We start from the raw sequence: 230,686 nt of genomic DNA, 5'->3' as shown, positions 1-230,686 counted from the left end.
AGGAAACGTGCCAAAGCCGCAGCTCTGCCCGGGCGACCGACAAGACGGCAATGCAGGCCCACCGACAGCATCTTCGGAGCAGTCGCGCCTTCCACGTAGAGGGTGTCGAAGCTGTCCTTCAGATAGGCATAGAACTGATCGCCCGAATTGAAGCCCTGCGGCGTGCCGAAGCGCATGTCGTTGGCGTCGAGCGTATAGGGCACGATCAGTTGCGGGCCCTTGGCCCCTTCGATCCAGTAGGGCAACTCGTCGGCGTAGGAATCGGCGCAATAGAGAAAGCCACCCTCCTCCGCCACAAGCCGGATCGTGTTCTCGGAGGTCCGTCCCGTATACCACCCTGAAGGCCGCTCGCCCGTCACCTCGGTGTGAATGCGGATCGCCTCCTTCAGATGCGCCCGCTCCTCTTCCGCCGAGAAGTCCTTGTAGTCGATCCATTTGAGCCCATGGCTCGCGATCTCCCAATCCGCCTCCTTCATGGCGGCGACGGCCTCGGGATTGCGCGCCAAGGCGGTCGCAACGCCATACACCGTCACCGGCATGGAGCGCTCGGTGAACATGCGCCACAGCCGCCAGAAGCCGACGCGGGAGCCGTATTCGTAGATCGACTCCATGCTCATGTGCCGCTGCCCGAGCCAAGGTGCGGCTCCCACCATTTCGGACAGGAAGGCCTCGGAGGCCCTGTCACCGTGCAGGATGTTGTTCTCGCCACCCTCCTCGTAATTGACGACGAACTGCACGCAGATCCGGGCCTTGTTCGGCCAGTGCGGATGCGGCGGATTGCGGCCGTAGCCGATGAGATCGCGAGGGTAGGACTTATCGGCCATACTCAACTGCCACGGTAGGTGGAATAGCTCCAGGGGGAGACGAGAAGCGGGACGTGATAATGCCCATCCGCCTCCGCAATAGAGAAGCGGATCGGGACCACATCGAGAAACGGCGGATCGGAAAGCGGCGTCCCCAGGGAGCGGAAATACGCGCCGACATGAAATAGAAGCTCGAACGTACCGGTCCGAAACGTCGCGCCGGTCATGAGCGGAGCATCCGTCCGCCCGTCGGCATTCGTCATTTCGGTCGCGACCGCGTGCCTTTTGTCGCCATCAAGCGCAAAAAGCTCGATCCGCACGCTCTTCGCCGGTCTGCCGTTGCTCGTGTCGAGAATGTGGGTGGACAACCGTCCCATGAGATTTCCTTGGCGAAGTTTCCTTGGAGTGAATAGAGGGAATCTCTTCTTGCGACCTCTGCACGTCAAGGCTGTCGTAACAGCAGGCTTTAGAACTGTTTTTCAGCACCGTCATTCCGGGGCGCCGCAGGCGAGCCCGGAACCCAGAGCCGCCGGCAACTCAGGATGAGACACAACCCAGCCCGGTGCTTTCCGTTCTGAAACGGTTGTGGTTATGGGTTCCGGGCCCCGCTGACGCGGTCCCGGAATGACGGAGGATCATTTCAAAACGGCCGGTTAGAATGGCCTTCTCAATCTCCCTGTTGAAAAAGCCGCACGGGGGCTCTTTCGGAACGCTTCGGGCCATCCTAGGCTGGATGTTTAATCTGCCATTGAAGAGTTCATGATCGACCCGCAAATCTCCGAATGGATCAGCCAGATCGCCCGCTGGATCCACGTCATCACAGCGATTGCCTGGATTGGCTCATCCTTTTACTTCATTCATCTCGATCTGAGCCTGAAGAAGCGCGAAGGGTTGCCGGAGGGTGTCGGCGGCGAGGCCTGGCAAGTTCACGGCGGCGGCTTCTACAACATGCGCAAGTATCTTGTTGCGCCGCCGGAATTGCCCAAGGAACTCACCTGGTTCAAGTGGGAAAGCTACGCCACCTGGATTTCCGGCTTCTTTCTGCTGGTCTGGGTCTACTACCTGCAAGCAGACCTCTACACGATCAATCCCGAGATCCTGCCGATGGCGCCGTGGCAGGCTTCCGCCATAAGCATCGGTGCGCTTGCCGTGAGCTGGCTCGTCTATGACGGGCTCTGCCGTTCCCCGCTCGGCAAGAACGATGTCGCTCTCGGCGTCATGTTATTCGCTTACATTCTGCTCGCGGCCTACGGCTTCACGCATGTCTTCAACGGGCGCGCCGCCTTTCTGCATACAGGCGCGATGATCGCGACCTGGATGTCGGCGAGCGTCTTTCTCGTGATCATTCCGAACCAGAAGAAAGTTGTCGCCTCCCTTCTGGCCGGAGAAGCGCCGAACCCGGCTTTAGGCAAGCAGGCGAAGCAGCGCTCGACCCACAACAACTACCTGACGCTACCTGTCCTCTTCCTCATGCTGTCGAACCACTATCCGCTGGCGTGGTCGTCGAAATATGCGGTCGGGATCATCGGGCTCATCGTGATCGCGGGCGCGGTCGTGCGCCACTTCTTCAACTCACAGCATGCCGGCAAGGGCTCTCCCTGGTGGACATGGGGCGTCGCCGCAGCTTGCGTGGCGATTGCGATCTGGCTCTCGATCATCGGTAAGCCCGGTATTGCCAATATGGCGGAGGCGCCGAAAGACGCCACGCCCGCCACCATGGCCGCCGCCTTCGACGAGGCCGTCCTCGCCATTCAATCGCGCTGCTCCATGTGCCATGCGGCCGAGCCGGTCTGGGAGGGCATTCCCGTAGCTCCGAAGGGCGTGCACCTCGACACGCCGGAGGCCATCGCGCAGCACGCGAGCGCCATCCGCATTCAAAGCGTGCTGACCCACGCCATGCCGCCGAACAACATCACCGAGATGACGCTCGATGAGCGCAAGGCGGTGGCGACCTGGTTGGCCCAGCGCGATACCGTCACGCGGTAGATCGAAGTCCGGCACGGAAAATCCGCGCCCACGAAACCGAATCTAGGCTTTCGAATGGGTCATATCGCGGAACAATAGTCTTTAATCAAAATCAGCTTCAGGAGTTTTCAATGTCCGTTCTCGATCTCAAGACGGCTCAATCCATCGTCGAGATGGCCATCAAAACGGCCCGGGAAATGTCGTTCAAGCCCCTGTCCGTTGTCGTCTACGATGCGCGTGGGGCTATCAAAGCGCTCGCCTCCGAGGACGGAACGAGTCTGAAGCGCGCGGAAATCGCGATGGGCAAGGCCTATGGTGCTCTGGCGCTCGGCGTCGGATCGCGGGCGCTCCACCAGATGGCTGTGGACCGCCCCTATTTTGTCGCAGCCGCTTCCCACGTGGTCGGAGGCCAGTTGGTCCCCGTTCCAGGTGGCGTTCTAATCAAGGACGCGTCGGGCGCAATCCTCGGCGCAGTCGGCATTTCCGGAGATACGTCGGACAACGACGAGAAGGCGGCGGTAGCGGGGATCGGGGCAGTTGGTCTCGTCTTCGATGCCGGGGCTTGACGCGAAATAAAATTTCGCGTTCATCAATGCCTAATTCACGGGCACCTCTGGACAGGAGGCTGTCAGTGGACAACTAATGATATCAGGTCACGCTTGGCAAAAGCTGTTCCTGAAATAGCCTGACAAACCTTCCAAAATCAGAAAGGGGACGAGTAAAATGTCATCCTGGTTGAAACGCATCGCACTCGCATCCGTTGCGACCGTGGCCCTCATGGGTGCCGCGTCGGCGGAAGTCATTTACAACCGTGCTAATTCCGGCGAGCCGGAAACGCTCGACACGCACAAGACCTCGACCGTTCAGGAAGCGCACATCCTGCGCGACATGCTCGAAGGCCTCGTGACCTACAACGCCAAGGGCGAAGCCATTCCCGGCCAGGCCGAGAAGTGGGACATCAGCGCCGACGGCAAGACCTACACTTTCAAGCTCCGTGACGGCATCAAGTGGTCGAACGGCGACCCGGTGAAGGCGTCGGACTTCGTGTTCTCCTACCGCCGCATCATGAACCCGGAAACGGGCGCCAAGTATGCGAACATCCTCTACCCGATCCTGAACGCCGAGAAGATCAACAAGGGTCAGGCGAAAGTTGAGGAACTCGGCGTCAAGGCGATCGACGACAAGACGCTCGAAATCAAGCTCGAGGCGGCGACCCCGTATTTCATCGAGTTGCTGACGCACCAAACCAGTCTTCCGGTTCATCCGGGTTCGGTCGAGAAGTTCGGCAAGGACTTCGTGAAGCCGGGCAACCTCGTCTCGAACGGCGCTTTCAAGCTCGCCGAGTCTGTGCCCAACTCGCACATCAAGCTCGTGAAGAACGAGAACTATTATGGTGCGAAGGACGTCAAGCTCGACACCGTCATGTACTACCCCACGTCCGACTTCGCGGCGATGGTGCGTCGCTACGAAGCCGGTCAGCTCGACACGACCGACGATATCCCGGCGGATCAGACCAAGGCCCTGAAGGAAAAATTCAAGGATCAGGTCAAGCTCGGTCCGTATCTCGGTACCTGGTATCTGGTGATCAACTCGTCCAAGGCGCCCTTCAATGACGTGCGCGTCCGCCAGGCGCTCTCGATGGGCGTGGACCGCGAGTTCATCTCCGAGCAGATCTGGGGCCAGACCATGCAGCCCGGCTACTCGTTCATGCCCCCAGGACTGGGCAATTACGGCGAGCCTGCCTACGCAGACTTCAAGGACGCCTCGCCGATCGATCGCGAAGAAAAGGCTAAGGCCCTTCTCAAGGAAGCCGGTTTCGGCCCCGGCAAGCCGCTGAAGGTCGAGATCCGCTACAACACCAGCGACAACAACCGCAACACGGTCGTTGCCGTGGCCGAGCAGTGGAAGCAGATCGGCGTCGAGACCTCGTTCATCAACACCGATGGCAAGACCCACTTCGCACACCTGCGCGACGGCGGCGACTTCGACGTGGCCCGCTACGGCTGGATTGCCGACTACTCGGATCCGAACGTCTTCCTGTTCCTGCTCCTGAGCGACAACAAGGGCTTCAACTACGGCAAGTACAACAACCCGGAGTACGACGCCCTTCTGAAGCAGGCCGCGACCGAGCTTGATCTGAAGAAGCGCGCCGACCTCATGAAGAAGGCCGAGGCCATCACCATGAAGGACATGCCCTGGATCCCGGTCATGTACTACGGCAAGAGCAATTTGATCTCGCCGAAGATCCATGGCTACATCCACAACACTCGCGGCGTCTATCCGTCGCGCTTCCTGTCGAAGGACCAATAAGCTTTAAGCAACGGGGTGGCTCGTCTCTGGCGGGCCACCCCTTTTTGTTTTTTGCTGTCCTGAGCATGGAGGCATTCGCGTGCTCTCGTACATTCTGCGTCGACTTTTGTCGGCAATCCCGACGCTATTGGTGATCGTCACAATCGCGTTCTTCCTCATTCGCCTCGCGCCCGGCGGCCCGTTCGATCTCGAACGCCCCCTCGAGGCCAAGGTGATGGAAAACCTCAACAAGATCTATCAGCTCGATAAGCCGCTGATCCAACAATACTGGCTGTATCTGAGCGCCGTCGCGCGCGGCGACTTCGGCCCTTCGTTCATTCTGCGCGACTTCACCGTGAGAGAACTGTTCGCGCAAGGATTGCCGGTGTCGATGACGCTGGGCGGTCTCGCTTTGCTGCTCGCCATTTTCGTCGGTGGAACGTTCGGCGCTATCGCGGCACTTCGCCAGAACAGCGCCATCGACTATGTCGTCACCGGCATGGGCGCGTTGGGCCTGACGATCCCGAATTTCGTGGTCGCCCCGGTCTTCCAGATCGTCTTCGGCCTCATACTCGTCTGGCTACCCATCGCCGGCTGGAACAATGGCGCACCGCTCAACCTCGTCATGCCCGTGATCGTGCTGGCCCTGCCGCAGATCGCGGTGGTGGCGCGCATGACCCGCGCGGCGATGATCGAAAACCTGCGCTCGAACCATATCCGGACCCTGCGCTCCCTCGGCTTGCCATCAATGACCGTCGTCAAGCATGCTTTACGCGGGGCGGCTTTGCCCGTCATCTCCTATCTTGGTCCGGCAGCGGCCGCTCTCCTGACGGGTTCCGTGGTCGTCGAGACCATCTTCGGTCTTCCCGGGATCGGCCGTTACTTCGTCGAAGGCGCGTTGAACCGTGACTATACGCTCGTCATGGGCACGGTCGTCGTGGTCGCAGTCTTCGTGCTCCTGTTCAACCTCGTGGTCGATATCCTCTACGCGATTATCGATCCGCGCATCCGTTACGATTGAGGCCCGCCATGGCTGAAGGCGCCGTTCTTCCCGCCGAAGTCCTGAAAGACCCCGTCGTCGGCCGCTCTCTCTGGGCGGAGGCGCGCGGACGTCTCGTACGCAACAAGGCCGCGCTCACCAGTGTCTTCGTGCTGGCTTTCATCGCGCTCGCCTGCATTTTCGGGCCATTTTTCACGGGGCACCCCTTCGACAAGGTCTATCCGGACTATGTGAAGGTTGCCGCGAGTGCGACGGCCTATCCTACTCCCGACATGATCGAGCCGAACGTGGAACGCGTTGCCGCGCGTGTCCGCGCCAAGGCCGAGAACGTCGTGGTCGAAGGCGACAAGATCAGCGTAACCCTTGTCAGTCCACGCCCCATCGACGAGCGGCTTCTCGCCTATTTCGAGCGCTCGGATCTTTTCGGAGCTGCGAAGGTTTCCGAGAAGAGCGATGAAGGCAAACACCTCGTGGTGGATGTCCCGATCAAACGCAACTACTTCTTCTTCGGAACCGACACCAACGGACGCGATCTTCTGACCCGCACCATGAAAGCCGGGCAGATCTCGCTGGCCATTGGGCTGCTGGCGACTTTCGTTGCCATCGTCATGGGGGTCATCTACGGCGCGACATCAGGCTATCTCGGAGGCCGCACGGACCTCGTGATGATGCGCGCGGTGGATGTGCTCTATTCGCTGCCGTTCATCTTCTTCGTGATCATGCTGGTGGTGTTTTTCGGCCGGAACTTCGTGCTGATGTTCATCGCGGTCGGCGCCGTCGAGTGGCTCGACATGGCCCGCATCGTGCGCGGCCAGACTTTGTCGATCAAGCGGCAGGAATACGTGCAGGCCGCCGAGGCCCTGGGCGTCGAGACGAGGGGCATCATCCGTCGTCACGTCATCCCGAACACCCTCGGACCGGTCGTCGTTTACATGACGCTGCTCGTGCCGAAGGTGATCCTGCTCGAAAGCTTCCTCTCGTTCCTCGGTCTTGGTGTTCAGGAGCCCAACACTTCTCTCGGCGTGCTGATCTCCGAGGGCGCCAAGAACATTCAGGGCGCCACCTGGATGCTTCTCTATCCCTCCATCACGCTGGTCGCGATCCTGTTCTGCCTGAACTTCATCGGCGACGGCCTGCGCGACGCTCTCGATCCGAAGGACCGCTGAGATGACGGAACCCGTTCTTGCCATCCGCGGCCTTCAAGTCCGCTTCCGCACCGGCGACGGCATTCTGCAGGCCGTCAAAGGCGTCGATATCGACATCAATGCCGGCGAGACCGTCGCCATCGTTGGTGAATCCGGTTCCGGCAAAAGCCAGACCATGATGTCCGTCATGGGGCTTCTCGCCTCGAACGGCTGGGCCGAGGGCTCGGTGAAATACCGGGGCGACGAACTGGTCGGGCTGTCCCCGGACAAGCTCAACCGCTATCGCGGCTCGAAGCTCACCATGATCTTCCAGGAGCCGATGACCTCGCTCGATCCGCTCTACCGGATCGGCGATCAGCTGGCTCTCCCGCTCACCACTCATGGCGGCTTGAGCAAGGCAGAGGCGCGCAAGCGCGCCATCGAACTTCTGGAACTCGTGCGCATTCCCGATCCGCAACGGCGCATCGATTCCTACCCGCACGAAATGTCGGGCGGCCAACGTCAGCGCGTCATGATCGCCATGGCGCTTGCCAACAACCCCGACGTTCTGATCGCCGACGAGCCGACGACAGCTCTCGACGTGACGGTGCAGGCGCGCATCCTCGAGCTTCTGGCCGATCTTCAGAAGCGCCTCGGCATGTCCATCGTCTTCATCACCCACGATCTCGGCGTGGTGCGTCGCTTTGCGACCCGCACCTACGTCATGAAGAGCGGGCAGGTGGTGGAAAGCGGCGAGACCTCCGCCCTCTTCGCGTCGCCCAAGCATCCCTACACGAAGATGCTGATCGATGCCGAGCCGCGTGGACGCAAGGAGCCTGCGCCTGCCGACGCGCCCATGATTCTCGATGCCAAGAACATTGAGGTGAACTTCGCGACAAAGGGCGGCTTCTTCGGACGCACGAGCCATATCCTTCGTGCCGTCGACAACGTGAGTCTTTCGGTGCGGGCGGGTGAAACCGTCGGCGTCGTCGGGGAATCCGGCTCGGGCAAATCGACCCTCGGCCGTGCGATCCTTCGACTTCTGCCCGCAAGCGGCATGGTTCGGTTCGAGGATCGCAACCTGATGCCCCTCGACCGCGCGGGCATGCGCCCCTTGCGGCGTCAACTGCAACTCGTGTTTCAGGACCCCTTCGGCTCGCTGTCGCCGCGCATGACGGCGGGCGAGATCGTGACCGAGGGCCTTCTCGTGCACGAACCGCACATCTCGCGTAAAGATCGCGATCGCCGCGCGGCTCAGGCCTTCGAGGAAGTGCGTCTCGAGCCGGCATGGCGCAATCGCTTCCCGCACGAGTTTTCGGGCGGCCAGCGCCAGCGCATCGCGATTGCACGCGCCATGATCCTGCACCCGAAGCTCGTCGTGCTCGACGAGCCGACTTCGGCGCTCGACCGCTCGGTACAGAAGGAAATCGTCGATCTGTTGCGCGACCTGCAGAAAGCCCACGGCCTCGCCTATGTCTTCATCAGCCACGACCTCGCGGTGGTGCGCGCACTCTCCGATGAGATCATGGTGATGAAGAGCGGCAAGGTCGTGGAGCGCGGCACGGCGCAGGAGATTTTCGACCGGCCGAAGGAGGACTATACCCGCGATCTCATCGCGGCGGCCTTCCTGAGCCAGCAAGAGGCTGACGCCGCTCCTGCCTCCCTCGCCTCCTGAGCTTGGAACTCCTGACCATGGCGCGGATTGACTCTGCGCCATGGCAAAGCTCGCAGCCTATCGCGCCAAACGCGACTTCACCCAAACCTCCGAGCCTTCAGGCAAGGCCTCGACGCTGCAAGGCGCGTCCTTTGTCGTGCAGGAGCACGACGCAACGCGTCTGCACTACGATTTTCGGCTCGAACTCGACGGCGTTCTGAAAAGCTGGGCCGTCACGAGAGGCCCGTCTCTCGATCCCGAGGACAAGCGCCTCGCCATCGAAGTCGAAGATCACCCGCTCGATTACGGCGGCTTTGAAGGGACGATCCCGGAAGGCCAGTATGGTGCCGGTACCGTCATGCTGTGGGATCGGGGCACTTGGCAGCCTGATCATGATCCGCACAAAGGCCTCGCCAAGGGGCATCTGAGCTTCATGCTCGATGGCGAGAAGCTCAAAGGGCATTGGCACCTCGTGCGCATGCACGCCAAGCCCCGCGAGCGCCAGATTCCATGGCTTCTCATCAAGGGCGACGACGACTACGCCCGTCCGGGCAACAAGCCCGATCTTCTGGACGAAGAACCGCTATCCGTCTTGACGGGCCGCTCCCTCGACGAGATCGCGAAGGGAGGGAAAGCGAAACCCCGCAAGCGTGCCCCTCAAAAGGCGAAAGCGTCACGAGACCGGCCTCTCCGCGGAGCAAAGCAAGCGCGAAGGGGTATCGTGGACCCGATGCCGGATTCTATCGAGCCCTGTCTTGCAACCCTCGTGACACGCGCTCCCAACGGCGCGAGCTGGCTCCACGAAATCAAATGGGATGGTTATCGCCTCATCGCCTTTCTTTCAGATGGCGAAGTGAAGCTTCTCACACGAAACGGGCTCGATTGGACGAAACGCTTCCCGGGAATTGCGAAAGCCATCGCAGACATACCCGTCGAGACCGCGATCCTCGATGGTGAGGCCATCGTCGAAAACGAACAGGGCCACTCCGACTTCTCGGCACTGCAACAAGCACTTTCACGCACCAACAAAGGCGCTGCGGATACGGCAATCTTTCAAGTCTTCGATCTGCTCTATCTCGATGGTCGCGATCTGAGGCCGCTCCCGCTCATCGAGAGAAAGAAAGCACTCGCGCAATTTCTATCACGTCAGAAGAACCCATCCACGCTGCGTTATAGCGATCACATCATCGGGAATGGCGGACGCGTGAAGGACAATATTTGCGCTCAAGGGTTGGAGGGCATTGTCTCGAAACGCACCAATCTCCCCTATCGCTCGGGCCGCAATGCGGATTGGGTCAAGATCAAATGCACCAAGGACGCGGAATTCGTCGTCGTCGGTTACGTGCCTTCCAATGCGACAAGAAATGCCATCGGCTCTCTCGTGCTCGGCTATTACGACAAGGGCAAGCTGACTTACGCCGGACGCTCAGGCACCGGGTATACCGCAGACATCGCCCGCGATCTCTTCACGCGCGTGAAGCCGCTCGCTGTCAAGACACTGCCGTTCGTCAAGGAACTCACGACCTTGCAACGTCGCGGCGTCGTCTGGGTCAAACCCAAGCTCGTCTGCCAGATCGCATTTCACGGATGGACGGCGGACGGGCATGTCCGGCACGCCGCCTTCAAGGGCTTGCGCGAAGACAAGAAGCCGCAAGACGTCGTGCGGGACAAACCGAGCAAGCTGTCGAGCATCGAAACAAAGGCTTCAGACAGGAAAATGAAGAACGCCCCGACCAAGATCGCCGGAGTTTCACTCACTCACCCGGACCGCATCCTCTGGGAGGATCAGGGCCTCACCAAGCAAGAACTCGCCGAATACTATCTCGGCATCGCGGATTGGATCCTCCCCCACATCGTCGGCCGGCCGCTGACATTGGTGCGTTGTCCCTCCGGTACGGGAGAGAAATGTTTCGTGCAGCGCCATGCCTGGGACGGCATCGATGACGCGGTTCATCGCACCACCGTGCCGGACAAGGATGGCGAAGAGGAAGTGGTGTTCGTCAAGGACATTCGCGGCGTGATCGCTCTTGTGCAAGCGAGCGCACTGGAACTCCACACCTGGGGCGCGACGATCACCGACATCGAACGCCCCGACCGCCTGACCTTCGATTTCGATCCCGGCGATGGCGTCGAATGGAAGCGCATGATCGATGCCGTGCGCACCTTACGCGAACGCCTGCGCCTCCTCGGTCTCGAGAGTTTTCTGAAACTCACCGGCGGCAAGGGACTTCACGTGGTCGTGCCGCTGACGCCCAAGGCAGGTTGGGAGGAAACATCGGCCTTCGCCCGTGCCATGGCGCGAACCATGGCGGAGGACGAGCCGGAGCGCTACACCGCCGTATTGGCCAAGAAAGAACGAGGCGGCAGGATCTTCATCGACTACCTGCGCAACAATCGCAGCGCGACCGCGATTGTGCCCTACTCGCCCCGCGCAAGGCCAGGAGCGCCTGTCGCCACGCCGATCGCCTGGAGCGAATTGACGCCGCGCATGAAGCCCGACGCCTTCACCATCCAGACGCTGCCCAGACGTCTGAAATCTTTACGTCGGGAAGACCCCTGGATGGAAATCGGCAAGGTCGCGCAGACCTTGCCTGATCTCAACATCTCAACGAAGGGGCCGAAGCGCTCTAAATGAACGGCGCTTTGAGCCCTTCGATCTCGAATGTCTTCTGCACGGCCGGACGCGCCAGAACACGCTCCGCGAGACCTTGAAGGTTGGGAATCGTCCGAGGTGGACGGGGCATCGCGCGGCCCCACCGGATGAGCATCAAGAGAAACAGATCGGCTGCGGAGAAGTTGTCCCCGAGCAACCATGTCTTGTCGCCGAGTTGCGCGGAAATCACATCGAACATGGCATTGAGGCGCTCACCGGCTTTCTGCTTAACGCCTTCGACCGCGCCCTCATCGACCGTATGTTCATGAGGATAGAACCACGCGCGATACTCGGCCTGCGGCGTGTTGGTCAGATGCATCATCCACTTGTAGAACGCTGCACGCTCCGGAGTTCCGAGGGTGGGAGCAAGTCCCGCTTCTGGAAACTTGTCGCAAAGATGAAGAGCGATTGCCGCCGTCTCGAAAAGAACGAGATCCCCATCGACGAGCACGGGAATGCGCCCATTCGGGTTGAGCTTCAGGTATTCGGGGCTCTTCTGCGCCCGGTTGGGCTGATCTACGAAACGCAATTCAAAGGAAGCACCTGCTTCCCGCAGAATCATGTGCGGCAGCAGATTAGCATTCCCAGGATAGTAGTAGAGCGCAAGCATCGTTTCCCTCGGCATTCGGTGTTTTCATGGTGGTATGTCGAGTCTGTCCCGCCGTAAAGCAGGTTTCTCCGAAAGTGGCGGGTTGGCCGTGATGCAGCACGGCCCTATTGTTCGAGGGGAATTTTTGAGGAACGACCGCTATGTCCGACATGCAGGCTCTCATCAAGAAATTTCGGGTCAAACCCGGTGATCGCGTGAAGCTGCGCGATCAGGACGCCAGGGAAGAATCGATCTATCCCGACAAGGATGTCGCGAAGGCTGCAACGGAAGTCTTCGCGAAGGACATCAACAAGCTTCAGGACCGTCTCTACGCCGAGAATAAACGGGCCTTGCTGGTCGTCCTTCAGGGGACCGATACGGCGGGCAAGGACGGCACCATCACCTCCGTGTTCAGCGAGACGAGTCCACTTGGCGTCGCCGTCACCGCGTTCAGGCAGCCGAGCGAAGAGGAACTCTCGCACGATTTTCTCTGGCGCGTGCATATGGTGGCCCCCCGCCGCGGAATGGTCGGCATCTTCAACCGTTCGCAATACGAGGATGTGCTCGTCGCGAAAGTACACCGCCTCGCGCCGAAGGACGTGATCGAGCAGCGCTACGACCAGATCAACGCCTTCGAGAAAATGCTGACGGAAAACGGCACCGTCATTCTGAAATTCATGCTGCACGTTTCCAAAGATGAGCAGAAAGTGCGATTGCAGGAGCGTGTCGACGATCCGGCCAAGAGGTGGAAATTCAATCCCGGCGACCTCAAGGATCGTGAGCATTGGGATGAGTTTCAGGATGCGTATGAAACCATGCTGCACCGCTGCTCGACCCCGTGGGCTCCTTGGCACGTCATTCCGGCCGATAAGAAATGGGTTCGCGATGCGATCGTCGCCTCCATTGTCAAGACGACACTGGAAGAGATGAACCCCTCGTATCCCGAGGTCACCTGGAAGAAGAGCGAGATCAAGATTTCCTGACGGCAGCCTCGATCTCGTTACATTGCTACAAAATGGGTCGGGAATGCGATCGCGCAGGAAGACGAATTCATCTGGGCCCCTCCAAAAGAATCGTGAGCTCGCAGACGAGATCGGTCTTGCCGGACGCCGCGGAACGGACAAGATTAGAGAGATGAAGAATATACTCATCCCCGTCGAGGACCACGGCGTCGTCGAGCCCGCACTCGAGACCGCTATCCTGCTTGCGCGCACCTTCGGTAGCTATATCGAAGGCATGGCGGTGACTTCGGAATATCCCGTCGTCTTGCCCGTCGATATCGCCATCGGCGTGCCCTCCCCCTACACGCCGGAAAGCCGGGCGGACATCGCGAAGGCATGCCGTGAGAGGTTCGAGGGGCTCATGCTGTCGAAGGGCATCCCACGCGGGGCGCAGGGCGCGCCTGGGCCGACTTTCGGCTGGCGGCAGGATGGTCTCATGGACGACGCGGATGTGGGCTCCTACGGCCGGATATTCGACATCACCGTTCTCGGGCGGCCGGACAGCTCGGACGGGCAAACGCGGCTGGCGACAGTCGAGGCCGCGCTCTTCGAGACGGGCCGTCCCGTCCTGATCGCTCCTCCCAAGGCGCCACGCAGCTTTGATCAAACGGCGGTGATTGCCTGGAACCGCAGTACAGAAACGGCGCGCGCTGTCGCCGCATCGATGCCCCTTCTCGCCAAGGCTCAGCGCGTGGTTGTTCTCGAACTCGAAGACTGGGGGACGACCGGTCCATCGGGAGCGGACCTCGCTCGCGCTTTACGCAATCACGACATAGCGGCCGAGGCCATCACAGCGACAGATCCGCAGAATAAGCCGGGCGAAACGATCCTCACGGAAGCGGCAGCCCTTGGATGCGATCTGCTGATCAAGGGCGCCTATACCCAAAGCCGCCTGCGTCAGATGTTCTTCGGTGGGGCGACGAGCCACATTTTGGCGAGCGCGACCATCCCGGTTCTCTTGGCGCACTGACCATATCAGCGAGCCCGCGTGCAGCGAAACGCAGCGTCCCACCTGGATCGCTTGTGAATCGCATAGGATTCACCCATGACTGCCGCATCTTTAGGCAGGTTTTTCATGGCGTCTTCCGTTTTTTCTCGTACCTCGACGTTCCGCTCCACGGCGCTCATGGGCATCGCCCTCATGCTGTTCGGAACGTTTCTGTTCGCCGTCAACGACGTCATGGGGAAATGGCTCGTGGCGACCTACTCGGTCGGCCAGCTTCTCCTCATTCGCAGCATCGCCGCTCTCGCCGTTCTGTTTCCGATCATGAAAAAGCAGGGCGTTCCGCTGCGCCTGCCGCCTAGGCCCAGCTTTCACGGCTTGCGGATTCTCTGTTCCACGCTGGAGGTCGCCTGTTTCTACTGGGCGGTCACGTACCTGCCGCTTGCGGACGTGATGACCTATTATCTCGCCGCTCCGATCTATGTGGCGGCCTTCGCCTTCCTTTGGCTCGGAGAGCGGCTGGATTGGGGCCGCACCCTGACCATCGCAATCGGCTTCGTCGGTGTGCTGATCTCTCTGCGCCCCTCGGGCGAGACCTTCGGCCTACCCGCGCTGATCGCGCTCGCCGGTAGTCTCTTTTATGCACTTCTGATGATCGCGACCCGCAAATTGCGGGATACGCCAGATGCGACACTCGTGCTCGGCCAGATCCTGGGGGCGCTTGTCTTCGGCTGCTTCACCGCGCCCTTCAACTGGGTAAAGCCCAGTCTCCTCGATCTCGCGAGCCTCTTCCTGCTCGGTATCGTTTCCATGGCAGGCCATGCCTGCGTGAACCGGTCATTGAAACTGGCCCCGGCCTCTATCGTCGCGCCGTATCAATACACGCTCATCGTTTGGGCGATCGTGCTCGGTTATCTGGCCTTTGGAGACATCGTGCAGTTCTGGACGCTCGTCGGCGCGGCTATCATCTGCGTGGCGGGCCTTGCCCTCATGTTCCTGGAACATCGCGCAACCCGCCGAACGCAGGACATCGAACCGCCCATCCTGCCGGAAGCGTAGAGTTTGATCGTTTCAGATTGAAACGTGATCAAACTCTCGATTCTTTTGATGCCGCATGATCCGGGCGAACAACCGGTTTCCACTTGTTCTGATCATGCTCTGGTCACGGGGACTCAATTTTAGCATTGTCCAAGCTTGGCAGTCTCGACTTTCGAACCTTGCCACATAGTTTCTCGTCTCAGACAACGGAGATGAAGATGCGTCGTGTCGCCACTGCTTGTATCGTGATCCTGGGTTCTTTCGCGCTGACGGGTTGTGAATCGGCCAAGGCTCCCGGCGTTTTCCAGGCCGAATCCGTCGCACCTCCACCCTCGGTCAAATTGACTCAACCTCGCCAATCCATCGCCAATACCACGAAAACGAGCGCCAACTCCGCGCGGAGGCCACTCAGCGTACCTCGATAGCGTGCTCCGGCTCTGGTTCATTTGGACCTCAGCGGAAAAAACTCTGAGATTTCGACCTCCTCCAAAGCCGCTTCCTTCGCCGGCTAGTGGAAAATATCGAACCTCTCCCTAGAAATACGATACCGGCCTCACTCGATGATGAGCCGATGAAGACCGTGTGGCCAATTCGCAAACTTCCTTGCGGAATATTCGCGATGAGTTGCCAAGCTTCCGCATGGCACTTGAGGTTCAACCGCTATGAATTTCGCCCCTATTCTCTTTCTTGCCAGTCAGCTTGTGCTGCCGGCAGCAGATGGGCCGCCACACCTCGCGGTGGAGCAAAGCTGCAAGGCGGCGATGAAGCTTGATCCTGAAACCGGCAGCGTGGACGCCTGCATGAAAGACGAAACCGCAGCCCAGGATGAATTGAAACGTAAGTGGACGAGTTTCCCTGCCAGCGACAGAGCACGGTGTGTCGCGGAAACAAGCACTGGCGGATCCCCAAGCTATGTCGAAGTGATCACCTGCCTCCAGACTGCCCAGGATGCACGACAGGTTCCAAAGGACTAAGAGCCGGCTCACGTCCGGTCCTGGCGTCACGATCACGCGATGCTGGATCTCACCCGTCCAGCTTTATGCGCTTCATTTTCGGGGCACGATGATGTGCGCGCTTGTCGCAATACCCGGATCCGGCACGATCATACCGAAGGCGTTGATCAGAGCCGCCGACACGCGCCACGTGAAATAGGTGCGATGTTGCGCGAGCGCACCGATAGCTGCCAAAAGATGCTCTCCGCTATCGGCCTTCAGGACGTAACCCCGCGCCCCCGCGCCTACCATCGCGCGAATGGCTCCCTCTTCACTGCGAGCGCTAAAGATCAACACCTCGGCTTTGAGCCTCACGCGCAATGCGCGGATCGCCTCTATCGTCTCGGAGGAAGCTGAGGAAGGATCAAAAATCACGATATCGGGTTCCGTTGCGGTTGCCACATCCAGAAGCTCAGTCGCCTTCGCCACTTCGCCGACAACCTGCCACTCATCCTGTCCCTCGATGATTGCTCTGAGACCGCAACGGACGACCGGGAACTCGGCCGCGATCAGAATGCGAAGAAGGCGGTTATTGTTAAGGTGGGAAAAGCGGCTCACCAACAATGGATCGGGTTGACCTCCCAAAAGCGCAGCCATGCGATGCGACAATGGCAGCATGAGCATCAATCTCCAGATTTCCATGTGCCTCAACTGTAGCCGCATCGAAGGGGCATGAGCACTGGTAGAAGTCTCGATTGGCACAGGCGGCGAGTCCTGAGACGCACCGGGATCCTCCCGATGCCGAGAAAAAGCGCTCCCTCAGGGAAAAAACTGACTGGATGATCAGAAAGATATCACGCCAACTCAGGGTATGACCTGATGGCCGCCGAGGCCTTTGCGCCAAAGATTAGCTTCACATACTCGCGCTTTGGATCGGAGACTTCTCATGAACGATATCTCGGTTCCTTCATTTGAAGCCTATGAAAAGCTCAGCCCCTTCGAGATCAAGGACAAGCTGATCGAGCTTGCAAAAGACAGCTCGAAGAAGGCAGCCCTGGTGATGCTCAATGCCGGGCGCGGCAACCCCAATTGGGTGTCCACGACCCCGCGGGACGCTTTCTTCCTTCTCGGGCAATTCGCGATGGAAGAGAGCAGGCGCGTCATGAACAAGCCCAATATGGGTGGCATGCCGCAACCTGCCGGCGTTGCGGGTCGTCTCGAACAATTCCTGAAGTCACATCACGACACTCCCGGCGCGGATATGCTCACGGCGATGGTTCCTCTGGCCGTCTCGCGGTTTGGATTCGAGCCGGATGCCTTTGTGCACGAGCTTGTCGATTCAATCGTAGGCGACAACTACCCCGTCCCGGATCGCATGCTACGTCATGCGGAGAAGATCGTGCATGAGTATTTGATCTGGGCGATGTGCGACAGCAAACCACCGGGCGGTCAATTCGATCTCTTCGCAGTAGAAGGCGGCACGGCGGCCATGTGCTACACCTTCAAGTCGCTCATCCAGAACCACATTCTGCACAAGGGCGACACCATCGCGCTCGGCACACCGATCTTCACGCCCTATCTCGAAATTCCGCACCTCAATGACTACGAATTCAACGTCGTTTCCATAAGAGCGCCGCAGGAAATTCTCTTCCAGTATTCCGATGAGGAGTTGAAGAAGCTTGAGGACCCAAAGGTCAAAGCATTCTTCCTGGTCAATCCTGGCAATCCTAGCTCGGCAGCGATCATGCCGGAAGTCAGTCAGAAGATTGTAAAGCTTGTGAAGGAGAAGCGGCCGGATCTGCTCATTCTGACGGATGATGTCTACGGCACGTTCGTTCCGAATTTCCGTTCTCTCATGGCGGAACTGCCGCGCAACACCATCGGCGTCTATTCATACTCAAAGTATTTCGGCTGCACCGGCTGGCGGCTAGGAGTGATCGCTCTCCATGAGGACAACATCATCGACGAGATGATCAAGAAACATCCGAAAGATGTCACCGATCAGCTCAACAAGCGATACGGCTCGCTTACTCTGAAACCAGCTGAGATGAAGTTCATCGACCGCATGGTCGCCGATAGCCGCGATGTCGCGCTGAACCATACGGCGGGCCTCTCGCTGCCGCAGCAAGTGCAGATGACCTTGTTCTCGCTGTTCCAGATGTTGGACAAGGACGAAACCTATCGCAAGGCGACCATGGAGATCTGTCACAGGCGCGCCGCTGCGACCGTGGAAGGCTTAGGGGTCGACCCAAAAACCGGTACGAACCCGCTTTATGCGGCCTATTACGGACTCATCGATTTCGAATTCTGGCTCAAGAAATATTTGGGCGAGGATGTCGCGGCGTTCGTCAGACAGCACTATCACCCGCTCGATATCGTTTTTCGTCTTGCCCGTGAACACGCGCTCGTCCTCTTGAACGGCGGCGGGTTCGAGGCGCCGGACTGGTCTGTCCGCGTCTCCTTCGCGAACCTTCCTGACGATGTCTATGACGATATCGGACGCATGGTCCGCTCCATCGCTGCGGCTTACGTGGAAGCCTATCGCTTCTCGAAAGGTCAAGGTGCCTCTGCCACCACTTTCCCAGTAGGAAAGGAAGGCGCGAAGGAACCGGCGAAATGAGAAGAGTAAGGCTGCACGCAAGTCATCCTTTCTCGCTGTCGATAAGCACGCGCAATCGGGTTCATACACAGGTCTCATATCCTCAACAGCTGCCTGCTCACGCTCAGTGACGGCGAGCCTCAAGGAGCGACGCGATGATCGAATGGTTCTTCCAAACGCTTCGGACCTACCCGGAAATCGCAATCTTCCTGTCGCTCGCCATCGGTTATTATGTGGGCGCTTTCACGTTCAAGGGACTGGGCCTCGGTGCAGTCACCGCGACTTTGCTGGCGGCGATCCTCATCGGACAAATCGGCATCACGGTGTCGCCAACTGTGAAGTCCGTCTTCTTCCTGATGTTCCTGTTCGCCATCGGTTACAGCGTCGGGCCGCAATTCGTGCGCGGTATCGCACATGATGGCCTGCCACAAGCGATGTTCGCCGTCGTCATCTGCATTCTCTGCCTCGGTGTAGCGTATATCGCCGCCAGATTTGTCGGCTATGATCTGGGATCCGCAGCCGGTCTTTATGCGGGCGCGACGACGATCTCGGCCTCGATGGGCCTTGCAACCGATGCCATCAACCGTCTTGGTCTTCCAGCGGACCAAACCAAGCAACTCCTCGACGCCATACCCGTTGCCTACGCCGTAACTTACATCTTCGGAACTATCGGCTCCGCGGTCATCCTCGCGCTTATCGGCCCTGCGCTTCTGGGCGTCGATCTCGCCGCCGAATGTAAGCGCTATGAGGCAGAGCACGGAGGCAAGCGGGAATTGGGCGGCGCGGCAAGTGCGTGGCACCGTTTCGAGCTGCGCGCATTTCGCGTTCGCGAGAACGGAGTCGTCGTCGGCAAATCCGTCCACGAAGTCGAAAGCCTGATCCCCGATGAACGGATTTTCATTGAACGCATTCGGCGCGATGGCAAGATTCAGGACGCGACGGAGAACATGATCCTGCAGGCAGGAGATACTGTCGCCGTCGCCGGACGACGAGACGTGCTCGTCGATCTCGTTTCGCCGCCACCAACCGGCGCCCCAGGCGGTATCGTGGCAGCGGACAATGGGATGCTCAAACTCCCAAGCGGTGTCGAAGTCGCTCGGGCGGATGAGGTAGACGATCCCGAGCTCCTCGCCGTTCCGGCAGGAGGTGTCGACGTCTACGTCACCAACCGCGAAGCGGATGGCATGACCTTGCATGAACTCTCCCAATGGCCGACCGCGCGCGGTGTCTTTCTGCGCAAGATCACACGGGGCGCAACGGCAACAGAAATCCCTATCCTCGGTGACACCAAGATTTACCGCGGCGACATTCTGACAATCGTCGGACGCACGCAAGACACGGATGCTGCGGCAAAGGCAATCGGCTATGCCGACCGTCCGACCGACATCGCCGATGTCGCCTTCATCGGAGCGGCCATCACAATTGGTGCGTTGGTGGGCGCACTTGTTTTCAAGATCAGCGGCGTGCCGATCACATTGTCGACCTCCGGCGGCGCGTTGATCTCCGGATTGTTCTTCGGATGGCTGCGCTCCATCCATCCGACCTTCGGCCGCATTCCATCATCCACCGTCTGGTTCATGAATTCCGTCGGCCTCAACGTCTTCATCGCCGTTGTCGGCATCTCGTCAGGGCCTAGTTTTGTCGCAGGCATCCAACAGCTTGGCCTCAGCCTTTTCCTCTGGGGCATTGTCGTCACGACGATTCCCCTCCTCATCGGCATCTATGTGGGGAAATATCTGTTCCGCTTCGATCCGGCGATCCTGTTCGGATGTATCGCCGGCGCCCGTACGACGACAGCAGCGCTCGGTATGATCACAGAACGCGCCAAAAGCCAGATTCCCGGCCTCGGCTATACCGTCACCTACGCCGTCAGCAACACGTTACTGACCATCTGGGGCATGGTGATCGTTCTGCTCCTGGCTTGAGCGCATAGCGGAGATGAAAATGACCACACCGAAACGCGTCGAGCGTCGCTTGCTCAGTGACGACGAGTTCGAACTGGTCGCACAGACTCATCACCCCGCCCTCGGCATGCTGGAGGAGCCCGACCTGTCCCGTCTGACGAAGCTCATTCGCGAACGACGCGACCGCGCGAAAGATATTGCAAACCGACAACGGCGCGAAGTGCGTGGAAAGGCCCGCACAAGCACGACCTTCGCAGCGAAGGACCTCGGTAATCGACGGAAGGCTGGCGTGCTGAGCGAGGCACTCTCCCGCCTCAATAAGGAAAACGCACGCCGCAATGCGCGAGCACGCCTGAGCGAGAATGCGCAGAAGGCGTTGGAACTCAAGCGCGGCGTCAGTTCCAAGAGCAGACCGACCTCAGGACGAACGGCCGGAAAGGGAATGAAGCCCAGCGAAAACAAGAAACCTGAGCGCATTGGAAGCGAAATGCAGGCCGGGCGTATCTCTCAAGCTGGTAAGAAAGCTCAAGCCAAGCGTGACAATAAATAACGCTTATCTCCGTCAAACGATTTTTCGAAAGTGTCTGCGGGAACGGGCATTCGCCTTTTCCGTTGGCATGGCAGATCGCTCGCGAACACGGGATCGTAGGATCTACCATGCTGACCAAAACCGACTTGGATGAGCCGGCCCGTCTGCAATACGAAACCGTCGGCACGAGAGTCGATGAGAGCGGGCTCGATTGGAATCAGGCGAAGACGTTCACATCGCTTCGCGAAGCCGTTCATTGGGCTATGACGACCGAAGCTCCCGCCGGTCAACACGCTGTCATACGCGCCGCATCCGGTTTGATCCTCAACCCCGATATGCTGGAGGGAATATGGTCGAGCTTGCAGGGGCCGTAGAATGATGAACTGGCGACTTCCCCGCCGCCGGCTATGCTCATCTCTTCCGAACGCGCCCCGGTTCGATCTATAGGCCGAAACGTTGATCGTAGTGCAGCACCGCGTTCAGCAGAACCTGCGCCCCGGCCGAACACTCGTCGAGCGTAGTGCTCTCCGCTTCATTGTGGCTTAGACCACCTTCGCAAGGAACGAAGATCATCGTGGTCGGAGCGACGCGCGCGATATAAGCCGCGTCATGCCCTGCTCCTGAGACCATGTCGCGAGACGGGAAACCCGCCTTCTCGGTCCCTGTGCGCACAGCCGCGATGCAATCGGCATCGAAGCGTACGGCAGGCGAGTCCCAAACCTTCTTCGCCACGGCTTCGAGGCCGATCTCCTTTGCAATGGCGGGGACGGCGTCCATCAACTTGCGCTCCATCACGTCGAGCACCGCATCATCCGGATGACGGAAATCGACAGTGAAGAAGACGTGACCCGGAATCACATTGCGCGAGTTCGGCTTCACCTCCACGAGACCAACCGTGCCGACGGCGGAGGGAGCATGTTCCAACGCAATCTGGTTTACGCGCTCGACGACACGCGCAGCACCAAGAAGAGCATTGGCGCGCAGGCTCATGGGCGTCGAGCCCGTATGCGCCTCTCGCCCGGTGAACTCGACCTCATACCAGCGCATGCCTTGCACGCCCGTGACGACGCCAACGACCTTCCGCTCTGCTTCGAGGATGGGGCCCTGCTCGATATGGAGTTCGAACATCGCGCCGAACTTCACTGAGCCTGGTGCCGCCTCGCCGCGATAGCCGATGCTCTCGATGGCCTCGGCGAAACGCACGCCTTGCCGATCCTCCCGGCTATCCGCGAAAGCGCGATCGAACACGCCGGCATAGACGCCCGAGCCCAACATCGCGGGCGCAAAACGCGAACCTTCCTCGTTCGTCCAGTTTACGAGCATTAACGGTGCGTTCGTCTCGTAGCCGAGATCGTGAAGCGTGCGCATCACCTCCAGCCCGCCGAGCACCCCCAGAATGCCGTCGAACTTGCCACCGGTCGGCTGCGTGTCGAGGTGACTGCCGATTGCAATCGGCTCCACGTCGCTCCGCTTGCCTGGCTTGAAAGCGAACATGTTGCCGACCTGATCGACCGTAACCGTGCAACCAAGCGCCTCGCACTGCCCACGGAACCAGTCGCGCACATCCTTGTCGAGATCGGTCAGGGTGAGCCGACAGATGCCACCCTTGGCAGTGCCGCCGATCCGCGCGGTCTCCATCAGACTGTCCCAAAGACGCTGAGGGTTGATAGTGAGGTTTTGCATGTCTTCAATCTTTCAGATCGTCATCGTGAGGCAACATTCGGAAGGCCCCAGCAGACCGCGCCAGAGCCTTCCGAGAAAACGCCTGCGTTTCGTCTCAGCGCGCCACAGCCTTGGGCGCGGTGTTAGCCTTCAAGCGGCGCTGTGCTTCCGCGAAAGCGGGAAGCGGACGGCGGGAGATGAAACGGCCCTGGCCGCGCTCTGCCCTCACCTGCCCATTTTCCGCCGCCAACTTCCCGCGAAGATAGACGCGCGCGGGAAGACCGGTGAGCTCGAAGCCTTCGAACACATTGTATTCGATGCGGCTCACTTGGTTCTTCGCGGAAACGGTCTTGGTCGCCTTCGGGTCCCAGATCACGATGTCCGCATCCGCTCCAGGCATGATAACGCCCTTCTGCGGATACATGTTGAGAATGCGGGCTGCATTGGCGGAGGTGGCGGCGACGAACTCGTTCGGTGTCAGCCGCCCGGAATTCACGCCCGCGCTCCAGAGCACGGGCATGCGGTCCTCAAGCCCGCCGGTGCCGTTCGGGATCATGCGGAAGTCGTTCTTACCGATGCGCTTCTGCTCCATGGTGAAGGAGCAATGGTCGGTCGCGACCACCTGGAGCGAGCCCGCCTGGAGACCAGCCCAGAGGCTATCCTGATGGGATTTCGGCCGGAATGGAGGCGACATCACGCGCTGCGCGGCATGGTCCCAACTCTTGTTGAGATAGTCCGTTTCATCGAGCACGAGGTGCTGGATCAACGGTTCGCCGAAGACACGTTTTCCTTCCGCACGGGCGCGCGCAATGGCCTCATGCGCCGGCTTCGAGGACGTATGCACCACGTAAAGCGGGCAACCCGCCATATCGGCGATCACGATAGCGCGCTGCGCTGCCTCGCCTTCAACCGCAGGCGGGCGGGAATAGGCGTGGAACTCGGGACCGGTCTTGCCTTGCGCGATGAAGTCCTCCTGCATCTGCGCGACCACGTCACCGTTCTCGGCATGAACGAGAGCGATGGCGCCGAGTTCGGCACAGCGTTTGAAGGAGCGGAAGAGGATGTCGTCATCCACCATCAACGCGCCCTTGTAGGCCATGAAATGCTTGAAGGTGTTCACCCCATGGGTGTTCACGATTTCGCCCATCTCGCGTTCCACCTGCTCGGACCAAGAGGTGATCGCAAGGTGGTAAGAATAGTCGCCCGCCGCCTTCTCCGACTTGCTGCGCCAATCACGATAGGCATCGAGCAAGGATTGGTTCGGACCGGGAATACAGAAATCCACAATCGTCGTGGTGCCGCCTGACAACGCGGCCTTGGTGCCCCACTCGAAGTCGTCCGCCGACACGGTTCCCATGAACAGGAACTCCATGTGCGTATGCGGGTCGATGCCACCGGGCATGACGAATGCGCCGCCTGCGTCGACGATCTCGGCACCGGCGGGCGCTTCGAGATTCTCGCCGACGGCGACGATCCGCTCGCCTTCCACCAGCACATCGGCACGGCGGCTCAGATCGGCATTGACGACGGTGCCGCCGCGAATGAGTAGGGCCATGATGGATGTTTCCTCTGATTGTTTCTTGTGAGGTTTCTGAAATCGACATCCCCTTGTCGGGGAGAAGCTCGAAGCGGGTCGAGCGCGTCCTTCTCCCTTGGGGGGAGAAGGACAGGTTTTTGAAGATCGTTACTTGATGGCGTCCGTGACGGCGCTGCTCCAAGCGCCTTCCGGCTTCTTGGTGATCACAGGAGCATCGCCGCCTGCGGCGAGCAGGGTCGCAACCGTGCGATCGTAATCGGCCGGATCGAGTTTACCCTTGCTCGAAGTGTCAAGAAGCTTGGCGATTTCGGCGGCCATGCGCTTCTGGTGCTTCTCCGTCTGCGCGCCGGAAGCGTCGTTGTCGAGGACGATTTTGGCCGCCTCATCGGGGTTCTGGCGCATGTAATCCCAACCCTTCTGCGAGGCTGCGACGAACTTCGCCATCTTGGCGACGAAGGCCGGATCTTTCAGCTTGTCCTGCATGACATAGAGGCCGTCTTCCAACGTCGCGACGCCCTGGTCCTCATATTTGAAGACGACCAGTTGCTCTGGCTTGAAGCCCGCATCGATGACCTGCCAATATTCATTATAGGTCATGGTCGAGATGCAATCGGCCTGCTTCTGGATGAGCGGGTCGACATTGAAGCCTTGCTTCAGAACCTTCACGCCGCCGGCCGATCCATCGGTCTTGAAGCCTAGCTTCGCCATCCAGGCGAGGAACGGGTATTCGTTGCCCGAGAACCAGACGCCGAGCGTGCGTCCTTTAAGGTCTTGCGGAGATTTGATGCCGGTCTCCGCGCGACAAGTCAGCATCATGCCCGACTTCTTGAACGGCTGAGCAATGTTGACGAGCGCCACGCCCTTCTCGCGCGCAGCGAGAGCCGACGGCATCCAGTCCACGACAACATCGGCGCCGCCACCGGCGATCACTTGAGGCGGTGCAATGTCCGGTCCGCCCGGCTTGACGGTCACGTCGAGGCCGGCCTCTTTGTAAAAGCCTTTATCCTTGGCGACGTAGTAGCCCGCGAACTGCGCCTGGGTGACCCATTTGAGCTGAATCGTGACCTTGTCGGCCTGTGCGGATGCGGCAGTAGTGAAGCCGAGCGCGAGTGCGCCGGCCAGTAGAACGCTTCTCATCATTCTTCTCTCCTCCTACGCCGCCCGCTGTTCCCTTATGTGCGGTACGACGGATGCCAAAAAGTTGCTGCGCGCTCGATGAGAGCGACAAGACCGTAGAAAATCGATCCCGCGAGAGCCGCGAGCGCGATCTCGGCCCACACCATGTCGAGGGACATGCGGGCGACCTCGATGGAGATCCGGAAGCCCATGCCCACGATAGGGGTGCCGAAAAACTCGGCGACGATTGCGCCGATCAAGGCGAGCGTCGAATTGATTTTCAGAGCGTTGAAGATGAACGGCAGCGCGACGGGAAGCCGAAGCTTCACGAGCGTCGTCCAGTAGCCCGCCGCATAAGAATGCATGAGATCCCGCTCGAGCCGACCTGTCGCCGCCAAACCGGCCACGGTGTTCACAAGCATGGGGAAGAAGGTCATCACCACCACGACCGCTGCCTTTGACGGCCAGTCGAAGCCGAACCACATGACCATGATCGGCGCGATGCCGATGACCGGAAGCGCCGAGACGAAATTGCCGAGCGGCAGAAGCCCTCGCCTCAAGAATGGAATGCGGTCCGCGATGATGGCGACGAGGAAACCTGAGAGGCAGCCCATCACGTAGCCGGACAGCACCGATTTCAAGAAGGTCTGAATGAAATCGTCGCGCAGTACCGGCAACGAGGCGGCGAAACGGCTGCCGATCGCCGAGGGAGCCGGCATGAGGACGGATGGAACGCCTGCGCCGACAACAACGATCTCCCAAAGGAAGAACAGGAAGGCCCCGAAGAATATCGGCACGCAAAGTCCCACCAGACGACGCGCGGTGGGTGTCTTGGGACGCAGGTTTGAGAGGCCGCTCAACGCAAAGGCGGCCGCAATCCATAGGGCGATAATGAATGCCCAGAAGCCGAAGCCTGCCTGGCCCGATACGCCCGGACTATGGACAAGCTTCAAGGCGTACACACAGCTCAGAAATACGAGCGGCGTCAGAATGGAGGCGCGACGAAGGGCACTCATGCGGGGCGCGCTCCCATGCTGCGGTTCACGATGCGCTCCGCAAGACTGACGATGGCAACGAGCAGGGAAGCGAGGATGGCCGCACCGATGAGCGCTGCCCAGATCTGGATCGTCTGGCCATAATAGGACCCGGCGAGAAGCCGGGCGCCGAGACCGGCCTGCGCTCCTGTCGGCAATTCACCCACGATGGCGCCGACGAGACTGATGGCGATCGCTACCTTCAGGCCCGTAAAGAGGTAGGGCAGCGAGGCCGGGAGACGCAGCTTCCAGAATGTCTGCGCAACCGACGCCGAGTAGGTGCGCATCAGATCGCGTTGCATGGGATCGGGTGAGGTCAGCCCCTTCACCATGCTGATCGTGATGGGAAAGAAACAGAGATAGGCGGAGATGATCGCCTTCGGGAACAGACCCGTAATGCCGATGGAACCGAGAACGACGATGATGATCGGTGCAATGGCGAGGATCGGGATCGTCTGCGAAGAGATGATCCAGGGCAGGAGGCTTCGCTCCAAGGTCTTCACATGGACGATGAGCACTGCGAGCACGCTTCCAAGCAGAGCGCCGAGACCGAAGCCGAGGAGCGTGGAGGAAAGCGTCACCCACGCATGAAACAGAAGGCTTCGCCGGGACGTGATCGCCGTATCGATCACGGTTTTCTTCAACTCGATGAGGACCTGATGGGGAGCCGGAAGCATCGGCCGCTCCTGATCCATCGTGGCAAACAGGATCTCCCCCGTGGAGCGCTGCTCGCCTGCCCGGCTGAAAGCATCCGCCGTGCCTTGCCAGTTCATCAGGATGGCGGCTGCATACCAGATCGCCAGGATCGCCAGCACGACGACGAGAACGGGCCCCGCGTTTCCCTCTCCGAAACGAGACGCCTTGCGAGCTGACGGACGCGCGGGAAGGCTCATTGCCTCAGTCGTCATAGGAATGCCCTGCCCTCAGGCCCTCGCGGACCCTGTGTGCGATCTTCAGGAATTCCGGTGACTCACGAATTTCGAGTTTACGCTCGCGGCCCAAATGGCTTGCATCGATCACGTCGATGATGCGTCCGGGGCGCGGCGACATCACTACGATCTTGGAGGATAGAAACACCGCCTCCGGAATCGAGTGGGTAACGAAGAGCACCGTCTTGCGGGTCTTGTCCCAGAGCTGGAGGAGTTGTGCGTTCAGGTGGTCGCGCACAATCTCGTCGAGCGCCCCGAAAGGCTCGTCCATGAGGAGGAGTTTCGGATCGAAGGAAAGCGCGCGGGCAATCGAGGCCCGCTGCTGCATGCCACCGGAGAGCTGCCAAGGGAACTTGTTCTCGAACCCCTTCAGGTTCACGAGTTCGAGCTGACGCTGGGCGCGCTCCCTCCGCTCGGCCTTGGAGTGCCCGAAAATTTCGAGCGGCAGTTCGACATTCTTTTGAATGGTGCGCCAGGGATAGAGCGCCGGAGCCTGAAAGATGAAACCATAGTCGCGCCGCAGGCGGGCCTCGCTGGGGCTCACGCCGTTCACGTGGATGTGGCCGCCATTCGGCTGTTCGAGATCCGCAATGACGCGCAAGAGCGTGGTCTTTCCGCAGCCTGATGGACCGATGAAGGAGACGAACTCCCCTTCAGCGATCTGCAGATCGACGTTCGAGAGCGCATAGACCGGGCCATCGGCAGCTTCATAGGTGAGAGACAGGCCCTTGATGTCGACCACAGGTGCATGAGCGGACGCTTCGGTTGCAGGCGTTGCCCTCCTGATAAGTCCCGACGGTGCGCCGATGCCGCCCATGAAGTCCCCCTCGGTTACACGCTTCAGCACTGTCGCTCCCTTAAGCTGCACCAGTCTCACTCCCTATGGCAAGGATCATGCCAGCCGACTTTCGCCGGATATCCAACCCGGACGTTGCGGAACTTTGCTCCGTTCCTGAGCATCATGCCGCCGCTTTCAGCACATCGCCGATCGTGCCGATGAGTTGATCGATCTGCTCCTTCGAGATGATCAGCGGAGGCGAGAGCGCGATGATGTCGCCGGTCGTGCGGATCAAGACGCCTCGCTCGAAGCATTCCAGGAATACCGAGAAGGCACGCTTGGTCGGCTCACCTGCTATCGACTCCAACTCGATCGCGCCGACGAGGCCGATATTGCGGATGTCGATGACGTGCTTGGTGCCCTTGAGCGAATGGAGCGCCTGTTCCCAATAGGGCCCAAGTTCCGCGCCTCGGGTGAGAAGACCCTCATCCGCATAAGTGTCGAGCGTGCCTATGCCTGCAGCGCAAGCCAGAGGATGCGCTGAATAGGTATAACCGTGGAAGAACTCGATCAGGTGTTCGGGCCCTGTCATGAAGGCCTCGTAGATTTCCGATTTCACGAAAACCGCACCCATAGGAACCACGCCGTTCGTGACGCCCTTGGCGGTAATCATGATATCGGGGATGACGTCGAAGTAATCGGCGGCAAACGGCGTGCCGAGGCGTCCGAAGCCTGTGATGACCTCATCGAAGATCAGCAGGATGCCATGCTTGTCGCAGATCTCGCGCAAGCGCTTGAGATAGCCCTTCGGCGGGATGAGCACACCCGTGGAGCCCGCAACAGGCTCAACGATGACGGCTGCAATGGTGGAAGCGTCGTGGAGCGTAATGACGCGCTCGAGATCTTCCGCAAGTTCGACACCGTGTTCCGGTTCGCCTTTAGTGAAGGCGTTGCGGGCGGGATCGTGAGTGTGGCGGATATGATCGACGCCGGACAACAGCGTTCCGAACATCTTGCGGTTGGACACGATGCCGCCCACCGAGATGCCGCCGAAATTCACGCCGTGATAGCCGCGCTCGCGACCGATGAGCCGGGTGCGAGACCCCTGCCCTTTCACACGTTGATAGGCGAGCGCGATTTTGAGAGCCGTCTCGACCGATTCCGAACCGGAATTGGTGAAGAAGACGTGATCGAGGCCTTCGGGAGAAATCTGTACGAGTCGCGAGGCAAATTCGAAAGCCTTCGGATGGCTCATCTGGAAAGCCGGCGCGTAATCGAGCTCCGCGACCTGACGCTGTACCGCTTCCACGATCTTCGGTCGTCCGTGACCTGCATTCACGCACCATAGGCCCGCAGTCCCGTCGAGGATCGGACGACCGTCGTCGGTGTAGTAGTGCATGTCCTGAGCGCTCGCGAGAAGACGCGGCGTCTTCTTGAATTGCCTGTTCGCCGTGAACGGCATCCAGAACGCGGCAAGGTCGTTGGGGATCGGACGCCTCATTGGCACGACGTTCATAGCTCTATCCTCCTGAGATCGGACGCCTTGGTAAGCGTTGCTATGTATGATTGATTGGTTGCTCTTGCCGGAGTGTTCCTCCGCAACGTAAAGTCGATATCGAGAGCAGCATGAAGGGATGTTCGGTGGCTGACGAGGCTTGGTCGGGAGTGCAAACCCCCACGCGCAAGACGACGCGAATGGGCGAAGCGAATGCGGAACGCATCCTCGATGCGGCGCTCGAAATTTTTGCAGCTTACGGATACCAGGGCGCGCGCGTCGACCAGATTGCTGCGGCGGCCGGTTTGTCGAAGCCCAACCTTCTCTATTATTTTCGCACGAAGGAAGAACTCTACACCGCTGTCCTTCGGCGAACCCTCGACATGTGGCTGGAGCCGCTTCGGGAACTCGATGCGCTGAGCGACCCCCGCGTGGCGCTGAGCGCTTATATCGCCCGCAAGCTCGACTACTCCCGTAGCCAGCCGGTCGCCTCGCGTCTGTTCGCCATGGAAATGCTGCAAGGCGCCCCGCATCTGACCGCGGCTCTCGGCGGCACCCTTCTCGAACTCGTCGAAGTCAAGTCTCGCATCATAGAGGGCTGGATCAACGAGGGGCGCTTGCGCCCTATCGACCCCAAGCACCTCATCTTCGCGATCTGGGCAACGACGCAGCACTACGCCGATTTCAGCACCCAGATCCGCGCGTTGACGGGTAAGGGCATCGAGGACGACGATTTCTACGAGACCACCCGGGACATGCTGTCGCGAATCATTCTCGACGGCGTTCTGCCGCCTGAAGGTCAACCGCGATAGCGTCAAAGCCGTCATACTGGCGATCTTCCAATATCGAGATGCAAATAGAAACGGCGCCGGGTGACCGGCGCCGTCAAGCAGTTCATTCAGCAGGTTCTGCCGGCTGCAGAGGTTTCACCGACATCGGATTGTTGGGATGCTGGGTCCAATTGAGATAGGAGCCGTCAACCATGCGGCCCGTCCGAAGGTCGACTTCGTTCATCAGAGGCTCCATGGTGATGCAGTTCTCGATGGGGCAAATGCTGGCGCAAAGGTTACAGCCCACGCACTCCTCGTCAATCACCTCGAAATGGCGTGCGCCGTTGACGAGGTTGGTGATCGCCTGGTGCGACGTGTCTTCACACGCCTCGTGGCAGCGGCCGCACTTGATGCAAAGATCCTGATCGATCCGTGCTTTCACCGCATAGTTGAGATTGAGATACTGCCAGTCGGTGACATTCGGCACCGCCGCGCCGACGAAGTCGGAGATCTTGGTATAACCTCGTTCATCCATGAACGCTTCAAGCCCCGTGATCATCTCCTGGACGATCTTGAAGCCATAAACCATGGCTGCGGTGCAAACCTGCACCGTGCCGCAACCCAACGAGATGAACTCCGCCGCGTCACGCCACGTTTCGATTCCGCCGATGCCGGACATCGGCAAGCCGCGCGTCGCCGGCGAGCGGGCAATTTCAGCCACCATGTTGAGGGCTATCGGCTTCACCGCCGGGCCGCACATGCCGCCATGGGTGGCCTTGCCATCCGTGTGCGGCCTCGGAACCATAAGGTCGAGATCGACACCGACAATCGAGTTGATGGTGTTGATGAGAGAGACCGCATCCGCCCCACCGCGTTTCGCCGCCTCAGCGGGCTTGCGGATGTCGGAGATGTTGGGCGTGAGCTTTACGATCACCGGCATACGCGAATAGGTTTTGCACCAACGCGTGACCATCTCGACGTATTCCGGCACTTGGCCCACCGCCGCGCCCATGCCGCGCTCGGACATGCCGTGCGGACAGCCGAAATTGAGTTCGATGCCGTCCGCCCCCGTAGCTTCGACACGCGGGAGAATCTTCTTCCAAGCCTCTTCCTCGCAGGGCACCATGAGAGACACGACGATGGCCCGGTCCGGCCAGCGCTTCTTCATCTCGGTGATCTCCTGGAGATTTATCTCGAGAGATCGGTCGGTGATGAGTTCGATGTTGTTGAACGCGGTAATCCGCCGATCAGTCCCGTGCACGACGCCGTAACGAGGGCCAGAGACATTGACGACCGGCGGCCCTTCCTCGCCGAGGGTCTTCCACACGACACCGCCCCACCCGGCGCGAAAGGCGCGCTCGATGTTATAGGCCTTGTCGGTCGGCGGCGCGGAGGCAAGCCAGAAGGGGTTCGGAGATTTGATGCCGCAGAAATTGACGCTGAGATCGGCCATGGAGCCCTCCTCTTATTCCGCCGCCATGGGCACGAAGCCCTGGAGGGTATGATTGATGGACAAAGCGGCCTGCTTTCCGTCTTCAACGGCGACAACGGTGAGGTCTCGCCCACCCGCTGCGCAATCACCACCGGCCCAGACACCTGCAAGGGAGGTGCGGCGCTCATCGTCTACCGCAATGCGACCGGAGGCGAGGTCGAGCGTATCGCTCGATCCCTCGATATGCTGCGGCACGAAGAGCTGGCCGATGGCCTTGAAGAGCTGATCGGCCGGTAGCTCGAAGGTCTCACCGGTATCGACAAGCCGCCCATCCTTCTCCACCGTTGCGGCGAAGGAGACGGAACGGAGTGCGCCGTTTTCTCCGCGGACAGCAAGCGGTCGTGCCCAATGGCGAACCACGACACCTTCGGTCAGCGCGAGTTCCTGCTCATAGCGGCTTGCGCCCATCTGCTCCGCGCTGCGACGATAGACGATCGTCACCTCTTCGGCGCCGAGCTTCTTTGCCTGCACAGCCGCGTCGACGGCGGTCATGCCGCCGCCAATCACCACCACGCGACGACCAATCGGCAAGGTTGAGAGATTCACCGTTTGACGCAAGGCCTCGATGAAGGCCACCGCATCCTCGACACCGCGCAGCCCCGCATCGTCGACGCCAAGCGCATTCACAGCCTGAAGACCGAGGCCAAGGAAGACCGCATCGAAGTCACGGCGAAGATCGGCCAGCGTGAAATCGCGACCAAGCGCTTGATTACAGCGCAACTCGATGCCGCCGACGCTGAGGATCCAGTCCACCTCGGCTTGAGCGAAGTTGTTCGTGGATTTGTAGGATGCAATGCCATGCTCATTGAGCCCACCCGGCTTTTGCCGAGCGTCGAGAACGACCACATCGTAGCCGAGCGTCGCGAGCTTATGGGCGCAGGAAAGGCCGGCGGGGCCGGCGCCGACCACGGCGACGCGTTTCCCATTTCGAGCGCCTTGCTTGTAGAGCTTCCGCCCGGAGGTCATCACGGCGTCGGTCGCGTGGCGCTGCAGCTGCCCGATGATCACCGGCTTGCCTTCCGCATCGTTTCGCACGCAGGCTTGTTCGCAGAGCGTCTCGGTCGGGCAGACACGAGCGCACATGCCGCCAAGGATATTGGAATCGAGGATGGTCTTGCCGGCCCCTTGTGCATTCCCCGTCGAGATCTGTCGGATGAAAAGCGGGATGTCGATGCTTGTCGGGCAGGCCGCCACACAGGGTGCGTCGTAGCAAAAAAGACAGCGCTCTGCCGCGACCCGAGCCTCGTGGCCATTGAGTGGCTCATAGAGATCGGAGAAAGCCTTCGCACACTCGTCAGGCGCGAGCCGCCCGGCACGGATATCCGGAGCTGAAGTCATGAGTCCTCCTGCCCGCTCCAGGCGGGGCTTTCAGGCTATCGAACCGTTCACCTCGGCCCGCCTCTCAAGGGGCAAGCTCATTGATTTGACCAGATGATCAAAGATTTAGAATGATGTCAAACTACATCGAAAAGGTGGCAGCACATCGACGCTGTTCGAACCGGGAACCGAAGCGCAGGCAAGGGGGCTTCGCCGGATCCTTCATGTGGAGAATGGCAGTCAGAGGACGTAAAAGTCCTGTAGGCGCACTTGCGGTCGTTCAACGCTTGCCCCCGAGGAAACAAAAGCCATCGGAGCGATCGTAGATTTCGAGAACTTTCAAGCTCTTCGAAAAAACGTTGCGAAAAAACGTTGATAGAACCGACTGACGACGTGGTTCAGCTTCGACGAGCGACAGATCAGAAAGAATTGCCGCTTCGATGTCGTTCGCACCGCCTCGCTCTCCGTCCAAGAAACTCTCTCCTGAACGACACGAACGACCGAACGCGCGATGCTCCGGAGGAAGAATGCAAAAACAAGCTGAGAACAAAAGCCAGCGACATCGGGCGCTTTTGCCCGCTTCTCAATCTTCTGAAATTCTTGGGAAATAAGTGGTGGGCGCACTAGGGCTCGAACCTAGGACCCGCTGATTAAGAGTCAGCTGCTCTACCAACTGAGCTATGCGCCCACTTACTTCTAAGTGTCTGGTGAAAGACACTTTAATTCGTTCGGCGGCTTGGTTTCCGCTGAAGAGGCCGTGCGTGTAACAAACGGCGCGGCCCCTGTCTACCCTTCGGAGCACGTTTTCGTGCTTCATGCAGCAGATTTTGCTTTGGCCCGGTGATAGCTGCCGTCGCCCTTCGTCAGAAGGCGATCTTCCGCTTGAAGCTCGCCGGGCTTGATATCTTCCTGAGCTTCCAATTCCTGCCAGAGCGGGATGAGTCGGTCGAGATCGAGGGATGGCCAGGCTTCGATCCCGTCGATGACAAAGTACGTCTCCTGGAAATCATCAATCCGATAAAGCGTGCGCATGACCCGGCCCAGGTCGAAGGCGACCCGATTTGGAGAAGGACTCTCTAAAGCGAAGATCGTCTCGGAGGGGGATGAGGCGATACCGGCCCCGACGATCCTGAGACCTTGGGGGGTTTGAGCGAGCCCGAATTCGACGGTGTACCAATACAACCGCGCCAAGCGCTTCAAAGCGCCTTTCTCGGCGGCGACGAGGCCGGCCTTGCCGTAAGCCTCCAGATAATCCGCGTAGATCGGTTGCATGATCAAAGGCACATGGCCGAACACGTCGTGAAAGATGTCGGGCTCCTCGATGTAGTCGATCTGTTCCGGCTTTCGGATCCAGAATCCCGCGGGGAATTTGCGGTCGGCGAGGAGGCGAAAAAACGCGAGGTCGGGGATGAGGCCGGGGACGGCAACCACCTCCCACCCCGTTGCAGCCGAAAGGCGCTGGTTCATGACGCGGAAATCGGGAATCCCCTCCTCCCCGATGCCAAGGCGGTCGAGCCCCTCCAGGAACTGATCGGCGACCCGTCCCTGCAGAATCTCACGCTGACGACGCGCGAGCGTGCGCCAGGTCGCATGATCCGTTTCGGTGTAGCTCTCAAAGCCCTGATTGACGAGATAATCGCGCGGGTCGTCGCTGCCGGTTGCTATGCTCATGGCGTTCCTCCGTCCTACAGCGAAACAATATCACCTGTGGATGGTCACTATGCGCCCATTTGACCTCATAAAGCTGCACACTAGGTCATTTAATGACCTTACTTGGATATCCGATGACAAAAAGACGCCCCCTCTCCCCCTCTGACCGGAGGATCCTCAGAGTGATCCAGAACGACGGACGCATCACAAATGCAGCCTTGGCTGAAGAAGTCGGGCTCGCTGCTTCCCCTTGCCTGAGACGCCTGAAGGCGCTGGAGGATGACGGCGTGATCGAGGGCTATCGCGCGCTCGTCAATCGTAAGGCTCTCGGCTTTGAAGTGGAGGCCTTCGTTTTCATCAAGCTTGAACAATCGGAGCCCGGTTGGCGCACGCGCCTCGTGGAACGCCTCAAAAGCTATGACGAGGTCGTCGCCTGTTACGCCTTGACCGGAGAAGTCGACCTGCTGGTGCATGCCGTCGCCGAGGATATCGAGAGCCTCGGCGAATTCACCATGAACCGTCTGCTCCCGCTGCCGGGCGTTGCAGACGTGCGGTCAAGCTTCGTGCTCTCGACCGTCAAGCCGCCAAGCGCTTTGCCGGTGCCAGACGGCCAATGAAGGGCTCTTCCCGGGTCCCGGATAGGTGAGGCTTGGCAAAACAAATAGGGCATGTCAAATGCAATGATACAAAATGACATTACCCTTTGCAAAGCGCTCTCGGCGGCAGAAATATGCAGCATCGAAAAGCAGTGCCCTCTTTAGAAACCTCTACGGACAAGGGGTTCCGGTTTGAAGTACCCGGCGAGAAATGGGCGTGGGCCATCTTTCTGTCGATTGCCTTTGTGGTTCTGCAGATCAAGGCCTCGCTATGGGGCGGGCGCCTGTTGCTGCCTCCCACCTATGACGATGTCGGCTATTTCAACGACGCGATCTTGCGCCTGAAAACCATTCACGATGAGGGTGTGGTCGCCGGGCTTAACCAATACATCAAAACTCCACCGCATTCGCCACTCTACACCGCGCTCGCCATGTTCGGCTTCACAGTCTTCGGCACTGTGCCATGGGCAGCGGCGGCGGCAACCGCTTTACCGCTTGTTCTGATCATCCGCCTATTCTTCGCCGTCAGTGGTCTTCCGATCCGACTATCGGCTTTGCTGGTAGCCGCCTTCCTGCTCATGCCCTACGCATATTTCCTCACGGTCGAGTTTCGCCCTGACGGATTTACCGGCGTCTTCCTCGCCTCCGGCGCAATGATGACAGTTCTCATGCCATGGCTTGAGCGGGGGTGTATTCAGGCCGGCGCAGGCGTATTGTTCGGTGCGGCGCTTCTCGCGAAACCCTCGTTCCTGCCGCTCACGCTTGTCGTGATGTTTGCGTCAGTCGGACTCGCCGCCCTACCAGCGGTTCGAGACACTAAAGCCTGGAGAAAGCTTGCAACCGCAAGCGGAGTGACTCTCGGGATCGCTCTTCTGCTCGCCGCGCCTTACTATGTCGTCGGCTATCAGCATGTCTTCCAGTATATCTATCACAACACGCAAGCCCCATCCGCCGTTGTATGGGGAGGGCCCCTGCCCCTTCCCGAGAGGCTCGCTTACTATCTCATCGGTGTTGGTGCAGGTCCGACAATTGGCGGCTGGCTGTTCGTCACCCTTGCTCTTCTTGCCGCAGCTCTGGCTTGGAATGTTGTTTTTGCACGATGGGATATCCTCTATCGCATCGGGAGCGCCGTTGTCGTGGCGGGACTTGCCTATTTCATCCTGACTTTCACGAACACCAGAAGCTCATGGATTGGACTGGGCTTCACGGGTTTTGCTTTCGTCGGCTTAGCCGTGGGCGCCGTGTGGCTGTGCCGCTTTGCGCGAGAGAAAGGCCACCCAACGGCCGCGTTGACCGTGACGATCGCCCTCCTTCTCGGCGCGTTGGTTACATTCAGACTTCCGACTTATGCACCAACCGATATTGGTGTGGCGGATATTTTTCGGGCCTCTGTCAAAAAGAAACTGACCCGGACGGATCTTATCGGGATGAGTTTGCAACAGGTTGCAGACGCAGAACGCGCGAGCCTGGATCGTGTCGTCGATGTTCTTTCGACCATTCCGGACCTCAAGAGACAAGTCGTTTATATGGGCCCCATTGCGCAGTACGTGAATCCCTCGTCACTGCAATACACCTTGATCCAGCGTGGCTCCGCGCATCCGAAATGGGCAGCTCCGTACATCGCTGGAAAAATGCAGCAACACGCATCCGCGATGAAGAAAGCGACCTACGCGATCCTTTTCACGCCGGATAGCACGCAGCCCTTGGAATGGCTTCCCAGCAACGACTTGCGAGAGGCGTTAATGAGCACCGTGCCGGAGGCTGGTTTCGAGGAGATGGCCCGTCTCCCTGACGCCAGTGGGCGCGGACAGATCATCGTGTTCCGCCGCGCGTCACGCGCATAAAACCGGCAGACGCTGTAAGCGTCTGCCCGATATCTATAGCGTGATTATATCAGCACGCTCCCCACTTATTCCGCCGCGTGGGCGTGAACACGTACGCCGCGAGCGACGAGCTTGTTGAGTGCGCCGAGATAGGCTTGGGCGGAGGCGACGAGCGTGTCCGGATCGGCAGCGCGGGAAGTCACGCTGCGGCCGTCGGCGGTCAGCCGCACCGACACCTCTGCTTGCGCGTCCGTGCCTTCAGTGACCGCGTGCACCTGGTAGAGTTCGAGAGCAGCCTCATGCGGCACCAACGCCTTGATGGCGTTGAAGGTCGCGTCAACCGGGCCGTTGCCCTCCTGCTCCTCCGTGACGATGCGTCCGTCCACATCGAGCTTCATGGTCGCGCGCTGCGGGCCGCGCGTACCAGCGACAATGGAAAGCGAAACCAGCTTGATGCGGTCGTTCGCGGTGGCGAGATTCTGGTCCACCAGGGCCTCGATGTCCTCGTCGTAAACGTTCTTCTTGCGATCGGCCAATTCCTTGAAACGCACGAATGCGTCCTCGAACTGGTTCGCGCCCAATTCGTAGCCCAGCTCCGTCAGCTTGTTGCGGAAAGCAGCGCGACCGGAATGCTTGCCCATGACGAGCGAGGTCTTGGACACCCCGACCGATTCCGGTGTCATGATCTCGTAGGTCTGCGAGTGCTTGAGCATGCCGTCCTGATGGATGCCGCTCTCGTGTGCGAAGGCGTTTCGGCCTACGATGGCCTTGTTGTATTGCACGGGGAACGAGGTCGCGGCGGCAACCAATTTCGAAGCGCGTGTCAGCATGGTCGATTCCACGCGGGTCTCGTAGGGCAACACATCGCCACGGGTGCGGATCGCCATCACGATCTCTTCCAGCGCCGCATTGCCTGCACGCTCGCCGATGCCGTTCATCGTGCATTCGATCTGCCGCGCGCCGCCTTCGAGCGCCGCCAGCGAATTCGCGACGGCCAATCCCAGATCGTTGTGGCAATGAGCGGAGAAGATTGCCTTGTCCGCGTTCGGCACACGTTCGCGCACGGCCTTGAACATGGCGCGGTATTCATCGGGCGTCGCATAGCCGACCGTATCCGGCAGGTTGATGGTGGTCGCACCGGCCTTGATCGCGGCATCGACGCAGCGGCACAGATATTCGATGGGCGTGCGCGTCGCGTCCATGGCCGACCATTCGATGTTGTCGATCAGGTTGCGCGCCTGCGCGACAGTCGTGGTGATGATCTCCAGAACTTCTTCTTCGCTCTTTCGCATCTGGTGCTCCAGATGGATCGGCGATGTGGAGACGAAGGTATGGATGCGCGGGCGCGCGGCGTTACGAACGGCTTCGCCTGCGCGAGCGATGTCAACGGAAATGGCCCGTGCCAGACCTGTGACGACCGCGTTCTTCACGCGCTGTGCGATCAGCGAGACCGCCTCGAAATCGCCGTTGGACGCAATCGGGAAGCCGGCTTCGATCACGTCGACACCCATCACATCGAGCAGCTCGGCGACTTCGAGCTTCTCTTCCAGGGTCATGGTCGCGCCGGGGCATTGCTCGCCGTCGCGCAAGGTGGTGTCGAAAATCAGAACGTGATCTTTGGCCGAACCGGTGGAAACTGACATTTTGTAGCCTTCTCAAGGGGAGCTGCGCTCAAGGCGCTCCAGTGGTTTCGATTTTTCGAACCCCTGAGAGCCCAGGCGTTGACGCCCAGCCGACCCTCAGGGGCGACTAAGGAGAAGAAGGCCAAGGAGGCGCGCGCGACCGGCCGCGGAAGCGGCAAGGGTCGTCAGAGCGCTGGCGGAGCCGATGAACATCGCGGCCCGATCCTCCTGGGAAGCCTCGCAATCAAGCGACGCATGAAATCGCTTTTATCGACCGCTTGCCCGTCTGGCAAGCCGCTTCGAAGGGGCAAGGCGTCTTGAAACCGCCGCGCCGAGCCCAAGCTAGACCATTACCGCATGCTCGTCCTGCAAGGGGATTCTTCATGAAGAACGGTTTCGGGGCTGTGTTTTTCGCGATTTTGGCCGTGGTTTCGCTCGCCGCCTGCAACCGGACCAACTCCTCGGACCCACCTTCAACCGCTGCCGTCACTCCCGCCGGGTGCGCGGGAGAAGTTGAGAGCTACAAAGCCATCATGGATAACGACCGGCAGATGGGCCACGTCCATGTCTCGGTCTACAATCACGCCGTGAAGGAAATCGACCAGGCCTCAGCCGTCTGCGCGGCGCGCCGAAATGCGGACGCCATTCGCATGCTCAACGCCACAAAATTCCGCTACGGCTATCGCTGAGAAAATTGCCACTCGAAGAATGTCTGGAGCCATTGCGGCATCGTCTTGGGATCGATATCGGGCGGCCCGCGCACGATTTTCACATCGGACAATTCCGGCTCGTCCTGCCGGGCGATTTCGGCGCGGATCCGCTCGGCGATCACTTCAGCCGGCTCCGGCACGACAACGTTCCGAACCAGCGCGACCGCTGGCCAACGGCGCACGACGATCCAATCTTCCGACACCGCATAGCCGGTGGCTAAACCGGTCTCTTCTTCGAGCTCGCGCGTGAGGCTCGTTGCGAGATCGACAGTGCCATCAGACCTGATATCGGAACGATCCGGCGTTCCGGCAGCAAAATAGACACGCCCCGCATTGGCCGTGTGCTCGGCCATGACACCACAGATGAAGGCGCCATCGGAGCCCTGCAGAGCACCGACGGCAAATCCGTTGGCGACACCGGTATCGCGCTGAGGAAGATCGAGCCAGCCGACGAAATCGGAATAGTCCATCTCCGAATAGATCATGCAGCACTTGTCAGCCGTCAGCTCCATGTCGCGAACAGCGAGCACCCGGCCGTTGAACATCCTGGGCTTCAGCGCCTTGCGGCGTTGCCAATTGGCTTCGATCCGCTCCCGGTTTTCGAGCGCCCATGGCCAGTCCATGACTTCGACGCGGGCCTCGACGCTGGCGACGCGCGCGATCAGGATCTCCTGGTTCATAGGAGGAGCTCTCCACGACTCACGAGAACGGCGTTTCCACCGATTTCAGCAGAAACAAGAGCGCCGCTTTTGATCGTGAGCTGAAGTGCGATGTGGCTCGGACGTCCCATCTCGAAGCCCTGCTCGATGAGAATGTTGTGCTCACCATCGCCGAGCGGTTCACATTGCATCAACGCGCCTGCGAAAGCAGCGGCCGCAGAACCCGTTGCCGGATCCTCGGGGATTCCCATCCCAAGACCGAACATGCGAGCGCGGAACGTCAGCCCCTGCGCCGATTGCGAACGCGTGTAGACGTAAGGCGCGGGGTGGTCGCTGTCGCCGAAGACTTTATCGAACGCTTCGCTTTGCGGCTTGGCCCGCGCCAGAGCATCGAGCGAGTTGACCGGCACCAGATCGTAGGCCACGCCGGCCGAATGGCGGCTCGGTACATGTCGATCGAAACCGATCTCGGAAGGGTCGAGACCAAGTGCCCACGCACATTGCGAGGCTTCCTTGCCCTCGGCCCAAACGAAGGGCAGTCGCGGAAGGCGAAAGCGCGCGTGCCCTTTGCCGTCACTGTCGATCTCGGCTGCGCAGGGGACGATGCCAACCTTCTCCTTCAAGCCGAAAGCAAGCGCGCCCGGCTCTCCCTTACGGTCGAGCAGCGCAAGAAGCACCGCCGTTCCAACGGTCGGATGACCTGCGAAGGGCAGTTCGCGCTTCGGGGTGAAGATGCGGATATCGGCGCGCTGGCGTGGATCTTCCGCGCGAAACACGAAGACCGTCTCGGAAAGATTGAGCTCACCCGCGATTGCCTGCATGCGGCTGTCGTCGAGCCCTTCGGCATCGAGAACGACAGCGAGCGGATTGCCGGCAAGCTGCGTGCCTGTAAACACATCGAGAGTGTAAAGGGGGCGGGTCATGGCGGTTCAGATCTCTTCGGCTTGGAAACGATAGGTCGGCGATACGAATTCGTCTTGTGCGGCAACGGTCAAAATTTCGCGCGCTCCCGCCGCTTCCGTGCGCTTCAATAAGCCGTAAATCGAAGACGCTGCTTCTACGAGCGCCGTCACCGCGGAGCGGCTGCGCGCATAGTGAACGAAGAAGAGGGCCGCAATCGCATCCCCTGCCCCATTGACGTTGACCAAAAGCTTGGGCGTGCGCACGGACCAGAAGCGCCCACCGTCCCCGACGACAAGATCGACCGAGCCGGCGGGCGTCTCGCCGGTCTCCACCGACGTTACCAGAATAACCTTCGGCCCGAGCTCGTGGACCGCGCTGATCGCCCGCTTGAGAGCGTCATTGCTCTGCGTCTCGATGCCGGAGAGATAGTTGAGTTCGAACTGGTTCGGCGTGAGGATGTCAGCGGCAGGAACAGCCTGCTCCCTCAGGAATTCCGGAACGCCGGGGCGCACGAACACACCACGTCCCACATCTCCAATCACAGGATCGCAGCAATAAAGCATATCCGGGTTGGCAGCCCGCACCTTTGCAACGGTCCCAAGGATCGCGTTGCCGATATCGGCGGACCCCATATAGCCGGACAGCACGCCGTCGCATTGGGACAGTACACCCCGCTCGCCGATCCCCTCGACCAGATCCTCGATGGCTGGCCCGTCGAAAACCCTGCCCTTCCAGGAACCGTAGCCCGTGTGGTTCGAGAACTGCACCGTGTGAATGGGCCAAACCTCCACGCCGAGGCGCTGCATCGGAAAAACCGCCGAAGCATTGCCCACATGACCGTACGCGACATGAGACTGAATCGAGAGAATGTTCATGACTGATGCCCAAGATGAGATCTTCGGGTTAGCGCATCAGTGGCGCTGCATCAAATTGCGCGATGTGATCTGATTGATCACGGAATATGACAGACCGTGCTATTCACCACCTCTCCAGACATGCGGGATCGCCGTTTCTATGGACTTCGAGACCATCAAGGCCGCCTTCGTCGCTTTCGTGCGCGCCAATCAGGATTATGCGCCCTTTGTTGTGGGGCTTCTGACCTTTGGCGAGTCGCTGGCTTTTCTGTCGCTGCTGCTGCCGGCGACAGCAATTCTCGTGACAGTCGGGTTCTTGCTGACGACGATGGACATCCCCTTCTGGCATGTCTGGCTTGGCGCGGCTGTCGGTGCCGGTGCCGGCGACTGGGTTTCGTTCGCCATCGGCCAACGCTTCAAAACAGCCGCCTATGGCGTATGGCCCCTTTCGCGAAACCCTCATCTCATCACGCGTGGAGAGCACTTCTTTCTTCGCTTCGGCCCCTGGGCGGTTTTCATCGGGCGGTTCTTCGGCCCGGCGCGGGCGGTGATCCCACTCGTCGCGGGCATCTTCCTCATGCCACCGGTCCTTTTTCAACTCGCCAACTGGGCATCTTCGTTCGTCTGGGCTTTTCTTCTGCTCGCCCCCGGCGCCGGACTCATGGAACTGCTGAGCCGATAGGCGACAGTCACCACCGAAGCGTGAATTTTTTGATCTGCCTCAACGTTAGGATAGAGCCGTCCAAGGGATAGCGAAGTACCTATCCTTTGCGACGACTTCCGCCTTCTAGTGCTGAAGCGGCGGTGTCTTTAGCTCATCACTTCGATGGCTTCATTTTCCTTTAGATTCCTCTCCGTTCCAAGAGGTGGCAAGCACTATAAGTAATGTTACACGATTTCGCTTTGCTGAGCATCAAAGCATAAATCATGGCCTATTTTCCTCAAGAACCTCATGAGCGGCACGATGATGAGCTGTTCGAAATTGCAGATCCCTGCCCGGAGAATATTCCCGGCCTTCCCTATTCCTGGCAACACTACGGATGGTGGATCGCGAGCCTCTTTTTTGCGGGGATATGGATCCTCGACAGTCTCAGTACTCTCAATGAAGCGAGTGGTTTTACCGGCCTCAGCAGGCTTGCTGGAAGCCTCTGGAATCTCGTGCTGGCGATGCTTCTCTCGTACCTGATTTTCAAATTCAGCCGACCCTATCTGCGCAGCCTTTCCTACGTGCTGTGCGCTCTGAGCGCTGGGTATCTTCTCCTCGCGCACAGATGACGGGCCATGAGCCTTGATTGGCCGACGCCATCCGGTTTTCCGCAAAACCGCAATCAAAAGTAGTATTTTTCAACTATTGATGCATCCACGAGAGGTCTGCCGACATCGCGTTAATCATGTTCGAAGAAAGCGCCGTCGATTTTCAATAATCCGATTGAGGTAACCCAAGGGAATGGCTTGAATTAAGAAATCATTAACTTCTTCGACCGTCGCCCGGAGGCGAATCAAAAAATGAGACGGAACTCTTTGAACTTCAAAGAATTATCGACCTCTTCGTCACTGGGTGAAATCAAAGAAACGTACGGTAGCGCACAATCTGCATTTCAATATAGATGCGCTATTGGTGGTACAAAGGCCGCGCTTGCTTCAAATAAACTGAACTTAAAATTTGTAGTTCGAAATTCAATACAGCAAATAAATCCCGCAGATACAGTCGATTTACTTATTAAAAATTGTTGAAGAGGCAATAATGACTATCAATCCTAACAATCTTGCCGGAACGGCAGCATTGACTTTCAACGAGGATTTCAACTCGTTCAGCTATTGGAATGGCTCAAGTGGAATTTGGGATACGGGCTATCCCTGGACGGCAGCCAATGGGGGCACAAACGAGAGCAACAACGAACAGCAGTGGTATATCAACGCCAATTACAGTGCCACTCAAGGGCTCGGCACCTACAAAATCAATAACGGTGCTATGAACATCACCGCCGCGCCCACCCCCACCTCGATCAAACCGTTCGTCAACGGGTATAACTACACTTCAGGAATGATCACGACCAATCATTCCTTCAGCCAAACTTACGGCTACTTCGAAATGCGCGCCCAGCTTCCGGCCGGGCAAGGTTTGTGGCCAGCGTTCTGGCTACTCCGAACGGATTACTCCTGGCCGCCGGAAATTGACATCATGGAGGTCATCGGCAGCCAGCCGAACGTTCTCAACACGACCGTCCATTACGGCAACAACCAATCGATGGGCACGGAGATCAATGTTTCCGGAATGACGACCGGATTCCACACCTATGGCGTCGATTGGCAGAAGGACACGATCACCTGGTACTTTGACGGGCAAAAGGTGTTCCAAACGGCGACACCGGCCGGCATGGATAAACCCATGTACATGCTCGCCAACCTGGCCGTCGGCGGCGATTGGCCCGGCAGCCCGAACGGAAGCACAAGCTTCCCTGCAACGATGCAGATCGACTACATCCGGGCTTACAGCGCGGCGGCGGGCGGCGGCACGGGCACGGGCACGGGCACGGGGACCGGTTCAGGCACCGATACCAGCGACAACCCCGGTTCGGGTACGCCCTCGAGTCTTTTCGTGCTCAAGACGAGCGCCAAGCCGACCAAGACGCTGAACGGAACTTATGATTGGGACATTCTCACGGGTACCTCCGGCCGCAATCTAATCGACGGCAAGGAAGGTGGCGACCGGATGACCGGCGGCAAAGGTGACGATACCTACATTGTCGAGAACATCGCCGACAAGGTCGTCGAAAAGGCGGGCCAGGGCATCGATACAGTCAAGACCAACCTCGCCCGCTACGTCTTGCCGGCAAATGTCGAAAACCTCATCCTGACCGGCAAGGGCGATCAGATCGGTATCGGCAACAGCCTCAACAACCGCATCAAGTCGAATGGCGTCGGCGACAACATCCTCAAGGGCGGTGGAGGCGACGATATTCTGTTTGCAGGCTCCTATGCGGACACGCTCAGCGGCGGATCGGGCACGGACGTCTTCGTTTTCTCGAAGGCTCCCGTACGTGCCGGTCACGTCACGGACTTCACGCCTGGCACTGACATGCTCGATCTGCGTGGCCTTTTCAGCGGGTACACCGGTTCTGATCCCGTAGCCGACGGACGACTCTTTTTCCTCGCGGATGGAAAGGGCAATACCGTCGTGAAGTTCAAGGCAAGCGCAACGGCGGCGATGAAGGTCGTCACCACCCTCGATCACGTTTCGCCTTCACAAATGCACCCGCAGGACGATTACTTCTTCTTCTGAGCGCGAACTTCTCTCGGCCGTATGGCCAACTCCGTTTCACTCCCGGGTGAAGCGGAGTTTTTTGTTTCAAAGGGGGAAAGGATACGTATTGCGCCAGGATCAGGCGGACTTGGCCAAACGACCAGTCTTACTTTCCACGGCCACAAGCCGCTCACTCTGATGGCGGGCACGGTTGCGTGAAGCTATGGCGATGGCGGCGGCGCCTGCAAACAAACTGCCTCCGAAGGGAGCCGCAATAATCGCCGGAAGAAGGCCAAAGGTCGTCCACGCCGCCGCGAAAGCGACGATGCCGCCTATGAGTAGCGCGAAAAGCACGGCTACCATGGGTTCCTCCTTCCCCGAGTACGCCTTCCCTTAGACAGATGGGTAAGGAGCGCAACAATATTGTTACGCTGAGGAAAGTGGCTTTGGCAAGGCAGGACCGTCTTTCTGGCCTCAAGAAGCCTTCCTTAAGTTAACGGGAGGGCCTTCAGTACCGGTTGAGCCCCAGATTGCCGATCTCCCAAGGAAGGAACGGCACACCGGATAAAAGCGCGCGCAAGGCCGGCTCACTTTGGTAGAGTCCGTTGATCGACACGCGGGGAAGAGCTGTGAGGTGTTGCGCGTGCTTTTGGAACACATGCCCCGGCCTCGTTGTCACGCAGGTAGCAAATCCGGTCTCCTTACCGAGTCGAAACTCTCGATCACCCGCCGAATTCCGGTCCCCCAGGGGATATGCCATGTGGCAAACCGAAATGCCGAGCCGCTTTTCGATCAAGGCCTTGCTGTCGACCATTTCCCGGCTCACGAAATCGTCGTCATGGCGCGCGAGGATCGGATGCGACATCGTGTGCGATCCAATCGTCACGTTCGAGTCCTGCGCCAGAACCCGTAGTTCGTCCCATGTCGCGCAATTGTCGCGAACGAGTTGGTCGGGATCGAGGTTTACTTGCGCAGCGAGCTGGCCCGCGACGGCGCGCAATCGCTCTTCCGGCCCGGCCTTCAACCGCTGAACAAGACTTTCGAACACCGCGTTCTTTTCGTCGAGAGTACGAACATCGAGAGTTTCTGTGGCATTATCGAGTGTGATCTGGATCGCGTCCAATCGTGCAATGGCCGCCTCGATCTCGTGCCACCAAAGACGTCCATGCCCATCGGCGAAGTCCGGAACGACGTACACCGCCCACGGCACATTGTGACGTTTCATGATCGGCCACGCATATTCGATGTTGTCGCGATAACCATCATCGAATGTCAACACAGCGAATGGCTTGCTCGAACCGCCTGTTTTCAACCGCTGTGGAAGCTCGTCGAGAGAAATGATGTCGAACTCCTCTCGCTTCAGCACATTGATCGTCAGATCGAGAAACTCAGGCGTCACCTCGAGGTATTGATTGGGACAGAACGGACGCTCCCGCGCCGGTCTGACATGATGGAACATCAGGATAACGCCATCTCCCTGTGCGAAGGGCCGCAGCCAACGATCCGCGCGCGTGGCCTCGATCAGCGCAAAGCCCTTCGCGAACAAGTTGTGTCGACGCGCCATCGCCCCATTCTCGTCTGCCGGGGGCGCAAGAGGATTGGCCTCCCGCTTCGTATCGGTCATAGCCACCGAAACTGAGGACGGGAAGCGCGTTGGAGAAGCACTGTCGGACACGGAAAATCCCTTCCCTTTTACCTCTTCAACGGAACAGGCGGAGTGAAAACACGAATATGATCGATGCGGAATTCCGCAGGGAACCGCGTTGCGGAATCCGGCGTGCCCGGCCAATGACCGCCGACAGCGAGATTGACGATCAGATACATCGGTCGATGCATGTCGGATGGCGTCACCGTGTATCCGACGGCGCGTCCATCGAAATACCAGACGATTTCTTCCGGCGTCCATTTAACGGCGTAGGTGTGATAATCCGCCGACAGATCCGGCGTCGAAACGCGCGCCTGCGCCTGTACATACTCGCCGAAGGAACGTGTGTGCATGGAGACGAACATCGTTCGTGTTCTATCGCCGAGCACCTCCATGACATCGAGTTCCGGAGGCCAGGTCTGATCATCCGGGGCGAGCCAGAAAGCAGGCCACAGACCTTTTCCGCGCGGCACCATCGCGCGGATCTCCGCATAGCCGTATTGCATCGAGAAGCTCCGCGCGGTCGTAAGAAGCCCGGAGACATAGGGAAAATCGACCTTGCCCTGCGATGGGCGCGCCCGAATGATCAGACCTGGCCCTTCGATGGAAAACGGATTGAGACTGTTGAAATCGCCTGCCTCCCGTCCGGCTCGTGGGTCGACGTAATATTGCAGTTCTTTATTCGGCGGATTGGTGCGCCCGCCCCAAGGATAGTGCGGCTCCCACACACCACTGGAGCCGTCCCAGAGGCGAAGGCTTCGGAAATCGTCCGCGAATGCCAGCTTCCATCCGACCGGCGGCACAGCGTGGCTCTCCTGAAGACGGGCAGGAACGGCAAGACTGCGTGCAGGCGGGAAAAGCCAGGCGGCACCTGACAATCCAACCACAAGGATGGTTTGAACAGCGATGACCCTGAAAGCGGCTCCCTTCGCGAGCAGTCCATGAACGCGCATCAGAACAGTGAGACTGATGATGAGCGTCAACCCTGCAAACGCGCATCCCCACGCTTGCCCATTGCCGCCGGCCATTCTGTCGCCGACGAACATCGCGCCCACGAGAATGAGGTATCCTGGCACGAAGATCGCAAGCGCTTCCCGTCGGGGGCGTTGCGAGAGCGCCATGGCGATCGGGATCAGCCAGGCGACGACACCAAGAGAAATGCAGGAAATCGCGAACGCTATCGTGATCGCCGTCGCATCGACGTAATTCGAAAAGACCCGGTCGATCAAAGGCCCGGCGATCAGGATGGCGATGGCCGCAACGACCGCAAGGCCAAGCGCCACCACGTGCGCTTCTCGTTCGATCAAACGAGAACAAGCCCCACGCGGCGAATGCACGGCTTGCGCCAGAAGCTTCGGATACCGAACCTGTGCGATTGTCGAGAGAAGACCGATGCCGATAAAGGCGAGATTGGCGCCGAAGGCGAACAGACCAAGTTCGACAGATGACAAGAAGATCGCCGCGATCCAACGGTTGGCCGTCATGTAGACGAGCCACAAAACGTTGAAGACGAAAAGCGGCATCGCCGTGCGCAGAACCGAGAAGATCGGCGCTATGGAGATGCGGCGCGTTTGAAGCAAGGGTCGAGCGAGCGTTCCTGCGAGAATACCGTACCAGACGAGGAGAACGACGAAACAGCCTGTGACGCCCGCATAGAGTATGCCGCCAAGACGCGGTGCCGTCATACCCACCTGAAGCAACAGCGCCAGCGCTGTGAATTCCCAAATATGAGATCGCGCTCGATAAAGCGTCACCGGCGTGTTGGCGATCATGGCGAATACTCCGCCGGCAATGGCCAGCGAAGTGTCCAGCGCCGACAAACGCCCGGTCATGAAGGCGACGATGGCGGCGAGAGGCAACACGACAATGAGGATCGCCCCGCCGACGGCCCAGCTCGCGCGCAAGATCTCGGCGCTGCGTGTCTGCGCCTCCCCATCGGATTTCGCAGCGGTCAACTCCCGATCGGCGAGTTGCGACAGACCGAGATCGAATTTTCCTGCGTACTGAAAAAGACTGGAGAGCAGAGCGAACGCTCCGAATGCCGAAGGGCCGAGCAAAGACGGCGCCAGAAGCGATGTACCCGCGCTGATGATGCTGAGAATCGACGTGCCGGCGGCATAGGCCAAGGGAAACCCGAGCCATGCCAATGCCCGGCTCTGGCGTAAGCCTTGCATTGCACTTGGCAGGGATAGAGGCTCCGCCGTCGCCGCATCCGGACCTATACCGGTTGGCATCGCTCGTTACGCCTCTCTGGTCGAGCGATTACCTCTTGGACGATCTGCCCAATGCGCTCGGCAATACCGCCCCAGCCCAAATGATCCTGCGCAAGCCGCAAGGCATTGGCGGAACATGTCTCATAGAATTGCGCATCCCGAACGTACCGTTCGATGGCATCGGCAAGATCGCTCGGGGCCATCCCCTTTGCGATCACACCGGTTCTGCCATCATCCACCTGCTCCACAAGACCACCGACAGGCGTTGCGACAATGGGAAGACCGGCGGTCAGAGCTGTTGCCGCAACGCCTGACTGACTCGCCTCGATATACGGGAGCACAGCGAGATTCGAACGCGACAATGCATCGGCGATCTCGTCGTCGTTGACCCATTTGTTCGTGAGAGAGATTCCAGGCAACCCCTCGATCTGCGACGCATACGGTTCGATGTCGCCGGAGCCGACGATATCGAGTTCGACAGGCACGCCGCGCTGCCGGAGAATGCTGTAGGCGTCGAGGAGATGGCCCAGTCCTTTGTAGGCGACAATGCGCCCGAGGAAGAGCAGGCGGACCGACCCGTTTTGCGGAAAATGCCGTGGCGTGACGGGATCCGAACCATAGGTGAAGGATCCGTGCGGCACCGTCCAAATGCGGTCGCGCGGGAAACCGTAAATCTTGTGCGCCTCAAGTCCCACGTGATCCGACAGGACGATCAGAGCGTCGGCAGCCTCGACCTGGCGCTGGATCACCAATTGGCGGAACGGATACCAATCCCCCGGATGCAACTTCGCATCATGCAGCACGAAAATGAAACGCTTCGCACGCCGTCTCAGGATCGCGATGGAAGCGGCATCCCAGATGGACTGCATCGTGCAGATCGCGACATCCGCCGCGCTCTCGTCCATGGCACGGCGGAACTGACGCTTGATACGCGGCAACCCCAAAAGACCACGCGCGGCAGCGAGTTTGCCGGCCCATGTCTCCTTGTTGCCCTGAAAGGTTTGCATGACCCAAAGAGGAACGTCGGGAATCGTTTGTGCGAAAGCCGCAAGTTCCGAACCTTCGGAAGCGGCAAGAAACGGCAGGATGCCCGGCACGCTCTTCAAGGCGCGAACGAGCTCGTAAGTGAATTTGGACCCCGCTCCGGCTCGCCCCCAATGCCAGAGCAGCACCTTACTAGCAGCCGCCTTCGGCACGACGCTCTCATCCGACGAGACGGGCGCCACCGCAATTTGCGACCTGCTCGTCCCCTCACCTGAGAGGCTGGCTCCAAGGCGATGAAAAACGCTATTCACGTCGGGTGCCGCGCTGACATCCATGGGTATGCTGCTTCCTGTCATCGTCGTTCCTATCGGTAGGATTGCGCTGCGTAGGAAAATGCGTGTCCGGCACGTGGTTGCGGGACGTCGGACGTCTTGTCGCCTTCGCGGACGATGGCCCAAAAGAAAACAAGCGTGAGCAGCACCGGCGTCGCGAACAGCTCGACTTCGCCCAAGCCATTCAGCACCAGATACACGACAATCAAGTCGCGTGTCAGGTCCGGCCGAACGAAAAATCGTGCGAAGAGAATGGCCAGCAAAGCGAATCCTGGAATGGAACCCAGGAACCCAAGCGAAAGAAGGCTCTGCAGGAACATGTTGTGGGCATTGACCGCATTACCGTTGAAGGCCGGCCGAATGCTTCGCGCGATCAGATCTTCGGTTCCGTTGAATCCCCATCCTAGAAGCGGCTTCTCGGCCCATCTTTGTAATGCGACATTCCAAATTTCGGTGCGCCCCGTCAGCGTGAAGATCTCGTCGGAAATGCCGGTACGACTGAAGCTCCCGAGAAAGCTCTTGATGAAACCCGGCCCTCCGAGAGCGATGGCAAGCACCAGCACAGCAAGGGCCCCAACCGTGAGAAAGGCGACGGCTGGGCCAAAACGGCTTTGGCGCAGGAAGATCAGTCCACCCGCAGCTCCGATAGCGAGAAGCGCGGTTCTGCTTTGTGCGGCGAAGAGGACGAGAACGCCAACAAGAACCAGCGTGGAGAAAAGAGGTAACGAGATCAATCGCCGATGGTAGTTGATCACCGCAAGCACGATGAAGATTCCGACTTGCTGACCGAGGACATTCGGATGTCCGGATAACCCACGGAAGCGCCACGTGGTCTCTTCAACGGAAGGAGGCAGCCACGCGATGTCCGGAACAACGAACATGGCCGCTATCGAACAAACGATGTAGGCAAGAAGAGACCACATCATGACGCGAAGCGTGACGTCTTCACCGAGGTCGACGACCAGCATGCAGGCCAGCGCGATATAGGCAAGCAAGCCGAAAGCACTCGCAGCGGAATATGCTGGCACCTCCGACCACATCGCCGATACAAACGCCATGCAAGCGTAGGCAAGCGCGAGCGATATGACCGGCTCTTTGAAAAGAAAGATAATCTCGCGCCACCGCAGCACAGCAATAGTGACAACGGCCGCCCATGTCGCGAACTTCGTTCCGTTCTGCCAATCGAGACCGACCTCTCCCAATGGCCGAACCCGGAAGTTGAGACTCAGGAAGAAAACCGTGAAGAACAGCAGGAGCGCTATGGCGCGCGCGTTTCCCTGAACAGCTTTGATGAAGACGAGTCCGCCCAAGGTCGCGCCGACAAGCAGAAGCGGAACGGCGTAGACGAAATTGCCATACGTCGCCGCCTGCGTGAGCAGCATGACCCATCCGAGCGCGATAACCGTCGGCAGCCAGACCAACGGTAGACGGCCCGAAGGTGGCCGTTCAATCATGCCCGCCCCCGCACGAGATCGGTCACGGCCGCCGTAACCGGTCGCCAAATCATGACGAGCCCGGCGAGGGTCGCGAGAAGCAGCGTTCCGACGGCAGCGAGGAACGGATCCGGAGAGACGGCGCGGAGCGGTGTCTCGGGCAGAGCGAGAACCTCGATATCGGGCCGCAAGGCATCCGCGCGCGCGGTCTGGTCCCGCAGGCGCGTCAAGGCCTCGTCGAGAACCGTTTTGTCGATCGAGGACTCACGGCGCAACTCATCGAGCTTGATTTCCGCTTCGCGCCGCTGCGCGATAGCACCGCGCAGCGATTGGATTTCTTGCTGCAACAGCGCTTCTCTCTGGGCCCAGCTTTGTGCTTCCACTTCCGCGGCTTGCCAGATGCGATTGGCCTCGGTCGTGATCTCGTTGTTGATTGCTTGAAGATCGCGCGAAAGAATGACGGGCTTCGCGAAGGTAGCGGCAAGGCTCTCCTTCAATCGCTGAATCGAAGGCGATGCCAACACATCGGGCGATTGCTCGAGCAATCCAGCTTTTTGCATTTGAGACAGAGCCAGGGCGCGCGTCCTTGCTTCGATGACGCGCGCACGAACCTGTGCCACTTCCGTGCTCAGGGACGTGACCTGCTGCTCAAGCGCGATCTGCGCCCCGCTATCGATCAAATTCGATCGCGCCATGAATTGGTTGACCGCCTGAGACGAAGCCTCATATTTGGAGCGCAAGATCGCGACACGCTCATTGAGCCAGCGGGTCAGAGCATCGATGCTCTGGCGTTTGCGGGAAAGCTGATTGTCCACATAGGCAGACAGAAGCGTAGAAGTCATCGCGGCAGCCTTCGCAGGGTCGGACGACCAGTACCCGAGCTTGACCGTGTACGAGCGCCGATCGCGAGAGACATTCAGATGCTGCTGGAGCTTCTGCCGCATCTCTGCCTGTACCTGCCCCCCACCGCTGGAGGATTTGAACCACCGCGTCCAGCTGCGCAGCCGCCCGTTGAACTCCGGATCGTCGATCAATCCGTGTTTATCGATCACTGTGGCTGCAATCGCCGGCGAACTAATGACATCGACTTCAGATTGGATCGCGTTCTCGTCCAGGGATTGTCTCAACGCTGGTGCGCGATCACCACGCCCCTCCTCATCGGCTGGTCGCAGCACGAAGGTGGCGTAAGACTCGTAGCGGCGCGGCAACAGCGGCCATACGACCGCCGCCGTCAGCACGACAACCGTGAAGCCGATCATGAACCGTTGGGCATGCATGCGAAGATCGTCGCGCAGCAGGTTGCGTTTTGCCGGACGTTTCAGCCATGCGCGCGTGGTCGTATCGAGAGACATGTTGAACCTGGGGGTAATCTCATCCATGGTCGCTTCTCGGCTTTCTGTTTCCCAAGATGCTGGGCGTCTTGCGAAAATGTTAGGTGCGCGCCAACGCATAAAGTTGTCGTCTCACAGGCCCCGAAACCAGGCGGAAGACTGCGTACATCGGCGTAACGACCATAAACTGACGGAAGCTCAGGAAACCTGAGGTCAGGCAATCGATACGGAAGCGGATTTCCTTGAGACAATATCGCAATCCGCCACGTCTGCTATGCAGAGCCGCACCCGTTCGAACCCGGACGAGCACCTTCGGAATGACATGGAACCGGGCACCGCTCTGCGCCAGCCGCACGAAGAGATCGTAGTCTTCAAGCATGCCATATTGTGCTCGATACCCCCCTACGAGACGAAGGCGGTCGGCTTTGACGAGCAGCGTGGGATGGACAATCACGTTGCGCCACCGCAGCGCACTCAAGACAGCATCGTGACTGACGGGAGAGACCTTGAGTCGAGACGGGGAACCGTCGTCGAAAAACTCCTCGCTCCACGAAGAAATGACGTCGAGATCGGGATTCGCGCGGGCATAGGCCAACTGCACCTCGATGCGCTGCGGATCACAGAGATCATCGCTATCCATGCGAAGAATGAAATTGCCGGTGCAGTATTCAAGGCCCGCATTCATCGCACAGGCCAGGCCGGACGCCTTGTCCAACCGGACCAACTCGAACGAAGTTACACGCTGATCGTTGCAATAAGCCGCGATGACGTTTTCCTGTGCCTGGTCCACAGGCCCGTCCACGACCAGCACGATCTGATCGGGCCGACGGGTTTGTTGATAGAGGCTTTCGAGGGAGGCTCTAAGATTGCCCGCGATTTCCTTTGCATAGGTCGACATCAGAACACTGACGGTCGCTTGCCAAGGCGCGCGGTGAGGAATTTCGGTCACGGTCGCGCTCATCGGGCACCTCGGCGCGACAGCACGACGAGCGGAGTGCGGAAGAGGATTTTAAAATCGAGGCCCAGGCTCCAATCACGCACATAGCGCTCATCCAGAGACACACGCATTGCGTATCCCACATCGTTGCGCCCGCTGACTTGCCAGAGGCCAGTGATTCCCGGGCGAACGCTCTTATAGAGGTCCAGCACGTTTCCATAATGAGCCAGCTCCCCGGTGGTCACCGGACGGGGACCGACGAGACTCATCTGGCCGAGGAGCACATTGATGAGTTGCGGCAACTCGTCGAGACTCGAGCTCCGCAAGAACTGGCCGATCGCCGTAACGCGCGGATCGAATGTGAGCTTCTGATCTCGCTGCCACTCGATCGCGGCATGGGGGTGAAAGGAGAGATACTCGTTGAGACAGTTTTCGGCGTCGAGGATCATGGTTCGGAATTTGAGGCATCCGAACACCTCACCGCCGCGCCCGATCCGCTTATGTGCAAAGAAGACAGGACCGCCGTCTATCGCAACCAGCAATGCGATCACCGCCAGCAACGGAAGCGCGAGGAACAGTAATAGTAAGGACCCGGTGATATCGAACGCCCTTTTCACTCCCTGCAACGCCCAGCGAAAACTCAAATCGGCGGGCATGAGAGATTCAACAAAAGAACCGCCCCCGCTGGATACCTCCTGAACAAGAGCCGACGATACGGCGGGCGGAACAAGCTTGCTATTCATGTATAATCCCTCCTCAGGGATCCTCACGCCTACGAAATACAATACATCTATCAGAGAGCGATTCGCTAAAAAGCGCCGTTCTCTGAATTTCGACAGATCAAATTTTGTTTATTGCGGACTTCTTGTTGAAACAAAACTTATCTCATCTTTGGCAAAAGCTTTGGCTTGAAGCTTTGCCTTTCTGAAATATTGATTTTTGACCATCTGAAGCAATGTCAACAAAGTGGTATCCGCCTTATGGAAACAACACGCGGGACGCGTAGTTCTTAAAGCGCAGCTTGATTGAATTAGGGGTACTCCTTTCGGTGATGGGAGTGTTTGTACCGGACGAGGTGTCATTCCGTAAAGGAAGGATCAAATGTCCTCTCGTTCGAGGCGAACATGCCGGAAAGCAAGGGAGAATTAGCCCCTTGATACCTCCAAGGTACTAGCGGGTAATCCCAATCCGCAGTGGTTTGTAAATTGCCGGCCGCCTAAAGTTCGCAAAGCGCATTGGCGAGGCTCATCTAGGGTGAAATTGCACCTCTCTTCACTGCGAGTCTTCACTGCGAGCTGAATGGCTATTCGAATCGGGCAGTGCCCTTTTTGGAGTGACAATCGGAAGCGTCGATCATCGGATCTTCGAACAGGAGCTGATCGTTAAGCGTCCTGACAACGAGATCCTGTGGCCGGCAACAGACAGCGGGATGGATCCCGCTCATTTTATCGGAAAGTTCAACGGCAATAAAAACGAACGGCCGTACTTTCTATCCATTGGAGCTAGGCGGGCATCATTGACGGGAGCCGGCTCGATGAGCGGTCAGGGCAACCCAGGTCCCAACGAGAAGCGGTCAAGCGCCGATGGTATCCGTCGTCATGTGATTAAAGTGCTCAGTCAACTGTCCCCGGCATCGCGAACCGGGTCCGCGACAGAAGACTCCTCAAGCGATCCATCAACTCAGATCGACGGTGAAAAGCGTCCGCCCGACGGAATCGACGACCTGTAGCTGCCAGTCTTCCCAATTGCCGATGGCATCGCCGATCTCTTCACGCATCTCCGCGATAGCATGGAGAGCCTGAACACGGGCCTGAACGATGTCCTCGACCTCTATTCCTACTGGATCCGGAATAATCTCGTCCTCTCGTACGAGATTGAAAAAACACCGCATCTTCAAAAGCAGAGGCTCCTATTCTGCGTGCGGCGGAATCATGATCGATTGCGACCACCTCCTGCTCCCTCCGAACAGGCAGTATTCTGTGTAATTGCCTCGTTGCACCCTGTCCAGCAACCGGGAGCGGCGCGAAAGCGGTAGAGCCTCAGCCGAGAGCTGCTCGCTACAAAACGTCGCAATTTCAAAAAAATTGCGCTGCTGCAACGATCGGCTTCATTGAAATTTCCTCAATCAGTCAATGTATATGCCGATTCAATCAACCTGCCTTAGAGACTCGCCGCAATCAAAAATTGAACACACACCGGAATCCTATCCTTTAGTATAAATTGGGAACGTATACCGGCGGAAAGTTATTCATATGCGTCCTGCAAACCGACGTGCTCGTTGACGCAAGCAACAATTTGCATATTTAAACGTTTGTACGGGAGCGTACCTTAGGTTACCCTTTAGTTAACGTGGATAAACGCTTGAAACGTTGTTTCAAGATTGGGCCAGAAAGGCTCTGATATGCGCAAGTATAACGATCAAATTACACTTGATGGTCCGATGTTGCCATCCGCCTCTATTCCACGCCGCCGGTCCACGGATATTTCTCCGATAGAATTTCCGCGGAGAGCGCAAGCTCCCCAACAAACAGCGACATTGCTCGTCGAGCCCAACATGCTCTTGCGTGAGGGCTTGGCGCGCATTCTGTCCGAGACGCTATATAGCGTCGTTTCTTCGTCGACGAATTTCAATGATCTGAGCGAAGCTCGGATACCCCCGGGATGTAATCCGATGCTGATCATCGGCACATCCAGCCGGAATGCGGACTTCGTGACCGATGTCCAAGCCTTCAAGGAAGCACAACCCAGTGCGAAAATCGTTGTCTTGGTCGATGTCTATGATCTGAAGCAGGTCCAGGCCGCATTCCACGCAGGTGTCGATGCTTACCTCCTCAAGACGATCAGCTGCGAGGCTTTGATCAAGACACTCGATCTGGTGATGCTGGGCGAACCAGTTTTCCCGGCGGCTGTTCTTGTGTTGGGTCAAGAAAAGACTCCGATGCAAGCGCACCACGCCAACGGTGCCACCAACGGCCATGATCGTCTGGCAACCAATGTCGAGTTTTCCGATCTGACCGGCATCACCGAACAGCAGCAACTGGAGCGTCTTTCGTCCCGAGAGACGGTGATCCTGCGTTGTCTCATGGACGGCGAGTCGAATAAGCTCATCGCACGCAAATTCGACATCGCCGAGGCGACCGTGAAGGTTCACGTAAAGGCGATCTTGCGCAAGATCCGTGCGAAGAACAGAACACAGGCCGCTATCTGGGCCGTCAACCACCTTCGTCAACAGCACGCACACGCTTAAGCCCGTAGCATACCGATACCATAACGATGAGATCGGGCGATCAGACCGTATAAGCTTCGCCCGCAATCTCTATCAGTTTGCTTCGGTCGAGAATCTCGACGACGGCGCGCCTATGCTGGATAAATTTGGCGTCGCTGAATTTATGAAGCGCAACAGTGACGCTCGCGCGGCGAACGCCGAGCGTCAGCGCAAAGAACTCCTGCGTCAGTGGAATCTCGTCCTCGTCGAGGCGATCTTGCGCCATGAGAAGCCATCGCGCCAAGCGTTCGCCGATGCTGCATCGGCCATTGGCGAAGGCTGCCTGTTCCAACTGTGAAATAAAAGATCGAGTGTACAACAAGATTTGCTGCCTGAGAGCAGGAATCCGCTCTATTGCGAAGAGTAGATTCTCGGCTGCCATTCGTTGAGCGACACCGGCAACCTGAACGAAGCAATCATGGTGCGCGTGTGAAGCACCAAGAACGAGAGGAAGCCCGACCATCCCCTCGCGACCGATGAGGGCCACTTCCATTTGAGATCTCGGACTCCCGGCCATGACAGAGGCGAAGCCCTTTTCGATGAAGTAGACATAGTCCGTGCGTGTCGACGGTCTCGCGAGATTGTCGCCGACGGCAAGGCGAACAAGCTCGAAGTGAGACCACAGGCGTTCGAGATCGGCTTCTGGAATTGCTGAGAGAATCTGGTTTCGGGAAAGCGCCTCTCGGTCCGGGAGCCTCATAGCGTCCACCTATTCGAAGAGAGTGCGGTTCACCTCAGACGGATCGATAAGGCATCGGCCAGCGAGCCATATCGGCGACAGTGCTCGAGCGAAGCCCCTGCGGTACCAGGCGCACCGACGGAAGCAGCGCCTCCAACCCAACCAGCAGCGGCGTTTTGAGTTTGAAATTCAGTAATGCGCTCAGGCGTGACGGATCGCCGACCGAGGTCAAGATGTCTCCGGCACGGGCCGGGCCATTGATCACCTCGAGCGGCCTGTGAAGAACCTGCGAGATATATTCCACGAGCGTCCGGATAGTCGTTCCTTGTCCGGTGCAGACATTGCTCACATCGGCCGCAATGTCGGTTCGATTCATCAAGCGGCGCATGGCCGCGCAACAGGCTGCAACCGCGTCACCCACATAGACGAAATCCCGTGTTTGCCGCCCGTCCCCATGAATGAGGATCGGTTTACCTTCGAGCGCTCTCTGCATGAAGATTGCAATGACGCCGGAATAGGGTGAGCCCGGATCCTGCCGTGGACCGTAGATATTGAAGAACCGGAGTCCGAACGAATTGAGTTTTCGCACTCGCGCGCCCGCATAGGCGTGCAGCTCCATCGCGAACTTATCAGCGCCGTAGGGAGAGATAGGCCGCTTCTGATCTTCCTCTTCAATGGGTGTGTGTGCAGCATCGCCATAAATGGCTGAGGACGATGCGTAGACGACAGGCAGAGCCTTCTCCGAAGCCAATTCGAAGAGGCCGATGGAAGCGGAGAGATTCACCGTGTGCGATGTGTGCCATTGCCTTGAGCATTTCGGGACGGACGCAATCGCCGCGAGATGGAATATTCCATCGCAGCCTGCCGCAACCTTGCGCAGGAGAGCCCGATTGCGAACATCCCCGACAACGAGATCGGCGGTCGTCGCGAGATTCTCGTAGCGTCCGGTGGACATGTTATCGAGGACAACCACATCGGCGCCGCCCGCGATCAACGCGTCGACCAGATGCGAGCCTATAAAGCCACACCCCCCCGTGACGAGATATCGCTCCGCCATGCCGCCATCCTCTGCAGATCGTCAATGAGCTGAGGTCAAGAAACGGCCAAGAGATCAATGTTTCAGATCAATCCGCATGGTCAATTAGCTTTGCTTGCCTCAACTGAATTTAACGCCGCGGAAGCGTTGCCACCAAGTCTCTACGAAGGAGTACCCCTTTCGCCAGGAAGGATACTTATTTCGATGACCCGCAAAGAGTGGCGATGCGGGCATTTCTCGCTGCAGTCAAAATTCGTTACTTCAAAACAAAAAAGGGGCGGCCGGAGCCACCCCTTTCAACTATGCCGCGGAACCACGTTCGAGCGAACGTGAGCGCGGTTTGAGCCGTCCGGAATCAGTTCCGGGTTTTGTCGACGAGTGCCTTGGCCTTGATCCAGGGCATCATTTCGCGAAGACGTCCGCCGACCTCTTCGATCGGGTGCGCGGCGTTGCGAGCGCGGGTCGCCTTGAACGAGGTCTGGTGGACCTTGTTTTCCAGCATCCAGTCGCGGGTAAACTTACCGGTCTGGATGTCGGTCAGAACGCGCTTCATCTCCGCCTTCGTATCGGACGTGATAATGCGCGGGCCGGTGACGTACTCACCGTACTCGGCAGTGTTCGAGATCGAGTAGTTCATGTTCGCGATGCCGCCCTCGTAGATGAGGTCGACGATCAGCTTCACTTCGTGCAAGCACTCGAAATAGGCCATCTCGGGGGCATAGCCCGCTTCGACGAGGGTCTCGAAGCCGGCCTTGATGAGTTCGACCAGACCGCCGCAGAGCACGACCTGCTCACCGAACAGATCGGTCTCGCACTCTTCCTTGAAGGTCGTCTCGATGATGCCGGCGCGGCCGCCGCCATTGGCGGAAGCGTAAGACAACGCGATGTCATGGGCATTGCCGGTCGAATCCTGATGGATCGCGATGAGGGTCGGCACGCCGCCGCCGCGTTGATACTCGGAGCGCACGGTATGGCCGGGGCCCTTCGGGGCGACCATGAGCACGTCGAGGTCCTTGCGCGGCTCGATGAGGTTGAAGTGAACGTTCAGGCCATGGGCGAAGAGGAGCGCTGCGCCATTCTTCATGTTGGCATGCAGATCGTCACGATAGATGTCGGCCTGGAGTTCGTCCGGCGTCAGCATCATCACGACGTCGGCCCACTTGGCGGCCTCGGCCACCTCCATGACCTTCAGGCCTTCCTTCTCCGCCTTGGCTGCCGAAGGAGAACCCTTGCGGAGCGCAACGGCGATGTCCTTCACGCCGGAATCCCGGAGGTTCAACGTATGAGCGTGCCCCTGGCTGCCATAACCGACAATGGCAACCTTCTTGCCCTTGATCAGGTTGATATCGGCGTCGCGATCGTAATAGACGCGCATGGTCCTCAAGTCCTTGTCTATGGGGATTTTCGCCCCCGCCCTTCGTTTCCGCCGCGCACCCACTCTCGATGGTCACGCAACATTCGTGTTTTCCAGCGCCGCTTGTAGCGAACAAAGCTGCGCTGGCAAGCTATCGTTTGCAGGAAAAATGCGGGGCCTCTCTGCGTTGAGTGCAGGGCAGGACCAGCCTTGTTCTACGAACGATCAGAACACCGAGAGTTCAAATTGGCTCCCAGGCACTCTAGATTGATGGGGAAGATCCGTAGCCGATGGGACAAACCTCATGCAGCGCCTTGCCACTCCCGATGAAACTCTTGCCTTCTGGCGAGAAGCGGGACCCGACAGGTGGTTTACGAAGCACGACGACTTCGACCAAGCCTGCCGGGACCGGTTTCTTCCCACCTTCGAGGCCGCCGCGAGGGGCGATCTCGACGAGTGGGAACTGACCCCTGACGGGGCGCTCGCCCTTATTCTCCTTCTCGACCAGTTCCCACGAAACATGTTCCGAGGAACCCGCGATGTTTACAAAACCGATCCGGCTGCCGTTCTCGCGGCCGAAAGGGCCATCGAGAAAGGCTACGACATGAAGGCGGAGCCGGAGCTCCGCCAATTCTTCTATCTTCCCTTCATGCACTCAGAGAGCCTGAGGCATCAGCAGCGTTCGGTCGCCTTGAACGAAGCTCTCGGCGAACCGGAATCCGTCAAATACGCCCACCATCACCATGACATCGTCGCCCGCTTCGGCCGCTTCCCCCACCGCAACGGCATTCTCGGACGAGAGATGACGCCGGATGAGGAAGAGTTTTTGAAAGTGAACGATTTCAGAGGGTGAGGAGAACCTCACATGCCGTCTGCGCCACGCGCCATGGCGGCAACACCGGTGCGCGACACTTCCACCAGGCCGACAACCGTCATCAGCTTGATGAAGCGCTCGACCTCCTCGGTCGTCCCGGTGAATTCGTAAACGAAGGAGGTCAAGGTCGCATCGAGCGTCCGCGCGCCGAAAGCGGAGGCAAGTCGCATGGCTTCCACGCGGTGATCACCCTTGCCCACCACTTTCACGAGACAAAGCTCGCGTTCGATCACCTCACCCGTGACCGTCAGGTCGACGACGCGGTGCACCGGTACGAGGCGCTCGAGCTGACTCTTGATCTGCTCGAGCGTCGAGTCGGTGCCGTTGGTGACGATGGTGATGCGCGAGATATGCGCCTCATGCTCGGTCTCGGTAACCGTCAGGCTCTCGATGTTATAGCCACGGCCTGAGAACAGGCCTGCGATGCGGGCGAGAACGCCCGGTTCGTTATCGACCACGATCGCCAGCGTGTGCCGGTTGCTGGTCTCGATGCGTGTCGGGTCGGGGTAATGCGTACTCATCTGGGTCATGGCTCTTTGTCGGTCCTGGGTGTGGTCAGCTTTATGCGCTTCTCACACCAGCATCTTGCCCTTCTCGTCGATGACGGAGCCGATATCGGCTCCACCCTCGCCGAGATAATCGTTCAGCAGCATCTCGTTATGCGCCTTGCCCGATGGGATCATCGGGAAGCAGTTCTCGGTCTTGTCGACGATGCAGTCGAAGATCACCGGCTTGTTGACGTTGATCATCTGGAGGATCGCCGCGTCGAGATCCGCCGGCTTGTCGCAACGGATACCGACACCGCCATAGGCCTCGGCGAGCTTCACAAAGTCAGGCAGGGATTCCGAATAGCTGTGCGAATAGCGCCCGCCATGCAGCAATTGCTGCCATTGGCGCACCATGCCCATGTACTCATTATTCAGAATGAAGACCTTGATCGGCAGGTTGTACTGCAGCGCGGTCGACATTTCCTGCAACATCATCTGGATCGAGGCTTCGCCCGCGATATCGATGACGAGCGCATCGGGATGGGCGAGCTGCGCGCCGACCGCCGCCGGAAGACCGTAGCCCATGGTGCCGTGTCCACCGGAGGTCATCCAGCGGTTGGGCTCTTCGAACTTGAAGTACTGTGCCGCCCACATCTGATGTTGCCCCACTTCCGTGGTGACGTAGGTCTCGCGGTCTTTCGTCAGCTCATAGAGACGCTCGACAGCATATTGCGGCTTGATGGTCTCGGAAGAGTTGCGATAGGCGAGGCACTTGCGTGCGCGCCATCCCTCGATCTTGCTCCACCAATCCTTGAGCGCGGGCTTGTCGACCTGCGGCGCGGTCTGGCGCCACAAGCGCACCATGTCTTCGAGCACATGGGCACAATCGCCGACGATGGGAAGATCGACGGAGACGTTCTTGTTGATCGAGGACGGATCGATATCCACGTGGATGCGCTTCGAATAGGGCGCGAACGCATCGAGACGCCCCGTGATGCGGTCGTCGAAACGAGCACCGATATTGATCATCACATCGCAATCATGCATCGCGAGGTTCGACTCGTAGGTACCGTGCATGCCGACCATGCCGAGGAAATGCTTGTCCGATGCCGGAAAGGCGCCGAGTCCCATCAAGGTCGATGTGATGGGGAAGCCCGTCAATTGCACGAGCTCGCGCAGCAACGCCGCTGCATGCGGACCCGAATTGATGACGCCGCCGCCCGTATAGAAAACGGGACGCTTCGCATTCGCCATCAGCTCGATGGCGGCGCGGATCTTGTTGATGTCGCCCTTGACCGCCGGACGGTAGGTCTTGTGCTGGTTGCTGGTCGGACGGGCATATTGCCCCATCTTGAACTGAATATCCTTCGGCAGATCGACCACGACCGGACCGGGACGTCCATTCGAAGCGACATAGAACGCTTCGTGCAGGATGCGCGGCAGGTCCTCGATCGATTTCACGAGATAGTTGTGCTTCGTGCAGTGCCGGGTGATGCCGACCGTGTCGCATTCCTGAAAAGCATCGGAGCCGATGAGATGCGTCGGCACTTGCCCGGTGATGCACACGAGCGGGATCGAATCCATCATCGCGTCGGCCAACCCCGTCACTGCATTCGTCGCGCCGGGGCCCGACGTCACCAGAACCACGCCGACCTTGCCCGAGGAGCGCGCATAGCCTTCCGCAGCATGAACGGCGCCCTGCTCATGGCGCACGAGAACGTGCTGGACCGCCTCCTGATGGAAAAGCGCATCGTAAATCGGGAGAACGGCTCCGCCCGGATAGCCGAAGATATGCTCGACTCCCTGGTCCTGCAGAGCTCGGATCACCATTTCGGCTCCGGTCATCGTCTCGCTCATCTGTCTCGCTCCGTCGGGTCCGTCGGGGAATTCTGCATTTGTTGAATTCGGCGGACGTGGTTCTGTTGGTTTTCAAGGAATTCGGGCAATAAAAAAGGCCCCTGTGGGGGGCCTGTGCGCCATCGCCGGACCTGCGGGGTTATACCCGCTCCGTCGATGGCGTTCGTACTACGAGAATAAGCTTGCGCATGGATGCAGCTTTCGGATCAAAAGTTGCGCAGACGCTAGCCGATCGAAATCATTCGGTCAAGCACCATCGAACTTGGGTCGTGACCCAGTTTGATCCGCGCTGTTCCCTCCCCCTTGCGGGGAGGGGTAGGGGTGGGGGTTGAAAAGTCAGAGCGTTGCCTGTGATCCGGCAAGCAGGAAGGCTGCTACAGCGCCAGACGTATGAAAGTTTCACCCGGTCAGACCACTCCCACCCTTCGTCCCTTCCCACAAGAGGGAGGGAAAGCCTGTGCCTTATCCTCATCAAACTGAGTCACCACCCGAACTTGGCGAAAAACGGCCCAGCTTCTATGTTGACTGAACCTGTTTCATCACGTGCACCATGACCGCTTCGATTTTCCCTACGATTCCGGGCACTCGCATTACTGCCCGCGCGCTCCTTCTCGGTGATCGTCTCGATCTGGCCGGGCTTGAGCGCAGCGATGTGCTCTCCACGGCTCCCCTCGCCTTTCGCGCGGGGCAGGAGGGATTCGTCGCCCTTTTCCGCTATGGCGTCGCCGTTCTTGTCGGCCTGACGCCTCTGGAAGAGGACGAGGTGATCAGGGGTCTCAGGCAGCGCACCTCCGGCGAATTCGCCCGCCACGAGGAGGAAGCGGCGATCATAGAATTGTCTCCCGACAAGGATGACCAGATCCCGCCTGGAGGACCGATCTATATCAAGTCGCTCTCGACAGAACGGCTGATCGTCATTGCGGATGCCCTCTCCAAGAGCACGGTACTGGCTCACGACGAGCGCGAGGCCGCGGCCTTTTTTGACGTGGTCGAGCCTTTTGCCCGACATCTGGCCGAGCAAGGCCGACGCCCCGGCGGGCGTCGCGAAATCCTGAAGCATGTTGGCAACGCCCTTCTCGTCCGCCAGCGCATTTCGGGCCGCGTGGCGGTGGAAGAAAAGCCTGACGTTCTTTGGGACAGGCCGGATCTGGAGCGCCTCTACGCCCGCCTCGAAGACGAGTACGAATTGAAAGAACGCGCCGCTGCCCTGCATGGTAAGCTCGAGGTTATCGGCGATACGGCGCAGGCGCTCACCGACCTGATCGATACCGAACGCTCCTTGCGCCTCGAACTGATCATCGTCCTCTTGATCGTGTTCGAGATCTTTATCTCGTTTTATCAGATGTTTTCGGGCCGGTTGGGGCATTAGAGCATGATCAGAACAAGTGGAACCCGGTTGTTCGCCCGGATCATGCGGCATCATAAAGAATCGAGAGTTTGATCCTGTTTCAATCTGAACCGATCAAACTCTAGAAGGCCGCCATTGCCGCCTCATACCCGGCTTCCGGCGTCACCCAGGTCCAATCCGCCAGTTGGTGCCGGAACCAGGTGAACTGGCGCTTCGCATAGCGCCGCGTATCCCCCTGCCCCCTTGCGATTGCCTCCTCCAACGTGACCTCGCCGCGCAGATAGGCCAGAAGTCCCGGAACCCCATGGGCCCTCATCGCCGGGAGCATGGGATCGAGATGGCGTTCCCCGAGGGCGCGTACTTCGTCGAGCGCCCCTTGATCCATCATCGTGACAAACCGGCTGTCGATACGACGGCGCAACTCCTCACGCTCCGGCTCGAGAAACAGTTTGATGACGCTCTGGTCGTGAAGAAGGCCCGGCTGCCGCGCTCCATGAAAAGATACAAGCGATTGTCCGGTCGCTGCGAAGATTTCGAGCGCCCGCATGATCCGCATGCGATCCGATGGACGCAACGTCGCCGCGGCCAGCGGGTCCCGCTCGACAAGCAGGCGATGGAGATCGACCGTCTCGCGACCCTCGCATTCGGCCCGCACCGCCTCGCGGATATCCTCCGAAACGGCGGGAATATCGGAAAGGCCTTCGGTCAGCGCCTTAAAATAGAGGCCTGTGCCCCCAACGAAGATCGGGATCTTTTTTCCCTGGATCGATCTCAACAATTCCGCCGCATCGGCCAGATAGCGCCCGACGGAATAGTTCACGGCCGCATCCACATGCCCGTAGAGTCGGTGCGGCACCAGCGCCTCGTCCGCAAGGGTGGGGCGAGCCGTGATGATCCGCAGGTCGCGATAGACCTGCATGGAATCGGCGTTGATCACCACGCCGTCGAAGGCCTGCGCCAATTTGATGGCCAATGCCGACTTGCCTGATGCGGTCGGTCCTGCGATGAGGACCGCGCCGATCCGATCGTTCCTCAAGCTCCGGTCCTCACGATGGCGATGCCCCACAATTTCGTTGCGACCCTCGTCGCAAATCCCCTGAACCCAAGCGTGACGGACGAGGTCATCGCCGCTGCCGCCAAGGCCATCGGACATGAGACGGAACGCTCCGTTCTGGCAAGAGGCATCGCCGCCGACCTGATCTTTTCCGGTGACGCGAAGGTCGCCGACCACGCGATCCGCGCGATGCTGAAAGGTTCGGAGATCGATGTGATCGTCCAGCCTCTGGCGCATAGGCGCAAGCGCCTTTTCCTCGCGGACATGGATTCCACCATGATCGGCCAGGAATGCATCGACGAATTGGCGGATTTCGTCGGTCTGAAAGCCGAGGTGTCGGAAATCACCGAGCGCGCCATGCGCGGCGAGATCGCCTTCGAGCCAGCCTTACGCGAACGGGTATCGCTTCTGAAGAATTTGCCGGTCGGAGTCGTAGACGAGATCATCCGCGAGCGCATCACCCTCACCCCCGGCGGGCGCGCGCTCGTTCAGACGATCCGCGCCAATGGCGGCTATACCTGTCTGGTCTCGGGTGGCTTCACGCTCTTCACCGGCCCTATCGCAAGCAAGATCGGCTTTCACGAACACCGCTCGAACCTGCTTCTGATCGAGGCCGAGCGCCTCACTGGTGAAGTGGCGGAACCGATCCTCGGCAAGGAAGCGAAGCTGGCGACGCTCAAGGAGCTTCGCGACAGGCTCGGCCTGCAAAAGCACGATACGCTTGCGGCCGGCGACGGAGCCAACGACCTCGCCATGCTCGAAGAAGCGGGTCTCGGTGTCGCCTTCCACGCCAAGCCCGCGGTGGCCGCCGCAGCGCACGCACGGGTCGAACATGCGGACCTCTCGGCTCTGCTCTATGCGCAGGGATATCGTGAGGAGGAGGTTTTGGGAGTTGATTGAAGTCCTCTGAGATCCCCCGCGCCTGAAACACTTAAGAATGCTATATAGTAACGTACTATGCCCGTGAGATAACGCGTATCAAGGAGAATGATCCTAAAACCGGAAAGTGAGCGGCAATGCCTCGATCAACCTCGGATAATCACGCCCCTGAAATCACGCGGCTGACGTTCGACTATGTCAACGAGAGGACCAATATCGGCACTATCGTCGGCGCGGTCGGAGCTTTCGACATTGACGGCGACGCTCTGACCTATTCCTTGGTGGATGACGCCGGCGGCCGCTTCTACATGGACAACAACCAGTTGCGCGTCCTGGACAACACCCGCTTCAGCAACGAGATCGAGCCGGTTCATCGGATCATCGTCCGCGTCACCGACGCGAACGGGGCCTCTACGGACAAGGACTTTGTCATCCGCGTGCTGGATGATGACGGCGTGCCTTCCGACAACCATGCTCCGACCGATCTGATCCTGAACGGCACTGTGGTTCAGGAAGGAGCGGTTTCCGGAACTCCGATTGGGGTTCTGAGCGGCATCGATCCGGATGCGGACGAGAACTTCACTTATGAAATTCTCGACAATGCGGGCAACCGTTTTGCCATTCACGGCAACATGCTCGTGGTCGCGGACGGCTCCCTGGTCGATTATGAAACCGCAGCCTCGCACGAAGTCCGAATTCGCGTGAAAGACAAGATGGGGCACGCCCTCATCAAAAATTTCACCATCAATGTGACGGATGCGGACGAGAACTCTCCCCCTGCGCCCGGCAACCATGCACCGAGCGATCTCTGGGTTGCGGCACAGGATATACCCGAGAACGCGAGCGCCGGATCCATCGTGGACACGATCTACGGCACCGATCCGGATGGTGACGCCCTCAGCTACAGTTTGCCGGTGGACTACGACGGCCCCTTCGCTATCGTTGGCGACAAGATCGTGGTGCGCGACGACGCCGTCCTCACGGGCGGCACGGTTTCCATGCTGGCGATCACCGTCTCCGACGGCCGGGGCGGAACGCTAACCAGGAATTTCGACTTGCACATTACCGATGTTCCCGGCTTCCCCGAGAACCCGAACCCGCCCTCCCCGCCGTCGGACAACCATGCGCCGAGCGATCTCTTCCTCTGGGCCGAGGACGTGCCTGAGACCGCGACAGGGGGAAGTTACGTCGGGAAGATTTTCGGATTCGATCCTGACAGCGACGCACTCACATATCAGATCGCCAATTCGGATAGCCCCTTCGTGGTGGTTGGAGATCGGATTTTCCTGCGCGAAGACGCAGTGCTCGATTATGCGACGCACCCGTCTTATCTCATCACGGTTGTCGCGTCGGACGGCCGTGGCGGAATCCTATCACGGGATTTTTCCATCAACGTCAAAGATATGCCGGATGCCCCGAACCCACCGTCTCCGCCGTCGGACAACCACGCCCCGATCATCGAACGCCTGACCTTTGACTGGGTCGCGGAAAACTCGATCAACGGCTTCATCGTCGGCACCGTCCGGGCCCGTGATGTAGACGGCGATACCCTGACTTATGAACTTGTCGATGACGCCGACGGTCGCTTCGTCATGGACGGGGACGACCTCCGAGTCCTGGACGGCAGCCGCTTCGACGATCAGATCGCGCCGACCCATACGGTGAGGGTGCGGGTCACCGACCAGCACGGACTGTCCTCGGAAAAGGACTTCGTCATCCATGTCATGGATCGAGACGGAAACCCGACACCTCCACCTCCGCCTCCTCCGGTGAACAATGCCCCGACCATCGAACGCCTGACCTTCGATTGGGTGGCGGAAAATTCGATCAATGGCTTCATCGTCGGCACGGTCCGGGCCCACGATGTGGACGGCGATACCCTGACTTATGAACTTGTCGATGACGCCGACGGTCGCTTCGTCATGGAGGGGGACGACCTCCGAGTCCTGGACGGCAGCCGCTTCGACGATCAGATCGCGCCGACCCATACGGTAAGGGTGCGGGTCACCGACCAGCACAATCTGTCCTCGGAAAAGGACTTCGTCATCCATGTCATGGATAGAGACGGAAACCCGACACCTCCGCCGCCGCCTCCTCCGGTGAACCATGCTCCGGCTCATCTTGATCTTGTCGACAACAGCGTCCCCGAAAACGCGCCGAACGGGGCTCTTATCGGCTCCCTCGTCGCGTACGATCCCGATGGGGACCTTCTCACGTATAAGCTCCTCGATGATGCGGGCGGTCGCTTCGCGCTTCATGACAACATGATCGTCGTCAAGGACGGCACAAAACTCGATTTCGAGACGGCGCAGACACACAATGTCACCGTGCGTGTCCTTGATACTCATGGTGCCTATCTCGACAGAACCTTCACGATCTTGATCAAAGACGTGACTGAAGGTGGTCCCCATGAGGATCCGAACGAAGAAGACCCGAACGAGGACCCGACCGGCGTGGTGATCGTCGGCGGCAACTCGCACGATCGCCTGAATGGCGGGGAAGGCGACGATACGATCCTTGGAATGCGCGGTAACGATACGATCCGCGGCGGCAACGGCGATGACATCATCAACGGTGGCCTCGGCAAGGATGTGCTGGCCGGCGGAGCGGGCGAAGATACCTTCGTCTTCAACGCGAAACTCTCATCCGCGAACGTGGATCGCATCACCGATTTCTCGGTTGCCGAGGACAACTTCCATCTGGCCAAGTCGATCTTCAAGGGCATCGGATCCAAGGGTCAGTTGGCCAAGAAAGCCTTCTGGGTCGGCGAGAAAGCCCATGATGCCAATGACCGCATCATCTATGACAAGACCACCGGCGACCTCTCTTTCGACGCCGATGGCACCGGCGCCAAGGCGGCCGTGAAGATCGCCACTCTCAAGAGCGGCCTCGCATTGAGCTACGAACACTTCATCGTGATCTGAGATCCAAACGAAGCAGCAAACCAGCGTTTTCAACGCGGTGCCAGAACAACAAAAAAGGCGGCCCCAGGCCGCCTTTTTTATTTTCAATTCTATACCTCTTAGAGACTGTTTTGAAATTGATGAGTTTTTCCTCTCCTCTCGTCATTCCGGGGCCGCGTCAGCGGAGCCCGGAACCCATAACCACAAGCGTTTCATAACGCGAAGCGAACGAGTGCGCTTGCGTCTCATCCGCAGATGCCGGCGGTTCTGGGTTCCGGGCTCGCCTGCGGCGCCCCGGAATGACGATGGGAAGGCGCTAAACTATTTCCAAACGGGCTACTCCAGCGGCAGCGCTACGAAGCGGACTTCGCCCTGTGCATTCGCCACGAGAAGAAGCGCCGACTTGCGATTTTCCTTCTTCAGGGCCTCGATACGCTTGGTGACGTCAGCTGGACTGGATACCGGCTCCTGGCCAACCTCCACGATCACCTCGCCCGGCTGAATGCGCTTGTCGGCGGCATTGGAGTTCGGATCGACGCGGGTGACCACGACGCCCTTCACGTCATCCTTGAGGTTGAAGCGGCGGCGCGCTTCATCGGTAATAGAGGACAGGCTGAGGCCGAGGGCCTGACGGGTCACGGTCGGCGTCTCGGTCGAAGGCTGCTGGGCATTCGCCTGCTTCTCGCCATCTTCGAGGCGACCGAGGGTGACGCGCTTCGTCTCTTCCTTACCCTTGCGGACGATGACCACGTCGACGGTCTTGCCTACTGGCGTCGTGGAAACGACGCGCGGCAGATCGCGCGAATCCTTCACCTCCTTGCCGTCGAAGCGAACGATGACATCGCCCACATCGAGGCCCGCAGGCTTGGCCGGGCCGTTCTCGTCAATGCCCGCGATCAGAGCGCCACGCGGCGCACCGAGGTTCAGCGCTTCGGCCGTCGAATCGTCGACGCTCTGGATACGCACGCCGAGCCAGCCGCGACGGGTCTCGCCGAACTGACGCAGCTGGTCGATGACAGGGGCAGCCGATGCTGCCGGAACGGCAAAGCCGATACCCACCGAACCGCCGGTCGGCGACAGGATCGCCGTATTGATGCCAATCACTTCGCCGTTCATGTTGAACAACGGTCCACCGGAATTGCCCTTGTTGATGGCGGCATCCGTCTGGATATAATTGTCGTACGGACCTGAATCGATGTTACGGCCGCGCGCGGATACGATACCCGCTGTCACGGTTCCGCCCAGGCCGAACGGATTGCCGATCGCAAGCACCCAATCTCCCGGACGCAGTGCGTCGGAATCGCCGAACTTGACGGCCTTCAGCGGCTTGTCGGTCTTCACCTTCAGAACCGCGAGATCGACCTTCGAATCCTTGCCGATGATCTCGGCTTTCAGCCTGGTCCCATCGGAGAAGATGACGCTGATGTCATTGGCGTCGCCGATCACGTGATTGTTCGTCACCACGATGCCCGACGGATCGATCACAAAGCCGGAACCCAGCGAATTCGACTTGCGCGGGCGCTGGGGAGCGTTATCGCCCTGCCCCTGGCCTTGCCCGCGACGGTTGAAGAACTCTTCGAACAGATCTTCGAAGGGCGTTCCGGGCGGCAGCTGCGGCAAAGTGCGGTTCTTGGTCTCCACAGTCGTGGAAGCCGAGATATTGACGACGGCGCCGGTCACCTCCTCCGCCAGATCGGCGAAGGATTCCGGGGCGGAGCGGGCCTGGACCGAAATCGGCATAGCGGTCGCGATCAACGCGACGACGGCAAAGCAGGAGGTGGCCAAGCGGCCCATCGAGCGCTTCGCCTCAGGCGGCGCGAATGCATTCATGGCTTGGGTCATCGAAGGTTTTCTTCTCCTGAAGGATAAAGACATAGATTGTCGATCCGGCTTGCCATTCAAGCACTGATTACGGCGGAAGCACGGCGGCGGGAAAATCGTTTCCCGATTTCCCGAACATGTTACCCGAATTGCCGCACGGCCCAGATGATCGCGACCCCCGCGAGTGCCGAGACGATGCCGACCAAACGCATTCGGTCGCTCGGACTATGAGCGGCCTCGTACATGGCTTTGCGCATGCCGTCAGGGAAGGCGGCAAATAAAATGCCCTCGACCGCGAGAGCGAGGCCGAGGGCTGCGATAAGGTCCAGCATGCTTCTTTGATGAGCTTATTGGGCCGGCTTGGCCGGGGGAGTGGCGGGTGCGCCGTTCCGCCGACCCAGCGGATCGTTGAAATACCGGAAGAAATCGGAGGTCGGGCTCAACACGAGACGGGTATCTCCAGTTTTGAGGCCGGTCTCATACGCCTGCATCGAGCGATAGAAAGCGAAGAAGTCCGGATCCTTGCCAAAGGCAGCTGCCAGGATTCGATTTTTATCCGCATCGCCCTGTCCCCGCAATTCCTCGGCCTGACGATTGGCATCGGCACGGATGACCGTTGCGTCCCGCTCCGCCTTGGCCCGGATCGTCTGCGCCCGCTGCTGTCCATTGGCGCGCAGATCGGCCGCCTCACGCTCACGTTCCGTACGCATGCGCTGATAAACCGCCTGGCTGTTCGCCGCCGGCAGATCGACGCGGGTCAGGCGAACGTCCACCATTTCGATGCCGAGGCTCTGGGTCTGACGATTCACCTCATGCTGAATGCGGCTCATCAAATCGGCGCGGTCCGTGCGGACGATCGCATCCCGCGAAGCGCTCGCCAAAACGTTACGCATCACGGCATTGGTGAAGCTCGCGAGGCGCTGATTGGCCAGAGTGAGGTTGTTGACCGCCTGATAGAACTTGAGCGGATCGGTGATGCGGTAACGGGTGAAGGCATCCACTTCGAGATTCTGCCGGTCTGCAGTCAGAAGAGTCTGGACGGGCAGGTCGAGATCCAGAACACGTTTGTCGAAATAAGTGACCGCGTCGATCAGCGGCACTTTGAATTTCAGACCCGGTTCCCGAATGTCGGACTGTACGGCGCCGAACCGCAGGACGAGGGCATATTGGGTTTGCTGGACGACGAAGGCCGAAGCGTAAAGAGCCACCGCAGCCAGCGCCAGAATGGCCAGGATGCCTGTGCGAAGCACGGAGTTATTCATCGCGTCGCTCCCTGTGACGTCTGCGGATTGGCCGGCGGGTTCGTCGCCTGAGGCCGACGTTGCAATTCGTTCAAGGGCAGGAAGGGCACGACGCCCTGACCGTTCTGGTCCACGATGATTTTCGGCACTTCACCGAAGACCCGTTCCATCGTCTCGAGGAAGATGCGTTCACGGATGATGTCCGGAGCCTTGCGGTATTCCTCATAGACCTTGCTGAAGCGCGCGGCCTGACCGTTCGCATCGGCGACCGATTGCTCGCGATAGCCCTCCGCCTGCTGGACGGTCCGCGAAGCCTCGCCTCGCGCCTCCGGCACAACCTGGCTCGCAAAGGTCTCCGCCTGGTTCTGAACACGCACGGCATCTTGCTGTGCGGCATTGACGTCGACGAAAGCGGGCCGCACATCGGCCGGGGGCTGCGCCGCCTGAAGCTGAACCACGTTGATCAGAACGCCCGCCCCGTAGCTGTCGAGGGTGTTTTGCGTGATCTGCCGGACTTCCTGGGCGATGCTCGCCTGCTCGGTCGTCAGAATGGCCTGGATGGCACGGCGGCCGATCACTTCGCGCATGGCGCTCTCGGCGACAGCCTTGATCGTGCCTTGCGGGTTCTGGAGGTTGAAAACGAAATCCTGCGCACGCGCCGGATTGACCTGCCACACCACGTCGAAATCGATATCGACGATGTTCTCGTCGCCGGTGAGCATGAGGCTTTCCTCAAGCACGTCACGATTTCGGCTCTGCGTGTTCTGCGAAGACCGGTAACCGACCTCGATGCGCTCCTGGCGCGTCACGTCGGGCTTTTTCACCTGCCCGATGGGATAAGGCAAATTGTAGCGAAGGCCTTCGCCGGAGCTGCCGGTATATTTTCCGAAAAGCATGTTGATGCCGACTTCGTTCGGGCGAACCGTGTAGAAGCCCGTCAAAAGCCAGACGCCGACCACGGCGAGGCCGAGAAGAAGGATGCCCTTGCCACCACCGAACGAGCCGCCCGGGATGAAGTCCTTCAGGCGATCCTGCCCGCGACGGAGGATATCCTCCAGGTCAGGAGGTGTCCCGTTATCCTGTGGACCCGATCCCCAGGGGCTCTTTCCGCCCCCCGATCCGCCACGCTGGCCCCATGGACCACCGCCGCCGCCGCTCTGGTTACTCCAAGGCATAGGGTGCCTTTCCTCCTGATGAGAAGCCCGGCGGGAACCGCCGTAGGAACGAAAGGCGGTTGTGTGTTGCGTTTCCGCCGCCTGTCAAGGCTGCGAGGTGGGGATTGCCGAGGCTTTCGTCAACCTTGGCCGTTCCCGCCGCGCTGCTCAAGCTCGATAAAGGTAAACGAATGCTCGTCATCCGCACCCTTCGGATGTTCGCTCCGGGCGACTTCCCGGAACTTCGCGCGATCGTATGGAGGGAAAACCGCATCCCCCTCCGGCGAAGCGTGAACCTGGGTGAGATAAATGGTTCGAACGTGGGGTAGAGCAAGGGCGTAGATCTCCCCGCCGCCTGCAACCGCGATGGCGGCCGCGCCCATCTTTTCCGCCAGCGTAGAAGCCTTTTCGACCGCTTCGCTCCAGTTGCGCGCCACATGAACGCCCTCGACCGAGAAGGTGGGATCCCGCGTGAGAACGACGGTCTCGCGCCCGGGCAAAGGCTTGCCGATGGATTCGAAGGTCTTGCGGCCCATGATCATGGGTTTTCCCATCGTGAGGTCACGAAAACGTCGAAGATCGGTCTTGAGCCGCCATAAAAGCTGATTGTCGCGGCCGATCACGCCATTGTCGGCGACTGCCACGACGATATCGAGTGGGTAGGTCATTGCTCCGCCAGCCTTTCCAGGGCTTCCCCCGTCACCCGTTGAACAGTCCATTCATCCATGGACGTCGCGCCGATGGAGCGATAGACGCGCAGAGCCGGCTCGTTCCAATCGAGCACCCACCATTCAAGACGGGCAAGCCCTTCCGCAAGGCATCGCCGCGCCAGATGCCGGAGCAGAGCCTTGCCGATCCCCTTCGCGCGGAACTCCGGCCTGACGAAGAGATCTTCGAGATAGAGACCATGGCGTCCTCGAAAGGTCGAGAAATTGTAGAACCACAAGGCAAAGCCTGCGGGTTCCCCATCCCATTCCGCGATATCCGCAAAAACGCGCGGTTCTGTGGAAAAAAGGGCCTCTGCAATGCTCTCCTGCGTCGCATCGACCTCATGGGCGAGCCGCTCGTATTCGGCAAGCTCGCGGATGAATTCGAAAACGAGAGAAGCGTCGCGGGGTTCGGCGGGGCGAATGATCAGAGTCATGGGCGTGATTTGACGATAATCAGGAGTTCTGTCCAGCCTCGTCGGCCTCGTTCTCGACCCGTCGGGGCGAGCCCCAGCCTTCGAGGATCGAGTTGATATCCTCGAACACGAAGAACCGCGCACTGTCCACGTCATAACCCTCGTCGAGAAGGCTGTCGTAATCCGTGAAGGTGTGGCGGATATAGGCGACGAGAGACAACCAAGCCGCCGCTTCGGGAGACGCACCGTGCAGGCCGCGACTGCCGAGAGCGTGGTCGGTCACCGCTTCGAATTCGTGACGCGGAATGCGCGGAGCGAGAATGCGAACAGCGCTCTCGATGGCCTCGCGCCGGTTCATCGCCGATCTCAGACCGCGACCGGGGCCTTGATGGCCGGATGAGGATCGTAATCCTCGATGGCAATGTCTTCGAATTTGAAATCGAACAGCGAGCGCACCTCCGGATTGAGCCGCAGCTTCGGCAGAGGGCGCGGGGCACGGGACAATTGCAGTTCCGTCTGTTCGATGTGGTTGAGATAGAGGTGCGCGTCCCCGAAGGAATGCACGAAATCGCCCGGCTGCAAGCCTGTCGCCTGCGCCATCATGTGCGTGAGAAGCGCATAGGACGCGATGTTGAAGGGCACGCCCAGGAACACATCCGCCGAACGCTGGTAGAGCTGGCAGGACAAGCGTCCTTCCGCGACATAGAATTGAAACAGGCAATGGCACGGCGCGAGCGCCATCTTGTCGAGTTCGGCCGGGTTCCAGGCGGAGACGATGAGGCGGCGCGAATCGGGATTGCGGCGGATCTCATTCAAGACCCCTTGAATCTGGTCGACAGTGCCGCCGTCGGGCTTAGCCCATGAACGCCATTGCTTGCCGTAGACCGGGCCGAGATCGCCGTTCTCGTCGGCCCACTCGTCCCAGATCGAGACGCCGTTTTCCTTGAGATAGCGAATGTTCGTATCGCCCTTCAGGAACCACAGCAATTCATGAATGATGGAGCGCAGATGCAGCTTTTTCGTCGTGACGAGGGGAAAGCCCTGGCTAAGATCGAAACGCATCTGATGGCCGAAAACAGAGATGGTCCCTGTCCCCGTCCGGTCGTCCTTGCGGACGCCTTCGGCAAGAATGCGGCGAAGCAGGTCGTGGTAGGCTTGCATGGGTCGCTCCTGTCTCCACCTTATCGCAGCGGTAAGCCCGCTTGAGAATGGCCCCGCCATCCCCGGCGAACTTGTCCCCCGGTCTTTCAAATCCGCTCGGGTTTTCTTATATTGGGTTTGCTGGCCGCAAGGTCAGCTATGGCGATAAACGGCTATCGGAATAAACCTATCGGACCCGGGGGCGGTACCCGGCGCCTCCACCAAAATCCAGGCTGAGCTTGCGAAAATCAAGCGGCGCTTGGGTTTCGGCGGGGGCGAAATAGGATCGACGAGGGCGTAAAGGGTAGACTTTTGCTCGGCATGGTTCCGCCGTTATCGGGCCTATTCAATAGTTGCCAACGACAACTATGCTCCGGTTGCAGTGGCTGCGTAAGCGGTCCCTAATACCGACTCAAAGTCCTTGCGGTTAGCACCGTAAGGCGGGGTTCGGAGGCACCTGGCAACAGAAGCCTCCACTTCTTTCTCTTCAAGGGCTCCCCAATGGCCGGTAAAGACCTGATCCGCTACGACCTTCTGGTGCAGGATGCGCTTAAAGGAGTCGTACGCAGGGTTCTCATCGATGCCGGCAAGGACGGCCTGCCTGGAGAGCACCATTTCTACATTTCCTTCCGCACGGATTTTCCCGGCGTTCGCCTGTCGAACCGCCTGCGTGAAAAATATCCGCAGGAGATGACAATCATCCTCCAGCATCAGTTCTGGGACCTGATCATCACCGAGCACACCTTCGAAGTGGGCCTCTCGTTCTCCGGCGTTCCGGAACGATTGCTGATTCCCTTCGATGCGCTCACGGGCTTTTTCGACCCCTCCGTGCAGTTTGGCCTGAAATTCGATCAGGAAGGCGATGAAGACGAGGTTGAGGAGGAGAGTGCGGAAGCACCAGCCGCGCCCTCCCCGATTCGCGGCGCGGCCTCGGAACCCGTCGAATTGAAGCGACCCAAGAAGACGCCTGCGGCTGCGAAGAATGAAGCCAAGAAGGACGTTTCGTCCGAAGTGGAGGTATCTCCTCAGCCTGAAGAAAAAACCGGTAAGGGCGAAAAGTCCGAAGGCAACGGCGCCGAAGTCGTTAGTCTCGACTCCTTCCGCAAGAAAAACTGACGCGACTTCATTTCAGCTATTTTGTGCCAATCGGGTGCGCTTGAACGGTCGCATTGCCATAAGTCACGCGGAAAATCCGCCATTCGGACGTTCACGTGGCTGCGGCTCGCAAAAACCGCGATGGGAGACTTCGGACCTTAAAGGGGCGTGCCGACATGGCAGATATGATAATATGCCGGCCTCCGGTGTTGCGGGCGCGAAAGTTTGAGATAAGAACACGAACCCCCACCGAAAGAGGTCAGGATGTCGCCCTCAACCCGCATCGAAACAGATACCTTCGGCCCCATCGAGGTGCCCGCCGATAAGCTCTGGGGCGCGCAGACGCAGCGCTCGATCCAGAACTTCCGCATCGGCGGCGAACGTCTGCCGATTCCGCTGGTCCATGCGCTGGCAATCGTGAAACAGGCTGCGGCCCTGGCCAACAAGGATCTGGGCGAACTGGACGGCAAGCTCGCCGACGCGATCGCTGTCGCCGCCTCGGATGTGGTGCGCGGCAAATTCGACGACGAATTTCCTCTCGTGATCTGGCAGACCGGCTCCGGCACCCAGTCGAACATGAACATGAACGAGGTTCTCTCCAACCTCGCCAATGAGCGCATGGGTGGCGAGCGTGGCGGCAAGAAGCCCGTTCATCCCAACGATCACGTCAATCGTGGCCAGTCTTCCAACGACTCGTTTCCAACTGCCATGCACATCGCCGTGGCGCGCGAGATCAACGATCGCCTGCTCCCGTCGCTCAAGCATCTGCTCAAGGCTCTGAACGCGAAGGCCGAGGCCTTCAAGGACATCGTGAAGATCGGCCGTACGCATCTGCAGGACGCGACCCCGGTCACCCTCGGCCAGGAATTCTCGGGATACGCGGCGCAGATCCAGCTCGGTATCAGCCGCATCGAGGCGACTCTGCCCGGCGTCTACGCCCTCGCTCAGGGTGGCACGGCGGTCGGCACGGGCCTGAACGCTCATCCGAAATTCGCCGACCTCTTCGCCGTCAAGGTGAAGGAATTGACGGCCCTGCCCTTCGTCTCGGCTCCGAACAAGTTCGAAGCGCTCGCCTCGCATGACGCTCTCGTGTTCACGCAAGGCGCTCTGGCGAGCGTCGCCACCGGCCTCTTCAAGATTGCCAACGACATCCGCCTCATGGGCTCCGGTCCGCGCTCCGGCCTCGGCGAGATCTCGCTGCCGGAAAACGAGCCCGGCTCGTCGATCATGCCGGGCAAGGTCAACCCGACCCAGGCCGAAGCATTGACGATGCTCTGCTCACAGGTGTTCGGCAATCAGGCGACCGTGACTTTCGCCGCGAGCCAGGGCCATTTCGAGCTCAACGTGTTCAAGCCGGTGATCGTGAACGCCGTGCTGCAATCGATCCGCCTCATCGCGGATGGTGCAGTCAGCTTCACCGACAATTGCGTTGTCGGTATCGAGCCGAACAAGGACCGTATCGCCGATCTGATGCAGCGTTCGTTGATGCTGGTGACGGCTCTTGCGCCGACCATCGGCTACGACAAGGCCGCTTCCATCGCGAAGGCCGCGCACAAGAACGGCACAACCTTGAAGGAAGAGGCGGTGAAGTCCGGCGCGGTGACGGCGGAGCAGTTCGACGCTGTCGTTCGTCCCGAGGACATGCTCGCTCCGTAAAGGAGGAATCCCATGGCGGAGATCATCAATCTGCGCCAGATGCGCAAACAGAAGGCGCGGGCGGAAAAAGAAGCCCGCGCCACTGAGAACCGTACCGTCTTCGGGCGGACGAAGGAGGAGCGCCGGCTCGAAGAAGCACGGCGCGACCTGGATCAACGCAAACTCGACGCGCATAAGCGCGACGACGAGAAGCCGGAATGAGCGGCAGCGGCGTCATCAAGCGCTCGCTCTCGATTGCCGGTCACCGGACGAGCGTGTCTCTCGAAGAGCAGTTCTGGGACGCCTTGCGTGAGATCGCGGAAAAGCGTTCTCTCTCCATTCAAGCGCTCGTGCAAGGCATCGATACCGGCCGGGGCGATCAGAATTTATCGTCCGCCATTCGGGTCTTCGTGCTCAACACGCTGCGCGAGGATCTCAACCGCCGGGACCCCGCACCATCGGCGGAGCTTTAAGCTCTATCGTCGGCGTCAGCGGAGGCATCGCGAAGGGCGTGCCCGTCGGCGGCGTAGGCTCTTCCGCACTGGGTTCGCTCTGCTGCTGTCTTTGAGCGCGTTCCGCGTCTTCCTTCGCCTTCGCCTGACGCGCAGCCTCATCGGCTGCCGCCTTCACGCGTTGGCGTTCCGCTTCCTGTTGCTGAATCTGCCGTTGCCGCTCGGCAGCCGCCTTTTCGAAAGCCTCGATCTTTTCAAGCTCACGCTTCAGGACGACAGCTGCGAGCCCGTTGCGGAACGGCCCCGCATCGACCTCGCGCACGGGTGCGGCAAGGGGGCCTTTCCAATTCAATCCCGTTGATGGTGGCGCGCCTGTCCATCCGGGCGGCGCGGTCTTGGCCATCAACGCGCCTCGCGCTTCAAACGTCAAAGTCCTCAGATCGTACGTCACGGCGCCCTGCCAATTCGCGCGCGCGTTTTCGACAACGAACGGCGACAATCTCAGCATGCCGCCGACAAGCGCAGCCGACGTGGTGACAGAGGTTGCGGCAAGCGGCGCGCGGGCGAGCTCCTCACTGAGAATCGTCTCGGCCTTTCCTTGAGCCAATGGCTCGTTGTCGGCGAGCGCTCGTTTCAAGGCACGGTCGAGAGCGGTCGGATCGGCAGCCGGCACGCGAAGATTGGCAATGCGCCAATCTCCCGCCCCGCCGAGATTGGCGACGAGGCCTGCAACATTCTGTGCCGATGTGCCGAATTTGAGCGAACCGGTCAGTCTGCCTTCGAGCGGAGTCGTTCCGGCCAGTGCCTGAACAGACACATCGCGCAACGCACCCTCGCCGACCACCGATGCGAGCGCTCCCTGTCGTGAGATCGACACCGATCCAGTGAGGCGACCATCGCCCAACCCTGCATCCAGATTGGTGATGGCGATACCATCAAAGGTCGCGCCCAGCGTGAAACTCGCCTTTGTCCCCTGGATACCGCGCCCCAGATCCAGGCTCGCGGCTTTGACCGTGATCTGTCCGCCGGTCATCAAGCGAGCATTCGGCCCAAACCCGGTCGTCGACCAGATCGTATTGGCGTTCGGTTCTCCCGGCAAGTTCAAGATCAGAGCCGTCGCAAGCCACGGCAAGGAAACGCGCTGGAGAGAAATTTCGCCGCTGATTTCCGATCGCGACCGCGCGGTCAATCGTCCTTGGATCGGCTCCCCGGCGACAGTGCCGGTGACATCGAGAAGCGTCGCGTCGCGCTCTCTCCCGAGCGTCAAGCGGCCCTTCGCGGGTGCGGGGGCCGTGCCCACGTTGTCGCTCAACAATCGCAAAAATGGCGTGAGGTCGGCGCTTACGAACTCCACTTCACCGGTATCGACCGCATCGTCGGCGGCACTCAGGGTGAAGGGGCGCTTTGTCGAGATGGTCGCGCCGCCAACATCACCCGATAGAGTGATATTGAATCGTCCCGATCCGACCCGCGCACCGCGCATGGTGATTGTGGAGGGGCGCTTGAGCGTTTGCGCATCGGCCTGTCCGATCCATCGGCCTGTATTGTCAGTCGCGAGAACCACATCGAGGCTTTCGGTCCGGCCCTCCGCGGACTCGACCTTGCCGTCGAACCGTCCACCCGCCGCAGAGCCGTTTGCAGTTGTTCGCAAGCGGAATTCCTTGGAGCCGGCGACAGGCGCGACGCGCTCGGTCACGACATCGAGATTCAAATCGCCTTCACGCAGGAAAGGCGGCATCAGATGCGAAATGCCACCCGCCCAAACACTGCCGAGAATATCGATCAGGGGTGCAGCGCGCTCCGCGGTGACCTTCCCCGCGATACGCCCCGACCCGTCCGGCGCAATGCGACCACTGACGCGGGCATTCGCGCCGGCAAGATCGATGATATCGAGGGCTTCGACGAGCAGTGCCTTACCGTCGGAATTAATGCGCGCGGAAATCCGGCCAGCGCCCGGACGGTTGCCGGCGCGGACATTGCGCGCATCGAGAATGAAGCCGACATCGAGATTTTGCGTTGTTTCGAAAACGCTCGAAATCTGCGGCAGCTGATCGAGGTTCAGATCCTGAATCGCGACCTGCGCTTCGAGACGACCGCGATGATCGCCTTCCGCAGCCGTGAAGCGCAGATTACCTGTCATAGCCGCATCGCCCGTCTTCACATGCATGCGGCTGAGAGACAGGATCGGGTTCGCGAAGGAAATGTCCGATGCCGCCTCGAAGAAACGCCCATCGAGCACCTTCAGAAACGGAGAGTGGATATTGAGGCGCTCGAGATAGCGCGCAAGCCTGTCGGACGCGTTGGAGGCGACCAAGATCCGACCCTCCGCGTTACCGAGGGTGGCGCTGCCGATCTCGCCTTGCATCGCGACCCGGGTCTCGCCGGGCGCCATGAACTCAAATTTTTCCAGCTTCGCTTGTCCATGCACGAACGAGCCACGCAAGACCGCGTTGGACAAGTCTTCCTGCCCTAGACCGATACTGTCGATCTTGAGGTCGAGGTCGACGGGCACGCTGTTGACGGGAAGTGACCAGGTCGCCAACCGGCTTTTGAAATCGCGCCCGTTCGACGAGAGAATGAAGCTGTCGGCGTCGAGCCTACGCCCTTCGAGCTTGAGCGAGATCTTGGGATCGTTGACTTGAAAACTCCCCTCTCCCGTCATGCGAAGGCTCGCGCCACCCTCGCCTGCTTCCAGGCTCGTCTTGTCGAAGACGACCACGCCCGGTTTCGTCTTGAACGCGGTCTCGATGACGATGGGGATCGGAATGCCCGCTGCCGCCACCTGAGCCGGCGGACCGAAAAGGACCTTCGCCTTGCCCGCGAGAAGAGGCACGGCAGGGTCCGAGCCGAGCGCCAGCTTGGCGTCGATGTCGAAGCGTGGATTAAGATCGCCGCCACCGGAAAGCTTCAGCTGAACGGTCCTGTCTTCACCAAGCTCCGCCGTAACGAACCGGAACGGAACGCCTCTGGTCGTTCCTTCCACCCGCCAGGGTCCGGCGAGCTTTTGCCCTTCGATTGTGACGTTCTCGGCGGAAACCTGATCTGTCCGCCCCGTGTCGAGGCGCTGCGCGGTGACAAGCACCTGGGTGATGTTCAGGCTCTCAATCGCAAGGTCGCGTCCTCGAAGGCCGGAGAAGGTTTGCGGAGGCGCCCATGTACCGTCGTTTGCGACCGGCACGTGCAGGTCAGCCCGCCCGATGCGGGTTTCGGTGAAACGCACCTCGCCCCGCAACAGCGGCATGAGCTGCACTTCGGCCCAGATGAAATCAGCCGTCAACGATGGGGTTTCAGGGGCGCCTGAACCCAGGCGAAGGCGATCCAGGCGAAGGCGTGGCGACGGCAACAGGCGAACGCCGATCCGACCCTCCGTGTGAGCCTCGGTGCCCGCCGCGCGGGAAATCGTCTGATCGATGAGGTCGCGCCGCGCTTCCCAATCCATGAGGGGCGGCGCAACAAGCGCCGCGGCCAGGACCAGGATGATGATGGACGCGATGACCGTCAGAATGTCACGCAAGAGACGCCTTCTCCGCTTTTTCCATTGAGAGTGGTTAGCTCAAGGACAAGGATCGCGGTAGCATGACGGCCTTGCCGTCCACCGTCAAAGCGCGAATACCTTCCCTGGGTTCATAATGTTGAGCGGATCAACCGCTCGTTTCAAGACGCGCATAAGGTCAAGTGCCTGGGTACTGTACTCAATTTCGAGGTATTTTATCTTCTTCTGGCCGACACCATGCTCGCCCGTGGAGGTCCCCTCCATGGCGAGGGCACGGCGAACGAGGCGGTCGATAAAGGCCTCACAGGCGGCGACTTCAGCCGGGTTCTCGGTGTCGATGAGCGGCTGGACGTGAAAATTCCCATCCCCCACATGGCCGACGATGGGTGCGATGAGACCGCTTTCCAGAATGTCCTGCTTGGTTTCATCCACGCATTCCGCAAGTCTCGAAATCGGCACGCAGACATCGGTTGCGACCGATTGCGCACCGGGTCTGAGCCCCCTCGCCGCCCAATAAGCGTCGTGCCGCGCCTGCCACAGACGGCTGCGGTCCTCAGGCTTCGTGGCCCATTCGAAGGGGCCGCCGCCATATTCCGCAGCGATCTCGCCGAAGCTTTCCGCCTGCTCCTTCACACCGGCGGTCGTGCCGTGAAACTCCAAAAGCAGCAAGGGGCTTTCAGGCAGAGAGAGTTTGGAATGGGCGTTGACCGCCTTCACCTGAACCTCGTCCAGAAGCTCGATGCGGGCGACCGGAATGCCGGACTGGATGGTGATGATGACCGCGTCACACGCTGCCTTGACCGAAGGGAAAGGACAGATGCCGGCCGAGATCGCCTCCGGAATGCCGTTCAGCTTCAGGGTGATCTCGGTCACGATGCCGAGCGTGCCCTCGGCCCCGATGAAAAGATGCGTCAGATCGTAGCCCGCCGAGCTTTTCTTGGCGCGGCTCGCTGTCTTCACGATATCGCCATTGGGCAAAACGACCGTGAGCGCGAGAACGACGTCCTTCATAGTGCCATAGCGAACGGCATTGGTGCCGGAGGCCCGTGTGGACACCATGCCGCCGATCGAGGCGTCCGCGCCGGGGTCGATGGGGAAGAACAATCCTCGATCGCGTAGATATTCGTTCAGTTCCTTACGGGTCACGCCGGGCTCGACCACGCAATCGAGGTCTTCCTCGTGGACCGCGACGATCTGCTTCATGAGGCTCACATCGATGCACACGCCCCCAAACGGTGCGTTGATATGGCCTTCCAGAGACGTTCCGGTGCCGAAGGGCACGACTGGCACGTTCCGTTGAGCGCAAAGCCTGACGATATCCGCGACTTCTTGGGTCGTCCGCGGATAGACGACGACATCCGGCGGCTGGTTCTTCACCCAGGTCAGCGTGTGGCCGTGCTGCTCCCGCACCGCCATCGAGGTCGCGACATGCGCACCATAGCGATTGGTCAACTCGGCCGTGAACGCGGCAATGACCGCGTCCGAGGGTCTGGAACGGGAAGAAATCAGCGGTGCGTTCATGAATGCTTCAGATCTAATTGGGAAAGTTACTGTCCCTTACTTACCAAAACGGTTGCCTTGGCAACACGCAAGACGACAGACGCGTTCCGCCCGCCATGCATGGCTGACAATTTGTACTATTGTTCGCGATGGGATTTTGGCTGCATAGTAGCGGGATGAGAGCGGAAGGAGAGCGCCGACCATGGATGAACGGGCTACCCCGATCTTCTTCTTTGCCCCGTTCGTATCCTCGACGATGCGGGTCGAGCCCGCTTGGATCGACTATAACGGCCACATGAACATGGCCTTTTATCACGTGCTCTTCGACAAAGCAGTGGACGAAGCCTTCTCCCTCATCGGCCTCGGGCAAGATTATGTGGAGCAGTGCAAGGCATCTTTCTTCGCAGCCGAGGTTCACACGCTCTACAAGCGCGAACTGAAAATGCATGACCGGGTTCGCGTCACGCTCCAACTCGTCGATTACGACGAGAAGCGCCTCCACTTCTATATGGAAGCCCGCCACGCGGAAGAAGGCTGGGTTGCTGCCACCACCGAGGGGCTATCTCTCCACGTCGATTTGGAGACCCGCAAGGTTTCGCATTTTCCCCAGGATATCCTGAACAACCTCGCCGTGATGAAGGCTGCCCACAAACGTCTCGGGCAGCCTCCGGCCCTGGGCCGCGTGATCGGCATCCCCTCGAAGACGGAGACGCGGGAAGCTATGCTCGCAACGGGAACCCGGCACTAAGAAGCCGGTGCGTCCCTTGACGGGGCGCTCAAACTGACGATGATCGCCGCCATGACCAAGACCTCGCACATCACGTTTTCGTATTATCGCCCGTCTCCATAGGCGCGGCACGAGATCGATTGGTTTTATCGAAACAATGCCGCCGCAAGGCGGCTTTCTTGTTTCGGAATGTCCTTGCGGCGGCTCAAAGCCCCACCGAGGACACTATGCTTGAACCATCCATCGAGACGATAAATCGCAATGCCCCAGCCGACCTTTCTCGGCGAAAGCCCAGCCTGGGATTGATCGGCGTCGGTGCCTTCGGCGAATTCTCCATGACGCATCTCGCCGACCTTTTCGATGTGTGCATATGCGACCCACGCCGTGATCTGCGCTCAATTGGAGAGCGCCACAATGTCCAGGTGGCCGATCTCGCGACAGCGGCCCGCCAGGACGTCGTGCTCTTAGCCGTCGCCCTCCGGGATCTGCGGGATGTGGCCAGACAGATAGCCCCGCATCTGAAGGTCGGGAGCCTCGTGATCGACGTCTGTTCGATCAAGATGAAGCCCCTCGCCATTCTGGCCGAGGAATTGCCGTCCCATGTAGAGATCGTCGGCACCCATCCGCTCTTCGGCCCACAAAGCGGGCGGGACGGTATTCGGGGCTTATCCATCGCCGTCTGCGCAGCGGACAGTCCAAGATCCGGGCTCGTCGCCCGTTTTCTCAGGGAAAAGCTCGGCCTTCGTGTCGTCCGGACGACACCGGAGCGGCATGACGGGCAGATGGCCTACGTGCAGGGCCTCACTCATCTTCTGTCCCGCATCGTCGTCGCGCTGGATATGCCAGCGCTCGATCACACAACGGCGACCTTCGACCACCTCATGCGGATGGTCGACATGGTTCGGCACGATTCAGACGAGGTGTTTCAGACAATCACACGCGACAATCCGTTCGTCGCGGAGGTGAAACGCCGGCTCTGCGAGGCAACGCAAAGCATCGGCGATGGCTAGAGCATGATCAGAACAAGTGGAAACGGTTGTTCGCCCGGATCATGCGGCATCAAGAGAAGCTAGAGTTTGATCTTGTTTCAATCTGAAACGATCAAATTCTAGCAGCCGACGGAACCGGGCGGGCAGAGTTTGCGACCGATATTCGGCTGCTGGATCGAGTTCGTGAACAGATCGCGCCGATCGATCCGTTGCCGGAGCTGATTGTTGTCGATCTGGTTCTGCTGTTGCTGCTGCAATGACCGCTCATTCTGCATAATGGAGCGATTTGTCTCGCCCACGCTCCGTTCGGAGCGGCCCGTAAGCGGCAACCCGGGGGCCTGCGCGAAAGCGGGCGCAGCCAGACCCAGAAGAACCAGAAGCGTTACAAGGATACGCATGGAACATCCCTTTCGGACAGGATCGTTACTATATGGATGGTGATGCCAGCCCCTTCAACGCGGTTACCCACCCCTGCGGCAGGCCGCCCTGCATTACGGCCTCGACGCCGTTCGCCTTTTGATCCATGTTCGCGCCGATGAATCGCCCTGACGACAGCTTCGACTCGCATCGCGACCTTGCCCCTGAGCCCACCGGCGGCTCCTTGAGCGCGCGCGCCCGTGCGGCCGTTTCGCCGCAATCGCCGTACCTTTCCGGTCTCAACGCGGAGCAGCGGGCTGCTGTCGAGGCGACCGAGGGGCCCGTCCTGGTACTCGCGGGTGCGGGTACCGGCAAGACACGCGTCCTGACAACCCGCATCGCCCACCTCATCGCCACGGGCAAGGCCCGCCCCTTCGACATCCTGTCCGTGACCTTCACCAACAAGGCGGCACGGGAGATGAAGGAGCGCGTGGCGAGCCTGATCGGCCCCGTGGCCGAGGGCATGCAATGGCTCGGCACCTTTCACTCCATCGGCACCAAGATTCTGCGCCGCCATGCGGAACTGGTGGGCTTGCGCTCGGACTTCACCATTCTCGGCACCGACGATCAGCTTCGCCTGATGAAGCAGGTGATCGCAGCCGAGAACATCGACGAGAAACGCTGGCCCGCGCGGCAGCTCGCTTCCTACATCGACGGTTGGAAGAACCGGGGCCTTGGCCCCAACCAGGTGCCGGCCGGCGAAGCCGGTGCCTTCGCCCAAGGCAAAGGCGGCAAGCTCTATGCCGCCTATCAGGAGCGGCTTAAGATCCTGAACGCCGCCGATTTCGGGGATCTTTTGCTGGAGTGCCTGCGCCTGTGGCGCGAGCATCCGGATATTCTGGAGCAATACCAGAACCGCTTCCGCTACATGCTGGTGGACGAGTATCAGGACACCAACGTCGCCCAGTATCTGTGGCTGCGCCTGCTCGCCCAACAGCGCAAGAACATCTGCTGCGTCGGTGACGACGATCAGTCGATCTATGGCTGGCGTGGCGCTGAGGTCGACAACATCCTGCGCTTCGAGCACGATTTTCCCGGCGCTGTGGTGATCCGGCTCGAGCGGAACTATCGCTCCACCGGGCACATCCTTTCAGCCGCCTCGGGACTCATCGCCAAGAACAAGGATCGCCTCGGCAAGACGCTGCGCACGGAGGACGAACCCGGCGAGAAAGTCACGCTCACCGGTGCATGGGATTCCGAGGACGAGGCCCGCCTGATCGGCGAGGAGATCGAGGCACTTCAATCCAAACGCTATCCGCTGTCCGAAGTCGCGATTCTCGTTCGCATCTCCGCGCAGATGCGCGAGATCGAAGACCGGCTCGTGACCCTCGGCGTGCCCTATCGCGTGATCGGCGGGCCGCGGTTTTATGAGCGCGCCGAAATCCGCGATGCACTCGCCTATCTGCGCGTCGTCAACCAGCCCGCCGACGACCTCGCTTTCGAGCGCATCGTCAATGTGCCCAAGCGCGGCCTGGGCGATGCGACCATCCAGATCCTCCACAACCACGCTCGCGCGGCGCGCGTGCCGTTGACGGAAGCCGCGCGCTTCATGGTCGAGACGGACGAGTTGAAGCCGAAGCCGCGCGCCACTTTGCGCGATCTTCTCACCTCGTTCGGGCGCTGGGCGAAGCTGTCGGAAACGATGACGCAATCGGAAGTCGCGCAGATCGTGCTCGAGGAATCCGGCTACACCGAGATGTGGCAGAAGGATCGCTCGGCCGACGCCGCCGGACGACTCGAAAACCTCAAGGAGCTTGTGCGCTCGATGGAGGAATTCCCGGACCTCCAGAGCTTCCTCGAGCATGTCTCGCTCGTAATGGAAGCGAACGAGACCGACACCACCGAGCGCGTGAGCCTGATGACTCTTCACGCGGCCAAGGGTCTGGAATTCGAAACGGTCTTCCTACCCGGCTGGGAAGAGGGTTTGTTCCCCAACCAGCGCGCTCTCGACGAGAGCGGCCACGCAGGATTGGAAGAAGAGCGCCGCCTCGCGCATGTGGGCATCACCCGCGCCAAGCGTCGGGCAAAAATCTATTTCGCCTCGAACCGGCGCATTCACGGCATGTGGAACTCGACCGTTCCGAGCCGCTTCATTGACGATCTGCCTGAGCACAATGTCGAGGTTGTCGAGGCTCCGGCGAATTTCTCGCATGGCGGCGGATATGGCGGCGGCTCACGTTTCGACCGCATGTCGAATTTCAACGGCTCGACCTATCAGACCCCCGGCTGGCAGCGGGCACAAGCCCGCGCAGGCGGGGTCGAGGATGGCGGCTATTCCGGCCGTCGCTCCGGCGACAGGCGCGGGCCGATGGTGATCGAGGGCGAGCTCGTCGCGAAATCGACCGGCACCGGATCGAGTTTCAAAGTCGAGGGCCGCATCCTCCACACCAAGTTCGGCCCCGGCACCATCGCCGCCATCGACGGAAACAAGCTCACCGTCGATTTCGACAAGGCTGGGCGAAAGATGGTGCTGGACAGCTTTGTCGAGGCGTTGGGCTAGCCGCGCTCGATCGGTCCGTCGCCGCCGTTAGTGGCTTCGGGTTTACTCGTCGTGCCAGCAAAGCGGTCCAGATGATTGGCGACGACGCCCTTGAGCGCCTCCAATTGTCCTTCGGCGCTCGCTTCCAATCTGCATTCGAGGTTGTCCTCGTTGGCCTGCATGGTCAGTCTGGCGTCGCCCGGCCAATCTGCGCCACGCACATTTCGAGGGAATGTCACCACGCCGCTCGCTGGCGTGAAATCGACGGCCAGATTGTGACTCCAATGTTTACAGAGCTGCTGGAGATACCGACTGCCGTTTGCAGTCGGTATGCGCGAAACGCTGGAAAGTGCCATTGTGCGAACTTTCTTCAGTTGAATCTGAACGGGTCAGCGGCGCGTCTTACAGACGCTCGATGCGCTGCGCCGCTTCATCGAGAATTGCAGCGACGTCGTGGATTGTGCTCTTCCCCAGATCTTCGCTACTGAAGCGATGACGCAAGACGGTGCGGAGATTTTCCATAGCACGACGAATCGGCGCGCTATCCGTTCGCGCATGCTTCGCCGCAAGTTCGGCCAGCCGTGCGAAGAGCGCTTTTACCTTTTCCGCATTCGTGGCGAGATCGGCAGCCCCTTCCGCAGTGATGGCAAACGCTTTGCGTCCGCCCTCGGAGCCAGCCTCTTCGATATGGCCCAAGTCCTGCAGCATCGACAGCGCCGGATAGATCACGCCGGCGCTTGGGACATAGGTGCCCCCGGTCAGCTCCTCTATCGCACGGATTAGGTCATAGCCGTGTCGCGGCTGGTCCTCAATGAGCTTGAGCAGGACGAGACGCAACTCGCCTGAATCGAATACCCGTCGACGCCCTCCGCGCCCTTCGCCGCGCTCCTCATTCCAGTCGTACCCGAAGCCCCGATGCCCACCGCCACGATGAGCAAAGCCCCGCGACCCGAACTCATGCCGGCACGCGCCCCACCGACGCGGGTCATGGTTTTCCTGTGTATGTCTCATTTTCTCATTCCTATATGTCTAACTATATCCAAGATATATCTTGATCTATCTGAAACACAAGAGACGGCGAAAAGCTTTTTTGCTGCAGGTTCAAGGGGAAGCCCCCTAGCCTCTTCGCTGCAACTGTGGAACGATCCCCTTCGGTAACGACAACCGTGAGGCCCCGATGTTTCCACTGTCCCACATGCTCAAATCCTTCGTGCGCGTCGGCTCGCTGAAAGTCATCGACGCGGATGGAAGGGCGCATGTCTTTGCGGGATCTCCCGGTCCGAATGTCACCATGCGGCTCACGGACCGCTCGCTCTATCACAAGCTCTTCCTCAATCCGGAGCTTCACGCGGGCGAGGCCTATATGGATGGGCGCATGAGCTTCGAGGAAGGCTCGACGCTCAAGGACTTTCTCACCCTGTTCTCCATGAACAGGATTTCGCTCGGCACCTATCCCTTGCAGAAAGTGCTGCGCCGCATTTCACGCGGGTTGAAGCGTTTTCAGCAGGCGAACAAGGTCGGCAAGGCGCAGGCCAATGTGGCGCACCATTACGACCTGGGGAACGATTTCTATAAGCTCTTCCTCGACAAGGGCATGCAGTATTCCTGCGCCTATTTCGCGAATGGAGACGATACGCTGGAAGAGGCGCAGCAGAACAAGCTGCGTCTCATCGCATCCAAGCTTCAACTCAAACCCGGCCTGAAAATCCTCGATATCGGCAGCGGCTGGGGCGATCTCGCGCTTTATCTCGCCGCGATGGAAGACGTGGACGTGACCGGCGTCACACTCTCGAAGGAGCAATACGCGCTCTCGAACGAGAAGGCCCGCAAGGCGGGACTCTCGCACCGTGTCCGCTTCGAGCTGCTCGACTACCGCAAGCTCGATCGGCGCTTCGACCGCATCGTCTCGGTCGGCATGTTCGAGCATGTGGGCGTGCATCATTACGGCGAGTTTTTCGAGAAGATCAACGCGCTCATGAATGACGACGGTTTAATGCTTCTGCACTCCATCGGCCATATGAGCCCGCCCGGCACGGCAAGCCCGTGGCTGCGCAAATACATCTTCCCCGGCGCGTATTCCCCCGCTCTCTCCGAGGTGTTTCCGGTCGTGGAGCAGAACAGCCTTTGGGTGACCGATCTCGAATTCCTGCGCATCCACTATGCGGAGACGTTGAAGCACTGGCACCAGCGCTTCGAGGCCAATCGCGCCAAGGTCGCCGAAATGTACGACGAGCGCTTCTGCCGCATGTGGGAATTCTACCTCATCAGTGCCGAGATGATGTTCAGAACCGGGAGCCAGCTCGTGTTCCACATGCAGCTTTCCCGCAAACGCGACGCCGCGCCTATCGTGCGGGATTACGTGACGGATCTCCAGCGCGACTACCTCAAGCTGGAGCAGGACAGGCTGAAGGTCCTCAAAGGAGCTGAGCCGGTCCCCGCCTGACGAGGGTCCAAGGGTGACGGCCGGATGAAGCAGTGCTAAGCGACATCCATGCTTGAAGGTCTTCACCCCAACCGCCCCACTCACGTCCTGCGCATCACAACGGACGCCAATTCCGCGCGCGCCATGACGGAGCTGATCGGCGAGATCTTTGACCCTGCCGAAACCGCCGTCGCGGCCTTCGAGACGGAGGACGATGGGCCGTGGCTTCTCGAGGCTTATTTCTCTCGGCAGCCCGATGAGGAAGCTGTCCGCGATCTGCTGCGCCCCATCGTCGGGGCGGAAGCGGACAAGGGCGTCTTTCTCCCTCTCGATCAGAAGGATTGGGTGAAGACGTCGCTGGAGGGACTGAAGCCCGTTCGCTCAGGCCGCATTTTCGTGCATGGCTCGCATGATCGCGTGCAGCGACGCCCGAATGACATGGCCATCGAAATCGAAGCCGCGCTCGCCTTCGGCACCGGCCATCACGGCACGACCAAGAGCTGCCTCGATGCTTTCGTCGATGAAGTGAAGCTGCGTACGCCCCGTCACGTGCTCGATGTCGGCACCGGTACCGGCATCCTGGCCTTCGCGGCGGCGAAATATCTGAAGCGTCCCGTCGTCGCGGGCGATATCGATCCGGAAGCCGTGCGCGTCGCACGCGAGAACGCCAAGCTCAACGGCATCTCGTCATGGCTGAGGCTTTATGTCGGCCCGGGCGTCAAACATGCCGAGGCCGACCGGCCCGGGCATTTCGACCTGATCTTCGCCAACATCCTGGCAAAGCCGCTGCGGACCCTCGCCCCTTCCCTGTCGCGTGTCGCCTCATATGACGGCACGCTCATCCTGTCGGGTCTTCTGGGGCGGGACGTGCCCGGAATCCTGTCGTCATACGCGGCTGAAGGCTGGCATTTGCAGCGGCGCTATGATCTCGAAGGCTGGGTCGCGCTCGTGATGAAGCGGGGCGGCGCCAGTCCGCGACCCCGCCGCTATTTTTAACGATTATTCCTGCTCGACGAAGGGGTAGCGCTTCGCGAGTTCGCGGCGCAGTTCGAATGCTTCGGCAACGACGTCGCGGACAGTCTTCATGAAAACGGCGATCAACATGGCTCGCTCCTTTAATGGGGGGTCGGTGAGTGGTTACAAGCCGTAGCGGCGCGTGAGATCCGTGATCAGACCGTGATGCCGACCGATCTCAATTGCGACGCTCCGGGAGCGGCTCGCCAGCATCGCGTCGATGACGCGCTTTGCGAGAAGAACAACACCCACTGACAAGACGGCACTGCCGGCCCAGGACGGGGTAAGGACACTGGTAGACATGGGTACATCTCCAACTTTGTGTTGCGATGACCCTTCCGCGTTCCTCGATGTTATTGTTGAGGGAAAGGTAAGCTTAGCTGACCCTTTCGGTTAGGGCCTTAGGAACATGCAAGCCATGCTCCTGCTGCACTTCTCTTTCTTCAAATCGCAAAATCGGGGCAAATCCTGCCTTAAAACGAGTCAAAACGCTCACTGCATAACCATTTCGGAACGGTTGCGATCGCTCGGTAGGACCCCTAGCGTAGCTTGAGATCCCTCATCAGCAAGACTCCCATGGCCCAGTTTCAGTCCTTCGATGCTTCCACTTCTCCGTCCCAAGGCCCAGAGCGCATCGCGAAGCTCCGCGCTGAAATGGCGAGGCGAGGATTTGCCGGTTTCATCGTGCCGCGGGCGGATGAGCACCAGGGCGAATACGTGCCGAAGAATGCTGACCGCCTCGCCTGGCTCACAGGCTTCACAGGCTCAGCGGGAACGGCCATCATTCTCCAGGACAAAGCCGCTCTCATCGTCGACGGACGCTATACGATCCAGGCGGCGGAGCAGGTCGACACCTCGGTCATCACGCCGGTTCAGCTCGCGGACAAGTCCGCCGAGGACTGGATCGCCGACAATCTGCCAGCGGGTTCGACGCTCGCCTACGATCCGTGGCTGCACACGAGCGACGGACTCAAGCGTCTTGAAAAGGCTGTCGCCCGTGCGGGCGGCAAGCTTGCTCCGGTCGACATCAATCTGATCGATGTGATCTGGATCGACCGTCCCGCGCCGCCACAGGCGCCGGTTCGTCCGCATCCGCTCGACTATGCCGGCGAAACTGCAGAATCAAAACTCAAGCGCATCCGAAAGAAGATGGCGGAAGAGAAGATCGACGCCGTCGTCATTTCCGATCCGCACAATCTCGCTTGGACATTCAATCTTCGCGGCGCGGATGTCGGGCACACCCCGCTGCCGCTCGGCTATGCGATCATTCCGAAGGAGGGCCGCGCGGATCTCTTCTTCGATCCGGCCAAGATCACCAACGAGGCCGGAGCGGCGGTTGGCGATCTCGCACAGTTTTCCAATATGACAGCGTTCCAAACCAGCCTCGACAAGGTCGGGCGGTCAGGGGGAACCGTCAGGATCGATTCCGCGACCGGCGCTGTCGCTCTGATCCGGCGCATCGAAGCGGCGGGCGGCACGGTCGATGTGGGGCCCGATCCGATTTCTCTGATGAAGGCGGTCAAGAACAGCGCCGAAATCGCAGGCTCCCATGCCGCTCATCTGCGCGACGGTGTCGCCATGGCGCGCTTCCTCGCATGGCTCGACGCCGAGGCTCCGAAAGGAGGTCTCACCGAGATCGACGCGGTCGAAAAGCTCGAAGCTTTTCGCGTGGACACGGGTGCTCTCAAGAACGTCTCGTTCCCGAGCATCTCCGGTGCCGGCCCCAATGCCGCCCTGCCGCATTATCGTGTGTCGCGCGAGAGCAACCTGCCCATCGAGAAGAACCAGATTTTCCTCATCGATTCCGGCGCGCAATATGAGGACGGCACGACCGATGTCACGCGCACCATCATCGTCGGCGAGCCGACCGCGGAAATGAAGGATCGCTTCACCCGCGTCCTGCAAGGCCATATCGCCATCGCCCGCGCCGTATTTCCGAAAGGCACGACCGGCGCGCAGATCGACGCCTTCGCTCGCAAACCGCTTTGGGAAGCCGGTCTCGATTTCGACCACGGCACCGGCCACGGCATCGGCAGCTATCTCTCGGTCCACGAGGGCCCGCAGCGCATCGCCAAAGTCGGCCATACGCCTCTCGAAGCGGGCATGATGCTCTCCAACGAGCCGGGCTTCTACAAGACCGGGGCTTACGGCATCCGCATCGAGAATCTCATCCTCGTCGAGCCGCGCACCATTCCGGGCGGCGATCGGGAGATGTTCGGCTTCGAGACGCTGACCTTCAGCCCCATCGACCTGCGCCTCGTCGAAACTTCCCTCATGACGGCGGACGAAATCGTGTGGCTCAACGACTACCACGCGCAAGTGCGCGAGAAGATCGCACCGCGGCTGGAAGGTGAAGCGAAAGCCTGGTTGGAGAACGCGACGCGTCCGATCGGTTAAAGCGCAATCCTACGTCATTCCGGGGCGCGCCATCGGCGCGAACCCAGAACCCATAGCCGTCAACGATTTCTAAAATGAAACGCGATGAGCAGCGTCTCTTTCGGACTCGTTAGCGTTTGGGTTCCGGGCTCCGCTGCGCGGCCCCGGAATGACGATCGCGAGAAACGCTTCAGAGAAAGCTTCGGAGCACCACCACCGACACCACACCGACGGCCACCGTTCCCAAGAGCGGAAGGCGTAAGGCGGCGACCGCAGTGATGGCGGCGGCCACGGCCTCCGCCCATCCTGTCGTGAGCGCGGTCGGCGCAATGACCGCGACGAGAACGGCGGACGGGATGGCATCGAACGCCGCTTTTGCGCGCCCGGTGAGCACGAGCCTGTCGGCCACGTAGAGGCCCGCGATGCGGGTCGCGTAAGTCACAAGCGCCATCGCGGCAATGGCCGCAAGGGTGATGGGATCGATGCTCATGTTTCAAGATTCCTTGGCGGTGAAATAGGCGGCGGCGATGCCCGCAAGCGCGCCCGATGCCACGTGCCAGGGTGCACCGATGAAGTGATGCACGAGCGCCGCGACTGCAGCGCTGACGGCGACCGTCACGAGCGTGACGCGGCTTTGGCCGAAGCCCGCAACAAGGCCAATGAAAAGCGCGGTGAACGCAAAATCCGCCCCAAAGCGCTCCGGAGCACCAAGGAACGAACCGAGCACCGCGCCGAGGATTGTCGAGCCGAGCCAACTGAAAAACAGAGCCCCGGCCATGGCAGCCCAATAGGCTCCTGTCACCGGCCGGTTCATAGCGCGTCGTTCCGACAGGGCCCAACTCTCATCCGTCATGAAGAAGAAAGCGCGGAGCTTTTGTCCGCGTGTGAGAGCGACCTTCGGCGACAGCGATGCACCCATGAGCACATGGCGAACGTTGATGAGAAGGGTAGAGAACGCGAGCGCTAGGATCGGCGCAGGATGCACCCAGCTCTCAAGGGCCGCGAATTGCGCACCGCCAGCAAAAACGAACGCCGACATGAGCCCGATCTCGGTCGCCGATAGGCCTTTTCCCACGGCCACCGCTCCGAACAGCAGGCCGATCGGCACCGCAGCGATGGCGGCCGGCGCGATATCGCGGAAACCAACCTTCGCCTCATCCCAATGAAGTGACTTGGCGTTGTTTATTCTATCGAGGAGAGTGCTCATGGCGCTCTTATGACGAGCCCGATATCTGCCGTCTTGGACGAAAGTGCCATATTGGAACATGGAGCGCTTCGACGAGCGGGATCAGGGCATCATGCCGCGCGGAAAACTCCAGGCGTCACGCCCATGCGCGCTTTGAAGATGCGGTTGAGGTGACTCTGGTCAAAGAAGCCGCAAGCTGCCGCCACCTCGATGGGTGCCTCGCCCCGCTCCAAGAGACGGCTCGCCGCACGAAAGCGGCGGTCGAGCAGATAGGCGTGGGGCGCCAACCCCGTCTCTTTCCGGAATGCGCGAATGAAATGGCTGCGTGATAAATCGGCCAACCCTGCAAGCTTGGCGAGATCGGTCTCCTCACCGAGATGCGCCTCGATATAGTCGCGAACACGGGCAATGCCCTTCGCTCCGAACTGCCTTTGCAGCGGAGCATCGAGGTCGGCCCAACGGGCGATCAGCCGCGCCAGAAAATCGACGAGACGCGTGTCCTGCTCCAATTCGGAGGTCCGGATATCGTCATGGCAAAGGCTGGTGTGAAGGCGGGTCAAGGCGCTCAGGAGTTCGGGATCCGAAACAACGGAGTGTGGGAACCACGGCGCAGACGACAGTGGACGCCCGGCCACGTCCTCCGCGATTTCACGCATCAGCGCGACCGAAGGATAGAGGGTCCGGTATTCGAAGCCGCCCCCATGAGGCTCCCCATCATGCACCTCTTCAGGGCAAACGATGGCGATGGAGCCCGCGCCCGCATAATGCTGCTCGCCTCGATGGAAAAACGTCTCGCACCCGTCGAGAATCCCCGCAACCGCATAGGTTTCATGGGTGTGGCGCGCATATGAATGGCGACGGAAGGTCGCGCGCAGGCAATCGAGGCCGTGGTGACGCGGCACCCGCCAGAAATGCGTGACGTCGCCCTCCGAAATCGATTCGGCATCGAGCGAAACCTGAGGCGTCATCATCGTCATGGAGCGTTTATGCCATGGTTTTCTCGCGCCGTCTTGGACAGGAATCCGGCTCGACTACTTTCGTCCGACAAGCTCGAACCAGCCGTCCTCATCCATGATCTGCACGTCGAATTCCCGCGCCTTGTCGAGCTTGGAGCCCGCGCCCGGCCCCGCGACCACGATATCCGTTTTCTTGGAGACCGAGCCTGCGACCTTCGCACCCAGGCGCTCAGCCATGGCCTTGGCCTCCTCGCGGGTCATCTGTTCGAGCGAGCCTGTGAAGACGACCGTCTTGCCCGCCACAGGCGTATCGGTTTGCGCCGCCTCGATGGGAACGGGCTTCACCTCGCGCAAGAGCCCGTCGAGCATGTCCTCGTTGTGCCCTTCCTTGAAGAACTCGACGATGGCATCCGCGACCACCTCACCGATGCCGCCGATGGAAGTCAGTTCCGCATAAGCCTCGCTATCGTGATCGGCTGCCGCCTTGGCTGCTTCACGCAACGCCTCGAAGGTGCCGAAATGGCGCGCCAGCAAGCGCGCCGTCGTCTCTCCGATATGCGGCATGCCGAGCGCGAAGATGAAGCGGTTGAGATCGATCGAACGTCGCGCCTCGATGGCGGAGAAGAGATTCTTCACGCTCGTTGAACCCCAGCCTTCGCGGTTTTCCAGCCGTTGAAGACCGCGCGCATTACGCGCTTCCAGCGTGAAGATATCTTGCGGTCCCTTGATCAGGCCTTCGTCGTAAAGCTCCTCGATACGCTGTCCCCCCAAGCCCTCGATGTCGAAGGCGTTGCGCGAGACGAAATGTTTCAAGCGCTCCCGCGCCTGGGCGGAGCAGATCAGGCCGCCGGTGCAGCGGCGTACAGAATCCTCGCGGCCCGTGCGCGGATTGACCTCCCGCACCGCATGGCTGTCGCAGACCGGACAGCGCGTGGGGAAGACGTAAGGCTTCGAATCCGCGGGCCGCTTGTCGAGGACGACATCGAGCACTTTCGGAATCACGTCGCCCGCGCGCAAGACCACGACCGTGTCGCCGATGCGGATATCGACACCGTTGCGGATCGGCTGGCCATCGCCGCCGATGCCGCGAATGTAATCCTCATTGTGCAAGGTCGCATTGGAGACGACGACGCCGCCGACAGTCACCGGCTTCAGCTTCGCGACCGGGTTGAGTGATCCCGTGCGCCCGACGAAGATCTCGATGTCTTCGAGAACAGTCACCGCCTGTTGCGCAGGAAATTTGTGCGCCAGCGCCCAGCGCGGCGAGCGGGAAACGAAGCCGAGACGTTCCTGAAGTAAGAGATCGTCGACCTTGTAGACGACGCCATCGATATCGTAGCCGAGATTGGCGCGGTCGGTCTCGATGGCGTGATAATGCGCCAGCATCTCCTCCACGCTAGAGACGAGCTTCGTCAGCGGGTTGGTCTTGAACCCGAACGACCTGAACGCGTCGATCATGCCGTGTTGCGTGCTCGCCGGCATGGCGCTCATCTCGCCCCAGGCGTAGGCGAAGAAACGCAGAGGACGCGAGGCGGTGATCGCGGGATCGAGTTGGCGCAGGCTACCCGCCGCTGCATTGCGCGGATTGGCGAAAGGCTGCTTTCCGGCAGCCTCCTGGCGCTCGTTGATCGCGGCAAAATCCGCGTGCGAGAGATAGACCTCTCCCCTCACCTCGCAAATGTCGGGAACATGCCCGTCTTTGAGATGTTGCGGGATGTCGTGCACCGTGCGCGCATTGGCGGTGACATCCTCGCCAACATAACGATCACCGCGCGTAGCAGCGCTTACAAGCTTGCCGTACTCGTAACGCAAACTCAGTGAAAGACCGTCGATCTTCGGCTCGGAAGTAAAGACAAGTGGCGTTTCAGATTTGAATTGGAGAAAGCGGCGAATACGTTCGGCAAAGTCCTTTACGTCGCCATCCGTAAAAGCGTTAGCGAGCGACAGCATCGGAACACGGTGAAGAATCTTACCGAATTTTTCCGAGGGTTTGGCGCCAACATTTTTTATATCAGCTAAAAGAGACCTTAAATCAGATCTGTTCCGTCGAAGAATAACAGCGGCGCGGCGCAATATATCATATTCGGAGTCTGATAGAATTGGCGCGTCTTCAATATAGTATCTTCTGTCAGCTTCATTTATGACGTCAATCAATCGCTTCGCTATGCCCTCAAAATGGGACAGTATATGGCGATCAAAATTCTGTACTACGGATTTCTTCTTCTCATATGATAGCCCCTCTAGAGGCTTATGAAAAAACTCGAAAAGCATATCGCCAAGGTCGGCCTTGTCGATGGCAGAAGTTATTAACGATTTCTCGGCATTCGGCAGAGCAAGCAAAAAATCATCTGCAACTGCACTCAATTTTTCCTGGCGTGTAAAGTCGTGATCGCGCGGCATAATTTTGTCTCAGTGCAAATTTCTAAAGCACTGCGGCTTCTAGCAGACGAGCAGCGGCGGCGCGCGCCTCTTCTGTAATTGTAGCGCCCGCGAGCATGCGGGCAATCTCCTCGCGGCGCGGTGCGTCCTTGAGGGGCATCACTCGCGTTGCGACCCGCTCGGAACCGGAAACGCCTTCCTTCGCAATGAGGAAATGATTGAAGGCCTGGGCGGCGACCTGCGGCGCGTGAGTCACGGCCATGACCTGCACGCCCCGCGCCAGGCGGGCCAGACGTTGGCCGATCGCATCCGCCACAGCACCGCCGACGCCGGTATCGATTTCGTCGAAAACGAGGGTCGGCGCGGAGCCCCTATCGGCAAGGACGACCTTGAGCGCCAGCATGAACCGGGATAGTTCGCCACCGGAGGCGACCTTCATGAGAGGTCCGGGGCGCGTGCCGGGATTGGTCTGCGCCCAGAACTCGACCCGATCGAAGCCACCGGGATCGCGGCTCGTTTCGTCCGTCTGGACATCCGTGATGAAACGGGCGCGTTCCAGCTTCAGCGGCGGCAACTCCTTGAGAACCGCTGCATCCAGCGCCTCAGCCGCCTTACGCCGCCCCTTGGAGAGGGTCGCGGCCGCTTTCACATAGACCTGCTCAGCCTGAGCCTGGGCCTTTTCGAGGCCCGCCAGTTGTTCTTCTCCGGCATCAATCGCCGCCACATCCTCGACAAAGCGCTGACGACGGGCCGCCAGATCGTCCGCCGGACAATCGAACTTGCGGGCGGCAGCGCGAAGGGAGAACAGGCGCTCCTCGGTCTGCTCCAATTCGCGCGGGTCGAACTCTGTGGCGCGGATCGCCTCTTCAAGCGCGCTCCGTGCCTCGTCGATGGCAAGAAGGGCCGCGTCGAGCGCCTTCACGCTGGGCTCGACAAGCTGCGGCGCCTGCGCGCTGCGGCGCTCCAATTTCCGCACGGCGGCAGAGAGCACGGGCACGGGAGAGGATGCTCCGCCGACGGCGTCGAACGCGTCGTTGAGATCCTGCGCGACCTTTTCCGATTGCATCATGACGGCGCGACGCTCGGCCAAAGCCGCTTCCTCGCCGGTCTTGGGGTTGAGCTTGGTCAGTTCCTCCACCGCATGGCGGAGAAAATCCGCTTCGCGGCGCGCCTTCTCGACGCGGGCTCGATGCTCCTGCAAATTCGCCCGCGCCTCGCGGACATGGCGCGCGGCCTCGGTGACAGCGCGCGCTTCCGCACCGAGGTTGCCGAAAGCGTCGAGGATCGTGCGGTGCGTCACGGGATCGACCAGTGCCCGATCGTCGTGTTGGCCATGAATCTCGACAAGCGTCGCACCAACGGCCTTGAGCACCTGCACGCTGACCGGCTGGTCGTTGATGAAGGCGCGCGTACGCCCGTCCGCCACCTGAACGCGCCGAAGGATCAGATCACCGTCGGTGTCGATATCCGCTTCGGCAGCAATGCGGCGGGCGGGATGATTCCCAGGGCAGTCGAAGACTGCGGTAATCTGCCCTTGAGCCTCCCCATGCCGTACAAGGCCGCCATCGCCGCGGCCCCCGAGGGCCAAGGCGAAAGCGTCGAGCAAAATGGATTTGCCGGCTCCGGTTTCACCCGTGAGGACGCTGAGGCCCCCATGAAAGTGAAGCTCGAGCTTGTCGATCAGGACAATGTCGCGAATCGCCAGCTGGATTAGCATGGAAAATGAGGCTTAACCGGTTTTCTGACCAACTTGCGGCACGCCACGGAACGCCTTCGAGATCCACGACTCGGAATCCTCACGCGGCTCGACGCCGCCCTTGGCGAGCAGGTTGAAGGCATCCTTGTACCAGGTGCTGTCCGGGAAATTGTGGCCGAGAACGGCCGCGGCGGTCTGCGCCTCCGCGACGATGCCCATGGCCATATAGGCCTCCGTGAGACGCTGCAGAGCCTCTTCCACGTGGCGGGTGGTCTGATAGCGGGAGACCACGCTGCGGAAGCGGTTGATCGCACCGGAATAATTGCGCTTCTGCAAGTAGAAGCGACCGATCTCGACTTCCTTGCCGGCCAACTGGTCGCGCGCAATCTGGATCTTCTGCTTAGCGTCCTTGGAGTATTCCGAGGTCGGGTAACGGTCCACGAGATCCTGGAGCGTCACCAAGGCGCGCTCAGAGGATTCCTGGTCGCGGGTGATGTCCGGAATCTGGTTGTAGTAGGACATCGCCAGGAGATACTGGGCGTAGGCCGAGTCCGCCGTCGAAGGATATTGCTGCAGATAGCGCTTCGCCGACACCGCGGCGTCGTCGTAGAGACCGCCTTCATAATTGGCGTAAGTCGTCATGATCAACGCCTTGCGCGACCATTCCGATTGCGGGTTCTGCTTTTCGAGGTTGCTGAACTTCTTTGCCGCGCCTGTGTAATCTTTGTTCTGAATCCGGGCGAGGCCGTCGTTATAAAGCTCCTCGCTGGGAATATCAGCCACGATCTCAGGCTTATATTTCTCACTGCGATCGAACGGATTGATAGAAGACAGCGTATCGCACCCCGCGACCGCAAATCCACACGCGCCAACGATCAGCGCACGAAACGCTGCGCTTTTGACTGTTAAATAAGCTTTCGCGAAAGACATGCTTCGCGGTCCTCCGAAAAACCTGTGCCAATCATTCCATGGCGCACTTATGTGCTCTTTAACCCAAGCCCGAGCAAAGCGCCAACCCTTCCTGACACTTTACCGTAGGTAGCTGGTGACAAGGCACACAAACTTACGCGCCAGAAGGCCCGCAAAGCCATGGTTTGACTTGATTGAGGGACTAGACCGCTCAGTGGATTTCCTGAGCGAAGGCAGGAACAGCGATGTTGTTCCCGATCTCGGCATAACCGGTTTCGCGGCGCGGCGCGCCATCGACGATGGCGTAATTCGCCCGGTTCGAGAAGAGAGCCTCGAGCACCATGAAATTCAGGCGATGGCCACCACAATAAGACTTGTAGGCCCCCATGAGCGGCAATCCGCTGAGCGACAGATCGCCCACGGCGTCAAGAATCTTGTGACGCACGAACTCATCCGCGTAACGCAAGCCTTCGGGATTGATCACGCCGTCCTCGCCGAGGGCGACTGTGTTCTCGAGGGAAGCGCCAAGCGCGAAACCCGCGCTCCAGAGCTTCTCCACGTCGCGCATGAAACCGAAGGTACGGGCGCGGGAAATTTCACGGCGGAACACGCTCGGCGACAGATCGATGATCTTGCGCTGACGTCCGATGATCGGGGTCGGGAAATCGATTTCCACGTCGAGCTTGAAGCCGCGATCGTTGGGATGGAGTTCGGCAAAGCCCTTGCCCAGCGTCACGCGAACGGGCTTGAGAACCTTGATGTAACGACGGCTGGCGCTGAGAGACACGAGACCGACCTGATCGATCGCATCGATGAACGGCGCGGAGCTGCCATCCAAAATCGGAACTTCGGGACCATCGATCTCGACGAGGACGTTGTCCACGCCCATGCCGGCGAACGCGGCCATCAAATGTTCGATTGTCGCCACGGCCCCACTCTCGCGGTCGCCGATGACGGTGCAAAGCTCGGTTGCGGTGACGGCCAGGTGACGAGCGTCAATGACGCGATCCAGGCCGCCAGCGAGGCCCGTGCGAAGAAATGCAACGCCATGATTCGCTTCTGCGGGGTGAAGGACGATCTTGACTTCATCCCCCGAGTGCACTCCCACACCGGAGAGTGACACGGCCGCCCGAAGCGTGGTTTGCTGGCTTTGCTTCATCTTCTTTTTGACCTTGTCCCTAGACTCACAGGATCGAAAAGATCCCCCGGAGCACCAGGCTGTTTCGAGTAAGAATCACGAAAACCGCGTTCTTCTCTTCGACTGGCGGCACATTAGTCCCGCTCACGGCCAAGGCCAAATCACGCTTTCTTACGTTCTGTAACAAAATGAAATTTTCGTAAACAATTGATATCAAAGCAGTTTTCAAACGAAAATCCCCGGCCCTTGCGAGCCGGGGATTTCATGACGACAGAATCACGTCCTATCAGTTCGCCTGACGGCGAAGGAAGGCCGGAATCTCCAGTTGATCGTCCTCGTTGTTGCGCGAAGCCGGAGCCATCCGGGCCTGCGCATCGAGGTTCCCTTGGGTCGGGCGGTAGCCCTGCGGAACCGGACGCTTGGCGTATTCCGCGTGAACCGGGGAAACCGGCGCGCGCGGGGCTTCCGGCTGACGCTGCATCGTCGGCTCGACGGGAGCGTGATGCGGCTCTTCCTTGCGGCCGAACCCGACCGTCGCGAGGCGCTGCAGGAGCGACGGGCGACGCGTATCGTGGGCGATCTCTTCCCCACGGCTGACGCGAATCTGGTTCTGCGCCGGCATCGGCAGTTCGTCGATTCGCGGCATGCGGGTCGGGCGAATGGCGCGCTCGGCCTGCGGCGGGATGAAGGAAGCCGGGAGCGGCTCGTCCTGATAGACCGGCTCCTGCACAGCGGGAGCTTCATAAGCCATTGCCTGCTTCGGCTGAGCCGGGGTCAGCACGATATCGTCGCGCACCATCGGTTGGGGAGCGAACTCCATACGGGGCATTTCGAGCTGCGGAGCAGGAACGGCCTGAACGGGAACCCCCATTTGAACCGGCGCCGGTTCCACGACCGGAGCGGGTTGAGGCGCTGCGGCCTTTACTGGTTCGATGGGGGCGGCTCGAAAGGTAGGGACGGCTTGCGTATGCACGGCACGAGCCCGCGCCTCGGCGCGGAGACGCTCGGCGACTTCCGCGATCCGCAGCTCGGTCGAGGAAAGATCTCCGGTCTCGCTGATCATCGACTGGTCGATGCCCGTCGCCACCACCGACACGCGGATGATGCCTTCCAGGCTCTCGTCAAAGGTCGCGCCGAGTATAATGTTGGCGTCCTGGTCCACTTCCTCGCGAATGCGGGTCGCGGCCTCATCGAGCTCGTAGAGGGTGAGATCGTTGCCGCCCGTGATCGAGATCAGCAGGCCGCGAGCGCCCTTCATCGACACTTCGTCGAGGAGCGGATTGGCGATGGCGGCTTCGGCCGCACGGATGGCACGGCTTTCGCCGGAGGCCTCGCCCGTGCCCATCATCGCCTTGCCCATGCCGCGCATGACGGAGCGGACGTCGGCGAAATCGAGGTTGATGAGGCCTTCCTTGACCATGAGGTCGGTGATGCAGGCGACACCCGAATAGAGCACCTGATCCGCCATGGCGAAGGCGTCCGCGAAGGTCGTCTTCTCGGTGGCGACACGGAAGAGATTTTGGTTCGGAATGACGATCAGTGTGTCGACCGACTGCTGAAGCTCAGTGATACCGGCTTCGGCAAGCCGCATGCGTCGCACGCCTTCGAACTGGAACGGCTTCGTGACGACGCCTACCGTCAGGATGCCGAGTTCGCGCGCGGCGCGGGCCACGACCGGAGCGGCGCCAGTACCGGTGCCGCCGCCCATGCCGGCGGTGATGAACACCATGTGCGAACCGGAGAGCTGGTCGCGAATTTCGTCGATGACTTCCTCAGCGGCCGCGCGGCCGACTTCCGGCTGCGAACCGGCGCCGAGACCTTCGGTGACTTGAAGACCCATCTGGATCACGCGCTGTGCCTTGGATGAGGCCAGAGCCTGTGCGTCGGTGTTCGACACGACGAACTCGACACCTTCCAGACCGGATTCGATCATGTTGTTCACGGCATTTCCGCCGGCGCCACCGACGCCGAAAACCGTGATGTGCGGCTTGAGTTCCCGGATATCCGGAGCTTGCAGATTGATTGCCATGACCTATTGCCTCTTTGGCCTATTACCGAAAGCGTGTGGCCGACGCTTCCCTTGGTTGACTTGAACTCATGACGGTAGCCGCCGCGCTACCGCTTTACTCGTTAAAAACTGTCGCGAAACCAGCGGCCTACGCGAGACATGTAGCCGTCGGTTCCCGTACCTTGAAAGAAGCCGCTCGATTGCGGCTCGAAATATTCGATATGCGCCACCTGCGGATAAACCAGCAGACCGACGACAGCCGAGAAGGCGGGACCCTTCGCGGCTTCCGGCAGCCCCTTGATGCCGAGCGGACGCCCGACACGAACCTGGCCCTGGAGAATACGCCGAGCCGTTTCCGGCAAGCCGACGAGCTGACTCGCGCCGCCTGTCAGCACAACGCGCCTTCCGGCCTGCGCCGCAAAGCCCGCATTCTTCAACCGATCACGCGCCAATTCGAGAATTTCTTCGACGCGCGGCTTGATGATCCGCACGAGATGCGATTTCGGCATGTGGTTGGGCACATCGCGCTCATCTTCATCGACTTGCGGAACCGCGATCATGTCGCGATCGTCCGCGCTCGATGAAATGGCGGAGCCGTAAAGCGTCTTGAGACGCTCAGCCGCGGAGACCCGCGTGGTGAGCCCGCGTGCGATATCCATCGTGACATGATGGCCGCCGACCGCGATGGCATCGGAGTGAACCAGATGCCCATTCGCGAACACGCCGACGCTCGTCGTGCCGCCGCCCATATCGACCACCGCGCATCCCATCTCCGCCTCGTCATCGACGAGAACTGAAAGGCCGGAGGCATAAGGCGTTGCGATCACGGCTTCCACACCGAGATGGCAGCGCTCGACGGCGAGCATCAGGTTGCGTGCAGCAGCCGCTTCCGATGTCAGAACGTGAAGATCGACACCGAGCTTTTCGCCGATCATGCCGGCGGGATCGACGATGTGATGTTGGTTGTCGAGGGAGAAGCCCGTCGGCAAAGCGTGCAAAACCGCCCTGCCCCGACGCATGTCGTGACTGCTCGCCGCATCGAGCACGCGATGAACGTCGTGCGAGCTGACCGCGCCGCGCACGGGAACATGCGCTTCGAAATGTTCGGAGCCGAGACGACCGCCCGTGAGATTGACGATGACCGACTGGATCTCGACCTTCGCCATCCGTTCGGCGGCGTGAACCGCCTGTCTGATTGCGCCCTCGGCAGCCTCGAGATCGACGACGACGCCGCCTTTCAGACCGACAGAACGCTGATGTCCGATGCCGAGAATGCGGGCGACATGGGTGCGGCCGCGCATCGCCTCGACCTCATGGGCCGGCTGCAATTCGGCCACCACGCAAACGACCTTGCTCGTGCCGACATCCAGCACGGACATGATCGCGCTCTTGCGAGCGGCGAGCGGCTTCATGCGCGGGGTCAAGCCATGATTCGAGCGATTCATGTATCGATCCCCTTGCCGCGCACCGGCTTCTTCTTCATGGCTTCCGTCCGCGCCGAGGCGGCCTCTTCCGTCAGACGCACGACCACCCGGTCAGGCATCCGCAGATCGATGGCCAGCACATCCTTGTCGAGAATTTTCTGTTCGCGGTCGAGCTTCACGAGCCGCGCGACGGCCTCCTGCGCGCCCACTTCCGGCAGGCGCACATCCAGGCCATTGTCCATTTTCAACGTCCAGCGCCGTCCGGAAACCAGCGTTCCGGCACGAATACGCCCCTTCAAAGGACCGGCGGCATCGAGGAGCGCCAGATATTCCTTCGTATGGGTATTCGCCAAGTCGCCGACGACGAGCGGCAGATCGGCGAAGCGCGCATCCTGCATCAGATCGATCACGGTGCCGTCGGCGGACGTGATGAACAATTCGCCGTTGAGCTGCCAGATCGCGTAAGGCTCGCGCTCCGTGAGGGTGATCGCCAGCTCGTTCGGATAAAGTTTGCGAACGGAGGCCGATTGGATGAGCGGCACACGCTCGAGACGCTCGCGAACGTCGTTCACATCGAGGAAAGCGAGCGAGATTTTGCCATTCAGCCCCGCCGCCGCCAGAACCTCGTTTTCGCGGATTTGCGAAATGCCGGAGATCGTCACCGTCTCCAGGCTCAAGCCGACCATGCGACCGACAGCATGGTGAGGCTCGCCATACTTGGCGATGAAATCGTTCATATGCCCGCCCTGCCACAGGCCGACAAAGGCGACGGCGGCGAAGAAGCCGACCGTCAAGCCTGTCCCAAGGAAGCGGGGGAGTCTTTTTGCGAGCGGAGGGGTGACTGAGCGCCGCCCTCCGCGGGAGGGACGAGACGGACCCGAACGATCATAGCGCGAAGAGCGATTCGGGTAGTCGTCAAAGGAGGAGACGCGCGCAACGGCGTGACCGGCCGGATAGGCCGTCATCGGTTGCAGGTAGCGTCCTCCACCATCCATTGTACAAGCTCACCAAACGTATAGCCCGCATGGGCTGCAAGTTCTGGCACCAAGCTGGTCTCGGTCATTCCGGGTTGGGTGTTAACCTCGAGAACGACCAATTCCCCGGTTCCGTCGGGAGTATCATCGTACCGAAGGTCGGCACGGCTGATTCCCCGACAACCGAGCGCTTGATGCGCCGTTAACGCCAACTCTTGGACCTTTTGGTAAATATTCGGTTTAATTTCTGCCGGCAGCACGTGAATGGATCCGCCCTTCACATACTTTGCGTCATAATCGTAGAACACGCCCGTCGCAGGGCGGATATCGATGACGCCGAGGGCCTTATCCCCCATGACCGCGCAGGTCAGTTCGCGGCCGGCAACATATGATTCGACAAGGACTTCGTCACCGAAGGCCCAATCTTCCCGCATCAATTCCTGCGGCGGGTGGCTACGCTCCTCGCGCACGATGATGACGCCGACGGATGAGCCTTCGTTCACAGGTTTGACGACATAAGGAGCGGGCAGAACATGCTGCCTGGCTGCCTCCAAACGGTTAACGACCACCCCGTGCGGCACGGGCACACCGGCCGCGTGCATGACAATTTTCGCCTGGTCTTTCTGCATGGCAAGCGCCGAGGCCAGAACACCGGAATGGGAATAGGGAATGCGCAGGAGTTCGAGCAGACCCTGAATCGTGCCGTCTTCGCCGACGCGACCATGAAGCGCGTTGAACACCACGTCCGGTGCGACCGCCGTCAGAACGGTGGCGATGTCGGGCTGCACGTCGATCGGCGTGACCTTGTAGCCCTGCCCTTCGAGCGCTTTGGCACACGCGGCACCCGAGGAAAGGCTCACCGCCCGTTCGGCCGACCAGCCGCCCATCAGGACCGCCACATGTTTTGCCATTGTCGACTCCATCGCATTTTGAGGCGGCTCATCCGGTCGCCAGGTTTTGCGGTCGACCATGCCTGAAAGGGTTTAAGCCATCCCTACCCGCTTGATTTCCCACTGAAGCTCAACGCCGGAATTCTCGCGAACCCTGCGGCGCACCTCTTCTCCGAGCCGCTCGATCTCGGCGGCGGTCGCGGAGCCATGATTGATCAGAAAGTTGCAGTGCATTTCGGAGACCTGAGCATCCCCGATACGCAAGCCACGACATCCTGCCGCGTCTATCAACTCCCAGGCCTTCTTTCCCGACGGGTTCTTGAAGGTCGAGCCGCCCGTGCGTGTGTTCACAGGCTGCGTCGAGGAGCGTGCATCCGTGATCGCGTTCATCTCGGCGAGGATTTTTGCCGGATCGCCGGGACGACCTTCGAACAAGGCTTCCGTGAAGATGACGCCATCCGGCACGGCGCAATGGCGATAGGTAAAGCCCATCTCGGCATTGGTGTAGGACACACGCTCGCCCGAGCGTGTAACGCCTCTAGCCTCGATCAGCACATCCTTCGTCTCGCCGCCATAAGCCCCGCCGTTCATGCGAAGCGCGCCGCCGATGGCGCCGGGGATTCCGCGCAGAAAAGACAGACCGGCGATACCGGCCTCCGCCGCCGCGCGCGCCACCTTCACGTCAGGGGCGCCGGCTCCCGCGCGAACCCGCAGGTTCGGTTCGACATTCACATCGGCGAAGCGTTTTCCCAAGCGGATCAGGACGCCCGGCCAACCACCGTCGCGGATAAGCAGATTCGAACCGAGCCCGACAACCAGAACGGGGATCGCCGCGTCGAGTTTCGCGAGAAAATACGCGAGATCGTCTTCGTCGACCGGCGTGAAAAGAACTTTTGCCGGTCCCCCCGTGCGGAACCAGGACAGCGGCACGCTCGAAGCATTGGCTTCCAACGTGCCCCGCAAATCGGGCATGCTCGCCTTGAGTTCCAGCACGATGTCCGGAAACATCAAGCCGCCTTCTCGCCAAGCGCCTCGAGTTCGCCCGGCAGCGCATAGGCCCATTGCGTGATGTTGCCGGCGCCGAGGCAGATGACATAGTCACCCGGCTTTGCAATACCCTTGACGAGACCCGCGAGATCTTCCGGCTTTTCGAGCGCCATGGCGTTGCGGTGTCCGCGCGCCTTGAGGCCGGAGACGAGGCCGTCGCGATCGGCTCCCGAAATCGGCTGTTCGCCCGCCGCATAGACAGGCGCGACGATGACCGAATCCGCATCGTTGAAGCAGGTGCAGAACTGATCGAACAAGGACGAGAGGCGCGTGTAGCGATGCGGCTGCACCACGGCGATCACCTGCCCGTCCGTCGATGCGCGGGCGGCCTTCAACACGGCGCTGATCTCCACCGGATGGTGGCCGTAATCGTCGAACACGGTCACGCCGTTCCACGCGCCGGTCCGCGTGAAGCGACGCTTCACGCCACCGAACCCGCCGAGCGCCTTGCGGATCGCATCCGGCGTGACGCCGAGTTCGTGCGCAACCGCGATGGCGGCGGTTGCGTTCAACGCGTTGTGCGCGCCGGGCATCGGCAGAACGAGATCCTCCAATTCCAGACGGAAACCAGGACGGCGGTCCCGGATCATGACTCGGAACTTGGTCTGCCCGCCGCGCGGATCGATATCCATGATGCGCACATCGGCCTGCGGATTCTCGCCGTAGGTGATGATGCGGCGATCCTCGATGCGGCCGACCATGTCCTGCACAGCCGGATGATCGATGCACATCACCGCGAAGCCGTAGAAGGGGATGGAATCGATGAAGGAGCGGAACGCGTCCTTGATCGCGTCATAGGAATGGAAGTGGTCGAGATGCTCGGCATCGATATTGGTGACGATGGCCACATCCGCCGGGAGCTTGAGGAACGTACCGTCCGACTCGTCGGCCTCCACTACCATCCACTGCCCCTCACCCATGCGGGCATTGGTGCCGTAGGCGTTGATGATGCCGCCATTGATGACCGTCGGATCGAGGCCGCCCGCATCGAGAAGTGTCGCGACGAGCGATGTGGTGGTTGTCTTGCCGTGCGTGCCGGCAACCGCGACGCAGGATTTGAAACGCATCAGCTCGGCGAGCATTTCCGCCCGGCGCACAACCGGCAAGCGCTTTTCGCGCGCCGCCATGAGTTCGGGGTTGTCGCGCTTGATCGCGGTCGAGACGACGACGATCTCCGCGTGTTCCACGTTCTCGGCCTTATGACCGATGAAAGTCTTGATGCCCTTATCGGCCAGACGCTTGACGTTGTAGTTGTCGGCGGCGTCCGACCCCTGCACCGTGTAGCCGAGGTTGTTCATCACCTCGGCGATGCCGGACATGCCGATGCCGCCGATACCGATGAAGTGGATAGATCCGAGTTTCGGCGGGAGCTTCATGACTTTATTCCGTTCTTCGTCGTGAGCGCGAGTTTGAGAACAGCCTCGGCGAGGCGTTCCGCAGCATCTGAGATACCGGCGCTCTTGGCCGAGGCCGCCGCGCGGGTCAAGCGCTCCGGCTCGGTCAGAAGACCTTGGATCTCTGATGCGAGGCGCTCGGGGGTAAACTCGACTTGTGTAAGGACGATGGCAGCGCCGATATCGGCGAGCGTCTTGGCGTTCGCCGCCTGATCCTGATCGAGAGAACCGGGCAACGGCACCAGAATCGAGGGACGACCGATCACGGACAACTCCGCGACGGTGGAGGCTCCGGAGCGAGAAATCACCAGATGCGCATCGGCAATGCGGCGCGGCAGATCCTTAAAGAAGGGTTCGACCTCGCAAGCAACGTCCAACTTCCTGTAGGTCTCACGAACCCGCTGAAGATCTTCCTCACGCGCCTGCTGGCAAATGGAAAGGCGAGCGCGAATCTCTGTTGGTAGAAGTGCGATGGCGGGCGGAACGATGTCGCTCATCACCCGCGCGCCCTGACTTCCACCGAAAACGAGGAGCTTGACGCGGCTGTCCTGCGACAAAGCCGGATAGGCGATCTTGGCCGCTTCAAGAACCGGCGGACGAATGGGATTGCCGCTATGAACCCGCTGACCGGACACATCGGCAGGCACGCCTTTCGTCGCTTCGAAGCCTGTCGCGATCAACGATGCACGGCGTGCGAGAAGCCGATTGGCGCGCCCCAGCACGCCGTTGGCCTCGTGAATGACAGTCGGCACCCCGAGAAAGGACGCCGCCAAAATCGGCGGGACCGTCGGGTAGCCACCAAAGCCGACAGCGGCTGCCGGCTTCAGGCGACGGATGACAGGAATAGCTTTGAGGATGCCCTTACCCAGAAGAAAAGCCGCCTTCGCCATCTGCAGCACCGAGCGGCCCGAGGGCGTCGCCGACGGGATCTCGATGATTTCCTCGGCCGGGAACGATCCCGCATAAGCATTGGCGCGCTTGTCCGTGACCAGCACGACCCTGACGCCGGAGGCTTTCAACGCATTGGCGAGCGATTCCGCCGGGAACAGATGCCCGCCCGTACCGCCAGCGGAGAGAAGAACGAGAGGTGCTGTCACTGTGCGAAACTCAATCGAAGCGTTCCATCATCTCGGCGCGCGGACGACGACGCGTCAGCGCGATGAGAAAACCCATCCCCAAAGCGAGCGACAGGAGCGATGAACCACCATAGGAAATGAAAGGCAGTGTCATGCCTTTGGCGGGCATGAGGTGAACATTCACCATCATGTTGATGGAAGCCTGCAGCCCGAACATCAGCACGAGCCCCGTCGCCGCGAGCCGACAAAAGGTATCCTCGTTTCGGCGCGCCAGCATGAGCCCGCGCAAGACGATAAATGCGAAGAGAAGCAGAAGGGCGAGGCAGACGACGACGCCGAATTCCTCGGCTGTGACGGCGAAAATGAAGTCGGTATGGGCGTCGGGCAGAATGCGCTTCACGGTGCCCTCGCCTGGTCCACGCCCGAGCCAGCCACCACGTGCGAAGGATTCGAGCGCCGTATCGACCTGGAAGGTATCGCCGGAAGATTTATCCATGAAGCGTTCGATACGGGCGCGCACGTGAGGCAGAAATTCGTAAGCCGCGCCGATGCCGAGAAGACCTGCGCCACCAAGTCCCATCACCCAGAACCAATGCAGGCCAGCTACGAAGAACAGGCCGCACCAGACGATGGTGATCAGCATGGTCTGGCCGAAATCGGGTTGCAGTACGAGAGGGATGATGGTGGCGGGGAGAATGAGCAACGCCAAAAGCGCGCCCGGCATATCCTTGCGCCGCGCGCCCTCGGAAAAAGCCCAGGCCGCGATAACGACGAAGGAGGGTTTCACGAATTCAGACGGCTGGATGCCGATGCCCGCGAGCATGATCCAGCGATGCGCACCTTTGATCTCGGGGCCGAATTGAAACGTCGCCAGAACAAGCAGCATGCTGACGGCATAGACCAGAAGCGCGAGCCTTCGCACATGGCGCAGGGACAGGAACGATACGAAAATCAGAATCGCCAGTGTCGGAAGAAGGAACATCGCCTGTCGATAGAGGAAGTGGAATGTCGAAAGGCCGAGCCGCTCCGCAACAGGCGGGCCGCCCGCCATGAGAAAGACGAGACCCGCGATCATGATCGCCGCCAATGCGGCCAGCATCGCCCTGTCGACGGTCCACCACCAATCGCCTAGCGGCGTGCGCTCCGCGCGTGACACCATGGCTCAAGCTCCCGTCGTGAGGGTGATGCCGGGCAGAGCCCGGACGAGATCGCGAAAACGGTTTCCGCGCACTTCGTAGTTGGCAAACTGGTCGTAGGATGCGCAGGCGGGCGAGAGCAGCACGACGGAAGCTTCATTCATCGCAGCCGCATCCTGCGCCGCCTGTTCCACCGCGTTATCGAGCGTACCGCTATGAACGTGCGGAACCTCATCCCCGAGCGTTCCAGCAAATTCATGCGCCGCCGCGCCTATGAGATAAGCCTTTCGGATTTTCGGGAAGTACGGCTTCAGTGGCGCGATGCCGCCCTCTTTGGCCTTGCCGCCGAGAATCCAGAGAATGTTGTCGAAGGACTTCAAAGCCTTCTCGGTCGAATCCGCATTGGTGGCTTTGGAGTCGTTGATGAAGAGGGTCGCCCGGATACGGCCCAACTCCTCCATTCGATGCGGGAGGCCAGGGAAAGTGTGGAGACCAGACCTTATCTCTTCTTCGGAGACACTAAGGGCCTTCGCAACGGCGACAGCTGCCGCCGCGTTCTGAGCATTATGAGAACCGCGAAGAGAACCGATCCCGGCTAGATCCGCGACCGCTGTAGCGTCGGAAGATGTAACTCGGACGAGTGTTCCGCCATCCGCAAAAATGCCCGGCTTTCCCATGGGCTCGCTCGAAATCCGCACGACGTTCGCCTCATTCGCAAGACAGATCTCCGCGATTGAACGACTCCACTTGTCATCGATGCCGATCACGACCAGATCGGCCTTCATCACCAGCCGCTCCTTGATCGCCGCATACTCTTCCATCGTCCCGTGCCGGTCGAGGTGATCCGGCGAGATGTTGAGAAGAACGCCGATGGTCGGTGCGAGCGAGGGTGCGAGGTCGATCTGAAAAGAGGAGCATTCGATCACGTGGATGCGGCTGTCGGCGGGCGGTTCCAGCGACAGGATCGCCGTGCCGATATTCCCACCCATCTGCACATCGTGACCCGCTTCGCGCAGGATATGCGCGATGAGCGCGGTTGTCGTCGATTTGCCGTTCGTGCCGGTGATCGCGATGAAAGGCGCAGTCGGCGCGATCTTCGCGCGCGCTCGGCAAAAAAGTTCGATATCGCCGATGATCTCGATGCCGGCAATCTTCGCCAGCTTCGCGGACCAATGCGGCTCGGGATGCGTCAACGGAACGCCCGGCGACAGAACGAGCGCGGAGAAGCGCGACCAATCGGCCTGACGCAAATCGCCGGTCTCGATTCCTTTCGTTGCTGCTTCCGCCATCTTGGCCGGATTGTCGTCGCACGCCACCACATGCGCCCCTCCCGCCTGCAAGGCGAGCGCCGTCGCGAGCCCCGACCCGCCGAGGCCGAACAGCGCGACAGTCTTGTTGGCGAAAGTGGTGACCGGCGTCACGAGCGCCTCCCGCCCTCTTCCCCCTTGTGGGGGAGAGCTGGAGAGGGGGGTGTTGGCGCCATCAATTTCTCCAGCATGGATCACCTCAACTTCAGCGTGGCGAGGCCGACAAGGGCCAGCACGACCGAGACGATCCAAAACCGGATCACCACCTGCGGCTCGGTCCACCCAAGCTGCTCGAAATGGTGATGGATCGGCGCCATTTTGAAAACGCGTTTTCCGGTGAGCTTGAACGAGGTCACCTGAATGATGACGGAGAAGATTTCGAGCACGAACAAGCCGCCGACGAGAGCGAGCACGACCTCATGCTTCGTCGCAACGGCAACGGTACCGAGAAGTCCACCAAGCGCGAGCGACCCCGTATCGCCCATGAAGATTTGCGCGGGTGGCGCATTGAACCACAAAAAGCCGAGGCCCGCGCCGATGAGTGCGCCGCAGATCACGGCGAGTTCACCGGTTCCGGGCACGAAATGGATCTGGAGGTAATTGGCGAAAACGGCGTTACCGGCAAGATAAGCGATAAAACCGAAGGTGCCCGCCGCGATCATCACCGGCACGATGGCAAGGCCGTCGAGGCCATCGGTGATGTTTACCGCGTTGCCCGCGCCCACGATCACGAAACCGCCGAACACGATGAAGAACCAACCGAGATTGAACAGCAGCTCTTTCGAGAACGGGAGAGCCAGCTTGTTCGCGAGACCCGGTGTCGAGACATGGGCGATGGCGATGCAGGCCGCCGCTGCAATCAACGCTTCGATGGCGAGGCGCGACTTGCCCGAAAAGCCTTTATGCGATTGCTTGGTCACTTTCAGGTAGTCGTCGTAGAAGCCGATGGCGCCGAACCCCACGGTGACGAAGAGTACGATCCACACATAGGCATTGCTCGGGTTCGCCCACAGCAGGGTACTGAAGAGCACGCCCGCGAGGATCATCAGGCCGCCCATGGTCGGCGTGCCGCGCTTCGTCAGAAGATGCGATTGCGGCCCGTCCTCGCGGATCGGCTGGCCCTTGCCCTGTTTGAGACGCAGAAGCGAAATCATCGAGGGGCCGAATAGAAACACGAAGAGCAATGCGGTAGCGGTCGCGCCACCGGTGCGGAACGTGATGTAGCGGAAAATATTGAGAGGGCTGAAATAGGGGCTGAGATCCGCCAAGAAGGTCAACATCGACGACTATCCTTTGAGCGCCTGCGCGTTGTCGTGCAGGGCGTAACGTTCTTTGAGCGCCTTGACGATCAGGGCCATCTGCATGCTGAGCGAGCCCTTGACCGTCACCACGTCGCCGGGGCGAATGGCGGCGCAGACGGCCTCGATCAAATCCGATGACCTTTCGACCTCGGCCGCAATCAGGCCTTTGGGCAAAGCATCCGTGAGGTTCTTCATCAAAGCGCCAGCTGTGAAGACGAGATCGATGTGATTCGATTCAATCGCCTCGACAAGTCCTTTGTGCAGATCGGGACCGCTGACGCCAAGTTCTTTCATGTCACCGAGAACGGCGATGCGTCGACCTGAGCTTTCCATCTCGACCGCGCCGAGATTGGCGAGCGCCGCCCGCATGGAAGCCGGGTTGGCGTTGTAGCTCTCATCGATCAGAAGCGCTTCGCCACCGCTAACGGAGAGAAGCGTCCGTTCGCCGCGACCGACCGGCGGCCTCAGCTCCGCGAAGCTCTGAGCTGCAACCGACAAATCGGCCCCAAGGGCATGGCAGGCAGCAAGAACGCTCAAGGAGTTCAGCGCGATATGCCGCCCTGCGGTGCCGACACGATAGGTGAGCGGCCTCCCGAAAACCTTCACATCGACGATGGAACCATCCGGCTTTGCGACGATGTGCTCTGCGCGGATATCGGCAGCCTCATGCTCGCCGAAAGACACCACCCGCCCCGCGGCGGAAGCCAGCGCATGCGTCCGCAAGCGCTCGAAATACGGCGTATCGCGATTGATCACCGCCGTGCCGCCTGGTTCGAGGCCGGAAAAGATTTCGCCCTTTGCATCGGCGATGCCCCAGAGCGACGGGAAGAACTCGATGTGAACCGGTTCGATGGTGGTGACCACCGCCACATGCGGACGCACCATCGCCGTCAGTGGCAGGATTTCACCCGCATGATTCATACCGATTTCGAACACGCCGTAAGCGACATCGCGCGGCATACGCGCGAGTGTCAGCGGCACACCCCAATGATTGTTGTAGGAGGCGACCGAGGCATGGGTCGCGCCCTGTCGGGACAAGGCAAGGCGCATCGCTTCCTTCGTCCCGGTCTTGCCGACGGATCCCGTGATGGCGACGATCTTCGCATTGCTCCGTTGACGCGCGGCGCGCCCGAGCTGGCGCATGGCTTCCAGCACGTCGGGCACGACGATCAGCCGGTCTTGTGCCTTGAACTCCGCAGCGCGATCAGTCGCGACGACAGCGGCCGACCCCCCCTTTTGAAGCGCCGCATCGACGAAACTGTGTCCGTCGTGAACATCGCCCTTGATCGCGAAATAGAGATCGCCCGACGCGAGCGTCCGTGTATCGATGGAGGCGCCCGTGGCTTGAAAGAAGTCGGCGCCGATCCGCGCACCGGTCGCCGCTCTCACCTCATCCGCCGTCCAAAGGGGCGCTCTCATCTCTGTCTCTCCGCAATCGCCGCCCGCACCTCATCCTGGTCCGAGAACGGCAATGTCCGGTCGCCGATGATTTGGCCCGTTTCATGACCTTTGCCAGCAACAACCAGAACATCGCCCCGTTGAAGCCCCTTCACCGCTTCGTGGATGGCAAGAGCACGGTCGCCGATCTCGCGTGCGCCGGGAGCCGCTTTCATGATCTCGGCGCGAATGGCGGCAGGTTCTTCGGAGCGAGGATTATCGTCCGTTACGATCACCACATCGGCCTTTTCGACGGCAATGCGGCCCATGACCGGACGCTTGCCGCGGTCACGGTCACCACCGCAGCCGAAAACGCAGACGAGACGACCGCTGGTGAAAGGCCGCAACGCATCTAGCACATGGGCGAGCGCATCCGGCTTGTGGGAGTAGTCCACGATACAAAGCGCACCATCGACTTCGCCGACTCGCTCAAGCCGCCCGGGAACACCCTTCAGGAAGGACAGGCCTTCGAGAATTTCGTGCACGGGCATGTTGGGCTCGACGGCATGGACCAGCCCGGCGGCGAGAAGGGCATTCTCGACCTGAAAGCCACCAGGAAGCGGAAAATCGACATCGATGATCCTGCCGGCGACGCCGATTTTCAGCTTCTGCGAGAAGCCTTGCGCACGCCCCTCGATGAGACGAATCGTCGAGCCCTTCCGCCCCGTCGTATAGGTTTTCAAACCCCTGCGACGGATACCTTCGAGAAACACGTCGGAATAAGGCCCGTCCGCATTGACCACCGCAGGAGCATCGGCGGGCAAAAGCGTGTCGAACAGGCGCAACTTCGCCGCCGCATATGCTTCCGTCGTCGCATGATAGTCGAGATGATCGCGCCCGAGATTGGTGAAGCCGCCAGCCGCAAGCCGCACGCCGTCGAGGCGGCGTTGATCGATGCCGTGTGAGGAGGCCTCCATCGCCAGACGTGTGACGCCCTCACCTGCGAGCCGGTCGAGCGTCTCATGCAGCGTGATCGGATCCGGCGTCGTCAGGGAACCATAAGCCGCGCCGTCGGACGTAATGACACCAAGCGTACCGAGGCTCGCCGATTTGCGGCCGAGATGCGAGAAGAGCTGGCGGGCGAAATCGGCAACCGAACTCTTTCCGCTCGTCCCGGTAACGGCGACGATCTTCTCCGGCTGACGGGGATAGAAACGCGCCGCGGCAAGAGCCAGCGTGCGATGAACGTCAGCAACCTGAACATAGGCGATGTTGCCGGGAAGATCGGCCGGGCGCGCAGGTTCACCCATCACGGCCACAGCGCCGGAAGCGACGGCCTGCGGGACGAAGCTCATGCCATCGACCTTGGTGCCGGGAACGGCGACGAACAACGCGCCGGGCTTCACCTTGCGACTGTCGGCTGCAATGACGGTGATAGTCGTGTCCGAACCTTTCGCGCCTTGTGTTTCAGGGACCAGATCGCCGAGCGTCTTGTGTGCGGCCATCACCGGATCCCCCAGGCGTTCAAGCGCGACATCAAGGGAAATGGTTGCTGCGGCGGCTCGAAGCGAGGTTGGACGCCGAGCAGCGGCGCCACGCGCTCGATGATGTTGCCGGTGATCGGACCCGCATTCCAACCGGCCGTCGAGAAGCCATACGTTTCCTTCAAAGCCTGAGGCTCATCCACGATCGTCAGGAAGATGTATTTCGGCTTATCGGCGGGAAGAATGGCGGTGAACGTCGTCAGGTTCTTGTCTTTGGAATAACGCCCGCGCACGACCTTCTCGGCAGTGCCCGTCTTTCCTCCGACGAAGTAGCCCGCAATCGCGACAGCCGAAGCGGAGCCTGCCGGGTTCGAAGCATTGAGACGCATCACATACCGCATCGCCTCGCTCGTCTCGGGCTTGATGACCTGCAGTGCATCCTGGTGCGCGGCAACTTCATCCCGCTTGAGGAATGTCGGTGTGATCAATGCACCGCCGTTCACGAGAGCACCGACCGCCATGGCCGCCTGCAGCGGAGCAACGGCGATGCCGTGTCCATAGGCAATCGTCACGGTGTTGAGCTCACCCCAACGTCCCGGAACGATGGGTTCGGCGTTCTCAGGCAACTCGGTCTTGAGACGCGTCAGCTGCCCCATCTTGCGCAGGAACGCCTTGTGACCCTCCACGCCGATACCGAGCGCCATACGCGCCGTCCCGATATTGGAGGAATGAATGAACACCTCCGGCACGGTCAAGACGCGGTGCGTCGCGTGATAGTCGCCGATTGTGAAGCGGCCGTACCGCAGACCGGAGCGCGCATCGAGCGACGAATTGATCGTGTACTTTCCGGAATCGAGCGCCATGGCAGTCGTCAGCGCCTTGAACGTAGAGCCCATCTCGAACACGCCGACATTCATACGATTGATCCGGTCGTTCTCCAGAGCGTCGACCGGATTGTTTGGATCGAAATCGGGGAGCGAGACGAGCGCGATGATTTCTCCAGTATTGACGTTGAGCACGGCGCCGGCAGTGGCCTTGGCCTTGTACTTCGCCATTCCCTTTTCAAGCTCGTCGCGCAGGGCATGTTGCACACGCAGATCGAGAGAAAGCTGAACGGGCTTCAGATCGGTGGACGCGATGTTGAAGCCTGCGCCGTTGAGATCCTGCAGGCCCTGGCTATCGATGTATTTCTCCATGCCGGCGATGCCGACATTATCGATATTGGCGAAACCGAGCACGTGCGCGGCGGCATTGCCATTGGGATAAACGCGCTTGTTCTCAGGCAGGAAGCCCACGCCGGGAATGCCGAGGCGATGGACTTCCGCCTGCTGCTTCGGCGTGATTTCGCGCTTGATCCAGACGAAGCCTTTTCTGTTTCCGAGCTTGTCACGTAATTCGCGCGCGTTGAGATCAGGCAAAACAGCGGTGAGGAGTTCAACCGCCTCGTCCTTGTCGATGATGTTGCGCGGCTCGGCGAAAACCGACACGGTCTTCACATCGGTCGCCAGCATCTCACCGTTCCGATCCACAATGTCAGGACGCGCGGCGGAGATTTCGGAGGCGGCCGAGAAGCGAACGCTATTGATGGGTTCGCTCGTCATCGCCAAATAGACAAGCCGTCCGCCGATGGTCGAAAAGAGCCCGACGAAACAGAAAGCCACCAGCCCGACGCGCGCCGTGCTCTTGTCGACGCGAAGCCTGAACAGCTCGCGGACGTGAGACAACAATCCGCCCTTCGGAGGCGGCTTTTTGTTCGGGCGCGTGATGTCTGACTCGAGGGGCACGGGCATCACCGTTTCGGGGTTTGGGTCGTCGGCGTCCGTGCTTCGGCGGACTTGTCTTTCGGGGTCGCGGTCGGCTCGAGAATGCCGAGCGCTTCAAGCTTCCGCCCGATCCCGTCCTCACGCGCCTGGCGGTTGGGGAGATCGGAGAGGCGAGCGAGTTGTTGGATGGCCATGGGCTGAAGGTCGAGGTGACGCTCCGCCGCAGCCTGCAACCGGTCAGGTCTGTTCAGCAATTGCCATTCCGCCTGCAACACTGCAATCGCGTCCCGCTCGCGTTGAGCTTGCGACTTCAGCTTGGCCACTTTCTCGGAATAGAACAGCGTCTCGTACTTGATCGAATAAGCGTAGACCGCCGAGGCGATCAGCGCCGTGATCGCGATCATATGCAGAAACCGGATCATCGACGGCCTCCCCGCTTGTCGGCTGTACGCGGCAACTCGGCCAGCATGGTCAACGCGCTCAACGGTTCCTGAGGCGGCTCTTCCGTACGAATGCCCGCGCGCAACTTGGCGGAACGCGCCCGCGGATTGCGCGCGATTTCGATGTCCGATGGCATGATCGGGCCCCTCGTCACGTTCTCGAAAGTCGGGCGCGCCTGTTCCGTCATCGGCACGTGACGCGAACCTGTGCTCAAGCGGCCTGTACGCGCTGCAAAGAACTGCTTGGCGATGCGGTCTTCGAGCGAGTGGAAGGTCACGACGACGAGGCGGCCGCCCGGTCTCAGGACACGCTCCGCCGCATGCAAGGCGCGAACCAACTCGCCCAATTCGTCATTCACCGCGATCCGCAGCGCCTGGAAAATGCGCGTTGCAGGGTGAACGCCGCCGGGCTCCTGCCAGATCAACGTCGCGACGAGATCGGCAAGCTGCTTTGTGGTTTCGAAAGGTGCTTTACGGCGTGCTTCGATGATTGCGCGCGCGACGGCGCGAGCGCGACGTTCCTCACCGTAGTGATAGAAGATGTCTGCGAGTTCAGACTCGGGAGCTTCGTTGACGAGATCGGCGGCACTCTGCCCGGCGCGCTCCATGCGCATGTCGAGCGGGCCGTCATTGCGGAACGAGAAGCCGCGCTCGGCCTCATCGAGCTGCATCGAGGAAACGCCGATATCGAGCACCACGCCATCGACCGTATCGATCGCGCGCGCCGTCACGATCTCGTCGAGATCACCGAAGCGGCCGTGCACGAGTTCGAGGCGGCGCTTCATCTTGTCGACGAGCGCCTGACCGGCTGAAATGGCGTTGGGATCGCGGTCGATAGCGATGACGCGATTATGGGGATTGGCGTCGAGAATGGCGCGCGTGTAGCCGCCTGCACCGAAGGTGCCATCGACAAAAGCACCGCCGCTCTTGGCATCGAGCGCCGTGCAGACTTCCCCCAGGAGCACGGGAACGTGACGGGATGGTCCGCCAGCGGCTCCGGCCGGGCCGTCGCCGCGTTCCGTCATTGCCCCCGCCCTCCTGGTGGGATGTCCTGCATCATACGAGGCTCCAAAATTCGAGCTCCCAAGACCTTCTTCAGATCCCGCACTTTCGCACGCGCCTCCTCCAAGTGCGCACGAAAACGCTCCGGCTCCCAAATCTGGAACTTGTTTCCGAGACCGACGAACACAACCGTATCGGTAACCCCGGCATGAACTTTTACTGACTCGGTGAGGATGACGCGCCCTTCCGGATCGACCTTCAGGATCTCGCTCGTGCCGAACAAAGCCGTCGAGAGCTGATCCCGCTCGTCCGAATAAGGCGACAGAGTCGACAAGAACGCGTCGATCTCGTTCAGAAGCACGTTGCCCCCTGCGTCCAGCGCCGTCGCATCCAGCGACGGGTGAACGTAGAGCCCCTCGAACCCGTCCCGCGCCAAGACCGCACGAAATGGCGCCGGGATAGAGACCCGCCCCTTCGAGTCCAAACGGTTGGTGAAGTTGGACACGAAGCGGTTCATGGGCCGCTCGATTGCTCCTGAATGTCAGCCCTCCGGCGGATTTCGCAAATCCACCGCATCCCCTCACCGGCGCTTGCGCCTCCTCTTGAGCCGACAACCTGAGACCTTGAGGGCCCCTGATCGCCGCCTCGCGAAGCACCACCGACGGGATGATTTGGGATAACATGGGATAATATGGGCGTCAACGGAGCTGGGCTGTTTTGACGGGCCTTTGCCCGCCTCCGCCATCAGAATCGGTTACGGTTAATGAATCGTAAGCGCAGCAACGATTTAGCTGCTTCGGGGGCCCAGATTCGGTGGATTATTCGATGAAACGAGGGGTGTCAGCCGGCCTGTAAGCCGGGTTCTGTATGGCCCAAGGTCTAACCCTTGAACGTGGCGGCCATTCCTCTGGGACGGTCGTTGCCGACCGCCTCAAGCAACCAACCCGGACGACCGGCCTGGAAATAGGCCTGGCTTAAAGCCTGTCGTCCCTATTCGGTTTTGCTCCTGGTGGGGTTTGCCGTGCCGTTCGCATTACTGCGCCCGCGGTGCGCTCTTACCGCACCCTTTCACCCTTACCCCAAGGCCCGAAAGCCATGGGGCGGTCTGCTCTCTGTGGCACTTTCCCTAGGGTCACCCCCGCCGGACGTTATCCGGCACCGTATTTCCATGGAGCCCGGACTTTCCTCCCCGAGCGAACTCGGAGCGGCCGCCCAGCCGACTGACAACGCGATGTGGTGCATGAGATGGCTCCCAGTCAAGGGCGCTCATCGGCTGGCGGCGAGAATAGTCTTCACCTTGTCGCAGTATCTCTGCGAAGCTTTGTTCATGGTCAGCGCCCGATGGCCGAACTGATAGCGCAAGAGTGTGCCGCAAGTATCCCCATTCGCAAGGCGATAGGCCATCGCGAGATATTTCAAGCCGTAACGAAGATTCGTCTCCGCATCCTGCAAACCGGAGGCCGGCCCACTATAGCCGAGCGACCTCGCAGTGCCGGTGTTGATCTGTGTCAGGCCCACATTGACGCCGTTGCGCGCGGCGGGATTGTAGCGGCTCTCCAGACGGACAATCGCATCGGCCAAGGCGAAGGGAACATTATGCTCGGAGGCGTAGCGTTGAATTAGCGGCCTTGCAGCTGCAGCCCTCTGCGCATCGAGCCGCGCGCGCGCATTCTTCGCTGAAGGAACGGAATCCTCGACATCGGCAACCTCCGGCTCAGCCTTGCGGGCCGCGTTCGTGTTGGAAGTGTGGTCGATGTCGGTGGCCAGACGGTTCTTAGGCTTTGCGCTCGCGACATCGCCTTGTTTGGCAGATGCTTTCGACTCCACCGCCTCGACAGGCTTATCCTCAGAGGCCTTATCCTCGGCGTCGGCGACGACTTCCGCGTTATGTCCTTGGGCGTGCACTTCCGATGGAGGGACGACGCTCGATCCCTCACCACCCTCAGCCCTCGCCTCGGCCGCCAGGAGAAGAGCAGCCGCGCCCAGGCAAGCAATCATCGCCGCCCTCAAAATATGCTTTAAAGTCAAACGAAATCCTCAAATGAACGATCACGGAAGTGTGTTCGGTGATCCGATATTAAGGCAAAGATGTGGCACGTTTTGCCTCAATGTTGTTCTGGTCCGCTATATAGCGCGTTCTGCGAAAGGCCCAAGCTTAGATTTTGTGGAGGACTCTTTTCACCTTGGCGGTATCATTTTCAAGAGTTTTTTCTACATCCGAATGCCTAAGTTGGAACTGATACACGTTTCCGAGAGTTGGCGTCAGCGTAAGGTCAAGCTAAGGAGAGTTGGGCGCTTTTGCCGCTCACCGAACACAGGGACGCTTCCATGAAAAAGATCATCACGATTTTCGCTGCTGGCGCGCTTACGCTCTCAGTGGCCGCTTGCAACACCCCCACGGACCGTGCTGTCGGCGGCGCGGCGATCGGTGGCCTCGCAGGCGCGGCCATCGGCGGTGCTGCAACGGGTCGCGCTGGTGGTGCTCTGGCGGGTGCTGCAATCGGCGCGGCTGGCGGCGCCATCATCGGCGCGGGAACGGCGCCTCGGAACCAGTGCCCTTATGGCACCTATCAGGACGTGTACGGCAATCTCTACTGCCGTTGATCGGCCTTAAATCGCCAAATTTCGGGGCCGGGAGCAATCTCGGCCCTTTTCTTTGCCACACACTTGCGCATACCACTAAACACGATGATTCATTCGATTTGGGGAAAGCTCGGAGGCGCGGGCATTGGTCTCGCGCTTGGTGGGCCTATCGGTGCCCTTCTGGGCGGTGTTGCCGGGCATATGCTCATTGACCGCGAAGGCGCGTTTTTCGGCGCGCCGCCGCGCGATCTTATTTTCACCACTGGCCTTGTTGCTCTCGCCGCCAAGATGGCGAAATCCGACGGCATCGTCGTGGACCGCGAAATTCAAGCCTTCGAACAAGTCGTCGATGTGCCGGAGAGCGAACGGGACCGCGTGAGACGTCTCTTCGATCTCGCGAAAGGAACGACCGACGGCTTCGAGGCCTATGCGCGCCAGATCGGCGAAGCGTTCAAGGACGAGCCTCAGTTGCTGGAAGATGTCCTCGACGGCCTCTTCCACATCGCCAAGGCTGACGGGGCGGTGCACGAAGCGGAATACGCCTACCTGCAGGACGTGGCCGCGATCTTCGGATTCGACGATGTGGAATTCGACCGCATCACGGCCCGCCATGTCTTACGCCATGACGATCCTTATCTGATCCTCAAGGCCGACCGCGACATGAATAATGACGAGTTGAAGCGGCACTACCGCAAGCTCGTTGCGGACAACCATCCGGATCGAGAGATCGCGCGCGGGCTTCCGCCGGAGGCCGTGAAGATCGCGACCGAGCGACTGGCGGTCGTCAACGCCGCGTGGGAACGCGTCGCGGCGGAACGAAATATCAGGTGAGTTGAATGCACGGCCCCCTCAATCCCGAAAGTCCGGTGGCCGCGAAGGTTTTTCCCTCGCCCAATCACGGCGAACGCAAGGAGGGCCGCCGCCCCGACATGGTCATCCTGCACTACACGGGGATGGCAAGCGAGAGCGAGGCCTTGCAGTGGCTGTGCAACCCCGTCTCGCAGGTCTCGGCGCATTACTTCGTGTTCGAGGATGGGCGCGTATTGCAGCTTGTGCCGGAAGCGCGTCGCGCCTGGCATGCGGGTCGGTCCTGGTGGAACGGTGAAGACGACACCAACTCTGCATCCATCGGCATTGAGATCGCCAATGCCGGGCACCCTGGCGGTTTGCCGCCCTTCCCTGACGCGCAGATCGAAAGCGTCATCGCGCTGACGAAAGATATCGCGACCCGTTGGCGCGTTCCGGCGGAACGTGTGCTCGCGCATTCCGATGTGGCGCCGGGGCGCAAGGTGGACCCCGGTGAGAAGTTCCCATGGGAAGTGCTGCACGAGGCGGGGGTCGGCCATTGGGTAAAGCCCGCATCGATTCAGGACGGGCGCTTTTTCTCGCGCGGCGACAGAGGCATGCCTGTCGAGGCGCTGCAGGCCATGTTCGCCATGTATGGCTACGGCATCAAGATCTCGGGCGTGTTCGACGAGGATACGGAAAAAGTCGTCGCCGCTTTCCAGCGCCATTTCCGGCCGGAGCGTATCGACGGCGTCGCCGATGCTTCCACGATCATCACCTTGCGCGATCTGATCGCCAAACGCCCGGCTCCGACGGCGTCTTGAAACGCCGGAGCCGGATCATGCCCTACTCGGCTGCGATCATCGCATAAGACGCCGGATCGTAGTTGAGGATCGGCGACAGCCAGCGTTCGACTTCCGCGACGCTCATGCCCTTGCGCAGAGCGTAATCCTCGACCTGATCGCGCTCCACTTTGGCGACGCCGAAATAATACGATTCCGGATGTGCGATATAGAGCCCCGACACCGATGAGCCGGGCCACATGGCGAAGGACTCGGTCAACGTCACATCGATGCGCCGCTGCGCGTCGAGCAGACGGAAGAGCGTATCCTTTTCCGTATGATCGGGTTGGGCGGGATAGCCCGGCGCGGGGCGAATGCCGGAATAGGTTTCCTTGATGAGGTCCTCGTTCGCGAGGTTCTCGTCCGATGCGTAACCCCAGAACTCCTTGCGCACACGCTCATGCATGCGCTCGGCAAAAGCCTCCGCGATACGATCGGCCAGCGCCTTCACGAGGATCGAGCGATAATCGTCGTTCGCGCGCTCGAACCGCTCGGCAATGCGAACTTCTTCGATGCCTGCCGTCACGACGAAACCGCCGACATAATCGGCAATGCCGCTCCCGACAGGCGCAACGAAATCCGACAGGCACATGTTCGGCCGCCCATCCCGTTTGGAGAGCTGTTGGCGCAGACCGTAGAACGCCGCGAGCTCATCGGTACGGCTTTCACCCGTAAACAGACGAATATCGTCACCGACGGCATTCGCAGGCCAGAAACCTATGACGGCTTTCGGATTGAACCAACGCTCGTCAACGAGGCGCTTGAGCATCTCCTGCGCGTCCTCATAGAGTTGACGCGCGGCCTCGCCTTGTTTCTCGTCTTCGAGAATGTTCGGGAACCGTCCCTTCAATTCCCATGTCTGGAAGAAGGGCGTCCAATCGATATAGGGGATCAACTCGGCGACATCATAGCTGCGGAAAACCCGCGCGCCGGTAAAGCTCGGCTTCGTCGGACGGTACTGCGACCAGTCGACCTTCATCGCATTGGCGCGGGCTTTCGCCAGCGGCAAACGCTGCTTGTCGGCCTCTGAGCGTGCGTGCGCTTCGGCCACTTTGCTGTATTCGGCGCGCAGCGTTTCCACATACCCACCCTTCATGTCGGGCGAGAGGAGCGAGGACACCACGCCGACGGCGCGGCTGGCATCGGTCACATAGACCGATTGGCCCTTGTTGTAGTTCGGGTGGATCTTCACTGCCGTATGAACACGGCTCGTGGTCGCGCCACCGATGAGAAGCGGAATGTCGAAGCCTTCGCGCTCCATTTCGCTCGCCACATGCACCATCTCGTCGAGAGAGGGTGTGATGAGGCCGGAGAGGCCGATGATATCGACACCTTCCTTGCGAGCCGTCTCAAGAATCTTCTGTGCAGGCACCATCACGCCGAGATCGATGACCTCGTAGTTGTTGCACGCGAGAACGACGCCGACGATGTTCTTGCCGATATCATGCACATCGCCCTTCACCGTCGCCATCAGCACCTTGCCGGCCGTGGACCGCGCGACTTCGCCCGAAGCTTCCTTCTCGGCTTCCATGAACGGCATGAGATAGGCCACCGCCTGCTTCATGACGCGCGCGGATTTCACCACCTGCGGCAGGAACATCTTGCCCGCACCGAACAGATCGCCGACCACGTTCATGCCCGCCATCAACGGGCCTTCGATCACATGCAGCGGACGCTCGACGGAAAGGCGCGCCTCCTCCGTATCCTGATCGATGAATTCGGTAATGCCGTTCACGAGCGCATGTTCGAGCCGCTTCGTGACGGGCCAGGAACGCCACTCGAGATCCACGATCTTGACCGCGCCGGAACCATCGCCCTTGAAGCGGGGCGCGGCGTCGAGCAGACGCTCGGTCGCATCGTCACGACGGTTGAGGACCACATCCTCGCAAAGCTCGCGCAACTCCGGGTCGATCTGCTCGTAAACCGCGAGCTGCCCCGCATTCACGATGCCCATATCCATGCCGACCTTGATGGCATGATAAAGGAAGACCGAGTGCATGGCCTCGCGCACGGGCTCGTTGCCACGGAACGAGAACGAGAGATTCGAAACACCACCCGAAATATGCGCGTGCGGCAGCGTCTCGCGAATGATGCGGGTCGCCTCGATGAAGGCGACGCCGTAGCCGTTATGCTCCTCGATGCCGGTGGCCACCGCGAACACGTTCGGATCGAAGATGATGTCTTCCGGTGGGAAGCCAATCTCTTCCGTCAGGATCTTATAGGCGCGCGTGCAGATCTCGACCTTGCGCTCCAACGTATCGGCCTGCCCCTTCTCGTCAAACGCCATGACGACGACGGCGGCACCGTAGGAGCGACAGATTTTCGCGTGCTCGATGAAGGATTCAATGCCCTCCTTCATCGAGATCGAGTTCACGATGGGCTTGCCCTGAATGCACTTCAGGCCCGCCTCGATGACGTGGAACTTGGATGAATCCACCATCACCGGCACACGGGCGATATCGGGCTCGGCGGCGACGAGATTCAGGAACTCGACCATCGCCTTCTCGGAATCGAGCAGGCCTTCGTCCATGTTCACATCGATGATCTGCGCGCCGGCGACGACCTGGTCGCGCGCCACATCGAGGGCGGCTGCGTAATCACCATTGGTGACCAGTTTGCGGAACTTCGCCGAACCCGTCACGTTCGTGCGCTCGCCCACATTCACGAAGGGAATGTCGGAGGTCAGAATGAACGGCTCCAGGCCGGACAATCGCATCAAGGGCTTCAACGTGGGAAGTTCGCGCGGCGTCTTGCCGGCCACCGCCTGAGCAATGGCACGAATGTGATCCGGCGTCGTGCCGCAGCAGCCCCCGACAACGTTGACGAGACCGGAATCGGCGAATTCCGCGATCATCTTCGCGGTTGCTTCCGGGCTCTCATCATAAAGGCCGAACTCGTTTGGCAGACCGGCATTCGGATAGGCGCAAACGAGCGTGTCGGCGACCTTGCCGATTTCCTGAATATGCGCCCGCATCTCACGCGCGCCGAGCGCGCAGTTGAGACCGATGGAGAACGGCTCCGAATGACGCACGGAATGCCAGAAGGCAGTCGGCGTCTGACCGGACAGGGTACGGCCGGAGAGATCGGTGATCGTGCCCGAGATCATGACCGGCAGCTTGACGCCACGCTCGGCGAAAACATGCTGCACCGCGACGATGGCAGCCTTGGCGTTGAGCGTGTCGAAAATCGTCTCGATGAGGATGATGTCCGCGCCGCCATCGACAAGGCCCCTCACCTGTTCGGCATAGGCATCGCGAACCTGATCGAACGTCACGGCGCGATAGCCGGGGTTGTTCACATCCGGCGAGATCGAAAGCGTGCGGTTCGTCGGGCCGACAGCGCCTGCGACGAAGCGTCGACGGCCATCCTCCTTCTGCGCGATCTCTGCGGCTTCGCGAGCGATGCGCGCACCCTCGAAGTTCAGTTCATAAACAATCTCCTCCATGCCGTAATCGGCTTGTGCGATGGAGGTGCCGGAGAAGGTGTTCGTCTCCACGATATCCGCGCCTGCGCGGAAATAATCCAGGTGGACGGCGCGCACGGTCTCGGGCTGCGTGAGGATCAGCAGGTCGTTGTTACCTTTGACGCCCTGGCCCCAATCCTTGAAGCGCTCACCGCGAAAGTCTTCTTCCGAAAAGCGCGAGCGCTGCAATTCCGTTCCCATCGCGCCATCGAGCACAAGAATGCGCTTTGACGCGGCTTCGCGAAGCGCCTTTGAAACTTCGGCGCCATTGGCGGGACGAGGAGTCAGATCAGCCATCTTGTTTTTCTTTCAACGCTCTTTGGAGCATTTTCGAGCGAAGTGGGCACCGGTTCGCGTTAAGAAAATGCGGCAAACAAAGTACTTACCTATGATCCGCTTCAACTAAAGCGGATCATAGGTCTAACGCACAGTCTCAGGCAGCCACCTTGTCGCCCTGCTCACGCAGGCCGAGAAGATGACAGATCGCATAAACCAGATCGGCACGGTTCATAGTGTAGAAGTGGAATTCGTTGACACCGCGATCCACGAGATCGAGCACCTGCTCGGCAGCAACAGCGGCGGCGACGAGTTTGCGAGTCTCCACATCGCGATCGAGCCCCTCGAAGCGCGCAGCCAACCAGTCGGGAACGCTAGCGCCCGTCTTCGACGCAAAGTTCGCGGTCTGCTTGAAGTTCTGAACGGGGACAATGCCCGGAATGATCGGAATATCGATCCCCCGTGCGCGAACGCGGTCGAGATAACGGAAGTAGAGATCGTTGTCGAAGAAGAACTGAGTGATGGCGCGATCCGCGCCACTATCGACCTTGGCCTTCAGCGCGTCGATATCCGCTTCGAGCGAAGCCGCCTCGGGATGCTTCTCGGGATAGGCGGAAACCGACACTTCAAAATCGCCGATGGCCTTGATGCCGGCGACAAGATCGTTCGTCTGATCGTAGCCACCCGGATGTGGTGCATAAGTCGTTCCGATGCCACCGGCCGGGTCACCACGCAAGGCGACGATGTGGCGAACGCCCGCATCCCAATAGGAGCGCACGACGTCGTTGACCTCGTCGCGCGTTGCCGCGACACAGGTGAGATGCGCAGCAGGCTTGAGATGCGTGTCCTTCGCGATGCGTGAAACGGTTGCGTGCGTGCGCTCGCGTGTCGAGCCGCCCGCACCATAGGTGACTGAAACGAATTGCGGATTCAGCGGAGCCAGACGCTCGACGGAGGCCCACAGGGTCGTCTCCATCTCCGAGGTCTTCGGCGGGAAGAATTCGAAAGAGACCTTGATTGGGGTGGACTGCCGACTGGCGCGAAAGGTAAGGGGCGACATCAGGCAACCTCTCTGTCGGTTTCGGCCAAAGGCCAATCGGAAACGATGCGTCGGTCTTGTCCGACCCAGAGGGAGACAGTGAGCTGATCGTCTCCCTTCTTAGGCGGAGCGATATTTTTGTTGAGCGCACAATCGAGGCCGGCTTCCTCCAGCCAGCTCGTCATCTGCTCAGGCGCGAAGCCGAGGCGGCGATGGGCCTGCGCCTCACGCAAGAATTCGAGGTTATGCGGCGCGAAATCGACGATGAGAATACGTCCACCAGGCGCGAGCAGGCGCGCAGCCTCGCGGATCGCGCGGCCGGGATCGTCGAGATAGTGCAGAACCTGATGGACGATGACGAGATCGAAGGTGTCGCGCGGGAACGGCGGCGCATAGATATCGCCCTGCCGCAGCTCGATCCGCGTCAATCCCGCCCGCTCGAGATTGGCGCGTGCGACGGACAGCATCGCGTGGCTGGCATCGAGCCCGACAACGCGCGACGCGCGCGGCGCGAGCAATTGCAGCATGCGCCCGGTGCCAGTCCCGAGATCGAGCAGATTGCGGATCGGCTTCGGACCCAGCGCCTCCAACACCGCGTCTTCAACGACTGTTTCCGGCGCGTGGAGGGTGCGCAGGTGATCCCATTCGGGCGCAAGTCGCGAGAAAAAGGCCAGAGCTGCCTGGGCGCGCTGACCGCGAACAGCGGCAAGGCGGGTTTGATCGTCGAGCAATTGCGGATCCGAGCGGTCGAGCCCTTCCAGCATCGGACGCAGGATGCGCATCGCCGCACTGCGGTCGGTCAGACGGAAGAAGGCCCAGGCGCCCTCGCGGTGCCTCTCGACGAGGCCGGCCTCGACCAGAAGCTTGAGATGGCGGGAAATACGGGGCTGGGACTGCCCTAGAATGTCCGTGAGATCGGACACCGAAAGCTCGCCCTCGATCAGAAGCGCCAGGATACGAAGACGTGTCTCCTCGGCGGCAGCCCGCAGGATGCTCAAAGTCAGGTCAAGGGATGGGGCAGCTTTTTCGGCCATCGCAAAATACGCTCTCACATATAAAGATATGTTTATATCCGTTTTGACGAAACGGCAAGCGTAGCGGTGCTTTTTCATATGCGTCGGTTTGACGGGAATGTGTCATGTCGGGTTGTCACCCGCACAAAAGGCAAAAGCCGATATTTCTGCACTTAAAAATAGAACAAATAGAGAAAATGTGCCATATTTACATAGCCGGGTTTGTGATCCCTCCCGGAGGAGAGAGCCTTCGCAAACTATGGCTTTCACTCACGGACGGCCCAATCCCAGACCAGGGATTGGCGGCGAACAGTTTCGTGAGAACGTGGTGGGGACTTGGACGATCCTTGACAGGAAGGATGTCACCATGAGTACGGCCCTGCTTAATCTCATTATTCAGCTTATCTCCGGCGCTGTCGGCGGAAACATCGTCGGCAATGTCTCCGACCGGCTCGACCTCGGCCCGGTCGGCAATACCATCGCGGGTGCCATCGGCGGCGCCGGCGGCGGACAGTTGCTGAACATGCTGCTGACAGGTGGCGCCACGACGGCGGCAACAACCATGGGCGGGATGGATATCAGTTCCCTCATCACCCAGTTCGCGGGCGGAGGTGTCAGCGGCGCGATCATCACAATCGTCGTCGCTCTGATCCGTCAGGCGATGAGCGGGACGCAGGCGCGCTGACAGAGCGAGCACCCCACGCTGCTTGTGGTGGATCGAGTTTTTCGTATCCTCGCGCCAACCGCGTATCGGCTCTGATCACACGCCGATAAGGCCGAGCAACAGCCCCGAGGTTTCACGCCGCCTTTCGATCAGCTATGTCGCGCCGATGTACGGCGCGACAGTCCGATCCTATTGCTCGGGTTTGATTGCGGGGCCTTACCGGAAAGGCGGTTCGTCGAAGCTGCGCAGCTTGCGCGAATGGAGCGACGAGCGCTGATCGCGCAGGATGTCGAGTGCGCCGATGCCGATCATTAGATGTTCGCTCACCGCGCGCTCGTAGAAGGCATTGGCCGCACCCGGCAGCTTGATCTCGCCGTGGAGCGGCTTGTCGGAAACGCAGAGCAACGTGCCGTAGGGAACGCGCAGACGATACCCTTGAGCGGCGATTGTGCCGCTTTCCATGTCGACCGCAATAGCGCGCGACAGGTTGATCTGGCGTCGTTCCTGAGTCCAGCGAAGTTCCCAGTTACGGTCGTCATAGGTCACCACGGTTCCTGTGCGCAGACGCCGCTTCAGGGCGTCACCGCGCTCGCCTGTGACTTGCGCCGCGGCCTCCTGCATCGCCAGCTGCACCTCGGCAAGCGCCGGGATCGGGATCTCCGGGGGCACCATGTCGTCGAGAATGCGGTCACGACGCAGATAGCCGTGAGCGAGCACGTAATCGCCGATGGTCTGCGACTGGCGCAAGCCCCCGCAATGGCCGACCATGAGCCAGCAATGGGGGCGTATGACCGCCAGGTGATCGGTGATGTTCTTCGCGTTCGAGGGGCCGACGCCGATATTGACCAGGGTGACGCCCTGCCCGTCCTTGCGGATGAGATGGTAGGCCGGCATCTGGAACCGGTGCCAGGGCGACGAGCCGATGAGCTCCGCGACCGCGGCCTCGTCGAGCCCGCGCTCGATGGTGATCCCACCCGGAAGCACGAGCTTCTGGAAAGGGCTGTCCGGGGCGCCCAACACTCCAACGGCCCAGCGGATGAACTGGTCCACATAACGGTGATAGTTGGTGAGAAGGATCCAGGGCTGGATCGAGCGCCAGTCGGTGCCCGTATAGTGCACGAGACGCCGAAGGGAGTAATCGACCCGCGCCGCATCGAAGAGCGAGAGTGGGCGCGGCTCTCCGTCGCGGAAGATCCAGGTGCCGTCGGCGATCTCGTCACCAACCTTCGCCAAAAGCGGCGTCGGAAAATGCTGGGCGAGTTCGGCAGCGGAATGCGCGCCGCGCCCGAGCTCGTCGCCACGTTCGAAAACGTAAGGGTAGGGAATTTCCTGATCGCTGACGCCGACCTCGATGGTCGCGTCGAAGTCCCGGGTGAGATAATTCAGCTGTTCGAGCAGGTAGCCTTTGAAGAACGCGGGCTGGGTCACGGTCGTCGCGTAGACGCCGGGGCCCTGGAACTTGGCATAAGCACGTTGCTTGACAGGGGGAACCGCGGTGGAACGGTGAGTGACCCGCAGCTCGGGATAGCGGAACCGGGCTCGCTCGCTCGGGGTCGGGGCGATGCCTGTGGTGAAGAAGGTTTCGAGAGCATGACGCTGCGCCTCGATGGCGGCGTCGTGAAGATGGATGAGGCGCTCGACGGCTTCTTCAGGGGTCGATACGGACTGGAAATTCGAAATTCTATCTGCGGACACGTTCATCTCTTGGCACTTGTTCAGTGCCTCAAGGGTCATACACGGTTTGTAACAGCAAACCAACTCCCTCCGATGAAAGAACAGGAAATCAGCTAGAACGCCACTCGCTCGCCCTGCCAATCGAAGAACCCGCCGGTATCCTTGACGGAAAGACGGCCGATCAACGCTACAATCCCGGCCGCGCTTTGCTCGACGGAGATATCGGCGCCAGAACCGCCCATATCGGTGCGCACCCAGCCGGGATGGACCATGATGACCGGGATCCCCTCCCCCTGTAGATCGGTCGAGAGCCCCTGCATCACCTTGTTCACCGCCGCCTTCGACGCGCGATAGGCAATCCGGTCCGACTTTGCGTATGAGAGCGATCCCATGCGGCTGGAGATCGTCACGATCTTCGCGTTTGGCGAACGCCGTAGATGCGGCAGGAAGGCCTGCGCGACCCGCAAAGGCGCAAGCGTGTTGACCTGAAGCGTCTCGATGAAACCCTCAAAGTCCGTGTCGAGGCTCGATTGACGCTCCGGCCCGATGATCCCGGCATTGTTGACGAGAACATCGATAGGCTCATCGGCAGCTGCAGCAGCCGCCGTGACGGACGCGCCATCGCGAACGTCCATCGTCAGCACCCGAAGGCGGCCGGCCGCCTCTTGGGCCTGGAGTTCAGCCGGTAAGCCGCTCCGGTCGCGAAGCGTCCCGATCACCCGGTCGCCACGGGACAACAGGATGCGGGTCAGCTCCCGGCCAATCCCGCGTCCGATGCCTGTGACGAGCCAGGTGCCCATATTTATCCTTAGCGCGAGAACTTCTTGTACTTGATGCGGTGCGGAATGGTGGAATCCACACCGAGGCGACGCTTCTTGTCTTCCTCGTAATCCGCAAAGTTGCCTTCGAACCACTCCACATGGCTGTCACCCTCGAAGGCGAGGATGTGCGTGGCGATGCGGTCGAGGAACCAGCGATCGTGGCTGATGATGACCGCGCAGCCCGCGTAATCCTCCAGAGCCTCTTCGAGTGCGCGCAGAGTATCAACGTCGAGATCGTTGGTCGGTTCGTCGAGGAGAAGGACGTTCGAGCCCGACTTCAGGATCTTCGCGAGGTGAACGCGGTTGCGCTCACCGCCCGAGAGTACACCGACCTTCTTCTGCTGGTCGGAGCCCTTGAAGTTGAACGCCCCGCAATAGGCGCGGGCATTGATCTCGCGCTTGCCGAGATAAAGGATTTCATTGCCGCCCGAGATTTCCTCGTAGAGCGTCTTGTTGGCGTCGAGCGAGTCACGGCTCTGGTCGACGTAGCCGAGCTTCACGCTCTCGCCTACATGGATAGAGCCTTCATCCGGCTGTTCCTGGCCCGTGATCATGCGGAAGAGCGTCGTCTTACCGGCGCCGTTCGGTCCGATGATGCCGACGATGCCGCCGGGCGGAAGCTTGAAGGACAAGCCGTCGATGAGAAGCTTGTCTCCGAAAGCCTTCTTGAGACCATCAAACTCGATGACATTGTTGCCGAGGCGCTCGGCAATCGGAATGATGATCTGCGCGGTCGTCGGAGCCTTGTCGTTCGCCTTGGCGACGAGGTCCTCATAGCGCGAGATACGGGCCTTGGACTTGGCCTGGCGTGCCTTCGGCGAGGCAGAGACCCATTCACGCTCGCGCTCGATGGTGCGCTGGCGCGACTCTTCCTCGCGGCCTTCCTGTTCAAGACGCTTCTGCTTCTGCTCCAGCCACGAGGAGTAGTTGCCCTCGTAGGGAATGCCGCGGCCACGGTCGAGTTCGAGAATCCAGCCGGTGACATTGTCGAGGAAGTAACGGTCGTGGGTGACGATCAGGATCGCGCCGGGATAGGTGCGAAGATGCCCTTCGAGCCAGCCGGTCGTCTCGGCGTCCAGGTGGTTGGTCGGCTCATCGAGGAGCAGCAGTTCCGGCTGTTCGAGCAGGAGCTTGCAGAGCGCCACGCGGCGGCGCTCACCGCCCGAAAGCTTGTCGACAGCCCAATCGTCCGGCGGGCAGCGCAGCGCATCCATGGCTTGATCGACCTTCGAATCGAGATCCCAAAGGCCCTTCGCCTCGATCTCGTCCTGAAGGCGGGTCATCTCGTCCGCCGTCTCTTCCGAGTAGTTCATGGCGAGTTCGTTGTAGCGGTCGAGGATCGCGCGCTGCGGGGCGACACCTTCCAGCACGTTCTCACGCACATTCTTCGTCGGGTCGAGCTGCGGCTCCTGCGGCAGGTAGCCGACGCGCGCGCCTTCCGCGACCCAACCCTCACCGGCCCAATCGGTGTCGATGCCGGCCATGATGCGCAGAAGGGTCGATTTACCGGCGCCGTTGACACCGAGTACGCCGATCTTTGCATCGGGGTAGAAGGAGAGATGGACGTTGTCCAAAACCTTCTTCCCGCTGGAATAGGTCTTGGTGAGGCCACGCATGTGGTAAATGAACTGACGGGACACGGGCAAAGTCCTGCTGAAGGAGCGAAAATCGGTTGCGCGTCAGTTAGCAGGGGCAGCCCCCACCGGCAAGGCGGTCGCCGTCATCCCGGGGCCACGCCAGCAGAACCCGGGATCGCCGGACGAGATGGCGCCTGACGCGGCTCGCGATCCCGGATCGCCTTGCGGCGTCCGGGATGACGGTAAGAGTGCGCCTGGGGCGAACACGCTCCGCCGTCATTCCGGGCTTTTAAAGCCCTTTCACCAAGCCGCCATCGACCATGATGTTCTGGCCGGTGATGTAGCCCGCATCGTCCGACAACAGGAAAGCCGTCGTCTTCGCCACTTCCGCCACAGTCCCATAGCGCCCCATGGGAATGCGCGCGGTGCGCTCGGCCTTTTCCGGCAGGCTGTCGATGAAGCCGGGCAGGATGTTGTTCATGCGAATACCGGCCTTGGCATAGCGATCCGCGTAGAGCTTCGTGAAGGCGGAAAGCGCTGTGCGCAGGGCGGCGGAAACCGGAAAATCCGGGTCGGGTTCGAAGGCGGCAAAGCTCGAAATGTTGACGATGGCGCCCTTCCCCGCCTTCTCCATGATGGGCGTGACGAGGCGCGACATGCGCACCACGTTCATCAGCACCACGTCGAGACCGAGATGCCAATCGCTGTCGGGAATGGCGAGTAGCTCGCCCTTCGGCGGGTGGCCGGTATGGTTCACCACTGCATCGATACGTCCGTAGCGGTCGAGCGTCGCAGACACGAGCTTTTCGAGATCGGCCGGTTCCGTGACCGAGCCTTCGACGGCGAGACCGTCGAGTTCACGGGCGAGATCCTGAATGCCCGCCGAGCGCGCGAGAAGCGCCACGCGATAACCCCGCGCGTGCAATTCGCGAGCGATGGCGGCGCCCATGCCTTTGCTGGCGGCGGTAACGATTGCGACCTGGCTCATGCCACTCCTCCCATCATCGACGCGAACGCTTCCTCGGCAGCGAGGACCGTCGTCATCTGCACATCATGCCCGAATTGAAACGCTTTGCCATAGATCGTCTCATCGGGAAATTCCGTGATGAGCGTCAGTGGCGTGGGGTGCCGATCCGCCGGTGTGAGGAGGCACGGCACGTGATTGATGATCTCGTACGGCATGCCGCCCGTATGGATCGAGCAGATCTCGATCTGTCGACGGTTGAATTCCGGCAATCCGGGAATACGCGCAAGTTCTGCCGTTACCCGCTCCGCCAGGGTTCGCGCCTGATCGGCCCATGATGGGTGATATCGCACGATCACGAAGAACCCTTTCGGAATGGTCCAGAGTTCGAACCCGCGCGGAAGATAGCCCGTCAGCGGCCGCGTCCATTCATGCGCCGGGTAGCCGTGGAGATTGACATGCAGTTGAGCGCCGGACATCTCCAGCGCCTGCATCCGCGCGCCTTTTTCGTAGAAAGGCATTCCGTGATCGTATTCCACATCGCTGCCGAGCGACGTGTAACGCGCGGCATGATGCATGTGGCGCGGATTGGCCTCGCACAGACGGCCATGAAGTGCGTAGCCGTCCGGATTTTCGATCGGGATGTAGGCGATGTTGGATTCAGGCTTCGCCAGCAGCTTGCGAACCGCGCGAAGCGCACCGACGACACCGGTCGTTTCATTCGGATGCTGCCCGCCGCTGACGAGAACCGCAGGGCGGGAGCCCGCACGGTAGATTCCGCGCACGGGGCGTCCCTCACGGGACTGACCTTCGAACGCCACACCGGGAAGCGCCGCCAATTCGCGATGCATCTGCGCGAGCCCAGGCGCACGGTCGGCAATTTCGATTTCGACTTCGGCCCGAACCGGGTCCTGCGGACGCGTGAACGGGCGTAGCGACACGCGCACCAGGGCATCCCCCTCCCCGGCTCGGATATCGGGCACGATCTGTCCGGGCTGAACACCTCGATCATCATGCGGGCGTCCGCTGAGACGCTTGAAATACTCGATCAGGGAGAAATAGAAATCCTCATGCAGCGCCTCGCGGGTGCTCATGACCTCGTCGTCATAAGGAAGAGGACGCTCGATCCCGGCGATGAGAACATCGATGGCGATTGTCTCGGCGAAAGGCTCTTTGTTCGGCCAGCGATGCGTGGCAATCGCGCTCATGGCCTTGTCGAAAACCGTTTCGATTTCCGTGACGAGCGCTTCGTCATGCTCGGTGCCGGATATCTTGAGCCAGCCTGTCGGCGTCAGGTCGGTTTCCTCGATATGGTTCTTGCGCAGGCGGTTCGGCGCGAAAACGGAATGTTCGGCGACACGCCCGTCGGCATATTCCACGCGCACCCGATAGGTGAAATCCGCCTCTCCCGCCACGAACTCAATGTCGAGACCATCGAGCAGCGCCGCCAGAGGATAAGCCTCGGAGAGGAACCGCAGCGGCAGAGCCTCAGAATGCACGGGGTAACGCATCTCGACACGCCGCGCATCGGTGAGATCGATCTCTTCGAGAAAAGCATGGATCAGAGGCTTGTAGGCACTTCGCAGCTTTGCGGTGACGCCTGCTTTGGCGAGGGTGGCTTCAGCCTGCCGTCGTGCCTTCTCATCCTCGAAGAGCCACGCCTCGATGTGCGCGCCGCGATGAGTACCGTCGCCCCAATGGCGCACGAGGGCATCAAGCGTTCTGGGAATGCGCGCATCGAGCAAGACGGTCATCGTGAGGTTTGTCCTGTGGGATCGAGATAGTCGCGCAGCCAGTCGCCCAGAAGGTTGAGGCCGAGCACGGTGAGCATGATGGCGAGCCCCGGAAACACGCTGACCCACCACGCGGATTGAAGATAGGTCCGTCCATCGGCCAGCATGCCGCCCCAGCTCGGAATCAGCGGATCGACACCGAGGCCGATGAAGGTGAGGCTGCTTTCGAGCAGGATGTTGTTGGCGACGTGCAGCGTCATCAGAATGACGATGGGGCCGAGCACGTTCGGCAGAATATGCGTGAAGATGATGCGCCAATCGCTGACGCCGATGGCCCGCGCCGACAGGATGAATTCCCGCTCCCGCAGCGCCAGCACAGACCCGCGCACGACGCGGGCATAATGCACCCAATACGCGACGATCATGAAAAAGATCACCTTGTCGATGCCGGCACCGAGGATCGCGATGAACATGATCGCGACGAGAATGAAGGGCAATGCAAGCTGAATATCGGCAAAGCGCATCAGGAACATTTCCGCCACACCGCGATAATACCCGGCGATCAACCCCATCAATGTGCCGACAGTGACCGCGCCAAGAACCGACAGCACACCCACGGTGAGCGAAATCTTGCCACCGACGACGACACGGGCGAGCACATCTCGCCCCAGCGGATCGGTGCCCAAGGGATGCGCGAGGCTCTGGAACGGCGGCACAAGACGCGCCATGAGATCCATGCTCTCGCCACCATCGGGAAACAGAATGCCCGAAAAGAGCACCGAGAGCGTGATGACGCCGATGAGAAAGACTCCCACGACGAGTTCGAGAGAGCGGAAATGCCGGAAGCGAGAAGGGGCTGCCTGAGCCGTCGCCATGAGCCTTACTCCGTCCGGATGCGGGGATCGATCAGGCCATAGGCGATATCGACCATGAGATTGATGAACACGATGAGGAGAGCGAGCACGGTAATGCTGCCTTGCAGCACGGGATAATCGCGCGCCGAAATGGCATCGAACGCGAGTGTTCCCATGCCCGGCCAGTTGAAGACCCGCTCGATGATCACGATGCTGCCGATGAGGTTGCCGAACTGGATGCCGACATAGGTGACGAGCGGGATCGCGGAATTGCGCAGGGCGTGCTTGTAGAGAACGACCTTGTCGCGCAAGCCCTTCGAGCGGGCCACCATGATGTATTGCTGGGACAACGTTTCCAGCATCGAGGTTCGCACGAGGCGCACATTGGTGGCGGTGAGAATGATCGCCATGGTCAAGGCGGGCATGACGAAACTCTCCGGCCCTTCCATGCCGCTCGGCGGCAGCCAGCCGAGGAAGATGGCGAAGAACAGAACCATCATGATCGCAAGCCAGAAGTTCGGGAACGACAATCCGACCAGCGAGAGAATGCGGATGCACTGATCGGCGAACTTTCCGCGCTTGACGGCGGCATAGATGCCGAGCGGAACCGAAAAAGCGATGGACGTCAGAAGAGACGCAAAGGCGAGAAGAAGCGTCGCGGGGAGCGCCTGCCCGATCAGCTTCGACACGGGCGTACCGCCCATGAAGCTGCGGCCGAAATCGCCGACGACAATGCCTTGAAGAAAGCTGAGATACTGTACATAGAACGGGCGCTCGAGGCCGAGGGCCTGTCGAATATTTTTCAGGTCCTGCTCTGTCACGCTGCCCGCGCCGGTCAGCATGATCGCCGGATCGCCGGACAATCTGATCGCGAAGGAGACGATGAGAGTGACCGCGAGAACCACGAAAACGGCTTGCAGCAGCCGCTTGAGGATAAAGCCAGCCATTGTTCGTGGCCCTGCTCTTTCACGCTAGTGCACAACCTTCGAGAAGGCCGTGCGAAATAAAAACGAAAGCCCGACCACGCTTCAACATGGTCGGGCTCGATTGAGAAACGCTTAGTCCACCGTCACGTCGGTGAAGCGGAAGCGGCGATCCGCAGGCGGGACCAGGTTCTTCACCCGCTTGTTCACGCCCATGATCGTGTTCTCGTTGTAGAGCGGAATTTCGAGAGCTTCATCGGCCACGTAATGCGCGATATCTTGCAGAAGCTTCTCACGCGCCTTCACGTCGTAGATGCTGCGCTGCTTCTCCAGCATCGCATCGAGCTTCTTGTCTTCGCCGTACGGGTTCCACTTCTCGCCTGTGTGATACATCAGGTAAGCGGTGTTGTCGTAGTCGAAGGTCCAACCGCCCCAGGCGTTCTGCCAGCCCTCGCCGGTCTTGCCGTTCGGGATGATGTCGTTGAGCAGCACCGGCGTCTCATAGGGCTGCAACGACACCTTCAAGCCGAGCGCCTGCAGGAAACCCGCCGAGGCCTGAGCGACTTCACGGAACGTGGCGTCCGGGCCGCGGAAGTCGAGCTTCACCGTCGAACCGGCGGGAACACCCGCCTGCTGCAGCAACTGCTTGGCCTTCGCGATATCGAAGGGTAGCGGCTTCTGGTTGGGATCGTAACCGAAGGAGAGATCGGACTGGAAGCTCGCAATCGGCTTCGCGTGGCCGAGCAGTACCGCCTTGATGATCGCATCACGGTCGATGCCCATGATCAGCGCCTTGCGAACGTTCACATCCTTCGTGATGCCGTTCTTGGTGTTGAGACGCAGCGCCACCACTGTCGGGCCGGTGATGCTGACGAGGTTGAGATTGGCGCTTTTCTCGATGGTCGGCGCAAGGCCGAACGGAACGAGATTCGCGATATCGACACGGCCTGCCTGAAGTTCGGCGACCTGCGTGTTGGCTTCCGCGATGATGCGGTAGACCACCTTGTCGAGTTTCGGCGCGCCGCCCCAATGTTCAGGGAACGCTTCAAGCGTCAGGCTCACCTTCGGCGTGTATTCCACGAACTTGAACGGGCCTGTGCCAACGGGATGGGTGTTGAAATATTCGTCACCCTTTTCCTGAATGTATTTCGGCGGAACGATCATGCCGCCGTAGCCGGCGAGCTTGGTGAGCAGCACCGGATCCGGCTGCTTCATGATGAAGTCGACAGTATTGTCGTCCACGATTTCGACGTGATCGATGGTGTTGTAGTTCGATTGTTGCGGTCCCTTCTTGCCCTCGTCTCCGAGCAGGCGGTCGAAGGTGAACTTCACAGCCGCCGCATTGAAAGGCTCGCCGTTGTGGAACTTCACGTTCTGGCGCAGCTTGAAGCGGATGCGCGCATTGTTGTCGAGCAATTCCCAGCTCGTGGCGAGGCCCGGCTGCAACTTCATGTCCGGCCCGCGTGAGGTCAGGCCGTCATAGATGTTGCTGCCCACCGATCCCCACGGCACCACGAAAGTGTCGATGGGGTCCCAGCTGCCCGGGTCGATGGCAATAGCGACCGTGATCGTTCCGGCAGCCTGCGCACTATGACTCGCGAGCGGCCCAGCAACGGCAGCGGCAGTGAGCCCCGCCGCCATCAAAAGCTTTGAAAATTTCATCTTCTTTTCCCCTCTGAAGAAACTTTAGAATTCGGTCATGCCTCTTTGGAACATGATCAAACTCGCATTTTTTTGTTTCGCAAGATCTAGATGGACAAAGGGTTTTCCACTTGTCCCGATCATGCTCTATCGTTTTTAAATTCGCATGATCCGGGCGAACAACCGGTTTCCACTTGTCCTGATCATGCTCTAGGCTGCCCCACGCACGGTGTCCGCCTCAAGCGCGACCCAATGCCCGGGCTCGACTTCCTGCATGCGATGGATGGCAGGCTCCTGCCCGACCGCACGGACAGGGCTCGGGATCTCGCCTTCGATGCGCATCTTCGCGCGCTCTCGCCGCGGATCGGCAATCGGCACCGCGGAGAGCAGCTTGCGCGTATAGGAATGCTGCGGATTCTCGAACACCGCGCGCCGCGTGCCGATTTCCACGATCTGGCCGAGATACATGACCGCCACGCGGTGGCTGATCTTTTCCACCACCGCCATGTCGTGCGTGATGAAGAGATAGGACAGGCCGCGCTTCGCCTGCAACTCCATCAACAGATTGACGATCTGCGCCTGGATGGACACGTCGAGCGCCGACACGGATTCATCCGCGATGATCAGTTTCGGATCGCTCGCCAAAGCACGCGCGATGCAAACGCGCTGGCGCTGCCCGCCGGAGAATTCGTGCGGGTAGCGCTTGGCGTGTTGCGGCTGAAGGCCGACCTGCTCCAAGAGCTCCTGCACGCGCCGGTCAATCGCCTTGCGATCCTTGATGAGACCGTGAACGACGATGGGCTCCGCGATGCTGTAACCGACCGTGTGACGCGGATCGAGCGAGGCAAAGGGATCCTGGAAGATATATTGGATCTCCTGACGCAAATGCCGCCGCTCCGAATGGCTCATGGCGTTCATGTCGCGCCCGTCGAAGCGCACCGTGCCGCTGGTTGGCTCGATGAGCTGTTGCAGCGTGCGCCCGATGGTGGATTTCCCGCTGCCGGATTCACCGACCAGCGCCAGCGTCTCGCCAGGATAGATATCGAAGCTCACCTCTTCCACCGCATGCACGCGGTGCGTCACGCGGCCGAGGAAGGTTTTGCCCACATCGAAACGCGTCGTGAGCTTTTCGACTTCAAGGATCGGCTTGGCGTAATTCGCCGTGTCCTGCACATGCACTTCGCCGACCTGCTTCGGCTCGCCGCCATCCATGACGGTGACGGGCGTGCGCTTCGGGAAGGGCTCGCCCTTCAGGCTGCCGAGACGGGGCACGGCGGAAAGCAACGCGCGGGTATAAGGATGCTTCGGTGCGGCGAAGATTTCGCGCACAGGCGCCTGCTCGACCTTATTGCCCTTCCACATCACCACGACATCGTCGGCCATTTCGGCGACGACGCCCATGTCATGCGTGATGAAGATGACGGCGGTGCCCATCTCCGCTTGAAGATCGCGAATGATGTTGAGGATCTGCGCCTGGATCGTCACGTCGAGCGCCGTCGTCGGCTCATCGGCGATCAGAAGCTTGGGACGGCAGGCGAGCGCCATGGCGATCATCACGCGCTGGCGCATGCCACCCGACAATTGATGCGGATAGCGGTCGAGCAGACGATCGGCGTCAGGCAGCCGCACCTTCTGGAGCAGTTCCTTGGCGCGCAGGCGCGCATCACGCTGGTTCAAGCTCTCATGAAGGATCAGCGTCTCGGCAATCTGATTTCCAATCGTGAAAACCGGATTGAGCGATGTCATCGGCTCCTGAAAGATCATCGCGATCTCGTTGCCGCGAATCTGCCGGAGCTTGTCGTCGGAGGCCTTCACGAGGTCGAGCGCTTCGCCGGATGCAGGGCGGAACAGCACTTCCCCGCCGACGATCCGGCCGCCCGTGTAATCGGTCAGTCGCATAATCGCGAGGGACGTCACGGATTTGCCCGAGCCGGATTCGCCAACGATGGCGAGGGTCTTGCCCGGCTGAACGTCGAAGCTGACCTCGTTGACAGCGCGAAAGCTGCCGAAATCCACGGAAAGAGAACGGACAGAAAGAAGAGAACCGCCAGACGTTCCGGAACCGGAATCCGCTGACTTCGACATCGTTGCACTGCTCATGAAAAATCATTCCCGTGACGGGGCGGCATTCTAGTACCTCTTTAAGACCTCTACCAACAACCTCGCGAACCTCAGAACGTCAAGTCTGGTTTGCATAAAGAGGAGGCGGCTGACCTGTGGCAAACGGTCAAAAACGCGCCTCCTCGAAAAGCTACGATATTACGATGAAACCCATTCGCCCTTGCGCATCAGAGGCTCCGCGCGGCCGTCCGAGGTGATGCCGTCCACATCGACCTGATCGGAGCCGATCATCCAATCGATGTGGATGAGGCTCTTGTTGGCGCCCCGTGCGGCAAGCTCGTCCTCGCTCATCGCGCCGCCGCCGACGATGCATTTGCTGTAAGCCTGCCCGAGCGCGATATGGCTCGAGGCATTTTCGTCGAACAGCGTGTTGAAGAAGAGAAGGCCACTCTTCGAGATCGGCGAGGAATGCGGCACGAGCGCCACTTCGCCGAGGCAGCGCGCGCCCTCATCCGTCTCGAGTACCTTGCCGAGGACCGCTTCGCCGGTCCTCGCCTTGCTCTCGACAATCCGACCGCCCTCGAATTTCACCTGAATGTCCTGGATCAGGGTGCCTTGGTAGGAAAGCGGCTTGGTACTCGTGACCGTGCCATCCACCCGGTCCTTGTGCGGGGTCGTGAAGACCTCCTCGGTGGGAATATTGGCATTACAGACAATGCCGTTCTTCGCCCTGGTCGAGCCGCCATTCCACTCGTGCCCATCGGCAAGGCCGACGCGCAGATCCGTGCCCGGACCACGGAAGTGGAGAGCGGCATAATTCTTCTCGTTCAGGAAGCGTGTGCGCTTCTGAAGATTGGCATTGTGCTCGGCCCAGGCTGCGATCGGATCCGGCGTATCGATCCGCGAGGCGGCAAAAATCGCGTCCCATAATTTCGCAACCGCGATTTCTTCCGCGTCGTTCGGAAACATGGCCTTGGCCCAAGCCGGGGTTGCTGCTGACACGATGGACCAGTTGGTGTCGAACCCGGCGATCAGGTTAAGGGCCGGCATATAGGCCTTGGAGCGAGCGCGATTGGCGCGCGAGACGTTCTCGGGGTCTTCATTGGCAAGCAGGGAAGGATCTTCGCCCAGAATGGCAAGGCGCGCCGCACCATTTTTGTAGGCGGCCGCCATGCCCTCATAGAGCCAACCGGCTGCTGTATCGAAGCTCTCGGGACGGCCATTGCGGAAGCGGATGAGCGTCGCCTCCTCGTCGGTAAACAGGGTCGTCACAAGCGAGGCCCCCGCCCTGTAGGCATGTTCCGTGATCCGGCGGGCCAGCGGCACAGCATCGAGCGGCGCCGTCAGAACGACCTCCTGGCCAGGCTTCAGGCCAAGGCCGACGCGCACGGCGACTTCCGCCAGCCGATCAAGGCGCTCGACATGGGATAGCGCCGTTTTCCGGTTCTGGACGTGATCGTTCATTGTCATCTCTCTCAAAAATGAGGGGAAAGGTCGGCTGAAGCTACACCGCGCCAGCCTGGGCGCAAGTCCGCAACATATGATTCAGTCCTCGCGCCGAGAATTCACAAGCGGCACGGCTGCGAGGGTTTCCGCATCGAATGCGACACTTTTGATGATGGCGTAGAGCGCCTTGCCGGGGGCCAGGTTCAGGCGTTCGACGGATTTCCGCGTGATGCGTGCCACCAGAATATCCCCGCCGCAATCCAGCGTGACATCGACGGAGGCCCCGTCCGCGACACCCACGGCAAAAACCCTCGCAGGCAAAACATTGAGCGCGCTCAACCCTTCGGGCTCGTTTACCGAGAGCATGATGTCGCGGGCGCGCAACCGGACGCGTAACAGTGTATCGACGGCAAGGTTCAGACGGGGGACGGTCAGCGTCCCGGCCTTGGTCTGCAGCGTCGTCAGACCATAAGAATCGTCGTGCCCGAGAACGCGAGTCTGGACCAGAGCCCCCGCTTCGGCCGAACCCATCTCGGTAAGAAGATTCGTGCGCTGGAGAATCTCAGACGGCGCACCAGTCGCCACGACACGCCCGTTTGAGAGCACGACCACGGATGTCGACAGCCGTGCAATCTCTGCAACCGAATGACTGACAAGGACAATGGGAACGCCGCCTTCGTCCCGCAGGCGCTCGATATAAGGATAAATTTCGGCCTTTCGCGCGTCATCCAGTGATGCCAGCGGTTCGTCCATCAAAAGAAGCGCAGGATCGGCCAGAAGGGCCCGCCCGATGGCGACACGCTGCTTCTCGCCGCCGGACAGCGTGGCCGGACGGCGGTCGAGCAGATGTGCGATGCCGAGGAGATCGACCACTGCCGAGAAGTCACTGATGCGTTCTCTTTTCGGTGTGAACCAGCGGCCGAACAGCATGTTCTGGCGCACGCTCATGTGGGGGAAAAGTCGCCCCTCCTGAAACACGTATCCCACGCGCCGCTTGTGCTTGGGAATGAAGATATTGCGCTTAGTGTCGACCAGCGTCCGGTCGTTGATGACGATGCGCCCGAATGTCGGCCGCAGGAGACCGCCGATTGCATTGACAAGCGTCGTCTTGCCGGAGCCGGAGGGCCCGAAGATTGCGGTCAGCCGGCCGGTCGAATGAAACCGCGCCTGAAGCGTAAAGGGTCCCTGCTCATGTCGGATATCGACGTCGAGGATCATGCGGCCGACATCCTACGCCGGACCTGCCGCGCCATCCATTCGGATACGAGGAGCGCGATGACTGAGATCGCAATCGAAACCAGCGTCAGTCGCAGAGCACCGCTCTCTCCACCCGGCACCTGAGTCAAAGTGTAGATGGCGGTGGGGAGCGTCTGCGTCTCGCCGGGAATATTGGAGACGAAAGTAATCGTCGCGCCGAACTCGCCCATGGCCTTGGCAAAGCACAGGACCATTCCGGCAATGATGCCGGGCAGAATCAATGGCAGCGTCACGAAGAGAAAAATCCAAAGAGGATGAGCACCCAGCGTTCCGGCAGCATCCTCGAGCCTCCGGTCAACCGCTTCGATGGAGAGGCGAATGGCGCGCACGAGCATGGGAAAAGCCATGATCGCGCAGGCAAGTGCTGCGCCCGTCCAGCGGAAGGCAAACACGAGACCGAAATGCTCGGCGAGAAACGCACCGATGGGGCCGCGCTTACCGAACCACAGGAGCAGCAGATAACCCGTCACCACCGGCGGCATTACGAGCGGTAGGTGCACCAGAACATCGAGCGCCTGCCGTCCCCAGAACCGACCGCGCGCCAAGGCCATGGCGACAAGGATTCCCGGCAGCAGACTCGCCGCCATGGCCACCAGAGATACCTTGAGACTTAGACCAACTGCGGTCCATTCCGCGGGCGACAGCCAGGAATTCACGAGCTTGAGGCCGGCTTATCCAAAAACGTGAAACCCTGCTTCTCGAAAAGCGGCTTCGCCTTGGCGGAGCGCAGGAAGGCCAGGAACGCGCCCGCATCGGCATTGCTCGATGCCTTCGTCACTGCAACGGGATAGATGATGGGCGGGTAGCTGTCCTCGGGAAACGCCGCCACGATCTTCACGTTGGGATCGGCCGCAGCATCCGTCTGATAGACGATCCCGAGTGGCGCTTCGCCACGAGAAACGAGAAGCAACGCGGCTCTCACGCTCTCGGCTTGCGCCACCTTGTCCTTCACGCCGTCCCAGGCTCCGAGCTTTTCGAGCGCAGCCTTGCCATATTTCCCGGCCGGAACCGCATCGACATTGCCCATGGCCAGGCGGCCGCCTTCGAGAGCCTTGGCGAGATCGAGGCCCGGCTGAAGGGACAGGTTCGCCTTCGAATCCTTCGGCGCGATCAAAACGATGCGGTTGCCGAGAAGGCTCGAACGGCTCTTGGTTTCGATCAAGTCCTTCTTGACGAGGTAGTCCATCCAATCGAGATCGGCGGAAAAGAAGATATCGGCCGGCGCGCCGGCTTCGATCTGCTTCGCAAGCGTGTTGCTCGCAGCATAAGAGATCGAAATCTTCTTGCCGGTATCGCGCTCCCAGGCTGAACCGATGTCATCGAGCGCGTTCTTGAGGCTCGCGGCAGCGAAAATCACGACATCCTGCCCCTGCGCGTTGGCCTTCGGCACACCGACGAGGGTTGCCAGCACCAAACCGATTGCGCCGGCCCACGTGTATAGCTCTGCTCTCACGTTCACCTCCCGAAAAAATTCAAGCTTCTGGAAGCCTATCCTAGAGCATGATCAGAACAAGTGGAAACCGGTCGCTCCTCCGGATCACACTAGGCAACCTGCCGCCTCGGTGAAGCTTTGCGTTTAAAGGAGCGAAACAGCCGATAGCCGAGAAGAACGGCGACGATGGCGGCGTAGACGATCGGCTCCATGGGCCAAGACTTGACCACAAGGAGGAAATGAAGCGCCGCCCCGATTGCGGCCACGTACACAAGCTTGTGCAGCCGCGCCCAGACCTGCCCCCCGATCTTGCGGATGGAAGCGTTGTTCGACGTCACCGCGAGCGGAACGAGAATGAGGAAGGTCGCCATTCCGATTGTGATGTAAGGCCGCTTGACGATGTCAGCCCAGATCGCCGCCCCATCCAGGCCCTGATCGAGTACGAGGTAAGTCGTGAGATGGAGCGCGGCGTAATAGAACGTGAGCAGGCCGAGCGCACGGCGATAGCGCAAGAGATTGATATTGAAGAGTTGTCTTAGCGGCGTGACCGTGAGCGTCGCAATCAGGAAGCGGAGCGCCCAAAGACCGAGCGATTGCTCCAGATAGCGCATGGGGTCCGCCCCGAGCTGATCGTTCACGCCACGGTAAAAGAGCCAGACCGCCGGTATGAAGCCGACGATATAGATCGCGATCTTCGGCACCTGGAAGCGTTTTGCAGCGGGGGCCGACACAGCGCGGGTCGCCATCAATAGAACTTCCTGAGATCCATGCCGGAATAGAGGCTCGCGACCTGATCGGCGTAGCCATTGAACGGAAGCGTCGGGCGTCTCTTCACGAAGAGACCGCCCTCCCCGATCCGGCGTTCGGTCGCCTGACTCCAGCGCGGATGGTCCACTGCGGGATTCACATTGGCATAGAAGCCGTATTCACCGGGCGCCTGCTGGCTCCACGACGTCTCAGGTTCTTTCTCCACGAAGCTGATGCGGGTGATCGACTTGATGCCCTTGAAGCCGTACTTCCACGGCACCACGAGGCGGATCGGCGCGCCGTTCTGATTCATCAGCGTCTCGCCATAAAGACCAACCGCAAGAAGCGCCAGCGGATGCATCGCCTCGTCCATCCGCAGGCCCTCGACGTAAGGCCAATTGAGGACGGGCAGGAGACCGCGCTGCCCGACCATCTCTTCCGGGCGATAGACCGTCTCGAAAGCCAGGTACTTGGCGTTGCTCTTCGGCTCGACCCGCTTGATCAGATCCGCCAACGGGAAGCCGACCCAGGGGATCACCATGGACCACCCCTCGACACAGCGCATGCGATAGATGCGCTCTTCAAGGGTCGCAGGCTTGATCAGATCCTCGAGGGCGTACTCGGCAGGTTTCCCCACCAGACCATCGATCTTGACCGTCCAGGGCGTGGTTTTCAGCGTATGGGCATGCGCGGCCGGATCGGCCTTATCGACGCCGAACTCATAGTAGTTGTTGTAGCGGGTCACATCCTCTTTGCTCGTCAGCTTCTCGTCCATCGCCGAAAGTGGGCTTTTGACGGCAGAGAGGGCTGCGGCATCGGCGCGGCCCGAGAGACCCGCGAGGGCGAGACCCGCCGCTCCCGCCATCCATTGGCGGCGGCTGAGGTAGTGATCGCGAGATGTAATCTCGGAAGGCGGAATATCAGACGGATAACGGATCAGCACGACGAGACCTCGCTTCGAACCCAGGATAAATGGGTACACCCGAACGAGCGAGGGGCGCTTTCACGTTTACGTTATAGCTATCCTCCCGCATGCCGGGAGAACAGTTATTGCACAGGATTGTTTCGCCTCAAACCGAGGCGATGCGTGGGTCGTGACTCAGTTTGATGAAGATGAGGCACAGGCTTTCCCTCCCCCTTGCGGGGAGGGATGAAGGGTGGGGGTGGTCCGACCGGGTGAAACTTTCAGACGTCTGGCGCTGTAACAGCCTTCCTGCTTATCGGATCACAGGCAACGCTCTGACTTTTCAACCCCCACCCCTGCCCCTCCCCGTAAGGGGGAGGGAAGAGCGCGGATCAAACTGAGTCACTACCGATGCGCGCGCCGGCCTCGTCGAACAGATGGCCCTGGTGCGCCGCTGGTTTGAGGGCGACGGCCTGCCCCGGCTGGAGATCGACCCGTTCGCGCAGCACCACGGTGAGGTTGCCGCCCTCCACCTTCACGATGAGCGTCGTGTCGGAGCCTGTCGGCTCGATGACGGACACCGTGGCGGGGATTGCGCCCGGCGTTCCCGCCGGCACGACGTGCAGATGTTCCGGCCGGACGCCGTAAGCGATCTTCGTGCCGTTCGCCAAAGAAGGACGCGAACTCAGCGGTAAATGTGTGCCACCGGCAAGGGTCAGACCGCCCTCCGCCAACGTTCCCTCGATGAAATTCATGGCTGGAGAACCAATGAAACCGGCGACGAAGCGGTTCGCCGGGCGGTCGTAAAGTTCGAGCGGCGCGCCGATCTGTTCGACGATGCCGTCATGCATCACGACGATCTTGTCGGCCATGGTCATGGCTTCGATCTGATCGTGAGTGACGTAGACGGTCGTGGTCTTCAGGCGCTGATGCAATTCCTTGATCTCGGCGCGCATGGCCACGCGCAACTTGGCATCGAGGTTCGAAAGCGGCTCGTCGAAAAGGAACACCTGCGGATTACGCACGATGGCGCGCCCCATGGCGACGCGCTGGCGCTGGCCGCCGGAAAGCTGGCGAGGATAGCGGTCGAGCAGCGGGGTCAGTCCGAGCGATGCTGCCGCCTCCTCCACGCGCTTCTTTTGATCCGCCCGCGGCGTGCCTTTCAGCTTGAGCGAGAACGCCATGTTCTCGGCCACCGTCATGTGCGGATAGAGCGCGTAGCTCTGGAACACCATGGCGATATCGCGATCCTTCGGAGCGACATCGTTCACGACGCGCGAACCGATACTGATCGTTCCGTCGTTGATGTCCTCAAGGCCCGCGATCATGCGCAGCAGCGTCGATTTTCCGCAACCCGACGGACCGACGAGAATGACGAACTCGCCGTCTTGAATATCGACGCTGACGCCCTTGATGATCGAGACGGTGCCGTACGACTTCTTGACGTCGCGGATCGATACATTCGCCATGACTTTCTCCGACCCTTAAGTCTTATGCCGTCCGCTTCGGTGTCGCGCGAACGAATTTCCTGGTGATTTCACGTGGATTGGTGATTGCGGTGCCGACGACGATTGCGTGAGCGCCGCGCCGGAAGCCTTCCGCGACCAGCTCGGGCGTATCGAACCGCCCTTCCGCGACAATGGGTGTCGGCACTGCGGCGACAAGCGCGGAGAGAAGGTCGAGATCCGGCCCCTCGCCTTTCGAGGCCTCCGTCTCTTGCGTGTACCCCGCAAGCGTCGTCGCCACATAGGTCGCGCCATAGGCATGCGCGGCCTTGCCCTCTTCGAGTGTCGAGATATCGGCGAAGACCTCGCGCTTCAATTCATTGCGAATGCGCGCGATCAACCGCTCGACAGGCTCGCCATTGCGTGCGCGCGGCGTCGCGTCGAGCGCGATGATGTCGGCACCCGCATGAGCGATCTGCGCCGCACTTTCGAAATTGGGCGTGATGTAGACCGGGAATTGATCGTCCCACACTTTGGAGATGCCGATGATCGGCAGCGTCGAGACGGCGCGGATGGCTGCGACATCCTCCGCCCCATTCGCACGAAAGCCGCTCGCCCCGCCTGCAGCAGCGGCGCGGGCCATGGCGGACATGAAGATCGGCCCGTGCAGCGGATTGTCGGCGCGAGCCTGGCAGGAAACGATGAGCGTACCCTTTGAGATCAACATCTGACGTCTCCTACTTCACTGCACCCGCCGTCATGCCCTGAATGAACTGGCGTGACAGGGCGATATAGAGCAGCGTGATGGGAGCCGCCGCTATGGTGAGGCCGGCAAAGAGCATGCCCCAATCGGTGGTGTACTCCCCCATGAAAGAAGTCAGGCCCTGCGGAAGGGTCTTGGCGGAATCGGACTGGATGAACACCAACGGGAAGAAGAAGTCGTTCCAGATCGGCACCGCGTTCTGGATTGCCGCAATCGCCATGGGCGGGCGCGCCAGCGGCAGCATGACCGACCACATGATGCGCGGCTCGGAAGCGCCGTCGATACGCGCCGCATCTTCCAGTTCGGAGGGCAGCGAGCGCAGGAACCCAGCCATGATGAACACCGCCGACGGCAAGCCGATCGCCGTGTAGGTGACGATCAAGCTCCAACGGCTGTCGAGCAGACTCAAATCGCGCAGCAGAATGAAGAGCGGAATGACCGCGAGCTTCAGCGGCAGCATCAGGCCTGTGAGGAAGAACAGCAGAATGAAGGTGTTCGTGCGCGATTCATATCGGGCGACCGCGTAACCGGCCATGGTCCCGAGCACCAAAATCAGAATGATCGAGATACCGGTCACGACGACCGAGTTGACAAAATAAGTCGGCATCGACGTCTCGCCGAGCACGCGGGTGAAATTCTGCACCTGTGTGAAGTCCGGCAAGGCGAAAGGATGCTCGAAAATCTCGCCCGTCGTCTTGAAGGCCGAAAGGACCATCACGACAACCGGATAGAGCATGATGAACGAGTTCATGATCAGAATAATCTGAGCCAGGAACGCGAAAGAGATAGGCCGCGACGATGCGGGAGAATGCGAAGCCATGACGCTCAAAACTGAATCTCCCGACGGCGCAGCCAAAGAGTGAGCATCGACGCGAACACCACGATGAAGAGAAACAGCAGCGTCGCGAGTGCCGAACCCTGGCCGAAATTCTGAATGCTGGCGCTCTGGTTTCCGAAGGCCGTCCGATAGAACACGAGGCCGAGAACATCGGTCGTTCCATAAGGCGACCCGTCGAGACCGACCATCACATACGGAATCTCGAACCAGTTGAATGCGCCGATGAACAAGAGCGTAAACAGAATGGTCGTGCTCGGCGCCACGAGCGGCCACACGACGCTCTTCAGCAATTGCCATTCGCTCGTGCCGTCAAGTCGCGCAGCCTCGATGATCTCCGAGGGAATGCGCTGCATGCCGGCGAGATAGACGAGTGCCGGGAAGCCGACGAAATGCCAGGCGTTGGCGAGAATGAGCGCACCGAGAGCCGTAGACGCATCTCCGAGCCAGGGTTTTGCCAGGGCATCAAGACCAAGCGAATAGAGAGCCTGGTTTATGATCCCGAAATTCGGATTGAGAAAAAGCTTCCAGAGGAAGCCGACGATGATCGTCGACAACACGACAGGCACGAACACGGCCACCCGGTGAAACCGAAAGCCGAACGGCTCCTTGTAAAGAAGCCATGCGAGCAGGAAGCCCCCGCCGTTCTGGATGATCATCAGCGCGATCAGCGCATAGACGTTGTGAAGAAAAGCATTCCACACGACGGGTCCCATGACGGGCCCGAACAGTACATCCTTGAAATTGGTCAGCCCCACGAATTCGCCGCGTGCCAACCCGCGCCATTCATAGAAGGCGTAGGCGAAGGCCGAGAGGATCGGATAGACCACGAACAACGTCATGAAGACGATCGGCGGGACGACGAGAAACGCCACCCAGCTACGATGCTTCAGCGTGCGGGCCTGTTTAGGCGAGACGGGCATGGGCTGAACTTTCAAAAATGGCGGCGGACGCAAAGCCCGCCGCCACCTGTCGAAGTCTTACTTCTGGAACGGCTTGTAGTAGGTCGCGATGCCCTTGTTGATCTCGGCAGCGGCCTGCTCAGGCGTCTGCTGGCCGGCGAGCATCTTCTGCACGTTCGCCTGGAGAAGCACCGAGCCGCTCGGCTCCTGGTAACGGAAGCGAACCAGCATCAGATAGGACATGGAATTGTCCGCGAGCTTCGCCACATCCTGGGTGATCGCATCTTCAACCTTGATGCCCTTGATCGGCGACAGGTTCTTCAGCGTGTTGGTGAAGGCCGTGCCGTATTCGGGAGTCGCCAGGAAACGGACGAACTTCAGCGCCGCATCCTTCTTGTCGGACTTGGCGTTCACCGCGTAGCCACCGTCATAATAGGTGGCGATCAGCGCCTGATCGCCCGCCTTCAGGACGGGGGCCGGGAAAACACCGAGATCGAGCGCGGGATTCTGGCTCTTGAAATTCGCAACCTCGTACGATCCGCCCGCAAACATGGCAGCGCGGCCCGCAACGAAGAACTGCTGCGACGAGGGATAGTCGACGCCCGTGAAGTTCGGCGAGAAATACTGGCTGATGTCCTTCAGCTTGGCGAGGGCGTTGACGAAACGCGGATCGGTGAAGTTCGCCTTGCCGGAAACGATGTCCTCTTCGAACTGCTTGCCGAGCATGGACGAGAGCAAGCCGCCGATGATGGTTTCATTCTGCCAGGCCGTCGCTGTGCCGTTGGCGAAAGGAGCGATGTTCTTCGCCTTCAGCGCCTGCGCAACCGTCACGAGCTCGTCCCAGGTCTTCGGCGGATTCAAGCCGGCGTCCTTGAAGATCTTTTTGTTATAGACGACGAGCTGAGCCTGCATCGCGAACGGGACCGCGTAGACCTTGCCGTCCGCGCGCAGCGTCTCGGCGGCGAGCGCCGGTGCCGGGAAGTTCGCCAGTTCCGGCGCATTCTGCTGATCGAGCGCCAGCAGATAGCCAGGAGTCGCAATCGTCTCGAGATTACCGTAGGCGCGAACCTGGATCACATCCGGACCGCGACCGGCGGCGAGCGCCGTCGACAGGATCGTCTGGTAGTTCTCGGGCGCATAGGTCTCGAACTTCACCAAGATCTCGGGCTCCTTCGCCTCGAACTTCTTGATGATGTCCTGATAGAAAGCCTTGTCTTCCTGGCGCCAGCTCCAGAAGGTCAGCTCGGTCTTGGCCCAGGCAGCTCCAGCCGTCAGAGCGACATAGCCGCCGATCGCGACGCCTGCCAGAATTCTTCTCGTCAGTTTCATTTTCGTCCCCTCAACTTGTTGACGTCTTCTCCTCAGCGAAAAAACCTTTGATCTCAAAGATCTTTTCGTGATTCCTTGCACTTGTCATGCGGCACGACCACGAGCACGGTCGCATCGTCATGCACTTTGACCCGCGGGAAAGCGGTCGCCACATCGTCCCGCTGCTCTCGCTCACGCAGTTCCTGCATCAGGTCGAGAGCGCGGCCTGTGCTCAGAGCAGCATAAAGCGCCTCGTCCGTATAGATGCCGAACACATCGACGAGACGCATGAAGCCATCGGTCGCCAGAGCAATCGGCTGACCGGGAGCAACCTGCGCCTCGAAACGCAGCTCCTGCCCGGCCCACGGGCGCAGCGGATGGACGACCCAATAGCCGTCTGGTTTATTGAGCTTTGTGCGGTTTTCCAGAATTTGTTGGCGCGTCTCTTCCGGCATCACGCCGGCCTGCCGGACAGAACGACCCAAGGTTGCCAGCGTCCGTCGCTCGAAGGGCTTTGCCCGCTCGTCCGTCCAGCGCAGCACGCCTGTTTCGGTCGGTACCAGGGCCACCACGTCTCCGAGGAACGCGCCCTGGATCGTAAACAACCCGTCTTCCCTGATCTCTTTGCAATGAATGACACCGAGACAAGCCGAGGGAGCGACATGCTCCTCGTCACGCGCGGCGCCGTTCGCTGCCTGTGCGAAAGCCGTCCCTATTCGAGCCTGCACCGTTGTTAAAAGCGTCGACAGGTCCTCTGGCGATGCCGCCTCCAGCTCCTCGCCGATAGCACCGGCCAGCCAAGAGGCATCAGTACGGCCGGAGGTGAGGTGCGCTCCGGCGACGCCTGTGGCTCCATCGACGATCCAGGCACGGCCGGAACGCGCGCCGAGCCCATCCTCATTGGCAAGGGCTCCAGGCACGGACAATTGCTGCAATGTCCGGAAACAGGGGATGAAACCAGGGTCGCTCACCCCCTACTGGTCTCATATTGGTCGCGTCATGTCCATAGTGGTCTTACGCCCGGCATCGCAGTTATCAGCATCACATTTTTGCGCACGACCACGCTTCTGCACGGCACCGACAAAATTCCGCTACAGTTAGGCTTCCTACAGGCGCCATGATGAAAACGACCAGCCTGTCAGAGCACCGTGGCACAACGAGCGAGGAGCCGGCAAAGCCGGCGGCCCCGAGCCTGCATACTTTTCGGACACTTTGGAGTGAAAACGCATCCATGAGCCGACAGATTCGATTCTGGGTTTTCGCGACGCTTGTCGGCGCGTTGGCCGGATCGTTTTACGCCTTCATCTTTCACAACGGAAAGCCGCTGATCGGGGCGGTTTTCGGCATCGTGACCGCCCTCCTGCTCTTCGGCTTCGAGCGGGGACACCTTTTCATGAGGCTGCAAAAGCGCCTGAAGCGGGTTTCGGCACCGCTCTATGCGCTGAGTTCGATCTCGATCTATGTCTGCCTGATCATTCTCGGAAACATTATTGCCGGCAGCAGTCTTCTCGCCTTGGACATCATGGACGATCCCTACTGGGAAACGGTTCTGCCCACGCCACGCATTCTGGCTTACTCCCTGATCATGTCGGCGATCGTGGCTTTCATCCTGAGGATGCGGGATCTCGTCGGGAGCGAAGTGTTCTTCAATCTCCTGATCGGTCGATATTACAAGCCGGTTCAGGAGGATCGCGTCTTTCTTTTCATCGATCTCATCGGCTCGACCTCCATGGCCGAACAGATGGGGCCGATGCGCTATCAGGAGTTTCTGGGAGCGTTCTTTGCAACTCTGGCAGAGCCCGTCCGCCGCAATCATGGATCGCTCGACGACTATATCGGCGACATGGCCATGATCACCTGGCCGCAGACACGGGGCATCCGGGACGCGAGGTGCCTGCGCTGCGTTCGCGATGCGCAGCAGCAGATCAAGCGGGATGCCGATGAATGGCGGGCCCGGTTCGGAACCGTCCCCCACTTTCGGGCGGCCGTCCATTGCGGCCCCGTCGTCACAGCTGAAATCGGGGTCGAGAAACACAAAATCGCTTACGTCGGCGACACGGTGAACGTCACCGCGCGACTGGAGACTCTCGGCAAGGCGTTCAACGAACCCTGCCTCGTCTCCAGCGACCTCCTAGCCGCAATCAAGCTGCCCGCCGGCTTTACAGTCCGCGATCTAGGTCCCCACGCCGTACGCGGACGAGACCGTCAACTCACTGTCCTGGCCGTGGACAGTTAAAAGGACAACCAATTAGCGTGTCGCGACCATTACGCTTGAAACGCACGGCTTCGATCCGCTATGAGCTTCCGCAACGGAAGACGCGATCCTTGTCCCCTCAGCCGAGGCGGGTCGGAGTGAGATGCCGCGATGGCCAATGTCCAATCTACGCAAGCATGGCGGGCTATCGTCTTCGCGACCTGTTCTCGCCTATCGTCGGCCCGATTGCTTTTGATGGGGACCTTTGAGCAGCGATGCTTTCTGGATCGGATCGAAGGCGCATGATGCCGGATCATCTACGACAAGGCCAACGGCCTTCTCTATTACGATCCCGACGGGACGGGCGCGAAAGCCCAAATCAAGTTCGCTGTCATCGGGCCGAATACGGAACTCAGCAACGAGGCGTTCTGGCTCGTTTAGGATCGCCTTCCACTCAAGAGAGAAGGCTCTCCTTCAATGCCTCCCAACTCGCGACATCCGGCGCGCAGAGAAGGCCGCCGTCGAGATTGGTCAGGCGATAAGGCGAGCCGTCGAAATGGGCCGAATATCCGCCGGCCTCGCGATACAGGAGCAGGCCCGCCGCATGATCCCAGGGCATGATTTTCGAGTACAGCAGAAAATGGCAATGGCCCGACGCAGCCATGCGGTATTCGTGCGCGGCGCAGCGATAATTCATGGCGATGGCGACCCGCGGCAAGCGCGCGGGGAAAACCGAACGCAGGGGCTCCGACATGTAGGCCCAGGAAACGCAACCCTCCATCTCCGAGACAGGCACGGGCGCACTGACGCGAAGCGCCGTCCGGCGATGATCCGCATGCTCGATCCAGGCCCCTTCGCCTTTCACGGCGATAGCCCAATCCCCACCGATGGGATCGTGAATGATGCCGGCGACCGCCTCCCCTTTGACGGCGACAGCGACCATCGACCCGAACAAGGGCAAGCCCGATGAAAAATTCTTGGTGCCGTCCACCGGATCGACGATGAAAGCGAGAGCCGCATCGTCGAGTTTGCGAGGAAGGGACGGATCGCGCGCCGTCGCCTCTTCCCCCACCACGATGGCGTTCGGAAAAAGCTTCAGGATCTCGGCTTCGATCACGCGCTCGGCGGCCTCGTCGGCATCCGTCACCAGATCGCGCACCGAACTTTTATAACGGATCGCATCGGCCGCGAGATTGCGGAACCGTGGCAGGATTTCAGCGTGGGCAGCGCGGCGAAGAATCTCGGCGATGGCGATGGCATGGTCGCTTGAAAAGGACATGGCAGTCTCCGAAGCTGGCGAGCGATGGTTCGGCATGGGCGATTGCGACCGCCGATGCAAGGCTGAAAAAAAGCCGCGACACCTTTGATCGGATGTCGCGGCCCAGTAGACCCGCAGGTTTTCGCTACGCCTGGGAGTTCTCTCGACAGAGGATTACGAGGGCATCACTTGAGGGAGATGCCCGTAAAGCGCACGAGTTCGTCGTGCAGCTCAGGCGTTCCCCCGAGAACGACATTGCCGTCCCGTAAACCGGATTGGGCGAGGAAATCGTTGACGCGGCCGCCCGCCTCTTCGATCAGCAGCAGGCCCGCAAGGGCATCCCACGAATTCATGTGGAGTTCGCAATAGGCATCGGTCCGCCCCGCCGCCACATAGGCAAGCGCCAGTGCACCGGACCCTCCACGGCGCACCACGGCGCCAGCCTTCATGAACCTGTCCACCACTTCCATGTAGTCGCCGAGCGGACGACGCGTTGACCAGCCGATCTCGATCGAGGCCGACCGGATATCCGACAGACCGCTGACGCGAATCGGCTCGCCATTCAGCGTCGCCCCGCCGCCGCGATAGGACGCGAAAAGCTCGTCGGACATCGGGTCGTAGATGATTCCGATCTGGATCTCGTTGTTCTCCACATAGGCAATCGAGATGCAGAACTGCGCGATGCCGCGAACGAAATTAGCGGTGCCATCGACGGGATCGACGACCCAGACGCGATCCTCGAAGGTCCCACCGCCCTCTTCGCCGAGAAAGGCATCGCCGGGAAAGCTCGTCAGAAGCCGATTCTTGATCAACCGCTCGACTTCGGCATCGGTGGCCGAGAGATAATCCTGATGCCCTTTGAAATTGAGCATGGAGAGCCCGGGACGCCCGTTGAACCGGCGCTTCGCATAAGCGCCGGCCTCGCGCGCGACCGCACAGGCGACAGAGAAACGCAGGTTGGCCTGCGGGTGTAATTCTTCGTGATCGGCAGTTTTCGCCAGTTGAGTCATTGTCGCCTTCTTAGGACTTTGCCGAAACAAGCTTCGGCGCAGAGTATTTCTCGCGTTCAATACGCTGAATCCATGTGGCTGCAAAGCGTGCTGCCTCGATCAGCATGGGCTTGGGCGTCTCGAACCATTCATCCGGGTGCAAGGCCCGCGCCTGGCGCAAGTAGTCGACGGCGGAATCGAGTGTCGGGAAGCGGCCGGGCATCTGAATATGGATATAGAGCGCCGCGAGGATGACCGAACGGCTGCGTCCGCCCCGGCAATGGAGCAGCACATTGCCCTGTCGACGATGGGGATAGGTCGACCGATCGGGGAGCTTCTGGTGCAGGGCCCCATCGAGCATGTAGTATCCGGCGAGCAGCATCGTGTGCGGGTTGCCGTCATCGTCGATCAGACCGAGTTTGTAATTGCGGACCGGGCCTTGCGGCGTCGATTGCGAGACACCGGACTCCACATCGCCCACGTAGCTGATGTCGAGATTCACCGCGCAATTGATTACGATGGCGATGTCGTTCTTCGCGATCAGCCCCTTGTCGGCAGCGGCATCAGCATCGCCGACGAAGAGTTTGACACCGAAGGGCGGCAGTTCGTCGACGATGAGGCTTAAAGGGGGGCGAGGATATTTCTTTGCGGGGTTCATCGCTTCTGCAAAATCCTTATTTGAGCAATGCTTCGTTATGCGGCATGCGATGCCGGTTGTCTCACTTGAGCGGTTTCGATCCTGCGTCCGGCCGGATCGAAGAAGTTGATGTGATCGAAGGACAGTTCGATCCAGACGTTCTTTTTCGGCAGGCTGTTTTCGAAACGCGGGATCAGAACGGTGATCCGCTGCCCCTTCAGCAGAAGCGATATGATCGTTTGCGAGCCGGTCGGCTGCACAACATCGACCTCCGCGGCGATGCCCGCTCCCGTCGGCCGATCATGAATCGCGATGTTCTCCGGCCTGACGCCGACCGTCACAGGGCCTTCGGACAGGTTCATTCCGGCAGGAAGCGGCAACTCCGTCCCACAGAGCGACAACCTAGCCTCTCCACCGACACGCTTCACCACACCAGAGAACAGGTTGATCTTGGGATCGCCGATGAACTCGGCGACGAACAGGTTCGCCGGATTATGATAGATCTCGTAAGGATTGCCTTGCTGTTGAATGATGCCGTCCTTCATCACGACGATGATGTCCGACATGGTGAGCGCCTCGACCTGATCGTGCGTCACGTAAACCGTCGTCGCACCAAGTTCGCGATGCAGACGCTTGAGTTCGGTGCGCATCTCCGTCCTCAATTTCGCATCGAGGTTCGAGAGCGGCTCATCCATGAGGAGGATCGAGTTGCGCGCCGCAATCAGGCGGGCGACGGCGACGCGCTGTTGTTGCCCACCGGAAAGCTCGGACGGATAGCGACCTTCGAGCCCCGTCAGTTGCACCTTCTCCAACGCTTCCTGCAGCCGCGCCTTCACTGTCAGGGCCGGCAGCTTCGCTTCCGTCAGCGCAAGCGTGATGTTGCGGTCGACCTTCATGTTGGGCCACAGGGCGTAGCTCTGGAAAATAAAGCCGAGTCCACGTCTCTCCGGCGCGACGAACATCCCTGTCGTACTCGAATAGACCGGTTTGCCCGCCAGCGAGACTTCACCGCTGGAAGGCTGCTCCAGGCCCGCGATCATGCGCAAGGTCGTGGTCTTGCCGCATCCCGATGGGCCGAGAAGCGTGACGAAACTGCCTTTGGGGATTTCAAGATCGAGCCCCGGAACGGCCAGCTGGCTTCCGTACAATTTCGTGATGTTGCTGAGTTTGATTTCAGACATGGGCACTCTCTCGTTCGAAAGCCGCGCTAGAACTTGATTTCTTGTTGCCGCATGATCCGGACGAACAACCGGTTTCCGCTTGTTCTGATCATGCTTTAGAGGGATCTTATCGGCTGGTTTCGGCGAGCCAGAAGTCGCTGATCTTCGCGATGTTGTCCTTCACGAATTCCGGCGACGCGGTCAGCTTCTTCGCGGTCGGCCACGCCTCGCTGAACGGCGGAGGCGGAACGTCCGTGCGCGGCGAGAAGGTGCCGACCTGATAGAAGGAGGCCATGCCTTGCAGCAATTCGAGCGATTTGCCCGAGCGGAACGGCTGCTTCAACTCCGACTGCGCGTTCAGATCCTTACTACCCATCAAGAAGGCCACATAGAGCTTCGCGGCATTCGGATGCGGGGCCTGGCCGGCGACCGTCACATAGGTCGGGTAGGAATAGAGCGCCGCCGGTTCCAGATCGTAAGGAATCGCGTTGGCGTAATTGTCCGTCTGGTTCTTCGTCAGGTAATGAATGACCGAGAACGCCAGCGGGGGCTTGGCCTGCCCACGAAGGCCGACCGCCGTCGCGATCTTCGAGCTGTTGTCGGAAATCACGATGTCGTTCGCGATCAGACGATGCAGAAACTCATAGCCTGCATTCTCGATGCCGGCCGACAATTGCAGTTTCTTGCCCGCATGCTTTTCATAGGTTTTCGCCATCGTGTCCGAGTGCTCGACAATAGCGGCCAGTGTCATGAGCGTGGTCAACGATCCGGCGGGCGACTTCATGGAGAAGCGGCCCTTCCATTGCGGCTCGGTCAATTCCCAGATGTTCTTGATCGGCGGCTGCGGATTCGCCTCCGCGTTGTAGAAGATGCCATAGGCCTCGATGACGTGCGTCAGAAGCGGTTCGCGATGTTCCTGCGGAATGCGGTCGACGAGATATGAAGGAACATAGTTCACGATGCGGTGGTTCGGCAGAAGATCGAAGACCATCTGCTCGGTGCCGCCCGTATAGACCACGTCGGCCGCATAAACGCCCGCCTGCTGCTCGCGCACGACCTTCTCGATGGTCTTCTCCGAGCCGAGATCGTAGGCCTTCACCTTGATTTCGGGATAGGCCTTCGCGAAATCCTCCGCGACCTTCATCATCGTACCGGTCGAGGAATAGACGACCACCTCGCCTTCCTTCTTTGCGTTGGCGACAACCTCGTCCCACTTTTCATTCTTCTGGAACGGGCCGAGCTGGCTTTTCTGTAGCCAGGCGTCGAATTTCGGATCGGCTTTTTGCGCGAGTGCCGGCGCGGCAAAAGAGGCGGCGATTGCACCTGCAGCGAGCCATGTTCTCAGGGTTCCGGATTTTGACGTCGTCATAGGTTTCCTCCGTTTGCTTCTTATGGTTCTGTAACGATCAGATCGCCCCGATCTTCGCCTTCTTCGTCACCACGCGGATGATCAGGTTGATGACGATCACGAGCGCGACGAGGAGCACAGTCGCCACACCGACGAGCTGCGGCATGTCCTGGCTCTGGTAGTTGTAGATGACACCCGCGAGCACGTTGTTCGACGGTGTGACGAGGAGCACGATCAGCGACAATTCACGCATGATGCTGATGAAGCTGAGCAACATGCCGGACATGAGTCCGCCTGCGGCGATGGGCACGATGATCCGCAGCATGCGCCGGAACCAGCCAATCCCCTGAACCCGCGCCGCCTCCTCCAGAGATTTGTCGATCTGGAGAAGTGCCGCGATGCCGGTGCGTGCCGTGAAGGGCAGTGTCTTCACCGAGCAGATCAGGACGAGCAGTGCAAAGGTACCGTAGAGCGCCGGGAACGGACCGACAGGCCGCGCGAACATGCCAATATAGATCGCGCCAAATGCGAGTGCGGGGAAGATGTATGGCAGGAAGGACACGAGCTCCAACGCGCGGGAGGTCAACGAGCCGCGTGTTCTGACCACCACATAACCGATGAGGAACCCGAAGATGCCCGTCGTCAACGCAGTCAGGAAGGCAAGGCGCAGGCTGTTCCAGGTCGCATCGAGAATGTTGCTGTTGTCGACGAGTGCGGCCTGAAGCGGATCGACCCCCTCTCCTCCACCGCCGATCCAGTAATGCAGGGTCAGATTGCTGAGGCTGTAGTTGCCCGCCGTCTTGACGAGCGATTGCAGCACGAGCAGCACGACGGGAAATGCGACGGCGGCCGCCATCATCACCATGACCAGGGTGAAGAGGGGCCAACGCCAGCGACCGAGATCGACTTCCTTTGAGCGAAAGCCTTTGCCGGAGAGAGTGACAAAGCTTTTGCGGACGCCGATCAGGCGCTGATTGATGTAGATGAACAGGCACGCGAGCACGACGAGCACGAGCGCCAGGAGAAAACCGTCGCCGGCATTGCGCGTGCCCATGGCCGCATAGATCTGCGTCGGCAGCACATAGTAGCGCACCGGCATTCCGAGCACCGCGGGTGTGCCGAAGGAGCCGACGACGCGGATGAAAGTCATCACCACGGCCGATCCGATGGCGGGCAGCAAGAGCGGCATGGTGATCCACAACAGCTGCTTGATGCGCGAAAGCCCGGACATGGCTCCCGCTTCTTCCAACTGACTATCGACGCTGGTCAGCGAGCTCGAAACGGAGAGGTAGGAATAGACGTAGTAGTGCAACGACAGGCAGATGATGATCGGGATCGGCCCATAGGCGATCCAATCCGGCGGCTGTACGCCGAAGAAGTAGGCGAACGCGCCCGACGCGCCGCCGATACGATCGTTCTTGAAGAACGTGATCCACGCCAGCGCCAGCACCCAGGACGGCAGCATGTAAGGGATCATCACGAGCGTATGCAGCGTGTTGCGGAACGGGATGTTCGTGCGGACCACGAGCCAGGCGAGCCCAGTGCCGAACGAAAGGCAGATGATTGTCGCGCCGAACGCGGTGACGAGAGAATTCAAAAACGGCTTGTAGAAGATCGCCCATGACAAGCGACCCGCGAAGACGCGCTCGTAGTGAAACAGCGTGAGATCGCCCGGCTGCGCCTTCGGCAGATAAGCCTTATCATAAGACTGAACGGTGAAGGTTTCGCGCAGCAATTCGAAGAGCGGCACCAGCACCAGCGCACCGAGAATGACGGCCAGCAAAATACCGAGAATGCGCTCAGGCTGGGAAAGGAAATTCCACAGGCGCCGTGCCGATGCTCCGGATTTTTGGACAGCCGAAAAACCTGCCGGCTGGGCCGAACTGCTCATGACGTCCTCCTTCTCGCGACCGCGTTTTCGCGTGCCGAAAGCGTTTCCAATCACCGGCTCTTTTGTGCAGGAAATTTTGCATCCCACGCGGCCGTGTTTGCCCAGCAGGGGTTACCTAATGGGAAGCGTTGCTAGACTGCACACGTGTGCAATTTTTGGCAAGAAGAAATTTTACGGGCTAAAAATGACTTGATATTCAAGGAGTTGTGTCGCGCTCGACAAGCTCGACGGGCAGGATGCGATGGATGATCGGAGCACCCTCATCGCTTTCGCGTTCGATGGCCGCGACAACCGATTCCGTCAGATCGCTCAAGGACTGGCGAATGGTCGTCAACCGGTAGGGCGACCAGCTCGATTGCGGAATGTCATCGAAGCCGATGACCGACAAATCCTCCGGCACTTTCCGGCCAAGCTCGCGCGCACCATCCAGAAAGCCGAGTGCGATAAGATCGGTGACGCAGAACACGCCGTCGAGCTTATTCTGGGCCAGCAGCTCCCGCGCCGCCAGCACGCCGGTGTCGTAGGTGGTGTCGCCCTTGGCCCATTGAACCGTTATCAGGCCCGCCTCAGCCATGAAGGAGAGGAATCTCTCGCGGCGACGCGTCTGACTGGGCGTTCCCGCGCCGCTGCTGACGACGCCGACACGCTTGCAGCCGGCTCGCAAAAACCTCTCCGCGACCAGCTCGGTACCGCGAATGTCGTCGCTGATGATCGTATCCGTCGCAGCGTCATCCGCCTTACGGTTGACCAGAATGACGCGCACGCCATTGGCAAGGCACTCGTCGATGATCGCGGATGGCGGAGCACCCGACAGAATGACGATGGCGCGCACGCGAAATTCGAGAATGAGCTCAATCAGCGACGAAATCCCCTGCTCCGCCTCCGCCGCGTTGAGCAAGAGGCATTGCATGCTCCGCTTCAGAAGCGCCAGGCTCAGTTGATCGAGCTGGCGCGCCATGAAGGGCGTGGAGAGATTGGAGCCGACGACGCCGACCAGATTGGATTGTTCGCTGATGAGGCTTCGCGCGAGGCGGTTGACCCGATATCCCAAGGCCTTGGCAGCCTCTTGAACGCGCTCGCGCACATCGGTCGAGACGCTTGCGCCGGGCGTGAAGGTCCGCGACACCGCAGAGCGGGAAACGCCAGCCAGACGCGCCACATCGGCCGAGGTCACGAAACCACGGGCCGCGCGTTCCGGCTTCGAGCGCTCATCGCGATTTGAAGCAGCCATTGACGAAAGGCTCCTGGCAGGACATCCGCAGCCGATTCATTTTCAGCGTCTGCGTCGGCCCTCCTTAGCGAACATTGTTCGACGACGATAGATCCACCTTCGTCACCGAACATGCTAACAGAAGCGTCAAAGGCGATTGCCGAGTCTTGGAAGGGCTGCGAGGGACTGATGAAATGAAGGTCGATCTGAATTCGGATCTCGGGGAAGGTTTCGGGCCCTGGAGCATGGGCGACGACAACGCCATGCTCGACATCGTCACCACCGCCAATGTGGCCTGCGGCTTTCACGCGGGCGATCCCGTCATCATGCATGCCACCGCTGCCGAGGCGAAGCGCAAGAATGTCGCCATCGGCGCGCATCCGGGTTTCAACGATCTCTGGGGCTTCGGAAGGCGTGTCATCAAGGGCGACAGCGCCGCCGACATCGAGAAGATGGTCGCCTATCAGATCGGCGCCTTCCAGGCCATGGCCACGCTTGCGGGCCATCGGATGACCCATGTGAAGACCCATGGCGCCCTGGCCAACATGGCGGCCGAGGACGACGACCTCGCGCTCGCCATCGGACGTGCCATCAAGGCCATCGACCGGGATCTGATCTACATGGCGATGCCGGGCATGGCGACCGAGCGGGCCGCGCGAAAACTCGATCTGCCATTCGCTCTCGAGGCTTATGCGGACCGCACCTATGACGACACGTTCAACCTCACCAGTCGCCGGGTTCCCGGATCCGTCATCCACGATCCGGAAGAAGCAGCGACCCATGTGCTGCGCATGATCGAGGATCGCGCGATCCGCTCGGTCAGCGGCAAGCGTCTCGATGTCACCATCGATACCATCTGCGTTCATGGGGATACGCCGAGCGCTGTGACGATGGCCAAGGTCATTCGCGAAAGATTGGAAGCGGCGGGCGTCACCATCGCAGCCTTTGCGAAAAGATAATTCTCTTCAGGTGATCGGCGCTTCCGGCAAAGCGCTGACCATACCGCCGATGAGGTTGGTGCCGAGGAGATGCTCGGTCGTCAAAGCAAACCGGACGGGAACAACCCGGCTAGGAAGCTCTTCGATCCAATCGCGCAAGGCGATTGCGGCAACGACCGCCTCCCCTCTTTCGACACGGCGAAAACGCACCGCTTGTCCCGGCCGCATCTGCGCGAAACGATTGAGGTCGGCACTGATGACCGTCGCGATTTTCGGATAGCCTCCGGCCGTCTGCCGGTCGCGCATCAGGACGATCGGCAGACCGCTGCCCGGCACCTGAATATGTCCGGCGATAATACCGTCCGAGACGATGTTGAACCCGCGCGCATGCTCGATCTGCGGCCCCGCAAGCTGAAAGCCCATGCGGTCGGCCTGCGGGCTGATCGTGAACTCCTCTTCGAGGAAAGTGCGCAAGCCCTCTTCGGAAAAATAATCGTCCTGCGGCCCCAACATGACGCGGATCGGGCCCTCCTCTTCGGACAACTCGACGGGGTCGTGAAACAAGGCCTCCTGGCCGTCCGATCTGCAGGGGAATCTGTCGCCGGCCCTTAACGGCTCTCCGTGCAAGCCCCCGAGATGCGAGCGCAGATGCAGGGAAAGGCTCCCGAGCTGAGGTTCAATAGAAAAGCCTCCCCCAATCGCGAGATAGGTGAACGTGCCACTGCGCGTGTGACTCACTTGCGCGGTTTCGCCTTCGCGCAAGTGAGCTGCTGTCTGCGGCGGCACGACCACGCCTTCGATGCTGAGCGTCGCACCCGCACCCGCAACGGCGAGACGCAAATCGCCCCCCTCGCAGGTGAAAGCGCCGCCGAGATTCATGAACTCGATTGCTGCAAGATCCGTGGCATTGCCGACCAGCGCATTGGCGAGAGCCAGTGCTCGCATGTCCATGGCGCCGGACGGCGAGACGCCGAAGCGCTGATAGCCGAAGCGGCCGCGATCCTGCAGCGTCGTCATCGGCCCGCAGGATTTCACGATGAGATCGGTCATGGCGCGATCAACTCCGCCACGGGCTCACCGGCATTTGCAGCTTGCTCCAACGCATCCCATCGCGCTGGATCGATAGGTTCGAAAACAATCTCGTCTCCGGCCTCAAAAAGAAAAATCGGATCGCGTTTCGGATCGTAGCTGCGCACCGGAGTGCGCCCAAGAAGGTGCCACCCGCTTGGCCCTTCAACGGACCCGATGGCCGCCTGAGCACCCCCGACAGCGATGGAGCCGCTCGGAATTTTCGCCCGCGGCTGCGTACGTCTCGGCGTCGCCAGAGAGGGATCGAGCCCACCGAGATAGGCAAAGCCCGGCAGAAAGCCGATCATGTAGATCCGATAGACGGCTTGCGAATGTCGCTCGATCACCTGTTCGGGCGACAACCCATGCCGCCCGGCGAACTCCTCCAGATCAACCCCAAACGGGCCACCATAAACAACCGGCACTTTCCATCGCCGCCCAGCACTTACGGACGACGTCAGCGATTGCGCCTTGTCGATCAGAAGCGCCGCAAGGCCCGCGTAATCGGTTAGTACCGGATCGAAATGCACCATCAGCGAACGATAGGTCGGCACGGTCTCGATCAGGCCTATCGGCGAATTTTCCCGTAAGATTTCGTCGAGCGCGAGCACCCTTGCATTGAGTTCGGGGTCGATGGCGTCCCCGAACTCAATGGACAAGGCACTGTCGCCACAGATCAGAATCCTCGGTTGCAGCACGGCCGACTCGCGATTGAGCCCACGTGGCTCTGGTTTCAGACAATTGGAAGCCTTCCATAAGGCCAGCGCGCGTTCAATCCAAGAACAGGGGCACAACATTTTCAACCGGCAAATGATGCGCCGCAGTTCCTCGATGCAAGCCTCACGCCGGATCGAGCCCCTATGCATGCCGACCAAAAGGTCGGGGGGAACGATGCTTTCACGATATCTTGTCAGGGCGTTTTCGCTTGCGGTCGGGCTGTATTGCATCGCCCTGGTCTTCCAACGCTCTCTGATGCTTCATCTGGATGAAAATCCGGATCTTGCTCTTCACATCGAGCAACTTGGGCTTGGCCTTTTGGCCGGGGCGATCTTCAGTGTCGCCGGCCCGTGGCTGGTCCGGGGTTGGACGCTCTCGACCGCTCTGATGACTGCTGCAGTCTACACAGGTCTGCATGCCCTACTGCTTCAGACGGATGCCGACATTCTCAAGCTCGCGGAGGGAGGTCTTGGCGCCTATGTCGGCCTGCGAATGGTGGCGGCGGTTCTCAAGAGCTGGTCCGCCATGTATGAAAGGCACCTTGAAAGTTACGGTGGCGAGGCTCACGGGACGCGTCACCGGGACGACAGGAGGCAGACCGTGCCCGAATGGAACGCAGGCCAATATCTGAAGTTCGAGGAGCAGAGGACCCGCCCGGCCATCGACCTTCTCGCCCACGTCCCGCTCTCGAATCCCAAACGATGCATCGATCTCGGTTGTGGGCCGGGCAACAGCACAGAGCTTCTGGTCAAGCGCTATCCGAATGCCGAGATCATGGGCCTCGACTCGTCCTTCGCCATGCTGGCGGAGGCACGCCAGCGCCTCCCCGGCCTCATTTTCGAGAAGGACGATATCGCGACCTGGAGCCCCTCGGAGAGCTTCGACTTGATCTTCGCCAATGCTGCCCTGCAATGGGTCCCGGATCACGCGATGCTTCTTCCGCGTCTCGTTTCAGCTCTCAATCCGGGCGGTTGCCTTGCCATTCAGGTGCCGGACAACCAACAGGAGCCCACGCATGTCCTGATGCGGGACGTGGCCGCGCGAGGCCCCTGGGCCGGTCGCCTCGCCGGCGCCGCGACGGCGCGGGAGGCGATCGGATCGTTCGGTGAGTACTATACTCGCCTGCGGCAGGCCGGATGCTCCGTGGACCTGTGGCGCACCACCTATGTCCATTGCCTCAATGGCGCGGGGGCTATCGTGGAATGGGTCAAGGGAACAGGATTGCGGCCGTTCCTCGACCCACTCGATGAGGCAGAGCAAAAGGAATTTCTCGCTCTCTATGAGGCCGAAATCGCGCATGCCTATCCGCAGCAATTCGACGGAAAGGTTCTGCTGCGCTTTCCGCGCCTGTTCCTGATCGCGCGTCGGGATGATACGGCGTAGGGATCGATTACGGCAGAGAATATCCGCTCAATGACCTCCCCCGATGTCACCACATGGTCCGCGACGCAGATCGCCGCTGCGATCAAAAAACGCAAAGTCTCGCCGACGGAGGTGGTGCGCTCATCGTTGCAACGGGCAGATGCCATAGATCCGAAACTGAACGCATTCAGCGAGATCTATCACGAAGATGCGCTCGCCGCGGCGGCGACAGCAGAGGCAGCCATCACATCCGGCAGCAGCCTCGGCCCCTTGCATGGCGTGCCCATCGCCATCAAGGACATGACGCCGATCGCCGGGAAGACCACGACCTTCGGTTCTCGCATCTTCAAGGATCACGTGACGCCGGACGATGCTCCCATCGTCACGCGCCTGCGCGAGGCGGGGGCGATCATCATCGGCAAGACCACAACGCCCGAATTCGCAAGCTCCGGCTATACCCGCAGCCCACTTTTCGGACATACCCGCAATCCATGGGACGAGACGCGCACGTCGGGGGGCCGTTCGGGCGGCTCGGCCGTCGCGGTCGCCACCGGCTGCGTTGCTCTTGCCGAGGGCACCGATATGGGTGGCTCGGTACGAATTCCCGCCTCGCATTGCGGCGTGGTCGGTCTCAAACCTTCTCTCGGGCGAATTCCTTTTACGTTGTTGCCGAGTCAATTCGAAAATATCGCGCATTTCGGCACCCTCGCGAGGTCGTGCGAAGATGCGGCTTTGTTCCTGTCCTGTGCGCAAGGGCCGAACGACGCGGACATCATGTCCCTGCCCTCGCCGGCTCCAGCGCTCGATAGTCTCGACATCGATCCTAGAGGCTTGCGCATCGCGGTCTCACCCGATCTCGGGCATTATGCGCTTCATCCTGATGTCGAGCACAATCTCCGCGAGATCGTGAGCCTCTTGCGCGCGAGCGGTGCGGTTGTCGAAGAGGTTGACCTGCCTTGGACGAAAGCCATTGGCGACGCCTGGGACGAATATTGGGCGGTCTACATGGCGACGTTTTATGGCGAGCATCTTGCCGAACATCGCGAGATCATGGACCCGGCGGTTGTCGCGTATATCGAACACGGCTTCACGCTCAGCGCGGTTCGGTACAAATCCATCGAACTCATTCGGTCGCAGGCGTGGAACGCGCTTCGCAAGATCCTCTCGGAGTTCGATGCACTGCTCTGCCCGACCATGTCGGGGCCGGCACCCGCCCTCGAGTCGAACGGATCGGACTTCGCTTTTGAAGATCGGCAGGGCCGCTATCACGGACTGAGCATGACCTGTCCCTTCAATTTCGTCGGCCAATGCCCGGCATTGTCGATCCCCAGCGGGTTTGCGCAAGGCGGCCTTCCGACAGGCATCCAGGTCGTCGGCCGGCGCTACGATGACGTCGGCGTGCTCAAGCTTGGTCATCTCATCGAGCAGCTTCGCGGCCCCTTCCCGCGGCCTCAGTCCTGAATTCATTCTTGGTCGAACCATCGAACGGCAGAGCCTATCCGGGCGCTGCGAAGGGGTAGTGCGTCTTGATCGGCTGGGAAGAGAGCTATTTATTCTCTTAAGGTAATTGCGGAGAACCACGATGGCGAGCGTGACCGTCATGCACAATGAAAGCCGAAACGCCCGCTTCTGGCTTCTGCTAGCGGGCTTTCTTGCTCTTCTGCTCGGAGTGATCGGCCTTTACCTGACCTTTGGCCTCACCATCGCCGGCGTCATATGGTACGGCGCCTTGATGCTGGCCGCCGGCCTCGTCCAGATCATCGAACCCTTGATGAACCAAGCGGAAACTGGGCGATCCCGCTGGACGGCCGTTCTCCTGGGCCTCGTCTACGCCGCCGGTGGCCTGTGGGCATTGTTCAATCCACTCAGCGCTTCGCTTGTTCTCACGCTGGTCCTCGGCGTCGCGCTTGTGACCTCCGGCATTCTCAAAGCCATCTGGGCCTTCGTCGATCGATCGCGTCAATCGAATGCCGGCTTGGTCCTCGCAGCCGTGCTCTCGTTGATCCTCGGCGGGCTTCTCATCGCGCAATGGCCGCTCTCCGGGTTGTGGACCATCGGCCTCCTGATCTCCTGCGATCTGATCGCCCACGGTGCCGCTCTCGTCTGGAAAGCGCTGAAGACGCACTAGAGTTTGATCGTTTCAGATTGAAACAGGATCAAACTCTCGATTTTTTTGATGCCGCATGATCTGGGCGAACAACCGGTTTCCACTTGTTCTGATCATGCTCTAATCGTCAGACCAATGGAATTGTCGCCATGATGCGGGTTCCATTGCCGTCCGATGACATCTCGAAGATGCCTCTGAAATGGCGCACACGATCCTGCATTCCCGGAATGCCGACGCCGAGCGTGTGCCTTCCGCTTTCATCCACGGGAATACCTCGGCCATTATCGGCGATAGCCAGGCATGCCTGATCCTCAACAATCGCCAGAGAAAGCGCGATAGTGCTCGCCCTTGCATGGCGATGCACGTTCATGAAGGCTTCTTGAACGATGCGGAAGATCCCCGTGCGGAGATCGGGGGGGATGCGGCTCAAATCGCCTTGCACATCGAGGTCGACGTTTAGGCCTGTCCGTCTCGCAAAGCCCTTGGTGAAATCGCGGATCGAGCCATCCAAGCCGAGCAGTTCGATATGTGGAGGATGAAGCAGATAGCTGAACGTCCTGATCTCGCGGGCAGCAGAATCGATGGCGACAGCCATATCCTGCAAAAGATCATGCACCCGCGGCGTCATATCGACAGCCGACCGTAACTGCATCAAGCTAAGGCTTATCACGGCAAGGTGCTGCGAAGTCGAGTCGTGAAGCTCGACCGCTATGCGTCGTCTTTCCTCGGCGACCAGATTTAAGAGTTGATCCGGCAAAGCCTGCAGATCTTGCTCGGCGGCCTTGCGCGCATTTATATCGGTCGCAATCCCCAGCGCGGGCGCGTTTTTTTGAGCGGGTAAGACGAGGTCTAAATGCGCTGCGACTGCCGTCCCCGGATAACTTTTTGAAATCAGAACTCTTTTGACACGAGAAACATCTTCTTCCGGTAAAATCGCAGCCTCGATCATAGCGCCCGCCCTCGCTACTTCATCAGCCCCTGAAGAGATCAATTTTATCTGTTCGTTTTAAGTCTTGGGGAGCTAAAACCCAGCCGACCCTGCAACGCATTATTGGGGCGCGACCAAAAACACTCAAGAAAAATACTGCTCCCGGGGAGAAAAATTTGCGTGGAAACGTCTCCTCACGGCATGATCATGTGATTACGCACTGCGTAGCGCACGAGTTCGGCGGTAGAGGACATTCCGAGCTTGCGCATAGCCGTTGCCCGGTGGCTCTCCACTGTCTTCACGCTGACGTCGAGATGAATCGCAACCTTCTTGTTGCTTAAACCTTCGGCGATGAGTTTGACGACCTCTCGCTCACGCGCCGTGAGACTGCCTTCGACCGATGGATCGCTTGAAGCATCTTTGAGCGTCTCAAGCAAAGCTTCGGAGGCGCGCCAGGTCAGATAGGGGCGATGCTCGGACAATGCGCTGACAGCTGCGAGAAGGTGCGTGTCCGCATCGGTCTTGAGAATATAGCCCTTTACGCCGGCTCGCAGCAGCTCCCGAATGATTTGCTCACTCTCGTGCATCGTGAAAATCAGGATCTCGGTTCTGAGCGTTTGGCGAATCCGCCGGGTCGCTTCGAGCCCATCGAGCCCCGGAAGGGAGAAATCGAGAATAGCGATGTCGGGCTTGGTGCGGATGGCTTCGTCCACGGCATCCTGCCCATTCCCCACCTCGGCGACGATTTCCCATTCGGCTTGCGCCTCGAGAATGGCACGCAAGCCACGACGGACAACGAGGTGATCATCGGCGATCAGAATGCGCTGCATACCAAGCGACCTCGGGTTCAATCAAAGATTGACATCAACCACCAACTCTAGCGTGCCTGCCAAGCAATGGCACTCCCAGAAACCCTGAAGGCGATATGGGGCAATTCGTTGAGAAGGCAAACAGTTACGCTGATCCGACACTATTCGAAGAGCAACTTAAGGGAGTACCCTCCTCCGGCGGCGGGAACCCGAGGGGAGACGCGCGGTGCGAAGGAAAGCCCTTCTTGCGTTGTTGACATCCAGCGCTCTGGCATTCGGTTCGACAGCGCCCGTGTTTTCGCAACAACATAGCACAAACGGCGTCGATGATCAGAACACGTGAAAGGTTGTTCCCCGGATCATGCGGAACAAGCGACTGAGTGGCGGCTCACTTGCCGATCACTTGCGCTTGGAAAGCATGATGCTGGTTTCGGTCGATGAGATGCCGTTGATTTCGCGGATGCGTCGCAACACCTGATCGAACTCCTCCAGGGTCGCCACCTCGATCTCGGCCACGATGTCCCAACGCCCGTTGGTGGTGTTGATGCGCGAGACTTCGGGCAGGCCATGCAGGCGCTTGAGAACCTTGTCGGCCCCCTGCCCCTCGACTTCGATCATCGTGACGGCACGGATGGCGTTGGGCTGAGCCCCCGAACTCAGCGTCACGGTGAAACCCTGGATGATGCCGCTCTTGACCAACCGCTCGATCCGGGCGCGCACGGTCGCCCTCGAAACCTTAAGTGCGGCGGCGAGGCTTGAGACCGGCTGCCGGGCATCCGCCCGCAGGAGGGCAAGGAGTTTTTGATCGAGCTCGTCCATCGTGATGACCTTTTTGGCACATCCTCCTTACCACAATGGACAATCCCATATCCAGATTTGTCGGTTATTCGGCTTCAAGTCGCCACTTGGGACAGTGGATAATGGCACATGACAAAGGAATGCTCGTCTATGCCTCATGCCGCCGTCCGTCCGATTGCAAAACCACGCTTTGCCGTTCTCGGCGCGCCCGTTCAGGTCGGCGCAAGCCAGCTCGGGACAGTGATGGGACCCGCGGCCCTGCGGACGGCAGGTCTGATCACGAACCTGCAAGAACTCGGGCACCATATCGAGGATCGCGGCGATCTCTCCGCTTCCGACTTTCCGACGGGGAACGGCCAGGACCGCAACGCGCGTCATTTCGATGAAATTTCCGCGTGGTCGCGCGGCCTGAGCGACCATTCCTATCGCCTCCTTCAAGATGGCTATCTGCCGATCTTCCTTGGCGGAGACCACAGTCTTTCCATGGGTTCGGTGCATGGCGCGTTGCGGCACTGCGCGGAAGCAAAGCGCGAGCTCTTCGTGCTCTGGCTCGATGCCCATGCCGACTTCAACACGCCGCACACCTCTCCCTCCGGCAACATGCACGGCATGTCGACCGCGCTGCTTTGCGGCGAGGAAGGGTTCGATGGGCTTTTCGATGATGATGCCTTCAGCCCTCTTCCCCCGCAAAACCTCTATATCTTCGGCCTGCGCTCGGTGGATCGGGACGAGCGCGCGTTGCTACGGAACCGCGGTGTCCATGTCTGCGATATGCGGCAGGTGGACGAGTTCGGCGTCTCGGTGCTCATGCGACAGATCATCGATCATGTTGAGGCGCGAGACGGACATCTCCATGTGAGTCTCGACGTCGATTTCCTCGATCCGTCGATCGCCCCCGGAGCAGGAACGCCGGTTCCTGGCGGCGCGACCTACCGCGAGGCGCATCTCATCATGGAGATGCTGCACGATTCAGGCCTCGTCGGCTCGCTCGATGTGGTCGAACTCAATCCTTTTCTCGACGAGCGCGGAAAGAGCGCCCACGTCCTCGTCGATCTGGTCGGAAGCCTCTTCGGCCGCCAGATCGTTCAGCGCCCTTAAGAAAAGAACCGCCCCATGAGCATCGCAACCAAAAGCCTGATCGAAACCGAAAACAGACTTGGCGCCCACAACTACAAGCCGCTCGACGTCGTCCTCGCGCGCGGCGAAGGTGTCTGGGTGTGGGATGTGGAGGGCAAACGCTATCTCGACTGTCTCTCGGCCTATTCCGCCGTCAATCAAGGCCATTGTCACCCGAAGATTCTTGCGACGATGACCGAGCAGGCGAAGAAGCTGACGCTGACGTCGCGCGCCTTCCGCAATGACCAGCTGGCTCTGTTCTACGAAGAAATCGCGGCGCTCACCGGCTCGCACAAGGTGCTGCCCATGAACAGCGGCGCGGAAGCGGTGGAATCCGCCATCAAGGCGGTGCGCAAATGGGGTTATGAGGTCAAGGGCGTTCCCGAGAACCAGGCCGAGATCATCGTCTGCAGCGAGAATTTCCACGGCCGCACCCTCGGCATCGTCGGCTTCAGCACCGATCCATCCGCTCGCGGCGGCTTCGGCCCGTTCGCACCGGGTTTCAAGATCGTGCCCTTCGGTGACGCCGCCGCTTTCGAGGCCGCGATCACGCCGAACACGGTGGCTTTCCTCGTGGAACCGATCCAGGGCGAAGCAGGCGTGATCATCCCGACGCAGGGTTATTTCACGAAAGTGCGCGAACTCTGCACACGCCACGGCGTCACGCTCATTCTGGACGAAATTCAGACCGGGCTCGGGCGCACCGGAAAACTTTTGGCTGAAGAGCACGAGGGCATAGAAGCGGACGTGACGCTGATCGGCAAGGCGCTCTCCGGCGGCTTCTATCCGGTCTCCGCAGTGCTTTCGAATTCCGACGTTCTCGGTGTGCTGAAGCCAGGGCAGCATGGCAGCACCTTCGGCGGCAACCCGCTTGCCTGCGCCATCGCACGCACCGCAATGAAGGTTCTTGTCGAAGACGGCATGATCGAAAACTCCGCGAAGCAAGGAGCTTATTTCAAGGAGCGGATTGAGAATATCCGCAGCAACTCCGTCCGTGAAGTTCGCGGGCGCGGGCTCATGCTGGCGGTGGAGTTGCATCCGGAAGCCGGCGGTGCACGGCGCTATTGCGAGGCCCTGCGCGAACGCGGCATCCTTGTGAAGGACACGCATGTGGACACGATCCGTATCGCGCCACCCTTGGTGGTCACGGAAGACCAGATCGACTGGGCGACAGAGCAGTTCGAGCAGGTTCTGACGGCGCTCGAGCCGTAGAAGCTGGAGCATGATCAGAACAAGTGGAAACCGGTTGTTCGCCCGGATCATGCGGCAAAGGAATCCAGAGCTTGATCGTGTTTCAAAGAGACATGATCAAGCTCTAGCGCGACGCGCGCCTCGCCATCGCCTCGAAGAGGGACGCGGAAAACGAGATCATCGTCTCGAATTGTTCGGAGATGATGTTCTCGTTAGGCGAATGCAGCATGGCCCCGTGATGGGTCAGGCCGATGCCGACGATCTCGGCACCCAATTGCTCGACAAAAGGATGCGCCGTGCCCGAAGCAGGAGAACTCGGTTGAATGATCGCCGCTTTCCCAAAATGCTTCTCAAGCAGCGCCTTCGCCTCCTGCACGAACCAATGATCCGGTGAGGATCGCACAGGCTTCACGATATCGTCGTGGACAACGATCTCGATATCGGAAAATCCGTGCCGGTCGAGATGGGTACGAACGAGCTGCGTCACCTGCTTCGGATCCTGATCCGGCACGAGACGGAAGTCGAGCTTCACGAAACCTTCCGCCGGAAGCACGGTCTTCGCCCCCTCGCCCCATAGCCGCCGCCAAACCCGTTCACATTCAAACACGGTTCGAAGTTCATGGCAGCCCCGGACAGGCAAAGGACTTGAACAGGCTGCTCGTGGCTCGATAATGCGATCTTCAAGAAGCTCGGTAAAAAGGGCTCGGCCGCTGCTCCCGCGAAAATGAATAAGAAGTTCTTCACCGTGGGCGACAAGGCCAAGGACAAAGACGACTACATCATTTACAACAAGAAAAAAGGTAATCTGTTGTATGACGCGGACGGATCCGGCAAAGGATCTGCTATACAGTTCGCGACAATTAAGAAAAACTTGAAAATGACGGAAAATGATTTCTTTGTAATCTGATCCGTTAATCTTTAATTCAGAAGATAATTAAAGGGCCGCTTACGCGGCTCTTTTCTTTTTGCTTTCAGATAGTAACACAAATATTGAAATACTAGTTATTTAAACGGGGCCCTCAATCTGAGGTTAGTTAAAATACTGACTCCACACCAACAGCTCTGGGGAACAGTAAATATGCCTGCAACACATATTCGATTTGGCAGTGAGTCGCGCGTCAATACCGCGACGGATGGTAGCCAAGGTCCCAATTACACCACGGCTCTCATGGACGGCGGCTGGGTCGTCACTTGGACGAAATCGAACCTCGAAGGCACAAGTTCAGAAGTGCTGCAACAACGCTTTGATGCAAGTGGCGCAAAGGTTGGAACGGAGTTCATCGTCAACACCACGACGCAGAACTTTCAATCTTCGTCTGTTGCGACTGGCCTTGCGGATGGCGGCTGGGTCGTGGCCTGGGTGTCGGTCGGCCAGGACGGCTCCAGCGAAGGCGTGTTTCAACAACGGTACGATGTAAACGGCGAGAGGGTCGGCGCGGAAACTCAGGTCAATGGGATCAACGGCGGTTCTCAGACCGATCCAAGCATCACGGTCTTACCGGATGGGGGTTGGGTTGTCACTTACACCTCTGAGCTGCCGGGTGGCTCGTGGGGTATATACCAAACGCGCTTCGATGCTGAAGGCTCAATTGCCAGTGATAAACGTATAGACAATGGCGAGGGCGGCGCGGGATTTTCTAGTGTCGCGGTGACAACGACTGGATGGGTTGTCACCTATACCGCACGTGATAGCGATGGCGATGGCATTTATCAGCTAGCTTTCGATCACGACGGCAATGAAATTGGCACTCCTACGATAGTCAATAGCACAACGGCCGGCCAACAGCGCGATTCTCATGTGATGGGTTTAGCGGACGGTGGTTGGGTGGTGTTCTGGTCACATGACACTGGCGAAGGGAAAGACTTTTTCCAGCAACACTATGACGCCACAGGCACTAAGGTCGGCGGCGAAACACTCGTCAATCATGACACACGCGCAACTCGATACAACATCCAGTCAACTCTTTTGAGCGACGACACCTATGTTGTCACTTGGGAAGAACGTGATCGGGACGGTTCAGGTTATGGCATCTATCAGCAAGTATTCTCTGCATCGGGATCTAAGATCGGAGACGAAATTCTTGTAAATGAGACAACGACAGGTCACCAGTCCGGTGCAACCGTTACAGCTCTCGCGGGTGGCGGCTGGGTGGTGTCCTGGGACTCCGAGGGTCAGAACGGTAGTGGCTACAGCATCAATCAGCGTGTGTTCTCGCAGCCCGAAGGCCTCACCCTAACGGCGGGCAAGGATTATATCGTCGGAACGGCTGGCAATGAAACGATAAACGTGACCGCTGGCGGCCTTGATGGCGGCGACGAAGTTCATGGCGGCGACGGCCTCGATACGCTGCAACTGAGCGAGGCGGGAACCCTCGATCTGAGAAGCGGCGCTCTCTCTAGCATTGAGGCGCTGAGAGGATCGGAAGGCAACGATACCTTCATCCTTAAGTCGGGACTAAACACAGGCTTGCTCGCTATCAATGGCGAGGGCGGCAACGATGTGATTCAGGTGCAATCCGGCGCAACGGATCTGAGCACGGTTGTTTTCTCCAACATTGAAAAAGTCCAGTTCGATGAGGCTGGCTCTGTCGTCAAATTCAACTTTTGGGATCAAGCCAAGCTTGTTCTGGCCTCCAAGGCGGAAGGTGTCATCGATGAGGTGATCCTCGCCATTGATATCGTCACCAACGCACGGATCTTGCAACTTTTCAAACAAGGGATCGATATCGTTACCGATAGCAACGGCAGCAGCTTCGGGGTGATCCCAATTGCGTTGGATAATGAAGGTGGAACGACCAAAACTACAGCGGATGTGCCGGTGAAGCCTTTCTCGAAGGGTCTGGTCGTAACGGTGGCGTACCGCGCCGAAGTGACTGCAATCGTGAAGCTCGATGACCCTGCCAAGGGCAAGCTTATTCCGAGCAGCCTGGGCGGCTCATACGATGCCGCTTCGGGCACCTTCACGATCAAAGGCACAGCCGACGCGGTTGGAAAAGCTATCGAGGCCTTGACCTTCGATCCCGCCGATGGTGGCAAGATCGGCAGCTCCGCGACAACCACTTTCACGGTCACCGTCACGGACGGCCTCACGACCGAGACGGATAACTCGACACTGGTTGAGGCAACGGTCGCCAATCTGGCTCCAGAATCCATTAGCCTGAGCAGCACAACGGTGCTCGAAAACAGCACGGCTGGCACTGTAGTGGCGACCCTCTCGGCCACAGATCCGAACATGCCGGAATCCTTCACCTTCGAGATTATCGGTGATGCTGCGGGCCGCTTTGCGGTCTCGGGCAACACGCTGGTGGTCAAGGACGGCGTTCGCCTCGACTATGAGCAGGCAACCTCCCACGATGTCACGCTGCGGGTCAAAGACGCCCTCGGCCTCGTGCGCGATGAAGCGTTCAAGATCCAGGTAGGCGACGTTGCCAACGAGATTGCCAAGGGCTCGGCTGGCAACGACGTGCTCAAAGGTGGAACCGGAAAGGATCGCTTCTATGGCGGGCTCGGCAACGATGCCTTGGAAGGCGGCAAGGGTCAGGATATCTTCGTGTTCAACACCAAGACGAACAAGAAAACCAACGTCGATACGATCAAGGATTTCAGCGTCAAGGATGACACGATCTGGCTCGACAATGCGATCTTCAAGAAGCTCGGTAAGTCTGGCTCTGAGAAAAAGCCGGCGAAGCTGTCGAAGGACTTCTTCACCATTGGCATTAAGGCGGCCGATGCGAAGGACTACCTGATCTACAACAAAAAGACAGGCTCGCTATCCTATGACGCGGATGGATCGGGCAAGGGCGCAGCAGTACAGATTGCCAAGCTCGCCAAGAATCTCAAGCTGACCGAAAAGGATTTCTTCGTCGTCTAATCACTCCCCCAAGAGCATAACGACGAAGAGAGGGAAGGTGCCGCCACAAGCGGCCCCTTTCTTATTGCCGATAGCTCACGCGGGCGCCGGGAAACGTCCGATGCATGGTGGCCTTTGACAATTTTAATTGCTTGGCGATCACCGCAAACGGGCTGTTGGTAGTCTTGAGTAGGTGCAGAAGGATGAGGATTGATGCTGATCCTGCGCCGTGAGGAAATCCAGAAACGGATCGATTGGGACCACGCCATCGACGCCTTGAAGGAAGGTTTCAAGGCGGCTTCAGCGGGAAAAGTCTCGATGCCGCCGGTGGGTTATCTCGGTTTCCCGGAAGCCGACGGAGATTGCCATATCAAGTACGGCCATATGGAAGGCGACCCACTCTTCGTCATCAAGGTCTCGACAGGCTTCTATCGCAATGTCGAGACGGCCCTTCCGAGCAGCAACGGGTTGTCGATAGTGTTTTCCGCGAAGACGGGAGAACCTGTCGCCCTCTTGCAGGATGAAGGCTGGCTGACGGATCTCAGAACCGGACTCGCGGGCGCCATCGCGACGCAAATCATGTGCAGGAAGGACGCCTTCCGCGTCGGCATTGTCGGAACGGGCACTCAAGGTCGCCTTCAGCTGCGGGCGCTTCGCCATATTCTGAAGGATCGTAATCTCGAAATTCAGGTCTGGGGTCGCTCGCCTGAAAAGATCGCGGCCTACCGGGCTGACATGGCAACATTTGGCATCGACGTTTGCGAAGCCGCCTCGCTGGAGCAGCTTTGCCGCACCTCCGACATCATCATCACCACGACGCCGTCTAAAGCGCCACTTCTCCAAGCCGCCTGGATAAAGCCGGGCACGCACATCACCGCCGTCGGAGCCGATGCCCCCGGAAAGCAGGAATTGGCCGTTCAGCTTGTCGGCCGCGCAAACGCGATCATGGTCGATTCACGTCCGCAATGCACGGATCATGGTGAGATCGCTACGGCGGTTGCGATGAAGGCTGTCGATCCCGCCGAGTGCCTTGAGATCGGCGAGGTGCTCAACGCGGGAGGTCTTCTTTCGCGCCAAGAAAGCGACATCACGATCGCCGATCTGACGGGGCTCGCCGTTCAGGATATTGCCATCGCAAAAGTCGCTTTGGCGACCGTGACCGTGACCGGGTAAAACCGAAGCATCACATCTCGCGGAAAGCGCGGGACATGCTGTCCTTGATCGGCTGCAACAAGTATTCGATGAAGGTGCGCTCGGCCGTTTTGATGTAAACCTCGGCCGGCATGCCCGGCGTCGGGGCAAAACCATGGATCTTCGACACTTCCGTGGGATCCGGCGTCACACGCGCCACATAGACGTCGCTACGGGACATCTGACCGCTTTTCTCATCGGGGAGTGCATCGGCGGACACGTAGACCACTTCGCCTGCGACCATCGGCGTGATGCGTTGTTTGAAAGCCGTCAGCCGGATCACGGCCTTCTGGCCGATCCTGACATTCTCGATGTCTTGAGGGCGAATCTTGACCTCGATCAGAAGGTTGTCTTCCAGCGGCACGATTTCCATAACCGTTTTGCCTGCCTCCACGACGCCGCCGGGCGTGTGATATCGCAGTTTCACCACGACACCCTTCACAGGCGACGTGATCTTGATCCGTTCCAGCACACGGGTCGATGCCAGAATGCGTTCGCGCACATCCGCCAATTCTCCGAGCGTCTCATGCAACTGCTCGACGGCGGCTTTAATGGCCGTGTTGCGCACTCCGACAATCTGCTCTTCGGAACGGGCAATGCGCTCTTTTGAATCGCCGATGACGCCGCTGATCCTCCCGACCTCGCCTTGCAGATTGGCGCGCGCACGCTGCAATGCAAGCACTTCCGACTTCCGGATGAGACCGCTCTTGAGAAGCTGCTCCTTGGCTTCAAGCTCTTCCTCGAAATAGGCGATCTGTTGGCGCACCGAAGCGAGTTGCGTCGTGCTGCCCTTGATCTGTTCTTTGAGCGCATCGATGCCGGTTTCGATGGAAACGATCTCGCTTTGTTGACTCCTGCGATGAGCATCGAGCGTTGCACGTTGCGCCTTGATGATCGTCGCAACCTCAGCGTCCGATTCCTGCCTCGCCGTCAGCCCCTCCGGAAACGCGATCTCGCGCTCTTCCGCGATCTCCGTCCGAAGGCGTGTTTCGATGGCGAGAAGTCGCGCTTCTCTCAAAGCCAGTCGTCGCAGTTCCGCGCGAGGCGTCGTCTCGTCCAGCAGAACCAGCGCCTGGCCCGGCTCGACCATGTCACCCTCCCGCACGAGGATATCTCGAATGACACCGCCTTCGAGATGCTGCACGAGCTTGTTTTGACCCGTCGCCACGAACGCACCCGGCGTCACGACCGCACCGGCGATAGGCGCAACGCTTCCCCAATAACCAAAGCCCATGACGGCGAAGGCAAGGATCCCAATGCCCATCAAGGTCGGAAGCCGTGTATTGCGTGGAACGTCATCATACCACTCGCGCCGTTTCGAAGGAATTGGCACTGGGACCAAAGTCATTGCCGCTCCCTCCTCAATTGTCGATGATCGGAGGAGCGTCCTGCGCGCGGCGATTACTCATCAGAGGGATGATGTCATCGCGTTTTCCGAACGCTTGAACGGAACCTTCCTTCAGCATCATGATCTTGTCGACGCTCTTCAACAGAGCCGGCCTTTGCGTGATGGCAATGATCGTTATGCCGCGCTCCTTGGCGCGCGTAAGCGCGCGTCCCAAAGCTTGCTCACCTGGAAAATCGAGATTTGAGTTCGGCTCGTCGAGCACGACGAGCCGAGGCGACCCGAAAAAGGCGCGGGCGAGCCCGATACGCTGCTTCTGGCCTCCCGAAAGCGGGCTGCCATCCATCCCGACAATGGTTTCATAGCCTTGGGAAAATTGCGAAATCATCTCGTGAACATCCGCAAGATCTGCCGCATCGAAGATCTCGTCATCCGTCACGTCTTCACGCATGCGCGCGATGTTTGCCTTGATCGAAGCGGGGAAGAGCTGCACATCTTGTGGAAGATATCCGACACTCTCGCCGAATTGACGCGGATCCCAATTCCGCAGATCCATCATATCGAGCCGCACGCTCCCCGCGGTCGGCACAATCGAACCGACCAGCATGCGCCCGAGCGTCGACTTGCCCGTGCCCGACGCGCCGACAATCGCAAGGGATTCGCCAGGCTCGAGCTGAAACGTGATGCCGTTGAGGATCACCTTCTTGTTCGGCGGTGGAACATAAAGAACACGCTCGACGCTCAAATGACCACGCGGCTGCGGAAGGCGCAGTCGCTCCAAATTCAAAGGCGAGTTCTGCAACAGCGATTTGATACGACCGTAGGCAGAGCGGGCTTGGACGAAATTGCGCCACCCTTCGATGGTGCCTTCGACCGGTGCCAAAGCGCGGCTTGCGACGATCGAGGCCGCAATGACCATACCGCCGGTCAACTCTCCCCCCATCGACAGCCAGGCCCCCCACCCGAGAATGCCGATCTGGGTTGAAAGGCGAACGAATTTCGAAAGGCCGGTCATCATGATGTTCCGGTCCTGTGCGACCACTTGCGCTTTGAGGGATTCGCCCGTTTCCCGCCCCCACATGAGAACGCCCTCGGGGATCATGCCCATCGCATTGATGACCTGTGAGTTGCGCGCCATCGCATCGGCTTGAAGATTTGCCCGTGCGGCGTAGGAATTGGCGCGCGCGAACGGAACGGCGGTCAGCTTCTGGTTCAACGCGGCAACGATCAGCAACACCGCGCCAGTTCCGCCGACGATGTATCCCAACTGCGGGTGGATCAGAAAAACCGCCAACAGGTAAACCGGCGCCACGGGTGCATCGAGCATCATGAGGAGTACAGGGCCGGTCAGAAAGCCTCGAATATGCTGAAGATCCGACAGCGTCTGAAACTCCTTGCTCGATCCGCTTTGCGAAGCCTTCGCGGCGGCGCTCAGCACGGGAGCACCAAGTTTACTTTCGGCTTCGACTGCGATCCGCATCAGAATGAAACGGCGCATCATGTCCATCAGAACATGCGCGAGAACGGCACCGACAACGACAAGCGACAACATGGCGAGCGTGTCGAGACTCCGGCTTGTCAGCACACGATCCGAGATATTGAACAGGTAGATCGGGATCGCCAGAACAAGCATGTTGACGAAGAACGAGAAGATCGTGACCGTGATGAGGTTTCGACGGCAGGCAGCCAGCCCCTTGCTGAGAACCTCGCGGAAATCGCGGTCGCCGGAGCGCTGCTGCAATGGTGGAGGGCCACCCGGGCCGCGTCCTCCTCCCCTGCTCCCCCCGCCGCCATTGCCGCCTCCTGTCGAGGGGCCATCCGGCGCCCTGCCGCCCGATTTGCGACCCGGTTCCGGATTCGCGGGGCGTAATTGCGACGGCTGGAACGTGGTGGGCCCCTCGGATTTCCCTTTTAGATCGACAACGTCGGCACGGTGGGGAACAGTTTGTGTTGCACCATCATCCACCGCGCGCGAAACGGCTCCGCCTGCGGCCTCGGTTGTAGTACTGCGTTTTTCAGTCTCCGATATGTTTGCGGTTGCCGCCGATTGGAACGATGCGTGCGCTTCGGGAGCGATATAGCGATCAGCCGAACGTCGTCGATAATCGTCTTCCAACTGCGCAAGCATGGACGACAGAGACGTCTCGCTTGACTTGGAGGCGGATGACGTTCGAAGCGGCTCCGGCAGAAGCCTCAAGTGGCCTTTCACAAGCATTCTATCCCCCGATCACGTCGGCATTGTGAGAGCGGATTTAAGTCAGGACATGACTAAAGATGTCCTGATTGCTGAAGATGTCCTTCGTCCACGTCATTTCATCGCTTGAGGGACCCGCCGAATGGTCCATGAATGCAACCAGTTCGGAGACAAGAGCCGTCGGATCGGTGGTTGTCGTCTCCGTTCCTTCCGACACGAGATTGGCCTGGACAAGAACGGAATCTTCGTAGAAATCGCCACCGAGATATTGCGCATAGACACCACCGGCATTGACGATTTCAGCGTGATTGCTCGCCAGATTCCCACCCGTCGACAACCATTGAAGACCGGAGCCCTGATCCGTCAGGCCCAGTTGCACAGCGAGATCGGCGTCGGAGATGACGTTGACTTGCGAGATGATGTTGAGATCGTAATAATCGCCGGTCACGAAGAGGACATTCAACGTCCCCGTGGCGGCGCCGTGAATGTTCGACCAGGTCTCCCGGCTGAGGTCGCCTTTTTCACCCAGCGCATCGACGATTTCGGAAATATTCCCCGTCAGGCCCGCAAACGTCGTCGCTCCGTATTTTGTGATCGCGGCGTCGTTCACGAGGGAGTTTTGCCCGGAGAAGACCGTTCCAGCGCCCGATGACGAACCGACGCCGATCACGTCGTTGTCGAAAACGATATTGGTCTGAGAAATGATATTGGCGGAATGGTAGTCTCCAAGGACGATGATGAGATCGTAGTGCTTACCCCAATCGACAAACTTCGCGACGTTGTATTGCTCTCCCTCACCGGTATGGATTTCCGCATAAGCGTCGAACTTCGTCTGAATGGAAACATCGCCGTCCTGCAAAAGATTCCGCTGTATGAGCGTCTTGACGTCGACTAGATTGCCTTCGACGAATTCGATTTTGACGTTCAGGTTTCCGATATTCGCGTCCGAAACGACGCCTTGCTTCACCAGTTCCTTCGCGGTGAAGGTCGCGATGTTATCGATGGGACCGGTCTCGTTTTGGACCGGCGTCGGCGAGCCGCCGGCATCGAAGATCCGGTCCTGGTCCCGCAGAATGTTCGTTTGATAGATGGCGTTCGTTTCGAAATAATCTCCAACGACGACGAGCGTTGACGGAGCCTCGTTGAGATCCGCGATAAGCGCCAAGTTTTGCGCCTCGTTCGATCCAAGCTGCGCAACCTGCGCCGGATCGGTGTCGTCTTCCAGATGTTCGGGGGGAGTGGGAGGTGTGAATTTAGGCGGCGCTTCGTGGGGGGTGTCGACCTGAAGCTCGCCGTTAACATATCGTCCGGGCTCGAGAGGAGTTTCCGTTTCCTCTCCCGACTTCAAGGCTTCATTGTGCTCTATGACCGTCTCGGTCCAGAATTTAGACGCTGTCCCAGGCTGAACGCTTAAATCCGGGATAAACTCCTCTGCGGCACTTATCATGGCCGGCAGGGCCTCGGTGCTCACAATAGGGTGCAAAACATCGTACTCGGGAGGACCATCCGTGAATACATCGCGATCAGTCGCGACATTGATTTGGTTCAAATCGGCGATCTTATCATCGCCACCCGGAGTATACGCGATCTTATAAGTCGGCTCGGGCGGCTCCGCCGGCAGATCCGGCACGGAAGGGACGTGCCGGATATAAACGAAGCGGTTGATCATATGAATGCCGGTGAGGCTCTCTAGGCCTCCGCCGAAACTGAACTCCAGATGATGGTCCGGCAGCCAGGGAGAACTTGGAGTCGCCGGCGCCAGCACCGCATGATTCTGCACGTGTTCGTGGTTTTGCCAGAAACTTGTATCGCCATGCGGGGTATTCTGATTAAGCGTCACCCGAACCGGCATGGATTTGATATCAGCCAGTTCGTATCGCGAGGATGCAAGACCGACGTCGGCGGAGCGAAAATCGGCAATGCGATAGTCGTAGGAGATTTCGTCGTAGTTCAACCGGGTCGCGATATAGTCCTTCGCGACATGAAGATACCCGGCGAAGTGCCAGATAAGCTCGGTCGTGCTTCCCTGGATCATGTTTTACTCCTGTTAGCGCGGATACACCGTGCCAGGGATCAAGCCCGTGCAGCGTGCTGCACGGGCTCTCTTCTTCGGACAGGAGCTTATGCGTCGCCTGAACTATCTCCGCCGACCACTGTCAGATCGACCGTGTTGTATTGAATGTTGGCGCCGAGAGAGATGTTCTGGTTAAAGGCCTCGAGATGGGAGGAACCAGCCGCATTGGCACTCGAATTGGCCGTGCCGTCGTCGCCGTTGTTGGAACCGAAGTTCCCGCTCTCGTTCTGGCTCCCCTGGGCCCATCCACCGACGGGGTCGGACGTCTGGCTCCAATCTGCGCTGCTCGTAAGCGTCGGCGAGGTAACCGAGTCGTTGTCCGTCAACTCACTGATCTGATTGATGCTGAATGCATTGTCGTTGCCGTCACCATTCAACGCATTTTCCAAAATCGTCATCGCATCGAAAGCCACGCCATCAAGATCGAGCCAATCGGTATCGCTCGTATTGAACGAGTCACTGATTGCAACGTCCAGGTTGAAGCTGTGATCACTATGATCGCTGCTGTCATTGTAGCTGTCGTTCACGCTCTTATCGTTGAAGGCATCGTCCAAGGCGACATCGACTGTTGTGTTGACGCTGTTGTCACTATTGTCGCTGTTGTCGTTGTAGCTGTCGGTCACGCTCTTGTCGTTGAAAGCGTCCGTCAGCGCGACGTCGACTGTGGTATTGACACTGTTGTCGCTGTTATCACTGTTGTCGCTGTTATCGCTATTGTCGTTATAGCTGTCCGTGACGCTCTTGTCATTCAGCACGTCTGACAAGGCAACATCGACGCTATTGTCGCTGTTGTCACTATTATCACTATTGTCGTTATAGCTATCGGTGACGCTGTTATCGCTATTGTCGCTGTTGTCACTATTATCGCTGTTATCGCTGTTATCGCTATTGTCACTGTTGTCATTAAAGCTATCGGCGAGTTCGACATTCACATCCGTGTTGGTGCTGTTGTCGTTGTTGCTGTCGTTGGTGCTGTCGTCATTGGCGCTGTCGACGAATGCGAAACCTGCGATGGCAGCCGCGATATTGCCGCTATTTTCGTTAGCCATGACCGTATTCCTTGCTTTTCGGTCAACGATCCGCCGGTAGCCGCTCATCATCTACGTGTGCGACGACAGGCCTTCACGATGCCGAAGTTGGTTGACGGATTTTCCGGAACGAAATCGAGTGCCTCAGATGTAATCCGAGTGATCCGCGCCGGGACTAATTTGAGCTTGCAACCAGAGACCTATAGCAACACCTCCTTTGCATTTTTTTCGACGCCGGCCGGAGCCGCATCAAACTGCTTCAGAGAGTTTCTCCGTCTTCTTTCGTGATCGAAATGCGTACATTTCAGCGCAATGACTCAGTATCTCCCATTGCAGCGGGCACGGGAGCCTCCGAAAAGACTTTCTTATTCCATATAATTTGAGAAGCTTCGTATCGTCCCTCTGCTTTGGCAGTAGGGAGTTCGCCTCTCGCCACCTCACCAAGAGCGGGACCAATATGTCCCTGTGGGGATCTACACTCGCACTACAATATCTTTCGCCGGATAGATTCATCGATTGGAGCGAAAGAGCGGAGAGTACATACCAGAGTCGGTGAACCGTCCAGCCGTGCAAAGGGGGTAACTCGCCCGTCTTAAGCAGTTTCCCCATCAAGCGCTCCGGGTATGACGACGAGATGCTCATCAAAATATTGCCGCCACAGAGATAGAATTTCCGGGTCTGAAGCGCGCAACTCGGGGGCGACGCTATGCAATGCAGAATAGAAAGCTGAGGCCATCTGGCAGCCTTCCTCAAACTGCTCGTCTCGATCAAGGCTCAACGTAAAAATCCCTTCGCCCAGAAGAGCGGTCCGTAGACCGCTCAACTCAGCCAATGTCTCTGCCTGAACCAAGCCGAGGGCATCGGATCGCATATCGCTGACGACTTCGTGCGCGAGGAGTGTCGCCAGCATTGCGAGGAATCCGACAAGGTAAGCATCGCACCAGGCGCTATCCGGAATGCCGCCAAAATTGACGCGGGTCCGCGCGACGAAGGGAGTAATCGCCGCGACTGCTGCTTTCCGACCGCGACGCGCTTTCCACAGTTGCAGCATGGCAGCCTCATGGATTCCGTCGTGCCATCGCCTTCAAGATGGATGGAACTATAATATCCATCTGCGGTGGGCGAGGCGAGTTCGGATCGTTCAGCTATGCCGAATGGCCAATCCAGGAGGTGACATGCCAACGCGGCTTCCCCCTAAGCCCGACTTCGGTGCCATCGAGGCGGCGGCGATCGACACGGCCGATCACCGCACGATGGTTCTGGCGTTGATCGGCAATCTCGTCTTCAGCTGGTCGAACAACGAGAGCATGTTCATTTATGTTCTCATGTTGCTTCTCGAGACGGACGAAGTTTCGGCCGCCATCGTGTTCGCAACGTTGAACACGACACGCGCGCGGCTCGACCTCGTTCAACGTCTGGCAAAGGCCAAGCTCAGGGACAAGGACGCGGCCAAGACCCTTGAGCGCCTCATCACGCGTTTCAACGAGTACACGCGCACCCGCAATGAATTCAATCACTGCATGTACGAAGTTGGCCCTCGCGGCGACATCACTCATACTCATGCCATGAAGATCAAGGAAACCCCGCGTGGCCTGACACTTGGCGAGAGTCGAGCCATGGACGCTCCTCGAATGCAGGAATTGGTCAAGACGATTGCTGGATTGAAACAATTGAATCGTGATATTTGGGATTTCTTGCCCCAACTTCAAAAAAATACCTCCCCATTTCCATCGAGAGAGCTGAATCAAAATTCAGAATCTTAAATTTATAAGCTTATGAAATCTACTTTTCAGATATAGCGATATCGATGTCACGCTTTTTAGTTTGGCGAATACGTCAAATGAAGGCAGCATAATGGAGATCCTAAAAGAGATACAATATCCACTCTCTGCGCAGAGAGCAGACAAGACCAGGTGCCACGGCTAAATTCGCCTCGTTACGTAAATAGGATAACAAGCAATGAGCCTGGATCTGGATCTCGACGCGGTTGGCGCCCTCACCAGCTTCTCCGTTGGCACGCTCGACGGCCGCGATGCGATGATGGTGATTGAATTGGCCGCAACACCGGATGAATTCCGGCAAGGCATTCGCCACCAGATGCCGGTCGCGATGACTCCTGAGCATGCTCGGGAACTCGGCGAGGCCCTTTTGATGGTTGCGGAAGCCGCACGCATGGGCGCCCCCCAGACCAACGCGATGAACTGATCGGTTCGGCAGAATCGATCTCTTTCTAGAACAAGTCAGTTCGAAAGGACTGACGTCCTTGAGACCGCAACAATTGGACTGACAATCAGGTCCCATGCTGTAGACGGCCCGGACTGAACTCCCGCCCGCCCTAAGCAACTACTTCACGAAGGTCTTCGAGAGGCCCACCGTGCGGTCGACGATCATCACCACCGCGAGGGTGAGGAAGATCAGGAGCACCGATACGCTCGCCACCAATGGATCGGCGCGGCTTTCCACGTGGTGGAACAATTGAACCGGCAATGTGCTCAGGCGCGGCCCGGTCAGGAACAGCGTGATCACGACTTCGTCGAACGAGACGAGGAAGCACAAAGCCGTCGCTGCGACGATGCCCGGCGCCATCATCGGAAGCGTCACGCGCCGAAACACCGTGATTGGACGACCTCCAAGCGTCGCGGCGGCCTCCTCGCAGGCGAGTGGCAGATTGCCGAGCGTCGTCGCCAGAACACGCAAGGCATAGGGCATGGTGATGACGAGATGCCCGATCACCAACCCCGTGAAGGTGCCCAGAAATCCAATCGATGCGAAGACGATGAGGATGGCGAGACCGAGGACGATGGTCGGCAGCAGCAGCGGCGCGGTGAAAAAATTATAGAGGAAGCCCGACCCCGCCGTCCGCATCCGCACGATCACGTACGCGGCAGGGATCGCGGCTGCGAGCGACAGAACGGTGACGATGGCTCCCAGCAGAAGACTCGTCCAGAAAGCCGAGATCATCGCCGTGTTGTTCAAAAGCGCCGCGTACCAGCGGAAGGACCAGCTCGCAGGCGGGAACGAGAGAATCTGCTCCCCGCTGAACGAAATCGGCACGACCAGGATCACGGGCGCGAGCAGAAACAGGAACAGGACCGCGACGAGAACCTTCATAGTGAGAGATGTAGTGTTTGCATCCATGGTTGGGTTCCTACTCGATCACGCGCAACACGCGGGCATAGACGGCAAGCGCAGCACCGAAGATCACGAGCACGAGGATTGAAAGTGTCGCGGCGAGCGGCCAGTTCAGCGTGACGATGGCCTGGTCGTAGATTTCCGTGGCGAGCAGGAAGACGCGCCCTCCCCCGAGGAGTTTCGGTGTGATGAAAGACGACACCGCCAGCACGAAGCAGAGCAGGCAACCAAGCGCGATGCCGGGAAGCGTCAGCGGCAGAATGACCCGCCAGAAGGTCTTGCCCGGCGGCGCGCCGAGCGACATCGCGGCCTCCTCCACGCGGGGATCGAGACGCCCGAATCCGGCGAGAAGCGACAGGATCATATAAGGCATGAGGATTTCTGTCAGACCGATCACGACCCCGGTGGTGTTGAACATCAGGCGGGGCGGCGTGAAGCCGAATGCGGCGATAGCGTTGACGATAGGACCTTGGTCCGCAAGCAATGCGATCCAACCATAGGTGCGTACTACGGCGGATGTGAGCAGCGGCGAGATCACGAGCACCGTCAGAAACGTGCGCCAACGCCCCGAACTGCGATGAAGGTAGAGCGCGATCGGATAGGATACGATCAACGTGGCAAAGGTGATGCCGAGACTCACCAGGACAGAATTGACGATCAGTTCGAGATAAAACGAGTCCCCGAAAAGGCCGCTCCAGTTCGCGAGCGTGAAAGTCTCACGAATACCGCCGCCCGACAGGGCTTCGTTGAACGACATCCTCAAGAGGTTGAGGACGGGAAGAAGAAATCCGATGGCGTTGATGAGTGCGATGGGCAGAAGCAGTGCCGTGGCCGTTCCGGCCCTGCCAAGAGCCAGACCCGGCATCGCCGGTGCGGGTTGGACGGCAACGACGGCACTCATGCACCCCTCCCGAACACCATCGTATCTTCCACGCGCCATGTGAGCGCGACGGGAGCTCCGGCCGACCAGAAGCCTCGGCCATTGTCGGACGCGGCTTCCACGATGACTTCAGCACCCGCCACATCCACGTGGTATTGCAGCAAGTCGCCAACGAAGGTCACCCGCGTGAGAGTTCCTGCCAGCCGGTTGAACCTCTCCGCCGAACCTTCCGGCGCAGCGTTGGCGTCAGTGAGCTTGATGCGGTGCGGGCGCACCATGATCTCGACATTGCCACCGGGACGACTGGGCACGCGCAAAACCGATGTTCCGATGACGACGGTCCCGTCGCCGTGCGCGACGCCTTCAAGACGGTTGGTGCGGCCGACAAAAGAGGCCACGAACGGCGTCGCAGGCGTCTCATACACATCGACCGGCGAGCCGATCTGTTCGAGCTTGCCGCCCTTCATCACGACGACCTTGTCGCACATGCTGAGCGCTTCTACCTGATCGTGCGTCACGAACACGGCGGTGATGCCGAGGCTTTGCTGAATGTCGCGGATTTCGTTCCGCATCTCGTCGCGTAACTTCGCGTCGAGATTCGAAAGCGGCTCGTCAAGAAGCAGGATCGATGGACGGATCACAAGCGCACGGGCAAGCGCCACGCGCTGCTGCTGGCCGCCTGACAGTTCGCGCGGTTTGCGCTCGGATAGCGCTTCCAGCCGCACCATGGCGAGCGCTTCTTTTACGCGCTTCTCGATTTCCGATTTCGGCACGGAGCGCATTTCAAGACCGAACGCGACGTTCTTAGCAACCGTCATATGTGGGAACAAGGCATAGCTCTGAAAGACCAGCCCCATATCGCGCTTGTAGGTCGGCGACGACGTGATATCGCTCTTGCCGACGATGATACGTCCGTCGCTCGGCGTGATGAGCCCTGCGATCATGCGAAGCGTCGTCGTCTTGCCGCAACCGGACGGGCCCAGAAGAGCCACAAGTTCTCCTCTTGGCACAGCAAGGTCCAAAGCCGCGACAGCCACGGAATCGCCATAGCGCTTCGTCAACCCTTCGAGGCGCAGATGGACTTCGCGGTCGGTGTTGGCGGTCGGAGTCCCGGAGTGGATTTTTTGATGCATCATAGCGTGCTCCGTGCGAGCCTTCGGCTGCAACAGTTCGGGGCATGATCCGGAAGCGCGAGAGCGATCATGCTTAGAGGAAATAGTGCGGTTGCGCCGACCTTGACATCGACGCAACCGCATCGGCCTATCGGCTGAGCGGAATGATGCGGCGGCGCCATTGCTCCGTGATCGCATCGCGAACGCCGGCGACAGCAATCCAGTCGATGGCGATCATTTTGTCCATCGCGCCCGCTGCCGTGCGGTTGAGCGCGGCTTCCGAGATCTTCGCTTTCGCATTCGTCGGAGCGTAGAACATTTCCTCGGTGAAGGCGGCTTGCGTCTCGGGTTTCAACGCATAATCGATGAAGGTCTTGGCCGCTTTGCTGCTCGGCGCATTCTTCACCAGGTTGATCGTGTTGATCTGGAAGCCACTGCCTTCCTGCGGCAGCACCACACCGAGCTTACCGCCCGAGCTGTTGGCGTAAACCTGCGCGCGGGCGTTCCAGCCGATGCCGAGCGATGCCTGACCGTTGGCGATAGGCGCGTAGACGTCCGGCTTCGGATCCCAGGTCTGCACATTCGGCGCAAGTTCGCCGAGCCTCTTGATGCCGGCTTCAACGCTCTTCTTGTAATCGTCGCCGCCCGCCATCTTGTTGGTGATGATGGTCAGCGTCGTGCCCTGGATATCGGGGACCGCCGGAATAGCGACCTTGCCCGCATATTGCTTGTCCCAAAGGGCATTCCACGATGTCGGAGCGGCCTTCACCTGATCCTTGTTGTAGAGCAGCACGAGATTGTCGAAGGTCACCGCGACGCCGTTGACGCCTTCTGCACGAGCGGCCGGATAAAGGTCGGCGACATTTTTCGAGACGCTCTCGTCGACCTTGTCGAACAATCCCTCGTCCGTACCGGCCTTCGACACCGAGACGTCCATGATGACGACGTCGATCTGCGGCGCGGCCTTTTGCGCGCGGAGCGTGCCGAGCATCTGGGCCGAGTTCGGCATCCCGTAGAACTCGACCTTGATATCCGGATGAGCCTTCATGAAGGGCTCTACGACGGCCTTCACGTAGTGGTCCTGAAAGATGCCGCTATAGGCGGCGAGCGTGACGGTTTCGGCGAAAGCGGGCGTCGACGCGGCAAGAGCCAACGCCGACACGCCAAGCAGGGTCTTTATTTTCATCATCTGATCATTCCCTCTGGATTATRCTGCTTTTCTTCGAAACCACCGCGTCAGGCGACGCGGCGGAGGAGTTTCTCTTCCACGATGCGGGTTGCACCGGACAGATCCGGCAGCTTCTCGCCGTTGCGCAGACGCTCGAGTGTCTTGATCTCGGCTTCCTGCATGCCGATGGCGCGCTCGGCCACAGCCTTGGCATCGGCAGGGTTGAGAACGATCACGCCGCTCTCATCGGCAAGGATCGCATCGCCCGGCTCGATCACCTGTCCGCCGACGGTCACGGGAACGTTGATCGCACCTTCGAGGCCAAGGATCTTGGTGGTGATCGGCGCGGGGCCGCGGCACCACATGCCCATCTCGACCTTGCGAATCTCCGAGAAATCGGTGGCGGGGCCATCGATGATGCCGGCCTTCACACCCGCGATCTTCATGGCGTGCGTGACGACGCCGCCCCAGCAGGCATGCTTGTCGTCACCGCAGCGATCCACGACCACGATATCGCCCGGACGGACGAGCTTGGTCAGGTAGTGCAGAATCGTGCTGTCCGCGTGCGGCAGGCGCACGGTGACCGCCGTTCCGGCGAGACGCTTCTCAGGCAATACGGCGCGCAATTCGCGGTCGAGAAAGCCTGAGTGGAGGAAGTGCCCGACAGTCGCGGTTTCGACCTTCTCGAGAAGCGTGACAAGCTCCTGAGAGATCTGCTTCGGCATGGGATTTACGATGAACATCGAAGAACTCCTCAGGATAGAACGTGATGCTGGGCAACCGGCACGTTGCCGCGCACGACGCCCGTGTAGTCGAGATCGAGACGGGCGCTGGTGTTGGACACACGATCCGAGCACTGTGCGACGATGTGGCCCCACGGATCGATGACCATGGAATGGCCCCAGCACCACTTCTTGCCGCCGGCATGAGCCGCAACTTGACCGACAGCCAGGAAGTAAGTCTGTGTCTCGATGGCGCGGGCGCGGGCCAGCACTTCCCAGTGATCCTTGCCGGTCATGAGGGTGAAGGCGGCAGGCAGCACGATCACGTCGGCGCCGGCGTCGCGCAGCTTGCGGAACAATTCCGGGAAGCGGATATCGTAGCAGATGGCGCAGCCGACCGTCACATCGCCGACCTTGTAGGTCACGACATCTTCGCCACGGCTGATCGTGTCGGATTCGCGGTAGCTGACGCCGCCGGGGGTGTCGACATCGAACAGGTGGATCTTGCGATACTTCGCGATCTCCTTGCCCTTGGGATCGAAAACCAGTGTCGTGTTGTAGTGGCTGTTGCCCGCGCGCTCGACGACGCTGCCCGCATGAATCGTGACGCCATGCTTGGCCGCCAATTCCGACATCAGGCGATAAGCTTCGCCATTGGGAAATTCCTCGGCGCTGCCATGAACATTGTCACGGCCTTCTCCGAGAAACGCATAATATTCCGGCAGAACGATGAGGTCGGGGGCCTCCTCGCGCACAGCTTTCTCGATCAGGGCAGCGGCGGTTTTAAGGTTCGCCGCCTTATCATCCCCGGAATTCATTTGAATCAGACTGACTTTCACGTCCGGCCTCCGTTGGAACCAAGGCCGGCAGGTTGGGCGAGCGAGGCAAGCCAGCACAAACGCGAAATACTTTTCCTTCAGGACAAGTTTTGCTTGTTTGGCATTGCACAATGAGCGTTTTCAACGGATTGCGCCCGTGCGCGCTCACCAGGAGGCGCGATCTTTTTGCGCCAGCGAAAAGTTGCGTGCGACTTCTTGCGCCATCTGAGCGGCAACGGCCGAGATGAGATTGTCCGGATGATCGTAATAGACCGCCTGGAAGGTGAGCGGCGGGAAAGCGGGCGTCACATCGAGTGCGACCAAGGCACCGGAAGCGAGCTGCTCGCGCACGATCACGGTCGGAAGCGGCGTCACTCCGATTCCGTCCTGCGCGAGGCGGATGATGGTGGCGAGCGAATTCGAGTTGTAGATCGTGGGATCTTCTATCCCCGCCTCTTCCAGCAATTTCAAAACCCGATAATGCGGCTGGCTGTCTTTCGAGTAGGCCAAGATCGGCTGGTTCGCGATCTCGGCGAGCCCAAGTGGTCTGTTGGGCAAGCCGAGAGCAGGACTGGCAAGCCATGTGCACGCGAAGGTGCAAAGATCGAGATTGACGAGTTCCGGCGCGATGACTGGACCCATGATCAGGGCGAGATCGATCTTACGGTCTGCCACATCGCGGGCAATGTTGAGGCTCGTATCGGTGTTCAGATCGATCGCAACGCTTGGATATCGTTGCCGGATACGCTCGATGAACTGCGGCAACCACGCATGGACGATTGAATCGATGGTGCCGATGCGGATCGAGCCGCGCAAGCTCCCCGGATCGCTCACCGTATCGCGAAACTCGCTCGCCACCCGGACAAGCTCCTCCGCCTTCGCGACAGCCTGCTGACCGAGAACCGTGAGGCGCACGCAGCGCGCATCGCGCTCGAAGAGCCGGATGCCGAGATCACGCTCAAGCGTTGCAATACGGTTCGAGATCGCAGCCTGAGTGGTGTTCATCCTGTCCGCGGCGGCGGCGAAACTGCCAAGCCGCGCAACCCAAAGAAACGTCTCGATGAACCGAAGATTCATTCCCACTCGTGCTCCGACACACTACGCCACCGCTGTGCGGGGGCGCACTTTGCACCAGAGGCGAGATGTAACGCAATTTCGGGACGATTTTGAAACATTGAAACGTCGCGAAATGCTTTGTTTTCAAGCGAAAGGCCGATCGTGAATCGACACTCTGACCGGCCTCGGCGCTCACGAACGCAACGACCATCCTGGTGGTTCGAAGGGTGCGCGCCCCTACCGGTCGTGTCACCGCCACGCTTTGATATTTTATAGGTGACCATATGGCGTTTAAATTTGGAACCCCGGGCAATGACAGCTTGGAAGGCACGACCTTAAACGATGCGCTTTACGGATACGCCGGAAACGACAGTCTCTACGGGGGCATGGGTAACGACAGCCTGAACGGTGGCCTCGGGGCGGATTTCTTCGATGCCGGCGATGGGTTCGATTTCATTGTCTACAACGAGGCCCTGACAGGCGTCACCGTCGACCTGACGCGCCCATCTCTCAATGCCGGAGAAGCGGCAGGAGACACCTATTCGAACCCCCTCGCAATCGAAGGGATCATCGGATCCGCCTTCAACGATATTCTCATCGGCAACAAGATCTCCAATGATCTTCAGGGCTGGGATGGCGATGATAGATTGAGCGGTCTCGACGGAGCGGATTCTCTTTACGGCGCGCTCGGCAACGACACGCTCGACGGCGGAAATGGAGACGACCATCTCGACGGTGAAGGCGGCAACGACTTTCTCATCGGCGGCGCCGGTGCTGACACGCTTAACGGTGGCGATGGTTTCGATTTCGCCGATTACTCGACCGCAACCGATTTCGTTTGGGTCAATCTTACTCAGGTGTTCGGAAATCGGGGCGATGCCACTGGCGATATTTTTTCGAGCATCGAAGGATTGGTCGGCTCGCGCTACAGCGATTATCTGGTCGGCAACGACGAAGCCAATAACATTCAGGGTTGGTATGGCGAGGATTCTCTCGTCGGCGCCGGGGGCAACGACAGCCTGTACGGAGGAGAAGGCAACGACAGTCTGGATGGCGGCGAGGGAAATGACCTTCTCGCCGGAGAGCGCGGCAACGATACGCTGAATGGCGGTGCCGGAGAGAACACGGCGATGTTCGCTGGCACGTATGCTGAATACACTATATCTGTCCCGCAGGAAGGCACCTTCCGTGTCTCGGACAAGGTCGCGAACCGTGATGACGTCGACACGTTGACCGATATCAAATTCCTTCGGTTCTCCGATGTTACGGTGCGCATCAACAACCATGAGCCCACCAAGCTAGCCATTTCTCAGACACTGATCGCGGAAGATACGCTCGCCGCCACCATCGTCGCTCAGTTCTCGGCGTCGGATGAGGACGGAGACGCGATCGTCTACCGTCTCGTGAACTCGGACGGGCCTTTCCGCATCGACGGAAACAAACTCGTCCTGACAAGCCCGCTCGACTATGAGACCAAGGCGCAGCACACCATCACGGTGAATGCATCGAACGGCTATGGAGCAGGCACGACCTCCACATTCGTCCTGAACGTTCTCGACGTGGTCGAGACGACACCCCTCACTCTTTACGGCACTTCAGGAGTCGATTTCCTGCAGGGCGAAGCCGGAAACGATGTGATCTATGGGTATGGCGGTAACGACATGCTGCGTGGCGAAGTCGGCAACGACAAACTCTATGGCGGTGCCGGCAAGGACGTTCTCGTCGGCGGCGACGGACAAGACATCTTTGTCTTCGACACGAAGCCGAACAAGAAGACGAACGTCGACAAGATCCTGGACTTCTCCGTGAAGGACGACACGATCCATCTCGCCAAGTCGATCTTCAAGACGCTCACGAAAAAGGGCGTCCTCAAAAAGGATTGGCTGTATACCGGCTCAAGCGCCCACGACGCTGACGATCACATCATCTACAACAAGAAGACGGGCGCGCTTTACTACGACGCCGACGGCACGGGCGCGTCAGCACAGGTTCAGATCGCCTCTCTCTCGAAGGGCCTGAAGATGACGACGAAGGACTTCTTCGTCATCTGAGGCGAGCGAATTCCGGCCTTCAAGGAGGCTCTATCGTCGCGCGAGGACGGACGAGATACGCTGTCCGTCCCCGTAATTTTTCTCGTGTGCGCTTCCCGACTAAACCCGTATCAAAAGCGCCATCTGATGCGCGCCGATGCCGAGACCGACCATGACCAGCCAGGGCGTCCGAATTTCGGAATGCCGTTGTGCGAGGGTCACCGGAATAGAGGCGATGACCATGTTGCCGAGGCTCTCGAAAGTATCGAGGTAAGCGGCAGGTTGTATCTGCTCGTTCCAATGATCGAGCAGCTTCTGTGTCGCCTGATGGCTGATCAGCGTAACATCACGTGGCGCAACACCGTTTTTGTCGAGAAGACGCTTGATCAGTCGCGGCGGCCCGTCCATTCCGGTCGAGAGAAACGCCTGGACGCCGGACGAAGGATCGATCCCGTAAGTCGGGTATGCCAGGCCCTTGTGAGGCCAATGGTGCATCGCCATGGCACCGTATTCGTTGCTGAACGTATCCGATGCCCAGTCGACGACGACGAACCGCTCGCTTTCGCCGATGACGGCAGCGCCCGCGCCATCTCCAATTCCAATCGCGTGTCCCTGGCTGTAGTCCATATTGCGGGTCCAGCCAGCACCGACGGCAACCAATGCCGTCTTCGCATTTCCGGCTAAGATCGCTTCTGTTGCCAGAGTTGCGCTCAAGAGGAAATTGCTGAACTCCGATTGCACTGGAACAACGAGGGTATCGACGGGCAAGCCCATGATGCGGTGCACGTCATAGAGTGCATTGGGCGCAATGTAGTCGGACACCGATAGGTAGCCATAGAGCCTATCGATCGAATGCGTGGCCATTTGCGCATCGTTCAACGCGGCATGCCCTGCATTCGCGACAAGACCGGCAAGCGATTCATTCTGCGCCAGGCATCGCCGCTCTTTGTTCCCATAAAAAAGAGCCTTCTCGCCTGCTGCATCGGCGGAGGCCGAATTGCGCAGAGCGTCGAACACTGGATCGTCATTGCATCGCACATGGTCTGGCAGCGCGCTGCCAAAACCAAGAAAGCCAATGGATTTTGTCATCGGATAAGCGACCCTCTACGCGTCGCCTGCGACGGACTTGAATCGGTCTCCGTAAGGAGGAGCGACACGATGGTCGATGTGCGCCACGATGACTTGTGGCTGTCCGTCCCGATTGGCGCACGCGATCGCTTCTGAAAGGAAGCGTGTGATATCCCCCGGCCGGGTCGCGACGTAAGCTTTTGCACCAAGCGATTTGGAAAATTGAGCGATATCCGGCCCGCCAAGTCCGTAGAACGCATCGTCGATGGAATAGCGGCTCACCTGCGCACGTTCGCCGTGATTGACCATGCCGAGAAAGTTGTCGTTCAGGACGATTGTGATTGTTCCGACCTTATGGCGAGCAGCGGTCAGCATCTCGGTGCCGTTCATCAGGAAGGACCCGTCACCGACGAGCGCGATAGCGATTCGATCGGGACGTCCGACTTTCCCGCCGACAACCGCGCCGCAAGTCCAGCCCATCGACGACAAACCGGACGGATAGAAGATCCGCGCTGGAGGCGCAATGTGAAGGCAATGGGTTGCCCATCCGGTGCAGTTTCCCATGTCGACATAAAAATCCATGTCGTCCTGCAAGCTCGCATCCAGCTCCGCCATGACCTGCTGCGGGTGCAACGTCTCACGATCGGTTGCCGGCGTGGCAGTCAACTTGGCAGGACGCTCATCGAGCCAGGTTTGACGCGAAGAAGGAACATCCGGAGAAGCCTCTTTCCCCAGTTCGCAAAGCCCCGAAATGAACGAGCCCGCGTCTCCGATGATTGGTAGGGCCACGGGGAGGAATTGACCGATCGATCCGGAATTGATGTCGACCTGAATGACGGTTTTGATTGTCTTGAAATGTGGATGAAAGCTGCGGCTCGTCCATTCTCCGAGGCGGCTGCCAATGACGAGAAGAACATCGACTCCATCGCGAAGATAAGCCTCCGCACGAGGATTGGCGGCCGTGCCGATGACGCCGAGACCAAAGAGATCGCGCTCGGAATAGAGACCCTTGCCACGCAAGCTCGATACGACAGGAATGCAATGGCGATGAACGAATTGCGTAAACTCTTCTCTCATGTCGGAGAGCGCCTGGCCTGCGCCCGATCCAATCAGGATCAGCGGGCGTTCGGCCTGCATGAGAATTTTGAAAGCGGCGCGGATATCTTTGCTTGCAACGGAAGGAGCATCGACGGAAATCTTACCCGTGACGTGCTGTGCCGCGCCGAACGGAACAGGCTGCCGCGCGATATTTGACGGGACGCTCAAATGGACGGCAGCTTTGGGATGGCTGAGCGCTGCGCGTAAGGCGTGTGTCATGATGCGCGGGAAGCTTCCCGGGTCCACCACGCCCATGGAGAAGGCCGTGGCATGGCCTGTCAGCCCTGTCGTCTCGATGCCTCGCGCGCTGGTGCTTTCCTGAATTGCGGAGAGACCAAAACGATCTGTCGCCACTTGGCCGCTGATTGCGAGAAGCGGCACTTCATCCAAATGCGCGGAAGCAATTCCAGTCAATGCGTTGGTGATGCCGGGACCGGACGTGACCAGGCAAACGCCGAGCTTGCCGGTCGCACGCGCATACCCGTCCGCCATGAAAGCCGCGCCACCTTCGTGCGAAGTGATGATGAAGCGGATGCTCCGGTGATCCCGAAGCTCTTGTTGGAAGGCCGCAATGTTTCCGCCCGGGATACCGAAGACGGCATTGACCCCTTCGATTTCGAGTTGCGAAAGCAACGCCTGTGCAACCGTCCGTTCCCCAGCGTATCGGGAGCTTCTAAAGGTAAATGTGGCGATAGAGGTAAAAGCGACTTTAGAGAAAACTCATCGCGAGGAATTACGTCCTGCGCGTCTGTCATCAATTCAATCATCGCACTCTTGCCCCAAGCTATTTAGCGTTGACTAGATATCCAGTATTTGAAAAATGTTATGAAATTATAAAACTAGATTGCCGTAAGAGTCAGTATCAAAAATAAGATTTTTTGAATAAAAAAGAGATCAAATGGGCAACAATTGAGCTATCACAACTGAGCGTTGGTTCTCATATCCCATTGAACATCAATTTCAGACACGTATGAATCGGATTTTTCAAGCTTATCGACTTGTTGTGATGTATTGTTGCTATTTTACAACTTATCGAATACGATAAAATAACTTTCAACTAGTGAAAGCAGCCTATCACAGGTCACGTCATTGATAGGCGAGCGGAAGAAACAGCGGCCTCAGGCTGTCCCTTGCGATACTCGAACGTGCAACCAACTCGCTATGAGCGGCACGACTTCGTCGAGGGGCATTGCGCTACGCTCTCGACGGATACAGATTAGCCGCAAGGATTTCCCTTGCGGAATGCAGAGATAAAGAAACGATGCCCATGACTTGAGCATCGACAGGCCCACACAATAGGCAGCACTAGGATCGCGACAATACAATTGCCTCGACGAGTTCTACGATCTTGCGTCGCATGTCATCCTCTTGCACAGCGGCAAAGGCTTTGGCCAGACGCTGGCCTAGTGGTGTACTAAGCGCTTCGGCGGCATGATCATCTTGGCTTCGTAACCCAATCGTCCCGCTTATCCCTTCATAAAAATAGCCGACCGAAACGCCCAGGATCGTACCTATTTCCTGCAGGCGGCCGGCGCCGATCCTGTTGACGCCTCGCTCATATTTTTGAACCTGCTGGAATGTGACGCCGAGTGCGTCACCGAGTTTTTCCTGGCTTACTCCGATGAGCGTGCGACGGGCTCGAATCCGACTGCCGATATAGCGATCTGCTTCGCTCGGCGACTTCTGTACACTTCTGTTCATTAAGGCGGCCATTAATTCAGAAACTCTCCCCGGATAGGCGCAAGAAAACCGAGAACCCGCCGAATTTGTTCGTTAAACGCGATCAAATCGTCGCCCGGCATGCTCGCTACCTGTTCGATTATGTAGGCCTGGATGCTTTCCCAATCATCCCCAAAGCGCTCTACAGCATCTCGGCATAGCTCAGCCAAGCGTATCGGCACAATACTATCGCTTTGGGTCATGCTCGTTCCTGTTCAACGCTGATGTAGAACCGCGCCACATCTTAACCTCTTCAACGACCGCACGACGCCGTGCTCATTTCTTGAGCATATCTCAGGTAGATCATGGGTCCGCACATGCAAGACACCCCCTCACGTATCGTCAATCACGACAACCTCATTCGCGTCGAGATTGTTACAACGCCTGAGCAACTGCTTCACGCGTACGCCATCCGCGCCATTTGCTTCATGGAAGAACATGGCGTTACAGCGCGGCAGACGTATGACGGGAATGATTATCAAGCAACGCACATTATCGTCTATGCCGGAGATGAGCCGGTTGGGACGGCCCGCGTCAGGTGGTTCAAGGACTTCGCGAAGATGGAACGCACCAGCTTCCGTAAGGCTTGGCGCGACATCCGCACGATCAAGCGCTGCGCCGAATTCATATTCGAGCATATCGAGCGGAAGGGCTACGACCGGGTCGTGACGCATGCGAAGCCGAAATACGCCCGTCTCTGGCGCACCATGCTCGGATTCAAGAACGCTCCCGGCAAAGAGCCCCTGTTGTTCGACGGTCACGACGAACCGTACATCGAACTCGTCAAGGAACTTACGCCTCCAAGCAACGCGATCTCGATCACGACAGAGGCGTCCGTCCTCTTTCGCGTCGAAGGGTTTTGGGACGCGCGCTCCGAGTTCGAAGCAGCCGAATTATGAACAACGCGAGGCCCATCGACCTTCCCGACCTCAATCAGGCGGATACGGGTACAATCATGGATTATTTTCGCTCTCACTTGCAGCAGGTCGTTACGCTGCACATGGCAATGTTTGAAAAATTGCTCTTTGAAGCCGACGATCTACCGGTCGAGCTCGCCGAGTTCTTTGAGGATGCCGGAAACACGTACCTCAATATCTCCGAGACGATCAGCAAGCGGTATCGCAGGCAACGAATGCGAGAAATCGATCTACAGGTTAAAGAGTAGCTTGATGCCGATGTCGAAGCGGCTCGGAGGATTGTTCAGTCGAAACTCCGGGCTGAACCATGGATTTTTTGGACCGAACATGTCGCAGAGCCAATCGAAAACCAATTGAACAGGCTTGGCATTCAACCGTTCCGTCAGAGCCAGAGCGTAAAGCGGAACCGACATTTTGACATCGAGATCCAGGGGCACGGCATCAGGCTCCAAGACTGTGTAGCTTCCAAGGAGACCGATCCCGAGGCCTGCCTTCACCAACATGCCATAGGCCATTGAGTTGTCGCAGAAATGGGCGATCTGCCCTTTCGCAACGGCGCTGTTCCAAGGATCCCACAATCCTGTTTTGGATGTGTAGAACTCCGATTGCAGAAAGAAATGCTGCGCCAGGTTCGAGCGCGTGGGAATGCCCTGCTGTTGAATGTAGGATTTCGCCACCACGGGAATGAAATGCAGGCTTCCGAGCCGACGGGAGGAAATGTCTGCTGCTTCGATCGGGCTGAAGCCGATCATCATGTCTGTCTGGTTCTCGCGCAAACTGACGACGTTGGCCGGGCTTTTGAGATGAAGCTGGATCCTGGGGTGCTCGGCCGAAAAGGTGGGGATCGCGGGGGCCACGAAAAACGTGTTGAGACCGTCCGTGATGCTGACGCGCACAATGCCTTCAGCTTCTTTCGTTTCCGCCTTGAGATCATTCGTCAAGGCAAACAGCGAATGATCCAGCCTGGTCAGGGCCTGTGCGAGCGCTTGGCCTTTCGGCGTCAATCGAACGCCATGCTTGGTGGGAACGAACAACTGCGATCCCATGAGATCCTGCAACCGCCGGACCTGACGGCTGACCGTGGGCTGGCTCGTATTGAGAACCTCAGCGGCGCGATTGAAAGACTTTGCCTTGGCGACAGCAAGGAAGACCCGCAGTTCCCCCCAGAACTGGCCACTCAGAATATTCTCGTTGTCCAGTGATGATCGAACCAAGTTGCGCTGGTCCGGGTCGAATGGTTCCATAATTTTCCAGCTTGAGCAGGCAATTGCCGAACGAAATTCTATTACTTTTCGGAAAGGTATACAATCGCCATGACGCGAACCGAACGGGATGCGGAGCGTCAATGCACGTTCACCGGACGTTCTTTTGCCTGATCGGCCCGTTACAGCTGGAGCCGCAAGAAAAAGCCCTGCCAGAGGAACCGGCAGGGCTTCACAAATCCAATCTCAGGTGCTTTCGCTTCCCCTGAGCTTCGCCATGCTAAATCAGATGACGAAGAAATCCTTGTAGGTCATCTTGAGGTTCTTCGAGAGAATCGCGATCTGGATCTGCGCGGCGGCGCCAGTGCCGTCGGGATCGTAGTAAAGCGCGCCCGTCTTCTTGTTATAGATGATGTGATCGCTGGCATCGTGCGCCTTCGTTCCCTGATAGAACTCGGAGCTCTTGATCACGCCCTTCTTGGCCATTTTCTTGAACACGCTCTTGGCCAGATGGATCGTGTCATCTTTGACGCTGAAATCAGTGATCCGATCCAAATTGGCTTTGTTCACCTTGGGCGAAGAGGACAGCTTGGTGTCAAACACGAAGATGTCGCTGCCCAAGCCACCCGTTAAGACGTCCTTGCCGGCCCGACCGTAAAGCTTGTCGTTGCCGAGGTTACCCCGCAAGACGTCGTTGCCACCTTGGCCGTAAAGCACATCATTGGCATTGCGGCCTTCAAGTACATCGGCGCGCGACGTTCCCCAAAGCGTCAAGGGAAGATTGGGATTGTTGGGGTCATTGGGATCGTTGCCTTCAACGACATCAAGCACAGTGAGCGCAAAGGTCTGCGTTGTTCCAGCGCCATAACCGTTCGAAGCTTTAACCGTAATGGAGTACTGGGCTTTGGTCTCGAAATCGAGCTGCCCGGTTAGAACCAGGTTGCGCCCATCGATCTTGAAAGGCCCATCGGTCGAGACCAGGCTGTATGTGATCGCGTCGCCATCTGCATCTACCGCCGAGAGGCTTGCGAGGATCGTCGACGCCAACGCGTCTTCGCTAAACCTGGTCTCGGACAGCTTGATATCTGTCGGGTCATGGTTCTTGAGACGATAGGTGATATCCGAAAAGCGCAACAACTCGACGCTGTCGTAAACGGCGTCGGTTCCGTCCCTGTCGGCGACCAAGTCAATGACGCCATAAATACCCAACTTGGCGGCACGCTCATCGAGCTTGTACTCAGAGAACTTGCCGCGATAAACTGCGGTGTCCGTCCCCTCGCCGCCACTGAGTGTGTCGTTGCCGGCTTCACCCTGCATCACATCGTCACCGGTTTGACCGTTTTGGTCGCCCGATAGGGTGTCGTTGCCTTCACCTCCGAAAAGCGTGTCGTTTCCACCGCCGCCTGAGAGAAGGTCATCCCCATACCAACCTTGAAGGTTGTTGGCGCCTGCGTCTCCCTCTAGGCGGTCATTGAATCGTGACCCCACGAGGCCTTCGATGCTGAGGTAGATGTCGCCCTGAGCGTCACCCGTGTTGTTGTTGGGAAAGCTCAGACTCACCGTCAATCCGATAGTAGACGACGAGTAGCTTGCGAGATCGTCATGAGCTCCACCATCGAGCGTGTCTGCGCCGGCTCCTCCCTCTAAAAGATCGTAGCCATCTCCACCAAGCAGGTGGTCAGTACCAAGCCCGCCTTCCAAGATGTCATTGCCAAGCTCACCAACTAGGATGTCATCGCCACCGAGACCGCTGAGATGGTCGTTGCCAATGGCTCCGTTGAGCATGTTAGCAATCGAATTGCCAGTCAGACTATCGTCATGAACGGAGCCGAGACATTCTCGACGTCGAGAATAGTGTCCCCCTCTGCCTCGCCGCCATGATTCTTCGTGTTGTCGGAAAGGTTGACAGTGACAGCTTCCGGCGACCGATTGTAGTGCACTGCGTCAATATCAGCGTCGCCAAACAGCATGTCGGCGCCAGCCCCTCCCTCGAGCGTGTCATTACCGCCAGAGCCAAAAATAGTGTCGTTACCCGCGTCACCAAATAGGAACTCACCGATTAGAGTACCTAAGAGTGTGTCGTCGTCTGGGCCACCGATTGGAGCTGCCATTCTCGTCTCCTGAAAAATTTATCGAGTGCAGAAAGCCGAGCACTGCCATGGATCGACGCCGACTTCCCTGGGCGTTCGAAGGGAGAAACGAGGCTGTATTGTCGCAGTGTGTGATTTCGCACCGGCGGATCCGAGTGCACGCGGCCTGCCGAAATACCTTCCACAGTCCTCAATTGGATTTCCGGTCAAGCATGACCTTTATTCGGCGGCAGTCCACCTGGCCGGGGCCAGATTCGGCCACCATCACCCGGACTTAATGCGCAAGGCAGCAGATCGCATCACTCGGAAACGCGCTCAATGATTGCCGTAAATTTTGGGACAGCAGACCGGCTTGCTAAGCAGCTGAAAACATTGGTGGGCCCGGCAGGACTCGAACCTGCAACCAGACCGTTATGAGCGGCCGGCTCTAACCATTGAGCTACAGGCCCTTTAAGAAGGGGTGGAAGCTTTTAGCGGGAAAAGTTCCGGGATCGCAAGCGCTGACGGATTATGTTTTTGATTCAATGCCTTAATGATTCACAAAGAATCACGGCTTGAACACTTCGATCTGTTCCTCGAAGCCATCGACCTCGAAAGCGCCGACTGGGTGAGGATCGCCCCAGAGGTGATCGGCAAACGGTTTCGACATGAGAAGGGGCTCGTCCAGGGTCTTGTTCAGCTTGGCGATCCGGTTGGCCAAGTTGACGTCTCGGCCGATGACCGTGAAATCGAGACGCTGGCCGGAGCCGACATTGCCGTAAGCGGCCTCCCCGTGGTGAAGGGCTATTCCGACGCTGAGCGGAACGGGAAACCGTCCTTCGCTATTGGCCGCCTGAATACGCCTCAGAGCGTTGGCCGCAGCGGAGAGAGCCGATTGGGCGGCACCGCCCGTGTCGTCGCCCTTGTCGCGAAAAATCGCCAGGAGACCGTCTCCCAGGTATTTCAACACCTGCCCGCCCTCCTCCTCGATGGGCGGCACGAGACAATCGAAATAGTTGTTCAGAAGCTCCACGGCCTCTTCAGGCGTCAGGGTGGACGACAGACGCGTATAGCCGCGCATATCCGCAAACAGGATCGCCGAACGGATCCTCGTCACCTGTCCGCGCAGGATTGCCCCGGAGAGGATCTCCCGATGCGGCTCGTCGCCCACATAGATGCGCAGAACGTCATCGAGCCGGCTACTGGTGGCGCGCATCTCCGTGACGAGGCTGAAGGTCGGAACCAGAAGCCGCAGGGCCTTGAGCTCCTGCTCGCCGAAGCCCTCCTCCGCGCGCGTCGCGAACGAGATCGCGTTGTGCGTCCCGTTGATGAACTTGAACGGAATCGTCAGGTAGTGGCGATACCCGGCCTCTTTCAGCTCGGGGATGATCGGGAAGCGGTCGTCGGGCGTCTCCCGCAGATCCAGAAGAAGCCACTCGCCGGTACGGTTCACGTAAGCGAAGGGACTTGCCTCATAGGCCGCCTCGCGGCGATCACTATGGGGAAGGTATCGCACGGCGATCCCCTCCTCCTTCGTCCAGAAGCGTCCGACGCCGGCATATTCCGAGTGCAACGTTTCAATCGCCGATGCGGCCCGATCGATAGGCAGACCCAAATCGAGCAATCGCTCGATGAACCCCTCGAGGATATCGCTCGCGTCCTCTATGCGCACCGCGACGGTCACGAGCCAATCGCGGATTGTGATGACCCGCGACAGCAATTCCGGATCGAGGCTTCGGGCGAGCGACAGAAGCTTGTCGGAACGGTCGAGAATAGGGGTGGGGGCTGAGAGCGTCATATCGCCTAGGTGGGTCCGGTCTTTCACCACGACAAGCGGCGCAGGAGCAGAAAGCCGCAACATTGTGAGATCTTTTCCTTGCCACGTAAAGAAAGCCTGACCGCGCGGCCGAGCGGATCGGAACGACTGCCCTGCTCTCCCGTTGAATCGCCGCAACCTTTAAGCTTGCTCGATGGAGTTTTCCATGACGCCGCGATCGAATTGGAAGGGCTATTTGAAACTGTCGCTGGTGTCCTGCGCCGTCGCCCTTGTGCCGGCAGCGACCACGAAGGATCGCGTTTCGTTCAATCTCCTCAACCGCGATACGGGCAACCGCCTGCGCCGGCAGTTGGTGGATGAGGGCACGGGCGATGTCGTGGAGGGCGCCGAGCAGGTCCGCGGTTACGAGATTGCCAAGCGCGAATATATCACGCTCGAAGAGGACGAGATCGAGAAGGTCACGCTTGAAAGCACGCACACCATCGACATCGAAAGCTTCGTGCCGCGCTCCCAGATTGACGAGGTCTATTTCGATACGCCCTATTACCTCGTGCCCGATGGGAAAGTGGCCGAGGAGGCCTTCGCCGTCATTCGCGACGCGATGGCGAAGAAGAACGTGGTCGGGCTCGGCCGTGTCGTTCTCTACAGGCGCGAACGCATCATCATGCTGGAAGCGCACGGCAAGGGCATCGCGGCGCAGACCTTGCGCTACGGCTATGAGGTGCGGGACGCGAACGAGTATTTCGAGGATATCCACGACATCAAGATCCCCGCTGAAATGCTCGAGCTTGCCGAACACATCATCGAAAAGAAGATGACGACTTTCGATCCGACCCGTTTCGAGGACCGTTACCAGAATGCCCTGGTCGCCCTGATCAAGGCCAAGGCTGGGCACAAGCCCGCGCCGAAACTCGAAGCGCCGAAACCGACGAACGTCATCAACCTCATGGATGCCTTGCGGCGCAGCATCGCAAACGACGACACGAAAGCGAAACCGAAAGGCGCAGCGCAACCCGCTCGCGCGGCCGCGAAGTCCGCCGGGCGGGCGCCTGCGAAATCCGCACCCGCCAAACCGCCCCCCTCCAAGCCACGCAGCGGAACCAAAGGCGGGAAGGGTCTGAAGCACGCAGGCTGAGGTCGTGACTCAGTTTGATGAGGATGAGGCACAGGCTTTCCCTCTCCGAAAGGGGGAGGGAAGAGCGCGGATCAAACTGAGTCACCGCCCGGGCTGACCGGGCTTTGACAGGGCAGCATCGTCGGGGCTAGAGCGGTCTTCCGATCCAATGCAACCGGAGAGCACTCTGGTTGCCCGTGTTTGCGGAAAACGCGCCAGAGCCACCCCATGTCCAGCATCGATACCCTCTTCGTCACCAAGATCTACCGGGCCGAGATGGCCGGCGCGAAGGCCGAGCGCCTTAATCAGGACCTCGAAGCCGCGTGTCTCTCCATCGCGGAAGACGATGAAGCCGGTCAGCGGTGGTGCGAGAAGAACGGTTATCCGGGCTACACGTCCTATGCGTCGCTGAATGACCTGCCCTGGCGCGTGCCGGTTTTCGGCGAGCTCCTGAAGGCTATCGACAAACATGTCGACGCTTTCACGAAGGAGCTGGAATTCGATCTCAAGGGCCGCAAGCTCGAAATGGACAGCCTCTGGATCAACATCCTTCCGCCGGGCGGGGTGCATACGTCGCACATTCATCCGCATTCGGTGATCAGCGGCACCTACTACGTGACGATCCCGGATGGCGCGAGCGCGCTCAAGCTGGAGGATCCGCGCCTGGGTTTCATGATGGCTGCCCCGCCGCGCAAGGCGAAGGCCAAGCCGGAGAACAAGCAATTCGCCTACATCAAGCCCGCACCGGGAAGCGTCCTGCTTTGGGAAAGCTGGCTGCGCCACGAAGTGCCTCTCAACGAGGCCGAGAGCGAGCGCATCAGCGTGAGCTTCAACTACGCGTGGCGCTAGAAGCCTGATCAGAACAAGTGAAATCTTCGCGTTCTCTGGCGCGCTGAAACGATCATCGCGGATATTCGCTTCCGGCAGTTGGTGACCCGATCCAGCTTGAGAGGGATCGCCGTTCTCCTTGGCGCTTTCGCTTATCCGATGGGCAATCTCGCGGTCTTCTTTGCGCTCCAGCAGATCTGGAGTTCGGTGTGGGCCGCTGCCGCGATAGCGGCTGCCAATTTCATTCTCGCGATCATCCTGATCGCCATCGCGAAGCGCGCACGGCCCGGACGCGAAATGGATCTCGCCCTTGAGGTCAGAAACATGGCGAATGATGCGCTCGAAGCCGATGCGCAGGTCATCCAGGACAAGGCGTGATGGATTCAGCCGCGCGGCATTCGAAAGAGAATGCCGCGCCGGATCAACCCTTGATCGACAACCGATGATCAAGCCGCAGGGGCCTTGGGGCGTTCATGCGGAAGGAAATAGGTGAGCAGCCCGATGGCGGGCAGGAAGGCGCAGATACGGTAGACCGTCTCGATGCTGGTCATATCCGCCACCTGGCCGAGCACCGCCGCACCCAAACCGCCCATGCCGAAGGACAGGCCGAAGAACAGGCCAGCGATCATGCCGACACGCCCCGGCACAAGTTCCATGGCAAACACGACGATTGCCGAGAAAGCCGAGGCGAGAACGAGGCCGATGATGACGCTGAGCACGCCGGTCCACATCAGGTTGGCGTAAGGCAATGCGAGGGTGAACGGCAGGACACCCAGGATCGAGAACCAGATCACGTATTTCCGCCCGATGCGGTCGCCGATGGGGCCGCCGAGGATCGTTCCCGCCGCGACAGCCGCGAGGAAGACGAACAGATGGAGCTGCGCATCCTGCACCGAGAGCTGGAACTTCGCGATCAGGTAGAACGTGAAATAGCTGCTGATGCTGGCAAGATAGAAGTTCTTCGAGAAGATCAGCAGCATCAGGATGGTGATCGACACGCCGATAGTCATGCGCGAATGCCGGGGTGCAACAGGAGCCTGCTGAGGCTTGGCTTTCGCCGCGACCATTTTGCCCCGGTACCAGCGCCCCACATTGAACAGCACGATCATGGCCAGAAGCGCGACAGCGGAGAACCAGGCGATGCTCGATTGGCCGTTGGGCACGACGATGAACGCGGCAAGCAGCGGACCGAGCGCCGAGCCGGTATTGCCACCAACCTGAAACACCGACTGCGCGAGACCATGCCGTCCGCCTGAGGCCATGCGAGCGACGCGCGAGGATTCCGGGTGGAAGATCGAGGACCCCATGCCGACCAGCGCCGCGGCCAGAAGCAGCATGGGATAGGAACCGGCCCTTGAGAGAGTCAACAGGCCGACGAGTGTGAAACCCATGCCGATGACGAGCGAATACGGCTTCGGTTTCAAGTCAGTATAATAGCCGACAACCGGCTGGAGCAGCGACGCGGTGAGCTGGAAGGTAAAGGTGATCAGGCCGATCTGACCGAAATCGAGATGGAACGCGTCCTTCAGGACGGGATAGATCGCCGGGATCAACGATTGGATCAGATCGTTCAGGAGATGCGAAAAGCTGATGGCCAGAAGGATCGGAACGGCCACCCCCTCGGCGGTCGCACGAGCGGGCGCAGCGGCAAAAGCAGTCGACTTCGTATCCATCGGTCTTCTTTTCTCGAAGTTTGGCGTCGGCCTTCGGACATCGGCATTGAACCGATTTTGCGTTCATATAAAGCCAAATCATCGTCCGTGTCTTGGACCGCCCATGCAAAGCTGGGTTGTCAGGACAGCATTACGACAGACGGGCTAGGGCCGGACACAACTCGGCTTGACCCCGTTGGGACGAGGGCTAAATCCCCTCCGGCGAGTGATGGGAGCGTATCGCGCCATGCAACAGCCGAGCTGGCGAGAGGTGGTGTTCTCGATCAAGACATTCGGCGCGGCGATGCTCGCTCTCTATATCGCGTTCCGGCTCAATCTCACCCAGCCAAGCTGGGCGATGCTCACGGCCCTCATCGTCTCCCAACCCATCGCCGGGATGGGCAATGTGGCGCTGCATCTGCAGGAGAAATTTCTGACTCTGCTCTCCATGCTGGTCTCCATCCATGACCGGGTGACGCTGCTTCACGAGCGGGCGCCCGCCGTTCTCGACTCGTTGCAACCCCTCCTCTATCGCGTTCCGATCTGCTCGACCGGGAAAACCCGCTCGCGTCCGATCCACAAGAAAGCGTCGCCCTGGAGGAACTCTTGCAGGAGATCGAACGGCGCCTTCCCACATTGGATGCAATGGTGAAGGACTCGCGCGAAATCCTGGTCCGCACAATCCTCTTGCGCGTGCGCGATGTGCTGAACACGTGGCACCGTGTGCATGGCTTGCGCGACAATCTCTTCTCGGGCGCTCCCGTGAGTATCGCGGAGGTGTATTTCGAAGAGACGAAAATTCGCCATATCCACGACGGCGACAAAGCCATCGTCCGGCTGATGGGCTTTAACGAGGACATCGACGGGCATGTGGAGAGCATCGCCCGCGCCATCGTGGACCGGGAGACGATCTCGAACGGCGAATTGATCGCAAACGTCAATCCGACCTTCAGCTGGTTGCGCCTGGCGCAACGCATCCCCGTGCGCATCAAACTCGACAAAATTCCGGAGGACATCCGCCTGAGCGCCGGCATGACGGCGACCGTGATCACGGAGCCGCAAAGCCGCCCGTGAGGGCTATTCGTCCTCGTCGCGAAAGATGATCTTCACCACGGGCACGACATTCTTGTCGCCCTGCTGGGTCTGCTCGAAGCGTAACACATCGTAATAGGCGCAGCGCGAGCGCGCGGGGTAAGTACGGCAGACGCCGGGGCGCCCGTTATAGATCGTGCAGCCACGCGTCTTCTGATCGAGGAACATGCATGTCTCCTCGAAGATCGAATCCTTGACACGTCGCAGAACGCGCTCGTTCTCCCACGGTGCGGTATATTTCTCGCGCGCTTCCTCGACCGATACGCTGAAATGCTTAGCCAGGCGATTGATATCGGCCTTGGTCACCGTGACACGCTCGTAAATCGAGCAGCAGAAAGCGGGGCACTTGGTGCAATCGTAGTGAACGCGCGGTTTGCTCGTCTTGATTCCACGCTCGGCCATGCGCGCTCCTTGAACCTTTTCCACATGATGGACGAAGAGGCGTCTATTTCAAGTGAGCAATCTTGTCTCGTTTTTTCTGTCGCGCAGCTTCCCGAGTTCACGATCTTCACAAAAAAGCCGCCCGACGGGAGTGCCGGACGGCTGAAGCATCGACAGGTTGAGGGAGCTTACTCGGCGGCCTGAGGCACCACATCGTGGGCCGCAAGCCCCATGCGCTCGGCAACGCCAAGTCCATAAGCCTTGTCGGCGCGATAGAAGTGACCGATCTGGCGCTTCACGATCTCGACAGGAACCCCTTGCATGGCTCCCGCGATGTTGCTCATGAGCTGCGACTGTTGATCAGCGCTCATGAGGCGGAACAGCGCGCCGGCTTGGCTGTAATCGTCATTGCCCACGCGATGATCGTAGCGGTCGGCATCGCCTGAGATTTTCAGCGGCGGCTCGGCGAAGCGGTTGTCCTGCGCCGGGCCGTTGAACGAGTTCGGCTCATAATACGCATCGCCCCGGTTCGGGATGTCGGAGAGCATCGCACCGTCCGCATGATAATGCGCGACCGGGCAGCGCGGGCGGTTCACGGGCAGCGCCTCGTAGTGAGTGCCGACGCGATAGCGATGGGCATCGGCATAAGCGAAGATGCGCCCCTGCAACATCTTGTCAGGCGAGAAACCGACGCCCGGCACGATGTTGGACGGCGAGAATGAGGATTGCTCGACTTCGGCGAAGTAATGCTGCGCATTGCGGTTGAGTTCGAGAATACCGACCTCCTGCAACGGATAATCCGCATGCGGCCACACCTTCGTGAGGTCGAAGGGATTGTACGGTGTCTTGTCCGCATCCGTTTCCGGCATGATCTGGACGCAGACGCGCCAGCGCGGGAAATCGCCGCCCTCGATGGCCTCATAGAGATCGCGCTGCGCGCTTTCACGATCCTTGGCGACGATGCCTTCCGCCTCGCCGTTCGTCCAGTTCTTGATGCCCTGCATCGATTTGAAGTGGAACTTCACCCAATGCCGCTCGCCGGCTTCGTTGAGGAACGAATAGGTGTGCGATCCGAAGCCGTGCATGAAGCGATAGCCCTGCGGCAGGCCGCGATCCGAAAACAGGATTGTCACCTGATGCAGGCTCTCCGGCGAAAGGCTCCAGAAATCCCACATGGCGGTGGGACTGCGTAGGTTCGTCGAGGGATGGCGCTTTTGCGTGCGGATGAAATCGGGAAACTTCAGAGGGTCGCGGACGAAGAAGACCGGCGTGTTGTTGCCGACGACGTCCCAGTTCCCCTCCTCCGTGTAGAACTTCAACGAGAAGCCGCGCACATCGCGTTCTGCATCCGCAGCGCCGCGCTCTCCCGCGACCGTCGAGAAGCGCAGGAAGACTTCGGTCTGCTTACCAATTTTCGAGAACAGCTTGGCCTTGGAATATTTCGAGACGTCCTGCGTCACCGTGAAGGTGCCGTAAGCACCCGAGCCCTTCGCGTGCACGACGCGCTCGGGGATACGCTCGCGGTTCTGATGCGCTAGCTTTTCGATCAGTTGATAGTCCTGCAACAGCAGAGGCCCGCGCTCTCCTGCCGAGATCGAATTCTGATTGTCGGCAATCGGCGCGCCTGCAGTGGTGGTCATGGTCGGCTTGGTCATGAGCGTCCTCCGTTGTTTGGCCTCCACAGTCGCGAAAGATGCTCGATTAGTCCAATTCGATTGCCTGAGGAGATCGATCAGATTAACTTATCGCCATGATCACGCTCCGCCAGCTGCGCTATCTCGCAGCCGTCTCCGAGACCCGCCATTTCGGCCAGGCCGCAACGCTTTGCCATGTGACGCAGCCCGCTCTCTCCATGCAGATCCAGGAACTGGAACAGGATCTGGGCCTCCAACTCGTCGAGCGTCGGCGCAATTCCATTGCCTTGACGGCCGACGGCGAGGAAGTCGTCCGCCGCGCCTCCTCGATCCTCGCATCCGTGTCCGATCTGCAGGATTACGCGCGCCGGAAGAGGCCCGCTCTCACGGGATTGTTGCGTCTTGGCATCATCCCGTCCATCGCGCCCTACCTTTTGCCGAAAGCGCTGCCGGAATTGCACAAACACTTTCCCGAACTCGAACTGCGCTTGCGCGAAACGCAGACGAAAAGCCTCGTCGACGAACTGGTCCGGGGCGATCTCGATCTCATCGTGATCGCGCTCCCCGTCGACCATCCGGAACTGGAAACCTTGCGCGTGTTCGAGGATCGTTTCTTCGTCGCGCAGCAGGCCTGTTCGGCCACGCGCGCGAAGAAACGCATGTCCGTCGCGGATCTCTCCTCGCAGCGTCTTCTGCTCCTGGAGGAAGGTCATTGCCTGCGCGATCAGGTGTTGAGCGTGTGCGCGAGATCCGCTTCGACCCTCGACACCACCTTCGGCGCATCGAGTCTTTCCACCGTGATGCATCTCGTCGCGAACGGCTATGGCATCACGCTTCTGCCGGAGATGGCGGCTGAGACGGAGGCGAACGATGCGCGCATCCATCTCGTTCCATTTTGCGATCCCGAGCCCACGCGAACCATTGGCCTTGCATGGCGCAAATCATCCGCGCGGCGTGCCGACGCTGAAGCCCTGTCCCAGATCCTGAGCGGCATCCGCGCGACACCGTAGGATGGTCCGAAGTTCCTATCTCACCGCGTCACGCTAGGTCATAATTGCCTCGTGAGAAGGGAGCCGCGCTCGAAATGACGAAACTCGCTTCTGAGACTGCCTTGAAAAAGAGCCTTGCCCGATGATCAGCGACCCCCTCCTCCAGCGCTTTGCCGTCGCCCTGGCCATCGGCCTTCTGATCGGCCTCGAACGCGGATGGCAATTCCGCGAGGAAGCGGAAGGCGAGCGTACGGCGGGTCTGCGCACCTATACGCTCTCCTCGCTGCTGGGTGCGATCTGCGCCGCACTGGCGACCTATACGAGTCCGATCTTCCTCGGCCTTGCCTTCGTCGCCTTTGCCGGAGGCTTCAGCGCCTTCGCGTGGCTCGAGGCGCAAGCGGAGCGCAATTTCAGCGTGACGGGCGTCGTCGCCGCGTTGATCGCCTTTGCGCTCGGAGCTTATGCCGTCCTCGGCAACCTTCAGATCGCGGTTGCCATCGCAGTCACGGTGACGCTGATCCTCGCTCTCAAACAGCCGCTTCATGCCTGGCTTCGGCAACTGACATGGCCTGAAATCCGATCGATCCTGATCCTTCTGGCAATGACTTTCCTGTTGCTGCCTCTTCTGCCGAACCGAACCGTCGACCCGTGGGACGCCATCAACCCCGCTGCGATCTGGCTGCTCGTCATCATTCTCGGCGGCATTTCCTTCGTCGGGTACTTCGCCATCCGCATCATGGGCAGCGAGGCGGGCGTTGCCATGGTGGCGCTTGCGGGCGGCCTCGCCTCATCCACCGCGACGACCCTGACCCTGAGCCGCCTCGCCAAGCGGAGCCCGTCGGCGAGCACCATGATCGCCGGCGGCATTCTGCTGTCGGGATCCGTGATGGTCGTGCGGATGCTCGTTATCGCCAGCGCTATCAACACCGCGCTTCTCGTGCCGCTTGCCTGGACGCTCGGCACGGCAGGACTCGTCCTTGTGTCGGGGGCGGCATTCCTTCTGCTCGGTCGCAGTTCGCAATCCGCGCATCCCGACCTGCAATTGAAAAACCCACTCGATCTGCGCGCCGCATTTCAACTCGCTGCGCTTGTCGCCATCATCAGCTTCCTCGCCAAGATCGTGACGACCTATGTGGGCGAAACCGGCCTGAATGTCCTCGCGGCACTCTCCGGCATCGCGGACGTGGACGCCATTACGTTGTCCTTCTCCCGCCTGTCGCAAGGCAGCATCGGCCTGCAGGCCGCCGCTATCGGCATGGGCATCGCAGCGGCGGTGAACACCGTCGTCAAAGCGGGGATGACATTCGCACTCGGCACCCGCCAAGCAGGCTGGATCGTCGGCGCCATCAGCGCCGCCGCCATCGCGGCGGGCGGCGCGGCTTACGCATTCTTCGTGTGAAGGGAAACACCGGAGCTGGCGAGCCTGATCGAAGAGATGAATCCGGACTGGTCGGATCTGTACCTGACCTTGAACATGTAGGTTCCCGCTTCGGAGGAAACACCCTCACCGTCATTCCGGGGCGCCGCAGGCGAACCCGGAACCCATAACCACTGGTGTCGCCGGAAAAGGATACGGGATCCTTGCGTCCTCTCGGTCACCCTTAGCGGTTATGGGTTTCCCCGCTTTGCGTGGCCCTTCGGGTCGGGTTCCGCTGCGCGGCCCCGGAATGACGGCGGAAGAATCCCGGAATGACGGGAGAAGTTCCGGCGCGCCATTGACCCTTTCCCCCTCCTGCGTGTTATCTCGTAGCCGGAGCCGGCCGTAGCCGGTTCTGGGGTGTCAGAACCCCTCCAGTAGCGGCCCGGCATCGGCCGCTAACGATGCCTTCCCAGCCTATGGCCGGGGAGGCGATGGCGCATGTCCAGGGCGAAAGCCTAAAGGTCATCGCAGCCGTCTACTGGCGGTTTCTGAACTCCCCGACCACCAGCGGCTGTGCTGGTGGTCGCCACCCACGGGGGAGTTTTTATGAGCATGTCGCCCAACCGCGCCAGAGCGCCAAGCGCTCACCCAAACGCCGCCAAAGCGCCGAGTCAGGCCGACCGGCGCATCGGTCAGCGCGTGCGCCTGATGCGCATCGCTATCGGATTGAGCCAAGAGAAATTGGCCGATGCGCTCGGGATCACCTTCCAACAGGTGCAGAAATATGAGCGGGGCACGAACCGCATCGGAGCGGGCCGCCTGCAGGAGATCGCGCGGGTCTTGAGCGTGCCGGTCGCGTCCTTCTACGACGCGGACGATCAGGCCGAGGGATCGCTGATGGTCGCGCTCGACACGCCGGATAGCCTGCCTCTGCTGCAAGCCTTCACCACCATCGGCCGCTCTGACCTGCGCCGTCAGGCCCTGGAGATTGTGCGAGCCCTCGCCAAGGTGAAGGCATGAACTCGCACACGGCCGTCATTCCGGGGCCGCGCAGCGGAGCCCGACCCGAAGGGCCACGCAAAGCGGGGAAACCCATAGCTGACAATTCCGAAAAAACGCAGCGATTGTCGCTGCACCATATTCGCTATCGTCAGCGGTTATGGGTTTTTGGGCTCGCGCGTTGCGCGCCCCCGGAATGACGAGCTTCTGCGCAGCCTCACTCTGAGGAGGCCAAAGGCCGTCTCGAAGGGCGAGGCGTCTCCAGTGCCCGCTGGACCCTCCTTCGAGACGCAGCCTTCGGCATCCTCAGGATGAGGTCGGAGTGAACGGCGCGCAGTCCCGGAATGACGGGGAAGCGTTCGGAATGGCGGATGGTGAAGGCGCGCGGGCTGTGGCCCATGTTGCGACGCTCTGGCCCATGGGGCTAGGCATCCGGGCCGGTCGGCTCTATTGACCGAGCCCTGTGGATTGCGGGACCAAGCGGGCGGGGTTCATTCTTTGTTGCCGCTCCTTAGTTTATTCAAGACATTTGGAGACATCGCTTCGTGCGTTACCCGCCGAACATCCTCGATGAGATTCGCGCCCGGCTGCCGGCCTCAGCGGTCGTCGGCAAGCGCGTGCGTCTCAAGAAGGCGGGGCGGGAATGGAAGGGGCTGTCGCCGTTCAATGCGGAGAAGACGCCGTCCTTCTACGTGAACGATCAGAAGCAGTTTTATCACTGCTTCTCGTCCGGCAAGCACGGCGACATCTTCAAATTCCTCATGGAGACGGAGGGGCTCTCCTTCCCCGAGGCCGTGGAGCGACTGGCGGCGGAGGCCGGCGTCGCGCTGCCGAAGGTGTCGCGCGAGGAGCAGGTCGCCGAGGTCAAGCGCAAGAATCTCCATGACGTCATGGAATTGGCGGCGCAGTTCTTCGAGGCGTCGCTTCAGGGAAGGTTCGGGGCCAAGGCGCGGGACTACCTCGCGGGACGCTCGCTCAGCGCCGAGACGCAGGCGCGTTTCCGCATCGGCTATGCCCCGGCGGACCGGTTTTCCTTGCGGGATCACCTTGCTGAAAAGGGCGTGCCGAGCGAGATGATGGAGGAGGCCGGGCTCCTCGTAACGGGCGAGGACGTGAAGGTCCCCTATGACCGCTTTCGCGACCGGGTCATGTTTCCCATCTGCGACGTGCGCGGGCGTGTGGTTGCCTTCGGCGGGCGCGCGCTCAGTGCGGACGTGCCCGCGAAATACCTGAATTCGCCGGATACCCCGCTCTTCAACAAGGGGCGGCTTCTCTACAATTACCACATGGCCCGGGTTCCGGCCCATGATCGCGGCACGGTCATCGCGGTCGAGGGCTATGTGGACGTCATTTCCCTGAACGCGGCGGGGTTCGCGAACGCGGTCGCGCCCCTCGGCACGGCGCTGACGGAAGACCAGCTGACCCTGCTCTGGCGCATGTCGGATGAGCCGACCCTGTGCTTCGACGGCGACAAGGCCGGGCGGCGGGCGGCCTACCGGGCGCTCGACATCGCCCTGCCGAACCTGAGCCCCGGCAAATCCCTGCGGTTCGCGCTTCTTCCCGAAGGGCAGGATCCTGACGATCTCGCCCGTTCCGGCGGATCGGTCGCCATCGAGCGGGTGATATCGGGGGCGCGGCCTCTGGTCGATATTCTCTGGGCGCGGGAGATCGAGGCCGGGCCGCTCGATACGCCGGAGCGTCGTGCGGCTCTGGAGCGGCGCTTGCGCGAATCACTTGCACTGATTCGCGACGAGACTCTGAAACGATACTACCGGGAAGAGGTCGAAACGCGCCTTTCGGCCCTCTCTCCCGATTCCGGGGCCGGTCGATTCGGTCGCCGCGACAAAGGCGGCCGGAAGGAGCGTTGGGGTCAGCCCAAAACGACGCCGAACGCCCGTTTGAGCGTCAGTCCGGTGCTCGCGCGCAGCCCTCTTTTCACGGGCGCGACGGCCGGATCGGCCCGCGAGGCGATGATCCTCTGTGCCTTCCTGAAGCATCCGGATCTGCTGCACGATCACGTGGAAACCCTTGCGGATCTTGACCTTGAGGGACACAGCGCCCACCTCATCCGGCGCGTTCTCCTCGATGGAGCCGCGGGAGGCGGGGCTGCCGACGACGCCGTGATGCAGACCCGGTTGGAGCGGGCAAACCTCACCGAGCCCGCCGAGCGTCTGATGGTCCTGGTTCGCCCCGGCGACCGCTGGGTTCTCGATCCGCACGCCGACCGATTGCGGCTTGAGGACGCATTACGACAAGCAATCACCTTGCATCGCCGCGCACGCACGTTACATAGCGAACTTCGGGCTGCCGAACGCGCGCTTGCCGAAGAAGACAACGAGGCCGATCTCGCCTGGATGCGAGAGGTCCAAAACCAATTGTCTTCGGTAGAGGGGGCTGAGGCCGATCTGGATAATGGAGTTGTTCACCGCGACCCATGATGCCCCGGACGCGGGGGTCAGGGCGGCGAGGATCTCCAATGGCTCGTGTGGGAGCCGGGGCTAACGGTTCGTCAAAGATGGACCGTTTATGAACGGAATTCTATTCGGGTGGTGAAGCGGCTCCGCTTCTCCGCCCATTCGCGTATTACCGGGCACCGGCCCAGGGAGATACGCTGGAGCAGAGCGAAGTATGGCGACGAAGGCAACCGAACGGGACGAAGGCGAGACAGCGGCTCCGGAGCAACAGACCGACGGACCTCTTCTCGATCTCAGCGATGCCGCCGTAAAGCGGATGGTCAAGCTCGCGAAGAAGCGCGGCTATGTGACATATGACGAGTTGAACGAGGTTCTGCCTTCCGAGGAGTTCTCCTCGGAGCAGATCGAGGACGTGCTGGGCCAGCTCTCCGAGATGGGCATCAACGTCGTCGAATCGGAAGAGGCCGAAGAGGGCGAGAAGGCCGAGGCCGAAGAGGATGAAGCCGAGGGCGGCGACCTCGTCGAGGCGGCGCCGTCGCGCGCCGTCGCGGTGCGCGAGACCACGGCGAAGGAGCCGACCGACCGTACCGACGATCCGGTCCGCATGTACCTGCGCGAGATGGGCTCGGTGGAGCTTCTCTCCCGCGAGGGCGAAATTGCCATCGCCAAGCGTATCGAGGCCGGCCGCGAGGCCATGATCGCGGGCCTCTGCGAGAGCCCGCTGACCTTCCAGGCCATCATCATCTGGCGCGACGAACTCGTCGAAGGCCGGGTGCTTCTGCGCGACATCATAGATCTCGAAGCCACCTATGCCGGCCCTGACGGCAAGGGCGCGCCCAAGGTGGATGCTCTGGGTGACGGCGAGGCCGAGGCAGAAGCCGCGACGGAAGAGGGCGATGGCGCCACTCCGCCGGAAGGCGAGATGGACGACGACGATCTCGAGAACAACGTGTCGCTCTCGGCCATGGAAGCCGAGTTGAAGCCGCGCGTTCTCGAAACCTTCGATTCCATCGCCGACAACTACAAGAAACTGCGCCGCCTCCAGGTGGAGCATGTGGAACAGCGCTTGCAGAACAAGCAGCTGACCCCGGCGCAGGAGCGCAAGTACAAGACGCTCAAGAGCGACATCGTCACGAGCGTGAAGTCGCTCTCGCTCAACAACAACCGCATCGAGGCGTTGGTCGAGCAGCTTTACGACATCAACAAGCGGCTGATCTCCCATGAGGGCCGCCTGATGCGCTTTGCCGAGAGCCACGGCGTCGCGCGCGAGGAATTCCTCAAGCATTACCAGGGCTGGGAACTCGACCCGAAATGGGTGCTGCGCGTCTCCAAGCTCGGTGGCCGCGGCTGGAAGGACTTCGTCGCCAAGGGCAAGGATCAGATTCACGACCTGCGTGAGCAGATCCACAACCTCGCCTCCGAAACGGGCCTGGAAATCCAGGAGTTCCGCCGCATCGTCATGATGGTGCAGAAGGGCGAGCGCGAGGCCCGTCAGGCGAAGAAGGAAATGATCGAGGCGAACCTGCGTCTCGTGATCTCGATCGCCAAGAAGTACACGAACCGCGGCCTGCAATTCCTGGACTTGATCCAGGAAGGCAATATCGGCCTCATGAAGGCGGTCGATAAGTTCGAGTATCGTCGCGGCTACAAGTTCTCGACCTACGCCACGTGGTGGATTCGTCAGGCGATCACGCGCTCCATCGCGGATCAGGCCCGCACGATCCGTATCCCGGTGCACATGATCGAGACGATCAACAAGATCGTCCGCACGTCGCGCCAGATGCTGCACGAGATCGGCCGCGAGCCGACCCCGGAGGAGCTGGCTGAGAAGCTCGCCATGCCGCTGGAAAAGGTGCGCAAGGTTCTCAAGATCGCCAAGGAGCCGATCTCACTTGAGACGCCCATCGGCGACGAGGAGGATTCACATCTCGGCGACTTCATCGAGGACAAGATGGCGATCCTGCCCATCGACGCCGCGATCCAGTCGAACCTGCGCGAGACCACGACCCGCGTGCTCGCCTCGCTCACGCCGCGTGAAGAGCGCGTGCTGCGCATGCGCTTCGGCATCGGCATGAACACCGACCACACGCTGGAAGAAGTCGGCCAGCAATTCTCGGTGACACGCGAACGTATCCGTCAGATCGAGGCGAAGGCTTTGCGTAAGTTGAAGCATCCCTCGCGAAGCCGGAAGCTACGGAGCTTCCTCGATAACTGAGGCGCGATTTCTTTCGCCGTCATGACTCCTTCCGCCGTCATTCCGGGGCGTGCGTTAGCACGAGCCCGGAACCCATAGCCGCTGGCGTTTCCGAAGAAGGCTCGACGGCTTCTGCCGCACCTTCTCTACCGCTCTCGGCGGCTCTGGATTCCGGGCTCCGCTTTCGCGGCCCCGGAATGACGGTGGAGGTTTTATGATCACGCGCGACGCAACCCCCTCTCCCTGTGGGAGAGGGGGTTGCGACCTTTCCGGATGAACCTGTAACCCCTCACCCTCGCTTCGCTCGACCTCTCCCATCGCAAGTCGGGTGCTCCCGACTTGCGCAAAACGAGCGGATCTCGGGAACACCCGAGATCCGGGAGAGGTAAGGCACCGGGCTTGGCACCTCCGCGTCATGGCCGGCTCGTCCCGGCTATCCATGCCTTTCCTCCCTGCTGCGTACCCAGTCCAAAACGTGGGTGCCCGGATCAAGTCCGGGCATGACGGTGGAGGATGGCGAAGCCGCGCGCCGTTCACTCCGACCTCACCCTGAGGATGCCGCATAGTGACCGTCTCCAAGGAGGGTCCAGCGCACCCTGGAGACGCCTCGCCCTTCGAGACGGCCTGACGGCCTCCCCAAGGTGAGGCTGTGTATAGGCCCGTCATCGCAGCGGAATCCGGGATCGCGAGACGGAGAAGCGCCATGCTGGTGCGATCCCGGATCGCCGATGGCGTCCGGGATGACGCCTCGTCGCTCAGCCTTTCGGCAGCAGATCCTTCACGAGCCCGCTCGCTTTGGCAAAATCCATGCGGCCCGCGTACTTTCCGCGCAGCAGGCCGACCACCTTGCCCATGTCCTTCATGGAGGCGGCGCCCGTCTCGGCAATGGCGGCTTGAATGGCGGCTGTCGTCTCGGCCTCGTCCATCTGTTTCGGCAGGAAGGTGGCGATGATGTCGGCCTCTTCCTTTTCCTGCTGCGCAAGCTCGGGCCGTCCGCCCTGCTCGTACATGGTGATCGATTCCTGGCGCTGCTTGATCATCTTTTGCAGGAGCGCGAGGATTTCGTCCTCGGTCGCCTGGCCCTTGCCCGCGCCGCGCGCCTCGATGTCCTTATCCTTGAGGGCCGCCTGAATGAGGCGCACGGTTCCGAGCTTGCGCTTGTCGCCGGCCTTCATGGCTTCCTTCATTTCGGTCGTAAAGCGTTCGCGCATGGCTCATTTCCTTTATATGATAGGCGCTTGAGCGTTGACGTGGCGCGAGCGGCCCCTTAAGTCACCGTCAATACGGTTTCGAGGCTGCCACAGCGGCCCGCTCAAGCGCGGCCCGTTGGGCTTTCGACTTAAAGAGATCATGACGATGCTGCAAGACAAACACGCCGAGGGGCTCTCCTCTGGTGGCTGGGAAGAGCCGCGCGCAACCGCCGTGCTTGTGCTCCAAGACGGCACGGTGCTCGAAGGGTTCGGAATCGGCGCTATCGGCGAAGCGACCGGCGAGGTCTGCTTCAACACGGCGATGACCGGTTACCAGGAAATCCTGACCGACCCGTCCTATGCCGGGCAGATCATCACCTTCACCTTCCCGCATATCGGCAATGTCGGCACGAACGACGAGGACATCGAGAGCGTCAACGCCGCCTCGTCGTCGGGCGTGCGCGGCGCCATTCTCGGCGCGAGCGTGACCGATCCGTCGAACTGGCGCGCTTCGCGGCACCTGGATTCCTGGCTCAAAGCCCGCGGCATCGTCGGCCTCACCGGCATCGACACCCGCGCGTTGACGGCGCTCATCCGCGAAAAGGGTATGCCCAATGCGGTGATCGCACACAATCCGAACGGCCTGTTCGATCTCGACGCCCTCAAAGCCAAGGCGGCCGCCCTCCCCTCCATGGACGGGCTCGACCTCGTGCCGCTGGTGACGAGCACGCAACGTTTCGACTGGGACGAAACCACCTGGACGCTCGGCGAAGGGTACGGCCATCAGGGCACGCCCAAGCATCACGTGGTCGCCATCGATTACGGCGTGAAGCGCAACATCCTGCGTCTGCTGGCCCGCGCGGGCTGCAAGGTCACCGTCGTTCCGGCGACCGCCACCGCCGAGGAAGTGCTCGCCCTCAAGCCCGATGGCGTGTTTCTCTCCAACGGCCCGGGCGATCCGGCGGCCACGGGAGAATATGCGGTTCCGACCATCAAGGCCCTGCTCGACAAGAAGGTGCCGACCTTCGGCATCTGCCTCGGCCACCAGATGCTCGGCCTCGCTGTCGGCGGGCGCACCAAGAAGATGCATCAGGGGCATCATGGCGCAAACCATCCGGTAAAGGACAAGACCACCGGAAAGGTCGAAATCACGTCCATGAACCACGGCTTCGCGGTCGATCCGGAGAGCCTGCCGAAAACCGCCGTCGAGACCCACGTGTCCCTCTTCGACGGCTCCAATTGCGGCATCTCGCTCACCGACCGCCCGGCCTTCTCGGTGCAATACCACCCGGAAGCCTCGCCCGGCCCGCAGGACAGCCATTACCTCTTCGACCGTTTCGTAAAGTTGATCGAAGACAACAAGGCGAACAGTCAAGCTTAGAAAAGTGGCCCAGCGAAGGGATACCTTCGCCGGGTCCCCCACGGCTAGAACCTTAGTCGTGTTGCCGAAGAAATCGCCCATCCGCGACAAAGCGGGACATTGCTCTTGGGCCCGAATTCAAGTTATCGAATCGTTAACCATAAAAGCTCAACGATACGTCACTTGATCTGGGGGTTTCTCCAATGTCCAGCAAAGTTCAAGCGGATCAATTTTCCCGCCTGCATAACCTGTTCACGTTTCATCTCGGAGTAGCCTCCGGCCTCGCGTGGATGATTTCCATCTTCGCCGCCTTCTACGCGCCGTGGGTCCGCAACATCCGTCCCCTGATCGACCCGGCCTATGCGGGACAGGTCGAGAGCACGTGGTCCTTCCTGTTCGTGTTTCCAATGGTGCTGACGATCGCCTGGCTGATGGCCATTTCCGGTCGCGAGATCTTCCGGCACCTGCGCATGCTCAAGAACGAGAAGATCGAGTTCGGTATTGCAGGAGCGCTTGCCTTCTCCGTCTTCTATCTCTCCATCGACCGGGCCGTGACCGCACTGCTTCTGGCGGCCTGACAAATTCGGCCCCTCGCCGAAAGTCCGCAACCGTGATCAACTCCGACCCCATAATGTCGGGCTTCGGAGTGATCCATGCTGCAGACCAAGACAAAAACCCGTTTCGAATACGGCCGCCGGGTCGAGAGAGTCGTCGCCCATATTGCCGACAATCTGGACGGCGATCTTTCGCTCGAGCGACTGGCGGAAATCGCCTGTTTCTCGCCCTACCACTTCCATCGGATCTATCGATCCATCCTGGGTGAGACCGTTGCCGACACGGTTCGTCGTCTGAGACTGCATCGGGCTGCGAGCGAACTTGCCCGCTCGACCTATCCCATGGAACGCATCGCCCGACGGGCCGGTTACAATTCGGTCGAAGCTTTCACGCGGGCGTTCAGTTCAGGCCACGGCGAGCCGCCCGGCGCGTTCCGCACACGGTTCACTCCGTTTCAACCCTTTGGAACAGGAGACGACATCATGCTTCCCGTCACGGTCAAACAATTCGACGGCGTTCATCTCGCGACGGTCGCCCATCGCGGCGACTATCAGAATATCGGCACGGCCTTCGACAAGCTCGGGGTATGGGCGAGTACGCACGGTCTTTTCGACCGGCCACGCCGTATGATCGGCATTTATTACGACGATCCGGGAAGCGTTCCGGAATCGCAGCTCCGTTCCGACGCGGGCCTCGAAGTCGATCCAGCGACGCCCCTTGGCGATGGAATCGCGCTTCGACAGATTTCCGCCGGGCGAGTTGCGACGATTCTCTACAAGGGCCCCTATACGGGACTGGAAGAAGTTTACCATCAGCTCTACCACGATTGGCTTCCCGGCAGCGGAGAAGAGGCGAGCAACCAGCCGGCCTTCGAGACCTACCTCAACACGCCGCGCGATACCCCGCCCTCCGAACTTCTGACGGAGGTCAACCTGCCCTTGAAGGGATAAACTCCAAGGCCGGGCCGTTTGCCCGGCCTTTCTCTCAAGGTGCTCTGGAGGCTTTTGTCGTGCCGCGCTATGAGACAGAATGACGGACGAAATTCTTTCTCACGGCTCTCCTCGATGAACTGGCGCGATTACTGGAACCAAGACACTCCGATCTATGTGAACGAGCGTCACAAGCTCCTTCACTACCGGCAGGTCGCCAATGACATCCTGAGCCTCATCGTCTCGCCACGTTCGGTGGTGATGGATTACGGCTGCGGCGAGGCCTTGTTCGCGGATCGGATCGCGACCCATGCGGGCCGTCTTTATCTCTGCGACGGCGCGCCTCTCGTGCGTGAACGGTTGAACGAACGCTTCGGACGTGAGAGCCGGATTCAGGTTCTCTCGCCGGAGGACATGACTTCGCTCCCCGATGGCTCGCTCGATCTGATCGTGGTGAATTCCCTGCTGCAATATCTCTCGCTCGAAGATCTGCGACGGCTTTTGAAGACTTGGCACGCCAAGCTGAAAAGCGATGGACGCCTCGTTCTCGCCGATGTGATTCCACCGGACTTGAGCCCCGTCACCGATGCGAAGGCGCTTCTCACCTTTGCCGGACAAGGTGGCTTTCTCACCGCCGCTCTTCTCGGCCTCGTGCGCACCGCCTTTTCCGACTATCGCAAGATCCGCGAGGAGATCGGTCTGGCGACCTACAGTGAAGCGGAGATCGCGGACCTTTTGCGTGACGTGGGCTTCAGGACAGAGCGCCAGCCGCGCAACCTCGGGCACAATCAGGCCCGCATGACCTTCATCGGGCGGCCGCTGTAAAGCGCGATCAGGTAGTGCAAGGCGTGGCACGGCAGGTCGCGCTTCGCTTCTCACTCGCCAGCGCCAGTCCGAGAACCACCAATCCGCCGAGAGCGAGCAGCGCCCCGACCCAGCCGGTCGAGGCATAGCCGTATCCCGCCGCGATAGCCAACCCGCCCAGCCACGCGCCAAGCGCATTGGCGACGTTGAAGGCCGAGTGGTTCAACGCCGCGGCGAGCGTCTGCGCGTCCGCCGCCACATCCATCAGACGTGTTTGTAACGCGGGGCCGATGGCGACGCTGCCTCCCACGAGAAACGCACAGATCGCCAGCATGTAGGGATTGCTCGCGGTGAGGTAGAGCAGCGTCATGACGATGATGCTACAGACGAGCGTGCCCGCGATAGTGGCCTTCAGATCCCGGTCGGCGAGCCAGGCTCCGATGAGGTTGCCGATGATCATTCCTGAGCCGAACACCGCCATCATGACCGGAACCATGGATTCCGGCATGTGAGCGACTTCGGTGGCGGTCGAAGCGATGTAGGAGAAGACGGAGAACAGGCCGCCAAAGCCCACCGCGCCGATCCCGAGCGTGTACCAGACCTGCTTGCGCTTGAACGCGCCAAGCTCGCGCAGAGGGCTCGCCCCGTCCGCGACGCGGTCCTGCGGCAGGAAAAGCCAGATCAGGGCAACGGTCAGAAGCCCGATAACACCCACTGCGCCGAAGGCGAGCCGCCATGTCATCGCCTGTCCGAAGAACGTGGCGATGGGCGTGCCGAGAAGCGTCGCCACGGTGAGGCCTGTCATCACGCGCGCTACCGCCTGCGTGCGCTTGTTGGGTTCGACTTGCGAGGCCGCGACGAGAGCGGCCACGCCGAAATAAGCGCCGTGCGGAAGGCCGGTGAGAAAACGCAAGATGACGAAGGACGAGAACGTGGGCGCGAGAGCGCTGACCGCGTTGCCGAGCGCAAAGATCGCCATGAGAATCAGCAGCAATGTGCGGCGCGGCAGCTTGGCCGCCAGAACCGCGATGATCGGCGCGCCCACCACCACGCCGCTGGCATAGGCGCTGATCGCATATCCGGCCTGCGGTGTGGTGACGGCGAACTCGTCGGCAACGTTGGGCAAAAGGCCCATGATTGAGAACTCGCCTGTCCCGATGCCGAAGCTGCCCACCGCCAGAGCCAGCTCGATCAGCGCGATCTGGAGAAGAGATTGCGGAGGAAGTGGCTCCTCGCGTTCCGCGCTTTTCCCGGCGACATTCTCAATAAGCAAAGA

Annotated in this window: 203 protein-coding genes, 2 tRNA genes and 2 other RNA genes (2 of these 207 cut by a window edge); 71 read left to right on the top strand and 136 right to left on the bottom strand. The window is 59.9% G+C overall.

Features of this window, described 5'->3' with window-relative positions; all coding sequences use genetic code 11:
- Positions 1 to 824: the 5' portion of an allantoinase PuuE gene (gene puuE / locus AB4072_RS08215; RefSeq protein WP_441966990.1), read on the bottom strand. It extends 619 nt beyond the left edge of the window; the window shows 824 of its 1,443 coding nt (coding positions 1-824); its start codon is at positions 822 to 824; its stop codon lies off the left edge, out of view.
- Positions 825 to 826: 2 nt separating this feature from the next.
- Positions 827 to 1,180, bottom strand: a complete 354-nt coding sequence (gene uraH, locus AB4072_RS08210; RefSeq protein ID WP_441966988.1) for a hydroxyisourate hydrolase — start codon at positions 1,178 to 1,180, stop codon at positions 827 to 829.
- 382 nt (positions 1,181 to 1,562) lie between these two features.
- Here uraH and AB4072_RS08205 point away from each other — a divergent pair, with 382 nt between their 5' ends.
- From AB4072_RS08205 to ligD, 7 genes are all read left to right on the top strand, one after another.
- A complete protein-coding gene (locus AB4072_RS08205) occupies positions 1,563 to 2,789 on the top strand; it encodes a urate hydroxylase PuuD (RefSeq protein ID WP_441966986.1) in 1,227 nt (408 codons plus the stop codon).
- A 110-nt stretch (positions 2,790 to 2,899) separates the two neighbouring features.
- Positions 2,900 to 3,334 carry a GlcG/HbpS family heme-binding protein gene (locus AB4072_RS08200; protein WP_441966984.1) on the top strand — a complete coding sequence of 145 codons (435 nt, stop codon included), beginning with the start codon at positions 2,900 to 2,902 and terminating at the stop codon, positions 3,332 to 3,334.
- Positions 3,335 to 3,491: 157 nt separating this feature from the next.
- On the top strand, positions 3,492 to 5,078 hold the full coding sequence (locus AB4072_RS08195; protein ID WP_441966982.1) for a peptide ABC transporter substrate-binding protein: 1,587 nt from the start codon (positions 3,492 to 3,494) through the stop codon (positions 5,076 to 5,078).
- Between the two features lie 79 nt (positions 5,079 to 5,157).
- Entirely contained in the window at positions 5,158 to 6,078 is a 921-nt protein-coding gene (locus AB4072_RS08190) for an ABC transporter permease subunit (RefSeq protein ID WP_441966981.1), read from the top strand.
- Between the two features lie 8 nt (positions 6,079 to 6,086).
- A complete protein-coding gene (locus tag AB4072_RS08185; RefSeq protein ID WP_441966979.1) occupies positions 6,087 to 7,223 on the top strand; it encodes an ABC transporter permease subunit in 1,137 nt (378 codons plus the stop codon).
- Position 7,224: 1 nt separating this feature from the next.
- Positions 7,225 to 8,856: an ABC transporter ATP-binding protein gene (locus AB4072_RS08180; protein ID WP_441966978.1), complete on the top strand. Its 1,632-nt coding sequence runs from the start codon at positions 7,225 to 7,227 to the stop codon at positions 8,854 to 8,856.
- A 40-nt stretch (positions 8,857 to 8,896) separates the two neighbouring features.
- Positions 8,897 to 11,470 carry a DNA ligase D gene (ligD, locus tag AB4072_RS08175; RefSeq protein WP_441966977.1) on the top strand — a complete coding sequence of 858 codons (2,574 nt, stop codon included), beginning with the start codon at positions 8,897 to 8,899 and terminating at the stop codon, positions 11,468 to 11,470.
- On the opposite strand, the gene AB4072_RS08170 is transcribed toward ligD, so the two are convergent.
- Positions 11,463 to 12,113 carry a glutathione S-transferase family protein gene (locus AB4072_RS08170; protein ID WP_441966975.1) on the bottom strand — a complete coding sequence of 217 codons (651 nt, stop codon included), beginning with the start codon at positions 12,111 to 12,113 and terminating at the stop codon, positions 11,463 to 11,465. The genes ligD and AB4072_RS08170 overlap by 8 nt on opposite strands.
- 125 nt (positions 12,114 to 12,238) lie before the next feature.
- Here AB4072_RS08170 and AB4072_RS08165 point away from each other — a divergent pair, with 125 nt between their 5' ends.
- The 4 genes from AB4072_RS08165 (at position 12,239) to AB4072_RS08150 (ending at position 16,033) form a co-directional block, all read left to right on the top strand.
- Positions 12,239 to 13,060 carry a polyphosphate kinase 2 family protein gene (locus AB4072_RS08165; protein WP_441966974.1) on the top strand — a complete coding sequence of 274 codons (822 nt, stop codon included), beginning with the start codon at positions 12,239 to 12,241 and terminating at the stop codon, positions 13,058 to 13,060.
- Positions 13,061 to 13,211: 151 nt separating this feature from the next.
- Positions 13,212 to 14,048 carry a universal stress protein gene (locus AB4072_RS08160; protein WP_441966972.1) on the top strand — a complete coding sequence of 279 codons (837 nt, stop codon included), beginning with the start codon at positions 13,212 to 13,214 and terminating at the stop codon, positions 14,046 to 14,048.
- 105 nt (positions 14,049 to 14,153) lie between these two features.
- Entirely contained in the window at positions 14,154 to 15,080 is a 927-nt protein-coding gene (locus AB4072_RS08155) for a DMT family transporter (protein ID WP_441966970.1), read from the top strand.
- Positions 15,081 to 15,721: 641 nt separating this feature from the next.
- Positions 15,722 to 16,033 carry a hypothetical protein gene (locus AB4072_RS08150; protein WP_441966968.1) on the top strand — a complete coding sequence of 104 codons (312 nt, stop codon included), beginning with the start codon at positions 15,722 to 15,724 and terminating at the stop codon, positions 16,031 to 16,033.
- Positions 16,034 to 16,105: 72 nt separating this feature from the next.
- Here the strand turns inward: AB4072_RS08150 and AB4072_RS08145 are convergent, their stop codons facing one another.
- Positions 16,106 to 16,669 (bottom strand): response regulator, encoded by a 564-nt coding sequence (locus AB4072_RS08145; protein WP_441966966.1) that lies wholly within the window; start codon positions 16,667 to 16,669, stop codon positions 16,106 to 16,108.
- Positions 16,670 to 16,937: 268 nt separating this feature from the next.
- Between AB4072_RS08145 and AB4072_RS08140 the strand changes: the two genes are divergently transcribed.
- From AB4072_RS08140 to AB4072_RS08125, 4 genes are all read left to right on the top strand, one after another.
- Positions 16,938 to 18,611: a bifunctional aspartate transaminase/aspartate 4-decarboxylase gene (locus tag AB4072_RS08140; RefSeq protein WP_441966964.1), complete on the top strand. Its 1,674-nt coding sequence runs from the start codon at positions 16,938 to 16,940 to the stop codon at positions 18,609 to 18,611.
- Positions 18,612 to 18,745: 134 nt separating this feature from the next.
- Positions 18,746 to 20,515: an aspartate-alanine antiporter family protein gene (locus AB4072_RS08135; RefSeq protein WP_441966962.1), complete on the top strand. Its 1,770-nt coding sequence runs from the start codon at positions 18,746 to 18,748 to the stop codon at positions 20,513 to 20,515.
- Between the two features lie 19 nt (positions 20,516 to 20,534).
- On the top strand, positions 20,535 to 21,044 hold the full coding sequence (locus tag AB4072_RS08130) for a hypothetical protein (RefSeq protein WP_441966960.1): 510 nt from the start codon (positions 20,535 to 20,537) through the stop codon (positions 21,042 to 21,044).
- A 107-nt stretch (positions 21,045 to 21,151) separates the two neighbouring features.
- Entirely contained in the window at positions 21,152 to 21,397 is a 246-nt protein-coding gene (locus AB4072_RS08125) for a hypothetical protein (RefSeq protein ID WP_441966958.1), read from the top strand.
- Positions 21,398 to 21,464: 67 nt separating this feature from the next.
- Here the strand turns inward: AB4072_RS08125 and AB4072_RS08120 are convergent, their stop codons facing one another.
- From AB4072_RS08120 to AB4072_RS08090, 7 genes are all read right to left on the bottom strand, one after another.
- Positions 21,465 to 22,706, bottom strand: a complete 1,242-nt coding sequence (locus tag AB4072_RS08120) for a Zn-dependent hydrolase (RefSeq protein WP_441966956.1) — start codon at positions 22,704 to 22,706, stop codon at positions 21,465 to 21,467.
- Positions 22,707 to 22,800: 94 nt separating this feature from the next.
- Positions 22,801 to 24,240 carry a dihydropyrimidinase gene (gene hydA, locus AB4072_RS08115; protein ID WP_441966954.1) on the bottom strand — a complete coding sequence of 480 codons (1,440 nt, stop codon included), beginning with the start codon at positions 24,238 to 24,240 and terminating at the stop codon, positions 22,801 to 22,803.
- 129 nt (positions 24,241 to 24,369) lie between these two features.
- Complete coding sequence (locus AB4072_RS08110; protein ID WP_441967272.1) at positions 24,370 to 25,359, bottom strand: ABC transporter substrate-binding protein; 990 nt, start codon at positions 25,357 to 25,359, stop codon at positions 24,370 to 24,372.
- Positions 25,360 to 25,394: 35 nt separating this feature from the next.
- Complete coding sequence (locus tag AB4072_RS08105) at positions 25,395 to 26,354, bottom strand: ABC transporter permease (RefSeq protein WP_441966952.1); 960 nt, start codon at positions 26,352 to 26,354, stop codon at positions 25,395 to 25,397.
- A complete protein-coding gene (locus AB4072_RS08100; protein WP_441966950.1) occupies positions 26,351 to 27,280 on the bottom strand; it encodes an ABC transporter permease in 930 nt (309 codons plus the stop codon). The genes AB4072_RS08105 and AB4072_RS08100 overlap by 4 nt, the downstream gene beginning before the upstream one ends.
- The gene (locus AB4072_RS08095; protein ID WP_441966948.1) at positions 27,270 to 28,169 is read right to left on the bottom strand and encodes an ABC transporter ATP-binding protein; all 900 of its coding nucleotides are present in this window, start codon (positions 28,167 to 28,169) and stop codon (positions 27,270 to 27,272) included. The genes AB4072_RS08100 and AB4072_RS08095 overlap by 11 nt, the downstream gene beginning before the upstream one ends.
- A gap of 91 nt (positions 28,170 to 28,260) precedes the next feature.
- A complete protein-coding gene (locus tag AB4072_RS08090; RefSeq protein ID WP_441966946.1) occupies positions 28,261 to 29,595 on the bottom strand; it encodes an aspartate aminotransferase family protein in 1,335 nt (444 codons plus the stop codon).
- A gap of 125 nt (positions 29,596 to 29,720) precedes the next feature.
- On the opposite strand from AB4072_RS08090, the gene rutR reads away from it, so the two are divergent.
- Positions 29,721 to 30,386 carry an HTH-type transcriptional regulator RutR gene (rutR, locus tag AB4072_RS08085; protein ID WP_441966944.1) on the top strand — a complete coding sequence of 222 codons (666 nt, stop codon included), beginning with the start codon at positions 29,721 to 29,723 and terminating at the stop codon, positions 30,384 to 30,386.
- An 82-nt stretch (positions 30,387 to 30,468) separates the two neighbouring features.
- Here rutR and preA read toward each other — a convergent pair whose 3' ends face one another.
- From preA to phhA, 4 genes are all read right to left on the bottom strand, one after another.
- A complete protein-coding gene (gene preA / locus AB4072_RS08080; protein WP_441966942.1) occupies positions 30,469 to 31,797 on the bottom strand; it encodes an NAD-dependent dihydropyrimidine dehydrogenase subunit PreA in 1,329 nt (442 codons plus the stop codon).
- 12 nt (positions 31,798 to 31,809) lie between these two features.
- Positions 31,810 to 33,174 carry an NAD(P)-dependent oxidoreductase gene (locus AB4072_RS08075; protein ID WP_441966940.1) on the bottom strand — a complete coding sequence of 455 codons (1,365 nt, stop codon included), beginning with the start codon at positions 33,172 to 33,174 and terminating at the stop codon, positions 31,810 to 31,812.
- A gap of 591 nt (positions 33,175 to 33,765) precedes the next feature.
- A tRNA-Lys gene (locus AB4072_RS08070) sits at positions 33,766 to 33,841 on the bottom strand.
- 125 nt (positions 33,842 to 33,966) lie between these two features.
- On the bottom strand, positions 33,967 to 34,824 hold the full coding sequence (phhA, locus tag AB4072_RS08065; protein ID WP_441966938.1) for a phenylalanine 4-monooxygenase: 858 nt from the start codon (positions 34,822 to 34,824) through the stop codon (positions 33,967 to 33,969).
- 92 nt (positions 34,825 to 34,916) lie between these two features.
- Here phhA and AB4072_RS08060 point away from each other — a divergent pair, with 92 nt between their 5' ends.
- Together AB4072_RS08060 and AB4072_RS08055 are read left to right on the top strand one after the other, a co-directional pair.
- On the top strand, positions 34,917 to 35,420 hold the full coding sequence (locus AB4072_RS08060) for an Lrp/AsnC family transcriptional regulator (protein WP_441966936.1): 504 nt from the start codon (positions 34,917 to 34,919) through the stop codon (positions 35,418 to 35,420).
- Positions 35,421 to 35,551: 131 nt separating this feature from the next.
- Positions 35,552 to 37,243: a hypothetical protein gene (locus tag AB4072_RS08055; protein ID WP_441966934.1), complete on the top strand. Its 1,692-nt coding sequence runs from the start codon at positions 35,552 to 35,554 to the stop codon at positions 37,241 to 37,243.
- Between the two features lie 65 nt (positions 37,244 to 37,308).
- Here the strand turns inward: AB4072_RS08055 and AB4072_RS08050 are convergent, their stop codons facing one another.
- Entirely contained in the window at positions 37,309 to 38,865 is a 1,557-nt protein-coding gene (locus tag AB4072_RS08050; protein ID WP_441966932.1) for a 2-isopropylmalate synthase, read from the bottom strand.
- Positions 38,866 to 39,227: 362 nt separating this feature from the next.
- Between AB4072_RS08050 and AB4072_RS08045 the strand changes: the two genes are divergently transcribed.
- Positions 39,228 to 39,533 (top strand): hypothetical protein, encoded by a 306-nt coding sequence (locus AB4072_RS08045; RefSeq protein ID WP_441966930.1) that lies wholly within the window; start codon positions 39,228 to 39,230, stop codon positions 39,531 to 39,533.
- Here AB4072_RS08045 and AB4072_RS08040 read toward each other — a convergent pair.
- From AB4072_RS08040 to pdxY, 3 genes are read right to left on the bottom strand one after another with little or no spacing between them, the layout of a single operon-like run.
- Positions 39,524 to 40,234, bottom strand: coding sequence for an NUDIX hydrolase (locus tag AB4072_RS08040; protein WP_441966928.1), 711 nt, complete (start codon positions 40,232 to 40,234; stop codon positions 39,524 to 39,526). The genes AB4072_RS08045 and AB4072_RS08040 overlap by 10 nt on opposite strands.
- Positions 40,231 to 41,136: a PhzF family phenazine biosynthesis protein gene (locus AB4072_RS08035; RefSeq protein ID WP_441966927.1), complete on the bottom strand. Its 906-nt coding sequence runs from the start codon at positions 41,134 to 41,136 to the stop codon at positions 40,231 to 40,233. The genes AB4072_RS08040 and AB4072_RS08035 overlap by 4 nt, the downstream gene beginning before the upstream one ends.
- 6 nt (positions 41,137 to 41,142) lie before the next feature.
- Positions 41,143 to 41,991: a pyridoxal kinase PdxY gene (gene pdxY, locus AB4072_RS08030; RefSeq protein ID WP_441966925.1), complete on the bottom strand. Its 849-nt coding sequence runs from the start codon at positions 41,989 to 41,991 to the stop codon at positions 41,143 to 41,145.
- A gap of 139 nt (positions 41,992 to 42,130) precedes the next feature.
- Between pdxY and AB4072_RS08025 the strand changes: the two genes are divergently transcribed.
- The 3 genes from AB4072_RS08025 (at position 42,131) to AB4072_RS08015 (ending at position 45,253) form a co-directional block, all read left to right on the top strand.
- The gene (locus AB4072_RS08025; RefSeq protein ID WP_441966923.1) at positions 42,131 to 42,652 is read left to right on the top strand and encodes a DedA family protein; all 522 of its coding nucleotides are present in this window, start codon (positions 42,131 to 42,133) and stop codon (positions 42,650 to 42,652) included.
- Between the two features lie 245 nt (positions 42,653 to 42,897).
- Positions 42,898 to 43,245 (top strand): hypothetical protein, encoded by a 348-nt coding sequence (locus AB4072_RS08020; protein ID WP_441966922.1) that lies wholly within the window; start codon positions 42,898 to 42,900, stop codon positions 43,243 to 43,245.
- A gap of 469 nt (positions 43,246 to 43,714) precedes the next feature.
- Positions 43,715 to 45,253, top strand: coding sequence for a family 16 glycosylhydrolase (locus AB4072_RS08015; RefSeq protein ID WP_441966920.1), 1,539 nt, complete (start codon positions 43,715 to 43,717; stop codon positions 45,251 to 45,253).
- 99 nt (positions 45,254 to 45,352) lie between these two features.
- On the opposite strand, the gene AB4072_RS08010 is transcribed toward AB4072_RS08015, so the two are convergent.
- The 9 genes from AB4072_RS08010 to AB4072_RS07970 form a co-directional block, all read right to left on the bottom strand.
- Positions 45,353 to 45,577 (bottom strand): hypothetical protein, encoded by a 225-nt coding sequence (locus tag AB4072_RS08010; RefSeq protein ID WP_441966918.1) that lies wholly within the window; start codon positions 45,575 to 45,577, stop codon positions 45,353 to 45,355.
- 145 nt (positions 45,578 to 45,722) lie between these two features.
- Positions 45,723 to 46,778 carry a polysaccharide deacetylase family protein gene (locus AB4072_RS08005; RefSeq protein WP_441967270.1) on the bottom strand — a complete coding sequence of 352 codons (1,056 nt, stop codon included), beginning with the start codon at positions 46,776 to 46,778 and terminating at the stop codon, positions 45,723 to 45,725.
- A gap of 128 nt (positions 46,779 to 46,906) precedes the next feature.
- Positions 46,907 to 49,093: a family 16 glycosylhydrolase gene (locus AB4072_RS08000; RefSeq protein WP_441966917.1), complete on the bottom strand. Its 2,187-nt coding sequence runs from the start codon at positions 49,091 to 49,093 to the stop codon at positions 46,907 to 46,909.
- Entirely contained in the window at positions 49,078 to 50,412 is a 1,335-nt protein-coding gene (locus AB4072_RS07995; protein ID WP_441966915.1) for a glycosyltransferase family 4 protein, read from the bottom strand. Before AB4072_RS07995 ends, AB4072_RS08000 begins: the two co-directional genes overlap by 16 nt.
- Before the next feature lie 8 nt (positions 50,413 to 50,420).
- Positions 50,421 to 51,842 carry an O-antigen ligase family protein gene (locus tag AB4072_RS07990; RefSeq protein WP_441966913.1) on the bottom strand — a complete coding sequence of 474 codons (1,422 nt, stop codon included), beginning with the start codon at positions 51,840 to 51,842 and terminating at the stop codon, positions 50,421 to 50,423.
- Positions 51,839 to 53,200: a GumC family protein gene (locus AB4072_RS07985; RefSeq protein WP_441966912.1), complete on the bottom strand. Its 1,362-nt coding sequence runs from the start codon at positions 53,198 to 53,200 to the stop codon at positions 51,839 to 51,841. Before AB4072_RS07985 ends, AB4072_RS07990 begins: the two co-directional genes overlap by 4 nt.
- A 52-nt stretch (positions 53,201 to 53,252) precedes the next feature.
- Positions 53,253 to 54,113 carry a glycosyltransferase gene (locus tag AB4072_RS07980; protein ID WP_441966910.1) on the bottom strand — a complete coding sequence of 287 codons (861 nt, stop codon included), beginning with the start codon at positions 54,111 to 54,113 and terminating at the stop codon, positions 53,253 to 53,255.
- Entirely contained in the window at positions 54,110 to 54,832 is a 723-nt protein-coding gene (locus tag AB4072_RS07975; protein ID WP_441966909.1) for a sugar transferase, read from the bottom strand. The genes AB4072_RS07980 and AB4072_RS07975 overlap by 4 nt, the downstream gene beginning before the upstream one ends.
- A 932-nt stretch (positions 54,833 to 55,764) precedes the next feature.
- A complete protein-coding gene (locus AB4072_RS07970; RefSeq protein ID WP_441966907.1) occupies positions 55,765 to 55,980 on the bottom strand; it encodes a DUF6894 family protein in 216 nt (71 codons plus the stop codon).
- A 489-nt stretch (positions 55,981 to 56,469) separates the two neighbouring features.
- On the opposite strand from AB4072_RS07970, the gene AB4072_RS07965 reads away from it, so the two are divergent.
- On the top strand, positions 56,470 to 57,336 hold the full coding sequence (locus AB4072_RS07965; RefSeq protein ID WP_441966906.1) for a LuxR C-terminal-related transcriptional regulator: 867 nt from the start codon (positions 56,470 to 56,472) through the stop codon (positions 57,334 to 57,336).
- Between the two features lie 40 nt (positions 57,337 to 57,376).
- Here the strand turns inward: AB4072_RS07965 and AB4072_RS07960 are convergent, their stop codons facing one another.
- From AB4072_RS07960 to ilvC, 3 genes are all read right to left on the bottom strand, one after another.
- The gene (locus tag AB4072_RS07960; RefSeq protein WP_441966904.1) at positions 57,377 to 58,054 is read right to left on the bottom strand and encodes a Crp/Fnr family transcriptional regulator; all 678 of its coding nucleotides are present in this window, start codon (positions 58,052 to 58,054) and stop codon (positions 57,377 to 57,379) included.
- Between the two features lie 34 nt (positions 58,055 to 58,088).
- A complete protein-coding gene (locus AB4072_RS07955) occupies positions 58,089 to 59,090 on the bottom strand; it encodes an NAD-dependent epimerase/dehydratase family protein (protein WP_441966902.1) in 1,002 nt (333 codons plus the stop codon).
- Positions 59,091 to 59,424: 334 nt separating this feature from the next.
- Positions 59,425 to 60,453, bottom strand: a complete 1,029-nt coding sequence (gene ilvC / locus AB4072_RS07950; protein WP_441966901.1) for a ketol-acid reductoisomerase — start codon at positions 60,451 to 60,453, stop codon at positions 59,425 to 59,427.
- Between the two features lie 274 nt (positions 60,454 to 60,727).
- Between ilvC and AB4072_RS07945 the strand changes: the two genes are divergently transcribed.
- Positions 60,728 to 61,276 (top strand): DUF924 family protein, encoded by a 549-nt coding sequence (locus tag AB4072_RS07945; protein ID WP_441966899.1) that lies wholly within the window; start codon positions 60,728 to 60,730, stop codon positions 61,274 to 61,276.
- 8 nt (positions 61,277 to 61,284) lie between these two features.
- On the opposite strand, the gene ilvN is transcribed toward AB4072_RS07945, so the two are convergent.
- Both ilvN and AB4072_RS07935 read right to left on the bottom strand, forming a co-directional pair.
- Positions 61,285 to 61,827, bottom strand: a complete 543-nt coding sequence (gene ilvN / locus AB4072_RS07940) for an acetolactate synthase small subunit (RefSeq protein WP_441966897.1) — start codon at positions 61,825 to 61,827, stop codon at positions 61,285 to 61,287.
- Between the two features lie 42 nt (positions 61,828 to 61,869).
- On the bottom strand, positions 61,870 to 63,642 hold the full coding sequence (locus AB4072_RS07935; protein WP_441966895.1) for an acetolactate synthase 3 large subunit: 1,773 nt from the start codon (positions 63,640 to 63,642) through the stop codon (positions 61,870 to 61,872).
- Positions 63,643 to 64,192: 550 nt separating this feature from the next.
- Here AB4072_RS07935 and AB4072_RS07930 point away from each other — a divergent pair.
- A complete protein-coding gene (locus AB4072_RS07930) occupies positions 64,193 to 65,011 on the top strand; it encodes an RMD1 family protein (protein WP_441966893.1) in 819 nt (272 codons plus the stop codon).
- 100 nt (positions 65,012 to 65,111) lie between these two features.
- Here AB4072_RS07930 and miaA read toward each other — a convergent pair whose 3' ends face one another.
- Positions 65,112 to 66,026, bottom strand: coding sequence for a tRNA (adenosine(37)-N6)-dimethylallyltransferase MiaA (miaA, locus tag AB4072_RS07925; protein ID WP_441966891.1), 915 nt, complete (start codon positions 66,024 to 66,026; stop codon positions 65,112 to 65,114).
- 15 nt (positions 66,027 to 66,041) lie between these two features.
- Between miaA and serB the strand changes: the two genes are divergently transcribed.
- Positions 66,042 to 66,944, top strand: coding sequence for a phosphoserine phosphatase SerB (gene serB, locus AB4072_RS07920; protein WP_441966889.1), 903 nt, complete (start codon positions 66,042 to 66,044; stop codon positions 66,942 to 66,944).
- 116 nt (positions 66,945 to 67,060) lie between these two features.
- Entirely contained in the window at positions 67,061 to 69,847 is a 2,787-nt protein-coding gene (locus tag AB4072_RS07915; protein ID WP_441966888.1) for a hypothetical protein, read from the top strand.
- A 315-nt stretch (positions 69,848 to 70,162) separates the two neighbouring features.
- Here the strand turns inward: AB4072_RS07915 and AB4072_RS07910 are convergent, their stop codons facing one another.
- From AB4072_RS07910 to AB4072_RS07875, 8 genes are all read right to left on the bottom strand, one after another.
- Positions 70,163 to 71,668, bottom strand: coding sequence for a DegQ family serine endoprotease (locus tag AB4072_RS07910; protein WP_441966886.1), 1,506 nt, complete (start codon positions 71,666 to 71,668; stop codon positions 70,163 to 70,165).
- 119 nt (positions 71,669 to 71,787) lie between these two features.
- Positions 71,788 to 71,979, bottom strand: a complete 192-nt coding sequence (locus tag AB4072_RS07905) for a DUF2065 domain-containing protein (protein WP_441966884.1) — start codon at positions 71,977 to 71,979, stop codon at positions 71,788 to 71,790.
- A gap of 15 nt (positions 71,980 to 71,994) precedes the next feature.
- Positions 71,995 to 72,909: a protease modulator HflC gene (gene hflC, locus AB4072_RS07900; RefSeq protein WP_441966883.1), complete on the bottom strand. Its 915-nt coding sequence runs from the start codon at positions 72,907 to 72,909 to the stop codon at positions 71,995 to 71,997.
- Positions 72,906 to 74,063, bottom strand: a complete 1,158-nt coding sequence (gene hflK, locus AB4072_RS07895; protein WP_441966881.1) for an FtsH protease activity modulator HflK — start codon at positions 74,061 to 74,063, stop codon at positions 72,906 to 72,908. Before hflK ends, hflC begins: the two co-directional genes overlap by 4 nt.
- A gap of 119 nt (positions 74,064 to 74,182) precedes the next feature.
- Entirely contained in the window at positions 74,183 to 74,710 is a 528-nt protein-coding gene (locus AB4072_RS07890; RefSeq protein WP_441966879.1) for a dihydrofolate reductase, read from the bottom strand.
- A complete protein-coding gene (locus AB4072_RS07885) occupies positions 74,707 to 75,186 on the bottom strand; it encodes a GNAT family N-acetyltransferase (protein ID WP_441966878.1) in 480 nt (159 codons plus the stop codon). Before AB4072_RS07885 ends, AB4072_RS07890 begins: the two co-directional genes overlap by 4 nt.
- A 19-nt stretch (positions 75,187 to 75,205) precedes the next feature.
- Entirely contained in the window at positions 75,206 to 75,523 is a 318-nt protein-coding gene (locus AB4072_RS07880; protein ID WP_441966876.1) for a DUF2293 domain-containing protein, read from the bottom strand.
- Positions 75,524 to 75,531: 8 nt separating this feature from the next.
- On the bottom strand, positions 75,532 to 76,326 hold the full coding sequence (locus AB4072_RS07875; RefSeq protein WP_441966875.1) for a thymidylate synthase: 795 nt from the start codon (positions 76,324 to 76,326) through the stop codon (positions 75,532 to 75,534).
- Positions 76,327 to 76,406: 80 nt separating this feature from the next.
- Here AB4072_RS07875 and ssrA point away from each other — a divergent pair.
- The 5 genes from ssrA (at position 76,407) to AB4072_RS07850 (ending at position 79,508) form a co-directional block, all read left to right on the top strand.
- Positions 76,407 to 76,783: a transfer-messenger RNA gene (gene ssrA, locus AB4072_RS07870) on the top strand.
- A 23-nt stretch (positions 76,784 to 76,806) separates the two neighbouring features.
- Entirely contained in the window at positions 76,807 to 77,421 is a 615-nt protein-coding gene (locus AB4072_RS07865; RefSeq protein WP_441966873.1) for an SspB family protein, read from the top strand.
- Positions 77,422 to 77,664: 243 nt separating this feature from the next.
- Positions 77,665 to 79,056 carry a class II fumarate hydratase gene (gene fumC, locus AB4072_RS07860; RefSeq protein ID WP_441966871.1) on the top strand — a complete coding sequence of 464 codons (1,392 nt, stop codon included), beginning with the start codon at positions 77,665 to 77,667 and terminating at the stop codon, positions 79,054 to 79,056.
- Between the two features lie 12 nt (positions 79,057 to 79,068).
- A complete protein-coding gene (locus AB4072_RS07855) occupies positions 79,069 to 79,257 on the top strand; it encodes a DUF4169 family protein (protein ID WP_441966869.1) in 189 nt (62 codons plus the stop codon).
- The gene (locus AB4072_RS07850) at positions 79,254 to 79,508 is read left to right on the top strand and encodes a ribbon-helix-helix domain-containing protein (protein WP_441966868.1); all 255 of its coding nucleotides are present in this window, start codon (positions 79,254 to 79,256) and stop codon (positions 79,506 to 79,508) included. The genes AB4072_RS07855 and AB4072_RS07850 overlap by 4 nt, the downstream gene beginning before the upstream one ends.
- On the opposite strand, the gene AB4072_RS07845 is transcribed toward AB4072_RS07850, so the two are convergent.
- Complete coding sequence (locus AB4072_RS07845) at positions 79,471 to 83,001, bottom strand: AsmA family protein (RefSeq protein WP_441966866.1); 3,531 nt, start codon at positions 82,999 to 83,001, stop codon at positions 79,471 to 79,473. The two genes, AB4072_RS07850 and AB4072_RS07845, sit on opposite strands and share 38 nt — an antisense overlap.
- Before the next feature lie 84 nt (positions 83,002 to 83,085).
- Complete coding sequence (locus tag AB4072_RS07840) at positions 83,086 to 84,501, bottom strand: FAD-linked oxidase C-terminal domain-containing protein (RefSeq protein ID WP_441966864.1); 1,416 nt, start codon at positions 84,499 to 84,501, stop codon at positions 83,086 to 83,088.
- Between the two features lie 181 nt (positions 84,502 to 84,682).
- Between AB4072_RS07840 and AB4072_RS07835 the strand changes: the two genes are divergently transcribed.
- Positions 84,683 to 85,228: a thioesterase family protein gene (locus AB4072_RS07835; RefSeq protein WP_441966862.1), complete on the top strand. Its 546-nt coding sequence runs from the start codon at positions 84,683 to 84,685 to the stop codon at positions 85,226 to 85,228.
- Positions 85,229 to 85,434: 206 nt separating this feature from the next.
- Positions 85,435 to 86,217, top strand: a complete 783-nt coding sequence (locus tag AB4072_RS07830) for a prephenate dehydrogenase/arogenate dehydrogenase family protein (RefSeq protein WP_441966860.1) — start codon at positions 85,435 to 85,437, stop codon at positions 86,215 to 86,217.
- Positions 86,218 to 86,315: 98 nt separating this feature from the next.
- On the opposite strand, the gene AB4072_RS07825 is transcribed toward AB4072_RS07830, so the two are convergent.
- Positions 86,316 to 86,594 carry a hypothetical protein gene (locus AB4072_RS07825; protein WP_441966858.1) on the bottom strand — a complete coding sequence of 93 codons (279 nt, stop codon included), beginning with the start codon at positions 86,592 to 86,594 and terminating at the stop codon, positions 86,316 to 86,318.
- Between the two features lie 137 nt (positions 86,595 to 86,731).
- Between AB4072_RS07825 and AB4072_RS07820 the strand changes: the two genes are divergently transcribed.
- Positions 86,732 to 89,113, top strand: coding sequence for an ATP-dependent helicase (locus AB4072_RS07820; protein ID WP_441966856.1), 2,382 nt, complete (start codon positions 86,732 to 86,734; stop codon positions 89,111 to 89,113).
- Here the strand turns inward: AB4072_RS07820 and AB4072_RS07815 are convergent.
- Entirely contained in the window at positions 89,110 to 89,448 is a 339-nt protein-coding gene (locus tag AB4072_RS07815) for a DUF2218 domain-containing protein (protein ID WP_441966854.1), read from the bottom strand. The two genes, AB4072_RS07820 and AB4072_RS07815, sit on opposite strands and share 4 nt — an antisense overlap.
- Before the next feature lie 46 nt (positions 89,449 to 89,494).
- Complete coding sequence (locus tag AB4072_RS07810) at positions 89,495 to 90,103, bottom strand: PadR family transcriptional regulator (protein WP_441966852.1); 609 nt, start codon at positions 90,101 to 90,103, stop codon at positions 89,495 to 89,497.
- 166 nt (positions 90,104 to 90,269) lie between these two features.
- Here AB4072_RS07810 and AB4072_RS07805 point away from each other — a divergent pair, with 166 nt between their 5' ends.
- Both AB4072_RS07805 and AB4072_RS07800 read left to right on the top strand, forming a co-directional pair.
- Entirely contained in the window at positions 90,270 to 91,535 is a 1,266-nt protein-coding gene (locus AB4072_RS07805; protein WP_441966850.1) for a class I SAM-dependent methyltransferase, read from the top strand.
- Between the two features lie 48 nt (positions 91,536 to 91,583).
- Positions 91,584 to 92,510, top strand: a complete 927-nt coding sequence (locus AB4072_RS07800; protein WP_441966848.1) for a 50S ribosomal protein L11 methyltransferase — start codon at positions 91,584 to 91,586, stop codon at positions 92,508 to 92,510.
- Positions 92,511 to 92,651: 141 nt separating this feature from the next.
- Here AB4072_RS07800 and AB4072_RS07795 read toward each other — a convergent pair whose 3' ends face one another.
- On the bottom strand, positions 92,652 to 92,831 hold the full coding sequence (locus AB4072_RS07795) for a hypothetical protein (RefSeq protein ID WP_441966846.1): 180 nt from the start codon (positions 92,829 to 92,831) through the stop codon (positions 92,652 to 92,654).
- Between the two features lie 273 nt (positions 92,832 to 93,104).
- Here AB4072_RS07795 and AB4072_RS07790 point away from each other — a divergent pair, with 273 nt between their 5' ends.
- On the top strand, positions 93,105 to 94,925 hold the full coding sequence (locus tag AB4072_RS07790) for an aminopeptidase P family protein (protein ID WP_441966845.1): 1,821 nt from the start codon (positions 93,105 to 93,107) through the stop codon (positions 94,923 to 94,925).
- Positions 94,926 to 95,094: 169 nt separating this feature from the next.
- On the opposite strand, the gene AB4072_RS07785 is transcribed toward AB4072_RS07790, so the two are convergent.
- The 25 genes from AB4072_RS07785 to AB4072_RS07665 form a co-directional block, all read right to left on the bottom strand.
- Positions 95,095 to 95,394 carry an AzlD family protein gene (locus AB4072_RS07785; RefSeq protein WP_441966844.1) on the bottom strand — a complete coding sequence of 100 codons (300 nt, stop codon included), beginning with the start codon at positions 95,392 to 95,394 and terminating at the stop codon, positions 95,095 to 95,097.
- Positions 95,395 to 95,397: 3 nt separating this feature from the next.
- Positions 95,398 to 96,111 carry an AzlC family ABC transporter permease gene (locus AB4072_RS07780; RefSeq protein WP_441966842.1) on the bottom strand — a complete coding sequence of 238 codons (714 nt, stop codon included), beginning with the start codon at positions 96,109 to 96,111 and terminating at the stop codon, positions 95,398 to 95,400.
- Between the two features lie 89 nt (positions 96,112 to 96,200).
- Positions 96,201 to 97,067 carry an AraC family ligand binding domain-containing protein gene (locus AB4072_RS07775; protein WP_441966840.1) on the bottom strand — a complete coding sequence of 289 codons (867 nt, stop codon included), beginning with the start codon at positions 97,065 to 97,067 and terminating at the stop codon, positions 96,201 to 96,203.
- A 54-nt stretch (positions 97,068 to 97,121) separates the two neighbouring features.
- Positions 97,122 to 99,317: an NAD-dependent DNA ligase LigA gene (ligA, locus tag AB4072_RS07770; protein WP_441967268.1), complete on the bottom strand. Its 2,196-nt coding sequence runs from the start codon at positions 99,315 to 99,317 to the stop codon at positions 97,122 to 97,124.
- Between the two features lie 151 nt (positions 99,318 to 99,468).
- Positions 99,469 to 101,142: a DNA repair protein RecN gene (recN, locus tag AB4072_RS07765; protein ID WP_441966838.1), complete on the bottom strand. Its 1,674-nt coding sequence runs from the start codon at positions 101,140 to 101,142 to the stop codon at positions 99,469 to 99,471.
- A 12-nt stretch (positions 101,143 to 101,154) separates the two neighbouring features.
- The gene (locus AB4072_RS07760) at positions 101,155 to 102,051 is read right to left on the bottom strand and encodes an outer membrane protein assembly factor BamD (protein WP_441966836.1); all 897 of its coding nucleotides are present in this window, start codon (positions 102,049 to 102,051) and stop codon (positions 101,155 to 101,157) included.
- A gap of 190 nt (positions 102,052 to 102,241) precedes the next feature.
- Positions 102,242 to 103,189 (bottom strand): UDP-3-O-acyl-N-acetylglucosamine deacetylase, encoded by a 948-nt coding sequence (lpxC, locus tag AB4072_RS07755; protein WP_441966835.1) that lies wholly within the window; start codon positions 103,187 to 103,189, stop codon positions 102,242 to 102,244.
- A gap of 265 nt (positions 103,190 to 103,454) precedes the next feature.
- Positions 103,455 to 105,197, bottom strand: coding sequence for a cell division protein FtsZ (ftsZ, locus tag AB4072_RS07750; RefSeq protein ID WP_441966833.1), 1,743 nt, complete (start codon positions 105,195 to 105,197; stop codon positions 103,455 to 103,457).
- Positions 105,198 to 105,298: 101 nt separating this feature from the next.
- A complete protein-coding gene (ftsA, locus tag AB4072_RS07745; protein ID WP_441966832.1) occupies positions 105,299 to 106,621 on the bottom strand; it encodes a cell division protein FtsA in 1,323 nt (440 codons plus the stop codon).
- Positions 106,618 to 107,394 carry a cell division protein FtsQ/DivIB gene (locus AB4072_RS07740; protein ID WP_441966830.1) on the bottom strand — a complete coding sequence of 259 codons (777 nt, stop codon included), beginning with the start codon at positions 107,392 to 107,394 and terminating at the stop codon, positions 106,618 to 106,620. The genes ftsA and AB4072_RS07740 overlap by 4 nt, the downstream gene beginning before the upstream one ends.
- Before the next feature lie 167 nt (positions 107,395 to 107,561).
- On the bottom strand, positions 107,562 to 108,485 hold the full coding sequence (locus AB4072_RS07735) for a D-alanine--D-alanine ligase (protein WP_441967266.1): 924 nt from the start codon (positions 108,483 to 108,485) through the stop codon (positions 107,562 to 107,564).
- 72 nt (positions 108,486 to 108,557) lie between these two features.
- Complete coding sequence (gene murB, locus AB4072_RS07730) at positions 108,558 to 109,475, bottom strand: UDP-N-acetylmuramate dehydrogenase (RefSeq protein WP_441966828.1); 918 nt, start codon at positions 109,473 to 109,475, stop codon at positions 108,558 to 108,560.
- Positions 109,472 to 110,887 carry a UDP-N-acetylmuramate--L-alanine ligase gene (gene murC / locus AB4072_RS07725; protein WP_441966827.1) on the bottom strand — a complete coding sequence of 472 codons (1,416 nt, stop codon included), beginning with the start codon at positions 110,885 to 110,887 and terminating at the stop codon, positions 109,472 to 109,474. Before murC ends, murB begins: the two co-directional genes overlap by 4 nt.
- Positions 110,884 to 112,017, bottom strand: a complete 1,134-nt coding sequence (gene murG, locus AB4072_RS07720) for an undecaprenyldiphospho-muramoylpentapeptide beta-N-acetylglucosaminyltransferase (RefSeq protein WP_441967264.1) — start codon at positions 112,015 to 112,017, stop codon at positions 110,884 to 110,886. Before murG ends, murC begins: the two co-directional genes overlap by 4 nt.
- On the bottom strand, positions 112,013 to 113,140 hold the full coding sequence (locus AB4072_RS07715; protein WP_441966825.1) for an FtsW/RodA/SpoVE family cell cycle protein: 1,128 nt from the start codon (positions 113,138 to 113,140) through the stop codon (positions 112,013 to 112,015). Before AB4072_RS07715 ends, murG begins: the two co-directional genes overlap by 5 nt.
- 3 nt (positions 113,141 to 113,143) lie before the next feature.
- Complete coding sequence (murD, locus tag AB4072_RS07710; protein ID WP_441966823.1) at positions 113,144 to 114,538, bottom strand: UDP-N-acetylmuramoyl-L-alanine--D-glutamate ligase; 1,395 nt, start codon at positions 114,536 to 114,538, stop codon at positions 113,144 to 113,146.
- An 80-nt stretch (positions 114,539 to 114,618) separates the two neighbouring features.
- Complete coding sequence (gene mraY, locus AB4072_RS07705) at positions 114,619 to 115,704, bottom strand: phospho-N-acetylmuramoyl-pentapeptide-transferase (RefSeq protein WP_441966821.1); 1,086 nt, start codon at positions 115,702 to 115,704, stop codon at positions 114,619 to 114,621.
- Between the two features lie 6 nt (positions 115,705 to 115,710).
- On the bottom strand, positions 115,711 to 117,144 hold the full coding sequence (locus AB4072_RS07700; protein ID WP_441966819.1) for a UDP-N-acetylmuramoylalanyl-D-glutamyl-2,6-diaminopimelate--D-alanyl-D-alanine ligase: 1,434 nt from the start codon (positions 117,142 to 117,144) through the stop codon (positions 115,711 to 115,713).
- Entirely contained in the window at positions 117,141 to 118,607 is a 1,467-nt protein-coding gene (locus AB4072_RS07695; RefSeq protein ID WP_441966817.1) for a UDP-N-acetylmuramoyl-L-alanyl-D-glutamate--2,6-diaminopimelate ligase, read from the bottom strand. The genes AB4072_RS07700 and AB4072_RS07695 overlap by 4 nt, the downstream gene beginning before the upstream one ends.
- On the bottom strand, positions 118,607 to 120,376 hold the full coding sequence (locus AB4072_RS07690) for a peptidoglycan D,D-transpeptidase FtsI family protein (protein WP_441966815.1): 1,770 nt from the start codon (positions 120,374 to 120,376) through the stop codon (positions 118,607 to 118,609). Before AB4072_RS07690 ends, AB4072_RS07695 begins: the two co-directional genes overlap by 1 nt.
- Positions 120,376 to 120,771, bottom strand: coding sequence for a cell division protein FtsL (gene ftsL, locus AB4072_RS07685; RefSeq protein ID WP_441966814.1), 396 nt, complete (start codon positions 120,769 to 120,771; stop codon positions 120,376 to 120,378). The genes AB4072_RS07690 and ftsL overlap by 1 nt, the downstream gene beginning before the upstream one ends.
- Entirely contained in the window at positions 120,768 to 121,814 is a 1,047-nt protein-coding gene (gene rsmH / locus AB4072_RS07680) for a 16S rRNA (cytosine(1402)-N(4))-methyltransferase RsmH (RefSeq protein WP_441966812.1), read from the bottom strand. The genes ftsL and rsmH overlap by 4 nt, the downstream gene beginning before the upstream one ends.
- Positions 121,811 to 122,308, bottom strand: coding sequence for a division/cell wall cluster transcriptional repressor MraZ (gene mraZ, locus AB4072_RS07675; RefSeq protein WP_441966811.1), 498 nt, complete (start codon positions 122,306 to 122,308; stop codon positions 121,811 to 121,813). Before mraZ ends, rsmH begins: the two co-directional genes overlap by 4 nt.
- Before the next feature lie 319 nt (positions 122,309 to 122,627).
- Positions 122,628 to 123,015: RNase P RNA component class A (rnpB, locus tag AB4072_RS07670), an RNA gene on the bottom strand.
- A 42-nt stretch (positions 123,016 to 123,057) separates the two neighbouring features.
- A complete protein-coding gene (locus tag AB4072_RS07665; RefSeq protein ID WP_441966809.1) occupies positions 123,058 to 123,789 on the bottom strand; it encodes a transglycosylase SLT domain-containing protein in 732 nt (243 codons plus the stop codon).
- Between the two features lie 330 nt (positions 123,790 to 124,119).
- On the opposite strand from AB4072_RS07665, the gene AB4072_RS07660 reads away from it, so the two are divergent.
- The 3 genes from AB4072_RS07660 to AB4072_RS07650 all read left to right on the top strand — a co-directional run bounded on the left by AB4072_RS07660 (position 124,120) and on the right by AB4072_RS07650 (position 125,984).
- On the top strand, positions 124,120 to 124,395 hold the full coding sequence (locus AB4072_RS07660) for a hypothetical protein (protein ID WP_441966808.1): 276 nt from the start codon (positions 124,120 to 124,122) through the stop codon (positions 124,393 to 124,395).
- Positions 124,396 to 124,479: 84 nt separating this feature from the next.
- Positions 124,480 to 125,205, top strand: a complete 726-nt coding sequence (locus AB4072_RS07655; protein ID WP_441966806.1) for a TerB family tellurite resistance protein — start codon at positions 124,480 to 124,482, stop codon at positions 125,203 to 125,205.
- A 5-nt stretch (positions 125,206 to 125,210) separates the two neighbouring features.
- Positions 125,211 to 125,984: an N-acetylmuramoyl-L-alanine amidase gene (locus tag AB4072_RS07650; RefSeq protein ID WP_441966804.1), complete on the top strand. Its 774-nt coding sequence runs from the start codon at positions 125,211 to 125,213 to the stop codon at positions 125,982 to 125,984.
- A 22-nt stretch (positions 125,985 to 126,006) separates the two neighbouring features.
- On the opposite strand, the gene metH is transcribed toward AB4072_RS07650, so the two are convergent.
- The 3 genes from metH to AB4072_RS07635 all read right to left on the bottom strand — a co-directional run bounded on the left by metH (position 126,007) and on the right by AB4072_RS07635 (position 131,814).
- Complete coding sequence (gene metH / locus AB4072_RS07645) at positions 126,007 to 129,762, bottom strand: methionine synthase (protein WP_441966802.1); 3,756 nt, start codon at positions 129,760 to 129,762, stop codon at positions 126,007 to 126,009.
- Between the two features lie 136 nt (positions 129,763 to 129,898).
- Complete coding sequence (gene metF, locus AB4072_RS07640; protein WP_441966801.1) at positions 129,899 to 130,801, bottom strand: methylenetetrahydrofolate reductase [NAD(P)H]; 903 nt, start codon at positions 130,799 to 130,801, stop codon at positions 129,899 to 129,901.
- Positions 130,801 to 131,814, bottom strand: coding sequence for an ArsR/SmtB family transcription factor (locus tag AB4072_RS07635; RefSeq protein WP_441966799.1), 1,014 nt, complete (start codon positions 131,812 to 131,814; stop codon positions 130,801 to 130,803). Before AB4072_RS07635 ends, metF begins: the two co-directional genes overlap by 1 nt.
- Before the next feature lie 346 nt (positions 131,815 to 132,160).
- Here AB4072_RS07635 and AB4072_RS07630 point away from each other — a divergent pair, with 346 nt between their 5' ends.
- Entirely contained in the window at positions 132,161 to 132,478 is a 318-nt protein-coding gene (locus AB4072_RS07630; protein ID WP_441966797.1) for a hypothetical protein, read from the top strand.
- A 195-nt stretch (positions 132,479 to 132,673) separates the two neighbouring features.
- Here AB4072_RS07630 and AB4072_RS07625 read toward each other — a convergent pair whose 3' ends face one another.
- From AB4072_RS07625 to AB4072_RS07525, 21 genes are all read right to left on the bottom strand, one after another.
- On the bottom strand, positions 132,674 to 134,158 hold the full coding sequence (locus tag AB4072_RS07625; RefSeq protein ID WP_441966796.1) for an AMP nucleosidase: 1,485 nt from the start codon (positions 134,156 to 134,158) through the stop codon (positions 132,674 to 132,676).
- An 86-nt stretch (positions 134,159 to 134,244) separates the two neighbouring features.
- Complete coding sequence (locus AB4072_RS07620) at positions 134,245 to 134,931, bottom strand: SDR family oxidoreductase (RefSeq protein WP_441966794.1); 687 nt, start codon at positions 134,929 to 134,931, stop codon at positions 134,245 to 134,247.
- An 8-nt stretch (positions 134,932 to 134,939) separates the two neighbouring features.
- The gene (gene ettA / locus AB4072_RS07615) at positions 134,940 to 136,592 is read right to left on the bottom strand and encodes an energy-dependent translational throttle protein EttA (RefSeq protein ID WP_441966792.1); all 1,653 of its coding nucleotides are present in this window, start codon (positions 136,590 to 136,592) and stop codon (positions 134,940 to 134,942) included.
- 226 nt (positions 136,593 to 136,818) lie between these two features.
- A complete protein-coding gene (locus AB4072_RS07610; protein WP_441966790.1) occupies positions 136,819 to 137,517 on the bottom strand; it encodes an SDR family oxidoreductase in 699 nt (232 codons plus the stop codon).
- Positions 137,514 to 139,247: a M14 family zinc carboxypeptidase gene (locus tag AB4072_RS07605; protein ID WP_441966788.1), complete on the bottom strand. Its 1,734-nt coding sequence runs from the start codon at positions 139,245 to 139,247 to the stop codon at positions 137,514 to 137,516. The genes AB4072_RS07610 and AB4072_RS07605 overlap by 4 nt, the downstream gene beginning before the upstream one ends.
- On the bottom strand, positions 139,244 to 140,101 hold the full coding sequence (locus AB4072_RS07600; RefSeq protein WP_441966787.1) for an ABC transporter permease: 858 nt from the start codon (positions 140,099 to 140,101) through the stop codon (positions 139,244 to 139,246). The genes AB4072_RS07605 and AB4072_RS07600 overlap by 4 nt, the downstream gene beginning before the upstream one ends.
- A 5-nt stretch (positions 140,102 to 140,106) precedes the next feature.
- Positions 140,107 to 141,027 (bottom strand): ABC transporter permease, encoded by a 921-nt coding sequence (locus tag AB4072_RS07595; protein ID WP_441966785.1) that lies wholly within the window; start codon positions 141,025 to 141,027, stop codon positions 140,107 to 140,109.
- 111 nt (positions 141,028 to 141,138) lie between these two features.
- Complete coding sequence (locus tag AB4072_RS07590) at positions 141,139 to 142,665, bottom strand: ABC transporter substrate-binding protein (RefSeq protein ID WP_441966784.1); 1,527 nt, start codon at positions 142,663 to 142,665, stop codon at positions 141,139 to 141,141.
- Between the two features lie 189 nt (positions 142,666 to 142,854).
- Positions 142,855 to 144,729, bottom strand: coding sequence for an ABC transporter ATP-binding protein (locus AB4072_RS07585; RefSeq protein WP_441966782.1), 1,875 nt, complete (start codon positions 144,727 to 144,729; stop codon positions 142,855 to 142,857).
- A 174-nt stretch (positions 144,730 to 144,903) separates the two neighbouring features.
- Positions 144,904 to 146,175, bottom strand: coding sequence for an aminopeptidase (locus AB4072_RS07580; protein ID WP_441966780.1), 1,272 nt, complete (start codon positions 146,173 to 146,175; stop codon positions 144,904 to 144,906).
- 75 nt (positions 146,176 to 146,250) lie between these two features.
- Positions 146,251 to 147,369, bottom strand: a complete 1,119-nt coding sequence (gene modC, locus AB4072_RS07575) for a molybdenum ABC transporter ATP-binding protein (RefSeq protein ID WP_441966778.1) — start codon at positions 147,367 to 147,369, stop codon at positions 146,251 to 146,253.
- On the bottom strand, positions 147,366 to 148,064 hold the full coding sequence (modB, locus tag AB4072_RS07570; protein WP_441966776.1) for a molybdate ABC transporter permease subunit: 699 nt from the start codon (positions 148,062 to 148,064) through the stop codon (positions 147,366 to 147,368). The genes modC and modB overlap by 4 nt, the downstream gene beginning before the upstream one ends.
- Positions 148,061 to 148,861, bottom strand: a complete 801-nt coding sequence (modA, locus tag AB4072_RS07565) for a molybdate ABC transporter substrate-binding protein (protein WP_441966774.1) — start codon at positions 148,859 to 148,861, stop codon at positions 148,061 to 148,063. The genes modB and modA overlap by 4 nt, the downstream gene beginning before the upstream one ends.
- 89 nt (positions 148,862 to 148,950) lie before the next feature.
- Positions 148,951 to 149,586: a protein-methionine-sulfoxide reductase heme-binding subunit MsrQ gene (gene msrQ / locus AB4072_RS07560; RefSeq protein WP_441966772.1), complete on the bottom strand. Its 636-nt coding sequence runs from the start codon at positions 149,584 to 149,586 to the stop codon at positions 148,951 to 148,953.
- Positions 149,586 to 150,530 (bottom strand): protein-methionine-sulfoxide reductase catalytic subunit MsrP, encoded by a 945-nt coding sequence (gene msrP / locus AB4072_RS07555; RefSeq protein ID WP_441966771.1) that lies wholly within the window; start codon positions 150,528 to 150,530, stop codon positions 149,586 to 149,588. The genes msrQ and msrP overlap by 1 nt, the downstream gene beginning before the upstream one ends.
- Before the next feature lie 353 nt (positions 150,531 to 150,883).
- Positions 150,884 to 151,960: an ABC transporter ATP-binding protein gene (locus tag AB4072_RS07550; protein WP_441966769.1), complete on the bottom strand. Its 1,077-nt coding sequence runs from the start codon at positions 151,958 to 151,960 to the stop codon at positions 150,884 to 150,886.
- Between the two features lie 22 nt (positions 151,961 to 151,982).
- The gene (locus tag AB4072_RS07545; RefSeq protein ID WP_441966767.1) at positions 151,983 to 152,663 is read right to left on the bottom strand and encodes an N-acetylmannosamine-6-phosphate 2-epimerase; all 681 of its coding nucleotides are present in this window, start codon (positions 152,661 to 152,663) and stop codon (positions 151,983 to 151,985) included.
- A 10-nt stretch (positions 152,664 to 152,673) separates the two neighbouring features.
- The gene (locus AB4072_RS07540) at positions 152,674 to 153,450 is read right to left on the bottom strand and encodes a carbohydrate ABC transporter permease (RefSeq protein WP_441966765.1); all 777 of its coding nucleotides are present in this window, start codon (positions 153,448 to 153,450) and stop codon (positions 152,674 to 152,676) included.
- A gap of 74 nt (positions 153,451 to 153,524) precedes the next feature.
- A complete protein-coding gene (locus AB4072_RS07535; protein ID WP_441966764.1) occupies positions 153,525 to 154,457 on the bottom strand; it encodes a carbohydrate ABC transporter permease in 933 nt (310 codons plus the stop codon).
- A gap of 57 nt (positions 154,458 to 154,514) precedes the next feature.
- On the bottom strand, positions 154,515 to 155,765 hold the full coding sequence (locus AB4072_RS07530) for an extracellular solute-binding protein (RefSeq protein ID WP_441966763.1): 1,251 nt from the start codon (positions 155,763 to 155,765) through the stop codon (positions 154,515 to 154,517).
- Between the two features lie 53 nt (positions 155,766 to 155,818).
- The gene (locus AB4072_RS07525; protein ID WP_441966761.1) at positions 155,819 to 156,715 is read right to left on the bottom strand and encodes a hypothetical protein; all 897 of its coding nucleotides are present in this window, start codon (positions 156,713 to 156,715) and stop codon (positions 155,819 to 155,821) included.
- A 260-nt stretch (positions 156,716 to 156,975) separates the two neighbouring features.
- Between AB4072_RS07525 and AB4072_RS07520 the strand changes: the two genes are divergently transcribed.
- Positions 156,976 to 157,980 carry an adenylate/guanylate cyclase domain-containing protein gene (locus AB4072_RS07520; protein ID WP_441966759.1) on the top strand — a complete coding sequence of 335 codons (1,005 nt, stop codon included), beginning with the start codon at positions 156,976 to 156,978 and terminating at the stop codon, positions 157,978 to 157,980.
- A 412-nt stretch (positions 157,981 to 158,392) separates the two neighbouring features.
- Here the strand turns inward: AB4072_RS07520 and AB4072_RS07515 are convergent, their stop codons facing one another.
- From AB4072_RS07515 to AB4072_RS07485, 7 genes are all read right to left on the bottom strand, one after another.
- Complete coding sequence (locus AB4072_RS07515; protein WP_441966757.1) at positions 158,393 to 159,217, bottom strand: inositol monophosphatase family protein; 825 nt, start codon at positions 159,215 to 159,217, stop codon at positions 158,393 to 158,395.
- A gap of 164 nt (positions 159,218 to 159,381) precedes the next feature.
- Entirely contained in the window at positions 159,382 to 160,206 is an 825-nt protein-coding gene (locus tag AB4072_RS07510) for an inositol monophosphatase family protein (protein WP_441966755.1), read from the bottom strand.
- 10 nt (positions 160,207 to 160,216) lie between these two features.
- Entirely contained in the window at positions 160,217 to 160,843 is a 627-nt protein-coding gene (locus AB4072_RS07505) for a protein phosphatase (protein ID WP_441966753.1), read from the bottom strand.
- A gap of 35 nt (positions 160,844 to 160,878) precedes the next feature.
- The gene (locus tag AB4072_RS07500) at positions 160,879 to 162,003 is read right to left on the bottom strand and encodes an ABC transporter ATP-binding protein (RefSeq protein WP_441966751.1); all 1,125 of its coding nucleotides are present in this window, start codon (positions 162,001 to 162,003) and stop codon (positions 160,879 to 160,881) included.
- A gap of 106 nt (positions 162,004 to 162,109) precedes the next feature.
- Positions 162,110 to 163,351, bottom strand: coding sequence for an ABC transporter substrate-binding protein (locus AB4072_RS07495; RefSeq protein WP_441966749.1), 1,242 nt, complete (start codon positions 163,349 to 163,351; stop codon positions 162,110 to 162,112).
- A gap of 37 nt (positions 163,352 to 163,388) precedes the next feature.
- The gene (locus tag AB4072_RS07490; protein WP_441966747.1) at positions 163,389 to 165,221 is read right to left on the bottom strand and encodes an ABC transporter permease; all 1,833 of its coding nucleotides are present in this window, start codon (positions 165,219 to 165,221) and stop codon (positions 163,389 to 163,391) included.
- Positions 165,222 to 165,417: 196 nt separating this feature from the next.
- Entirely contained in the window at positions 165,418 to 166,452 is a 1,035-nt protein-coding gene (locus AB4072_RS07485) for a LacI family DNA-binding transcriptional regulator (RefSeq protein ID WP_441966745.1), read from the bottom strand.
- A gap of 173 nt (positions 166,453 to 166,625) precedes the next feature.
- Here AB4072_RS07485 and AB4072_RS07480 point away from each other — a divergent pair, with 173 nt between their 5' ends.
- Positions 166,626 to 167,390 (top strand): LamB/YcsF family protein, encoded by a 765-nt coding sequence (locus AB4072_RS07480; RefSeq protein ID WP_441966743.1) that lies wholly within the window; start codon positions 166,626 to 166,628, stop codon positions 167,388 to 167,390.
- A gap of 6 nt (positions 167,391 to 167,396) precedes the next feature.
- Here AB4072_RS07480 and AB4072_RS07475 read toward each other — a convergent pair whose 3' ends face one another.
- Together AB4072_RS07475 and pxpB are read right to left on the bottom strand one after the other, a co-directional pair.
- Entirely contained in the window at positions 167,397 to 168,419 is a 1,023-nt protein-coding gene (locus AB4072_RS07475; RefSeq protein ID WP_441966741.1) for a biotin-dependent carboxyltransferase family protein, read from the bottom strand.
- Positions 168,416 to 169,135, bottom strand: coding sequence for a 5-oxoprolinase subunit PxpB (gene pxpB / locus AB4072_RS07470; protein ID WP_441966739.1), 720 nt, complete (start codon positions 169,133 to 169,135; stop codon positions 168,416 to 168,418). The genes AB4072_RS07475 and pxpB overlap by 4 nt, the downstream gene beginning before the upstream one ends.
- A gap of 619 nt (positions 169,136 to 169,754) precedes the next feature.
- On the opposite strand from pxpB, the gene tam reads away from it, so the two are divergent.
- From tam to AB4072_RS07455, 3 genes are all read left to right on the top strand, one after another.
- Entirely contained in the window at positions 169,755 to 170,537 is a 783-nt protein-coding gene (tam, locus tag AB4072_RS07465) for a trans-aconitate 2-methyltransferase (RefSeq protein ID WP_441967262.1), read from the top strand.
- A gap of 30 nt (positions 170,538 to 170,567) precedes the next feature.
- The gene (locus AB4072_RS07460) at positions 170,568 to 171,977 is read left to right on the top strand and encodes an amidase (RefSeq protein ID WP_441966737.1); all 1,410 of its coding nucleotides are present in this window, start codon (positions 170,568 to 170,570) and stop codon (positions 171,975 to 171,977) included.
- A gap of 121 nt (positions 171,978 to 172,098) precedes the next feature.
- Entirely contained in the window at positions 172,099 to 172,644 is a 546-nt protein-coding gene (locus AB4072_RS07455; protein WP_441966735.1) for an HdeD family acid-resistance protein, read from the top strand.
- A 106-nt stretch (positions 172,645 to 172,750) separates the two neighbouring features.
- Here the strand turns inward: AB4072_RS07455 and AB4072_RS07450 are convergent, their stop codons facing one another.
- The 3 genes from AB4072_RS07450 to AB4072_RS07440 all read right to left on the bottom strand — a co-directional run bounded on the left by AB4072_RS07450 (position 172,751) and on the right by AB4072_RS07440 (position 175,179).
- Entirely contained in the window at positions 172,751 to 173,572 is an 822-nt protein-coding gene (locus AB4072_RS07450; protein ID WP_441966734.1) for a sensor histidine kinase, read from the bottom strand.
- 173 nt (positions 173,573 to 173,745) lie between these two features.
- Positions 173,746 to 174,381: a response regulator gene (locus tag AB4072_RS07445; protein WP_441966733.1), complete on the bottom strand. Its 636-nt coding sequence runs from the start codon at positions 174,379 to 174,381 to the stop codon at positions 173,746 to 173,748.
- Positions 174,382 to 174,759: 378 nt separating this feature from the next.
- Entirely contained in the window at positions 174,760 to 175,179 is a 420-nt protein-coding gene (locus AB4072_RS07440) for an Lrp/AsnC family transcriptional regulator (RefSeq protein ID WP_441966731.1), read from the bottom strand.
- A 129-nt stretch (positions 175,180 to 175,308) separates the two neighbouring features.
- Between AB4072_RS07440 and rocF the strand changes: the two genes are divergently transcribed.
- A complete protein-coding gene (gene rocF, locus AB4072_RS07435; RefSeq protein WP_441966730.1) occupies positions 175,309 to 176,256 on the top strand; it encodes an arginase in 948 nt (315 codons plus the stop codon).
- Positions 176,257 to 176,271: 15 nt separating this feature from the next.
- On the top strand, positions 176,272 to 177,486 hold the full coding sequence (gene rocD / locus AB4072_RS07430) for an ornithine--oxo-acid transaminase (protein ID WP_441966728.1): 1,215 nt from the start codon (positions 176,272 to 176,274) through the stop codon (positions 177,484 to 177,486).
- 103 nt (positions 177,487 to 177,589) lie between these two features.
- On the opposite strand, the gene AB4072_RS07425 is transcribed toward rocD, so the two are convergent.
- On the bottom strand, positions 177,590 to 177,997 hold the full coding sequence (locus AB4072_RS07425; protein WP_441966726.1) for a hypothetical protein: 408 nt from the start codon (positions 177,995 to 177,997) through the stop codon (positions 177,590 to 177,592).
- Between the two features lie 546 nt (positions 177,998 to 178,543).
- On the opposite strand from AB4072_RS07425, the gene AB4072_RS07420 reads away from it, so the two are divergent.
- Complete coding sequence (locus tag AB4072_RS07420) at positions 178,544 to 181,336, top strand: cadherin domain-containing protein (protein WP_441966724.1); 2,793 nt, start codon at positions 178,544 to 178,546, stop codon at positions 181,334 to 181,336.
- Between the two features lie 192 nt (positions 181,337 to 181,528).
- Positions 181,529 to 182,488: an ornithine cyclodeaminase family protein gene (locus AB4072_RS07415; protein ID WP_441966722.1), complete on the top strand. Its 960-nt coding sequence runs from the start codon at positions 181,529 to 181,531 to the stop codon at positions 182,486 to 182,488.
- A gap of 10 nt (positions 182,489 to 182,498) precedes the next feature.
- Here the strand turns inward: AB4072_RS07415 and AB4072_RS07410 are convergent, their stop codons facing one another.
- From AB4072_RS07410 to AB4072_RS07390, 5 genes are all read right to left on the bottom strand, one after another.
- Positions 182,499 to 183,854: an HlyD family type I secretion periplasmic adaptor subunit gene (locus AB4072_RS07410; protein ID WP_441966721.1), complete on the bottom strand. Its 1,356-nt coding sequence runs from the start codon at positions 183,852 to 183,854 to the stop codon at positions 182,499 to 182,501.
- A 13-nt stretch (positions 183,855 to 183,867) separates the two neighbouring features.
- A complete protein-coding gene (locus tag AB4072_RS07405; RefSeq protein ID WP_441966720.1) occupies positions 183,868 to 186,066 on the bottom strand; it encodes a type I secretion system permease/ATPase in 2,199 nt (732 codons plus the stop codon).
- Between the two features lie 37 nt (positions 186,067 to 186,103).
- On the bottom strand, positions 186,104 to 188,080 hold the full coding sequence (locus tag AB4072_RS07400) for a hypothetical protein (protein WP_441966719.1): 1,977 nt from the start codon (positions 188,078 to 188,080) through the stop codon (positions 186,104 to 186,106).
- Between the two features lie 86 nt (positions 188,081 to 188,166).
- The gene (locus tag AB4072_RS07395) at positions 188,167 to 189,168 is read right to left on the bottom strand and encodes a hypothetical protein (protein ID WP_441966717.1); all 1,002 of its coding nucleotides are present in this window, start codon (positions 189,166 to 189,168) and stop codon (positions 188,167 to 188,169) included.
- Between the two features lie 571 nt (positions 189,169 to 189,739).
- Positions 189,740 to 190,198: a hypothetical protein gene (locus AB4072_RS07390; RefSeq protein ID WP_441966715.1), complete on the bottom strand. Its 459-nt coding sequence runs from the start codon at positions 190,196 to 190,198 to the stop codon at positions 189,740 to 189,742.
- A gap of 124 nt (positions 190,199 to 190,322) precedes the next feature.
- Here AB4072_RS07390 and AB4072_RS07385 point away from each other — a divergent pair, with 124 nt between their 5' ends.
- Both AB4072_RS07385 and AB4072_RS07380 read left to right on the top strand, forming a co-directional pair.
- Complete coding sequence (locus AB4072_RS07385; RefSeq protein ID WP_441966714.1) at positions 190,323 to 190,910, top strand: hypothetical protein; 588 nt, start codon at positions 190,323 to 190,325, stop codon at positions 190,908 to 190,910.
- Between the two features lie 196 nt (positions 190,911 to 191,106).
- Positions 191,107 to 191,352, top strand: coding sequence for a hypothetical protein (locus AB4072_RS07380; protein WP_441966712.1), 246 nt, complete (start codon positions 191,107 to 191,109; stop codon positions 191,350 to 191,352).
- 138 nt (positions 191,353 to 191,490) lie between these two features.
- On the opposite strand, the gene AB4072_RS07375 is transcribed toward AB4072_RS07380, so the two are convergent.
- The 7 genes from AB4072_RS07375 to AB4072_RS07345 form a co-directional block, all read right to left on the bottom strand.
- Positions 191,491 to 192,285 (bottom strand): ABC transporter permease, encoded by a 795-nt coding sequence (locus tag AB4072_RS07375; RefSeq protein ID WP_441966711.1) that lies wholly within the window; start codon positions 192,283 to 192,285, stop codon positions 191,491 to 191,493.
- Positions 192,286 to 192,295: 10 nt separating this feature from the next.
- Positions 192,296 to 193,144, bottom strand: coding sequence for an ABC transporter permease (locus AB4072_RS07370; RefSeq protein WP_441967260.1), 849 nt, complete (start codon positions 193,142 to 193,144; stop codon positions 192,296 to 192,298).
- A gap of 32 nt (positions 193,145 to 193,176) precedes the next feature.
- A complete protein-coding gene (locus tag AB4072_RS07365; RefSeq protein ID WP_441966709.1) occupies positions 193,177 to 194,295 on the bottom strand; it encodes an ABC transporter ATP-binding protein in 1,119 nt (372 codons plus the stop codon).
- Between the two features lie 124 nt (positions 194,296 to 194,419).
- On the bottom strand, positions 194,420 to 195,460 hold the full coding sequence (locus AB4072_RS07360; protein WP_441966707.1) for an ABC transporter substrate-binding protein: 1,041 nt from the start codon (positions 195,458 to 195,460) through the stop codon (positions 194,420 to 194,422).
- 47 nt (positions 195,461 to 195,507) lie between these two features.
- Positions 195,508 to 196,182, bottom strand: coding sequence for an RraA family protein (locus AB4072_RS07355; protein ID WP_441966705.1), 675 nt, complete (start codon positions 196,180 to 196,182; stop codon positions 195,508 to 195,510).
- 11 nt (positions 196,183 to 196,193) lie between these two features.
- Positions 196,194 to 197,000: a carbon-nitrogen hydrolase family protein gene (locus tag AB4072_RS07350; protein ID WP_441966703.1), complete on the bottom strand. Its 807-nt coding sequence runs from the start codon at positions 196,998 to 197,000 to the stop codon at positions 196,194 to 196,196.
- A gap of 144 nt (positions 197,001 to 197,144) precedes the next feature.
- Positions 197,145 to 198,056: a LysR family transcriptional regulator gene (locus AB4072_RS07345; RefSeq protein WP_441966701.1), complete on the bottom strand. Its 912-nt coding sequence runs from the start codon at positions 198,054 to 198,056 to the stop codon at positions 197,145 to 197,147.
- Positions 198,057 to 198,319: 263 nt separating this feature from the next.
- Here AB4072_RS07345 and AB4072_RS07340 point away from each other — a divergent pair, with 263 nt between their 5' ends.
- Positions 198,320 to 200,086 carry a cadherin domain-containing protein gene (locus AB4072_RS07340; RefSeq protein ID WP_441966700.1) on the top strand — a complete coding sequence of 589 codons (1,767 nt, stop codon included), beginning with the start codon at positions 198,320 to 198,322 and terminating at the stop codon, positions 200,084 to 200,086.
- A gap of 99 nt (positions 200,087 to 200,185) precedes the next feature.
- On the opposite strand, the gene AB4072_RS07335 is transcribed toward AB4072_RS07340, so the two are convergent.
- The 4 genes from AB4072_RS07335 to AB4072_RS07320 all read right to left on the bottom strand — a co-directional run bounded on the left by AB4072_RS07335 (position 200,186) and on the right by AB4072_RS07320 (position 204,153).
- Complete coding sequence (locus AB4072_RS07335; protein WP_441966699.1) at positions 200,186 to 201,154, bottom strand: 3-oxoacyl-[acyl-carrier-protein] synthase III C-terminal domain-containing protein; 969 nt, start codon at positions 201,152 to 201,154, stop codon at positions 200,186 to 200,188.
- A 15-nt stretch (positions 201,155 to 201,169) separates the two neighbouring features.
- A complete protein-coding gene (locus tag AB4072_RS07330) occupies positions 201,170 to 202,924 on the bottom strand; it encodes a thiamine pyrophosphate-binding protein (protein WP_441967258.1) in 1,755 nt (584 codons plus the stop codon).
- Positions 202,925 to 203,536: 612 nt separating this feature from the next.
- The gene (locus tag AB4072_RS07325) at positions 203,537 to 203,944 is read right to left on the bottom strand and encodes a helix-turn-helix domain-containing protein (protein WP_441966697.1); all 408 of its coding nucleotides are present in this window, start codon (positions 203,942 to 203,944) and stop codon (positions 203,537 to 203,539) included.
- The gene (locus tag AB4072_RS07320; protein WP_441966695.1) at positions 203,944 to 204,153 is read right to left on the bottom strand and encodes a hypothetical protein; all 210 of its coding nucleotides are present in this window, start codon (positions 204,151 to 204,153) and stop codon (positions 203,944 to 203,946) included. The genes AB4072_RS07325 and AB4072_RS07320 overlap by 1 nt, the downstream gene beginning before the upstream one ends.
- 114 nt (positions 204,154 to 204,267) lie before the next feature.
- Here AB4072_RS07320 and AB4072_RS07315 point away from each other — a divergent pair, with 114 nt between their 5' ends.
- Entirely contained in the window at positions 204,268 to 204,849 is a 582-nt protein-coding gene (locus AB4072_RS07315; protein ID WP_441966693.1) for a hypothetical protein, read from the top strand.
- Positions 204,846 to 205,115, top strand: a complete 270-nt coding sequence (locus AB4072_RS07310; RefSeq protein ID WP_441966691.1) for a hypothetical protein — start codon at positions 204,846 to 204,848, stop codon at positions 205,113 to 205,115. Before AB4072_RS07315 ends, AB4072_RS07310 begins: the two co-directional genes overlap by 4 nt.
- Here AB4072_RS07310 and AB4072_RS07305 read toward each other — a convergent pair.
- The 5 genes from AB4072_RS07305 to AB4072_RS07285 all read right to left on the bottom strand — a co-directional run bounded on the left by AB4072_RS07305 (position 205,098) and on the right by AB4072_RS07285 (position 209,936).
- A complete protein-coding gene (locus AB4072_RS07305; RefSeq protein ID WP_441966689.1) occupies positions 205,098 to 206,111 on the bottom strand; it encodes a LysR family transcriptional regulator in 1,014 nt (337 codons plus the stop codon). The genes AB4072_RS07310 and AB4072_RS07305 overlap by 18 nt on opposite strands.
- Before the next feature lie 243 nt (positions 206,112 to 206,354).
- Positions 206,355 to 207,863: a cadherin domain-containing protein gene (locus tag AB4072_RS07300; protein WP_441967256.1), complete on the bottom strand. Its 1,509-nt coding sequence runs from the start codon at positions 207,861 to 207,863 to the stop codon at positions 206,355 to 206,357.
- 11 nt (positions 207,864 to 207,874) lie between these two features.
- A complete protein-coding gene (locus AB4072_RS07295; RefSeq protein WP_441966687.1) occupies positions 207,875 to 208,180 on the bottom strand; it encodes a calcium-binding protein in 306 nt (101 codons plus the stop codon).
- A gap of 352 nt (positions 208,181 to 208,532) precedes the next feature.
- Positions 208,533 to 208,608, bottom strand: a tRNA-Ile gene (locus AB4072_RS07290).
- 98 nt (positions 208,609 to 208,706) lie between these two features.
- Positions 208,707 to 209,936, bottom strand: a complete 1,230-nt coding sequence (locus AB4072_RS07285; RefSeq protein WP_441967254.1) for an adenylate/guanylate cyclase domain-containing protein — start codon at positions 209,934 to 209,936, stop codon at positions 208,707 to 208,709.
- A 184-nt stretch (positions 209,937 to 210,120) separates the two neighbouring features.
- Here AB4072_RS07285 and ku point away from each other — a divergent pair, with 184 nt between their 5' ends.
- From ku to AB4072_RS07270, 3 genes are all read left to right on the top strand, one after another.
- Positions 210,121 to 211,050, top strand: a complete 930-nt coding sequence (gene ku, locus AB4072_RS07280; RefSeq protein WP_441966685.1) for a non-homologous end joining protein Ku — start codon at positions 210,121 to 210,123, stop codon at positions 211,048 to 211,050.
- A 207-nt stretch (positions 211,051 to 211,257) separates the two neighbouring features.
- Positions 211,258 to 211,878, top strand: a complete 621-nt coding sequence (locus AB4072_RS07275; protein WP_441966683.1) for a TIGR02466 family protein — start codon at positions 211,258 to 211,260, stop codon at positions 211,876 to 211,878.
- A 96-nt stretch (positions 211,879 to 211,974) separates the two neighbouring features.
- Positions 211,975 to 212,235 (top strand): hypothetical protein, encoded by a 261-nt coding sequence (locus tag AB4072_RS07270; RefSeq protein WP_441966682.1) that lies wholly within the window; start codon positions 211,975 to 211,977, stop codon positions 212,233 to 212,235.
- A 68-nt stretch (positions 212,236 to 212,303) separates the two neighbouring features.
- Here the strand turns inward: AB4072_RS07270 and AB4072_RS07265 are convergent, their stop codons facing one another.
- Entirely contained in the window at positions 212,304 to 213,530 is a 1,227-nt protein-coding gene (locus AB4072_RS07265; protein ID WP_441966680.1) for an MFS transporter, read from the bottom strand.
- A 226-nt stretch (positions 213,531 to 213,756) separates the two neighbouring features.
- Here AB4072_RS07265 and AB4072_RS07260 point away from each other — a divergent pair, with 226 nt between their 5' ends.
- Positions 213,757 to 214,161 carry an FUSC family protein gene (locus AB4072_RS07260; RefSeq protein ID WP_441966678.1) on the top strand — a complete coding sequence of 135 codons (405 nt, stop codon included), beginning with the start codon at positions 213,757 to 213,759 and terminating at the stop codon, positions 214,159 to 214,161.
- Complete coding sequence (locus AB4072_RS07255; protein WP_441966677.1) at positions 214,116 to 214,583, top strand: HlyD family secretion protein; 468 nt, start codon at positions 214,116 to 214,118, stop codon at positions 214,581 to 214,583. Before AB4072_RS07260 ends, AB4072_RS07255 begins: the two co-directional genes overlap by 46 nt.
- A 3-nt stretch (positions 214,584 to 214,586) precedes the next feature.
- Here AB4072_RS07255 and AB4072_RS07250 read toward each other — a convergent pair whose 3' ends face one another.
- Both AB4072_RS07250 and AB4072_RS07245 read right to left on the bottom strand, forming a co-directional pair.
- Positions 214,587 to 215,003 carry a YkgJ family cysteine cluster protein gene (locus AB4072_RS07250; RefSeq protein WP_441966676.1) on the bottom strand — a complete coding sequence of 139 codons (417 nt, stop codon included), beginning with the start codon at positions 215,001 to 215,003 and terminating at the stop codon, positions 214,587 to 214,589.
- Positions 215,004 to 215,170: 167 nt separating this feature from the next.
- Positions 215,171 to 216,637: a catalase gene (locus AB4072_RS07245; protein WP_441966675.1), complete on the bottom strand. Its 1,467-nt coding sequence runs from the start codon at positions 216,635 to 216,637 to the stop codon at positions 215,171 to 215,173.
- A 95-nt stretch (positions 216,638 to 216,732) separates the two neighbouring features.
- Here AB4072_RS07245 and AB4072_RS07240 point away from each other — a divergent pair, with 95 nt between their 5' ends.
- From AB4072_RS07240 to rpoD, 6 genes are all read left to right on the top strand, one after another.
- Positions 216,733 to 217,626 carry a LysR substrate-binding domain-containing protein gene (locus tag AB4072_RS07240; protein WP_441966674.1) on the top strand — a complete coding sequence of 298 codons (894 nt, stop codon included), beginning with the start codon at positions 216,733 to 216,735 and terminating at the stop codon, positions 217,624 to 217,626.
- A gap of 121 nt (positions 217,627 to 217,747) precedes the next feature.
- Entirely contained in the window at positions 217,748 to 219,004 is a 1,257-nt protein-coding gene (locus AB4072_RS07235) for an MgtC/SapB family protein (RefSeq protein WP_441966672.1), read from the top strand.
- Between the two features lie 567 nt (positions 219,005 to 219,571).
- Entirely contained in the window at positions 219,572 to 219,985 is a 414-nt protein-coding gene (locus tag AB4072_RS07230; RefSeq protein ID WP_441966670.1) for a helix-turn-helix domain-containing protein, read from the top strand.
- A 301-nt stretch (positions 219,986 to 220,286) separates the two neighbouring features.
- Entirely contained in the window at positions 220,287 to 220,418 is a 132-nt protein-coding gene (locus tag AB4072_RS07225) for a hypothetical protein (RefSeq protein WP_441966668.1), read from the top strand.
- Between the two features lie 91 nt (positions 220,419 to 220,509).
- Positions 220,510 to 222,402 carry a DNA primase gene (dnaG, locus tag AB4072_RS07220; protein ID WP_441966666.1) on the top strand — a complete coding sequence of 631 codons (1,893 nt, stop codon included), beginning with the start codon at positions 220,510 to 220,512 and terminating at the stop codon, positions 222,400 to 222,402.
- A gap of 190 nt (positions 222,403 to 222,592) precedes the next feature.
- Positions 222,593 to 224,593, top strand: a complete 2,001-nt coding sequence (gene rpoD / locus AB4072_RS07215; protein ID WP_441966665.1) for an RNA polymerase sigma factor RpoD — start codon at positions 222,593 to 222,595, stop codon at positions 224,591 to 224,593.
- 734 nt (positions 224,594 to 225,327) lie between these two features.
- Here rpoD and AB4072_RS07210 read toward each other — a convergent pair.
- Positions 225,328 to 225,783 (bottom strand): GatB/YqeY domain-containing protein, encoded by a 456-nt coding sequence (locus AB4072_RS07210; RefSeq protein WP_441966663.1) that lies wholly within the window; start codon positions 225,781 to 225,783, stop codon positions 225,328 to 225,330.
- 145 nt (positions 225,784 to 225,928) lie between these two features.
- On the opposite strand from AB4072_RS07210, the gene carA reads away from it, so the two are divergent.
- From carA to AB4072_RS07190, 4 genes are all read left to right on the top strand, one after another.
- Positions 225,929 to 227,143: a glutamine-hydrolyzing carbamoyl-phosphate synthase small subunit gene (gene carA / locus AB4072_RS07205; RefSeq protein WP_441967252.1), complete on the top strand. Its 1,215-nt coding sequence runs from the start codon at positions 225,929 to 225,931 to the stop codon at positions 227,141 to 227,143.
- Between the two features lie 182 nt (positions 227,144 to 227,325).
- A complete protein-coding gene (locus AB4072_RS07200) occupies positions 227,326 to 227,700 on the top strand; it encodes a hypothetical protein (protein WP_441966662.1) in 375 nt (124 codons plus the stop codon).
- Between the two features lie 75 nt (positions 227,701 to 227,775).
- Entirely contained in the window at positions 227,776 to 228,627 is an 852-nt protein-coding gene (locus AB4072_RS07195; protein WP_441966661.1) for an AraC family transcriptional regulator, read from the top strand.
- Positions 228,628 to 228,741: 114 nt separating this feature from the next.
- The gene (locus AB4072_RS07190; RefSeq protein WP_441966659.1) at positions 228,742 to 229,431 is read left to right on the top strand and encodes a class I SAM-dependent methyltransferase; all 690 of its coding nucleotides are present in this window, start codon (positions 228,742 to 228,744) and stop codon (positions 229,429 to 229,431) included.
- Positions 229,432 to 229,438: 7 nt separating this feature from the next.
- Here AB4072_RS07190 and AB4072_RS07185 read toward each other — a convergent pair whose 3' ends face one another.
- Positions 229,439 to 230,686, bottom strand: the 3' portion of a protein-coding gene (locus tag AB4072_RS07185) for an MFS transporter (RefSeq protein ID WP_441966657.1). Its footprint extends 9 nt past the window's final position; only the last 1,248 of its 1,257 coding nucleotides appear in the window; its start codon lies beyond the right edge, outside the window — the gene reads right to left on this strand; it ends in the stop codon at positions 229,439 to 229,441.

This window comes from Microvirga sp. 2MCAF38 (assembly GCF_052115485.1).
GTDB lineage: Bacteria > Pseudomonadota > Alphaproteobacteria > Rhizobiales > Beijerinckiaceae > Microvirga.
This window is presented reverse-complemented; position numbering and strand designations above follow the sequence as displayed.

Bases quoted from the DNA above. Each gene is read 5' to 3' on its own strand.
- uraH (WP_441966988.1), bottom strand. From the start codon at position 1,180: ATGGGACGGTTGTCCACCCACATTCTCGACACGAGCAACGGCAGACCG.
- AB4072_RS08205 (WP_441966986.1), top strand. From the start codon at position 1,563: ATGATCGACCCGCAAATCTCCGAATGGATCAGCCAGATCGCCCGCTGG.
- AB4072_RS08200 (WP_441966984.1), top strand. From the start codon at position 2,900: ATGTCCGTTCTCGATCTCAAGACGGCTCAATCCATCGTCGAGATGGCC.
- AB4072_RS08195 (WP_441966982.1), top strand. From the start codon at position 3,492: ATGTCATCCTGGTTGAAACGCATCGCACTCGCATCCGTTGCGACCGTG.
- AB4072_RS08185 (WP_441966979.1), top strand. From the start codon at position 6,087: ATGGCTGAAGGCGCCGTTCTTCCCGCCGAAGTCCTGAAAGACCCCGTC.
- AB4072_RS08180 (WP_441966978.1), top strand. From the start codon at position 7,225: ATGACGGAACCCGTTCTTGCCATCCGCGGCCTTCAAGTCCGCTTCCGC.
- ligD (WP_441966977.1), top strand. From the start codon at position 8,897: ATGGCAAAGCTCGCAGCCTATCGCGCCAAACGCGACTTCACCCAAACC.
- AB4072_RS08170 (WP_441966975.1), bottom strand. From the start codon at position 12,113: ATGCCGAGGGAAACGATGCTTGCGCTCTACTACTATCCTGGGAATGCT.
- AB4072_RS08165 (WP_441966974.1), top strand. From the start codon at position 12,239: ATGTCCGACATGCAGGCTCTCATCAAGAAATTTCGGGTCAAACCCGGT.
- AB4072_RS08160 (WP_441966972.1), top strand. From the start codon at position 13,212: ATGAAGAATATACTCATCCCCGTCGAGGACCACGGCGTCGTCGAGCCC.
- AB4072_RS08155 (WP_441966970.1), top strand. From the start codon at position 14,154: ATGGCGTCTTCCGTTTTTTCTCGTACCTCGACGTTCCGCTCCACGGCG.
- AB4072_RS08150 (WP_441966968.1), top strand. From the start codon at position 15,722: ATGAATTTCGCCCCTATTCTCTTTCTTGCCAGTCAGCTTGTGCTGCCG.
- AB4072_RS08145 (WP_441966966.1), bottom strand. From the start codon at position 16,669: ATGCTGCCATTGTCGCATCGCATGGCTGCGCTTTTGGGAGGTCAACCC.
- AB4072_RS08140 (WP_441966964.1), top strand. From the start codon at position 16,938: ATGAACGATATCTCGGTTCCTTCATTTGAAGCCTATGAAAAGCTCAGC.
- AB4072_RS08135 (WP_441966962.1), top strand. From the start codon at position 18,746: ATGATCGAATGGTTCTTCCAAACGCTTCGGACCTACCCGGAAATCGCA.
- AB4072_RS08130 (WP_441966960.1), top strand. From the start codon at position 20,535: ATGACCACACCGAAACGCGTCGAGCGTCGCTTGCTCAGTGACGACGAG.
- AB4072_RS08125 (WP_441966958.1), top strand. From the start codon at position 21,152: ATGCTGACCAAAACCGACTTGGATGAGCCGGCCCGTCTGCAATACGAA.
- AB4072_RS08120 (WP_441966956.1), bottom strand. From the start codon at position 22,706: ATGCAAAACCTCACTATCAACCCTCAGCGTCTTTGGGACAGTCTGATG.
- hydA (WP_441966954.1), bottom strand. From the start codon at position 24,240: ATGGCCCTACTCATTCGCGGCGGCACCGTCGTCAATGCCGATCTGAGC.
- AB4072_RS08110 (WP_441967272.1), bottom strand. From the start codon at position 25,359: ATGAGAAGCGTTCTACTGGCCGGCGCACTCGCGCTCGGCTTCACTACT.
- AB4072_RS08105 (WP_441966952.1), bottom strand. From the start codon at position 26,354: ATGAGTGCCCTTCGTCGCGCCTCCATTCTGACGCCGCTCGTATTTCTG.
- AB4072_RS08100 (WP_441966950.1), bottom strand. From the start codon at position 27,280: ATGACGACTGAGGCAATGAGCCTTCCCGCGCGTCCGTCAGCTCGCAAG.
- AB4072_RS08090 (WP_441966946.1), bottom strand. From the start codon at position 29,595: ATGAACGTCGTGCCAATGAGGCGTCCGATCCCCAACGACCTTGCCGCG.
- preA (WP_441966942.1), bottom strand. From the start codon at position 31,797: ATGGCCGATCTCAGCGTCAATTTCTGCGGCATCAAATCTCCGAACCCC.
- AB4072_RS08075 (WP_441966940.1), bottom strand. From the start codon at position 33,174: ATGACTTCAGCTCCGGATATCCGTGCCGGGCGGCTCGCGCCTGACGAG.
- phhA (WP_441966938.1), bottom strand. From the start codon at position 34,824: ATGAGCATAGCAACCGGCAGCGACGACCCGCGCGATTATCTCGTCAAT.
- AB4072_RS08060 (WP_441966936.1), top strand. From the start codon at position 34,917: ATGACCTTACTTGGATATCCGATGACAAAAAGACGCCCCCTCTCCCCC.
- AB4072_RS08050 (WP_441966932.1), bottom strand. From the start codon at position 38,865: ATGTCAGTTTCCACCGGTTCGGCCAAAGATCACGTTCTGATTTTCGAC.
- AB4072_RS08045 (WP_441966930.1), top strand. From the start codon at position 39,228: ATGAAGAACGGTTTCGGGGCTGTGTTTTTCGCGATTTTGGCCGTGGTT.
- AB4072_RS08040 (WP_441966928.1), bottom strand. From the start codon at position 40,234: ATGAACCAGGAGATCCTGATCGCGCGCGTCGCCAGCGTCGAGGCCCGC.
- AB4072_RS08035 (WP_441966927.1), bottom strand. From the start codon at position 41,136: ATGACCCGCCCCCTTTACACTCTCGATGTGTTTACAGGCACGCAGCTT.
- pdxY (WP_441966925.1), bottom strand. From the start codon at position 41,991: ATGAACATTCTCTCGATTCAGTCTCATGTCGCGTACGGTCATGTGGGC.
- AB4072_RS08025 (WP_441966923.1), top strand. From the start codon at position 42,131: ATGGACTTCGAGACCATCAAGGCCGCCTTCGTCGCTTTCGTGCGCGCC.
- AB4072_RS08020 (WP_441966922.1), top strand. From the start codon at position 42,898: ATGGCCTATTTTCCTCAAGAACCTCATGAGCGGCACGATGATGAGCTG.
- AB4072_RS08015 (WP_441966920.1), top strand. From the start codon at position 43,715: ATGACTATCAATCCTAACAATCTTGCCGGAACGGCAGCATTGACTTTC.
- AB4072_RS08010 (WP_441966918.1), bottom strand. From the start codon at position 45,577: ATGGTAGCCGTGCTTTTCGCGCTACTCATAGGCGGCATCGTCGCTTTC.
- AB4072_RS08005 (WP_441967270.1), bottom strand. From the start codon at position 46,778: ATGGCGCGTCGACACAACTTGTTCGCGAAGGGCTTTGCGCTGATCGAG.
- AB4072_RS08000 (WP_441966917.1), bottom strand. From the start codon at position 49,093: ATGCCAACCGGTATAGGTCCGGATGCGGCGACGGCGGAGCCTCTATCC.
- AB4072_RS07995 (WP_441966915.1), bottom strand. From the start codon at position 50,412: ATGACAGGAAGCAGCATACCCATGGATGTCAGCGCGGCACCCGACGTG.
- AB4072_RS07990 (WP_441966913.1), bottom strand. From the start codon at position 51,842: ATGATTGAACGGCCACCTTCGGGCCGTCTACCGTTGGTCTGGCTGCCG.
- AB4072_RS07985 (WP_441966912.1), bottom strand. From the start codon at position 53,200: ATGGATGAGATTACCCCCAGGTTCAACATGTCTCTCGATACGACCACG.
- AB4072_RS07980 (WP_441966910.1), bottom strand. From the start codon at position 54,113: ATGAGCGCGACCGTGACCGAAATTCCTCACCGCGCGCCTTGGCAAGCG.
- AB4072_RS07975 (WP_441966909.1), bottom strand. From the start codon at position 54,832: ATGAATAGCAAGCTTGTTCCGCCCGCCGTATCGTCGGCTCTTGTTCAG.
- AB4072_RS07970 (WP_441966907.1), bottom strand. From the start codon at position 55,980: ATGCGGTGTTTTTTCAATCTCGTACGAGAGGACGAGATTATTCCGGAT.
- AB4072_RS07960 (WP_441966904.1), bottom strand. From the start codon at position 58,054: ATGAGGCTCCCGGACCGAGAGGCGCTTTCCCGAAACCAGATTCTCTCA.
- AB4072_RS07955 (WP_441966902.1), bottom strand. From the start codon at position 59,090: ATGGCGGAGCGATATCTCGTCACGGGGGGGTGTGGCTTTATAGGCTCG.
- AB4072_RS07945 (WP_441966899.1), top strand. From the start codon at position 60,728: ATGCAGCGCCTTGCCACTCCCGATGAAACTCTTGCCTTCTGGCGAGAA.
- ilvN (WP_441966897.1), bottom strand. From the start codon at position 61,827: ATGACCCAGATGAGTACGCATTACCCCGACCCGACACGCATCGAGACC.
- AB4072_RS07935 (WP_441966895.1), bottom strand. From the start codon at position 63,642: ATGAGCGAGACGATGACCGGAGCCGAAATGGTGATCCGAGCTCTGCAG.
- AB4072_RS07930 (WP_441966893.1), top strand. From the start codon at position 64,193: ATGACCGCTTCGATTTTCCCTACGATTCCGGGCACTCGCATTACTGCC.
- serB (WP_441966889.1), top strand. From the start codon at position 66,042: ATGGCGATGCCCCACAATTTCGTTGCGACCCTCGTCGCAAATCCCCTG.
- AB4072_RS07915 (WP_441966888.1), top strand. From the start codon at position 67,061: ATGCCTCGATCAACCTCGGATAATCACGCCCCTGAAATCACGCGGCTG.
- AB4072_RS07910 (WP_441966886.1), bottom strand. From the start codon at position 71,668: ATGACCCAAGCCATGAATGCATTCGCGCCGCCTGAGGCGAAGCGCTCG.
- AB4072_RS07905 (WP_441966884.1), bottom strand. From the start codon at position 71,979: ATGCTGGACCTTATCGCAGCCCTCGGCCTCGCTCTCGCGGTCGAGGGC.
- hflC (WP_441966883.1), bottom strand. From the start codon at position 72,909: ATGAATAACTCCGTGCTTCGCACAGGCATCCTGGCCATTCTGGCGCTG.
- hflK (WP_441966881.1), bottom strand. From the start codon at position 74,063: ATGCCTTGGAGTAACCAGAGCGGCGGCGGCGGTGGTCCATGGGGCCAG.
- AB4072_RS07890 (WP_441966879.1), bottom strand. From the start codon at position 74,710: ATGACCTACCCACTCGATATCGTCGTGGCAGTCGCCGACAATGGCGTG.
- AB4072_RS07885 (WP_441966878.1), bottom strand. From the start codon at position 75,186: ATGACTCTGATCATTCGCCCCGCCGAACCCCGCGACGCTTCTCTCGTT.
- AB4072_RS07880 (WP_441966876.1), bottom strand. From the start codon at position 75,523: ATGAACCGGCGCGAGGCCATCGAGAGCGCTGTTCGCATTCTCGCTCCG.
- AB4072_RS07875 (WP_441966875.1), bottom strand. From the start codon at position 76,326: ATGCAAGCCTACCACGACCTGCTTCGCCGCATTCTTGCCGAAGGCGTC.
- AB4072_RS07865 (WP_441966873.1), top strand. From the start codon at position 76,807: ATGGCCGGTAAAGACCTGATCCGCTACGACCTTCTGGTGCAGGATGCG.
- fumC (WP_441966871.1), top strand. From the start codon at position 77,665: ATGTCGCCCTCAACCCGCATCGAAACAGATACCTTCGGCCCCATCGAG.
- AB4072_RS07855 (WP_441966869.1), top strand. From the start codon at position 79,069: ATGGCGGAGATCATCAATCTGCGCCAGATGCGCAAACAGAAGGCGCGG.
- AB4072_RS07850 (WP_441966868.1), top strand. From the start codon at position 79,254: ATGAGCGGCAGCGGCGTCATCAAGCGCTCGCTCTCGATTGCCGGTCAC.
- AB4072_RS07840 (WP_441966864.1), bottom strand. From the start codon at position 84,501: ATGAACGCACCGCTGATTTCTTCCCGTTCCAGACCCTCGGACGCGGTC.
- AB4072_RS07835 (WP_441966862.1), top strand. From the start codon at position 84,683: ATGGATGAACGGGCTACCCCGATCTTCTTCTTTGCCCCGTTCGTATCC.
- AB4072_RS07830 (WP_441966860.1), top strand. From the start codon at position 85,435: ATGCTTGAACCATCCATCGAGACGATAAATCGCAATGCCCCAGCCGAC.
- AB4072_RS07825 (WP_441966858.1), bottom strand. From the start codon at position 86,594: ATGCGTATCCTTGTAACGCTTCTGGTTCTTCTGGGTCTGGCTGCGCCC.
- AB4072_RS07820 (WP_441966856.1), top strand. From the start codon at position 86,732: ATGAATCGCCCTGACGACAGCTTCGACTCGCATCGCGACCTTGCCCCT.
- AB4072_RS07815 (WP_441966854.1), bottom strand. From the start codon at position 89,448: ATGGCACTTTCCAGCGTTTCGCGCATACCGACTGCAAACGGCAGTCGG.
- AB4072_RS07810 (WP_441966852.1), bottom strand. From the start codon at position 90,103: ATGAGACATACACAGGAAAACCATGACCCGCGTCGGTGGGGCGCGTGC.
- AB4072_RS07805 (WP_441966850.1), top strand. From the start codon at position 90,270: ATGTTTCCACTGTCCCACATGCTCAAATCCTTCGTGCGCGTCGGCTCG.
- AB4072_RS07800 (WP_441966848.1), top strand. From the start codon at position 91,584: ATGCTTGAAGGTCTTCACCCCAACCGCCCCACTCACGTCCTGCGCATC.
- AB4072_RS07795 (WP_441966846.1), bottom strand. From the start codon at position 92,831: ATGTCTACCAGTGTCCTTACCCCGTCCTGGGCCGGCAGTGCCGTCTTG.
- AB4072_RS07790 (WP_441966845.1), top strand. From the start codon at position 93,105: ATGGCCCAGTTTCAGTCCTTCGATGCTTCCACTTCTCCGTCCCAAGGC.
- AB4072_RS07785 (WP_441966844.1), bottom strand. From the start codon at position 95,394: ATGAGCATCGATCCCATCACCCTTGCGGCCATTGCCGCGATGGCGCTT.
- AB4072_RS07780 (WP_441966842.1), bottom strand. From the start codon at position 96,111: ATGAGCACTCTCCTCGATAGAATAAACAACGCCAAGTCACTTCATTGG.
- AB4072_RS07775 (WP_441966840.1), bottom strand. From the start codon at position 97,067: ATGACGATGATGACGCCTCAGGTTTCGCTCGATGCCGAATCGATTTCG.
- ligA (WP_441967268.1), bottom strand. From the start codon at position 99,317: ATGCTTTTCGAGTTTTTTCATAAGCCTCTAGAGGGGCTATCATATGAG.
- recN (WP_441966838.1), bottom strand. From the start codon at position 101,142: ATGCTAATCCAGCTGGCGATTCGCGACATTGTCCTGATCGACAAGCTC.
- AB4072_RS07760 (WP_441966836.1), bottom strand. From the start codon at position 102,051: ATGTCTTTCGCGAAAGCTTATTTAACAGTCAAAAGCGCAGCGTTTCGT.
- lpxC (WP_441966835.1), bottom strand. From the start codon at position 103,189: ATGAAGCAAAGCCAGCAAACCACGCTTCGGGCGGCCGTGTCACTCTCC.
- ftsZ (WP_441966833.1), bottom strand. From the start codon at position 105,197: ATGGCAATCAATCTGCAAGCTCCGGATATCCGGGAACTCAAGCCGCAC.
- ftsA (WP_441966832.1), bottom strand. From the start codon at position 106,621: ATGAATCGCTCGAATCATGGCTTGACCCCGCGCATGAAGCCGCTCGCC.
- AB4072_RS07735 (WP_441967266.1), bottom strand. From the start codon at position 108,485: ATGGCAAAACATGTGGCGGTCCTGATGGGCGGCTGGTCGGCCGAACGG.
- murC (WP_441966827.1), bottom strand. From the start codon at position 110,887: ATGAAGCTCCCGCCGAAACTCGGATCTATCCACTTCATCGGTATCGGC.
- AB4072_RS07715 (WP_441966825.1), bottom strand. From the start codon at position 113,140: ATGGTGTCACGCGCGGAGCGCACGCCGCTAGGCGATTGGTGGTGGACC.
- mraY (WP_441966821.1), bottom strand. From the start codon at position 115,704: ATGTTGACCTTCTTGGCGGATCTCAGCCCCTATTTCAGCCCTCTCAAT.
- AB4072_RS07700 (WP_441966819.1), bottom strand. From the start codon at position 117,144: ATGAGAGCGCCCCTTTGGACGGCGGATGAGGTGAGAGCGGCGACCGGT.
- AB4072_RS07695 (WP_441966817.1), bottom strand. From the start codon at position 118,607: ATGGCCGCACACAAGACGCTCGGCGATCTGGTCCCTGAAACACAAGGC.
- AB4072_RS07690 (WP_441966815.1), bottom strand. From the start codon at position 120,376: ATGCCCGTGCCCCTCGAGTCAGACATCACGCGCCCGAACAAAAAGCCG.
- ftsL (WP_441966814.1), bottom strand. From the start codon at position 120,771: ATGATCCGGTTTCTGCATATGATCGCGATCACGGCGCTGATCGCCTCG.
- rsmH (WP_441966812.1), bottom strand. From the start codon at position 121,814: ATGACGGAACGCGGCGACGGCCCGGCCGGAGCCGCTGGCGGACCATCC.
- mraZ (WP_441966811.1), bottom strand. From the start codon at position 122,308: ATGAACCGCTTCGTGTCCAACTTCACCAACCGTTTGGACTCGAAGGGG.
- AB4072_RS07665 (WP_441966809.1), bottom strand. From the start codon at position 123,789: ATGATTGCTTGCCTGGGCGCGGCTGCTCTTCTCCTGGCGGCCGAGGCG.
- AB4072_RS07660 (WP_441966808.1), top strand. From the start codon at position 124,120: ATGAAAAAGATCATCACGATTTTCGCTGCTGGCGCGCTTACGCTCTCA.
- AB4072_RS07655 (WP_441966806.1), top strand. From the start codon at position 124,480: ATGATTCATTCGATTTGGGGAAAGCTCGGAGGCGCGGGCATTGGTCTC.
- AB4072_RS07650 (WP_441966804.1), top strand. From the start codon at position 125,211: ATGCACGGCCCCCTCAATCCCGAAAGTCCGGTGGCCGCGAAGGTTTTT.
- metH (WP_441966802.1), bottom strand. From the start codon at position 129,762: ATGGCTGATCTGACTCCTCGTCCCGCCAATGGCGCCGAAGTTTCAAAG.
- metF (WP_441966801.1), bottom strand. From the start codon at position 130,801: ATGTCGCCCCTTACCTTTCGCGCCAGTCGGCAGTCCACCCCAATCAAG.
- AB4072_RS07635 (WP_441966799.1), bottom strand. From the start codon at position 131,814: ATGGCCGAAAAAGCTGCCCCATCCCTTGACCTGACTTTGAGCATCCTG.
- AB4072_RS07630 (WP_441966797.1), top strand. From the start codon at position 132,161: ATGAGTACGGCCCTGCTTAATCTCATTATTCAGCTTATCTCCGGCGCT.
- AB4072_RS07625 (WP_441966796.1), bottom strand. From the start codon at position 134,158: ATGAACGTGTCCGCAGATAGAATTTCGAATTTCCAGTCCGTATCGACC.
- AB4072_RS07620 (WP_441966794.1), bottom strand. From the start codon at position 134,931: ATGGGCACCTGGCTCGTCACAGGCATCGGACGCGGGATTGGCCGGGAG.
- AB4072_RS07610 (WP_441966790.1), bottom strand. From the start codon at position 137,517: ATGAGCCAGGTCGCAATCGTTACCGCCGCCAGCAAAGGCATGGGCGCC.
- AB4072_RS07605 (WP_441966788.1), bottom strand. From the start codon at position 139,247: ATGACCGTCTTGCTCGATGCGCGCATTCCCAGAACGCTTGATGCCCTC.
- AB4072_RS07600 (WP_441966787.1), bottom strand. From the start codon at position 140,101: ATGGCGACGGCTCAGGCAGCCCCTTCTCGCTTCCGGCATTTCCGCTCT.
- AB4072_RS07595 (WP_441966785.1), bottom strand. From the start codon at position 141,027: ATGGCTGGCTTTATCCTCAAGCGGCTGCTGCAAGCCGTTTTCGTGGTT.
- AB4072_RS07590 (WP_441966784.1), bottom strand. From the start codon at position 142,665: ATGAAATTTTCAAAGCTTTTGATGGCGGCGGGGCTCACTGCCGCTGCC.
- AB4072_RS07585 (WP_441966782.1), bottom strand. From the start codon at position 144,729: ATGTCGAAGTCAGCGGATTCCGGTTCCGGAACGTCTGGCGGTTCTCTT.
- AB4072_RS07580 (WP_441966780.1), bottom strand. From the start codon at position 146,175: ATGACAATGAACGATCACGTCCAGAACCGGAAAACGGCGCTATCCCAT.
- modC (WP_441966778.1), bottom strand. From the start codon at position 147,369: ATGATCCTCGACGTCGATATCCGACATGAGCAGGGACCCTTTACGCTT.
- msrQ (WP_441966772.1), bottom strand. From the start codon at position 149,586: ATGGCGACCCGCGCTGTGTCGGCCCCCGCTGCAAAACGCTTCCAGGTG.
- AB4072_RS07550 (WP_441966769.1), bottom strand. From the start codon at position 151,960: ATGGCGAATGTATCGATCCGCGACGTCAAGAAGTCGTACGGCACCGTC.
- AB4072_RS07545 (WP_441966767.1), bottom strand. From the start codon at position 152,663: ATGTTGATCTCAAAGGGTACGCTCATCGTTTCCTGCCAGGCTCGCGCC.
- AB4072_RS07540 (WP_441966765.1), bottom strand. From the start codon at position 153,450: ATGAACTCGTTCATCATGCTCTATCCGGTTGTCGTGATGGTCCTTTCG.
- AB4072_RS07535 (WP_441966764.1), bottom strand. From the start codon at position 154,457: ATGCCCGTCTCGCCTAAACAGGCCCGCACGCTGAAGCATCGTAGCTGG.
- AB4072_RS07530 (WP_441966763.1), bottom strand. From the start codon at position 155,765: ATGAAACTGACGAGAAGAATTCTGGCAGGCGTCGCGATCGGCGGCTAT.
- AB4072_RS07520 (WP_441966759.1), top strand. From the start codon at position 156,976: ATGAGCCGACAGATTCGATTCTGGGTTTTCGCGACGCTTGTCGGCGCG.
- AB4072_RS07515 (WP_441966757.1), bottom strand. From the start codon at position 159,217: ATGTCCTTTTCAAGCGACCATGCCATCGCCATCGCCGAGATTCTTCGC.
- AB4072_RS07510 (WP_441966755.1), bottom strand. From the start codon at position 160,206: ATGACTCAACTGGCGAAAACTGCCGATCACGAAGAATTACACCCGCAG.
- AB4072_RS07505 (WP_441966753.1), bottom strand. From the start codon at position 160,843: ATGAACCCCGCAAAGAAATATCCTCGCCCCCCTTTAAGCCTCATCGTC.
- AB4072_RS07500 (WP_441966751.1), bottom strand. From the start codon at position 162,003: ATGTCTGAAATCAAACTCAGCAACATCACGAAATTGTACGGAAGCCAG.
- AB4072_RS07495 (WP_441966749.1), bottom strand. From the start codon at position 163,351: ATGACGACGTCAAAATCCGGAACCCTGAGAACATGGCTCGCTGCAGGT.
- AB4072_RS07490 (WP_441966747.1), bottom strand. From the start codon at position 165,221: ATGAGCAGTTCGGCCCAGCCGGCAGGTTTTTCGGCTGTCCAAAAATCC.
- AB4072_RS07485 (WP_441966745.1), bottom strand. From the start codon at position 166,452: ATGGCTGCTTCAAATCGCGATGAGCGCTCGAAGCCGGAACGCGCGGCC.
- AB4072_RS07480 (WP_441966743.1), top strand. From the start codon at position 166,626: ATGAAGGTCGATCTGAATTCGGATCTCGGGGAAGGTTTCGGGCCCTGG.
- AB4072_RS07475 (WP_441966741.1), bottom strand. From the start codon at position 168,419: ATGACCGATCTCATCGTGAAATCCTGCGGGCCGATGACGACGCTGCAG.
- AB4072_RS07460 (WP_441966737.1), top strand. From the start codon at position 170,568: ATGACCTCCCCCGATGTCACCACATGGTCCGCGACGCAGATCGCCGCT.
- AB4072_RS07455 (WP_441966735.1), top strand. From the start codon at position 172,099: ATGGCGAGCGTGACCGTCATGCACAATGAAAGCCGAAACGCCCGCTTC.
- AB4072_RS07450 (WP_441966734.1), bottom strand. From the start codon at position 173,572: ATGATCGAGGCTGCGATTTTACCGGAAGAAGATGTTTCTCGTGTCAAA.
- AB4072_RS07445 (WP_441966733.1), bottom strand. From the start codon at position 174,381: ATGCAGCGCATTCTGATCGCCGATGATCACCTCGTTGTCCGTCGTGGC.
- AB4072_RS07440 (WP_441966731.1), bottom strand. From the start codon at position 175,179: ATGGACGAGCTCGATCAAAAACTCCTTGCCCTCCTGCGGGCGGATGCC.
- rocF (WP_441966730.1), top strand. From the start codon at position 175,309: ATGCCTCATGCCGCCGTCCGTCCGATTGCAAAACCACGCTTTGCCGTT.
- rocD (WP_441966728.1), top strand. From the start codon at position 176,272: ATGAGCATCGCAACCAAAAGCCTGATCGAAACCGAAAACAGACTTGGC.
- AB4072_RS07420 (WP_441966724.1), top strand. From the start codon at position 178,544: ATGCCTGCAACACATATTCGATTTGGCAGTGAGTCGCGCGTCAATACC.
- AB4072_RS07415 (WP_441966722.1), top strand. From the start codon at position 181,529: ATGCTGATCCTGCGCCGTGAGGAAATCCAGAAACGGATCGATTGGGAC.
- AB4072_RS07410 (WP_441966721.1), bottom strand. From the start codon at position 183,854: ATGACTTTGGTCCCAGTGCCAATTCCTTCGAAACGGCGCGAGTGGTAT.
- AB4072_RS07405 (WP_441966720.1), bottom strand. From the start codon at position 186,066: ATGCTTGTGAAAGGCCACTTGAGGCTTCTGCCGGAGCCGCTTCGAACG.
- AB4072_RS07400 (WP_441966719.1), bottom strand. From the start codon at position 188,080: ATGATCCAGGGAAGCACGACCGAGCTTATCTGGCACTTCGCCGGGTAT.
- AB4072_RS07395 (WP_441966717.1), bottom strand. From the start codon at position 189,168: ATGGCTAACGAAAATAGCGGCAATATCGCGGCTGCCATCGCAGGTTTC.
- AB4072_RS07390 (WP_441966715.1), bottom strand. From the start codon at position 190,198: ATGCTGCAACTGTGGAAAGCGCGTCGCGGTCGGAAAGCAGCAGTCGCG.
- AB4072_RS07385 (WP_441966714.1), top strand. From the start codon at position 190,323: ATGCCAACGCGGCTTCCCCCTAAGCCCGACTTCGGTGCCATCGAGGCG.
- AB4072_RS07380 (WP_441966712.1), top strand. From the start codon at position 191,107: ATGAGCCTGGATCTGGATCTCGACGCGGTTGGCGCCCTCACCAGCTTC.
- AB4072_RS07375 (WP_441966711.1), bottom strand. From the start codon at position 192,285: ATGGATGCAAACACTACATCTCTCACTATGAAGGTTCTCGTCGCGGTC.
- AB4072_RS07370 (WP_441967260.1), bottom strand. From the start codon at position 193,144: ATGCCGGGTCTGGCTCTTGGCAGGGCCGGAACGGCCACGGCACTGCTT.
- AB4072_RS07365 (WP_441966709.1), bottom strand. From the start codon at position 194,295: ATGATGCATCAAAAAATCCACTCCGGGACTCCGACCGCCAACACCGAC.
- AB4072_RS07360 (WP_441966707.1), bottom strand. From the start codon at position 195,460: ATGATGAAAATAAAGACCCTGCTTGGCGTGTCGGCGTTGGCTCTTGCC.
- AB4072_RS07355 (WP_441966705.1), bottom strand. From the start codon at position 196,182: ATGTTCATCGTAAATCCCATGCCGAAGCAGATCTCTCAGGAGCTTGTC.
- AB4072_RS07345 (WP_441966701.1), bottom strand. From the start codon at position 198,056: ATGAATCTTCGGTTCATCGAGACGTTTCTTTGGGTTGCGCGGCTTGGC.
- AB4072_RS07340 (WP_441966700.1), top strand. From the start codon at position 198,320: ATGGCGTTTAAATTTGGAACCCCGGGCAATGACAGCTTGGAAGGCACG.
- AB4072_RS07335 (WP_441966699.1), bottom strand. From the start codon at position 201,154: ATGACAAAATCCATTGGCTTTCTTGGTTTTGGCAGCGCGCTGCCAGAC.
- AB4072_RS07325 (WP_441966697.1), bottom strand. From the start codon at position 203,944: ATGGCCGCCTTAATGAACAGAAGTGTACAGAAGTCGCCGAGCGAAGCA.
- AB4072_RS07320 (WP_441966695.1), bottom strand. From the start codon at position 204,153: ATGACCCAAAGCGATAGTATTGTGCCGATACGCTTGGCTGAGCTATGC.
- AB4072_RS07315 (WP_441966693.1), top strand. From the start codon at position 204,268: ATGCAAGACACCCCCTCACGTATCGTCAATCACGACAACCTCATTCGC.
- AB4072_RS07310 (WP_441966691.1), top strand. From the start codon at position 204,846: ATGAACAACGCGAGGCCCATCGACCTTCCCGACCTCAATCAGGCGGAT.
- AB4072_RS07305 (WP_441966689.1), bottom strand. From the start codon at position 206,111: ATGGAACCATTCGACCCGGACCAGCGCAACTTGGTTCGATCATCACTG.
- AB4072_RS07295 (WP_441966687.1), bottom strand. From the start codon at position 208,180: ATGGCAGCTCCAATCGGTGGCCCAGACGACGACACACTCTTAGGTACT.
- AB4072_RS07285 (WP_441967254.1), bottom strand. From the start codon at position 209,936: ATGACGCTCTCAGCCCCCACCCCTATTCTCGACCGTTCCGACAAGCTT.
- ku (WP_441966685.1), top strand. From the start codon at position 210,121: ATGACGCCGCGATCGAATTGGAAGGGCTATTTGAAACTGTCGCTGGTG.
- AB4072_RS07275 (WP_441966683.1), top strand. From the start codon at position 211,258: ATGTCCAGCATCGATACCCTCTTCGTCACCAAGATCTACCGGGCCGAG.
- AB4072_RS07265 (WP_441966680.1), bottom strand. From the start codon at position 213,530: ATGGATACGAAGTCGACTGCTTTTGCCGCTGCGCCCGCTCGTGCGACC.
- AB4072_RS07260 (WP_441966678.1), top strand. From the start codon at position 213,757: ATGCAACAGCCGAGCTGGCGAGAGGTGGTGTTCTCGATCAAGACATTC.
- AB4072_RS07250 (WP_441966676.1), bottom strand. From the start codon at position 215,003: ATGGCCGAGCGTGGAATCAAGACGAGCAAACCGCGCGTTCACTACGAT.
- AB4072_RS07245 (WP_441966675.1), bottom strand. From the start codon at position 216,637: ATGACCAAGCCGACCATGACCACCACTGCAGGCGCGCCGATTGCCGAC.
- AB4072_RS07240 (WP_441966674.1), top strand. From the start codon at position 216,733: ATGATCACGCTCCGCCAGCTGCGCTATCTCGCAGCCGTCTCCGAGACC.
- AB4072_RS07235 (WP_441966672.1), top strand. From the start codon at position 217,748: ATGATCAGCGACCCCCTCCTCCAGCGCTTTGCCGTCGCCCTGGCCATC.
- AB4072_RS07230 (WP_441966670.1), top strand. From the start codon at position 219,572: ATGAGCATGTCGCCCAACCGCGCCAGAGCGCCAAGCGCTCACCCAAAC.
- rpoD (WP_441966665.1), top strand. From the start codon at position 222,593: ATGGCGACGAAGGCAACCGAACGGGACGAAGGCGAGACAGCGGCTCCG.
- AB4072_RS07210 (WP_441966663.1), bottom strand. From the start codon at position 225,783: ATGCGCGAACGCTTTACGACCGAAATGAAGGAAGCCATGAAGGCCGGC.
- carA (WP_441967252.1), top strand. From the start codon at position 225,929: ATGCTGCAAGACAAACACGCCGAGGGGCTCTCCTCTGGTGGCTGGGAA.
- AB4072_RS07200 (WP_441966662.1), top strand. From the start codon at position 227,326: ATGTCCAGCAAAGTTCAAGCGGATCAATTTTCCCGCCTGCATAACCTG.
- AB4072_RS07195 (WP_441966661.1), top strand. From the start codon at position 227,776: ATGCTGCAGACCAAGACAAAAACCCGTTTCGAATACGGCCGCCGGGTC.
- AB4072_RS07190 (WP_441966659.1), top strand. From the start codon at position 228,742: ATGAACTGGCGCGATTACTGGAACCAAGACACTCCGATCTATGTGAAC.